Raw genomic sequence first — 215,659 nt, 5'->3', positions numbered from 1 at the left:
GCAGCCCCGAGCAGCGCTCCGGCTTCTCCATCGGCAGCCGGCTCACCTCCGGTGACCTCGCCGCCCTGCCCGGCGGCCACAGCCTCGTCGTCGGGCCGACGCACCTCCCTCCTGCAGTCGGTGCACCACGACGGCGTTCGGAGGACGCGCATCGCGCTGAAGACGCGAGAACCACTCACGTGGGCGCACGGTGGCGACTCCCCGGACAGCCGCCCCCGTGGCGGGTGCGGACAGCGGCTGGCAGTGGCGCTGACATGACATGCATCGCGACGGGGAGCCGTACCCCGACGACGGTCTGCACCGGCATCGCAAACGCCCGCGCGCACCTGAGGACCGGCACTTGGCCGGCAAGGACGCGGCGCTCATCCTGGATGCGCATTTCGCACGGGCCTCTGCCCTGCCCAGTGAATTGGCCGATGCCTTCCACGACGTCCACATCCCGATCCACCACAACGAGCACATCGCCGCGGCGGCTCAGCGGGCGGACCGAGAACGCGTTCGTCGAGCGGGTCGCTGGCTGGTCCGACACGGGACCGATCGATGCTCGGTCACCGTTGGGCTGGCCCTGGTCGCCGCTGTGGGAACGGCTGACGACATCCCGTTGATTCAAACGATCGGGCTGCTGTCCGACCGCTTCGGGCCACTGGCGGCGCACGCTTTCGAGAGTCAGCCCGGAGGAGTCGAAGCCCTGCTCTGGCTTGCGGAGCGAGTCACCGGCTGGGGGCGCGTCCATGTCGTTGAAGCTCTCTGCAGACTCGACGACCCAGCTGCTCGACCATGGCTGCTTCGGAGGGCGTGCGACGGAGACTTCCTCAACGGATACTTCGCCGGCAAGGTCGCCACGGTCGCCAGGCTCCATGATGCGCTCGCAGCCCTCGACACTGACAGCGAGATGGTCGACCACGTCGGTCGGCTGCTCCATCTGATGAGCGACTGCGGGGGGATGGGTCTCACCCTCGCTGACTACCCCCATTCGGGAGTGGTTCTGGAAGCTCATGCTCGCCATGTGGGTTCCCTCAGCCCGACCATCGAGCGCTACTTCACGGTCGCATTGCTCGCTCAGCACCTGACTACGCAGCCTCCCCAGGCCGCGGGGTGCACCATGGCTCAGCAGCGAACACTGCGGGTGGCGTACCTCGAAATCCTCGACCGAGAAGAGTGGACCCGGACCGCGCGCGCCGGCTTCGAGGCGGATGACCACCGGATGCGGTGGCTCGCCGATCACAGGGCGCCACAGCTGAGGCTGCGTGCGTTCCCCCATCGAGAGCCGGATGCCGAGGAATAGCGCACGTCAGGACCAAGTGATCTCTGCCAGTACGGTCCTGAACGACGTGTGAGGAAGGGTGCCGGCCACGAGCCGGCACCCTTTCTCGTGTGCGCGAACCACACGGTTCGGCTTGAAACGATCACCGGTTAGGCTCTGCGACGCACGACAAGTGCGGACAGCAGGGGGAAACATGGCAGGTGACGGGGCCGGGGCGGCCGACAGCCCGAATGTGGGCGCTCAGGTGGCGACCGCGCTGATCCTCGGAGGCCTGTTGGCCGGGAGCTTCTGGTACATGGCGAAGACCTCGCCGCAGAGTGCCGCCGCGGAGAGGCCGGCCGTCTGCACGGCGGCGACCGGGACCATGCCGGCACGGTACGTGTCGGGGACGCGGCTGTGCGAGGTGCTCAACCGCCCGGACCTGCCGACGCTGCTCGGCACGCCCGGGGAGCAGGCGAGCACGGCCTGGGGCAGCGACGGGTGGACGGGCGGGGACGACAAGAGCCCTTCGCCCGAGGGGAACGTGACCCTGCCGACGTACTCGGTGAAGCTCGCGGTCTCGTACGACAGGTTCCCGGTCGCCCAGTTGGGAAGGCTCCTGGGGAACACGGCGGAGCCGACGAAGGTGCTGGGGCGCCAGGCCGTCTTCTACTCGGACCGCACCCTCGCGTTCACCGTTCCGCTCGGCGACGGCGGCAAGGCCGAGACACGTACCGGCGGCATCGCCCGCCATCTGCTGGTCGCCAAGGACACCAAGGACGGCGGCGGTTCCTACGAGATCATCATCTGGCGCTACGACCAGGCGATGCCCGACGACGCGGCCCTGCTACGGATCGCCGAACGCGTGCTGCCGACGGTCCCGGGCTGGGCGGGACGCTGAGAAACTGCGGGGCGACCCGGAGCGGTCGGGAGGGACCGGTTCCTGGAGTGGGCGGCACTGGACCGGGCGGCCCTGGTGCCGCCGGGGGAAGCGAGCCTGGACAGGCGGCCGGCTCGGAGGGACCGGCCGGTGCAGTCGGCCGGTCCCTCTTCGGCGCTCCGCTCAGACCCGCCGCTCGCCCATCACGGCGCCGAAGTCACCGGGATCCGTGTCGAAGGCGTGGGGGAGGGGGCGGAAGGTCCAGCCCTCCGCGCCGTCGCGGACGAACTCGACGACCGTCGCCGCGGTCGCGTCCGCCACTGAGGAGAGGTCGTCGTTCAGGAGGTCCGTGTAGCCCTCGCGGACCCGGACGCCGCGGCCGGCCACCTGGCCGAAGGTGAGCCGCCCACCGCTCTGCTGTATGGCGACTCCCACCACCACGCGCGCGTACCGCGTCGCGAGCCGCGTCAGCTCCAGGGTCATCGCCTCGTCGTAGCCGAAGCCCTGCCCCGTACGGCTGTCGCGATGGAGGGTGATGGTGCCGTCGGGAGAACGGCTGTCGAAGTGCACCAGATAGGCCGGGGGACCGTAGGGGGCGTCCTCCGTGTAGACCCCCGCGACGATGTCCAGGTCGTGCGCGGGAGCGCCGGCCGGACTGGGGTCCCACTTGAGCGTCACCTCGACCTTGCCGACCCCCTTGTTGAGTCCGCTCATCGCGAATCCCCTCTCTCTGCACAGTTCCTGACGAGTCGTTCATGGTGTCATGTGATCAACATGTCATCGGAGGAGGGGGGCCGCGGTATGTGGGGCGGGGAAGAGCTGGATCTGGACGCATATCTGGCGCGGATCGGGTATTCGGGGGCGCCCGCGCCCGATCTGGCCACCTTGCGCGCCCTGCATCGGGCGCACGTGGCGACGATCCCCTTCGAGAACCTGGACGTGGCGCTGGGGCGGCGGGTCTCCCTCGGTGTCAAGGATCTTGAGGCCAAGCTCGTCGCCCGGCGGCGCGGCGGCTACTGCTACGAACAGAACGGCCTGCTGGCCGCCGCCCTGGAACGGATCGGCTTCCAGGTGGCGGGGCGCGGTGCCCGGAACCGGACGCGGGGTGACGCGCTGACGCCGATCACCCACGCGATGCTCGTCGTCACGGTCGGCGGCGAACAGTGGCTGGCGGACGCGGGGTTCGGATGGCAGGGGCCGCTGGAACCGGTGCCGCTCGCCGACGGCACGCGCGTGGAGCAGGACGGCTGGGTCTTCGGGGTCGGGATCGAGGCGGAAGGCGTCCATGTTCTGCGCTCGCTTCGCCCGGAGGGGTGGACCGATCTGTACTCGTTCGCCCCGCACACGCTGTACCCCGTCGACTTCGAGCTCATGAACCACTACAGCTCCAGCCATCCCCGCTCGCGCTTCCTCGGGCAGGTGGTGGCCCACCTGCCCGGCGCCGAGGTGCGCAGGGCGCTGGTCCGCGACGGTCTGACCTCGATGCGCACGGACCGGGCGCCCGAAGAACGCCGCGTGGGGCCGGACGAGTTGGTCGGCACCCTCGCCGAGCTCTTCGGAATCGAACTGGACGACGAGGAGGCCGCGGGTCTCGTCCAGGTGCACTCCGGAGAGATCTGACGGCGCGTCGCTCCGCCCCGTACCATGGCGCGGTGCTGGTCAAGTGGATTCGCTGCACCGTGGTGGACCGTCGAGGGTTCGAGCGGGGGCAGCGGAAGTGGGCGGGGCTGCTCGGAGAGCCGGGATTCCGGGGGCAGGGTGGGGGATGGAGCCGGCGGCGGCCGGATGTCGCCCACGTCTTCGCGTTCTGGGAGAGCCGGGCGTTCTACGACTCCTTCATGGCCCGGTCCCACGACCGGCTGGCGGCCGCGCAGGTGGGGACGCATCGGAACCTCCAGGTCAAGCTCTTCGACCACCGCTTCGACGTGAAGACGGGCTTCGAGCCGCGCTTCGCCGACGCCGACGTGGCCCGGGTCGCGCACTGCCGCGTGCGCGAGGAGCGTGTGGAGCACTTCGCCCTGATGCAGGAGAAGGTGTGGAACCCGGCGATGGCCGGGTCCCCCGGCATGCTCCGGGGGATGTTCGGCGAGGCGCCCGAACACGAGTTCCTGGTCCTGTCGATGTGGAACTCGGCGGCGGAGCACGGCAAGTACCGGGTGGAGCGGGTGGAGCGCCTCGGCCTGCGGGCTCAGACCGAGGCGGACGTGGCCGCGATGACGGGCGACGTGGTCCAGCTCGAACCGACGTGGACCGTGTAGGACGCGAGACGGCCTTCGGACCGGCGTCTGCCGGCGCCTGCTGTCGCCGGTGGGCGTCCGCCGTCGCCCTGTTCGCCGGGGCCCGGCCGGTGATCAGACGTCCGGGCCGTTCGGCGCTTCCGCTGTCGACGCCGCGTCCTCCGGGGTGAACGCACCGGCCTCCACGGCCGCCAGAACTGTCCGCGCCGCCTGGTCCGCGACGGCGGCGTCGACCGGTTCGCGGGTGACGAAGAGGCGGAGGAAGAGGGGCGCGGAGACCGCGCGCACCACCGCACCCGCATCCGTGCCTGCCGGGGCCTCGCCGCGGGCAACGGCCCGGTCGACCACGCTCTCGCAGCGCCGGAAGCGCTGCTCGTAGAAGGCCCGCAGCGATTCGGCGGCCCGTGGGGCCTGGAACGCGGCGGCCACGAAGGCCGTCGGCGCGGCGGCCTGTGCCGGGTCGGCGAAGGCGTCGGCCACCTCGTGGGCGAGGGCGCGCAGATCGCCGGCGAGACTCCCGGTGTCCGGGGCGGTCCAGGCGTCCTCGCCCGCGAGGGCGAGCGCGTCCGCCACCATGCCCTCGACTCCGCCCCAGCGTCGGTAGAGCGTCGTCTTGTGAACTCCTGAGTGCTCCGCCACGTACTCGACCGTGAGCGCCGGGTAGCCGTGCTCGGCGAGTCCCGTCAGGACGGCGTCGCGGACGGCGGCGCGGGTGCGGGCGGTACGGCCTCCGGGGCGCCGGCTGCCGGGGGCGGGAGCGGTCCGATCCTCGCTCGACGCGCGCTCTGTCTCATTCAATGACAACTCCAGTTGCGTTAGTGGGTCGAGTCTGCCACACTCTCACGTAATGCGACGAACGTTGCGTTAGTCGATCCCCGCTTCTTTGGCCCTGGAGGCGCCCCTTGCCCACGCAGATCTCGCTTCACGACGTGACCGTGACCCGCGGCGAAAGGCTGCTGCTCGATCAGGTCTCGCTCACCGTGCGCCCCGGCGAGCGGATCGGGATCGTGGGAGAGAACGGCGCGGGCAAGTCCACCCTCCTCCGGATACTCGCGGGGCTCGACACGCCCGACTCCGGCGAGCTCGTCACCGTCGCCGACGGCGGCGCGCGCCTGCTCGCCCAGACGCCCGAACTGCCCGCCCACGCCACCGTCGCCGAGACGATCGACGCCGCCCTCGCCGAGCTGCGCGCCATGGAGCGGCGCCTGCGTGCCCTGGAGCCGGAGCTCGGCACGGCGGGCCAGCGGACGCTCGACGAGTACGGGGAGCTGCTCACGGCCTTCGAGCTGCGCGGCGGATACGAGGCGGACGCGCGCGTCGACAAGGCGATGCACGGACTGGGGATCGCCCACATCGGACGTGAGCGACGGCTCGGCAGCCTCTCCGGCGGTGAGCAGGCCCGCCTCGGCATCGCCTGCACGCTCGCCGCAGCGCCCGAGGTGCTCTTCCTCGACGAGCCGACCAACCACCTCGACGCCCAGGCCCTCGACTGGCTGGAGGACGCCCTCCTCGCCCACCGAGGCACGGTCGTGGCCGTTTCCCACGACCGGGTCTTCCTGGAACGGGTGGTCACCGCGATCCTGGAGGTCGACGCCGACCGCCGCGCGATCGTGCGGTACGGCGACGGCTACGCGGGCTTCCGTGCCGAGCGGGCCGCCGCCCGTCGGCGGTGGGAGCAGGCCCACGAGGAATGGCGCGCCGAGATCGCCCGCCTGGAGGAGTACGGGCGGACCACCGCGCTCGGTGTCGCCGCCGGACGGGCCATCAAGGACAACAACAAGATGGCCTACGACCGCGCCGCGGGCCGGGTGCAGGCCTCCGTCTCCGGACGGGTGCGCAGCGCCCGGGAACGCCTGCGCCGGCTGAATGAGGACGCCGTGCCCGAGCCGCCCGAGCCGCTCGCCTTCACCGCTCGGCCCGTCGCGGGACGTGCGGAGGGCGAACTGATCGCACTGGACGGCGTACGGGTCGCCGACCGGCTCGCCGTCGACGAGCTGACCGTCCGCGCGGGCGAGCGGCTGCTCGTCCACGGCGGCAACGGCGCCGGCAAGTCCACGCTGCTCCGCGTCATGACAGGGCTTGTCGAGCCGGACGCCGGACGCGTGGTGCGGCGCGGACGGATCGGATTCCTCGCCCAGGAGATACCGGCCGGGCGCCCGGCCCAGCGGGTCCTCTCCGCCTTCGGGGACGGCCTCGCCCTCACCGACGACGAGCAGGCCGAACTGCTCCTCTCGTACGGACTGTTCCGGCCCGCCGACCTGACCGTGCCGGTGGGGAGCCTCTCCGCCGGGCAGCGCCGCCGGCTCGCGCTCGCCCGCCTGCTCGCCCGGCCCGCCGACCTGCTGCTCCTCGACGAGCCGGCCAACCACCTGGCCCTCGGACTGGTCGAGGAGCTGGAGCAGGCACTGGAGCAGTGGCAGGGGGCCGTGGTCGTCGTCTCCCACGACCGGGAGCTGCGCCGCAGGTTCACCGGCCGCATACGGCGGATGGACTCCGGACGCCTTCTCGACTGAGCCGTCCGGCAGAGGGCCGACTAGGGTCGTCGCATGGCACGACCGCGGCGCATCGTTCTCGTTCGGCACGGAGAGTCCGAGGGCAATGTCGATGACACGGTGTACGAGCGGGAGCCCGACCACGCGCTCCGGCTCACCGCGACCGGATGGCGCCAGGCGGAGGAGACGGGGGAGCGGCTGCGGGAGCTCTTCGGGGAGGAGCAGGTCAGCGTCTACGTCTCGCCGTACCGCCGCACGCACGAGACACTCCGTGCCTTCCGGCTCGACCCCCGTCGCGTCCGCGTGAGGGAGGAGCCCCGGCTGCGCGAGCAGGACTGGGGGAACTGGCAGGAGCGGGAGGACGTGCGCCTCCAGAAGGCGTACCGGGACGCGTACGGACATTTCTTCTACCGCTTCGCCCAGGGCGAGTCGGGGGCAGACGTGTACGACCGGGTCGGGGCCTTCCTGGAGAGCCTCTACCGGAGCTTCGAGGCACCCGACCACCCGCCCAACGTCCTGCTCGTCACCCACGGGCTGACCATGCGCCTGTTTTGCATGCGCTGGTTCCACTGGACGGTCGCCGAATTCGAGTCCCTGTCCAACCCCGGCAACGCGGAGACCCGGATGCTGCTGCTCGGTGAGGACGGGAAGTACCGGCTCGACCGGCCCTTCGAACGCTGGCGTACCCCGGAACCGTACGGCCCCACCGGATAGAGTGGCAGGGCGATGACCGCTGACTCCTCTCTCGACCGGCGCTTCGACCGCGCCCTGGCCAGCCTGCGCGGGCTGGCCGTGGGAGACGCCCTGGGCTCCCAGTACTTCGTCCCCGCCAACTACCCCTTGCTGAAGCGGCACGAGCCGCCCACCGGTCCCTGGCAGTGGACCGACGACACGGAGATGGCCTGTTCGGTCCTCGCCGTGCTCGTCTCCCACGGCCGGATCGACCAGGACGCGCTCGCCGAGTCCTTCGCCCGCCACCACGACTTCGACCGCGGCTACGGCCCCGCCGTCAACCGGATGCTCCGGCTCATCCGGGAGGGCGGGGACTGGCGGCGGCTCGCGGCCGAGCTCTTCAACGGGCAGGGCTCGTGGGGCAACGGCGCCGCCATGCGGATCGCGCCCCTCGGCGCCTGGTACGCCGACGACCCCGAACAGGCGACCCACCAGGCCGAGATCTCCGCGTACACCACCCACCAGCACCGCGAGGCCGTCGTCGGCGCGATGGCCGTCGCCGCCGCTGCCGCGCTCGCCGCCGACCCGGCAGGGCCGCCCACGCCGGAGGCACTGCTCGACGGAGTCGTCGCGCTGGTGCCGCGCAGCGCGGTGGGGGCCGGGCTGCGCCGGGCCCGTGACATGCTCGACTACGGCGACGCCGGGACGGTCGCGGCGGTCCTCGGCAGCGGCCGGCGCACCAGCGCGCACGACACCGTGCCGTTCGCGCTCTGGTCCGCGGCACGGGCCCTCGGCGACTACGAGCGCATGTTCTGGACCACCGCGGGTGTGGGCGGTGACGTGGACACCACGTGCGCCATCGCCGGTGGCGTCGTCGCGGCAGGTGCGGTGGGCGCCCCGCCGGCCGCGTGGCTGGAGCAGACCGAGGAGCTGCCCGACTGGGTCCCCGAGGGGGTCCGCTCCTAGGTGTCGGCCGGGGGACGTCCGCGCCCGGGGTCCGTCCGTCGCAGGGGCAGGCCGAGTGTCACGGTCCTGCCACAGCTGCGACCGGGCCGGTTCACCCGGGCGTACCGCGGTTAGAGTCGGCCACTCCGCAGCGCTGATCATGACAACAGCGTGCCGACGAGACACCCGGAACCGCCGCCTTCGGCCGTAAGGCCGCGCGGACCGGGCCGGGAGGGGGTCCCGTGACCGACACACCATCCGCAGAGCCGCCGAAGGACAGCCCGCCGCCAAAGGACAGCCCGCCGCCGACGGACGGCGTCGAGCCCAAGGCCACGGCGAGCGACGCCGCGGGCAGCTCCACGAGCGAGCAGGCCTCCGGCACCACGAGCGAGAAGGCCGCACCGTCGCAGCAGCCTCCGGCCGTGGCCGCGGCTCCCACCGCGGCGCCGACCGGTGCCGGACAGCCGACCGCCGCGTACGGCGGCGCCGTGCCGACCGCCGCCGTACCGGCCGGTCCCGTTGGCGCCGTCGGTGGCCGGCCCGGACCCGGTGGGCCGGTGCCCGGCCCGTACGGGCCGGGGGCCTATCCGCCCTACCAGGCCTGGGGGCCGCCGCGGAAGCCGGCGCCCAGCAAGCTGCGGCCCGCCGAGCCGGCTCGCCCGACCGTCGCCACGCTGTGGGCGATCCTGGCCACCGCGCTGTTCGCGTCGCTCTTCCTCGGTGCCGGCGCCGGCGTGAACCTGCTGCTCGTAGCCGTGCCCGCGACCCTGGCCGGGGCCTTCGCCGCCCGCGCGGCCGGCCGCCGGCTGCGCCCCTGGACGCTGGTCTGGGCCATCGGCGGCGCGGCCCTGCTCGTCGTACCCGCGCTGAGCGACGCGGGCTGGCCGACGTTCCTCGCGATCGTCGCCGCCCTGGGGCTCACCGGCTTCGCCCTGCACGGCGGCCGCGGCTGGCCGAGCATGCTGCTCGGACCGGTCGGCCTGTTCGACTCCGTGGGCACCGGCATGGTGTGGACGTGGCGCGGCGCGCGTGAGCGCGCGAGCGGTTCACAGGGCCGCTTGGTGCCGGTGCTGCGCACCGTCCTGATCGCCCTCGGCCTGCTGGTCGTCTTCGGCGCGCTGTTCGCCGGGGCGGACGCCGCCTTCGCCGATCTGCTCGGTTCGCTCATGCCGGACATCTCGCTGGTACAGGCGCCCTGGCGGATCCTCTGCTTCATCCTCGGCCTGTTCGGTGCCCTCGCCGTCGCCCGCACCGGCGCGGCCCCGCTGCGCTGGGACCGGCTGACCTTCAGCCCCGGCCGGGCCCGCGGCCGGTTCGAGTGGGCGCTCCCGCTGATCGTCCTGAACCTGCTCTTCGCGGCCTTCAACGCGATCCAGCTCGCCGTGCTCTTCGGCGGCTACGACAAGGTCCTGCGCGAGACCGGGCTCACCTACTCCGAGTACGCGCGCCAGGGCTTCTGGCAGCTGCTCTGGGCCACCCTGCTCACCCTCGGCGTGATCGGTCTGGCCCTGCGCTGGGCACCGCGGAACGGCGCCGGCGACCGGCGGCTGGTCCGCGGCGTGCTCGGCACCCTGTGCGTCCTCACCCTCGTCGTGGTGGCTTCTGCGCTGCGCAGGATGGACCTGTACGTGGACGCGTACGGGCTCACCCGGCTGCGGATCTCCGTCGCCGCCATGGAGATCTGGCTCGGTGTAGCGATCCTGCTGATCATGGCCGCGGGGATCTGGGGCGCCCGGATGCTGCCCCGCGCCCTCGCGGTGAGCGCCGCCGGTTTTGTCCTCGCCTTCGGCGTGATACGCCCGGACGCCGTCATCGCGCAGCAGAACGTGGAGCGTTACGAGCGGCTCGACAAGATCGACGTGCGCTACCTGCGCGGCCTCTCCGCCGACGCCGCACCGGCGCTCGACCGGCTGCCCGAGCCGCTGCGTTCCTGCGCCCTCCGGGACATCGCGGACGAGCTCCAGGACGCCGAGGAGAAGAGCTGGTACGAGACGAGCCTGTCCGAGGCCCGGGCCAGGGACATCCTGGCCGAGCGCGGCGTGAGGCGTTCGGCCGCGTGCGGCGGCGCCACCCGCGACGAGCAGTACGACCCGGATGCAGACCCGTACGACGACCCGTACGCCCCCTGATCCGTCCCTCGCGCAGCGGACGGTGTGCCTCCCTCCCCGTACGGGAAGGGAGGCACACCGTCCGCGTGTGTCCGGCGTCAGGCGACCGGCCCGGCGGCCTCCGCCTTGCCGCTGAGGGCCTCCAGGTCGCTCTTGCGGACCCGGATCACGGTCACGGCCGTGACCAGCGCGATCAGGGCCATGGCGACGGCGGCGGTGAACGCGCTGGAGATTCCGGCCGCCAGCACGTCGTGGGACCAGGGCGCCGGCAGCTGCTGCTCCTTGAGGAACGCCGCCTTCTGTTCCGGGGTCGCGTGGGCGAGGAAGTCCGGGACCTGCTGCTTCCCCTCGTTCCTGCTCGCCGTGCCGAAGACGGTGACCAGGATCGACAGGCCCAGCGAACCGCCCACCTGCTGGGTGGCGTTGAGCAGACCCGACGCCGCGCCGGCCTCGTGCTGGGCGACCCCGGACACCGCGGTCAGCGTGAGGGTCACGAAGTTGAGGCCCATGCCGAAGCCGAAGGTGACCATCGGGCCGAGAACGCCGCTCAGATAGGAGCTGTCCGGCTCGATGAAGGTCAGCCAGAACAGGCCGGTGCCGCTGAGCGCCGCCCCGGTCACCATGAACGGCTTCGGGCCGAGAACGGGCAGCAGTCGCTGGGCGAGTCCGGCACCCACACCGATGGCGAGCGTGACCGGCAGGAAGGCGAGGCCGGCGCGGATCGGGGTGTAGCCGAGCACGTTCTGCACGAACAGGACGATGAAGAAGAACATGCCGAACATGGCGGCGGCCAGGCTGAGCATGATCACGTACGTGCCCGAGCGGTTGCGGTCGGCGAACATCCGCAGCGGCGTGATGGGTTCGCGCGCCCGCGACTCGACGACGGCGAAGGCCGCGAGCAGGATCACCGCGGCGATGAACGACCCGATGGTCAGCGAGTCCTTCCAGCCCTCTTCCGAGGCGCGGATGAACCCGTAGACCAGGGCGGCCATGCCGAGGGTGGAGGTCAGCGCGCCGGCGAGGTCGAAGCGGCCCGGGTGGCGCTCGGACTCGCTGATGAAACGGGGCGTCAGGAAGGCGATGACCAGGCCGATCGGGACGTTCACGAAGAGCACCCAGCGCCAGTCGAGCCACTCGGTGAGCATGCCGCCCGCGAGCAGGCCGATCGCGCCGCCACCTGCGGAGACCGCCGCGAAGACGCCGAACGCGCGGTTGCGCTCGGGGCCTTCGGGGAACGTCGTGGTGATCAGGGCGAGCGAGGTGGGCGAGGCTATCGCGCCGCCGGCGCCCTGGAGGGCGCGCGCGGCGAGGAGTTGCCACGGCTCCTGCGCGAATCCGCCCAGCAGGGAGGCGGCGGTGAAGAGCAGGATGCCGGTCAGGAACACCCGGCGGCGCCCGAGGATGTCGCCCGCCCGCCCGCCGAGCAGCAGCAGACCGCCGAAGGTGAGGGTGTACGCGCTGAGCACCCAGGACAGGTCGGTGGTCGAGAAGGAGAGCGCCTCCTGGATGTGCGGAAGCGCGATGTTCACGATCGTGGCGTCAAGAACGACCATCAACTGGCAGGCGGCGATGACGGCGAGGGCGATTCCCGGCCGATTCGGGTACCGGGCGGTGCCTGGATCGGTCTGGGTGTCCACCGGCGATGTTGTCACTGTGCATCCCCCACGGAAGAATTTAGTGAACGCACTCGTTCACTGTCGCCCACGGTAGTGACTCCCCCTCAAGGAACGCAACCGTTCACTGAGCACTGCCGGGCGATCCGATCGGTATCAACAGAGAGGTTCTGATGGGTACTTCGCACTCCGAGGCCGCCGCTCGGCCACGCGGGGCGACGCCGCGACGGCGTGGGCCGGTACTGGAACGCGCCATTCTGGAAGCCGCTCTGGAGCAGCTCGGCACCGTCGGCTGGAACGGCCTGACCATGGAGGGTGTCGCGGTCGGCGCACAGACCGGCAAGGCCGCCGTGTACCGCCGGTGGCCGTCGAAGGAAGACCTGGTCGCGGACGCGCTCAGAACGGGGCTCCCCGACCTCGACGAGACGCCGGACCACGGCGGTGTGCGCGAGGACCTGTACGAGCTGTGCCGCCGGGTGCGGGCGGCGATGTACTCGAAGCCCGGCTACGCCCTGCGGGCCGTCCTTCACGAATGCGACAGCGAGTCCGCCGAACGCTTCCAGGAGCTGATCCTCAGCGGGGTGATCGAGCCCTCCCAGCGGCTGCTGCGCGCCGTGGTGGAGCGCGGCATCGCCAGGGGTGAGGTGCGCGAGGACGCGGCTCACGAGGCGGTCTACGACGTGGTCCCGGCGATGATGATGTACCGGGCCAAGGTGTGCGGCAGCGAATGGACCGACGCCGAGATCGCCGAGATGATCGACCTGGTGATGGTGCCCCTGTTGCGGCGCTAGCGGGCGGTCCGGCGGGTCGCGCGGCGGGCGGGTCGCGCGGCCGGGCAGGTGGCCGGGAGGAGCGCGAACGGAGGGCGTTTCGGCCTGGAGTGGATCATCACGTGGAATCCGGGTACCGAGGGAGGCGCCAGGCGGCGTAACCTGAGGGCGCCATGCCGTACGAACCACCCACCCACAGTGTCGAGCGCTCGATCCGAGCCACCACCGGCGCCAAGATCATCGCCGGGATCGACGAGGTCGGACGCGGGGCATGGGCCGGTCCCGTCACGGTGTGCGCCGCCGTCACCGGCCTGCGCCGCCCGCCCGTCGGGCTCACCGACTCCAAGCTGATCACGCCGAAGCGGCGCACGGTGCTCGCCGCGGAACTGGAGCAGTGGGTCACGGCGTACGCGTTGGGCGACGCCTCGCCCGCCGAGATAGACGAGCTCGGCATGACCGCCGCGCTGCGACTGGCCGCGATCCGCGCCCTGGAGGGCCTGCCGGTCCGCCCCGACGCCGTGATCCTCGACGGCAAGCACGACTACCTGGGCAGCCCCTGGCGGGTCCGTACGGTGATCAAGGGCGACCAGTCCTGTGTCGCCGTCGCCGCCGCCTCCGTGCTCGCCAAGGTCCGGCGCGACACCCTGATGGCCGAGCTGGAGGCCGAGGCGTACGCCGCGTACGGCTTCGCGGCCAACGCGGGCTACCCTTCGCCGGTCCACAAGGCGGCGCTCGAAGAGCTGGGGCCCACTCCCCACCACCGGCTCTCCTGGGCGTATCTCGACGCGATGCCCCGCTGGCGGCATCTGAAGAAGATCCGCATCTCCGCCGAGGCGGCCGCACTGGAAAGCGGGGGCCAACTCGGCTTCGACTTCTGACTTCCGGCTCCTGGATTCTCCGGGGATCCCCTTGGGAACCTTTCGGCAGAGCCCCTTTCAGCAGCCGGGGCACACCTGTGTGTGCCCACCCGCCGGAGCCCCGCGCGACGGCGTTTGATAGACATCCACTCATGCCTCTCATCCCCGAGGAGCCTCAGATTCACGAGAGTGCCCAGGGTCCCCGCGCGACCGCGGCCGCCGGCCGCCCCGTGCCGACCCCTCGACCCGTACCCGGCCCGCGTTCCGCGGCCTCTCCGCGTCCCGGGCGTCCGGGCCCCGGTCCGGCCAGGCCCGCACCGCCGGTGCCGCGCCCGCCCGCTGCCGGACCGGCCCCCGCCGATCGCGCGGAGAATCGTTCCGACGAGCGGACCGGACCGCAGATCCAGCTGATCCCCGCCCCCGCCGACGGTGCGATCGACGCCGCCGAGGAGGCAGTCGACCTGCTCCTGGAGTCCGGCCGCGCCCCCGGCGACGTCCTCGTGCTCACCACCGGTGAGCAGCACCCGTGGGCGGCGCACGAGCTGTCCTTCGGCGAGGCCGCCTACTGGGCGCAGCACGACGCCCGCGAGGACGTGTTCTTCGCGGACGCCGCCACCTTGTCCCGGGCCGCCGACCGACCCGTGGTGGTCGTCGCGATCAACGGCGGCTCCGACGAGGACGTCGCGCGCCGACTGCCCGAGGCGATCGCGCGGGCGACCGCCCTGCTGATCGTCTGCGGCGACCCGAAGCACGCCGACGCCGGGCTCGGCGCCGGCGTCTGACCTCGCCCGTCCACGCCCCGGCCGCCCGAGCGGGTGGCCGGGCGGACGCGCGCGGAGGGCGGCCGCTCCGGGCGCTTCGCCCTGGCGGATCGCTTCAGGCGAGCGCTCGGGACGACGGCGACGGGTCGCCCCGTAAGGCGGCCGTCGTCTCGGGCCCGTAGGTCCGTGCCGGCGCGCGGGTCGACTGCCCCCAGGCGGTCGCCGCGGTCCGGATCATGAGCCGGCGGCCACGTCCGTCGCTTCGTGCTTCCCGTGGCCGCGTCGCCCGTCGAGCGGTCCGCGCTTCCCCTGGCCGACGTCCGCTCAGCGGGCGGCGGCCCGGCGCAGGGGCTCGGGCGCCCCGCTCGCGATCCGCGGCACCAGCCGGTCGAGGGCGGAGTCCTCGCCCAGGGGTGTCGGAGGCGAGTCGGAACTGGGGCTGCGCCCGCCCCGGCCCTCACCGAGCACCTGCCAGCCGCCTCCGGTCAGCGTGATGTACGCGCCGCAGCGCAGCCCGTGGAGCGTGCAGGCGTCCCGCAACCCCCACATCCAGGCCCCGTCCTCCTCGGTCCAGCGCTCGTCGCCCTCGCGGCAGTAGAGCAGGACGGCCGTACGTACGGGCACTCGCCGACGCAGGTCGTGCGGGATGACCCGGCGCAGGTGGGCGAGGAGCGCGTTGCGGAACTCCCAGCCGTCCGCCGGCGTCGGCCGACGGGTGAAGGAGGCGCTGGCGATGAGCCGTTCCTCATGGTCGAGAACGGCGACCACCGCCATCGAGGGCGTGGGCATGTGACGGGAGTGCAGGCCGCTGACGACTTCACGCGGACTGCGCAGCAGCGGGATCCCGGCCGCGGCCCACTCGGCCGGTTCGAGCATCCGAGCGAGGCGGCTGGCCGACCCGGACGACGATGCGGCAGGAGCGGCTGAGGACGGAGCGAATCCGAGGGTCACGATCCTCCCTTCGGAGACGCGCCCGCTCCGCGGGCAGGGTCGAGTGAGGGCGCACCACGGCATGGTCCAACCGGACCGCGTTCGGGCCGTGCGGGGCGGATTCCCAATTCTTCCTGGCCCGTGCGCAGGCGGCAACGAGCAATTGAGGCCGCTGACTGGAATCAACCGGTATGACTCTCATATCCCTGCCCAGTTACCTGTTGTTCACTCGCCGTTTCACGCTTGGACGGCGAGTACCAGCGGAAACACTCCCTCAGCTCCCGCCCTTCGCAGCAGCCTCGCCGCCACTGCCAACGTCCAGCCGCTGTCCGCGAGATCGTCCACCAGCAGGACCGGGCCTCCCGCCGAGGCCAGACGCTCCGTCAGCGCCTCGGGGACGACCAGGGCCCGCTGCAGCCCGACCACCCGCTGCGCGCTGTTCGTCCGGGAGATCCGCAGGTCCGCCGCCTCCGGCGCGTACTCCACCGAACCGAGCAGCGGCATCCGCCCGATCTCGGCGATCCGGTGGCCGAGCGAGCCCACGAGCCGCGGCTTGCCGTACGAGGCGACCGTCACCACACCGGCCGGCCGGGGCGGGGCACCGGCCGCGCCCGAGGCCCACCCCCCCGGCCCCTTCGCCCAGTCGGCGAGCACCCGCACCACCGCCTGGACGACGTCGTCCGGCACCTCGCCGTCCGGAGCGGAGTCGGCGAGCATCGGGCGCAGGCGATTGCCCCAGCCGATGTCCGAGAGCCGTCCCAGCGCACGACCCGCGTAGGCCTGCTCGGCGGCCGGGATACGCCCTTTCAGATCCACGCCCACGGCGGCGAGTCCGGTCGGCCACATCTTGCGCGGCTCCACCTCCACGCCCGCCCGGCCCAGCTCGCCGCGGGCGGTGTCGAGCGCCGCGTCCGAGACCTTCGGGTCGAACCTGACGCCCGCGCAGTTGTCGCACCGGCCGCAGGGGGCCGCGGCCTCGTCGTCCAGCTGACGGCGCAGGAACTCCATCCGGCAGCCGTCCGTCGCCGCGTACTCCCGCATGGCCTGCTGCTCGGCCTCCCGCTGCCGGGCCACCCATGCGTACCGCTCCGTGTCGTAGACCCACGGCCGGCCGGTGCTCTCCCAGCCGCCCTTGACCCGCTTGACGGCCCCGTCCACGTCGAGGACCTTCAGCATCGTCTCCAGCCGCGTCCTGCGCAGTTCGACCAGGGGTTCGAGGGCGGGCAGCGACAGTGGGCGGCCCGCCTGGGCGAGGACGTCCAGGGTGCGCCGCACCTGCTCCTCCGGCGGGAAGGCCACCGACGCGAAGTACTGCCAGATCGCCTCGTCCTCCTTGCCGGGCAGCAGGAGCACCTCCGCGTGCTCCACACCGCGCCCGGCCCGGCCCACCTGCTGGTAGTAGGCGATGGGGGAGGAGGGGGACCCGAGGTGCACGACGAAGCCCAGGTCGGGCTTGTCGAAGCCCATGCCGAGCGCCGAGGTCGCCACGAGCGCCTTGACCCGGTTGGCCAGCAGATCGTCCTCGGCCTGCTGCCGGTCGGCGTTCTCCGTCCGGCCCGTGTACGAGGCGACCGTGTACCCGCACTGGCGCAGATGGGCCGTCACCTCCTCGGCCGCCGCCACCGTCAGCGTGTAGACGATCCCGGAGCCGGGCAGCTCGCCCAGGTGGTCCGCCAGCCAGGCGAGCCGGTGGGCCGCGTCCGGCAGCCGCACCACGCCCAGGCTGAGGCTCTCGCGGTCCAGCGGCCCGCGCAGCACCAGCGCGTCCGTGTCCGTGCCGGTCCCCAACTGTTCGGCGACGTCCGCGGTCACCCGGGCATTGGCCGTGGCCGTCGTCGCGAGCACCGGCACCCCGCTCGGCAGGTCCGCGAGCATCGTGCGCAGTCGCCGGTAGTCGGGCCGGAAGTCGTGCCCCCAGTCGGAGATGCAGTGCGCCTCGTCGACGACGAGCAGACCCGTCGCCGCCGCGAGGCGGGGCAGCACCTGATCGCGGAAGTCGGGGTTGTTGAGCCGTTCGGGACTGACGAGCAGCACGTCGACCTCGCCGGCCGCCACCTCCTCCTGGACGGTGTCCCACTCCTCGGTGTTCGACGAGTTGATCGTGCGCGCGCGGATGCCCGCGCGCGCGGCCGCGTCCACCTGATTGCGCATCAGCGCGAGCAGCGGTGAGACGATGACCGTCGGGCCCGCGCCACGCTCGCGCAGCAGCGAGGTCGCGACGAAGTACACCGCCGACTTGCCCCAGCCGGTCCGCTGCACGACCAGCGCCCGGCGTCTGTCCGCGACCAGCGCCTCGATGGCGCGCCACTGGTCCTCGCGCAGTCTCGCGGCACCCGTCGGGTCCGAGACGAGACGGGCGAGCACGGCGTCGGCGGCCGCGCGCAGGGCTGCGCGGTCCTCGGGGCGGTCTGCGTTGGTCATGCCCCCATGCAACCTGATCGGTCCGACAATGCGCGAACGGGCCGCCAAGCCTGTGGACAACTTCCGCGACCTCCTGCCCGGAGTTATCCACAGGGGTTTCGCGATCGGCGGTGGTCGCGGGACCGTCGTGACCATGAACGCGAACCACCACGAATCACACGGACTGTCCACGAGCCGGCAGATCACCCTGCGCGGACCGGCCGAGCTGGCCGACGCGCTGCCGTTCATGCTCGGCTTCCATCCCAGCGACTCCGTCGTCCTCGTCGCGCTGCACGGCGAGCGCGGACGATTCGGCGGCCGGGTCAGGGTCGGCATCCCCCGCTCTCCGCGCGAATGGTCCGCCACCGCCGACTACCTGGCCGAATGCCTCGTCGAGGGCTGCGGCCGCCGCGGCGACCGACCCGATGCCATCGTCGCCTTCCTCTGCCAGGAACCCGCGCCGGGCGAGACAGGCCGACGGGTGACGGAGCGCCTGCGCCCCCTCGCCCAACGCCTGCGCACCGCCTGCGGCGCGCTCGACGTCCCCGTCCTCGAAGCCCTCTGCATCTCCGACGGTCTCTATTTCTCCTACTGCTGCCCCGACACCCGCTGCTGCCCGCCCGACGGCACACCACTGGCCCTCTCCGGTACGTCGGTGATGGCGGCCTCCGCCGCCTACGCCGGCATCCAGGTGCGGGGCACGCTCAAGGACATGGAGGCCCGGCTGAAGCCGCGGGGAACGGACGGCGACGCGGTGCAGCGCGCCGCCCTGAACGAAGCCGCGACGGTCATCGTGCCCCGCCTCCTCGACACGCCGGCGAGCGGCCTGGGACGGCAGGAGACCCGCGAGACCACCCTGGCCGTCGTCCGCAGCCTCATCGACCGCTTCTCACGACCGCCGGAGTGCCCGGCGACGGACGCCGAGGCGGCGAGGAGCGCGATTCCGGCCGGTCTTCCGCTCCTCGCCGGCGGAGCGGCGACGGGCACCGCGACGGCCGACGCCCGCGACGACGAACTCCTCACACCCGACGAGGCCGCCACGGTCATCCTCGGCCTGCAGGACCGCGACACCCGCGACCGGGCCGCCGAATGGATGGAAGGCCCGGAGGCCCTCCCGGCACTACGGCTCTGGCGAGCCCTGTCCCGCCGCTGCGTCGCCCCGTACGAGGAGTACGCGGCGGCCCCGCTGACGCTCGCCGGCTGGGTCGCCTGGTCCACCGGCGACGAACCCTCCGCCCGTGTCGCCCTCGGTCTCGCCCTGGAGGCCGACCCCGAGTACCTCTTCGCCCGACTGCTCCACCAGGCGTGCAACGAGGGGCTGGACCCGGAGTCGTTGCGCGACTGTCTGCGCAAGGAAAGGGACGCACGCGGCGCGGCCGAGACCGCACCGGGGCAGGGGGCCCACGCTCCGGGCCCGACGGCCGACGGACCAGACCTCGCCCGCGTTCCCGACGGTCCCACCCGCGCGCGACAGCAGGCCCGCCAGGCGGCCCGCCGTACCACCCGCCAGGCCGGCCGGCGCGCCAACGGCGCGGGCCGGGGGCCCGCACGGGCGGCGGCCACCCGACGCCGCGACGAGGAACCCAGGCCGCCGAGGACCGGAGCGGTCCGCCCGACACGGACGCGGACGCGGACGCGGCGGCGTGGCGCGAGGAGCGGGGAATGAGGAGCGCCGACGCCGCGCCGGGCACGCTGCCCTGCCCGCGCGATATCCGCCTCGGGAAATCCGGGAGCCCTCGCGCGGTCCGCCTCGGGAACTCCGGGAGCCCTCGCACGGTCGCGCCGGGTTCCGCCTCGGCGGGCCGTGGCGAGGAGCGGCGAGCGGGTCGGGAGACCGTCGACGTGAAAGCGCCTCCTCCGCCCTCGGGCCCGATCATGCTCGGGACGGGCGGGACCCGGCGGTCAGGGGCATCACCGGCCGTGACCCCGCGGCCCATGGGCGCGTTCAGGTCTGTGGCGGTCCCGCAGGGGCCGTGCCGCCGATCCACGGACGGACCCGCGGACCGCCGGAGCCGCACGCGCGGTCCCGACAGCGGTCACCCACGGGGCCGGCCGAGTCGCCCGGACCGCACAGAGAGCGCCGCACTTCCGTCATGGCCCCCAGCCCCGCCCAGGCCCCCGGACACCTCACCCGCAACGGAGCTCCGCCACCGGTGCCGGGAGCCGGGGCGGTCCGCCCCGGCGATCTCCCCACCGTGCACGACATGCTCCTCGGCGTCGCCCTCCCCGCCCTCGTCCTCAGCCCCCGGCACGGACAGCTCACCGGAGTCGGTGTCGAAGGGGTCTTCCTCGCCGGACGCAGACTTCTCTCCCGCTGCGTGCTGCGGGTCGCCGGCCGCGAGCCCGTCCCGCTCCGGAGCCGGTCGACCGCCGCGGACCGTGCCGACTTCCTCGGCGCCATGCGTGCGCCCGGGGACACCGGCCCGGATCCAGGCCTCGTCGTCGAACGGTCGCGCGAGGCCGACGGGACCGAGCGGATCACCCTGCGCAGTTCCGTCGCCCGGCCGCTGCGGCTCCCGGTGGAGCTCGCTCTGGGCACGGATCTCGCGGACCTGGGACCGGTGGCGGCCGGGCGGCCCGGGACGGAGCTCACCGCGAGCGTCCACGGCACCGGGCTCCGCTGGACCGCCGACGACGGCGCCGCCGTCACCGTCTCGGTGGACCCTCCGCCCAGCGACGCACTGGCGGCGGCCGGACTCCTCCGCTGGGAGGCCGAACTGTCCCCGGGGGGATGCTTCGTCCTCACCCTCCGGATCCGCGGGGAGCGCTCCGGGCGGCGGCCGCTCGGAGCGAGCAACGGGCGCCCCGGCGGGCACGTCGTCGCCGACGCCGTCGCCGAGGGGGAGGACCTGCGGCCAGGACCGCTGCTGCGCGCCTCCGTCGCCGATCTGCGCGCCCTCCTCCAGCGCGACCCCACGCACCCCGCCGACGTGTATCTCGCCGCCGGAGTGCCCTGGCGCACGGGACCCGTCACCGCCGAGGCGCTCTGGGCCGCCCGCATGGCCCTCCCCCTCGGTACCCGGCTCGCCGCGACCACCCTGCGGGCCCTCGCCCGTACCCAACACGGGGGACCGGGACCCGAGGCCGGGCGGATTCCCGGGCCGCTCAGGGACGCGGGCCCCCACCTTCCGCCCCGGTGCACCGGCGTCGAGGCCACCCTCGCCTTCCCCGTCGTCCTCGCCGAGGCCCGCCGCTGGGGGCTGCCCGAGCAGGACCTGGCCGAACTGCTCCCCGCCGCGGAGCGGTGCCTCGACTGGCTGCGCGGGGCCGTCGACGACAACGGGTTCGTGCCGGACCCGTGGCCCGCCGGGCCGGCACGGGCCGAGACGCAGGCGCACGCCCACCGGGCGGCCGTGCTCGGCGCCGATCTGCTCGACGCCTGCGGGCGGCCGGGCGGGGAGGCGTGGCGGGACTGGGCCCAGGCGCTGCGCGAACGGTTCCGCAGCAGGTTCTGGCTCGACGACCCCTCCGGCGGTCGGCCCGTGCTGGCCCGCACGGCGGACGGCAGGCCGCTGCCCCACCTGGGCGGCTGGGCGGCCCACCTCCTCGACACCGGGCTGACCGCTGCCGGGCGTCACGCGCCGGGACTGCTGCACAAGGCCCAGACCGAGCGTCTGGCCAGGCTGCTGGCCGCTCCGGGGCTCGACTCCGGCTGGGGCCTGCGCGGCCTGGGAGAGAAGGAGCCCGGGTACAACCCGTTCGGGCACCGGTCCGGGGCGGTCCGCGTGCACGAGACGGCCGTCGCGGTCGCCGGCCTCGCCGTGGCGGGCCACGAGAGCGAGGCGGCGGCGCTGCTGCGCGGAGTGCTCGACGCCGCCGAGGCCTTCGCGCACCGGCTGCCCGAGATGTACGCGGGGGAGCGGCGGACGGTCGGCGCCCTGCCGGTGCCGCACCCGGCGGCCTGCCGGCCTGCGGCGGTGGCCGCCGCGGCCGGCGTGCAGTTGCTGACCGCGGTTCTCGGTGTCCGGCCTGACGCCCCCGGTCGCACGGTGGCGCTGCACCCGCTGCCGTCGGCCCCGCTCGGCGAGGTGCGCCTGTCCGGGTTGCGGGTCGCCGGCGAGCCGTTCGCGGCACGCGTCGGGCGGCTCGGACTCGGCATGGTCGAGGAGGCAGCACCCGGCCTTCAGCTGGGGGTCTGACCCGGCCGACGGCGTTTCCGCGGCGGAAGGCGAGCCGGAGCGGAAGAAGAGGGGGACGGGGAGGGGCGGGGCGGAGAAGAAGTGGTCCGGATCCTTCCGGCAGACGTGTTTATCGTCAGGAAGACGACTATGATCGCGGGCATGTCTCCCTACGACCCGTCGGCCTTTCCGCCCTTCGCTGTCACCGTCGATCTGGTCGTGCTCACCGTGCGGCGCCATGCCCTGTGCGCCCTGGTCGTGAAACGGGGGGAGGCCCCGTTCAAGGGCCGCTGGGCGTTGCCGGGCGGCTTCGTCCGGGCCGACGAGGACCTCGACACCGCCGCCGCGCGCGAACTGGTCGAGGAGACGGGACTCTGCGTCCACGACCGGGGTGCCCCGGAGCTCGTGGACGGCAACGGCGCGCACCTGGAGCAGCTGGCGACCTACGGGGCGCCCGACCGGGACCCGCGCATGCGCGTGGTCAGCGTGGCCCACCTCGCGCTCGCCCCCGACCTGCCCGCTCCCCGGGCCGGCGGCGATGCCAACAGCGCGCGCTGGGCGCCCGTGGAGGAGCTCCTGGGGCAGGACGCGGCGGCGGAGGGTGAGCCGCCGGCGCCGCTCGCCTTCGACCACGCCAGGATCCTGGGCGACGGGGTGGAGCGCGCCCGCTCCAAGATCGAGTACTCCTCCCTGGCCACGGCCTTCTGCCCGCCCGAGTTCACGGTCGGCGAGCTCCGCCGCGTCTACGAGGCCGTGTGGGGCGTGGCCCTGGATCCGCGCAACTTCCACCGCAAGGTGACCGGCACGCCGGGCTTCCTCGTGCCGGCGGGCGGCACCACGACCCGTCAGGGCGGGCGCCCTGCCCAGCTGTTCCGCGCTGGCGGGGCAACGCTGCTGAACCCGCCGATGCTCCGCCCGGAGGTCTGACGGGCGATCGTCCGGCGACCCCGAGCCACCAACCATGCACCAAAAGTCCGAAATGTAGCGTTATCTTGCTGGAACAGCCGCCCTGCCGCGGAGCGGTCTCACCTACCCGCGAGAGAAGCGATGCTCCAGGCCATCGGACTCACCAGCACCCCCCGCCGGGACCTTCCGCCCGCCGTGGACGACCTTTCCTTCGAGGCCCGGCCGGGCACCGTCACCGCCCTGCTCGGGCCCGTCGGCGCCGGCAAGACCACCGCCCTGAGGCTCATGCTGCAGCTCGAACCGGGCCGTGGCGTCACCTACTTCCGGGGCCGGCCCCTGCACCGCGTCGCCCACCCCGCCCGCGAGGTCGGCGTCCTCCTCGGCGACGTACCCGGCCACCCCTCCCGCACCCTGCGCAGCCAGTTGCGCATGCTCTGCGCCGCCGCCGGCGTCTCCGGCACCCGGGCCGACGACATGCTCCAGGCGGTGGGGCTCACCGGAGCGCACGACCAGCGCATCGGCACCCTGCCCCGCGGCATGGACCGCCGACTCGGCCTTGCCTCCGCCCTGTTGGGCGACCCGCACACCCTCCTCCTCGACGAACCGGGCGCCGGACTCTCCGTACGCGAGAGCGCCTGGCTCCACGAACTCCTGCGCGCCCACGCCGACGAGGGCGGCACCGTCCTCTACACCACGGCCGATCCCAAGGACGCCGCCCGCAACGCCGACCGGGTCGTCACCCTCGACGGCGGGCGGCTCGCCGCCGACCAGGACGCCGCCGACTTCACCCGCACCCGGCTGCGCCCCCGGGTCTCCGTGCGCACCCCGCACGCCGCCCGGCTCGCCGCGGTCCTCGCCCAGGAGTCGCGTGCCGCCCGCCGCCCTGTGCAGGTGGTGACGGAGGGCGGCAACCGCCTCTCCGTGTACGGGAGCGACTGCGCGACCGTCGGCGAGAGCGCCTTCCGCAACGGCGTGCTCATCCACCGACTCGCCGACGAGATCGGTACCGCGGGCGACACGGGCGCCGCGGGAGGCGGTCGTACGCGTCCCGCCGGCCCGGCGACGGACCGGCCCGGTCCCGCCGCGGCGGCACCCGGAGCACCCGCCTCCGAGCACGCGGCCGGCCCCCGGGCGGAGAAGCGGCCGGAAGGGGAGGCGGCGGCCGGAAGGAAGCCGGCGGGGGACGGGCGGAAGCCGGCCTGGAAGGGGTGGCGGGGGAACAGGCGGGCCGGAAGAGGCGGCGCCGACACGGCCGAGGCCCCCGGAGTCACGTCACCCGACGTCGGAGCCGCGTCCCTCGACGTCCGAGCGGCATCCCCCGGCATCGGAGCGGCGTCTCCCGGTGACCGAGCCGCCCCCGGGCGCCCGGCTCCCCGGCCCCCTCGCTCCCGCCGCGGTCCGTACCGGTCCCCGCTCCGCCCGCTGCGCTACGAGATCCGCCGGCTTCTCGGCGTGCCGTCCACACCGCTCGTCGCCGTGGGCGTCCTGCTCGTGTCCGTGACGCTCGCCGTGCTGCTCGCTCGCGGCGGGCGGGCCCCCCTGCCCGCCCTCCTGGCGGGCTGGCCGGGGATCTCCCCGCTGCCGCCCGCCGCCCTCGGGGCCGGGCTCCTCGGCGCCTTCTCCTTCGGTGAGGAGTACCGCTACCCCGCCCTGACCACGGGGCGCGGCGCCGTGCCCCGCCGCCTCGGCCTGCTGCTCGCCAAGCTCGCGGTCGCCGCGGCCGTAGGGGCGGTCCTCGCGGTGCTCGTCGTCGTGGTCGACCTGGAGGCCCTGCGTCTCGTCTACGGCGGTGAGTTGATCCCCGTGCCGAGGAACTGGCCCACCTTGTGTGCGAATTGGTTCGGCCTGGTGGTCGGGTGCGCCTGGGCCGGGGTGCTCGGTGCGGGGGTCTTCCGGGCGGCGGCCGCCGGAGTCGCCGCGGTCCTCGCCGTACCGGTGCTCTTCGCGCCGCCGCTGCAGCGCCTCCTGGCCGGAGCGCCCCGTCGCACCGTCACCGGGCTTCCGACCCGGCTGCGCGAGTTCGCCCGCGCCGAGTGGGCGTCGGCCGCCGACCGGTGGCTGATGGGGGCGCTGCGGGTGGTCGGACAGCCCGTGGGAGTGGCTCTGACCTTGACGTTGACGGTCCTGCTCTGTGCCTATGTGCTCACCGGCCGCCACAGCAGGGCCCGTTGGTGATCACGATTGGATCAGAAGGTTCCGTTTCGCGGACAACTCCCATAAAAAATGCCCCTTATGTCCGATTAATCGTCAATTGTGTAGGGGGTGCCGATCACCCTTTCGTGTGCTTTTCACCAAAGACCTCAAGGGGCACGAGAGCCACGCCGACAAAGGATGCGTGAGTACCCTTGCGCACACCATGATGACCCCCGCCCGCCCCGTCGAGTCCGGCCTCGGCGCCCCGGGCGACCTCGACCGCTACCCCTACGCGGAGGCGCCCGGAGCCGACCGCGTCGGCCCGCCCGCCTGGGAGATGCCGGAGGACCTCGGCCGGGTCGGCCGCAGGGCCACCGGCAGTCGCGGCCGCGGGCTGCACGGCCAGCTCGTCCAGCAGCTCGGCCAGATGATCGTCTCCGGCGACCTCGGTGCCGACCGCCCCCTCGTCCCCGAGGAGATCGGTCAGCGCTTCGAGGTCTCACGCACCGTCGTCCGCGAGTCGCTGCGCGTCCTCGAGGCCAAGGGCCTGGTCAGCGCCCGCCCCAACGTCGGCACCCGGGTCCGGCCGGTCAGCGACTGGAACCTGCTCGACCCCGACATCATCGAGTGGCGCGCCTTCGGGCCGCAGCGCGACGACCAGCGGCGCGAGCTGAACGAGCTGCGCTGGACCATCGAGCCCCTCGCCGCCCGGCTCGCCGCCGGGCACGGCCGCGAGGACGTCCAGCAGCGCCTCGCCGACATGGTCGAGATCATGGGCCACGCGTACGCCCAGGGCGACGGCATCACCTTCTCCCGCGCCGACGCCGAGTTCCACGCCCTCCTGATCCAGCTCGCCGGCAACCGCATGCTGGAGCACCTCTCCGGCATCGTCGCCTCGGCCCTCCAGGTCTCCGGGGCGCCCGCGACCGGCTGTGACCGCCCGAGCGAGGGCTGCCTGGGCCATCACGCCCGGATCGTCGACGCGCTCGCCGCCGGGGACGCCGTCGCCGCCGAGTCGGCCATGCGGCAGCTGCTGACCGTCCACCCCGAGGTGGAGCGCGTCGTGCCGGCTCCCCGCGAGCACTGATCCGCGAGTCGTGGCCAGGAGCGCCGCCGCATCCGCGCCGCGTGCCGCCGGACCCGAGCGCAGTCCGGGGGCGGAGAACCGCCCCCGGATGCGCCCGGGTCTGGCGGCGCGAAGGTGCGACCGTGGAAGGTGGGACCGGAATCGATCGGTCCGGACCCCTTGATTGTGTCGCGTTCCGGAGGTTTCATGGTGGATTCGTCGCAAATGAGGTGTGACTCGGGCCACGCGGATTGGGCGTAACACTCCTCGAAGCCGCGCGATGACCTAAGAGGTGACAGCCGAGGAAGGAATACAGCAGCCGCTCAGGGCGCTGTGCAGTTCCCCGGTCCAGCCCGCGCCGTCGGCACATTCCTGGCCGACGGTCGTCGGCTCCAGCCTGATCCAGGGCGGGGCCGGAAGCCGTTTTCCATCGTTCCGAGAGGTTGTTCGTGTCGGCCAGCACATCCCGTACGCTCCCGCCGGAGATCGCCGAGTCCGAGTCTGTGATGGCGCTCATCGAGCGGGGAAAGGCTGATGGGCAGATCGCCGGCGATGACGTGCGTCGGGCCTTCGAGGCTGACCAGATTCCGCCAACCCAGTGGAAGAATGTTCTGCGCAGCCTCAATCAGATCCTCGAGGAAGAGGGTGTGACGCTGATGGTCAGTGCAGCGGAGTCGCCGAAGCGCGCCCGCAAGAGCGTCGCAGCGAAGAGCCCGGCCAAGCGCACCGCCACCAAGACCGTCACCGCCAGGACGACCGTGACGAAGACCGTCTCGGCCGCCACCGCGGCCCCGGCGGCCGAGAGCGCTGACCCGGCCGACGAGGCCGGAGCGCCGGCCAAGAAGGCCGCGGCCAAGAAGACCGTCGCCAAGAAGACGGTGGCCAAGAAGACCGTCGCCAAGAAGACGGCGGCCAAGAAGACCACGGCCAAGAAGGGCGAGGACGAGGAGCTGCTCGAGGGCGAGGAGCTGCTCGAGGACGTCGCGCCCGGCAAGGACGAGGAAGAGGCCGAGGGCGAGAGCAAGGGCTTCGTCCTGTCCGACGAGGACGAGGACGACGCTCCTGCGCAGCAGGTCGCCGTCGCCGGTGCCACCGCGGACCCGGTCAAGGACTACCTGAAGCAGATCGGCAAGGTCCCGCTGCTCAACGCCGAGCAGGAGGTCGAGCTCGCCAAGCGCATCGAGGCCGGTCTGTTCGCCGAGGACAAGCTGGCGAACTCCGACAAGCTGGCCCCGAAGCTCAAGCGCGAGCTGGAGATCATCGCCGAGGACGGCCGCCGCGCCAAGAACCACCTCCTGGAGGCCAACCTCCGTCTGGTGGTCTCGCTGGCCAAGCGCTACACCGGCCGCGGCATGCTCTTCCTGGACCTGATCCAGGAGGGCAACCTGGGTCTGATCCGCGCCGTCGAGAAGTTCGACTACACCAAGGGCTACAAGTTCTCCACGTACGCCACCTGGTGGATCCGTCAGGCGATCACCCGCGCCATGGCCGACCAGGCCCGCACCATCCGTATCCCGGTGCACATGGTCGAGGTCATCAACAAGCTCGCCCGTGTGCAGCGCCAGATGCTCCAGGACCTGGGCCGCGAGCCCACCCCGGAGGAGCTGGCCAAGGAGCTCGACATGACCCCGGAGAAGGTCATCGAGGTCCAGAAGTACGGCCGCGAGCCGATCTCGCTGCACACCCCGCTGGGCGAGGACGGCGACAGCGAGTTCGGTGACCTCATCGAGGACTCCGAGGCGGTCGTCCCGGCCGACGCGGTCAGCTTCACCCTTCTGCAGGAGCAGCTGCACTCCGTCCTCGACACGCTCTCCGAGCGTGAGGCCGGCGTCGTCTCCATGCGCTTCGGACTCACCGACGGGCAGCCGAAGACCCTCGACGAGATCGGCAAGGTCTACGGCGTGACGCGTGAGCGCATCCGTCAGATCGAGTCCAAGACCATGTCGAAGCTGCGCCACCCGTCGCGTTCGCAGGTGCTGCGCGACTACCTCGACTGACGGGACCCGCTCAGGGACTCGTCCGCCGAGGGCAGGTACGACGAACGAAGGGCCCGGTTCCCCCGCACGGGGAGCCGGGCCCTTCGGCGTCCGCGCGGGTGGCACGGCGGGCACGCCTGGACGACGCTGGGTGAACCGACACCATCGGAGAGTCAGGAGGCCCCATGCGTCGTCCCGTCGCCCGAGCTTTGACCGGTGCCCTGGGCCTGATCGCGGCGGCCGTGGCACCGCTGGCCGCCGTGGCCCCCGCGTCCGCAGACAGCGTCGTGGTCGGCGGGCAGCCGACCCGGATCACCGAGGCCCCGTGGGTCGTCGCGCTGTCCAGTCGTGACCGGTTCGGGGGAACGCGGGCGGGGCAGTTCTGCGGAGGGGTGGTCGTGGCCCCCACCAAGGTGCTCACGGCGGCCCACTGCCTGGGCCGCGAAGTGCTGGGCGGTGAGCCGTGGCAGCTCTCCGACTTCAAGGTGATCGCGGGGCGCACGTCCTTGCGCGGGTACGGCGGTCAGGAGGTCCGGATCAGCGGCACCTGGGTCAATCCGGACTACGATCCGGCGGGGAACTCGGGCGATCTGGCGGTGCTCACGCTGGAGAAGGCCTTGCCGGCGGCGTACGTGATCGGGGTGGCCGCCCCGGGTGACGCGGCGATGGCGCCGGGGACGCCGGCGACCGTGTACGGCTGGGGGGACACGACCGGCAACGGCTCGTACGCGACGTCCCTGCGCTCGGCCCAGGTACAGGTGCTGCCCGACGGGGCCTGCGAGCGGGCGTACCCGGGCGGCTTCGGCGTCTCGTACCGCGGCGACAGCATGCTCTGTGCCGGGGACCCGAACGGAGGCAGGGACGCGTGCCAAGGTGACAGCGGGGGGCCGCTGGTGGCGCGGGGGCGCCTGATCGGGCTCGTCTCCTGGGGGAGCGGCTGCGGTCAGGCGGAGAACCCCGGGGTCTACACCCGGGTGTCCGCGGTGCTGCCGCAACGCTTCTGACCGTCCGCCGCGACAGCGTCACGGTACGAGAACGGGCGGCCACCCCCCTTGGACTGCGGGAGTGGCCGCCCGTCGGCCGGTCGTCAGGGACCGGCGCTTCGCTCGTCGTGGATGCGAGGCGTCAGTGCTCGTCGCCCATGGTGCGCGCCGGCACGTCGGTGAGCCGGTCGGTCTCGTCCTGTATCTCTGCGGCGATCTTCTTGAGTTCCGGCTCGAACTTGCGCCCGTGGTGGGCACAGAAGAGCAAGTCACCGCCGCTGACAAGGACGACACGCAGGTAAGCCTGGGCGCCGCAGCGGTCGCAGCGGTCAGCGGCCGTCAGGGGGCTCGCGGGGGTCAGAACAGTAGTCACGTCGCCTCTTCTCTAGCTCGACGAGCTGTCGTACCAGGGTCAACATCCAACCAGGCCGAAAACGTTCCCGCTCGTGGCTTTTCCTCGAAACTTCTTCCAGGTGGCTGTCTGCTGCCGGTTGGCGGCGAATGAGCCGTATTGCTTCGCTCTACGGGTTTCGCGTTGCTGTGTGTGGTTGCGTCCCTCCGGCGGGTTGCCGGTTGTTCATGAGGACGTGCCCGAACCCTAAATGGTTCATGCCTCGAAGGGAACGTGATGTTCGCGTCACCCCATCGAGGGATCGAACATTCATACGACACTGGACTAGCATGAGGAATCAGGAGGGTGGCGTGACAACGGCTCTACCAGGCATCGGTACCCTCTGACGGGTGACCGACGCCGGGCCTTACCCCACCGGGCCAGATTTCAAATTCAGCGAGGAGCGAACCGCGTGACCGCCGAGACGTCCGTGCCGTCCAGTGCGCTGCTGACCGCAGACCGTGACGGTTCCAACTACACCGCGCGGCACCTGCTCGTCCTGGAGGGGCTCGAAGCCGTCCGCAAGCGACCCGGTATGTACATCGGGTCCACCGACAGTCGCGGCCTGATGCACTGCATCTGGGAGATCATCGACAACTCGGTCGATGAGGCCCTCGGTGGCTACTGCGACCACATCGAGGTCATCCTCCACGACGACGGATCCGTCGAGGTCCAGGACAACGGCCGCGGCATCCCGGTCGACGTCGAGCCGAAGACCGGACTCTCGGGCGTCGAGGTCGTCATGACCAAGCTGCACGCCGGCGGAAAGTTCGGCGGCGGCTCGTACGCGGCCTCGGGCGGTCTGCACGGCGTCGGCGCCTCCGTGGTCAACGCCCTGTCGGCCCGCCTCGACGTGGAGGTCGACCGCAACAGCGCGACGCACATGATCTCCTTCCGTCGCGGTGTCCCCGGCATCTTCACCGAGCAGGGCCCCGACAGCCCCTTCGACCCGTCCGGCGGCCTCCGCAAGGGCAAGCGCGTCCCCAAGACCCGCACCGGCACCCGCATCCGCTACTGGTCGGACCGGCAGATCTTCCTGAAGGACGCCAAGCTCTCCCTGGAGACGCTGCACCAGCGCGCCCGCCAGACCGCCTTCCTCGTCCCCGGCCTCACCATCGTCGTCCGCGACGAGCGCGACCTGGAAGGGGTCGGCAAGAGTGAGGAGACGTTCCGCTTCGACGGCGGCATCAGCGAGTTCTGCGAGTTCCTCGCCCAGGACAAGGCCGTCTGCGACGTGCTGCGCCTCACCGGCCAGGGCACCTTCAAGGAGACCGTCCCGGTCCTCGACGACCGCGGCCACATGACCCCCACCGAGGTCACCCGAGAGCTCGGCGTCGACGTCGCCCTGCGCTGGGGCACCGGCTACGACGCCACGGTCAAGTCCTTCGTGAACATCATCGCCACGCCCAAGGGCGGCACCCACGTCTCCGGCTTCGAGCAGGCGATCACCAAGACGGTCAACGAGGTGCTGCGCTCCGCCAAGCTGCTGCGCGTCGCCGAGGACGACATCATCAAGGACGACGCCCTCGAAGGCCTCACCGCCGTCGTCACGGTCCGCCTCGCCGAGCCGCAGTTCGAAGGCCAGACCAAGGAGGTGCTCGGCACCTCCGCGGCCCGCCGGATCGTCGCCACCGTGGTGGCCAGGGAGCTCAAGGCGTTTCTGACCTCCACCAAGCGCGACGCCAAGGCGCAGGCCCGCGCCGTCCTGGAGAAGGCCGTCGCCGCCGCCCGTACCCGGATCGCGGCACGTCAGCACAAGGAGGCGCAGCGCAGGAAGACGGCCCTGGAGTCCTCCTCGCTGCCGGCCAAGCTCGCCGACTGCCGCAGTGACGACGTCGAGCGCAGCGAGCTCTTCATCGTCGAGGGAGACTCCGCGCTCGGCACTGCCAAGCTCGCCCGCAACAGCGAGTTCCAGGCCCTGCTGCCGATCCGTGGCAAGATCCTCAACGTCCAGAAGTCCTCCGTCTCGGACATGCTGAAGAACGCCGAGTGCGGAGCGATCATCCAGGTCATAGGAGCGGGCTCGGGCCGCACCTTCGACATCGACGCCGCGCGGTACGGCAAGGTGATCATGATGACCGACGCCGACGTCGACGGCTCCCACATCCGCACGCTGCTCCTGACGCTGTTCCAGCGCTACATGCGGCCGATGGTCGAGCAGGGCCGCGTCTTCGCCGCCGTGCCGCCTCTGCACCGCATCGAGCTGGTCCAGCCCAAGAAGGGCCAGGACAAGTACGTCTACACGTACTCGGACGGCGAGCTGCGCCAGACCCTGCTCGAGTTCCAGCGCAAGGGGGTCCGCTACAAGGACTCCATCCAGCGCTACAAGGGCCTCGGCGAGATGGACGCCGACCAGCTGGCGGAGACCACCATGGACCCGCGCCACCGCACCCTGCGCCGGATCAACATCGGCGACCTGGAGGCGGCCGAGCAGGTCTTCGATCTGCTCATGGGCAACGACGTGGCGCCCCGCAAGGAGTTCATCACCAGCTCCGCGGCGACCCTCGACCGCTCGCGCATCGACGCCTGACGCGGAGGTCCTCGACCCGTCCGCCCTGACCGGCCCGCCCGATACGACTGTCGGACGGGCCGGTCAGGCATGTCGGGGGAGGCGTCACACAATGGGGTGAAGAGGGGCGGGAGAAGAGTCCGGGATCTTCCCGCTCTGTCCATCCTTGGGCACGCGGCCGAAACGGTTCGCTGACAAGGAGAGTTCACGGGTGGAGAAGCAGGAAGGGCGCGACCCCGCGGCGGTGCGGATCGACGATCCCTGGTACGACGAGCTGGCCGCCGGCTGGGGCGAGCACGACGGGGGCGAACCCGAGGGCACCCCGGCGGCGCCGGGCGTCCTGCCCCGGCAGCCGAGCGCGCCGACCACCGCCGACATCTACCTGGAGGTCCAGCGCAGCCCCGCCTTCCAGGAGGTCCGCAGCCGGTACCGCGGGTTCGTCTTCCCGGCCGCCGCCGCCTTCCTCCTCTGGTACCTCGCGTACGTCGTCGCCGCGATCGCCGCCCCCGCCCTCATGGCCCGCCCCGTCGCCGGAGCGGTCAACGTCGCCATGGTCGCCGGGCTCGCCCAGTTCGCCACGACCTTCCTGCTGACCTGGGCCTACGCCCGGCACGCCCGGCTGCGCCGGGACCGGGCCGCCCTCGAACTGCGCTGGGACACCCAGGAGATGACCCGGGGGGTGCGGCCGTGAGCGGCGACCACCAGAACCTCGCGCTGCTGCTGTTCAGCGTGTTCATCGCGGTCACCCTGGGGATCACCACATGGGTCGGCCGCAACCGGCGGGGCTCGGCCGAGGAGTTCTACGCCGGCGGCCGGCTCTTCTCCCCGATGGAGAACGGCTTCGCCATCGCCGGCGACTACATGTCCGCCGCGTCCTTCCTCGGCATCTCCGGCCTCATCGCGCTGTTCGGCTACGACGGCATGCTGTACTCGGTCGGCTTCCTCGTGGCCTGGCTGGTCGTGCTCCTGCTCGTCGCCGAACTCGTCCGCAACTGCGGCCGGTTCACCCTCGCGGACGTCGTCGCCTCCCGGATGGCCGAGCGCCCGGTCCGGATCGCGGCAGGCGCCTCCTCCGTCACCGTCTCCGTGCTGTACCTCGTGGCCCAGATGGTCGGCGCCGGAAGCCTCGTGGCCCTGCTGCTCGGCGGCACCAGCGACGCCGCCCGTTCCTGGACGGTGGTCGGGGTCGGGGCGCTCATGGTCGTGTACGTGACGCTGGGCGGCATGCGGGCCACCACCTGGATCCAGATCGTCAAGGCCGTGCTCCTCATGGCCGGCACGATCGCCCTCACCGCGCTCGTCCTGGTCCGCTTCCACGGCGACTTCGACCAGTTGCTCACCACCGCGGCCGAACGCAGCGGTCACGGCCGGGACTTCCTCGCCCCGGGGCTGCGCTACGGCGGTGACTGGGCGGCGCGCCTCGATTTCGTCAGCCTCGGGATCGCCCTCGTCCTCGGCACCGCCGGGCTCCCGCACATCCTGTCCCGCTTCTACACCGTGCCCACGGCGCGCGCCGCCCGCCGTTCCGTCGTCTGGTCCATCGGCCTCATCGGCAGCTTCTACCTGATGACGATCGTGCTCGGCTTCGGTGCCGCGGCCCTCGTCGGGCCCGACACCGTTCGCGCCTCCAACGCCGCGGGCAACACCGCCGTACCGCTGCTCGCCCTCGACCTCGGCGGCGGAGCGGGTTCCACCGGCGGCACCGTGCTCTTCGCCGTCGTCGCCGCCATCGCCTTCGCCACCATCCTGGCCGTCGTCGCCGGCATCACCCTCGCTTCCTCCGCCTCCGTCGCGCACGACCTGTACGCCTCGCTGCGCCGCCGGCACGCCCGGCAGGTCAGCGAGGTGACCGTCGCCCGGTTCGCCGCGGCCGGGATCGGCGCGGCCGCGATCGGCCTCGGGCTGCTCGCGCGCGATCTCAACGTGGCGTTCCTGGTGGGTCTCGCCTTCGCCGTCGCCGCCTCCGCGAACCTGCCCGTGCTCCTCTACTCGCTGTTCTGGCGCAGGTTCACCACCCGTGGCGCGGTCTGGTCGGTGTACGGAGGTCTGATCCCCGCGGTGCTGCTCGTGGTGGTCTCCCCGGTCGTCTCCGGCAGCCCCGAATCGCTCTTCCCGGGCGTCGACCTCCAGCTCTTCCCGCTGCAGAACCCCGGCGTCGTCTCCATCCCGCTCGGCTTCCTCGCGGGCTGGCTCGGCACCGTCACCTCGCCCGAGCCGCCGGACGAGGCCCGGCACGCAGAGACGGAGGTCCGGGCGCTCACCGGCGCCGGGGCCGTCTGACCGAGCTCAGCGCGCCGTCGAGGAGGCCCAGACGTACCGGTGCTCGGGGCGGCCCGTCTCGCCGTACTTCAGGGACAGCCGCACCCGGCCGGTCCGCTCCAGGAGCTTGAGGTAGCGCTGGGCGGTCTGTCGGCTCACCCCCGCCCGGTCGGCGATCTCCTGCGCCGACAGAGGCCCGTCCGCCGCGAGCAGCACCTGCCGGAGCAGTTCTGCCGTCGTGGGGGAGTGGCCCTTCGGCAGCTCGGGTTCGACCGCGCCCGCCGAAAGCGCCGCGAAGATCCGGTCCACCTCGGCCTGCTCGGCCTCGCCGCCGCCGTCCAAGGTCTGCCGCAGCGCAGCGTACGCCTCCAGCTTGGCGCGCAGGCCGGCGAAGCTGAACGGCTTCACCAGGTACTGCAGCGCTCCGTGGCGCATCGCCGCCTGGACGGTCGCCACGTCACGGGCGGCGGTGACCATGATCACGTCGCACGGGCGGCCGAGGGCGCGCAGCTCCCTGACGACCGCGAGACCGTTGCCGTCCGGGAGGTAGTGGTCGAGCAGGATCAGCTCCACGGGGGTGTCGGCCCCCGCGAGCTCGGCGCTGCGGGTCAGCGCCTCGGCCGCCGAGTGGGCGACGCCGACCACCCGGAAACCGGGCACCTTGGCCACGTAGGCGGCGTTGATCCGTGCCACGCGCTGGTCGTCGTCGACGACGAGGACGCCGATCTGCGCCGCTTCCCGGGTCATCGCTCCTCCACGGCGGGGGAGGACACCAGAGGCACGTCGGTCCCGGGCCCGGCCTCGGGCCCGACCTCGGGTTCGGCGTCGGTCAGCGCCTCCGGCAGCACCACGGTGAACTCGGCGCCCCCGTCCGCGCTCGCGCCGACCCGGGCGCTGCCGCCCCGGCGCTCCGCCAGGCGGCGCACCAGGGGGAGTCCCAGACCGCGCTTGCCGTGCGCCGGCGGCGCCTTGGTGCTCCACCCCTCGGTGAAGATCAGCTCGCGCCGCTCTGCCGGCACACCGGGGCCGCTGTCCGTGACCCGCAGCACCACCGTCCGTTCCTCGGCCCGCAGATCCACCTCCACGCGCGCGTGGAGGCTGCCGGAGGCGGCGTCGAGGGCGTTGTCGACCAGGTTGCCGACGACGGTGACCAGTTCACGGGGGTCGACGAGCCGGTCCGGGAGCAGCGAGCCGGGGGCGATGCGCAACGAGACGCCCCGCTCGGCGGCGACGGCGGCCTTGCCGACGAGCAGCGCGGCGAGCAGCGGGTCGTGGACCTTCTCGGTGACCTGCTCGGCCGTGGCGCGGTGCACGCCGACCACCTCGGTGACGAACTCGGCAGCCTCCTCGTACATCTCCAGTTCGAGCAGCCCGAGCAGGGTGTGCATCCGGTTGGCGTGCTCGTGGTCCTGGGCGCGCAGCGCGTCGATCAGTCCGCGCGTCGAGTCCAGCTCGCGGCCGAGGCGCTCCAGTTCGGTGCGGTCGCGGAGGGTGGCGACCGCACCGCCGTCGTCCGTGGGCATCCGGTTGGCGATGAGCACCCGGCTGCCGCGCACGGTGACCAGGTCCTCGCCGGTGGCCCGGCCCGCCAGCACGTCGGCTGTGCGGCCCTCGCCCAGGACCTCCTCCAGCGGGTGCCCGGTGGCTTCGGGGCCGAGCCCGAGCAGGCGCTGCGCCTCGTCGTTCATCAGCCGGATCCGGCCGGTCCGGTCGAGGGCCACGACGCCTTCGCGGATGCCGTGCAGCATCGCCTCGCGCTCGGCGAGCAGCGCCGAGATGTCGGAGAAGGCCAGGTCATGGGTCTGCCGCTGCAGCCTGCGGGAGATCAGGTACGCGGCGAGCGCGCCCGCGGCAAGGGCTCCGCCGGCGTAGCGGAGCAGGCCGGGGATGGCCGCCACGAGCCGGTCGCGGACGCTGTCGTACTCGATGCCGACCGAGACCGCGCCGACGATCTCGCCGCGGGAGTCCCGCAGCGGTGCCTTGCCCCGGGCCGAGCGCCCGAGGGTGCCGCTGTCGATCTCCATGACCTCGTGGCCGGCGAGCACGTCGCTCGGGTCGGTGGAGACCACCTTGCCGATCCGTTCGGGGTCGGTGTGCGACCAGCGGACCCCGTGGGTGTCCATCACGACCACGTACTCGGCACCGGTGGAACGCCGGATGCGCTCCGCCTCCGTCTGCACGGGCCCCAGGGCGGACGGCCTGCTGGTCGTCACCCCGGCGGCGACCTGCGGAGAGGCCGTGGTCTGGGCGATGGCGAGGGCACGGCGCATGGCCTGGTCGTCGAGCTGGGCGCTGAGCGGGGCCAGGAACAGCCCGGTCGCGAGCACGGTCACCCCGGTCGCGATGACCAGTTGCATCAGCAGGACCTGCGAGAACACCCGCCGCGGCCACCCGAACCTGCGCCGGCGGACGGGTGGCCGCGCGGCGGGGCTCGATGCGGGGCTCATGGCGGAAACGGTACGGGGGCGAGGGCGCGGACCGGAAATACCGCTTCCGCCCGGACGGGACCGCCGCTGCCCGGAGCCCCGGCGGCGCCTGCCTATCCTGGGTTTTCGCGGTCGTGGGACCGGCCGCGGGCACCACGCGTACGCACCGACGGCCCGGAGGCATGACCCTTGACCACCCAGCAGATCCCCGTCGTCGTCCTGGCCGGGTTTCTCGGGGCGGGGAAGACCACCCTGCTCAACCATCTCCTGCGCAGCGCGCGCGGGACGCGGATCGGGGTCATGGTCAACGACTTCGGCGACATCGGCATCGATGCCATGACCGTGGCCGGCCAGGTCGGCTCCACCGTCTCCCTGGGCAACGGCTGCCTGTGCTGCGCGGTGGACGCGAGCGAGCTCGACGAGTACCTGGAGGTGCTGACCCGCCCCGAGGTCCGGCTGGACGTCATCGTGATCGAGGCCAGCGGCCTCGCCGAGCCGCAGGAGCTCGTCCGCATGGTCCTGGCCAGCGACAACGAGCGGATCGTCTACGGGGGCCTGGTCGAGGTGGTGGACGCGGCCGAGTTCGCCGCGACCCGCGACCGCCACCCGGAGACCGACCGCCATCTCGCGACCGCCGACCTCGTCGTCGTGAACAAGGCCGACCGCGTGGCGCCGGACGCGCTCCGCATCGTGCGGGAGACCGTCACCGGGCTCGCCCCGCGGGCGGCGGTGGTCGAGGCCGCGCACGGACGGATCGACCCGGAGCTGCTCTTCGACCGGGTCGTGCCCGAGGGCGAGATCGCGGGCCAGATGTCGATCGAGGACATCCTGTACGCCGCCGAGGACGAGGAGCACGCCCACCCGCACGCGGCCTACGACACGGTCTCCCTGGCGACCGCGACCCCGTTGCACCCGCGCCGGCTGATGTCCTTCCTCGACTCCCGGCCCGAGGGTCTCTACCGGCTCAAGGGCTTCGTCGACTTCGGCGCCGCCGACCCGGCCAACCGCTATGCCGTCCACGCGGTCGGCCGCTTCCTGCGCTTCCGCCCCGAGCCGTGGCCGGCCGGCGAGGAGCGCCTCACGCAGCTCGTCCTGATCGGCTCAGGCGTCGACGCGGCGGCGCTCCGCAAGGGGCTCGCCGCCTGCGAGCTCGACGGCTCCGAGGACGCCCCGGACGAGCAGAGCATGTGGGGCGTCCTGAGGTACGTGCCCGGAAGCGAGGACGAGCCGGGGAGCGAGGCCGAGGACGAGGCGGAGGTGGGCCGGGCCGGTGAGGCCAGTGCCGCCCGGGCCGCCGTCGTCGTGCGCCGCCGGTAGTCGTGCACGGTGACCGCGGCCGGCAGCGGTCACCGGGGGAGCAAGGGGGCAGAGCCTTGTAGGCGAGACCGGGCCCTGCCGGAGCGTCACGCGTCGGCCGGGACGGCGGCCCCCGCGCCGACCGCCGCGAGGTAGGCGTCGAGACCGTCCGTGGTCCCGCCGGCCCATCCCACGTAGCCGTCCGGGCGGATCAGGAAGAGGCCGGTGCCGTACGCCGCGTACGCGGCGAGCCGGGCCGTCCGCACGGGCGCCCGCGCCGGAACCGGGGCCGGGAGCGGGACGCCGACGGCGAGCAGCGTGAAGTGCGGACCCCGGAAGACGTCGAAGAGGCGGTCCTCGCCGCAGGGTCCGTCCGGGGCGCGGTCGCCCGCACGCAGCGCGTCCTCGGCGAGTCCGTCGCGGGTCTCCACGGCGAGCGCCGAGTCCCGGTATCCGAGCATGAGCTGCTGGACCTCCTCGCCGCGCTGGGTGCCCCCGCCCTCCGAGCTCGCCCGGTGGATGCGGGTGCTGATGCCGAGGACATCGGCGGCGATGGGCATCCGCTCGCTCTCGTACGAGTCGAGGAGGGTCTCCGGGGCGTCGTGGCGCAGCACCTGGCCGAGCTTCCAGCCCAGGTTGTAGGCGTCCTGGACGCTGGTGTTGAGACCCTGGCCGCCGGCCGGGGAGTGCACGTGGGCGGCGTCGCCCGCGAGGAAGACCCGTCCCGCGCGGAAACGGTCGGCCATCGCCGCCCGGGCGCGGAAGTCCGAGGCCCACAGCACCTCGACGACGTCCTCCTCGCTCAGCGGGGTGCGGGCGGCCAGCAGCGCGCGCACTGCCTCGGGCGTGGTGTCCACGGCCGCCGTCTCGTCCTCGAAGCCGGTGATGAGCTGGAACCGGTCGCCCCCGGGCAGCGGGCAGAGCGCCACGGCGCCGCCCGGCGCCTTGAGCCAGATGTGCCAGTTGCCACGGTCGACGATCGCGTCGGGGGAGAGGCGGACGTCGGCGACGAGCATCGGACGGGGGTCGACCGTCTCGCCCGTCATGCCGATGCCGAGGGCCCTGCGGATCGTGGAGCGCCCGCCGTCGGCCGCCACCAGATAGGCCGCGCGCACCGTCTCGCCGGTGGAGAGGTCCGCCTCGACGCCGTCCTCCGACTGCCGGAGACCGGTGAGCGCGGTGCCGAACCGGATGTCACCGCCGAGCTCGGTCAGCCGCTCGTACAGCAGCTCCTGGGTGCGGGACTGCGGGATGAGCAGGGTGTTCGCGTACGGAACCTGCTCCGTCGGCTCCGAGCGCTCGAGCATGTCCCACTCGGCGAGGCGCTCGGTCCCCTCCCAGCCGAGCATCCGCGGGTAGAGCGTGCCCGCCGCCTCGATCCGGGGCAGCACGCCGAGGTCGTCGAGGACCTCCAGGCTGCGCGGCTGCAGACCCTTGCCGCGCGAGCCGGGGAAGAGCGCCTCCCCCTTCTCGACGAGCACCGCGCGCACCCCGCGGCGGGCCAGATCGATGGCGAGCACCAGTCCCGTGGGCCCCGCTCCGACGATGACGACGTCCGTGTCCATGACCGCTCCTCCGAGTCCTTAACGCCGTTAAGTTGCGGCATGGAGAGCATCCCCTTAACGCCGTTAAGCTGTCAAGGGGATAACGTGACGGGGTGGCGACCAAGAAGACGACCCGGCTGCAACCCGAGACAGTGGCGGAGACCGCCCTGCGCCTGCTGAACGAGCGGGGCCTCGACGGACTGACCCTGCGCGCCATCGCCCAGGAGCTGGACGTCCAGGCGCCCGCGCTCTACTGGCACTTCAAGAACAAGCAGGCGCTGCTCGACGAGATGGCGACCGTGATGTACCGGCAGATGGTCGCCGACCCCGAGGCGCGGCCGCCCGGCGACGTGAGCTGGCAGGAGCGGATCCTCGCGGCGAACCGCGGTCTGCGCGCCGGACTGCTGCGCTACCGCGACGGAGCCAAGGTCTACAGCGGTGCCCGGTTCACCGGCACCGATCACGCCGTCGACATGGAGGAGCAGCTGGGCGCGCTCGTCGAGGCGGGCTTCTCGCTGCGCGACGCGGTTCGGGCCAGCACGACCGCGTACATGTACACGCTCGGCTTCGTCACCGAGGAACAGGGCACGGAACCGGTGCCGGGACAGCCCCGCGAGGGCTTCGACGTCGGCGAACGGGCGGAACGCCTCGCCGAGTTCCCGCTCGCGGCGGCCGCCGGGGCGGAGATCTTCGCCGACTACGACGGCCGCTTCGAGGAGGGGCTGCGCCTGATCGTCGCCGGGATCGAGGCGACGTACGCGCCCGGCGGCTGACACGACGACGCCCCCTGCCCCGCGCGATCGCGGAACAGGGGGCGCACGGAACGCGGCCCGGGGCCGGCTAGCTCGCCGGGCCGGCCAGCACGTCCACAGGCTTGGCCAGCGGCGTGCCCGAGCCGTCACGGCGCGGGTCGATCTCGGGAAGCTCGGACGGGGTGCCGTTCTTCTGCGCGGCGCGGGCCGGGGTCGCACCCGCCCAGGCCAGGATCAGGACGTCCTCGCCCTTCAGGAAGCGCTGGCAGCGGACACCGCCGGTCGCCCGCCCCTTGCGCGGGTACTGGTCGAAGGGGGTCAGCTTCGCGGAGGTGGCGGCCGAGGCGTCGAGTGTGCCCGTCGCACCGGCGACCGTGAACACCACGGCCTCCGCCGCCGGGTCCACCGCGGTGAACGAGATGACCTCGGCGCCCGCGGCCAGCTTGATGCCCGCCATACCGCCGGCGGGCCGGCCCTGCGGCCGCACCTGGGACGCCGGGTAGCGCAGCAGCTGGGCGTCGGACGTGATGAAGACCAGGTCCTCCTCGCCCGTGCGCAGCTCGGTCGCGCCGACGATCCGGTCACCGTCCTTGAGGGCGATGACCTCCAGCTCGTCCTTGTTCGCCGGGTAGTCCGGCACCACGCGCTTCACCACGCCCTGCAGCGTGCCGAGCGCCAGACCCGGCGAGGCCTCTTCGAGGGTGGTCAGGCACACCACGGTCTCGCCCGCCTCCAGGGAGACGAACTCCGACAGCGGCGCACCGCCCGCCAGGTTGGGCGCGGTCGCGGTGTCCGGGAGCTGCGGCAGGTCGATCACCGCGACCCGCAGCAGCCGGCCGGCCGACGTGACCACGCCGACGTCACCGCGCTGCGTCGCCGCGACCGTCGAGACGATCACGTCGTGCCTGGTCCGCTTGCCGTCCTCGGCGGCCGGGAGCTCCTCGGTCACCGTGCGGGCCAGCAGCCCCGTCGACGACAGCAGCACCCGGCACGGGTCGTCGGCGACCTCCAGGGCCACCGCCGCGACCGGCGCGCCCGCCGACTCGAGCAGGACCGTGCGCCGGTCGGTGGCGAACTTCTTCGCGACCGCCGCCAGCTCGGCCGAGACCAGCTTGCGCAGCTCCGCGTCGGACTCCAGGATCCCGGTCAGCTCGTCGATCTCGCCGTTGAGGCGGTCGCGCTCGCTCTCCAGCTCCAGCCGGTCGAACTTGGTCAGCCGGCGCAGCGGGGTGTCCAGGATGTACTGCGTCTGGATCTCGCTCAGCGAGAAGCGCGCCATCAGGCGTTCCTTGGCCTCCGCCGAGTTCTCGCTCTCCCGGATCAGCCGGATGACCTCGTCGATGTCGAGGAGCGCGACGAGCAGGCCCTCCACCAGGTGGAGCCGGTCGCGCTTCTTGCCACGGCGGTACTCGGAGCGCCGCCGGACCACGTCGAAGCGGTGGTCGAGGTAGACCTCCAGGAGCTCCTTGAGGCCCAGCGTGAGCGGCTGGCCGTCGACCAGGGCCACGTTGTTGATGCCGAAGGACTCCTCCATGGGCGTCAGCTTGTACAGCTGCTCCAGGACGGCCTCCGGCACGAAGCCGTTCTTCACCTCGATGACCAGGCGCAGGCCGTGGTTGCGGTCGGTGAGGTCCTTGACGTCGGCGATGCCCTGGAGCTTCTTCGAGCCGACCAGGTCCTTGATCTTGGAGATGACCTTCTCGGGGCCGACGGTGAAGGGCAGTTCGGTGACGACGATGCCCTTGCGGCGGGCCGTCACGGTCTCCACGGTGGCCGTCGCGCGGATCTTGAACGTGCCGCGGCCCGTCTCGTACGCGTCCTTGATGCCGGACAGGCCGACGATCCGGCCGCCGGTGGGCAGGTCGGGGCCCGGCACGAAGCGCATCAGCGCTTCCAGGTCGGCGTTCGGGTAACGGATCAGATGCCGGGCGGCCGCGATGACCTCGCCCAGGTTGTGCGGGGGCATGTTGGTCGCCATGCCGACCGCGATCCCGGACGCTCCGTTGACCAGCAGGTTCGGGTACGCCGCCGGGAGCGCGACGGGCTCCTGCTCCTGCCCGTCGTAGTTCGGCGCGAAGTCGACCGTGTCCTCGTCGATCGAGTCCGTCATGAGCAGGGCGGCCGGGGCCATCCGCGACTCGGTGTACCGCATGGCGGCCGGCGGGTCGTCGTTGCCCAGGGAGCCGAAGTTGCCGTGGCCGTCCACGAGCGGCAGGCGCATGGAGAAGGGCTGTGCCATGCGGACCATCGCGTCGTAGATCGACGCGTCGCCGTGCGGGTGCAGCTTGCCCATGACCTCACCGACGACCCGGGCGCACTTCACGAAGCCGCGCTCGGGCCGCAGGCCCATCTCGCTCATCTGGTAGACGATGCGGCGCTGCACGGGCTTCATGCCGTCGCGGGCGTCGGGCAGCGCACGGGAGTAGATCACCGAGTACGCGTACTCGAGGAAGGAGCCCTGCATCTCGTCAACGACGTCGATGTCGAGGATTCGCTCCTCGAACGCGTCGTCCGGCGGCGGTGTCTTCGTGCTGCGGCGGGCCATCGCGGCTGCGGCTCCTTCACCAACAAGGTTGATCTGACGCGGACCATTGTGGACCGTGCCACGGACAACGCCGACCTCGACCCGGAAGAGGGACATCACGAACGGGCGGGAACTTCGCCAGGTGTCGACGCGCTTGCATACAGTGGCAGGACTTTTCCACATCGCGATCGAAGGGACGTACATGCCCATGGGTCACACGGCCACGGCCGAGGCCGGCTCCGGCGGCCTGACAGCGACCGAGCACCGGCTGGCCAACGGCCTGCGCGTGGTGCTGTCCGAGGACCACCTGACCCCGGTCGCCGCGGTCTGCCTCTGGTACGACGTCGGCTCGCGTCACGAGGTCCACGGCCGCACCGGGCTCGCCCACCTCTTCGAGCACCTGATGTTCCAGGGTTCGAAGCAGGTCCACGGCAACGGGCACTTCGAGCTGGTGCAGGGCGCCGGCGGCTCGCTCAACGGCACCACGAGCTTCGAGCGCACCAACTACTTCGAGACCATGCCCACGCACCAGCTGGAGCTGGCGCTCTGGCTGGAGGCCGACCGCATGGGCTCGCTGCTCGCGGCCCTCGACGACGAGTCCATGGAGAACCAGCGGGACGTCGTCAAGAACGAGCGCCGCCAGCGCTACGACAACGTGCCGTACGGCACCGCGTTCGAGCGGCTCACCGCCCTCGCGTATCCCGACGGCCACCCCTACCACCACACGCCGATCGGCTCGATGGCCGACCTGGACGCCGCCACCCTGGAAGACGCGCGGAACTTCTTCCGTACGTACTACGCGCCGAACAACGCGGTGCTGTCGGTCGTCGGCGACATCGACCCGGAGCAGACCCTCGCCTGGGTCGAGAAGTACTTCGGCTCCATCCCCGGTCACGACGGCAAGCCCGAGCCGCGCCCCGGCGACCTGCCCGAGGTCATCGGCGAGCAGCTGCGCGAGGTGATCGAGGAGGAGGTCCCGGCCCGCGCGCTGATGGCCGCCTACCGCCTGCCGCACGACGGCACGCGCGCCTGCGACGCGGCCGACCTGGCCCTGACCATCCTCGGTGGCGGCGAGTCCTCCCGTCTGCACAACCGCCTGGTCCGCCGCGACCGCACCGCCGTGGCCGCCGGCTTCGGCCTGCTGCGGCTCGCCGGCGCGCCCTCCCTGGGCTGGCTGGACGTCAAGACCTCCGGCGGCGTCGAGGTCCCGCAGATCGAGACGGCCGTCGACGAGGAGCTGGCGCGGTTCGCCGCGGAGGGCCCGACGCCCGAGGAGATGGAGCGCGCCCAGGCCCAGCTGGAGCGCGAATGGCTGGACCGGCTCGGCACGGTCGCCGGCCGGGCCGACGAACTGTGCCGTTACGCGGTGCTGTTCGGCGACCCGCAGCTGGCCCTGACCGCCGTCAACCGGGTCCTGGAGGTCACCGCCGAGGAGGTGCAGGAGGTCGCCAAGGCCCGGCTGCGCCCGGACAACCGCGCCGTCCTGGTCTACGAGCCGGTGGGACCCGAGAACGCCGACGACAGCGACGAGGAAGAGGGGGCGGACCAGTGACCGACGCTGCCGCGTCTTTGACGAGCATGACCTTCCACCCGCAGCCCCAGCCGGGCGCGGCCAGGCCCTGGGCCTTCCCGGCCCCGGAGCGCGGCGCGCTCGACAACGGCCTCACCGTGCTGCGCTGCCACCGTCCCGGCCAGCAGGTGGTCGCCGTCGAGATCTTTGTCGACGCCCCGCTCGACGCCGAGCCCGAGGGCCTGGACGGCGTCGCCACGATCATGGCCCGGGCCCTGTCCGAGGGCACCGACCAGCACTCCGCCGAGGAGTTCGCCGCCGAGCTGGAGCGCTGCGGCGCCACCCTCGACGCGCACGCCGACCACCCCGGCGTCCGGGTCTCGCTGGAGGTCCCGGTCTCCCGGCTGCCCAAGGCGCTCGGCCTGCTCTCCGAGGCCCTGATCGCCCCGGCGTTCGCCGAGTCCGAGGTCGAGCGCCTGGTGCGCAACCGGCTGGACGAGATCCCGCACGAGACGGCCAACCCGGCACGCCGCGCGGCCAAGCAGCTCTCCAAGGAACTGTTCCCGGCCACCGCGCGCATGTCCCGGCCGCGTCAGGGCACCGAGGAGACCGTCGAGGCGATCGACGCCGCCGCCGTCCGCGCCTTCTTCGACGCGCACGTGCGGCCGGCCGCGGCCACCGCCGTCGTCGTCGGCGACCTCACCGACGTCGAGCTGGACAAGGTGCTCGACGAGACCCTGGGCGCCTGGACGGGCGCCCCGGCCGCGCCGCGCCCGATGCCGCCCATCACCGCCGACGACACCGGCCGGGTCGTCATCGTGGACCGCCCGGGCGCCGTCCAGACGCAGCTGCTCATCGGCCGCGTCGGCGCCGACCGCCACGACCGCGTGTGGCCGGCCCAGGTGCTCGGCACGTACTGCCTCGGCGGCACCCTCACCTCCCGACTGGACCGCGTCCTGCGCGAGGAGAAGGGGTACACCTACGGCGTGCGCGCCTTCGGCCAGGTGCTGCGCTCCGACGGCGAGGGCCACGGTGCGTCGATGCTCGCCATCAGCGGCTCCGTCGACACCCCCAACACCGGCCCCGCACTTGACGACCTGTGGAAGGTGCTGCGCACCCTCGCGGCCGAGGGGCTGACGGACGCCGAGCGTGATGTCGCCGTGCAGAACCTGGTCGGTGTCGCTCCGCTCAAGTACGAGACGGCCGCCTCCGTCGCCGGCACGCTCGCCGACCAGGTCGAGCAGCACCTCCCGGACGACTTCCAGGCCCAGTTGTACGCGCGGCTCGCCGAGACGGGGACCGTGGAGGCGACCGCCGCCGTGGTCAACGCCTTCCCGGTGGACCGGCTCGTCACCGTCCTGGTCGGCGACGCGGCGCAGATCGAGGAGCCGGTGCGGGCCCTCGGCATCGGGGAAGTGACCGTCGTCACCGGCTGATTGAGCCGCCGTCACGCACGGACGAGGGCCCCGACGACCCGCTTCGCCGGGGTCCTCCTCTTTGTCCGTATTGAGGACGAGTGTGACTGAATGCCCTGTGGCATGTCTTACAAACTGGCGCGTCTGTTTGGCGATTGACAGAAGATCCGCCTAGCGTCGACCCGGCTGTCCGGCCGTTTGCACCACGCCGCATCCGCGGCAACGGACAGTCATCGCCGAGTCCCCGCAAGGCGCGAGCCTGGGGAGCCGGGGACCCACACGTAGTCCCCTGGGGTGAATCGGACGCCTTCGCTCGACGCGGAGGGGCCCGTAGGAGACCTTCCTGCTCCGAACCCGTCAGCTAACCCGGTAGGCGAGAGGGAAGGAAAGGATCAGCCACTACATGGCGTTCACCCGTGCCACCGGGAAGCATCGTGGTCCGAGCCGAATGGCGCGCCGCGGCGCGGGCATCGCCGGCGTGGCGGCCCTCGCCACCACCGGCGTCATCGGCACCCTCGCCTCCCCGGCGCTCGCCGCCGACACGGAGGAGCCCTCCGTCGAGGACACCGGTCTCACCCAGGTGATCACCGAGGAGTCCCTCGCCCAGCGGGTCGACGCCCAGGCCGCCGCGCAGGAGGAGGAGGCCTACGAGGCCGCCGCCCGCGCCAGGGCCGCCGCCGAGGCGAAGCGCAAGGCCGAGGCCCGCGCCAAGGAGATCCGCGCGGCCAAGGAGCGCGCCGCCCGCGAGGCTGAGCGCAAGCGCCTGGCGTCCTTCCAGCTCCCCGTGGCCGGTTCGTACGTGAGCACCGGCTACAAGACCGGTGGCTCGATCTGGTCCTCCGGCAGCCACACCGGCATCGACTTCCACGCCGCCTACGGCACCAAGGTCGTCTCCGTCGGCTCCGGCACCGTCGTCGAGGCCGGCTGGGGCGGCGCGTACGGCAACAACATCGTGATCCGGATGAACGACGGCACGTACACGCAGTACGGCCACCTCTCCGCGATCCAGGTCCACGTCGGCCAGAAGGTCACCCCGGGCGAGCAGATCGGCGTCTCGGGCTCCTCCGGCAACTCCACCGGCCCGCACCTCCACTTCGAGGCGCGCACCGGCGCCGACTACGGCTCGGACATCAACCCGATCAGCTACCTGCGCTCCCGCGGCGTGAACGTCTGACGGTCGAATCCCGCGCGAAAGCCCCGGCTCGAAACGAGCCGGGGCTTTTTTGCGTCCGTTTCCCACGGGCGCCATCGGAAATTCCGGCGTCCTGCAATAGAGTCGCCGGACAGGCGATGCTCGACGGTGTTTCGCGCGGACAAAAGCGGAGGTCGGACATGCGCATTCCCGCGCACTCGGTATGCACGGCGATCCGGGACGACATCGTCTCCGGGGTGTACGCGCGGGGCGCCAGACTCACGGAGGAACAGCTCGCCCGCCGCTACGGCGTCTCCCGCGTCCCGGTTCGCGAGGCCCTGCGCACCCTGGAGTCCGAGGGCTTCGTGGTCAGCCGCCGGCACGCCGGCGCCCATGTCGCCGAGCCCACCGAGCAGGAGGCCGCCGATCTGCTCGACATGCGCTCCCTGCTGGAGCCCCTGGGGGCCGCCAGGGCGGCGCAGCGGCGCACCGAGGCCCACCTCAAGGTCCTGCGCGGCCTGGTCAGGCTGGGGCAGGAGCGCGCCAGGCGCGGCCGGGGCGAGGACCTGGCCTCGCTCGGCGGCTGGTTCCACGAGACCCTGGCGCAGGCCTCGGGCAGCCCGCCGCTCACGGCGCTGCTCACCCAGCTGCGGCACAAGATCGCCTGGATGTACGCGGTCGAGCCCTCGGAGCGCCCGGTGGAGGCCTGGGCCGAGCACGGCCAGATCGTGGACGCGGTCGCGCGCGGGGACGCCGAGCGGGCCCGCGGCCTGACCGCGCTCCACGTGGAGCACACCCTGCCGCTGCACCGCCTGAAACAGGCGGCCCGACCAGGCGTGAGGCCTTCGCAACATGTCGTCAACATGGCGAGTCCTCGGAATTAACACGGGCGCCGTATACAAAGAAGTGAGGAATTCTTGGGCGTCATGTGCGCTGTCCGAATTCTTCGGCGACGTGGCGTGCAATTTCCGACGATGACCCGGCGTGCAATTTCCGGCCCACGGTGACCGTGTACCGCGACCGCCTTACGGCGCGTGCTCGGAAGTCACCTTCCAGGGATCTCACATCCCGTCGGGAACGGGCGAAAAAAGAAGCCGTACCCTCCGGAATTCCGGCAGGTACGGCTTCCTCGCGATCCGTCGTCGGGGAGGAGACGGGTCAGACGGTCTCGGGGAGCTCCTCGAGACCCTCGGCCACCAGCTTCGCCAGGCGGTCGAGCGCGGCCTCGGCGCCGTCGGCGTCCGAAGCGAGCACGATCTCCTCGCCGCCCTGGGCCCCCAGGCCGAGCACCGCGAGCATGGACGCGGCGTTCACCGGGTTGCCTTCGGCCTTGGCGATCGTCACGGGGACGCCGGCGGCCGTGGCGGCACGGACGAAGATGGAGGCGGGGCGGGCGTGCAGGCCCTCGGCCCAGCCGACGTTGACGCGGCGCTCAGCCATGGTGGTTGCCCTTCAACTTTCAGCGGTTGTCTAGACCAGTCTCTCACGGGTGGCGACGTGCTCCTACCGGCCTTCGGTCCCGGCCGGGGCGGGCCCTTCGGTCCTCCTCACCTTGCACGGCGGGCAGGCGCCGCGCGACCGGTGCCACTGTCGTATCCCGGCCGTACGCTTGCCCCATGCAGAGCGCGTCGGAGCAGTCGGAGCAGTCGGAACACGCGTATCCCGACCACTGGGAAGCGGACGTGGTCCTCCGTGACGGCGGCACCGCCCGCATCCGGCCCATCACCGCCGACGACGCCGACCGGCTGGTCAGCTTCTACGAGCAGGTCTCCGACGAGTCGAAGTACTACCGCTTCTTCGCGCCCTACCCGCGCCTCTCCGCCAAGGACGTCCACCGCTTCACCCACCACGACTTCGTGGACCGCGTGGGACTCGCGGCGACGGTGGGCGGCGAGTTCATCGCCACGGTGCGGTACGACCGCATCAACGAGCTGGGGCGCCCCGCCTCGTTCCCCGCCGACGAGGCCGAGGTCGCCTTCCTCGTCCAGGACGCGCACCAGGGGCGCGGCGTCGCCTCCGCCCTCCTCGAACACATCGCGGCCGTCGCCCGGGAACGCGGGATCCGCCGCTTCGCCGCCGAGGTGCTGCCCGCCAACACGAAGATGATCAAGGTCTTCACGGACGCCGGCTACACCCAGAAGCGCAGCTTCGAGGACGGGTCCGTCCGCCTCCACCTCGACCTCGAACCCACCGACCGCTCCCTGGCCGTCCAGCGCGCCCGCGAGCAGCGTGCCGAGGCCCGCTCCGTGCAGCGGCTCCTCGCCCCCGGCTCCGTCGCCGTGATCGGAGTCGGCCGCGGCCCCGGCGGCGTCGGCAGGACGCTGCTGCGCAATCTCCTCGACGCCGGCTACACCGGCCGTGTCCACGCCGTGAACGCGGCACTGGGGGAGGGGCGGCACGAGCTGGAGGGTGTCCCCGCCTTCCGCTCCGTCGCCGACATCGGCGAGCCCGTCGACCTCGCCGTCGTCGCGGTCCCCGCCGAGCGCGTCCCCGAGGTCGTCGCCGACTGCGGCGAGCACGGGGTCCGCGGCCTCGTCGTCCTCTCCGCCGGATACGCCGAGAGCGGCGCCGAGGGCCGCGAGCGCCAGCGCGCACTCGTGCGCCAGGCCCGCTCGTACGGCATGCGGATCATCGGGCCCAACGCCTTCGGGATCATCAATACGGCCGAGTCCGTCCGGTTGAACGCCTCCCTCGCCCCCCAGATGCCGGCCGCCGGGCGGATCGGGCTCTTCACCCAGTCCGGCGCCATCGGCATCGCCCTGCTCGCCGGTCTGCACCGGCGCGGCGCCGGGCTCTCCTCCTTCCTCTCCGCGGGCAACCGCGCCGACGTCTCCGGGAACGACCTCCTCCAGCACTGGTACGACGACCCGACCACCGACGTCGTCCTCCTCTACCTGGAGTCGATCGGCAACCCCCGGAAGTTCACCCGGCTCGCCCGCCGCACCGCCGCGGTCAAACCCGTCGTGGTCGTCAAGGGCGCCCGGCACAGCGGCAGCGCCCCGCCCGGCCACCGCGTCCCGGTCACCCGCATCCCGCACGCCACCGTCGCCGCCCTGCTGCGGCAGGCCGGCGTCATCCGCGTCGACACCGTCACCGAACTCGTCGACGCGGGACTCCTCCTCGCCGACCAGCCCCTGCCGGCCGGCCCCCGCGTCGCCATCCTCGGCAACTCCGAATCCCTCGGCCTGCTCACCTACGACGCCTGCCTCACCGAGGGCCTGCGCCCGCTGCGGCCCCTCGACCTGACCACCGGGGCCACCCCCGGCGACTTCCGCGCCGCCCTCACCGCGGCCCTCGCCGACGACGCCTGCGACGCCGTCGTCGTCACCGCCATCCCCTGGGTCGGCGAGAACGGCGCCACCGAGTCCGGCGACGGCGAGGTCCTGGCCGCGGCCCTCCGCTCCGCCGTCGCCGCGGCTCCCGGCCCCTCCAAACCGGTCGTCGTCGTGCACGTCGAGATGGGGGCCCTCGCCGAGGCCCTGTCCGCCGCCACCCGCACCCGCCCCGCCGGCCGCACCGCCCCCGTCACCGCCGCGGCGGCCCCGGAGGCGCCCACGGGGACCGAGGACGGGGCCGCCCCGGCGCAGGCCCCCGCGCCGCCCGGCCCCATCCCGGCCTACCCTGCCGCCGAGCGCGCCGTGCGAGCCCTCGCCGCCTCCGTCCGCTACGCCCAATGGCGCCGACAGGCCGCTGCCGACCCCGGACGCGTACCCGAGTTCGACCGGATCGACGAGACCGGCGCCGCCACCCTCATCGAGCGGGTCCTCGACGAGCCGCAGGCCGACGCCCGGGGCGTCAGCCTCGGCCCCGACGACACCCGGGAACTGCTCGGCAGGTACGGGATCGAGGTCCTGCCCACCCTTCCCGCGCCCACCCCCGACGAGGCCGTCCGCGCCGCCGCCCGCCTCGGCTTCCCCGTCGCCCTGAAGACCACCGCGCCCCACCTGCGCCACCGGCCCGACCTCGGCGGCGTCCGGCTCGACCTGGCCACCGAGGAACAGCTGCGCACGGCGTACGGCGAGCTCACCGACACCCTCGGCAAGCCCGAGGAACTGCAGCCGGTCGTCCAGGCGATGGTGCCCCGCGGTGTCGACACGGTCGTGCGCTCCGCGATCGACCCCGCCGTCGGCGCCGTGCTCTCCTTCGGCCTCGCAGGCGCCGCCTCCGAGCTCCTCGGCGACATGTCCCACCGGCTCGTCCCCGCCACCGACCGGGACGCCGCCGAGCTGGTCCGCTCCATCCGCACCGCGCCGCTCCTCTTCGGCTGGCGCGGCTCCGCCCCCGTCGACACGCCCGCCCTGGAGGAGCTGCTGCTGCGGGTCTCCCGGCTCGTCGACGACCACCCCGAGGTCGTCGCCATCTCCCTCGAACCCGTCGTCGTCGCCCCCCGCGGCCTCTCCGTCCTCGGTGCCACCGTCCGCCTCGCGCCGCCCCCGCCCCGCACCGACCTCGGCCCGCGCCGCCTCCCGAGCTACTAGACACCCCTCAGAGAGGCCGTGAGATGACCGAGCCGACCAGCGCCGCCGGAGGGCCGGAGGGGGCTCCACCGCCCCGTAGGATGGAGTCCATGGCGAAGACCGGTACGACGACCCAGGGGCTGCGCTCGGCGATCGAGCGCAGCGGCTACTACCCGGCCCTCGTGGCCGAGGCGGTGGAAGCCGCCGTCGGCGGCGAGGCCGTCACGTCGTACGTGGTCCACCAGGAGACCACCTTCGACGCCAACGAGGTCCGGCGCCACGTCACCGTCCTGGTCCTCACGGCCAACCGTTTCATCGTGAGCCACACCGACGAGCAGGCCGCCGACAACAGCTCCCCGACGCCGTACGCCACGACGTCCACCGAGTCCGTGAAGCTCGACCGGATCTCCTCGATCGTCGTCAGCCGCGTCGTCGCCAACCCCGAGTCGTACACCCCCGGCACGCTGCCCCGCGAGGTCGTCCTGACCATCGGCTGGGGCGCGGTCTCCCGGATCGACCTGGAGCCGGCCGCGTGCGGCGACCCCAACTGCGACGCCGACCACGGCTACACCGGCAACTCGACCGCCGACGACCTCAGCCTCCGGGTCAGCGACGCCGGCGACGGCCCCGACACCGTCCGGCAGACCCTGGCCTTCGCCCAGGCGCTGTCCGAAGCCACCGCCGCCACCCCGGTCGCCCGCTGATGGCCCAGCCCGCCACGCTCGCCCAGGGCTGGCCCGACGAACCGGTCCCGCTCGACCCGGCCGCAGCCCCGCTCCCCGAGTACGGCAGCGGGTCGCTCGGCGACCTGCTCCCGACGCTCGTCGCCGGACAGGGCGTGCCCGGCTGCGAGGCCCGGATCGCCGAGCTCACGCCCGCCGACCGCAACTGCGTCTTCCTCATCGACGGACTCGGCTGGGAGCAGATCAAGGCCCACCCGGACGAGGCCCCGTACCTCACCTCGCTGCTCGCCACCTCGCGCGGCGGCACCGGACGCCCCCTCACCGCCGGCTTCCCCGCCACGACCGCGACCTCCCTCGCCTCGGTCGGCACCGGACAGTTCCCGGGCGCCCACGGTCTGCCCGGCTACACGGTACGGAACCCGGACACCGGCGAGCTGATGAACCAGCTCCGCTGGAAGCCCTGGACCTCGCCGCGCGTCTGGCAGCCCTACCCCACGGTCTTCCAGCTCGCCGACGAGGCCGGTGTCCACACCGCCCAGGTCTCCTCGCCCATCTTCCAGGACACGCCGCTCACCAAGATCGCGCTGAGCGGCGGCAGCTTCCTCGGGCGGCTCTCCGGCGAGGAGCGCATGGACTGCGCCGCCGAGCAGCTCGCCGCCGGCGACCGCGCCCTGGTCTACACGTACTACAGCGAGCTCGACGGCGCCGGGCACCGCTTCGGCATCGACTCCGACGCCTGGCGCGGTCAGCTGATGTTCGTCGACCGGCTCGTCCAGCGGCTCGCCGAACAGCTGCCGCCCCGCTCGGCCCTCTACGTCACGGCCGACCACGGCATGGTGGACATCCCCTTCGACGAGGACCACCGGATCGACTTCGACGAGGACTGGGAGCTTCGGGCCGGCGTCGGCCTGCTCGGCGGCGAGGGCCGCGCTCGGCACGTCTACGCCGTTCCCGGCGCCGAGGCGGACGTCCTCACCTGCTGGCGCGAGGTCATCGGCGACCGCTTCTGGGTGGCGAGCCGCGACGAGGCCATCGAGCTCGGCTGGTTCGGCGACCGGGTCGACGAGCGCGTGTACGGCCGGATCGGCGACGTCGTCGCAGCGGCCCAGGACGACCTCGCCATCACGGCCTCCGTCAACGAGCCGAACGAGTCCGCGATGGCGGGCATGCACGGGTCCATGACCGCGGCGGAACAGCTCGTCCCGCTGCTCGAAGTACGCTCCTGAGGCGCTCGGCGCCGCCCCTCCGTCTTCCTTCGTCCCCCTTCCCCCCGATCCCGAAAGGTCCCCGACCTCCCATGCCCGAGCTGGTGTTCTTCTCCGGAACGATGGACTGCGGAAAGAGCACGCTGGCGCTGCAGATCACGCACAACCGCTCGGCCCGCGGCCTGCAGAGCGTGATCTTCACCCGCCAGGACCGCGCCGGCGAGGGCAAGCTCTCGTCCCGTCTGGGCCTGGTCACCGACGCGGTCGAGGTGACCGACGCGATGGACCTGTACGCGTACGTGGTCGGTGAGCTGTCCCAGGGCGGGAAGGCGGACTACGTGATCGTGGACGAGGCCCAGTTCCTGGCGTCGGAGCAGATCGACCAGCTGGCCCGCATCGTGGACGACCTCGACATGGACGTGTTCGCCTTCGGGATCACGACGGACTTCCGCACGAAGCTCTTCCCCGGCTCGCAGCGCCTCATCGAACTCGCCGACCGCATAGAGCAGCTCCAGGTGGAGGCGCTGTGCTGGTGCGGCGCCCGTGCCACCCACAACGCCCGTACCGTCGACGGGGAGATGGTCGTCGAGGGCGAACAGGTCGTCGTGGGCGACGTCAACCGCCCCGTGGAGGTCGGCTACGAGGTCCTGTGCCGACGCCACCACCGGCGTCGCATGACCTCGGCCTCCGCACGGGCCGCCGCACTTTCTCCGGACGTCCTCCCCGTCAACCGAGCCTGATGCCCGCCCGGCCTTCCGTCGTACCGGCTACGACGGGAGCTCGGACGGGACCGCCCGGAAGCGGCGCCGGTACTCCATCGGCGTGGTGTCGAGCCTCCGCCGGAACGCCCGGATGAGTGTGTCCGTCGTGCCGAACCCGCAGCTGCTCGTGATGCGTTCGAGGGTCGCGTCGGTGGACTCCAGCATGTGCCGGGCGCGTTCGACGCGGGCCGACTCGACGTAGGCGCTCGGCGTCGTCCCCAGCTCGGCCTTGAAGATCCGGGTGAGCTGGCGCTCGCTGATGTGGGCGCTCGCGGCGAGGTCGGCGAGCGTGAGCGGGGAGCCGAGATGGCGCGTGATGTGGTGGCGGAGGTCCTCGACGCGCCGGGTCGTGGAGACCGGTTCGAGCGGCACGCTGAACTGGCTCTGCCCGCTGGGCCGCTTCAGGTACATCACCAGCTGCCGCGCCACGCGCAGCGCCAGCGTCTCGCCGAAGTCGTCGGCGACGAGGGCGAGCGACAGATCGAGGCATGAGCTGATGCCGGCGCCGGTCCACACGTCGCCGTCCCGGATGAAGATCGGGTCGGCGTCGACCTCCACCGCCGGGTGGTCGGCGGCGAGCTGCTGCGCGGTCGACCAGTGGGTGGTGGCGCGTTTGCCGTCGAGCAGTCCGGCGGCGGCGAGGATGTGCGCGCCGACGCAGACCGACGCGACGCGTCGGGTCCGCCCGGCGAGGGTCCGCACCCGGTCGACCACCGTGGGATCGACCACGGCGTGCACGCGCCGCTCGCCGTCCACCTCGACGGAGCCGGGCACCAGGAGCGTGTCGATGTTCCTGGCGGCCGCCTCCTCGAAGGTGAGGTCGGGCAGCACACGTACCCCGGCCGAGGTGGTGACCGGCGCCAAGGTCTCGGCGGCGAGCACGACCTCGTAGGCCGTCGCGTCGTCCGTCTCGCGCCGCAGGAGGGCGAACACCTCCGGCGGTCCGGTGACGTCGAGCAGGTCCACCCCCTCGAAGAGGACGACGACGATCAGGCGTCCGACGGTGCTCATGGGTCTCCGCACAGTGGTTCGGCACAACATTGTTCGCCTGCGCATCGTAGACGGGCCCGCCGGCACCGGCTGTTCACCTGAGGTGCGCTCGGGGACCTCCTCGTGCTCGGGCGGGGGTCGCCCTGCTCGGAGGTAATGCGTTCCTACGACGATCAGAACGCCGAGCCGGGCCGAAGAGCCGCACGGGCCGAACGGGCAGAAGAGGCAGAACGGGCCGGCGAGCCGCCCCTGGAGGACGTGTGCCACCCGCTGCCGAGACCGAGCCTTCCCCGTCCCGGCCCAGGCTCCGGGCAGCGGCCGGGGCGGCCGCGCTCACCGGATTCCTGTTCTGCCTCGCGGGGCGGCTGGCGGGGAGCTACCCGTTCGGATCCCGGACCCGGAACGTCGTCGACCTGGGCCAGCAGTACCTGCCGTTCCACGCCTACTGGCGGCAGTTGCTCACCGGGGAGAGTCACGGCGACCTCTTCCTCAACTGGACATCGGGTTTTGGATCCAACTTCCTCGGCGATTTCGGCACCTATCTGAGCAGCCCGTTCGACCTGCTCGTCGTCCTCTTCCCGGCCGACCGGACCGAGCTGGCCCTGTACGTCATCACCGCAGCCAAGATCGCCACGGCGGGCGCGGCGATGGCGGCGCTGCTCCTCACCCTCAAGCGCGGCCCCTGGCCGGTCGCCGCCGTCCTCGGCACCGCGTACGCCCTGTCCGGCTGGACCTTCAACTACGCGGCCACCGTCCCGATGTGGCTCGACGGCCTCGTGGCCTTCCCGCTGCTGTGCCTGGTGGGGGAGTGGGCCCGCACGGGGCGCCGGCCGGTCCTCGGGCCGCTGGTCGTCGCCCTCGCCTGGTTCGCCAACTTCTACACCGCCTACATGGCCACCCTCGGCGCCGCCGTCGTCCTCGCCGTCCGCCTGCTCACCGCCGACGGCACCGGCACCGACCGCCTGCGCGGCACCGGCACCGGCCTCCCGCCCGGTGCCGGCACCGACCGGCTGCCCGGCACCGCCGGAGACGGAGGGGACGGCACCCACGGCGCTTACAGCGGGGTGGGTCTCCCCGGTACCGGCCTCCCGCCCGCCACCGGCCTCCCGCCCGCCACCGGCCTCCCGCCCGGCGCCGCCGCCCGCCGCGATTCCTTCGGGCAGCGCCGCCCGCGTCTCGCCGGGCTGTTGCGGGCCGCCCGCAGCGTCCTGATCGGCATCGGGCTCGCCGCCCCGCTCGTCGTCGTCATCTTCCTCGCCACCAAGGTCGCCGACCCGACGCCGCCCACCGCCTTCACCCCCGCCGCGTGGACGGACGTGCTCGCCCGCTTCCTGCCCGCCACCGCGAGCGTGGCCACCCCCGCCCTCTTCATCGGCACGCCCGCCCTGGCGCTCGCCCTCACCCTGCCCTTCAACACCTCCGTCGCCGTCCGCGTCCGCGCAGGCTGGGCCGTGGCGACCGTCCTGGTCACGCTCTCCCTCCAGTGGGAGCCGACCCACCTGATCTGGCACGCGGGCGCCTCGCCCAACGGCATCCCCTACCGCCAGACCTTCGTCCTGTGCGGCCTGCTCCTCATGGCGGCCTGGCTGTCGGTGGCCCGGGGCGTGCCCCGGCCGCTCGCGCTGCTCGGCGGCGCCGGACTGCTCGCGTTCGTCGCGCGGGCGGCCGCCGTCAGCAGGGACATCGACCGCTGGACCTACCCGGCCGTCGCCGCGGCCGCCGCCCTGGCCGTACTCGCGGCCGTGGCAGCGCTGCTCGCGCGCGGATCGACGGGCGGCCGCGCGGGCCGCCTGCTGCCCGTCCTGGCCGTCGGACTGCTGCTCGCCGCGCAGGCCGGGGAGACCCTCGTCACCGGCAAGCGCATCGAGGAGCAGCAGCTGGGCAGGGTCTCCTGGGCGCCGCGCGTCGGCCCCTGGCACGAGGACATGACCCGCGCGGTCGCGGAGAAGGACGCCTGGCCGAGCCACCGTACCGACCCCGGCGAGGTGCCGGGCGGCAACGACGTCCTGCTGGTCGGCGGAGAAGGCGCCGACTACTACAGCAGCCTCACCGCCGACACGTACTCGCGCATGCTCGCCGGCCTCGGCTTCGGCTACTACGCCAAGGGCCGGCACCCCGTCAGCCTCGACAACCCCGTCACCGACGCGATCTTCTCCATCGGCACCCGGATGCGCTCCGCCCCGAAGGCCGAGCTCGCCGTCGACCGGCTCCCCGAGGCCGAGATCAGCGTCACCGACACCCCCGTCCCGCCGCTCGTCACCGTTCACCCGGCGGACAAGGGTGCGGATACAGGTGCCGGGACGAGTGCCGGTATGGGCGCGGGTGCGGGTGCGGGTACGGAAGCAGGCACGGCAGGCGGTACGAGTGCCGGTCGGGGTGCTGGTACGGAAGCCGGTACGGATGCGCAGGCCGCCGACAACGCCTTCGCCCGTCAGGAACGCATGCTCGGCCACACCGTGTACGAGGTCCCGCCCGCCCCCCGCCGTACCGGCGCCCCCGGCGGCACCACCACCCTGACCGCGCGGTGCCCGGCCGGCTCCGAGGTCTGGTTCTGGGCGCCCGAGTACCAGGGCACCGCCGCGCTCGCGGACGGCCCGGCCGTCGGCTTCGCGGGCCGACTGCCCGCCGTGCTCGGCCCCATGCAGCGGCTCGGCACCGTTCCCGCGACCGGCACCGTACGGATCGAGCTGCGACCCGAGGACGGTGCGAAGCCCCGGCTCGAGCTGCCCGGTCGGCCCGTCGGCTGCCTGCAGCGGTGGCGGCTCGACACCGCCGTCCGGGCCCTGACCGCCACCGGCGCGACCGAAGTCCGCACCACGGGTCACACCGTCACCGCGGACCTCCCCGAGGGCAGCACCGGCACCGCCGTGCTCGCCGTCCCCCGGATCTCCGGCTGGCGCTGCGCCGCCGGCGACGCGCCGCTCGCGCCCGCGCACAGCCGCCTCGGTCTGCTCGCCGTTCCCCTCGACGGCAAGGTCACCTCCGTGACCTGCTCCTTCCGGCCGCCCGGCGTCCGGCTCGGCGGTGCCGTCGGCGCGGCGGCCCTCGCCGGTCTCCTCGCCACCGCCGTGCTCCACCGGCGCCGCACCCGTGCACGCGAGGGACGGCAAGAGTTCACCGCCCGTGCACGTCCGGCTCGTTCACCGGAGAAGAGCGCTGCCTAGTCTGCCCGCCTGTACAGATACGTGAGTTGAGGATTCCGAGTGCCGAAACTGTCCGTCGTCGTGCCGTTCCACAATGTCGGGCCCTACGCCCCCGACACCCTGCGCAGTCTCGCCGACAACGCGGATGCGGACACCGAGTTCCTGCTGATCGACGACCACTCCACCGACGAGACGCCGGACCTCCTCGACCGCTGGAAGGACCGCATCCCGCAGGCCACCGTGATCCGCCACGGGACCAACCTCGGTGTCGCGCAGGCCCGCAACACCGGCATCGACGCGGCGACCGGCGACTACCTCACCTTCCTCGACGGCGACGACTGGTACGCCCCCGGCCACCTGCGCGCGACGGTGGACGGGATCCACCGCCTCGGCTGCGACTTCGCCCGCACCGACCACGTCCTGTCGACCGACCGCACCCGGCAGATCCGCTACGCGCCGGCCAAGGAACGCGACACCGTCATGGACCCCCGGGACGGCATCGCCCCGGCCAGCATGGTGACGATGGTCGACTACCCCTTCGTCCCGTTCGGCGTCTACAGCGCCCGCCTCTTCGAGAACGGCGCCTCGCGCTTCGAGACGAAGCTGCGCACCGCCGAGGACCGGCTGTGGATCTGGCGGCTCCACCTCACCGCCCGCAGCTACGCGGCGCTCTCCCTGCACGGGGTCTTCTACCGGCGCGGCGTCACGACCTCGCTGACCCAGATCACCGACAACCGCCAGCTCGACTTCATCCCCTCCTACGACCTGCTGCTCGACGAGGTCTCCCGAGACCGCGACGCCGACCGCTTCCTGCCGAAGGCCGTCCGCACCTACTGCGCGATGATCGCCTTCCACATGGCGAAGGCCGACCAGTACGAGCCGGCCGTGGCCAAGCGGCTCCGGCGCGACGTCGCCGACGCCCTGCGCCGAATGCCGCAGGCGGTCCTCGACGAGACCCTCGCGACCATGGACACCCCCCGCAGCACCCTGCTCAGGAGCCTGCGCGACACCGGAAAGGCCGCCTGACCCATGGCGCACGACCGCGTTCAGATCTTCCAGGTGTCGACCCTCTACGGAGCCGCCACCGTGGCCGCCGCACTCGACGCCGGCCAGTTCGGCGCCCCCGGCCACGCCCGCCGCCTCCTCCTCGTCTCGAACAACGCGGAGATCCCCGAGACCGCCGTCCGCATCGACTCGATGACCGGCTACGAGCGGATCGCCGCCCGCTTCGACGAGGTCGTCGACTGGAACGAGGCCGTCCACCCGCACCACCCCAGCTCCTGGTCACCCCGCCCCGAGGAGTCCCCGCTGTGGCAGCGGGTCCTCCGCACCGCGTGGGGGCTCGGCTCCGCCACCGTCGAGGTGATCGTCGAGTCCATCCAGGTCAACCCGGCGAAGGCACTCGCCGCCGTGTTCGCCGAGAGCGCCGTCCACGTCTACGCCGACGGCCTCATGAGCTACGGCCCCACCCGCGACGAACTGCCCCAGTCGATCGCCGCCCGGGTCCGCCGCGTCCTCCACCTCGACCTGGTGCCGGGACTGCGCCCGCTGCTGCTCACCGAGTACGGCGTCGGGGCCGAGCTGGTCCCCGACGACGCCTTCCGGGCCGTACTCCGGGAGATCGCCGAGGCCGGCGGCGACGACGCGCGGCTGGCGGCGGCGGTCACGGCCGCGCCGACGGCGCTGCTGCTCGGCCAGTACCTCGCCGTCCTCGGCATCCTCACCGTCGAGGAGGAAGAGGAGCTGCACGTCCGGATGCTGCGCGGCGCTGCCGCGGCCGGCCACCGCTCGATCGTCTTCAAGCCGCACCCCACGGCCCCGGCGAGCTACTCGAACGCCCTCCAGGAGGAGGCCGCCCGCACGGACGTCACCCTCACCGTGCTGGACGGCCCGCTGCTCGCCGAGACCTTCTACGAGCGCTGCCGTCCCGACCTCGTCGTGGGCTGCTTCTCCACCGCGATGCTCACGGCCGCTGTCCACTACGGCGTCCCCGTCGCTCGTGTGGGCACCGACACGGTCCTCGCCCGGCTCACCCCCTACGAGAACAGCAACCGCGTCCCGCTGACGGTCGTCGACCACCTCGTGCCCGACCTGGAGGGCGGGGCCGAGCCCGCCGTGCCCGGCGAGGCGCCCGGCACGCTCGCCCCGCTGATCCGCGCGGTCGGATACTGCATGCGCCCGACCGCGCACCCGGGCCTGCGCGCCGAGACGATCGGCTACCTGAGGGAGCACGGCACCGGCCCGGCGGCCGCGCTCCACTTCCCGGCGGAACGACTGGCGGAGCTGGAGCTGCGGGTCCCGGCACGGGCGTAGGCCCCGCGCGGCCGCCGGGCGCGGTTCAGGCCTGCCCCGCAGGCCCCGGAGGCCACGGCCCCGCCCGGCGGCGACGCCCCTGCCCGGAGGCCAGGGGCCGCCCCGGGGTCAGGTCCGCCCAGCGGTCGCAGGGGTACGAAAGCCGGCCCGCCCCGGCGGCCCCAGGGCCGTACGGAACCCTTCGGCCCGCCCGGCGGTCCCAGGGGTACGAAAGCCTTCGGCCCGCCCAGGCGGCCCCATGGCGGTACGGGAGCCCTACCGTCGGAGGGCCGAGCGCACCAGGGTGAAGACCGCGCCCTCCGGGTCGGTCACCAGGGCGAGCCGTCCCGCCGTGCCTTCACGTGGCGGGCGGAGCACCTGGCCGCCCAGCTCCGTGACCAGCCGGGCGGACGCGTCCACGTCGTCGACCTCGAAGTACGTCATCCAGTGCGCGCCCCGGTCCCGCGGCAGCGCCGAGCCGACCCCGTGCAGGGAGGCGACCGGGCGGCCGTCGAGGTGGAGCGTCAGATAGTCGAGGTCGGCGGAGACCACGGGCTCGACCTCGTAGCCGAAGATCGTCTGGTAGAACTTCCCGACCGACGACGTCTCGTACGTCAAAAGCTCGTTCCAGACGGGTGTCCCGGCGGGTCCGGCCGCCGCGGTGCCGTGGTGGGCCTCGGCCTGCCAGACGCCGAAGACGGCGCCGGCCGGGTCCGAACAGATCACCATGCGTCCGGCCTCGCCCGCGTCGAGCGGGCCGACCGCGACCGTGCCGCCGCAGCAGCGGATGTTCTCCGCGGTCTCATCGGCGTCGTCGGTGGCGAGGTAGGTCGTCCAGGCGATCGGCAGATGCCGGTCCGGGGGCAGCTGGCCGATGCCGGCCACCTCCCGGCCGTCGAGCAGCGCGCGCACGTACGGGCCGAGCTGCTGCGGCCCGGGCACGAACTCCCAGCCGAACAGCGCGGCGTAGAACTCCCGTGTCGCGTCAAGTCCGTGCACCATCAGGCTCACCCAACAGGGTGTTCCGGGTGTGCGCCGAGTCGCCTCGGTCATCGTCATTCTCTCCTCGCCAGTGGCCGTACGAGGTGGGGCCGGCGGTCGGTACGGGGCGCCCCGGCGGGTCATTGCCCGCCGTCCGCCCGTCCTACACCTGCACCGGTGGTACGCCCCGTGCTGATCGTTGCACCACGGAGCGGGCCGCGCGCCCCGGGGCAATCCGGGAGGGGTCCGATTTTCGGGGTGCGGGCTGAGCGAGGATGGCCCTATGAAGCCCATCATCTCCGCAAGCGAACTCGTGAGCGAATCGACCGGGGCGAGGCCCCCGGTCGTCCTGGACGTCCGCTGGGCCCTCGGCGGTCCGCCCGGACGCCCCGAGTACGAGGCCGGGCACATCCCCGGTGCCGTCTACGTGGACCTCGACACCGAACTGGCGGGCCCGCCCGGGAGCGGCGGACGGCACCCGCTGCCGGACGCGATGGCCTTCGGCGCGGCGATGCGCCGGGCCGGTGTCTCGGCGGACACCCCGGTCGTCGTCTACGACGGCGGCCTGGGCTGGGGCGCGGCGCGTGCCTGGTGGCTGCTGCGCTGGGCGGGCCACCCGGACGTCCGGGTCCTCGACGGCGGTCTCGCCGCGTGGACGGGGGAGTTGTCCAAGGACGTGCCGGCCCCGGAACCGGGTGACTTCGAGCCGCGCCCGGGCGGCCTCGGCCTGCTGGACGCGGACGGCGCGGCGAGCCTGGCGCGCTCGGGTCTCCTCCTGGACGCGCGCGCCGCCGAGCGCTACCGCGGAGACGTGGAGCCCATCGACCGGGTCGGCGGCCACATTCCGGGCGCCGTGTCGGCCCCGACGACGGAGAACGTCGGCCCTGACGGCCTCTTCCTGCCCGCCGAGGCCCTCGCGGCCCGCTTCGCCGGCCTGGGTGCCACGGAGGGCGCGGACGTGGCCGTCTACTGCGGGTCCGGCGTGTCCGGTGCGCACGAGGTCCTCGCCCTCGCGGTCGCCGGCCTCCCCGCCGCCCTCTACGCCGGCTCCTGGTCCGAATGGTCCGCCGACCCGGCCCGCCCGGTGGCGACGGGCCCGGACCCCCAGTAGCCCGCCCGGCCGCGCAGGCGCGGCGGGAGGACCCGCACCCCAGGGGCGCGGGCCCTCCCGCCGTGACTCCTCGGACCTGCTCGGGCGACCTCGGACGTTGTCGGCGATCCCCGGACCGTTTCGGCCGTCCCCGGTCGTGGCCCGCGCGACCTCGGGAGCTGCTTCGGCGGATCCTCAGACCGTTCCGGCGGTCCTCAGTCCTGCTGCTTCTTGCGGCGCGTGCCGAAGACGATCTCGTCCCAGCTCGGGACCGCCGCGCGGCGGCCCGGGCGGACGCCGTCCGCCTCGGCCTGCCGGTCCGTGGTGCCGATGAGACGGTCACGGTGGCCCGAGACGGCACGGGGCATGAGGACGTCCGCGTAGGCGGAGCCGGCGCCGGCGGAGGCCGCCGGGGCCGGGGGCTCCTCGGCCTCGACCTCGTCGGAGGGTTCCGTGTCGGACGGTTCGGGCACCACCATGTCGCCGCGGAAGCTCGGCACCGCCTCCAGGAGGCTGGTCAGGGAGTCGCGCTCCTCCTCCGGCTCGGGGGCCGGCGCGGGCGCCCGCTCGATCTGCCGGTCGAGCGCGCGGTCCAGCGGCCGGTCCCGGGGCAGCCGGGCGATCCGCGGCACGAAGGGGAAGCTCGGCTCGGGGACGGCGGCCAGCGTGTCGTCGGTCTCGCCGATCAGCGCCCGCGCCTCGTCGTCGACGGCCTGGACGAGCCGCCGGGGCGGGTCGTACGTCCAGCTCGCCGTGTGCACCTCGCCCGCGACGCGGTAGACGAGCAGCACCTCCCACGTGCCGTCGTCACGGCGCCAGGAGTCCCACTGCACGGTGTCCTTGTCGGCGCCGCGCAGCAGCAGCCGCTCCTGCACCGCCTCGCCGAGCTGGGGGCCGGTGTTCTCGCCGGGCCGACGTACGGGGGTCTTGCGGGCCCGCTCCGCCATGAACGCGCGCTCGGCCAGCACGGGGCCCTCGAAGCGCCGTACCCGGTCGACGGGGATGCCGGCGAGCTGCGCGACCTCCTCCGCGGACGCGCCGGCACGTATCCGTGCCTGGATGTCGCGGGGGCGGAGGTGGCTCTCCACCTCGATCTCGATCTGCCCGAGCCGCGCGCGGTCGTTGCGCACGGCGGCCCGCAGCCGCTCGTCGATCGGAAGCGTGTACTCCGTGCTGTCAGCAGCCTTCAGCACCAGTCGTGTGCCGTCGTTCGAGACGGCCACGACACGCAGTTCGGGCATGGGAACCTCCCGGGTGGTGCCTGCCGACGTCACGTGCGTCGCTGCTTCCGCTAGTCGAGTGTGGCCTGCCCGGGTGCAGCCTGCCACAACCCTGCCGAGTTGCCCGGCGTGTCGGGCATGGACCCTGGGCCGCCGTTATGGCACGGTTACCTGATTGCGACGCAGAGTGACAGGCCGTCACGCTGTGTCGCGGGTGCCCGTGCGGTGCCGTGGCGCCGCCGGTTCGAGTGCCACCTTCGGCCCCCTTCCGTCGATTCCGGACACCCGTGAGGGAATCCGGACCCAGGGCTCGCCACAGTACTCCATTCGGGCCACCTGGGTGGACCGCCGCGCCGCCCAACTTCTCGGGAGGTTCGGGAGTTGAGTCTCCGCCCTCTTTCCGTGTGCGTGTCCCTCTTCACAGAAACGCCAGAAACGGAACTAATCCCTTCGCCCATTTGTCCCTTGTGAGTGCATGGTGGAACAGATGAACAAGCAGGGGTTGGACATGCGTCACACGCCGGAAACCGGCACGGAGGAGCGGAAAACCGGCGCAAAGGAGCGCGAGAACGGGAGGAAACGCTTCGACCTGAGCGTGCCTCAGGTCGCGGGCAGCGCCCTCGCCGCCGTCCTCGCCGCCAAACTGGCCTCCACCCTCGGCGTCTACGGCACCATCCTCGGCGCCGGTGTGATCAGTGTCATCGCGACCTGCGGCGGCCCGGTCCTGCAACACGTCTTCAAGCGCACCGGCGAGCAGATGCGCGAGGCCGCCGGCACCCAGCCGAAACCGAGGGCGCGTCAACTGCCCGCCATGCCCCGGGACGCCCACGGCGAGGAGTTCACCGCGCCCACCACCCACGGCACCCGGGTCCGCGGCTGGAAGCGCCCCGCGCTCGGCGCCGCCGTGGTCTTCCTCGTCGCGATGGGCGGCATCACCGCGTACGAGCTGAGCTCCGGTCAGGACCTCGGCGGCACGCAGGGGTCCACCACCTTCGGCTCCGCGGTCCGCGGTGGCGCGGGCGGCGACGGCCGGGGCGAGCGGCGCCCGTCCGACGGCGGCACGCCCGGCGTCACCCCGAGCACCGGCACCGGCACCGGCACCGACGGGTCCGGCGACGGACGGGGGACGACCCCGACCCCGGGCACCACCCCCGGGACCGGCACGGCCACCCCGGACGACACCCCGACCCCCACGCCGTCCGGCTCCACCGGGCCCACCGACGGCGCCACGACAGCGCCCCCGGCCACGCCGCCGGCGACCCCGGCGTCCCCGCCGGTCACCGACCCCGCGAGCCCGCGGGGGTCGGCGGCCGAGTGACCGTCAGTCGCCCAGGACCCGGCGCAGGTAGTCGTTGGCGAAGCGCCGCTCCGGGTCGAGCCGGTCCCGCAACTCCACGAACTCCGCGAACCGCGGGTAGACCTTCTCGAAGTAGGCGGCGTCCCTGGTGTGGACCTTCCCCCAGTGCGGCCGGCCGCCGTGCTCGGTCATGATGCGCTCCACCGCGGTGAAGTACGCCTGGTGGGGCGTGCCCTTGTACAGATGCACCGCGACGTACGCGGACTCCCGGCCCGAGGCCGTGGACAGCGCGATGTCGTCCGCGGGCGCCGTCCGCACCTCCACCGGGAAGCTCACCTTCAGCGGCGAGCGCTCGATCATCGCCTTCAGCTCGCGCAGCGCCGCCACCGCCGCCTCGCGGGGCAGCGCGTACTCCATCTCCAGGAACCGCACGCGGCGCGGCGACGTGTAGACCTTGTACGGGATGTCCGTGTACGTACGGGCCGACAGGGCGCGGCTGGAGATCTTGGCGATCGACGGGATGACCGGCGGTACGGCCCGGCCCAGCGAACAGGCCAGCTGGAAGACGCCGTTGGACAGCAGCTCGTCCTCGATCCAGCCGCTCAGCCTCCCGGGCGGGGCCGCCGGGCCCGCGCTGCGGTTGTTGCGCTTGGTGTTGCAGTTGTCCGTGTGCGGGAACCAGTAGAACTCGAAGTGCTCGTTCTCTGCGTGCAGCTGGTCGAACTCGGCGGTCACCCGGTCGAAGGACATCGGCTCCTCGCGCGCGGTGAGCAGGAAGATCGGCTCCACGGCGAAGGTGATGGCGGTGATCACGCCGAGCGCGCCCAGGCCGATCCTGGCGGCGGCGAAGACCTCGGGGTTCTCCGTCTTGGAGCAGGTCATCAGGCGCCCGTCGGCCGTGACCAGTTCGAGCTCGCGGATCTGCGCGGCGATGGACGCCGACTCGCGCCCGGTGCCGTGGGTGCCCGTGGAGGTGGCCCCGGCGACCGTCTGCTCCATGATGTCGCCCATGTTCGTGAGCGACAGACCCTCCCGGGCCAGCGCCACGTTGAGCCGCTTCAGCGGCGTGCCGGACTCCACCGTCACGGTCATCGCCTCGCGGTCGATCCTGCGGATGCCGGTGAGCAGCCCCGGCCGGACGAGCACGCCGTCCGTGGCGGCGATCGAGGTGAAGGAGTGGCCGGTGCCGACCGTCTTCACCCGCAGCCCGTCCTCGGCGGCCCTGCGCACGGCGTCGGCGAGCTCCTCGGCCGAGGCCGGGCTCACCTCCCGCGCCGGGCGGGAGGTGACGTTCCCCGCCCAGTTACGCCACGTGCTGCTCGCCGTCCCGGTGTTCCCCGACCCCTGTGTCGACTCTGTGCTCGGCGTCCTGCTCACGCTGCCCCTCCCGCGTCGGCACCGGCCTGCGCAGCCGGCGGAAGCCCAGGAGCGCCACCACGACCGCGAGCGCACCCGAGACCACGGGCACCACGTACGCCGCCTTCGCCCCGGACGCGTCGACCACCCAGCCGGCGGCCGAGGAGCCCAGCGCCACACCGATCGCGAGCCCGGTCCCTGTCCAGGTCATGCCCTCGGTCAGCTTGGTGCGCGGTACGTGCGCTTCGACGAGGGCCATCGTGGTCACCATCGTCGGTGCGATGGAGAGGCCCGCGACAAAGAGCGCCACGGCCAGCAACGGCAAGTTCCCGGCCAGTAGGAGGGGGATCATACTCACGGCCATCGCGCAGACGCCCAGGAGCCACCTCACCGACGGCTCGCCCTTGAGGTGCAGCAGTCCGAAGACCGCGCCCGCCAGGCACGAGCCCAGCGCGTAGACGGCCAGAACCAGACTTGCGGCGGCCTTGTGGCCCTGCTCCTCGGCGAAGGCGACCGTCACGACGTCCACCGAGCCGAAGATGGCGCCGGTGGCGACGAAGGCGAGCGCGAGCACCTGGAGGCCGGGGGAGCGCAGCGCGGAGCCGCCGCTGTGCGCCTCGCGGGGGTGCGGGGCGGGCTCGGTGGCGCGCTGCGCGGTCAGCCAGAAGACGCCGATGGCGAGGAAGACACCGGCGAGCAGCGGGCCGGCCTCCGGGAACCAGATGGTCGACAGGCCGATGGAGACGATCGGGCCGAAGATGAAGCACACCTCGTCGACGATCGACTCCCACGAGTACGCCGTGTGCAGCCGCCGCGCCTCGCCCCGGTAGATGTCCGCCCACCGCGCCCGCGTCATCGCGCCGACGCTCGGCACGCAGCCTATGAAGGCCGTGAAGACGAACAGGGTCCAGTCCGGGGCCCCGAACTTCACGCAGAGCAGCAGTCCCGCGCCCGCCACGAGCGAGACCAGGGTCGCCGGCCGGAGCACCTTCCGCTGCCCGTGCCGGTCGACCAGCCGCGAGATCTGCGGGCCGATCGCCGCGGCGGACATCGCGAGCGTCGCGGAGAGCGCCCCGGCGAGCCCGTACCGACCGGTGACCTGCGAAATCATGGTCACGATGCCGATGCCCATCATGGACAGCGGCAGGCGGCCGACAAAGCCGGCGACGGAGAAGGCTCTGGTGCCGGGCGCTGTGAAGATCGCGCGGTAGGGACTGGGCAAGGGGATCTCCGGGCTCGGGCAGGACGTGCGGAGGCGCACGGGTCGGGCGGGCACGCTCAACACGTGTAATTAATAGCTAAAGCCTACGGCTTTGAAGTGGTTCGGTCACTCACTTTTTTCGGCCGGTCCGCACCCCGGCCCGATCCCGGGCCGTCCCAGGGCCCTCCCCGCCGCAGGCCGGGGGAGGGTGGGAGGATCGGTGCCATGTCCGACGAGCTCGATCCCGCCCCGTACGACGCCCTGCTGCTGCTCTCCTTCGGTGGTCCGGAGGGCCCGGACGACGTGGTCCCGTTCCTGGAGAACGTGACCCGCGGCCGCGGCATCCCCAAGGAACGGCTGAAGGAGGTGGGCCGGCACTACTTCCTCTTCGGCGGCGTCAGCCCCATCAACGACCAGAACCGCGCCCTGCTCGACGCCCTGCGCGCGGACTTCGGCACCGCCGGCCTCGACCTGCCGGTCTACTGGGGCAACCGGAACTGGGCGCCGTACCTCACCGACACTCTGCGCGAAATGGTCACCGACGGGCGACGCCACATCGCCGTCCTCGCCACCAGCGCCTACGCCTCGTACTCCGGCTGCCGCCAGTACCGCGAGAACCTCGCCGACTCCCTCGCCGAGCTGGAGGCGGAAGGGCTGCCGCTGCCCCGCGTGGACAAACTCCGCCACTACTTCAACCACCCCGGCTTCGTCCGCCCCATGGTCGAGGGAGTGCTCGCCTCGCTCGACGCCCTCGACCCGTCCGTACGGGCCGGGGCCCACCTCGCCTTCACCACCCACTCCATCCCCGACTCCGCCGCCGACACCTCGGGCCCCGTCGCCGACCACGGCGACGGCGGCGCCTACGTGAAGCAGCACCTCGACGTCGCCCGGCTGATCGTGGACGCGGTCCGCGAGGAGACCGGTGTCGAACACCCCTGGCAGCTCGTCTACCAGTCCCGCAGCGGCGCCCCGCACATCCCGTGGCTGGAGCCCGACATCTGCGACCACCTGGAGGAGCTGCACGGAGCCGGGGCCCCCGCCGTCGTCATGGTGCCGATCGGCTTCGTCTCGGACCACATGGAGGTCCTGTACGACCTCGACACCGAGGCCACCGCCAAGGCCGCCGAGCTGGGGCTCCCGGTGCGGCGCTCGGCCACCGTCGGGGCCGACCCGCGGTTCGCGGCGGCCGTGCGCGAGCTCGTCCTGGAACGGGCCGCGAACGAGCGCGGGGAGCGCGCCGAGCGGTGCGCCCTCGGAGCCCTCGGCCCCTCCCACGACCTCTGCCCCATCGGCTGCTGCCCGGCCCGGGCCGAGCGGCCGGCGGCGGCCGGCGCCGACAGCCCGTACGCCTAAGGAGACCGCCCCGTGACCGACCCCCTGCTGCCCGAACTCCTCGACCTGGCCCTGGAGGCCGGTCGCCGGGCCGGTGCCCTGCTGCGCGACGGGCGACCGGACGACCTGGCGGTGGCCAGGACCAAGACGAGCGCCATCGACGTGGTCACCGAGATGGACATCGCCGCCGAGAAGCTGATCACCGGCTTCCTCGCCGAGCACCGCCCCCAGGACGGCTTCCTCGGCGAGGAGGGCGCCTCCAGCGCCGGCACCAGCGGGATCCGCTGGGTCATCGACCCGCTGGACGGCACCGTGAACTACCTCTACGGCCTGCCGACCTGGTCCGTGTCGATCGCCGCCGAGCGCGACGGCGAGACCGTCGTCGGCGTCGTCGAGGTCCCGCTGCGCGGCGAGACCTTCCACGCCGTCCTCGGCGGCGGCGCGTGGCTCGGCGACCGGCGCCTGGCCGTGCGCCCCTCCCCGGAGCTCGACCAGGCCCTCGTCGCCACCGGCTTCGGCTACCTGCAGGCCCGCCGCGCGCACCAGGCCGAGGTCGCCCAGCGCCTCCTCCCGCGCGTCCGCGACATCCGCCGCGGAGGCTCCGCCGCCATCGACCTCTGCGACGTCGCCGCAGGCCGCCTCGACGCCTACTACGAGCGCGGCCTCAACCCCTGGGACCTGGCGGCGGGCGAGCTCGTCGCCCGCGAGGCGGGCGCCCTCACCGGTGGCCGCCCCGGCGCCCCGGCCTCCGGTGAGCTGGTGCTGACGGCGCCCCCGGGGCTCTTCGGCACGCTCCAGGAGTTCCTGGAGGAGTCGGGGGCCTGGCACGACTGAGCCGGACCGCGCGGCACATGGGTGGGCCCCCGGAGTCGGTGACTCCGGGGGCCCACCCATGTCGCGGGGTCAGGCGCAGGGCGCGCCGACCTCCACGCCGTGTTCGGCGGCAAGGCGGTGCAGGTCGTCCAGCTCGGCCTGCTCGACGTCCGCGAGGAAGTCGTCGCCCGCCTCACGAGCGCGCGTGAGGTCGGACTGCGTGGCCTTGATGCGGTGCAGCAGTCCTGCGGTGAAAGCGTCCATCGTGCGCCCCCTCGTGGTGGGTCGGTGGCACGGGGAGTGCCGGGGGTGGGTGGACCACGCACCGCTACCTCTGGGGGACAGAGAGCGGTAGGTGGCGCACCACCTACAGGGCGTGATCGCGGGGTGTGCAGTCGTCCTCCCCAGCCCTTTCCTCACAGAAACCTCAACTGGCCCGTGAATCAGGTGAATTCTTCCGGTCGCACCGTGCCGGCCGGTGCGCGGACGCCTCCCCGCCGGCCCCCGCAGGCCCGTCTTACAGCCGGTTTACGCGCGTTCGGGGCAGGATGGACACGCACAGTCAGTGCGCAGAACCGCCCCGTCCGCCTCTCGGACCAGGGCTCCAGGAAAGGACATACGGACGTGCGCGTACTCGTCGTCGAGGACGAGCAGCTGCTCGCGGATGCGGTGGCCACCGGCCTGCGCCGGGAGGCCATGGCCGTCGACGTCGTGTACGACGGCGCCGCCGCCCTGGAGCGCGTCGGGGTCAACGACTACGACGTCGTCGTCCTCGACAGAGACCTCCCCCTGGTCCACGGGGACGACGTCTGCCGCAAGATCGTCGAGCTCGGCATGCCCACCCGCGTCCTGATGCTCACCGCCTCCGGAGACGTCAGTGACCGCGTCGAGGGCCTGGAGCTGGGCGCCGACGACTACCTGCCCAAGCCCTTCGCGTTCAGCGAGCTCACCGCCCGTGTCCGCGCCCTCGGCCGCCGCACCACTGTCCCGCTCCCGCCCGTCCTGGAGCGCGCCGGCATCAAGCTCGACCCCAACCGCCGCGAGGTCTTCCGCGACGGCAAGGAGGTCCAGCTGGCCCCGAAGGAGTTCGCGGTCCTGGAGGTCCTGATGCGCAGCGAGGGCGCCGTCGTCTCGGCCGAGCAGCTCCTGGAGAAGGCCTGGGACGAGAACACCGACCCGTTCACCAACGTCGTGCGCGTCACCGTGATGACCCTGCGCCGCAAGCTGGGCGAGCCCCCCGTCATCGTCACCGTCCCCGGCTCGGGATACCGGATCTGATCCGATGCCCCAGACCCCGGCGCCCGTACACGCGCCTCCGAAGCCGACCTGGGACCCGAGGGACCCGGTCCGCCCGCTGCTGCGTCCGACCATCCGGATAAGACTCACCCTGCTCTACGGCGGGATGTTCCTGATCGCCGGCATCCTGCTGCTGGCGATCATCTACCTGTTCACCGCGCAGGCCCTGCGGGACAGCACGAGCGAGCTGCCCTTCAAGGTGGTCACCGGCACGGTCACCGCCACCACGGACTGGTGCCGGCTGCCGGACAAGTCCACCGGCGAGCAGCTCAACAACGCCGTCTCGATGTGTCTGCGCCACCAGAGCGACCTCGCACTGGACGACCTGCTGCGCCGCTCCCTGTTCGCGCTGCTCGGCCTGAGCATCATCGCCTTCGCCTTCGGCTACGCGATGGCCGGACGGGTGCTCTCGCCGCTCGGCCGGATCACCCGCACCGCCCGCCAGGTGGCCGGATCCGACCTGTCCCGGCGGATCGAGCTGGACGGACCGGACGACGAGCTCAAGGAGCTCGCCGACACGTTCGACGACATGCTGGGACGTCTGGAACGCGCCTTCAGCGCCCAGCAGCGCTTCGTCGCCAACGCCTCGCACGAGCTGCGCACCCCGCTCGCGATCAACCGCACGCTCCTGGAGGTCCAGCTGTCGGACCCCGGGGCGCCGGTGGAGCTCCAGCAGCTCGGCAAGACCCTGCTCGCCACCAACGAGCGCAGCGAGCAGCTGGTCGAAGGCCTGCTGCTGCTCGCCCGCAGTGACAACGAGATCGTCGAGCGCAAGCCCGTCGACCTCGCCGAGGTCGCCTCGCGGGCGGTGGACCAGGTGCACGCCGAGGCCGAGGCCAAGGGCGTGGAGTTCCGCGGCGAGCGGTCCCCGGCCGTGGTCCAGGGCAACGGCGTCCTACTGGAACGGATCGCCCTGAACCTCGTCCAGAACGCCGTCCGGTACAACGTCCCGGAGGACGGCTGGGTGGAGGTCACCACCGAGACCGAGAACGGCCAGGCGGTGCTGGAGGTCTCCAACACCGGACCCGTGGTCCCGGCGTACGAGATCGACAACATCTTCGAGCCGTTCCGGCGGCTCCGTCAGGACCGCACGGGGAGCGACAAGGGTGTCGGCCTCGGCCTGTCGATCGCGCGCTCCGTCGCGCGTGCCCACGGCGGCCGTATCATCGCGGAGCCCCGCGAGGGCGGTGGCCTCGTGATGCGTGTCACTCTCCCGATCTGACACACTGCACGTGCCGACCGGATTTGTTCGCTTTGCGCGAAATTTCCGGTTCTCATTCCTGAGACGGTCCTGTGTGATCGATCACAGGAATGGGTGTCCGATCCTCCACGCTCCGTGATCGCGAATTCCCCCGGAAAACCTGGAAAAGTCCGGGTTTCCGGGGGTCCGAATGACGGGAAGTACACGGGGTGGCAGCCGTGAAGGAGGGCCTGCGGACCGTGTACGGTCCGCATCGCCACCCAAAGCCGCTCACTCGTGAGAGCGCGGATTGGGTGTCGATTGAGTAACAGACCTTGATGTGAGGCAAAATCTCCGCCTCGGGTCGGGCACAAGTCCGGCCTCTCACGCGTTACGTGCGCTGGAGACACCGCAAACCACCCAGAGGGGGAGAGCGACATGGCAACGGATTACGACACCCCACGCAAGACCGACGACGACGTCGACTCGGACAGCCTTGAGGAACTGAAGGCCCGCCGGAACGACAAGTCGACCTCGACCGTCGACGTCGACGAGTTCGAGGCCGCCGAGGGCCTCGAGCTCCCGGGCGCCGACCTCTCGAACGAGGAGCTGGCCGTCCGGGTCCTGCCCAAGCAGGCGGACGAGTTCACCTGCATGAGCTGCTTCCTCGTGCACCACCGCAGCCAGCTGGCTCGGGAGAAGAACGGCCAGCCGATCTGCCGCGACTGCGACTGAGATCGAGTGGCCGTGGCAGGCGACACACCGTCTCGGAAGCGGCGGCTCCGACTCCCCGGGAGGTCGGAGGCGTACAAGGGCGGCTCGGGCTCGGCAGAGGGCGTCATGGACGCCTCCTCCGCCGCGCACTCCGCCCCCCTGCCCACACCTGGCGCACGTGACGACGGGCGAGGCCACGCGGCCTCGCTCGAAGCATCCGACGCGCCGCAGGAGCCCGATCACGGGCGCTCCCCGGAACGACGGGACGACACCCCCAGGGGCGGCGTCCTGCGACGCGTGGCCAACCCCGCGCGCGTACAGCTCGACCGCATCAAGCTCGACAGCGCCCGGATCGAAGCCGTACGGCGCGGAGTCAAGCGCGGCGGTCAGGGAGCCAAGGCCGGTATCGGCTATCTCGCGGACCGGGTCATCGAGCTCGCTCCGCGCGTGCCCGTACGGGACCTGGACACCTTGCGCCGGCACTTCCCGGGGCTCGGCCCCGAGGAGATCGCCGACAAGCTGATCACCGGCGCGGCCAACGCCAGCGCCACCGTCGGCGCCGGCATCGGAGCCGCCGCGATGCTGCCCGTGCCTCCCGCGATGCCCGCCGAACTGGCCGCGGAGATCACCGGCGTCGCCGCCGTCGAGATCAAGCTCATCGCCGAGCTGCACGAGGTCTACGGCCTGCGCCCGCCCGGCACGCTGCCCCAGCGCTCGGCCGCGTACCTGACCTCGTGGGCGGAGGAGCGCGGCATCGACCCCACCAAGCCCACGACCGTCAACGCGGCCCTCGGAGGCCAGCTCAAGCGGGAACTGCGCCAGCAGATCATGAAGCGCATGGTGCGCAACCTGCCGAACCTCACCCCGTTCATGGTGGGCGCGGCCGTCGGCGCGGTCATGAACCGGCGCGACACCAGGAAGCTCGCCAAGCACGTCCGCAAGGACCTGCGCGCCCGCCAGATCCCGTGGGACGCCCTCCCGGCGCTGCCGCCGCTGGAGCAGCCGGAGAACCCCAAGGAGATCGACTTCTAGGCCCTCGGGCCGAGACCGCCGGCCGGCCTTTTCTGGGTGTTCGTGCAGGGACTCCGGCCGGCCCCCTCCGGGCCTTGGGCGGGGACTTCAGGCCCGGGTGCTCTTCCAGGCCCTTGGGCAGGGACTCCGGCCGGCCTTCTCCGGGCCTTGAGCAGGGACTTCCGGGAAGGCTCTTGTAGGCCCCTGGGCAGGGACTCCGGCCAGCCTCTTCCGGGCCTTGGGCAGGGACTCCGGCGCCCCCTCTCCGCCTGCAGGAGCCCCGGGACCGTCCCCGGGCGTCCCAGGTTCCTTCAAGGGGCACCTACAAGCCCCCGCGCGGGGCACTCACGGCCCCTTCGCGGGCCCGTACGGGGCTTCGCGGACCCTTCTGGGGCTTCCTGGCCTTGAGGCCTGCGAGGGGTCGGCCGCCCCGCTCCCAGGGCCTGGCGGGCCGCTAGCGGGCCTCGGCGCGGGCCGTTTCCAGGGCCTTCGCCAGTGCCTCCGGGTCCCGGCTGGACAGGTAGACGTACGGCGTCGGGTCCGCCGGGTCGGTCACCTCGACCCGTACGGCCGTCGGCACGTAGCTGCGCATCAGCATGAAGGCGCGCGGATCGGCCTTGTGCGAGCGCCAGGCGCGCGCCTCCTCCGCGTCCAGGACCTCCGGCGCGCCCAGCGCCGACGCCGGAATCCGCGCGTCCCCCGCGACCAGCGAACCGGCCACCACCCGGACCCGGGCGGAGCCGTACGAGGACACCGCCACCGCGGCCAGCGCCGCCGCCGCGATCACGCCGACCAGCGTCGGCACCGTGCCCAGCGGGAACATCACCAGACCGCCGGACAGCCCCAGCAGCGCCACGATCACCCACCACGACGCGGGTGCGGTGAGGCGCTCGTCGAAGCTCGGCGCGACGGGCTGTGCGGGAGACGGTGCGGAAGGCTGCATGCGTCCAAGCTTGGCACGGCGCGACCTGCGCCCGGCCGCGCGGGTAAGGTCTGCGCCTGTGACTGGAACATCTGCCGCACTCACCCCGCCGGCCGACGCCATACCGCCGGTACGCCACCCTGACGCGCCCGCCCCCGGCGAGCTGCTCGGTGCGCACTACGAGCACTGCTTCGGGTGCGGCGGCGGGCAGCCCCACGGGCTGCACCTGGAGGCGCGGGCGGGCGAGGGCGTGACCGTCACCGCCGAGTTCACCGTGACCCCCGACCACCAGGGCGCCCCCGGCCTCGCGCACGGCGGCGTCCTCGCCACCGCGCTCGACGAGACGCTCGGCTCCCTGAACTGGCTGCTGCGGGTCATCGCCGTGACCGGCCGCCTGGAGACCGACTTCGCCCGGCCCGTGCCGGTCGGCACCGTGCTCCACCTGCAGGCCGAGGTCACCGCCGTGCACGGCCGCAAGATCTACTCGACCGCCGTCGGCCGGATCGGCGGGCCCGAGGGCCCCGTCGCCGTCCGCGCCGACGCCCTCTTCATCGAGGTCAAGGTCGACCACTTCATCGACAACGGGCGCCCGGAGGAGATCCAGGCCGCCATGTCCGACCCCGACCAGGTCAGGCGCGCCCGCGCCTTCGAGGTGAACCCCTGATGCGCAATCCCGTCGACGTACTCATCCGCCGCCTGGACCCGGACGTGCCGATCCCGGCCTACGGGCACCCCGGCGACGCGGGCGCCGATCTGGTGACCACCGAGGCCGCCGAGCTCGCCCCGGGGGAGCGGGCCGTCCTGCCCACCGGCGTCTCCATCGCCCTGCCCGACGGCTACGCGGCCTTCGTGCACCCGCGCTCCGGTCTCGCGGCCCGCTGCGGTGTGGCCCTCGTGAATGCCCCGGGGACGGTCGATGCCGGGTACCGTGGAGAGATCAAGGTGATCGTGGTCAATCTGGACCCGCGCGAGAGCGTGCGGTTCGAACGGTTCGACCGGATCGCCCAGCTGGTCGTCCAGCAGGTCGAGAAGGTGCGCTTCCACGAGGTCGCGGAGCTTCCCGGCTCCGCGCGGGCCGAGGGGGGCTTCGGGTCCACCGGCGGTCATGCCGCCGTGGACGGCACTACGGGTGGGAATCGATACGCTTCGGTCGTATCCGACCGGGAAGGACAGTGACGTGTTCGGACGTCGCAAGAAGAGCGGTGCCGCTGAGGACGCGGCGGGCGAGGCCGAGCAGGTCGTCGACGCGGTGGACTCCGAAGACGCGGAGGCCGCGCCGCGCCGGGTGAACCTTCCGCCGGCGCCCCGGCCCGACGGGCCCTGGGACATCTCCGAGGTCAGCGCGCCCGAGGAGGGCCGCGTGGACCTCGGCGGCATCTTCGTGCCCGGTGTCGAGGGCATGGAACTGCGCGTGGAGGTGGCGGGCGACGCGATCGTCGCGGCCACCGTCGTGCTGCGCGACAGCGCCGTGCAGCTCCAGGCCTTCGCCGCGCCCAAGAAGGAAGGCATCTGGGGCGAGGTCCGCGACGAGATCGCGGAGGGCATCACCCAGCAGGGCGGCGCCATCGAGGAGATCGAGGGCCCGCTGGGCTGGGAGCTGCGTGCCCAGGTGCCCGTGCAGCTGCCGGACGGCAACCGGGGCGTGCAGCTCGTGCGCTTCGTCGGCGTCGACGGCCCGCGCTGGTTCCTGCGCGGCGTGATCTCCGGCCAGGGCGCGGTGCAGCCCGAGGCGGCCGGTCTGCTGGAGCAGATCGTCCGGGACACCGTGGTCGTCCGCGGCGAGGGTCCGATGGCCCCGCGCGACCCGATCGTCCTCAAGCTGCCCAACGACGCGCAGATGGTGCCGGACGGCGTGCAGCAGGAGAACCAGGCCGGCTCCCGCTTCTCCGGCGGCATGGGCCAGCTGCAGCGCGGACCGGAGATCTCCGAGATCCGCTGACCAGGTGATCACGGCCGGTGGGCCGCTCCCGACCCGGGAGCGGCCCACCGGGCTTTTCCCGGGCTCCTGCCGGTCATCCTCGACCGTCCCCGGTCGCCTCGGCTGTCCGCGGTTGGTCGCCATTCGGCTGTCCGCGGTTGGTCGGATCCAGGACCCTCCGGCTGTCGGCGACCGCCCTCGGCCGTCCCTGGTCATCCTCGGCCGTTCTCGGTTTCCCCGGCCCTTTCCCGGCTCTTCCGGGCTTCCCGCGGCTTTTCCACAACCTCCCGGACCGTCCCCTCCCGGCTTGTCCACAGCCCTGGCACGGGCCGCCGCCCTGTGCCCATACTGGCGGCGCACACGTTCGAACCAGGGGGGTAGCACGGTGAGTGAGAGCAGCGCGCGGACCGGCACGGCCGTCGTCGAGGACCCGGCCGGCGCGCCGATGGTCCGGGTCGAGAACCTGCACCGGTCGTACGGCACGGGCGCCGCCGCCGTGCACGCCCTGCGCGGAGTCTCCTTCGACGTCCCGCGCGGCGAGCTGGTCGCCCTCAAGGGCCGCTCCGGCTCCGGCAAGACCACCCTGCTCAACCTGGTCGGCGGCCTCGACACCGCCGACGGGGGCCGCATCGTCATCGACGGCACCGACCTCGCCGAGCTCGGCGAGGAGGGGCTCCTGGAGCTGCGCCGCGACCGGATCGGCTTCATCTTCCAGTCCTTCGGCCTCATACCGATCCTCACCGCCGCGGAGAACGTCGGCGTGCCGATGCGGCTGGCCAAGGCCGACCCGAAGGAGCGCGAGGAGCGGGTCGCCCTGCTGCTCGCCCTGGTGGGACTCGCCGACCACGCCGCCCAGCGCCCCGGCGAGCTCTCCGGCGGCCAGCAGCAGCGCGTCGCCATCGCCCGTGCCCTCGCCAACCGCCCCGCGCTCCTGATAGCCGACGAGCCGACCGGCCAGCTCGACGCGGAGACCGGCCTCGCGGTCATGGAGCTCCTCCGGGCCGTCGTCCGCAGCGAGGGCTGCACCGCCCTGGTCGCCACCCACGACTCCCAGCTCCTCGGCCTGGCGGACCGGGTCCTCGAACTGAGCGACGGCGAGATCATCGAGCACTGAGGCGGTGCGATCGGGCCGGGCGGGACGGACCTCCGCTCCGGGAGCGGAGACGGCGAGGCGGCGAGCCGTCGGCCCGAGGCGCCCCGGGACATCAGGATCACGTCAATACCGCCCGGGCGTCCCGCATCCGGCGCGGAATGTCCGTTTCGCTGGACGTATGGTCGAGCCATGGGACGCGGCACACTACGGATCTACCTGGGCGCGGCACCGGGCGTCGGCAAGACGTACGCGATGCTGTCCGAGGGGCATCGTCGCGTCGAGCGGGGCACGGACTGCGTGGTCGCGTTCGTCGAGCACCACGGGCGGCCGCGCACCGAGGTGATGCTGCACGGGCTGGAGCAGGTGGACCGGCAGCGGATCGAGTACCGGGGGACCGCGTTCCCCGAGATGGACATCGACGCCGTGCTGGCCCGCAAGCCCGCCGTCGCCCTCGTGGACGAGCTCGCCCACACCAACGTGCCCGGCTCGCGGAACGCCAAGCGGTGGCAGGACGTCGAGGAACTGCTCGCCGCCGGGATCGACGTCATATCGACCGTCAACATCCAGCACCTGGAGTCACTGGGCGACGTCGTCGAGTCGATCACCGGCGTACGGCAGCGGGAGACCGTCCCGGACGAGATGGTCCGCCGGGCCGACCAGATAGAGCTGGTCGACATGTCGCCGCAGGCCCTGCGGCGACGGATGGCGCACGGCAACATCTACCAGTCGGACAAGGTCGACGCGGCACTGTCCAACTACTTCCGGCCGGGGAACCTCACCGCCCTGCGCGAGCTCGCGCTGCTGTGGACCGCCGACCGCGTCGACGAGTACCTGCGCAAGTACCGCGGCGAGCACAACATCCGCTCCACCTGGCAGGCCCGCGAGCGGATCGTCGTCGGCCTCACCGGCGGCCCCGAGGGACGGACTCTCATCCGCCGGGCCGCACGCCTCGCCGAGAAGGGGGCGGGCGGCGAGGTCCTCGCCGTCTACGTCTCCCGCAGCGACGGGCTCAGCTCCGCCTCCCCGAAGGAGCTCGCCGACCAGCGGACCCTCGTCGAGGACCTCGGCGGAACGTTCCACCACGTCATAGGCGACGACGTGCCCTCCGCCCTCCTGGAGTTCGCCCGCGGCGTCAACGCCACCCAGATCGTCCTCGGCTCCAGCCGCCGCCGCTCCTGGCAGTACGTCCTCGGCCCCGGCGTCGGCCAGACCGTCGCCCGCGACTCGGGACCCGACCTCGACGTCCACATCGTCACCCACGAGGAGGCCGCCAAGGGCCGCGGTCTCCCCGTCGCCCGCGGCGCACGGCTCGGCCGGGCCCGGATCATCTGGGGCTGGGTCGTCGGCGTCGGCGCACCCGCGCTGCTCACCCTGCTGCTCACGGCCGTCGACGCGGACCTCGGGCTCGCCAACGACATGCTGCTCTTCCTCTCCCTGACGGTCTCCGCCGCACTCCTCGGCGGATTCCTGCCGGCCCTCGCGTCGGCGGCCTTCGGATCCCTGCTCCTCAACTGGTTCTTCACCCCGCCGATCCACCGCCTGACCGTCGCCGACCCCACGAACATCGTCGCCATCGTCGTGTTCTTCGGCGTCGGCATGGCCGTCGCCTCGGTCGTCGACCTGGCCGCCCGCCGCACCCAGCAGGCCGCCCGGTTGCGTGCCGAGTCCGAGGTCCTGTCCTACCTCGCGGGCAGCGTCCTGCGCGGCGAGTCCAGCCTCGAAGCCCTGCTCGAACGCCTCCGCGAGACCTTCTCCATGGATTCCGTCGCCCTCCTGGAACGCTCCGGCGACCTCGAACCCTGGGCATGCGCGGCGAGCGTCGGCTCCCGGCCCGTGGAACGGCCCGAGGACGCCGACGTCGACATGCCCGTCGGCGACCACCTCGCGCTCGCCCTGACCGGCCGGGTGCTGCCCGCCGAGGACCGGCGCGTGCTCGGCGCCTTCGCCGCCCAGGCCGCGGTCGTCCTCGACCGCCAGCGCCTCGTGGGCGAGGCCGAGGAGGCCCGCCGGCTCGCCGAGGGCAACAAGATTCGTACCTCGCTCCTCGCCGCCGTCAGCCACGACCTGCGCACCCCGCTCGCCGGCATCAAGGCCTCCGTCTCCTCCCTCCGCTCCGACGACGTGGAGTGGTCCGAGGAGGACCGGGCCATGCTCCTCGAAGGCATCGAGGAGGGCGCCGACCGGCTCGACCACCTCGTCGGCAACCTCCTGGACATGTCCCGGCTCCAGACCGGTACCGTCACCCCGCTCATCCGGCCCACCGACCTGGACGAGGTCGTGCCGATGGCGCTCGGCGGCGTCCCCGACGGCAGCGTCGAACTCGACATCCGCGAGACCCTCCCCATGGTGGCCGTCGACCGGGGACTCCTGGAGCGCGCCGTCGCCAACATCGTCGAGAACGCCGTCAAGTACAGCCCGGAGGGCGTCCCCGTCGCCGTCGGCGCCAGCGTCCTCGGCGAGCGGCTCGAACTGCGGGTGACGGACCGCGGCCCCGGCGTCCCGGACGAGGGCAAGGACGGCATCTTCGAACCGTTCCAGCGCTTCGGCGACGCCCCGCGCGGCTCGGGCGTCGGCCTCGGCCTCGCAGTCGCCCGGGGCTTCGTCGAGGCCATGGGCGGCACGGTCTCCGCGGAGGACACCCCTGGCGGCGGCCTCACCATGGTCCTCACCCTCAGGACCGCCGCCGGCACCTCGCCCCCGCCCGACGGCGTCGGCTCCACGACGTCCGTCCACACCTTCACGTGACCCGGGCTCCGCCCCGTGACCTCCCCATCTCCCAGACCCCGCACCTCCGAGAGCGACCTCGCGCAGACTTTCGGAGAGCCTTCGCGAAACGCCTACCCACGGAAAGAAGGGCAACCCTCCATGACCCGGGTCCTCGTGGTCGACGACGAGCCACAGATCGTCCGCGCCCTGGTGATCAACCTCAAGGCACGGAAATACGAGGTCGACGCGGCGCCCGACGGTGCCACCGCCCTCCGGCTCGCCGCCGAGCGTCACCCCGACGTCGTCGTCCTCGACCTCGGCCTGCCCGACATGGACGGCGTCGAGGTGATCAAGGGCCTGCGCGGCTGGACCCGGGTGCCGATCCTCGTGCTCTCCGCCCGACAGACCTCCGACGAGAAGGTCGAGGCGCTCGACGCGGGCGCCGACGACTACGTCACCAAGCCCTTCGGCATGGACGAGCTCCTGGCCCGGCTGCGCGCCGCGGTCCGCCGGGCCGAGCCGATCGGCGGCGGCGAGGAGGGCGTCGTGGTCGTCGAGACGGACGGCTTCACCGTCGACCTGGCCGCCAAGAAGGTCCACCGCGACGGCAGGGACGTGCGGCTCACCCCGACCGAGTGGCACCTCCTGGAGGTCCTCGTCCGCAACAGCGGCCGCCTGGTGAGCCAGAAGCAGCTGCTCCAGGAGGTCTGGGGACCCTCGTACGGGACCGAGACCAACTACCTGCGCGTGTACATGGCGCAGCTGCGGCGAAAGCTGGAGCAGGACCCCTCGCACCCCCGGCACTTCGTCACCGAACCGGGCATGGGCTACCGCTTCGAACACTGAGCTCGGTGCCGGTCCGGTGCCGGTCCGGTGCTGGTCCGGTGTCGGTCCTGTGGCGGTCCGGCGCTGCTTCGGTGCCGCTGCGGTGTCGGGTGAATGCCGCTCCGGTGCCGGGTCCCGTGTCGGGTCGGTGCCGGGTCCGGTGTCGTCCTGCGGGCGGGGTTCCGGGCAGGGTCCGGGCCGGGTTCGCGGCGGGCTCCGGCCGTGTTCCGGGCCGGGTTCGCGGCGGGCTCCGGCCGGGTTCCGTGTCGACGGGGGCCGGTACGCTTTCTGTATGAGTGCTGCACCCCGAACAGAGAAGCCGGCCGGGCGCTTCCGCCGTTTGCTCGACCGTCTTTCCACCTCGCAGGAGGAGCTGGAGTCGGTGGAGCTCCAGGAGGACTCCGCGGCCTCGGGGTGCACCCGCATCTCGGACTGTTCCGACCGCGAGATAGTCAAGGTGACTGGTACGTTGCGCACGGTCACCTTGCGTCCCCGGGCGGGGGTGCCCGCGCTGGAGGCCGAGCTGTTCGACGGCACGGCACCGCTGGACGTCGTCTGGCTGGGCCGCCGCTCCATCGTGGGCATCGAACCGGGCCGCAAGCTGATCGCCTCCGGCCGCATCTCCATGAGCCACGGCCGGCGGGTCCTCTTCAACCCCAAATACGAGCTCCGACCGCTCGGACAGGAGTAGCCGGTGACGTCAGTCGAGAAGCCGACCGCCGACCCGTCGGCCCCGGACCAGGACGCCCGGACCGACAAGGCGGTGACGGAGGCCGCGCTGTTCGAGGCGTTCGGCGGGGTCCGCGGCATGGTCGAGACGGTCCTCCCGGGCCTGCTCTTCGTCACGATCTACACGATCAACAAGAACCTGCACATCTCCGCGATCGCCGCCCTCGCGGTCTCCGTCGTCCTCGTGGTCGTCCGGCTGGTCCGCCGCGACACCGTCAAGCACGCGTTCAGCGGCGTCTTCGGCGTCGCCTTCGGCGTGGTCTTCGCGATGATGACCGGCAACGCGAAGGACTTCTACCTGCCGGGCATGCTCTACACGCTCGGCCTCGCCCTCGCGTACATCGTCACGACCCTCGCCGGCGTGCCCCTGATCGGCCTGATCCTCGGTCCGGTCTTCAAGGAGAACCTCTCCTGGCGCACCCGCAACCCGGGCCGCAAGAAGGCGTACGCGAAGGCCAGCTGGGCCTGGGGCCTGATCCTGCTCGCCAAATGCGCGATCCTCTTCCCGCTCTACTGGTGGGCCGACACGGCACAGCTCGGCTGGGTCCTGGTCGCCCTGAAGATCCCGCCGTTCCTGCTGGCCGTCTACCTGACCTGGGTCTTCCTCGCCAAGGCGCCGCCGCCGATCGACGTCTTCGCCGAGATGGAGGCCGAGGAGGAGGCAGAGAAGGCCCGAAAGGCCGAGGCCCAGGGGCGCACCGAGGGGTGAGCGACCGGCGCTGCGGCGCGGTGCGCAAGCCACCGCGCTCGGGCCGCCGCCCGTGGAGCCGTACGCCCGTGGAGCCGTACGCCCGTGGAGCCGTACGCCCGTGGAGCCGTACGTCCGTAGAGCCGTACGTACCGCCGTACGGAAAGGGGCCCGGGACCTTTCACAGGTCCCGGGCCCCTCTCGTACGTACCGGCGGGCATTCGGCCGCCCAGTCGGTTACCGCGGCCGCGGGCTCCGCGCACCGGCTCTGGCCGCGAGCTCCGCGCACCGGCTCGGGCCGCGAGCTCCGCGCACGGCCGCGGACCGCGGCCGTGCGCCGGCTCTGTCTGGCCGTGAGCTCCGGCCGTCAGCTCTCGGTGGGCTCCCGGCGGACCGACAGCAGGTCCTCCAGCTGCTCCTCGCGCGCCTGGGTGGCCACGAACAACAGCTCGTCGCCCGCCTCCAGGGTCTCCTCCGCGCTCGGCGTGAGGACCCGCGAGCCGCGGATGATGGTGACCAGGGAGGTGTCCTCGGGCCAGGCGACATCGCCGACCTGCGTGCCCGCGATCGCCGACTCCGGCGGCAGCGTCAGCTCCACCAGGTTCGCGTCGCCGTGGCTGAAGCGCAGCAGTCGGACGAGGTCGCCGACGCTCACCGCCTCCTCCACCAGGGCCGACATCAGGCGCGGCGTCGAGACGGCGACGTCCACGCCCCACGCCTCGTTGAACAGCCACTCGTTCTTCGGGTTGTTGACCCGGGCGACCACGCGCGGGACGCCGTACTCGGTCTTGGCGAGCAGCGAGACGACCAGGTTCACCTTGTCGTCGCCGGTCGCCGCGATCACGACGTTGCAGCGCTGCAACGCGGCCTCGTCCAGCGAGGTGATCTCGCAGGCGTCGGCCAGCAGCCACTCGGCCTGCGGCACCCGCTCCACCGAGATGGCGGTCGGCGCCTTGTCGATGAGCAGGACCTCGTGGCCGTTCTCCAGGAGCTCGCCCGCGATGGAACGGCCCACCGCGCCGGCGCCGGCAATAGCGACACGCATCAGTGACCGCCCTCCTCGGGACCCTCGGCGAAGGCCGCCTCGACCTTGTCGATCTCGTCCGTGCGCATCATGACGTGCACGAGGTCGCCCTCCTGCAGCACTGTCTGAGAGGTCGGCAGAATCGCTTCGCCCAGCCGGGTGAGAAAGGCCACGCGCACGCCGGTCTCCTCCTGGAGACGGCTGACCTTGTGGCCGATCCACGCCGGGGAGGTGTGCACCTCGGCGAGCTGCACTCCGCCGCTCGGGTCACGCCACAGCGGCTCGGCGCCGGACGGCAGCAGCCGCCGCAGCATCTGGTCCGCGGTCCAGCGGACCGTCGCGACCGTCGGAATGCCCAGCCGCTGGTAGACCTCGGCGCGCCGCGGGTCGTAGATGCGGGCGGCGACGTTCTCGATGCCGAACATCTCGCGCGCGACCCGCGCGGCGATGATGTTGGAGTTGTCGCCGCTGCTCACCGCGGCGAAGGCGCCGGCCTCCTCGATGCCCGCCTCACGCAGCGTGTCCTGGTCGAAGCCCACGCCCGTGACACGACGGCCCCCGAAACCCGAGCCCAGACGGCGGAACGCCGTCGGGTCCTGGTCCACGACCGCGACCGTGTGCCCCTGCTGCTCCAGGGTCTGCGCGAGAGCGGCTCCCACTCGCCCGCAGCCCATGATGACGATGTGCACGTCCCCTTACCCCGCACTCCTGATCGTCTTGCTGACCTGCGAAAACACCCTGCTCACAACTTCCTGGCCGCGTGCGCGGCCAACCCGTCCGGCTCGACGCCGGCCCGATACCGATCCTCCTCGGACAGGTATCCGGCCCGACTGGCCCGGGCCGTGGCGGACGGACACAGGCGTGCCGTCCGGAACGAGCTTATGCGGCCACGGTGGTGGTGACCTCACGCAGCCCTCGTTAGAAACGCGTCAAGACACCGTCATGACCGCGTCACTCGTGCCAGGTGGTACTCGCCCCGGCCTCGCCGGAGGTGGTATCCAGGGAGATTCCGTGCCGATAGGGGGTGTGGGTCGGCACGGCCCTTTTCGAACGCTTACGATCCTCTGCGTGTCCAAACTGACCGACGTGCCCAAACGGATCCTGATCGGGCGGGCCCTGCGCAGCGACAGGCTCGGCGAGACCCTTCTCCCGAAGCGGATCGCCCTCCCCGTCTTCGCCTCCGACCCGCTGTCCTCGGTGGCGTACGCGCCGGGCGAGGTCCTCCTCGTCCTCTCCGTCGCCGGCCTGTCGGCCTACCACTTCAGCCCGTGGATCGCGCTGGCCGTCGTGGTGCTGATGTTCACGGTCGTCGCCTCGTACCGGCAGAACGTGCACGCCTACCCCAGCGGCGGCGGCGACTACGAGGTCGCCACCACCAACCTCGGGCCGAAGGCCGGACTGACCGTCGCGAGCGCGCTGCTCGTCGACTACGTCCTCACCGTCGCCGTCTCCATCTCCTCCGGCATCGAGAACCTCGGCTCGGCCGTGCCGTTCGTCGTCGAGCACAAGGTCGCCTCCGCCGTCGCGGTGATCGTGCTGCTCACGCTGATGAACCTGCGCGGCGTGAAGGAGTCCGGCGGCCTCTTCGCCATCCCGACGTACGTCTTCGTCTTCGGCGTCTTCGTCATGATCATCTGGGGTGCCTGGCGCGGCATCGTCCTCGACGACACCATGCGCGCCCCCACCGCCGACTTCGAGATCAAGGCCGAACACCAGGGGCTGGCCGGATTCGCCCTGGTCTTCCTGCTGCTGCGCGCCTTCTCCTCCGGCTGTGCCGCGCTCACCGGCGTCGAGGCTATCTCCAACGGCGTCCCCGCCTTCCGCAAGCCCAAGTCGAAGAACGCCGCCACCACGCTCGCCCTCATGGGCGGCCTGGCCGTCACGATGTTCTGCGGCATCATCTTCCTGGCCATGGCCACCGACGTCCGGATGGCCGAGAAGCCCGCCGAGGACTTGCTGCTCAACGGCGTCCCGGTCGGTCCGGGCTACGTCCAGGACCCGGTCATCTCGCAGGTCGCCGCCGCCGTCTTCGGCGACGGAACCTTCTTCTTCGTCCTGCTGGCCGCCGCCACCGCGCTCGTCCTCTTCCTGGCCGCGAACACGGCGTACAACGGCTTCCCGCTCCTCGGCTCGATCCTCGCCCAGGACCGCTACCTGCCCCGCCAGCTGCACACCCGCGGCGACCGCCTCGCCTTCTCCAACGGCATCGTGCTCCTCGCCGGCGCCGCCGCCCTCCTCGTCTGGATCTACGGGGCCGACTCGACCCGGCTGATCCAGCTCTACATCGTCGGCGTGTTCGTCTCCTTCACCCTGAGCCAGATCGGCATGGTCCGGCACTGGAACCGGCACCTGACCACCGAGAAGGACCCGGCCAAGCGCCGCCACATGATCCGCTCCCGCGCGATCAACGCCTTCGGCGCCTTCTTCACCGGCCTCGTCCTGGTCGTCGTCCTCGCCACCAAGTTCACCCACGGCGCGTGGGTCGCCCTGCTCGGCATGGTGATCTTCTACGTGACGATGACCGCGATCCGCCGGCACTACGACTCGGTCGCCGCGGAGATCGCCGCCGCCGAGGAGCGCCCCGACGAGTACGTCCGCCCCTCCCGGGTCCGGTCCGTCGTCCTCGTCTCCAAGCTCCACAAGCCCACCCTGCGCGCCCTCGCCTACGCGAAGCTGCTGCACGCCAGCGAGCTGGAGGCGCTCACCGTCAACGTCGACCCGACCGAGACGAAGGCGCTCAAGGAGGAGTGGGAGCGGCGCGGCATCAACGTGCCGCTGAAGATCCTCGACTCCCCGTACCGCGAGATCACCCGCCCGGTCATCGAGTACGTGAAGAACCTCCGCAAGGAGAGCCCGCGCGACGCCGTCTCGGTCTACATCCCCGAGTACGTGGTCGGCCACTGGTACGAGCACCTGCTGCACAACCAGAGCGCGCTCCGCCTCAAGGGCCGCCTGCTCTTCACGCCGGGCGTCATGGTGACCTCGGTCCCGTACCAGCTCCAGTCCTCCGAGGCCGCCAAGAAGCGGGCGAGGAAGCGCCAGGAGTGGAACGCGCCCGGATCGGTGCGCCGCGGCCCCGTGGAGAAGGGCGCGAAGGAACCCGCCGGAAAGAACAACTGAGGCACCGGCCGGAGAGCACGACCAGGACCGGCCGGAAAGAACAACGGAAAAAGAACAACTAGACTGGTGGGCTGCTGTCACGACAGCAGCCCCCATGTCTTCCCCCTTCCTCCCTGGAGCCCCCGGTCATGCAGAACACCCCTGTTGCGTCGTTGGTCGGGGAGGAGTACGAGGTCGAGGTCGGCCCCGTGGCACACGGCGGGCACTGCATCGCCCGCACCGAGGAGGGCCGGGTCCTGTTCGTCCGCCACGCCCTGCCGGGCGAGCGCGTCCGGGCCCGGGTCACCGAGGGCGAGGAGACCTCCCGCTTCCTGCGCGCCGACGCCGTCGAGATCCTCGACGCGTCCAAGGACCGCATCGAGGCCCCCTGCCGCTTCGCCGGCCCCGGCAAGTGCGGCGGCTGCGACTGGCAGCACGCCAAGCCGGGCGCCCAGCGCCGCCTGAAGGCCGAGGTCATCGCCGAGCAGCTGCAGCGGCTCGCCGGCCTGACCCCGGAGGAGGCCGGCTGGGACGGCACCGTCCTGCCCGCCGAGGGCGACAAGCTCCCCGCGGGCGAGGTCCCGCAGTGGCGCACCCGCGTCCAGTACGCGGTCGACCCCGAGGGCCACGCGGGCCTGCGCAAGCACCGCTCGCACGAGGTCGAGGTGATCGACCACTGCATGATCGCGGCGGCGGGCGTCTCCGAGCTGGGCATCGAGAAGCGCAGCTGGGAGGGCATGGCCTCCGTCGAGGCCATCGCGGCGTCGGGCTCGAACGACCGCCAGGTCATCCTCACCCCCCGCCCGGGCGCCCGCCTGCCCCTGGTGGAGCTGGACAAGCCGGTCTCCGTGATGCGCGTCGACGAGAAGGACGGCGGGGTCCACCGCGTCCACGGCCGAGCCTTCGTCCGCGAGCGGGCCGACGACCGCACCTACCGCGTCGGCAGCGGCGGCTTCTGGCAGGTCCACCCGAAGGCCGCCCAGACCCTCATGCTCGCCGTCATGCAGGGCCTGACGCCCCGCAAGGGCGAGACGGCCCTCGACCTCTACTGCGGCGTCGGACTCTTCGCGGGCGCCCTCGCCGACCGCGTCGGCGACCAGGGCGCCGTCCTCGGCATCGAGTCCGGCAAGCGCGCGGTGGAGGACGCCCGCCACAACCTGGCCGACTTCCCGCGCGTCCGCATCGAACAGGGCAAGGTCGAATCGGTCCTCCCGCGCACCGGCATCACGGACGTCGACCTCATCGTCCTCGACCCTCCGCGCGCCGGCGCCGGCAAGCAGACCGTCCACCACCTGTCCCGCCTGGGTGCCCGCCGCATCGCCTACGTCGCCTGCGACCCGGCGGCCCTGGCCCGAGACCTGGGCTACTTCCGCGAGGGCGGCTACCGGGTACGGACGCTGCGGGCGTTCGACCTGTTCCCGATGACCCACCATGTCGAGTGCGTCGCGATCCTTGAGCCCGCCGAAAAGGGCCGCTGACCTGGCGTTTCTCCGAGTGTGCGTTATGGGCGTTACGTGCGTTAGGTGCGATATCTTGACGCATATTCGACGCACGTGACGCACGTTTGACGCACGAACGGCACGGTTTCTGATGAGTCGTCATGCAGCCTTGGCGACCACTGAGTGGAGCCCTCGGCTGTCTGGTCTTAGGCACCTTGAGGTGGCTGGGGCACTGGCTGCTGAGCTGTTGGCTGCCCCAGCCCCACCCGCTTCTCGGTAGTGACATTCCGTGAGGCTAGCTGGGGGTCCGGCACGTGCTGAGTCAGGGGCCGTATGGGCTCCAGTGCCCGAGAAAGGGCCTGAGGTCGTCGGCCCGTGGTTCGGGGATGTCGGGCAGTCGGGGCGGTGTGTTCAGCGGGTCGAGGCGCTCCACGCGTGCTACCGCCCAGTTGATCCACGCTTCGGCTTCGCTCCTGGCCTGACCCGTGGGCATGGCGTCGACCCGGGTGCGTACGGCGCTCACGTACTCCGCGAGTCGGGTGGCGTGACGCCATGCCGCTTCCTGCGCCTCGAAGTGCCTGACGCGGTACGCCTCGGCGTACTGGACGCGCGCTTCCTCCATTGCGGCTTCCCAGCGGACGCGCTTCTGACGCGCTGCTTCGATCTCGTCGAGACGTCTGCGTTCGGCGGCTTCGCCGCGAAGGGTGACTTCCTGCGCGATCTCGGCGAGCTGGTCTTCCAGGGAGCGTCCGGGGGTGTCGGACCATTCGTTCGCCCGGTGCGGCTGGCCGCCGCTTAGGACGAAGCGGAGCCGTTCGGACGGGGTGTAGTCGAAGCGGGGGATCCTGACCCAGGAGTCCTTCTTGGCCGCGGCGAGTTCCTTCTCGGTAGCGACGTGCTCCGTCCGGTCCTGCTCCTGGAGGACAAGGAACGCCACGGTCTGGCCCTGCGCGGTGATGGTGAAGTGGGGAGACGCCCTGCGGCGGCGATGAGACGGCGGCGCGAAGCCGGTCTGCCCTGCCGAACTGGAATGCCCTTCGGCCTCGGTGGCGGTGATCAGCGCCTGGATAAGCCGGAGGGCGCGTCCTTGGACGGACTTGGTCAGGCCCAGCGGCTGGGGTTCGTTCTGCATGGCCCGGACCACGGTGTGCGGTCGCGTGAGCCGCGAGGGAACGGGGACGGGTTCGAGGACGGCCAGACGCCAGGCCGGGACATCGACGAGCTTGATCTCGTACCCGCCACGGCACCAGCCCCCGTACAGCTCCTTCGTCTTCGGGATCCTTCCGGATCTGCGCGCCGCGGCGACGCGGGAGGGCCACTTCTCCAACTCCGGACCGCTGCCGCTCTTGACGATCCGACCGCCGGCCTCCGCGAGCTCTTGCAGCAACTGTTCCGAGAAGGTCGTGCGAGGTTGTCGGGAAGGGTGCGGCAATCGAGCGGGGCCAGGAGTCACCTGCACTTGGATGGGCGTGGGCTGCGGAGGGGCTGCCTGGGCCGCCCGCGGGCGAGACTCCCGGAGAGGGTATGTGCCGTGCGCCAGGTAATGCCGGCCGGCGCTCGTCAGCGTGACGCTCCACTGGCCGCCCCTCCTGGCGACCGTGACCAACCCCCGGTTCTGCAGTGCCTGGCAGGTGGTTTTGTAGGAGCTGGTCTCCCAAACGCCGGCTGGGCACCCGGCTCCTACCCACTGCAGCACCGAAAGCTGCCGCTCATTGACCTGCCGTTCCAATGGCCCGCCTTCGACTCGAAGCGATCTACAACGAAGGCATGCTTTCAGTTCTGTTGGTCAGCGACGGGCGGTTCGAAACCATTCGCTTGAATGAGCGACACCTCAGGATTGTCATCGCTCTGGTGAACGGGATGTCAGCGGGTGGCTTCCTTGCTGTCACCGTCAGTTCGCCCCCGTAGGCTTCGCACGAGAAAGCCAGTGGCTTGGGTCCGGCTTTCAGTCACTGAGCTTCGTGCGCAAGCGTTCGTTCCCCTTCTCCAGGCTCTTTACGAGTTGCGCAAGGTCGGCTCGTGACGGCTTCTTCGGCGGCGGAGGTGAGGGTCCTGCTTTCTCCGGGGGCTCGCCGCGCAGCGATGGGCACGGAAGCCACAACTATTCGCCGATCTCCCCCGTACTCGGACCATCGCCTGCCCTACGGCAGGGCGGAGATCGGGTCGGTGTACGTGTAATGCGCCTCCAACTCCATTATGTGTCCGCAATAAAGCCGGTTCGCGCATGACTGCCAGCGTAGGACTGGCGACCACGCGGCTGTAGAGAAGTGCGCTGTTGGTCAACGGCTTGCTGAACCTGTCCATGAGTGACCGCCGGTGGCTGCTATCCCGGAGTGGTCTCCGCGGAAGCAAAGGGTGGGAGCGCTGCTTCGAAGAGGTTCTTGGCTGCGGCCGGCATCGGGAGCCACGGGTGCGGGTCGGGCCGCCGCGGGGAACGCTCCAGTCGGCCTGCCCGAGCAGGACAAGGCCAGGCGAGTTCGCGCCAGTTAGCTGGTTTTGATCAATCGGTGGCTGAGTACGTGCGCTGTTGGGCAGTATGCCGTCCTGGGGTGTTGATCGGCTGAGGGAACCGGAGGGGGAACATGGCGATCAGTGTGCTGCCGGTGGCTGCGGAACAGACGGAGCTGTTGGACGCGATCATCGCTTTGGGCGACCGGTACACCAAGTATCTGGGTCTGCTGACGCCGCCTGCCTACCGTAAGCACGCCGAGGACGACGGCCTGTTGGTGGCCATGGATGGCGAGGAGGTGGTCGGCTACGCGCTCTTTGGGCTGCCCAAGCGGAGTCTGCATGTGCGGCTGGCTCACTTGTGCGTGGCAGAGGAACACCGAGGTAAGGGTGTCGCTCGTGAGCTGATCGCGGCGATCCGCGCGAGGCACGCTCATCGGCTCGGCATTCGTGCGAAGTGCCGGCGCGACTACGGGCTCAGCGACATGTGGACGGCGCTGGGATTCGTTCCCAGGGGAGAGAGCCTGGGGCGGGGCAAGGACAAGCAAACGCTGGACACCTGGTGGCTCGATCTGGGGCACGAGGACCTGTTCACCGAGGCCCAGAGCGATGCGCTGCTGGTGGTGACCGTCGATCATGGCGTGTTCGCCGGGCTGCGCGGTACGGGAACGGAACGCGCTGTTGAGGAGTCACGTGCTCTCGAAGCGGGATGGCTCGCCGACCTGATCGAGCTCGCGTTTACTCCGCAGCTTCTGCACGATGTACGGGAGGTCGAGGAGCGTGAGGCGCGCACCCATCAGCGTGCGGGGCTCGCCGAGCTGCGGTCACTGTCTCCCGACAGTGCTGCCGTTGCCATCCGCTTGGAGGAGCTATCCGCCGCAGCGCGGAAGGAGCTGCCTGATGTTCCCCTCGATGGCCGGCAGCGCGCCCGCCTGCGCTACGTGGCCGAGACGTCGTGTGCTGGGCTCCAGGTACTGGTGACCCGCGATCCCGCATTGACTGCTCTCGCAGACATTGCCTGGGACGTCGCACGGGTCAAGGTTGTCTCCCCGGCGGTGGTCACGCTGCATGTGGACGAACTGCGCCAGGCCCAGGTGTACCGTCCAGCGGATCTCATGGGCACTACCTTCTCCGCCGAGGAGATCGGGTCGGGCGGTGAAGGAGAGCTGGTCGCCTTCTTCGAGCAGGCCGAGGGCGACCGCGGAACGGCCTTCGCTGAACGGCTGAAAGGTCTCGCCGATGACGGAGTGCTGTGGCGCAGGGAGCTGCTCCGTGACGGAGAGGGGCATCCGGTAGCCCTTTACGTCTGGGCCATGGACGGCCGTACGCTGAACGTCGCGTTTCTCCGCACGGCATCGCACCGGTTGGAGGAGACACTCGCACGGCAACTGCTGTTCATGCTCAAGCGGCTCGGCCGAGAACGAGGGGCGCAGGCGGTGTGTATCACCGATCCGTTTCTGTCGCCGACAGCTATGTCGGCGGCCGGCGCCGACGGCTTCACCGAGGACGAGAGCGGCTTCACCGCACTGCTGGTCGACATCTGCGGACCTGCCGAGGCCGTCTCACAGAAGGCTGCGGAGATCGCAGGGCGCATGAGGCGGTCGACACCTCTGCTGGATGAATGCGTTTCGCCTGAGATCGCGAGCATCGCCGAGCGGGTGTGGTGGCCGGCCAAACTGATCGACACGGCCCTGCCCTCCTTCGTCGCACCCATCAAGCCGCGCTGGTCCACGGAGCTCTTCGACGTTCCGGCCATGCTCGTTCCCCGGGACGACGTACTGGGCATCAGCCGCGAGCACGTCTACTACCGCTCGTCCGGACACCGGGGAGAGAGCGTTCCCGCCCGGATCCTGTGGTACGTCAGCGAGGGGACTTCTGGGCAGCAGGGCAAGATGGTCATCGGCTGCTCGCGCCTCGACGAGGTGGTCATCGACGACCCCGACACCCTCTTCTCGCGATTCGAACACCTGGGCGTATATGGTCATGCCGAAGTGCGTGCCGCAGCCGATGTGTCGGGCAGGGCCATGGCGTTGAGGTTTTCGGACACGGAGATCTTTCCCGTACAGGTGACGCATGCACGAGTGACCGCGTTGGCAGAGGGCCTGGGACTACGGTGGGTACCGCCGATGCAGCTGTCGAAGATCAACAACGGGCTGTTCCAGGCCGTGTACGAAGAGGGGCACCGAAAGACGTGAGTGATCCGGAGCGCGCGATGCTGCTGTCCGTCCACCCCCGGTTCGCCACGGCGATCCTCGCTGGAAGCAAGACGGTCGAAGTGCGCCGGCAGCGCGTCGCCGCTCCAGCTGGAACTCCCGTGCTCCTGTACGCGACCGCGCCCACGATGGCCATCGTGGGCATGGCGAGGATCGCCTCCGTGCAGGTGGCCTCCCCGCGTGAGGTCTGGTCAGCCAGTCGCGCGAGCGCGGGGATCAGTCGACGCGAGTACGACGAGTACATGAGCGGAGCGACCCAGGCGAGCGGTCTGTCGCTCGAAGAACCGGTCACCTTCGAGGCTCCGGTGCCGCTGGCCGCGCTGCGCGCCTCTGGACCGTTCCATCCTCCGCAGAGCTATCGGTATGTAACCGGTGAAGACCTCCGAAAGGTTGCTGAGGCCGCACCCGTGACCGCGGCAGCCCTTCGAGGAGCGTTGAACGACCTGACACCTGCCTAGGCTTGTATGCCCACAGCGTGCGGGCGAGATGCGGTGACGGCAGGGTGGTCCGATGCCATCTGGGCATCGAGGCAAGCGTGTGACGGCAGCGCGACGCGGAGTGTCACGTTCGTGTGATCGCCGCCTTGTGGCTGACCTTCGGCAGAGGGCTGTCGAGTGCGATGGCTGGCAGCCGCTTCATCGTGCGCCCCTCCACCCAAGCGTTGAAGACCTCCACAAGTAGACAGAACTGCTGATGAGGAGACGGCCGGGAAGGCGCCTTGATCGCGGCAAGGCTCAAGATGCGTTCCCGCAGGAGGTAGATGGGATCCGTGGCGGTGAGTCCGGTTCCGTCCCCGATACGTACGAAGAACTCGTCGGCAAGGAGCGGATAGGACGGATCAGCGCGGGCGATGTACCACCAGACACAGCCGAGGGTCGGGAGGCCAACGCCGCCCTTGAACCGGCGGTAGGCGGACCGAGAGACCGTCACGCAGTCCCGGAGCATTGGGTTTGCGTCGATGAAGTCCGTGACCTCGTACCCGGAAAGGCTGTCACGGCCGCCGCCGTGCTTTCGTACGGTCCCCTCCTTCTCTAGTCGGTACACCCAGCGGGCCAAGGTCTCCAACTTCGTGGCGTTCTGCTCCCCGTTGAGGGCAAGCGTCTCGTGGACCTTGCGGGGGCGTCCCGTATCTGTGTACTGCTGGGCTTCGAAGGGAATGCCCACTGCTACACCGATGACGAACTCGCGCCCTGCATCGACGATGGCGGCCAAGCGGTGTTGACCGTCGATGGCCACCGCCCATGCGAAGCTCGGATGATGGCCGAACTTGAGTGTGTCACCGGTCGTGACGAAGCGGTCGTCCTGCATAGCCTTGGCGTGCCGGGCTCGGGCGAGCGGCACCATGCGCCGGTTGTGCAGATTGCGCTCTCGAAGGAGCGTCTCGGCCATCGTGGGAGTCATGGTGACGAACGCGATGTCGGGGGTCCGGCTGTCGAGGCGAATCTCGCCTCCGCCATGTCGGGGCAGAGCCTGGAGTGTAGGCCGCCTCATCTGGGCGGAGAGGCCTTCCGCTTCGCGTCCCGCGGTCGCCGTGCTCATCTGTTTCTCGCAACTCTTCCCTCGTAGCACCCCGCTGCGGCGGGCCTTCGGGGCTGTCCAACGATCCATACGCCTGGCTGGGATGCTGACCGTCAAGAGATACGGGAGCGCGGTCCGCTTGTGCGTGACCCGCCCTCCCGGCCGATGCGGGGCATGCGTAACTCGACGTCCACTGAGCGCCCACGAACATCCACGTTCGGGCGTCGCCGTGAAGAGTGAATGTATGCGCGGGGATGTCACGACACAGGCTCCCCGCGACCGCAGGCACGCTGGCGACGACGGGGGCCCCGGGCCGGGAAGGGGCACGATGCCGAGGGACGCGGTGGCGCCGGCAAGCGCCGCTACCGAGGCTCGGTGCTGGCCGTGCGGCCGTCCGGTGAATTCCCTAGGAGCTCGGCCAGTCCGCGGCGGGTGGCGGCGACGACGACTCGGTCCTCGGGGTGGAGGACATGGCCGGGGTGGAGGTCCCAGAGGAGGGACTGGTGGTCATGGTCGTGGCCGGTGTTGGCGAGGTCGGGGCGGCGCGTGGCGGGGTCGGCGGTGTCGAGGGCGAGGACGCGCCAGGCGCTGGGGTGGAAGGCCTCAGCGATGGTGCGGCCTTCGAGCTGGGGGTGGCCGGCGACGAGGAGGGCGGCGAAGAGGAGGACCTTGCGCTCGACCGAGATCGCGCCGAGAATCTGGCGGCCCATCATGGCGCCGGCGAAGGCGGGGGCGGAGAGGTGGGTGACGCTGCGACTGCGGGTGACGGCGTCCGGGTGGGCGGAGCGCAGAGTGCGGTAGACGGCGGCGGCGAAGTCGTCGTCGTACAGCCGGAGCGCGACGCGGAGGTCGTTCTTGAGGCTGCGGGCGGCGAGGGTGGCCTCCAGGTTGGTGGTGTCGGAGCTGGTGAGGGCGAGCAGGGCGTCGGCCCGGTGGATGCGGGCCGCGTCGAGCACGCCGTCCTCTGTGACGTCCCCGAGGACCACGGGGACGCCGAGGTCGCGCGCGAGAGGGATGCCGCGAGCGTCCGGGTCCTGCTCGACGCAGACAACAGGTATGTCGAGTTCCCGAAGCCGCCCCAGGACCCTGGCGCCGATCTTGCCGAGGCCGAGGAGCACGATGTGCCCGGAGAGGCCGCGCGGCGGACGGCGCAGCGTGCCGGTCGTGCGGAAGGTGCCCAGTGCTTCCAGGGCACCGGCGACGAGGAGGGGAAGCAGGGCGAGACCGACCAGGCCGGAGAGCAGCTGGAGGACCTGCCGGGTGGACGACTCCTCCAGGGCGGGATCGTTGATCGAGAAGAGGTCGAGCAGGGTCAGGTAAGCGGCATGGACGGGGTCGGCCTCGGTCAGTGCTGCCGTGGTGGCCGTGAGGGCGAGCACCGCGGCGACGATCCCGGCGAGCGACCAGCGCAGACGGGCGGAGAACACCTCGCCGAGCGGGGCTCCGCGCCGGGCGAGCCGGCGCGGCGGCAGGGCAGGCCCCGCGCGCCGCACGGCTTCGAGGACGACGGTGCCGCGGCCTGCCGAGCCCCGGACGGCCTGGTCGTCGGGCAGCAGTTCCGGCCCCTGTGCGCCGCTCGCGTCCGAGCCCTCGGAGCCGGCCGGGTCGGAGGTGGTCGAGGAGAGCAGGGCCAGCGTGCACAGGCCCGGGTCGGGTACCTCGCCCCTGGCGGACGCGGGGCGTTCGGCGGCGCGCAGCAGAAGCCCGTCCGCCTGGACGACCTTGTTGGTGCCGGCGACGGCCGTGGCCACGAGGGCTGGTGCGGCGGTGTCCGCGTCGGAAAGCACGGTGGTGGAAGCGTCCAGGGCCGCCCGGTCCACGCTGGGCATGGCCACGAGGGCGGCCTGGTCAAGGAGTTCCTCCAGATGGTGGCCGAGCTTGCGGTTGTACATCCGGACGACCAAGCGCAGGCGCGGGTTGAGGCGGCGCGCGGCAAGAGCTGCCCGCAGGTTCGTCTCGTCGTCCTCGTACAGCAGCGCCAGAGCGGCGGCCCGCTCCACCCGCGCCCGCAGCAGGACTGCCCTCGTAGGAGCCTGTGCGGTTTCCACCTGTACGGGAAGGACCAGGCCACCGCTCAAGGTGTCGGGCTCGGAGGTGCTCCGGTCGGCCGCCTGCTCCTCCGCTTCGTCGAAGGGGATCACGAGGGTTACCCGTCGGCGGTAGACCTCCCGAAGCTCCACCGCGAGCCGGCGTGCCAGCCCGTCGTCACCACAGACCACCATGTGCCCGGCGTCGCCCAGCGGTGTCCGCCCCTGGCTCGGCACTGCGACCATGTCCCCACCCCCCGTGACTTGATGTGTGACTGCCTGATCATTCACCCCGGGCGCGCCGCCGTACGACGACCGCGGCGCCGACGGGCCAGGACCGTCGTCGCGCCAGTACCGCGGGCGTCCACAGCGCGAAGTAGACGTCGAGATCCGTACTCCGACTCTGCAGGAGCATGGGCAGGAGGAACGACCAGGCGCTCAGCAGACCCACAGCCCATGCGCTTCTGCTGAGTACAGCGGAGCGCCGCCACGCAGATGTCTCTTGGCGTCGGAGCGACCACTGCGACACATGGACACCAAGGCCTCCCAGCAGCAGGAGCGCGGTGCCGGTACCGGCGGCGAACTGCGCGTCGCCGACCGGGTGGGAATCGGTGCGTTGCGCTGCCCGGTCGTTTCCGAGAACGATGATCCGGCCGCGCCAGATGGTGCCGACGACCTGGTCGCCGGGCTGTACCTGATCAAGGAAGTTGGTGATGCCGGTGAACGTCGTCTTGCCAGCTGCCTCGTCGGTTCCGGCGACCATGACCCAGCCGCCGGACCCCTTGCCGCGGTGGATCCTGACGGACTCGACGGTGGACCAAGCCGCCCGCGCGCAGTCCCGTGTCGAAGTCCTGCGGCAGGTGGAGGCCTCCTGGAATGCCCGCTCTTCGGACGCTGCCCGCGGGAACGTCACGAGTAATAGCGCGCCGGCCGTGAGTGTGGTCAGCCCGGCGAGCCCGATGAGGGCGGCCCGTACGCGCAGCCGCCACGTTTCGTAGGGCCTGCCGTGCCGTGGAGTCTCCGTCATGGTCGGCCCGTCCAGTCGTCCAGCTTCCCGAAGACGAGCGTCAAGGCGCCGCCGCCGGCCGCGATGAGCCCGTAGATCGCGAGCATGGTGCGCTGGCCCTGCTTGCTCAGCTCCTCGTACTGGCTCCTCGTGACCTCGATGTTCGGGCGCAGCGGATCGGTGGTGTCGACAGCGAAATACCGCCCCCGGGAGGTGTCGGTGGCCTGCAGACCCGAGTCGTCCGAGAACAGGCCGGAAACCAGGAGCCCTCCGGCCAGAGCCAGTGCGGCAAGGAGGGCGTGCACGCGGTGGGGCAGGGCTTTCAGGGCACGCCACTGATTCGTCTTGCTGCTTGCGTAGCCCTTGACGCGGAACTCCAGAGCGATGCTGCGGAAGATCGTCGCGGCGTGGAGTGGGAACAGCAACACGAAGCCGATTCCCAGCAGTACTTCCTCGTGCGCGAAAAGGGGAAGCTGGGGGACGGCGGTGTAGGCAGACGCGCACAACGCCACTGTGGATAGGGCCACTTGGAGCGCCGCGTGCATCGTGAAGCTCTTCCGCATGCCGTCCCCCTCGTCGAGCTCGTGTCTCAGTCGGTGATCTCGACCGGTGTACCTGGAGTTGTGGGAGCCACCGCCGTTTCGGGCGTCGACTTCTTCTGGGTGATGCCCTGGAGGAGTGTGGCGAGGTCGACGCCCGTGGCGGAGGAGAGCAGTTCCATGCCCTGGCTGACGTTGTCCGTGACCGTACGGGTTAGCCGGCTCGCGCCGTCGGTGGAGATGACAGTCATCTTGTCGACGGCGGAGAGCGGTTCGGCGGCCTTGGCGACGACGTGGGGCAGGACCTCGACGAGCATCTGCAGGACGGCGGCGTCACCGTACTGCGCGAAGGCGTCGGCCTTCTTCCGCATGGCCTCGGCCTCCGCCGCCCCCTTGGCGCCGATGGCGGCGGCCTCGGCCTCGCCCTCGATGCGTACGGCCTCGGCGAGCGCGGCGCGCTGAGCCTTCTCGCCCTCACCGGTCAGCCGGGACCGCTCGGCGGCGGCTTCGGCCTCCTTCACCAGAGCGATGCGGCGGGCCTCGGCCTCCTGCTCGGCCTGGTAGCGGGCGGCGTCGGCCGGCTTACGGACCTGGGTGTCCAGCTGGCGGTCGGTCAGGGCGGCTTGTCGGGCGGCGACCTTCTCCTGCTCGGAGAGGATGTCCTGCTGACGGGCGGCCTCCGCGAGCGGGCCTGCGGCGTTGGCCTGGGCGGCGGCCTCGTCCGTCTGCGCCTTGATCTCGGCCTGCTTCAGGTAGAGCGTCCGCTGCGCGACGGCGATCTCCTCCTCCGCCTTCAGCCGGGCCTGCTCGGCGGCACGCCGGGCGACGGCCTCGGCGATGTCGGCCTCCTGCTTGGCGCGGGCTGCCTCCGGCCGGCCGAGGTCCTCCAGGTAGGAGCCCTCGGTCGTGATGTCCTGGATCTGGAAAGCATCGAGCACCAGGCCCTGGCCCGAAAGGCTCGCCTCGGCCTCCTCGGCGACCTGACCGGCGAAGGCGGCCCGGTCACGGATGATGTCCTCCACCGACATCCGGCCGACGATCGACCGCAGGGCGCCGGACAGCACCTCCTGGGTGAAGCCGACGATGCCGTTCTGCTGCATCAGGAACCGCTGGGCCGCGGCGCGGATCGAGTCCTCGGTGCCCCCGACCTTGACGATCGCGACGCCTTCGAGGTTGGCCTTGACTCCGCGCAGGGTCACCGCGCCGCGTACTGCTACGGGGATGTGCCTGCTGGACAGGTCGAGGCTGAACTTCTGCTGTACGAAGGGCACGACGAAGACCCCGCCACCGACTACGACCTTCTGGCCGCTGTTGTCGGTGTACTCCCGCCCGGTGGCCGGGTCAGTGGCCTTCTTGCCGCGCCGACCGGTGATGATGAACGCCTCGCTGGGTCCGGCCACCTTGTAACGCGTGATGACGACGAGGCTGAGGAGCACGAGCAGCACGACGATGCCGAGGACGGACAGGAGCACAGGGCTCATGACGGAACCCCCTTTCGATCGGAACCGAACCATGAAGAAGAGCGGGCGGTGGTGAAAGGTCAGCGCTCGACCGGGCGTACGGAGACCGCTGTAGGCGACAGCACGGACTCGACCCAGACCTCGGCACCGCGTGCGACGGGAGACGCGGCCTTGGCCGCGTACTTCACGGGCTGGCCCGCGAGGTGCAGCAGCACTTCCCCGTAGCCGCCCATCGGGATCGCCGTCACCACAGAGCCGCTTGTCCCGGTCAGGTCCTCGCCCCGCGGTGCGGGTGCGGCCCCGTCGCGCATCAGCGCCCGGCTGAACCTCCATGTCAGCCAGGCCACGACGACCCCCGTGACCACGCCCGCACCGGTGGCGACCCCCACCCCCGTACCGGTGGTTCCGAGCACGACCGCACCCGTGAAACCGAGCGCTGAGACGAACCCGGCGACCACCGGCAACGACAGAAACCCGTCCAGCCCGCCGCCGATGCCGTCGAGGACTCCCTCCACCACCCCGTCGAAAACGAGGGACAGGATCAGAAGCGCAAGACCTGCGATGCCGAGACCAAGAAGCCATCCCATGCGCGTCACCCGCCCCGTGCGCCCGTTCTTTCCGCCGCCAACCGGATGGTTCCATGGATGGGTTCAGGAGTTCACTGCCGGAGCTCGGCAATCTTTACGTGTTCTTGATGCCATGGTCGTACGGGCGGCTGGAAGCCAGCCACGAGTGCAGCCGTGCGCTTGGGGCCTCTGGGAAGAGAAGGCGCCCCGTACCCGGGAGAAGGTCGCGAGGGATACCGAGTCGGCCTTCCGCCCAGCACCGTCACCGGCCGGCCCCTGGGGCGGCCCCAGGGGCCGGCCGGTGACGGCATGTCCGTCGTCGGGCATCAAGCGTCCGGGCGACCCCCACGTCACTGTCGAGACCATCGGCGAGAGGGGCGACAGCATCGTCGTCACCGGCAAGATCCCGGCGGTGAGCCTTCACACGACTGCCCTGACCACTAGGATTGTGCGCTGGTGAGCCGGGAAGTCTGGTCGGCACTGTTTCGGCCTGCCCCGAAGGACCCCACCGTGCCCCTCTCCCTGATTCTGATCGCCCTGTTCGCGCTCGCTTTCCTGCTCTTCAACATCGTGCTGTGCGTGCGCGTGTGGTGGATGGTCGAGCTGCCTCTGCGGCGGCGGATCCTGCCCGCACTTCTGCTGTGTGCGGCGCTCGCGGCGAGCATCAGCCGTGCCTGGGGGATCACCGCCGTCGCCGAAGCCGTCGCGTTTCCGCTGAACGCCGCCACCGCACTGCTCGGGATGTACGAACTGGGCCGGCAGCGTGCCCGGCGGGCAGCCTCCGGCGGACAGCCGGAGCTCCCGTCGTGAGCACCTGGGCCGGCTGGACGCTTCTCGCCGGCGGGGCCATCGTCGGGCTCGGGATGCGGCGCTGGCCGTGGCGCTGTTCGTCCTCAGTGACGTCCTCGCCAGCCGGTCACGGCGAGGAAGACAGTGACCATTCAAAGCGGGGAAAAGGTGGGCCGTTACGTGGATGAGTACGAGGGACTGTTCGCGGACGTCGCGGCGACCGGGCGGCGTCTGAGGCGGGACGAGGTGGAGCGGCGCCGGGAGCGCGGTGAGCAGGCCGCGCGCGAGGGTCTCGCCTTGCGTGAATCGATCGGCCATCATCTGGCCGCGGTCCGCGCCGCCTGGCCGGAGCAGCCGCTGTCTCGGCAGACGACTCTTGACCTACTCATGGTCGTCGAGCAGTCCGTCGACGCCTTCGCCGGCGGGTTCGAACGAGCTCAGCGCCTTGCCGTGCGCCAGGAGGAAGCCGAGCGTCGGGAGTTCATCGACGACCTGCTGTACGGCCGCAGCGACCTGGGGCGGATAGCGGAGCGCGCTGAGCGATTCGGCCTGCGCCTGTCGCAGGCGCACGCTGTGGCCGTTGCTCGTGGGCCGCAGGCGTACAGCGAGGCCGACCCGGTTCCCCAGCAGGTCGAGCGGGCACTGATCGGGAGGTTCGGCGACCGTCACATCCTGCTCACCACCAAGGGTGGCCGGATCGTGTGCGTCGCCCCCGGCGACCAGGCCGATGTCCTGACCTACTTCGCCAAGCAGGCGTTCGCGGCCACGGGCGGCGGCCAGGTGGCGATCGGTCGTCCCCAGCCCGGCCCTCGTGGAGTTGTCCACTCCTATGAGGAAGCACTCGGTGCCCTTGACCTCGCCGACCGCCTCGATCTCGACGCGCCCGTCCTGCATGCCGCCGACCTTCTCGTCTACCCGGTCCTTACCCGAGACCGGCAGGCTATGGAAGACCTCGTCCGCAGCGTCCTCAGCCCCCTTCAGTCAGCGCGCGGTGGCGCGGAACCCCTACTGGACACGCTGACCGCGTTCTTCGACAGCGGATGCGTCACCACGCAGGCCGCCCGCCAACTCAACCTTTCCGTACGGGCGGTCACCTACCGTCTCGACCGCATCCGCCGCCTCACCGGAGCCGATCCCGCCGACCCGACGAGCCGCTTCACCCTGCAGACCGCCGTGATCGGCGCCAGGTTCCTCGGCTGGCCCGACAAGGAACTCTGAACGATCCACCGCGCCGCAACCGGCCGCAAGGAGCCCGGAATCGGCGGGCGTGGCTGGTTACGGTTCGATGAGGCCGACGCGGATGGCGTAGCGGGTGAGTTCCAGGCGGTCACGGAGGCCGAGTTTCTGGAGGAGGTTCGCGCGGTGGCGTTCGACGGTCTTGGCGCTGATGACGAGGAGGTCGCCGATCTCCTTGGAGGTGTGACCTTCGGCGACGAGTTTGAGGATCTCTTCCTCGCGCTCGGTGATGGGGCGGGCGGGCAGCGGGTCGCCACGGCGGGCACGGTCGAGGTAGGTGCGGATGAGGGTGGTCTCGGCGCCGGGGTAGATGAAGGGTTCGTCGCGCAGGGCGGCGCGGCAGGCTTCGACGAGGTCGCGGTCGGCGACGGACTTCAGGACGTAGCCGGAGGCGCCGGCTCTGAGCGCTTCGAAGAAGTACTGCTCGTTGTCGTACATCGTCAGCATCAGGGTGCGCAGGTCGGGGCGGACGCGGGCGAGTTCGCGGGCTGCTTGGAGGCCGGTCTGGCGGGGCATGGCGATGTCGAGAATGGCCAGGTCGATGTCCTGGTCGCGGGCCTGGGCGACGGCTTCGGCTCCGTCGGCTGCCTCGGCGATGACGGCCAGGTCCGGTTCGGCGTCGAGGATGAGGCGTACGCCGCGGCGGACCAGAGCGTGGTCGTCGGCGAGCAGGATGCGGGCCGGTGAGGTCATCGGATGCTCTTCCCCGGGTGGTCTTCGGCGGTGGTGTCCGTGACGTTCAGACGGACTTGGGTGCCGCCCTTCGGTCCGGATTCGATGAGGAGCTCGGCGTCGATGAGCAGGGCGCGTTCGCGCATGCCGCGGATTCCGGCTCCTTCGGGCGCGGAGCGGAGCCCCGCGCCGTTGTCGCGGACGAGCAGACCGATCCCGCCGCGCGGCAGGAGGCGGAGGTGGAGTTCGACCGCGTCGGCGCCGGAGTGGCGGGCGGTGTTGGTCAGCGCCTCCTGGGCGATGCGGTAGAAGACGAGTTCGATCGCCGGGTCCAGCTGCGGCAGGCCGGGCGTGATGTGGGTGCTCACGCTCAGGCGGGAGCTGGTGAACTCTGCGGCCAGGGCGCGCAGGGCGCTGTGCAGTCCGAGTTCCTCCAGCACTCCGGGACGCAGGCGGCGGGCGATGCGGCGGATCTCGTCCAGGCCGGCGCGGGTGGTCTCCTGGGCCTGGTGCAGGTCCTCCCGTACGGAGGCGGGGGCGTGGTCGGCCGCGTGCTTGAGCTGGAGGAGCACGGCGGTGAGCGTCTGGCCGACTTCGTCGTGGAGTTCCTGGGCGATGCGCCGGCGTTCGGCTTCCTGGGCGGACAAGACCCGGCCGGAGCTGGTGGCCCGTTCGGCTTCGAGGCGGGCGAGCATCGCGTTGAATGTCCTCGTCAGTTCGGCGATCTCGCCGGTGCCGGTCACCGTGGTGCGATGGCCGGGCTGGAGGAGGTCCGCGGTGGCCATGGCCCGGGTGAGCCGCTGGAGCGGGGCGAGGCCGACCCGCAGCAGGACCGCGTTGGCGATCAGCATCGCCACCAGCCCGGCCATCACCACCAGCGCCTCGCCAAGCAATACAGGGGTGGAGACGGTGACCGGGCCGAGAAGCAGCAGGACGGCCACGATCAGGACGGCGGCGTTGAGGAGGAAGATCCGCCAGTACAGCGACATGGTCCCGCGCCTTTCTCGGTGGGCTGCCACCTTCACTGTCGCCGCCTCGCGTCCGGGCGTCATCCGGGCACTGACCTGCGGTTGCACCTTCCGCCCCGCTCTAGCCTGCCGGGTAGCGGCGGCGCTTGTCCATCCGTGGCGACACCCATATCCCGGCCTTGTTCGCACCTGGCAACATGACCCCTTGCCGCGCCGGGTCACCTGCCCGATCCCTGCGCGCTCGGCGCCACCATCGCAAAGATCGAACAGAGGGGGATGGGCTGTGCCTGCTCCACGGATGCGGACGACTCCGCTGCCCGGTATCGGGGTCCAGTACGACCTCACGACGCGCGAACACCGACACCTGTCGGTGATCGCGCACCGGGACGGAACCCGGACAGTGAACGTCTACCGGGCCGACGACCCCGACGCCTGCGCGCAGTCGCTGCACCTGACGAGTGGGGAGACGGCATCGCTGATCGACGCGCTGATGCCCGCCCATCACAGCCCCAACCTGCTCCACACCACGGATCTGGGACTGGTGGCCGAGCGGATCGAGCTGTCCGCGCACTCGTACTGGAACGGCCGAGCGCTGGGCGAGACCCGCATGCGCACCGAGACCGGTGTGTCGGTGGTCGCGGTCCTGCGTCGCGCGGAAGCGCGTCCCTCGCCTGCGCCGGATTTCCGGCTGGCCGGCGGGGACACCCTCATCGTGATCGGCACCCGCGAGGGTGTCGACGCCGCCGCCGCCATACTCGGACGGGAGTGAAGCCTGTGCACTCCGCAGTGTTCCTGATCGAGTTCGGCGCGATCATCCTCGGCCTCGGCCTGTTGGGCCGGGTCGCGGGCAGGCTCAAGTTCTCACCCATTCCCCTCTACCTGTTGGCCGGCCTCGCGTTCGGTACCGGCGGCCTGCTCCCGCTGGGTGCGAGCGAGGAGTTCGTCGCGATCGGCGCCGAGATCGGCGTCATCCTCCTGCTCCTGATGTTGGGGCTGGAGTACACGGCGAGCGACCTGGTCTCCAACCTCAAGACCCAGTACCCGGCGGGTCTGGTCGACTTCACTCTGAACGCCGTACCCGGGGCCGTCGCCGCGCTGCTGATGGGGTGGGGGCCGGTCGCCGCGGTGGTGCTCGCGGGGGTGACATGGATCTCCTCCTCCGGCGTCGTCGCCAAGGTGATGGGCGACCTAGGCCGCCTCGGCAACCGTGAGACGCCGGTCATCCTCAGCATCCTGGTCCTCGAGGACCTCGCCATGGCCGTCTACCTGCCGATCATCACCGCCCTGCTGGCCGGTGTGAGCCTGGCGGCCGGCAGCGCCACCCTGGCGATCGCCCTGGGCGTCGCGGGCGCCGTCCTGTTCGTCGCCGTCCGCTACGGACGGCTGATCTCCCGGTTCGTCTCCAGCGACGACCCCGAGAAGCTGCTGCTCGTGGTTCTCGGCCTGACCCTGCTGGTGGCGGGCATCGCGCAACAGCTCCAGGTCTCCGCCGCCGTCGGCGCGTTCCTGGTGGGCATCGCCCTGTCCGGCGAGGTCGCCGAGGGCACCCACACGCTGCTGAGTCCGCTGCGCGACCTGTTCGCCGCCGTGTTCTTCGTCTTCTTCGGTCTGCACACCGACCCCGCCAGCATCCCGCCCGTGCTGCTGCCCGCACTCGCGCTGGCCGTCGTCACCGCGCTGACGAAGATCGCCACCGGCTACTGGGCCGCCAAACGCGCCGGCGTCGGTGTCAAGGGCCGATGGCGTGCCGGCGGGACCCTGGTGGCACGGGGCGAGTTCTCCATCGTCATCGCTGGTCTCGCCGTCACCGCGGGCATCGAACCGGCGATGGGCCCGTTGGCCACCGCGTATGTCTTGATCCTTGTGGTGATTGGGCCGCTGACCGCCCGCTATACCGAACCCGTGGCCGCCTGGGTCAGCAAGCGCCGCAGCCCCGACGAGCCGCGCCCGACGGCGACATCCTTCCCGGCGGGGCCGCACGAGGCTGTCCCGGATCAGAACCCCGCCGGCCGCGCGTGAGCGACGATGCCTGGGCGGCGCTCACCAGCACGGACACCGTTCTGGTGCTTGCCGCCCTGGCCGTCTACCTCGGCGGCGTCGTCGGCTTCGCCCGTCACCTCCCCCGCCTCCTGATGCGCAGCCCGGACTGGCGGGCCAACACGGAGCGGCATCCGCTCTCCAGCGCGGTGACTGTGACCGTTCTGATCGTCTTGTGGCCGGTGAGCATCGTGTACCTGGCCTGCCGCATCGCTGCCCGCCGTCGTGGGCGCTGACCATTCAGCGCCTGTCACTCGGGGGCGGTGGTTCGAGGCGCCCGTGCTCGCCGAGCCAGCGGGCGAGCTTGCCGCGACGGCCGATGGCACGCAGGCGTTGTTCCGCGGCTTCCCGCACGCTTGGCGCGGTGACCAGGAGCAGCTCGTCACCGGTTTGCAGGACGGTCTCCGGTCGGGGCACGAGGGTGATGCCGTCGCGGACGATGAGGGTGACCACCGTAGGCGGTGGCAGGCGGAGCTCGGCGACCGTGACGCCATGCAGCAAAGATCTGGCCGGGATGGCGACGGTGAGCAGGTCGGCGTCCAGGATGTCCAGGGGCGCGGCTTCGACCTGGATCTCGCGCAGCGCACCGGGCCGGGTCAGTCCCAGTCTGCGGGCCACGGTGGGCAGGGTGGGGCCCTGGATCAGGGTGAAGACCACGACGAGGACGAAGACGATGTTGAGCAGGTGCAATGCGCCGTCGACGGCCGCGACGATGGGGAAGGTCGCGAGCACGATGGGGACGGCGCCGCGCAGACCGGCCCAGGAGATGAACGCCTGCTCCCGCCACGGGGTGCGGAAGAACGCCAGGCAGGCGGCGACCGACACCGGCCGGGCGACAAGCAGCAGCACGAGGCCGACGGCGAGGGCGGGCAGGACCGCCGAGGGGAGTTCGCTGGGATCGACGAGCAGGCCGAGCATGACGAACAGGCCGATCTGGGCGAGCCACCCGGTGCCTTCGGCGAACGAGCGGGTCGCGGCGCGGTGCGGGAGGCTGGAGTTGCCCAGGACCAGGCCGGCCAGATAGGCGGCGATGATGCCGCTGGCGTTCACGGCGCCGCCCGCGGCGAAGGCGATGATGCCGAACCCGACGGTGGCCAGCGGGTAGAGGCCGGTGGCGGGCAAGGCGATGTGCCGCAGGGCCGCGACCCCCGCCCGGCCGATCAGCAGGCCCAGCACACCGCCGACGACCAGCTGGTAGATCACGTTCCCGGCAACGTACGCGGGCTCGGGCAGGTCAGCCGCCGCGGTGGAGAACACCAGCACCAGGATGATGGTCGGGGCGTCGTTGAATCCGGATTCCGCTTCCAGCAGCCCGGTGACCTTCTGCGGCAGCGGCAGCGAGCGCAGGACGGCGAAGACAGCGGCGGCGTCGGTGGAGGAGACGATCGCGCCGAGCAGGAGGGCCAGATGCCAGTCCATGCCCAGGAGAAAGTGCGCCCCGGCGCCGGTGACGGCGACCGAGACGGCGACGCCCGCGGTAGCCAGGACTCCGGCCGGAGCCAGCAGGCGACGGACGTCGGCCCACTGAGTGGTCAGGCCGCCTTCGACGAGAATGATCGCGAGGCCGGCGGTGCCCAGGGACTGCGCGAGCTGCGCGTCGTCGAACTCGATGCCGATGACGTCCTCACCGGCGAGGACTCCGACCGCGAGGAAGAACAGCAGGCTGGGCAGCCCGATCCGGTGGGCGGCGCGGGCGGCGGCGATGCTGGCCATGAGCACGGCGCCGCCGACCAGCAGGACCAGGTACAGCTGCTGCAGCGTCACCGTTACTCCTGGTGTGCGGTCCCGGGTCGGTTCATGACCTGGGCGGCTGGATCCGGCGCTCGCGGTCGGACCCGAAGAGGTTCACGGCCAGCGCCGTCATGACCAGGCCCGCCGCGAGCAGCAGCCCCTGGGGCAGAACTGCACCGGTGACCACAGCGGCTAGCGCGATCGCCAGGGCGAACCAGGCGCGGCCGCGCCGGTACTCCCGGGGGCGCCGGGGCCGGCCCTTGCCTAGAGCACGGGCGAACCGCGGATCATCGAGCCAGAGCGCGGCTTCGAGATCGGAGATCTTGTCGTCGTCGGAATCGGGCATGGTCTCCACCTCCTTGGCGTGGCCTCGGGGTTAGGCGAGCACGAAGTAGCGCAGCCAGACGTATAGCCCGGCGATGACGGTGGTGACAGCGGTGACGATCAGCCCGTAGCGGCTGAACTGCCAGAACGAGATGTGGTGGCCCGCGCGGTCGGCGATTCCGACGGTCACGACGTTGGCGGAGGAGGCGATGATCGTGGCGTTGCCGGCCAGGTCTGCCCCCAGGGCGAAGGACCACCACAACACCGCGGCGTGTTCCAGGCCGCCGGAGGCGGTGACGATCTCGGAGACGATCGGGCTGACGGAGGCGACGAAGGGGATGTTGTCGATCACGGCCGAGGGCACCACTGAGCCGAACAGCAGCGCCATCGACGCCCCGAACAGCCGCCCCTCGGTCGCCCCGGCGGCGGCTTGCCCGAGGTCTGTGATGATCCCGGTCTGCACCATCGCGCCGACCATGACGAAGAGGCCGGTGAAGAACGCCAGTGTCTCCCACTCCACATCGCGCGCGACCTCTCTGGCGTTGAGGCGGGACAGAGCCAGGAGCGCCAGACCCCCGCTGATGGCCACCACCGAGGGCTCCAGATGCAGTGTGGTGTGCAGCACGAAGCAGACCATCACGACCACGAGGACCAAGCCGCTTACAGCGAGCAGCCGCCTGTCCTTGATCGCATCCCGTTCGCGCATCTCCATCACCTGCGCCGCCCGCTCGGCGTCGTACGCAAAGGCGGAGCGGAACAACCACCGGGCCACGACGGCGAAGACGATGACCAGCAGCATCGCGATCGGGGCCATGTGGAGCAGGAAGTCGTTGAAGGACAGCCCGGCACGCGAGCCGATCATGATGTTGGGCGGATCACCGATCAAGGTGGCGGCTCCGCCGATGTTGCATGCCATCACCTCGGCGATCAGGTACGGCACAGAGGGCAGGCCCAGCTGTCGGCACACCACGATCGTCACCGGCGCGAGCAGCAGGACTGTGGTGACGTTGTCCAGCCACGCGGACAGGAACGCGGTCGCGAGGATCAACAGGACCATCAGCCGGTACGGCTGCCCGCGGGCCCGTTTCGCCGCCCAGGTCGCCACGAACTCGAAGATGCCCGTCCGTTTGAGAACGGCGACGATCAGCATCATGCCGAGCAGCAGGAAGATGACGTCCCAGTCGATCCCCGCCTGCTTGGAGAAGAAAGCATGTTCGGTGCTGGTCGCCCCGATCAGGAGCATGACCACCGCGCCCCCGAGCGCCGCAGCCACCCGATGGACCCACTCGGTCGCGATCAGCACATAGACGATGCCGAAGACCGCCAAGGCCAACCACGTCGTCACGCTCACGGCGGCACCAGGCCGAGATCATCGCGGGCCCGGACGACCTGCTCCCGGTATGTAAAGGAACTGGGCGGGGTAGTCATCGGCGCGGACTCCGTTCGTGCCGTGGCCACGAACACGCAGGCTGCCCCAGCAGCGCGCCGGTACGATCCGGCGCTGAATGAGGCATCAGAGGTGCTCCTCCACCTCACCATCACCCGCCCCACCGCCCCCGTGCATCGGGGTCGACACCCATCTTCAGCCACGCATCAGCCAGAGCGTTCGGCAGCGGCAGAACCGAGCCGGGCGGTAGCAGAGCGGCGCCGACCCGCCGATGGCAGGACAGAACGTGAGGGGGCGGGCTGCGTGAGGCGGTGCCGGACCGGCCTATGGGGTAAGGCGGTGGTAGGCGGCCCGGGCATGAGCGAGCCGGGCCACGATCGTTCCAGTGCTCGCGGCGACCAGGAGACAGGTGATGCGGGCGAGATCGTAGGAAGCTTGCCAGGTGAGCTCACCGAACGGCGCAGTGGCGAAGCCGTTGAGGATGCACCAGCCGAGCAGAGCTGTTCCGGGGGCGGCTGTGAAACGGGCCCCGGCACTCACCAAGGCGACGGTGAGGGAGAGGACGACGAGGTCGAGGGTGGGGTCGCCGTGTCCGTCGAGGAAGTTGAATGCGGTGACGAGCGCGAGGGCGGTGACGGCTGTGGCCGACCAGACGAGCGAGGTTGCCGCAGGGGTGGGCACGGGGCCCAGACGACCGGTGCTGATGCGCTTCCATCCGGGCATGCAGAGCCTCCTCCATGCGGTTCCCCGCCGTTGGGGCCACCCGAAATGATGCACCACGAGGACTGTCACTCTGATAGCACGAATCAGACCTTCTCGGTGGTCACGCGCGGGTATTCGGTGGTGAGCATCGTGATGTCCTCGACGTCGGACGTCAGGATCGTGACGCGGCCTGGCTGGGCGAGGGCGGTGGCGCAGAGCATGGCGTCGATGGCGTACTTGTGGCCGTGGAGCCCGGCGGCTCGCAGCAGTACTCCGACATGGCCTTCGGTCTGTACAAGATGCTCGGCTTCCGCTTTGCCCCGCGCTTCCGCGACCTGGCCGACCAGCGGTTCTGGCGGGCCTACCTGCCCGACGGGGAGGAGCCGGCCTCCGGGTACGGGCCGCCTCAGGCCGTGGCCTGCAACAAGATCAACCTCAAGCGGATCGCCACGCACTGGCCGGACATGCTCTGGATCGCTCATCACCAACCAGGTCCGGGCCTACGACCTGCTTCGGATGTTCGGCCACCCCACCCCGCTCGGTGCTGCGTTCGTCGAGTACGGGCGGATCGACAAGACCATGCACCTGCTCGCGCTGGTCGACCCGGTCGACGACACCTACCGCCGGTTAGTGAACCGGCAGCTCACCGTCCAGGAGTCCCGCCACCGCCTGGCCCGCGCGATCTGCCACGGCGGCCGGGGCCAGATCCGCCAGGCGTACCGCGCAGCCCGCAAACAGCTCGCCGCCCTCGGCCTCGTCCTCAACGCCGTGGTGCTGTGGAACACCCGCTACCTGGACGCTGCCGTCGCCCAGCTCCGCGCCGAGGGCCATGTCATCAAGGACGAGGACGCCGCCCGCCTCTCCCCGCTCAAGGACCGGCACATCAACTTCCTGGGCCGCTACCTGTTCAACATCAGCGACAGCGGCCCCGAGCGCGGCCTGCGCCCGCTGCGTGACCCGGATGCACCCGAGGGTGTAGACGAGGAGGCATAGATCAGTGGCTACTCCGCCCTGACCGCGCTCTTCGTCTTGGCTTCTGCGGTAGCGCACGCTGATCGTTCTCGACTTCTCACGTCGGCCTTGCCAGCCGATGGTGTGGTTAGGGCTCCCCAGCGAGAAGTGGCTGGGGAGGCCCGGCGTCGCGATGATGAGCAGACCGGTCGGCGCTTGGTCGGGGCGCAGGTGCTGTCGGCCGCATGTGGGATGACATCAGTGTGTCTCTCGCTGGTGCAGAGGCCGAGGAGGCGCTGTGAACGAGTACCCCCCAATCGCGGACCACGGCATTGTCGGCGACCTGCAGACGGCGGTGCTGATCGCCGCCGACGGCACCGTCGACTGGTGGTGCACGCCCCGGTTCGACTCGCCCAGCCTGTTCGCCTCGCTGCTCGACAGCGACCGCGGCGGTTTCTGCCGTCTGGCCGCCGATGTCGGGGGCGGCGCCACCGTCCGCCAGCTCTACCTTCCTGACACTGCCGTCCTGATCACCCGTTTCATGGCACCGAGCGGGGTCGGCGAAGTCGTCGACTTCATGCCGCCCGACCCCTCGCCGACGCAATCCGCCCGGCACCGGCTGATCCGGGTCGCGCGGGTGGTGCGAGGGAGCATGCCGTTCGAGCTGATCTGCCGGCCCCGCTTCGACTACGGCCGTGCACCCCACGACCTCACGCGCCTGGACGACGGATCGATGCTGTTCCGCGGTCCCGGCACGGACCTGCACCTGCAAGTCACAGCGCCGATCACCTTGCATCCGGACGGTACCGACGTCTCCGCCCGATTCAGCCTGCAGGCGGGGGAACGGGCCGCGGTCGTCCTCACGAGCGAAACCGGGACAGAGGGCGCTCTCAGCGGCCGTCCCGGCGGTGCCACGCCCTCCGTCGAGGTGGTCCTGGACGCCTTCGAGGCATGCAGTGCGTTCTGGCTGGACTGGCTGCGTGCCTCGCGCTACCGCGGCCGCTGGCACGAGATGGTCACCCGCTCCGCCATCACCCTCAAGCTCCTCACCTACGCCCCCACGGGCGCCCCGATCGCCGCGGCCACCATGGGCCTGCCCGAACAGATCGGCGGGGAGCGCAACTGGGACTACCGCTACACCTGGGTCCGCGACGCCTCCCTGTCGGTGCGGTCCCTGATCGACCTCGGTTTCACCACGGAGGCGAACGCCTTCCGCCGGTGGCTGCGCGACCGCCTCGACGCCGGCGGCACCGCCTCCGGCGAGCCGCTGCAGATCATGTACCGGGTCGACGGCGAACCGCACCTGACCGAGGAGGCGCTCGACCACCTGGAGGGCTACCGCCGCTCCGCCCCGGTGCGGGCCGGCAACGCCGCCGCCGACCAGATCCAGCTGGACATCTACGGCGAGGCCGCCTACGCCCTCGCCCAGGCCGAGGACATCGGCGGCCTTGGCGGCTGGCACGCCTTCGCCCGCGTCATCGACTGGCTCGTAGAGAACTGGGACCGGCCCGACGAGGGCATCTGGGAGACCCGCGGCGGCCGCCAGAACTTCACCTACAGCCGCCTGATGACCTGGGTCGCCTTCGACCGCGCCGCCAAACTCGCCACCGCCCACTCCCGCCCCGGCGACCTCACCCGCTGGCTCGGCGCACGCGACGCAGTGCTGCAGCAGATCGTCGGCCATGGCTGGAACAGCGAACGACGCGCCTTCGTCCAGCACTATGACACCGACGTCCTCGACGCCTCCCTGCTGCTGATGCCCAAGGTCGGCTTCCTCACCCCCACCGACCCCGACTGGCTGACCACCCTCGACGCCATGGACAGCGAACTCGTCAGCGACAGCCTCGTCTACCGCTACAACCCCGCTGCCTCCCCCGACGGCCTGCGCGGCTCCGAGGGCACCTTCAACCTGTGCAGTTTCCTCTACGTGGAGGCACTTGCCCGGGCCGGACGCCTCACCCAGGCCCGCTACGCATTCTCCAAGATGCTCACCTACGCCAACCACGTCGGCCTGTTCGCCGAAGAGATCGGCCCTTCCGGCGAGCAGCTCGGGAACTTCCCACAGGCATTCACGCACTTGGCCCTGATCGACGCCGCCCTCGCCCTGGACGAGGAGCTCGACCGCGCCGAGGGACGGGCCGGCTGACCACACGCAACGTCGGCCGACAGCCACCGCACGTACCGTGCCACCATCACTGCCACTGCGGCGCCCCTGGCGGTGTCGTCGTCCCGGTTCCGGTGGCAGGGGGCCTGCCGACGCGCGGCAGCAGGGCCGCGGCGATCAGCCCGCCCACACCGACCACCGCGAGCACTGCCATGGCCGCCGCGTAGGCGCCCGTGCTGAGCCCCGAGACCAGGATCGTGCCCGCGATGGCCGTGCCGAGCGAGGAGCCGAGGTTGGAGATGCTGCGCGACAGGCCGGAGATCTCGCCCTGCTGTGTTTCGGGGAAGCACGACTGGACCACGTTCACCGACGGGGTGAGCATCACCCCCAGGCCCAGTCCGATCAGCAGCAGGCCGGGGGCGAACGCCCAGGCACCGGGCTGCCAGGCGACTAGGGCCAGCAGTACGGCGATGCCGGCGATCGTGACGACGAAGCCCGCCATGATGAGGGTGCGCTGTGCCCGGCGCCGGGCCAGCTTCTCGGCGGCCAGTGAGGAAGCGAGGATGCCGAGGGTCGCGGCGGTGAAGATGACGCCGGTCTCGATCGCGTCGTAGCCGCGGACGACCTGCAAGTAGGCGGCGACGGTGAACGAGACGCCCATCAACATCAGCCACTGCGTGTTCTGGGTGACCAGGCCGAGGTTGGAGGTACGGTTGCGGAACAGGTCGGTCGACAGCAGCGCCTCTCGGCCGGCGCGCTCGCGGCCCCGTACCCAGGCGAAGAAGCCGACCAGCACCAACGCACCGGCCAGCAGCAGGCCCAGCGCCAACCAGCTGTTGTCGTCGACGGCCAGGATGCCCGTCACCAGCAGCACCAGACCCGCCGCCGACAGCACGGCACCGACCGTGTCGAAGGGCCGTGCGGGGTCGGGCGGCAGCGGATCGGCGATTCCGCGGCTGAGCACCACGATCACCACGATCACCAGCGCCTGGAAGACGAACGCGGCCCGCCAGCTGATCGCGCTCGTGATGAGCCCGCCGATCAGAGGGCCGGCTGCCGCCCCGATCCCACCCATGGCCATGATCGCGCCGAACGCACGCGCCCTCGACGCCGTGTCGGTGAACAGCAGCGTGGTCAGGATGTAGACCGGCGGAATCAGCAGCGCCGTACCCACACCCTCCAGAATCGAGTTCCCCAGGATCAGCACGCCCAGCCCCGGCGCGGCCGCACTGAGCACCGCCCCCACCCCGTAGACCACGAGCCCCGCCAGCAGGCAGCGCTTGCGTCCCCACTTGTCGGTCAGCTTCCCACCCGGGATCATCAGCGCGGCCATCACCAGCAGGAAGATCGTGATCGCGACCTGGACACCCTGCACAGTGGTGTCCAGGTCCTCGCTGATGTCGTTGATCATCACGTTCATGTTCGAGCCGGCGAAGCTGCAGATGAACTGCGCCAACGCCAGCGGGGCGAGCACCCGCCGTCCCTCCGCCGGACCTCCCTTGGCTCCCGCCGGTGCCGTTCCCGCCATGCCGCCACCTACCCATCCGCCACGTTTGATGTCCTGAAGAACTGCGGCTTCGTCTGCGAGCAGCGCCAGCGCTGACGGAACGCAACCGCCGCCACGACCGTCGCACGGCCAACCGCCGCGGGGCCGAAGGCGCGCAGCGGTAGCCGTCTTCAATAGACCTTCGTTTTCTGGGCCGGCTCGTCTTCCACGCTTCGCCGCCCTAGCGGAGTTCATCCGCGAACTCATCGGCATCGGCACCAATGAGGGTCTGGCCGCCGCCCGCGCCCGGGGCCGCGTCGGCGGGCGCCCCACCGCCGCCACCGAGGAAGTCATTCGGGCCGCACGCGACCTGCTGCCCGGCCCCGGCCGCTCCATCACCTCGATCGCCAAACTGCTCGGCGTCTCCCTGGGCACCCTCTTTCTTTACCTCAACTACTCACGCCCGTTACCGACCCGCTCACGGATCGCCTGCAGGGTGCCAGCGGTCAGGGAGACGGAGATCCCGCTGGTGGGGCCGTCGCTGGGCGGGGAAATTGGGGTCGTCGTCAGTCATGACACGAGTACGGCATTTCGAATGCTATAGAGCGAGATCCCTGGTCGACGCAGAGCCTGGATGCGGCTCGGCCGTGCGTCAATGGTCGCGCGTAGCGCCCATCACGCACGTAATGCACGTCGAACTTGCGTCCGTTTTGCGCCCTGCATGTCGCTGACCTGCAGTCTTCTTTAACCCGTTTTCGGCTCTACATGTTTCACGATGACGCACCATGTCGAGTGCGTCGCGATCCTTGAGCCTGCGGAAAAGGGCCGCTGACCTGCTGTTTCTCTGAGTGTGCATTATGGGCGTTACGTGCGTTACGGGCGATATCTTGACGCATATCTGACGCACGTGACGCACGTTTGACGCATGGACGGCGTGATATCTGATGGGTTGTCATGCGTGATTGGTGACCGCCGGATGGAGTCCTCAGCCGTGTGGTCGGAGGCGCCCTGAAGTGGTTGGGGCATTGGCTGCCGAGCTGTTGGCTGCCCCTGCCCCATCGGCTTCTCGCTAATGACGTTCCGTGACACTGGGTGGGGTGTCTGGCGCGTGTTGCGTCAGGGGCCGTAGGGACTCCAGCGCCCGAGAAAGGGCCTGAGATCGTCGGCTTGTGGTTCGGGGATGTCGGGCAGCCGGGGCGGTGTGTTCAGCGGGCTGAGATGCTCCACGCGTGCTGCCGCCCAGTCGATCCATGTTTCGCCTTCGGTCCTGGTCTGGCCTGGGGGCATGGTCTCGGCCCGGGTTTCTCTGGCGCCGCCCCCTGGCCGACGCCTTCGCCTGGACCGTCGCCGCCAGCGGACTTGCGGCTCTCCTGCTCTACCGCTACGTCGACGTCGGCGAACTCGGCCCCCTGCCCAGCATGTACGAACCGGCCTGGTTCACTGACAAGAATCTCGTCGTCATCGCCCAAGTGCTCACACTTCTCGCCACCTCAGTGCTCCTTCTCACCCGTGGTCGCCGACGGGGCCATGCCTGACGTCCGGCATACCCGCGTGGCGGGCCCAGAGAATCAACGGAACCTGGAGGGGAAGCCGCGCGTAGGCGACGGCTCTTGCGGTCGTCGAGCGGTGACGCCAGTCGTAGGCCATCTTGACGTTCGCCGGGAACACTCCGGCGAAGAAGAGGGCGGTCGCGTGGGCGCTCGCCCTTCGGGTCGCCGGCAGTGCGAGACCGGCTGCCAGAGCCAGTTCGACCACGCCGCTGGCCGTGGTCCAGGCCCGGGGGCCACCCGGCAGAGAGCGCGGCACGATGGCGTCGAACTGCCGGGGCGCGGCAAAGTGAGCGAGGCCCGCCGAGGCCATCAGACCGGCGAGCAGAAGCGCGGAACGAGCAGGGGACATGGGGTTCCTTCGGTCAAAAGGGCGCCGGGGCAGGCGTCCGGGAAACGTTCAGTGGCTGCGGCGTAGGCGGATCGGGTGACGTTCACCGGCGGACGGGATGAACATGGCGGCGTCCAGCGGTCCTGCCCCCCAGATTGTCTCCGGGGTGGAGGTACAGGGCGGGGAATCCAGACCGAGGGCTTCGGCTGTGCTGCGGGCGGCAAGACTGTGCCAGAGACCCGAGCGGCTGATCATGGCGTGGCGGCCGGCGGGCATGCGGATGCCTCGGACGCGGGCCCCGGCCTCTTCGGCGCGATGGAGGTAGGCCCACGTGTCGGTGGCCGAGGTGATCCGGTCGGCCGGATCATGGAGGGCGATCACGGTGCGGTGCGCCAGGTGGGTGGCCGGCTCATCGGGAGGGCACCAGGGAGCGAGTGCCACGACGCCGCGGACGTGCGGATCGTCGGCGGCGCGCAGCGCGGCCCGGGCGCCCATGGAGTGCCCGAGCAGCACCACGGGCAGAGGGCCGGCCACGTCGGCGAGTTCGGCCAGGGCCCGGCGCGTGTCGTGGACGGGGTCGGCGCGCTCGCCGTTCCAGCCGCGCATCCGGTAGCGGACGTACCCGATGAGGACGTCGGCGTGGCGGGGGTCCTGGCCGAGTACCCGGGCGAAAGCTTTCATCCGCAGGTCGGGCAGGTTGAGGGCAGACGGGGGTGCGAGGGAGTCGGCACGTCCGCCGTGCAGGAGCAGGACCGCACTTGCCGCAGGCAGAAACCTGGGCTCGGGCAGGTGGAGAGCGGGCAAGGCGCTGCTCCGATCGGATCCGCTCATGTCATACGCTCCGGCTTTCCGGGAACGGCTTTGCGGGGTGGCAGGGGGAGGAAGCCGCTGGTGCGCGCGGTGTACGCGGCGTAGCCGGGGCGGTGGACCATGTGCTTCTCCAGGAGGCGCTTGCCGCTGCCGATGGTGAGCAGCAGGGTCATGAGGACCGGGGAGACGAGGACGGCGAGGGCCGGCTGCCAGGCGGTGCAGGCGAGCAGGTACAGGCCCCACCAGACGAGGCTGTCGCCGAAGTAGTTGGGGTGACGTGTCCAGGCCCACAGGCCTTGGTCCATGATCCGTCCCCGGTTGGCGGGGTCCGCCTTGAAGCGGGCCAGTTGATGGTCGCCGACGGTCTCGAAGGCGAGCCCTGTCGCCCACAGCGCGAGACCGCAGTAGGCCAGGGCGTCCAGGGGCGCGGAGCTGTAGGAGGCGGCCTGGACGGGGAGGGAGATCAGCCAGACGAGGGCCGCCTGGCCGAGGTAGACGGTGCGCAGTGCGTAGAGGGTCCGGTTTCCGCGGGCCTTGTCGAGGAGGGCGATGTAGCGGGGGTCCTCGCCGTGTCCGCGGGAGCGGTGGGCGATGTGGGCGGACAGCCGCAGTCCCCACAGGAGGGTCGCGGCGGCGACGAGCAGGCGTCGGCCGTCGTCGCCGTGGCCGGCGGAGAGCAGCCAGGTGACGGCTGCGACGGCGGCGAAGGCGAGTCCCCAGGCGATGTCGACGAGGCGGTGCAGTCCGCGGCGCACGGCGATGCCGAAGGTGGTGAGGAGTGCCGCCCCGGCCGTCGCCGCGGCGGCGGCGAGGTTGACGCCGAGAGCGCCCCAGTCGGTACCGGTCACGCCGGGACCGCCTCGGCGTACCAGGCGGTGGGGGTTGCCGGCATGTCCGAGGCTCCTTCGCGGGTGGGGCGTACGGCGAGGATCTGGTCAACGCCCATGCGGCGTTCGGAGAAGGCGAGCGACGCGCCTGCCAGATAGAGGCGCCAGACTCGGGCGGTGGTCGTTCCGACGAGATCCTCGATGGCGGTCCAGCGCTGTTCGAGGGTGGCGCGCCAGGCGTCGATGGTGGTCGCGTAGTGCTCGCGGAGCGATTCGACGGAGCGGGCCTCCAGACCGGCGGCCTCCAGCACGTCCACGGTGCGGCCGACGGGGCGCATGTGCATGTCGGGTGCGATGTACGTCTCGATGAAGGCGCCTCCGCCGGGTGCGTGGGCGCCGCGGGACATCTGCTGGATCAGAAGCCGGCCCTCGGGGCGCAGCGCATCGTGCAGCTTCGTCGCGAAGGCGGGGTATTCGGCGTCACCGACGTGCTCGCCCATCTCGACGGCGGCCGCGGCGTCGTAGCCGCCGCCGTCGATGTCTCTCCAGTGCCGCAGCTGGACGTCCACGAGGTCGGCCACTCCCTCGCGTGCGGCCCGCGCGGTGACGAACTCGTGCTGGGCGCGGGAGAGGGTGACGGCGGTGACGCGGGCTTTGTGTTCCCGGGCCGCGTGGACGGTGAGGGAGCCCCAGCCGCAGCCGACGTCGAGCAGCCGGTCCCCAGGGCCCAAACCGAGCTTGCGGCAGATCAGGTCGAGTTTGTCGCGCTGCGCGTCGGCCAGTGTGTACGCGGGGTCGTCGGGCCGGGTCCAGTAGGCGCAGGAGTACGCCATCGACTCGTCCAGGAGGAGCGCGTAGAAGTCGTTGGAGAGGTCGTAGTGGTGGCTGATCCCCGCCCGGTCCCGCGAGACGCTGTGCAGACCACCTGTCAGACGGGCCCGCCCGTCGGGGCGCTTCGGAGGCGGACCGACGACACCCAGGCGCACCGCCAGGGCGGTGGCCACGGCCATGCCTGCGGCACCAGGGCGGGCCGTCGGCCGGTCGCGGACGACGCGGCCGGCGTGGGAGAGGGCGTCCGCCAGATCGCCCTCGACGTCCAGGTCGCCGGTGACGTACGCCTCCGCGAGGCCGAGCTCGCCCGGCTGCCACAGCAGGCGGCGCAGAGCCGCGGGCGAGCGCAGGATCACCAGGGGCGCGTCGGCGGGGCCCGTCCGGCTGCCGTCCCAGGCCTGAACGCGCACGGGGAGCGGCCCCGGGAGGAAGTGGCCGAGGAGGTCGGCGAGTCGGTCGGCGGCGGACTTCATCGGGGGGTTCCTTCGGTGAGGAGGAGCTGGCGGACGTCGAGGTAGCGGGAGCGGAATCCGGCTTCCGAGTAGGCGAGGTAGAACTCCCACATGCGCTGGAAGACCGGGTCGAAGCCGAGGCCGGTGACGGCGCCACGGCGGGCGGTGAACCGTTCCCGCCACAGGCGCAGGGTCTCGGCGTAGTGCTCGCCGAAGCCGTCGTCGGCGGCCGTACGCAGTCCGGCGGCGGCGGAGTGCTCGGCGATGGCCTCGCGGGAGGGGATCAGACCGCCGGGGAAGACGTACTTGCTGATGAAGGTGTGGGTGGCGGCGGTGTGCAGCATGTGCTGGTGGCCCATGGTGATGGCCTGCAGGGCGATCCTGCCGCCGGGGGCGAGCGCGCGGCGCAGGGCCGTGAAGTAGCAGGGCCAGTACTCGGCGCCGACCGCCTCGATCATCTCGACGCTGACGACGGCGTCGTACTGCCCTTCCGCGTCGCGGTAGTCGCGCAGCTGGACGTCCACCCGGTCGGCGAGACCGGCGGCCGCGATCCGCTCGCGGGCCAGGGCTGCCTGCTCGGCGGAGAGGGTCAGGGTGGTGACGTGGGCGCCGCGGGCGGCGGCCCGCAGGGCGAGCTCGCCCCAGCCGGTGCCGATCTCCAGCAGTCGGGTGCCCGCGCCCACGTCGGCGAGGTCCAGGAGCCGGTCGATCTTGCGGTGCTGGGCGGCGGCGAGGGACTCGAAGCGGGCGGGAAAGACGCCGAAGATCGCGGAGGAGTAGGTGAGGGTGGGGTCGAGGAACGCGGCGAACAGGTCGTTGGACAGGTCGTAGTGGCGCTGGATGTTGGCACGGGCCCCCTCACGGGTGTTCCGGTCCCAGGCGGGGCGGGCGGACACCCATAGGCCACGCAGTCGGCGCAGCGGAGCGGGGACCAGCTCGTCGACGTGACCGGTGAGCACGGTGAGGACGCCGGCCAGATCGTTGCTGTCCCATTCGCCGGCCATGTAGGACTCGCCGAAGCCGATCAGCCCGTCACGCCCGATGCGCCGGTAAAAGGCATCGGAGTCGTGGAGCGTCAGATGCGGGCCCACCGCCGAAGGACGCGTACCGGCCGGAGGACCGGTCAGGGACAACTTGTCCAGGGCCCGGCTCACCAGGTACCGGGCGACGGCAGTCCGGGCGGGGCCGGCCGAGGGGATCCGGACCACGTCCGGCCAGTGGTCGGCGTCGACGTCCGCACGGCTGAGGGGCGCGGCGGTCGCGGGGCCGCCCGGCGGCGTCTGCTCGGGGACGTCGAGGGTGCGGCCGGCGAGCCGGGAGCGGCTCTCGGAGGTGAGGGCGGGGCGGGTCACGACAGCGTGCCTTTCTGCGGGGCGGAACGGGGACGCGGGTGCACGGGGAGTCCGCGCAGCAGCAGGTGAACGCCGTGGCGGCGGATGCCGGCCGAGACCGCGGCGGTGGACCAGGGTCTGCGCGCGGCCGCGGCCAGCAGCGCGGGCACGGTGGCGGGCCGGCGGCGGCCGCGGACGACCGCGGTGAACGCCCGGCCTCCTTCGTGCTCCAGCTGGACGGTCAGGCCGAGGCGTTCGCCGGGCAGGGGCAGACGCATCCGGTAGCGGCCCTCGACCGCGAAGAACGGCGAGACGTAGAACTCCTTGTCCACCTCCGCCTCACCGGCCTCGTCGGTGCGCAGCAGGTAGCAGTGGCGCTGCCCGTAGGTGTTGTGGACCTCCGCGACCACGCACACCAGGGCGCCGGAGGCGTCGTGGCACCAGTACACGCTGAGGGGGTTGAAGACGTACCCGAAGACGCGGGCGTGCGCGAGCATCACCACCCGCCCGCCTTCCAGGTCGACGCCGTGGGCGGCGAGGTAGCCGTCGAGTCCGGCACGGACGGACCCGGCGGTGCCGGCGAAGTGGTCGCGGGCGTCGAAACGGGCCAGCGGACGCAGCGGACGGGGCAGCACCGGCAACCGGTCCAGATCCACGCACCACAGGTAGGTGCGGTGCCGCAGAGCGTGCCGCAGGGGCGTGCGGCGGACGTGCGTGATCACGCACTCGTACAGCGCCGGCGCCTCGACCGACGTGAACGCGGCGGTCGTCCCGGTCCTGATCACCAGCTCACCCCCAAGGAGCGGGCCGCCTCCACGCCGGAGCGGCAGCCGTCCTCGTGGAACCCCCAGCCGTGCCAGGCCCCCGCGTACGCGGTCACACCGGTGTGGAGGCGGGGGAGCTCCTTCTGCGCCGCGACCGACGTGGGCGTGTAGACCGGGTGCTCGTAGACCATCCGCTCCACGACCCGGTCCGGGGCGATGCCGGTGTCACCGCCCAGGGTGACCACATAGCCGGAGCCTGCGGGCAGACGCTGAAGGCGCTCCATGTCGTAGCTGACGTGTACGGGTGCGGTGGAGGGCTCGCAGCCGGTCATGCGGTAGTTCCAGCTGGCGCGCGCCTTCGGAGAGCGGGGCAGGAGGGAGGTGTCGGTGTGCAGCACGGTGGGGTTGTGCGAGTACGTGAAGGCGCCCAGGAACCGCTTCTCGTCGGGGGTGGGGTCCGCGAGCATGCGCAGCGCCTGGTCGGGGTGCGTGGCGATGACCACGGCGTCGTACGCGTCGGTGGCGCCGTCGCCGGTGGTGACGAGGGCGCCCCGGCCCGTGCGCCGGACGGCGTCGACCGGGCTGGAGGTGCGGATGCGGTGGACGCGTTTGGCGGCGGCGGTGACGTAGGCGGTCGAACCGCCGGTGACGGTCTTCCACTGCGGGGAACCGGTGATCGACAGCAGACCGTGATGGTGCAGGAAGGCGAACAGGTAGGCGGCCGGGTACGACAGCGCGGTGCGGGCCGGGCAGGACCACACGGCGGCGACGAGCGGCAGGGCGAAGTGGCTGACGAAGTAGGGGGAGAACCCGCCCTCGCGCAGGAAGTCCCCGAAGGTGACACCCGCATGAGTCCCGCGCGCCAGCAGCCGCCGGGCACCCCGGTGGAAGACCGGTACCTCTGCCAGGAGCCGGAGGTACCGCGACCGCAGGGCCGCACGGGAGGCGAACAGTCCCGCAGCGCCCCGGGCGCCCGCGTACTCCAGCCCGCACCCGTCACACCGGACCGACATGCTCATCTCGGCGTCCTGCGTGCCGATCTCCAGCTCCCGGAACAACCTCAGCAGGGTGGGGTAGGTGCGCTCGTTGTGGACGATGAACCCCGAGTCCACGGCGAGTGCCTGACCGCCGGGGCCGGGCAGCTCGCGGGTGTGGGCGTGGCCGCCGAGCCGTCCGTCCGCCTCGTACAGGGTGACCTCGTACGAGGACGCCAGGACGTATGCGGCCGTCAGGCCCGCCACGCCGGCGCCCACGACCGCCACCTTGCGCTGTTCGACCACCATCGCTCCCGCCACTCGCCACGCCGCCCGGCTGCTGCGTTTCACCCGTACTTCGCAGCAGTCGGGCGATCGGATTGGCGTGATGTGTGACCGTGAGGTGGAGGGTCCGGTAGAAGAGGGGTGCCGGTTCAGCCGGTGAGGCCGGCGAGATGCGTGCTCAGCGTGACGGCCGGCGGGTAGCTGGCGCCTATGGCGGTGACGTGCTTCCAGTGCAGGCGGCCGTGGCCGTTGATGATGAACACCGACCGGCGCAGGCCGATCAGGGGTGCGTTGATCCCGAAGGACTTTGCCACCACACGCTCCTCGTCGGACAGCAGGGGCATGCTCAGCCTGCGGTTGCGGGCGAACTTCTCATGGCTGTCGAGCCCTTGCGGGCTGATGCCCCACACGGTGGCTCCGGCGGACTGGAGTTGGTCGAGGCCGTCGGAGTAGGAGCAGAGCTGTGCGGTGCATACCGGTGTGTCGTCGCCGGGGTAGAAGACGAGAACGAGCGGCTTGCCGCGCTGCTCGCACAGGGTGTAGTCGCGGCGGTGGAAGGTTTCGCCGTCCAGATGTCCGCCGGGCAGGCAGAAGTCGCCGACGATGTCCCCGATCTCCGGGATGCTTGCCATGAAGTACCTCGATCGCTGATCGTTGCGGAGCGCCCGGTCAGGCGGGCAGGGCCATCAGCAGCAGCGGCTTGGTGGTGGGCTGGGGGGATCCTCCGTCGGGTTCGAGGGTGAGGCCGACGGCGCCCGCGTCGGCAGGGTTCCCGGCGAGGATGACGGTGCCGTCGTGGTCGATCAGACCGGCCGGGAGCATCGTGCCGTCGTGGTCGAGCCACAGTTGGTAGGTCTTCCCGGCGCCGGGCGCCGGCAGGTTGGCGGCGGTGAAGACGGCCTGGTTCCGCTGCTCGGACGTGACGACGGTGGTCAGGGCCCCGTTGGCGGCCTTGCCGTGCACGGTTTGGGCGTCCGGGGCCGCCAGGACGGCACTGACCGTGTCGAGCTGCTGCTGGGCCTGGCGGGCCTGCTGCTCCAGCTCTTGTTCGTTCTGTGTCTGCCACACCGCGACGCCGCCCAGTGCGACGGCGGCCACAGTGGCGGCCAGCGCCAGGGATACGGCACGGCGGCGCAGGATCCCGCCGAGGACGGGTGCCGCACCGGCGGCGGGGATGCGTGGGGGCAGCTGACGCACGCCGTCGACGGCGGCCATGACCTGTGCTTTGGCTCCGGGAGGCGGCGGCTGGGCGACCGCGGCCGCCAGGCGCGCCGTGGTCGCCTGGAACTCGGCGGCTTCCTGGCGGCATGCCTCGCACGTCTGGAGGTGGGCGTCGAAGTCCTTGCGCTCGTCGTCGTCGAGTGCGCCCAGGGCGTAGGCGGCGGCGAGGGTGTGGGCGTCGGTGGTGTGGTGGTTCATGTGGTCACCCCCATGCAGTCGCGGAGCCGGATGAGCCCGTCGCGCATGCGTGTCTTGATGGTGGGAAGAGGCGTGCGCAGGGCTTCGGCGACTTCACGGTAGGTCAGGCCCTGGTAGTAGGCCAGGGTCACGGCCTGGCGCTGGAGTTCGGTCAGGCCGCGCAGGCAGCGGCGCACCTGTTCGGACTCCAGCCGGGTCTCGACCTGTTCGGCGACCTCGTCGAAGGCGGTGGTGTGTTCGCGGGCGGCCTGGGCGTGCTCGCGGTCGGTGGCGGCCTGGGCGGAGCGGACGCGGTCCACGGCCCGCCGGTGGGCGATGGTCGCTGCCCACGTCTGCACGCTGCCGGCGTCAGGCCGGTAGCGTGCGGCCTGTCGCCACAGGTCGATCATGACCTCCTGGGCGACCTCCTCGGACTGCGCCCGGTCGCGCACCACTTTGAGGACGATGCCGAAGATCAGGGGTGCGAGTGCGTCGTAGAGGGCGGAGAAGGCCTGCTTGTCACCGCGCGCCACCTCGCCCATGGTCTCGGTGAGGTCGCTGGGGGCGGCGCGGCCGTTGCGGCCGGCGCCGAAGGGAAGCGGCTGGTTCACCTGCACCGCTCCGCCCGTGGGGAGAAGGCGTAGGGGCGGCCTGGGCCGGCCGTCGGGGGGCGGGGCGTCCATCGCATGCCGGTCCTTGTGTCGTCGCTCGATCGTGCCGGGCCGCCCGGCGGCGGCCCGGTCGCGAAACCTGTGGGTGCTTCGTTGATTCTTCGTAGCGGACCGGCGGGTGGATGGGTGGTGCTTCGTCACCCGCGCCATCGTCGAGTAACTCGTTCGAGGGAAGGCGGGCGCAGGGGCCAAGCCGGAGGGCGTAGGGCGGCGAAGAGGGTGCGTGAGGTGAGCGGAGCGACGTTCTCTCGCTCTCCTCACCGGCCGCGCGGGTTGCTCGGCCGAGGCACCTTCATGGGAGGTAGTTCACATGGTTCGTGTGCGGAATGGTCTGGCGGTGGCCCTGGCGGCCGGTGCGGTGGTCGTCGGTGGCGCGTCGATGGCATCGGCCGATGCCGGTGCACAGGGCGTGGCCGCCCACTCGCCGGGAGTGGGCTCGGGCAACCTCGTGCAGGTTCCCGTTCACATCCCGGTCAACGCGTGCGGTAACACCGTCAGCGTGATCGGGCTGCTGAACCCGTCCTTCGGCAACACCTGCGTCAACGCCTGATCGAGCACCGTGAGAAGACTCCGGTCCGCCGCCTTCAAGACGGGGTGGCGCGGACCGGTGATCCGCCCGGAAGGCAGTGTGCTCCGAGCGGGTCGGCCGCGGGCGGCTGTCGGCACAGCCGCCTGCGGTACCACGGCCTTTGCGACTGGGCTACCAGGTCAGGACCGCGATGACCTGCTTGCCCCGGTCGGAGCGGCTGACGAAGAGGTCCGCCCCCAGCGCACGAACGATCCTCAGCCCCCGGCCTCCCGTCTCCTTGCGCCGCCCTTCTCGATGGCTCCCGGCCAGGTCCGCCGTCCCGTCGCTGACGGCGATGCCCGCCTGGCCGCGTTCCAGGCTCAAGGTGAGCGCGTAGGGTCCGGCGGCGTGGAGCACCGCGTTGCCGACCAACTCCGAGACGATCAGTACGAGATCATCGGCGACCTCGCGAGGGCAGGCGTCCGCCTCCTGTTCCAGGAGTCGTGCCGCGGCTTGGCGGGCCTGGCGGGCCGCGCGTTCGTCCGAGAGGAGCGGCAGATGCAGCGTGACCGGACATCCGCAGGGAGCAATGGCGGTGTCCATGATGATTCCTCGCTGTGAGCGGTCTTCGTCACCGAAAACGGGTGAAGGGGAACGTCGTGGGGTTGTGATGGTGCCGTGGACTCCGCGCCTGGTTGCCCATCGTCACAGTCCAAGGGTCCGGGAACCCAGTGGCTGATGCTGAGGCCGGCCATGCAGTGCTGCTTTCAGTAACGATTCGTGACGACTGCCGCGATGGATTGCCGGAATCCGGGAAAAGTCCCGAGCCGCCGTCCAGGTGATCTCCAGCGCTCCCTGCCATCCCTGCCCCGCTGCCGCGCCGAAGCGGATGAGGACAGCAATCAGGTGCCGTGCTCCGCTGCCGCCGGCGCCCGCAGCACGCCCCCGGCAGCAGTACAGAGGGATGGCTTCGTGCTGAGGCTCAGCCGTGCAAGGCCGTACGTCGTGTTGCTGTTGTGGCTGATCCTGGCTGTTGCCGCCGGCCCTTATACCGTCCGTCTCGGTGAGGTCGCGCAGGCCGGCGGGGACGTGACGCTGCGGGAGCCGACTGAGTCGGCCCGGTGGAGCGCCTGCTGAACCCCGCGGGGGCGGAGGTCGCGCTGCCGCTGGCCGTGATCTGGACTTCCCGCCCGGAGGGCGAACAGATCACGGCGCGCCAGGAGCAGGCGGCGCGTCAGATCGTCGTCCGCCTGACCGGAACCGCCGGAGCTCCGGTGCTGTCCCAAGACGGCCTCGCCATGACCGCGGTGATCGGCGCCGAACCCGACGGCGGGGCCGCCCGCCTGGCCGCCGTCGCGAAGGCGGCGGCCTCGGTCGGCGGGACGAGCGTGCACCTGGCAGGACCTGCGGCCGCTCAAGCAGACCTCGACGCAGCCTTCTCGCAGACCGACGGCACCCTCCTGGCCCTCGCTCTCGGTGGTGTCCTGTTGATCCTGCTGGCGGTCTACCGCAGCGTGATCATGCCCCTGTTGGTGATCGTGAGTTCTCTCCTGGCCCTCGCGGTGGCCTGCGCCGTTTTGTACGCACTGGCCCGGACGGACTGGCTGTCCATCGACGGCCAGACCCAGGGCATCGTGTTCGTCCTGGTCGTCGGTGCCAGCACCGACTACGCCCTCCTGGCCCGGCGGTGGTGATCGCCATATCGTGCTGCACCGCCGTGTCGCTGACCTTCCTGCCGGCCGTACTGGCACTGTGCGGGCGGCGCGTGCTGCGGCCACGAGCGGGAACACCGGGGGACTGGTGGGCCAGGCCGGCTCGTGCGCTCGAGCACCGGCCGCGCCGTGCCTGGGCCGGCTGCCTCGCCCTCCTCGCCGCCGGAGCGGCTTTGGCGCCGCTGGTCGCCCCGACCGGCGTCCCCCTCCACCAGGCCCTACCGGCCCAGGCCCCCTCGGTTGCCGGGCACACCGTCCTCGTACGCCACTTCCCCGCCGGCACCGCCAGCCCCCTGATCGTCCTCGCCCCTGCCGCCCGGTCGGCCGAGGTCCGCGACCGGATCGCCTCGACACCGGGCGTAGCGGCAACAGCCGCCCTACCAGCCGAGACCGATGGCAGGGCGCAGATCCTGGCGACGCTGTCGGACAGCCCGGACAGCGCCCCCGCCCGGAACACGGTGGCCCGGCTGCGCGGCTCGCTGGCCGGGACCGGGGCACTGGTCGGCGGACAGAGCGCCCAACTCGCCGATCTGCACCAGGCATCGGTGCGTGGCCATCGGCTGATCATGCCTCTGGTGCTGGCCGTGGTGCTGGCCGTCCTGATCGTCCTGCTGCGCTGCCTGCTGCTACCACTGCTGCTGGTCGCCGCCGCCTGGGTCAGCCTGTTCACCGCGTTCGGGGCCTCCGCGCTCCTCTTCCAACTGGTGTTCGGCAGCAGCGTGACGGAGCCCGCCGTGGTGCTGTTCTCCTTCGTCTTCCTCGTCGCGCTGGGGGTCGACTACAACATCTTCCTCGTCCACCGGATCCGCGCCGAAGCGATTAGGCACGGCACCGCGGTGGGGGTCCGCCGGGGGCTGGTGACCACCGGCGGCGTCATCAGCGCCGCCGGCCTCATCCTGGCCGCCACCTTCGCCGCACTGACCGTGATGCCTCTGCTCTACCTCGCCCAGATCGGCTGCATCGTCGCCCTCGGCGTCCTCATCGACACCCCCCTCGTACGCCTCTTCCTCGTCCCCGCCCTCATCCTCGACCTCGGCCCCCGCACCTGGTGGCCCACCCGCCTCCCGGGCGACCGCCGCCCGCCCGCCACAGCCTCCGCTCCGCGCACCCGTACCCCTGGCCGCGCCGCCGCCTCCACACCCACGCTGTAAGGCAACACCGGCAAGGGATTTCACTCTTTCGAGGGTTGGACCAATCCGCCGGGCGGAGGATGCCGAATGCAGCAACGTGAGCAGCTTCCGCAGCAAACTCGTCCGCGCCGCCTTCGGCGCACTGGCCGGACTCCTGGCCGCGTTCACGGCTCTGGCCGTGGCCGAGCTGGTGGCCGGACTGGTGCGGCCCGCGGCGGGGCCGGTGACGGTGGTGGGCGGCGCGGTGATCGACCGGACGCCTGCCGCGGTGAAGGACTTCGCGATCCGCACGTTCGGAGAGAACGACAAAATCGTTCTCCAACTGGGGATCCTCGCGATTCTCGCCCTCATCGCCGTCGGCCTCGGCATCCTGGCCCTGTCGCACCAACGCACCGGCGCCGCCGGGGTGTTGCTGTTCGGGATCGTCGGCGCTGTCGCGGCTCTCAGCCGTCCCGACTCCACCGGCACCGGTGACGTACTGCCCTCGATCGCCGGAGCGCTGGCGGGAGCTGTGGCTCTGTACGTGCTGGCGGTCAAAGCCGCTCCCGTTCACGCCCCGGACGGGCAGCCAGGCACTGGGGGGTGGAGCAGGCGAGGGTTCCTCGCCGCGGCCGGTGTGACCGCCGTCGCCGCTACCTCGGCAGGTGCGCTGGGCCGGTACTTCACCGGCCGGCAAGGCCAGGGCGCCGTCGCCTCCCGGGAGAACCTGGTGCTTCCCAAGCCGGCCTCCCCGGCCCCCGCGGTCCCGGCCGGGGTTCAGCTGAAGGTGCCCGGCATCACGGCCTTCACCACCCCCAACTCCGACTTCTACCGCGTCGACACCGCCCTGACCGTTCCCAAGGTCGACGCCGGAACCTGGCGGCTGCGCATCCACGGCAAGGGGGTCACCCGTCCCCTCACCTACACCCTCGACCAGCTCTTGGCGCGCCCCCTCATCGAACGTGACATCACCCTGACCTGCGTCTCGAACGAGGTCGGCGGCCCCTACGTCGGTTCCGCCCGCTGGCTCGGCGTCCCTCTCGCCGACCTTCTGAAGGAGGCCGGCGTGATCCCTCCGTCGCGGGGAGGGAAAGCCGATCAGCTGGTGGCTCGCTCCGTGGACGGCATGACCCTCGGCTCCCCGGTGGAGGACGTGTTGGACGGCCGCGACGCGATGCTCGCGGTCGGTATGAACGGCGAGCCGCTCCCCTTCGACCACGGCTTCCCCGTCCGCATGCTCGTCCCCGGCCTGTACGGCTACGTCTCGGCCTGCAAGTGGATCGAGGACATCGAACTCACCACCTTCGACGCCTACGACCCGTACTGGGTCAAGCGCAAGTGGGCCCGCAAGGCGCCGATCAAGACCCAGGCGCGCATCGACACCCCCCAACCCTTCGCCCGCCCCACGGCCGGAACGGTCACCGTCGCCGGCGTCGCCTGGGCGCAGCACCGCGGCATCACCCGCGTCCAGATCCGCGTCGACGACGGGCCCTGGCAGGACGCCGACCTCGCCGCACAGGCAGGCGTCGACACCTGGCGCCAGTGGTCCTACCGCTGGAACGCCACCCCCGGCGGACACAACATCACCGTCCGCGCCACCGACGGCACCGGCCAGGTCCAGACCGAACAGCGCACCCGCACCATCCCCGACGGAGCGAGCGGCTGGCACAGCGTCTTCGTCACCGTCCTCTAGACCACCCGGACGCCTCAAGGCACTCACCGGGCAGCACGACCAACCCCCTCGATACCCAGAGAAAGTCCCAAGGAGCAACTGGTCATGAACAGCATGAAGATCCGCCGTACCGCGATCGCCGTCGTCGCCGCAGCCGCGCTGCCCTTCTCCCTGGCCGCGTGCTCCGACTCCGGCAGCGACACCAAGGCCGCCCCCAGTGCGGGTGCCGAGGACGCCGCGAAGACGACGGAGGCGAGCACCCCCTCCGAGGCGCCGATGACCGACGACCAGCCCTTCGGCCCCGCCTGTGCCGGGGTGCCGAAGGAGGGCGCGGGCTCCTTCGACGGCATGGCCAAGGACCCCGTGGCCACCGCCGCGTCGAACAACCCGGCCCTGTCCACCCTCGTGACCGCCGTCAAGCAGGCCGGACTCGTCGACACCCTCAACAACGCCGAGAACATCACGGTCTTCGCCCCGACCAACGACGCCTTCGCCAAGATCCCGAAGGCCGACCTCGACAAGGTCCTCGCCGACAAGGCCACCCTCACCAAGATCCTCACCTACCACGTCGTCGGCCAGAAGCTGACGCCGAAGCAGCTGGAGAACGGCTCCTTCGAGACCCTCCAGAAGGGCATGATCACCACCACCGGCTCCGGCGAGTCCTACAAGGTCAACGACACCGCCAACGTGGTCTGCGGCAACGTGAAGACCGCCAACGCCAACGTCTACATCATCGACACCGTCCTCATGCCCAAGTAGGCCAGCGCGCACGGTCCGCAAGCAACGGTGGCCCCGCACTCGCCCCCCATCGGGAGGATGCGGGGCCACCGGCATGATCTCTGGGCCGGCAGCCCGACCACGAGCCTGGGCTCGGCAGGGTGCCGCGCCCAGGCCGGCTGCGGTCGGGGTCTACTTCTGGTTGATGGGCAGGGCCAGGTCGGTGACCTGGTACCTGGCCGGGAAGGCTCCCTTGCTGGTGGCCTTGCCGGTCAGCACGTCGACCGCGTAGAGACGGTAGGACCCACCGTTGCCGATGGCCGCGAAGCCGTGGTTCGTACCGGCGGCCGGGTTGGAGTAGATGTCGAATCCGGCGTCCAGGGCGGCGTCCACACCGAGGTTGCCGGTGGGGGCCAGGGTGCCGGCGTTGGCCGGGGACTGCAGGGAGATGCGGTCGGCCATCGTGTCCAGGTCGAACAGCGTCGTCGCGGTCGCCGCGTTCAGATCGTTGTTGGTGTAGGCGGCTCCGGTCACTCCCATGGCGGTCGACGGCGGCATGGTCGGGTTCGTCAGGGTGCCGTCGACGGTGGTCGTCAGCGGGGCGGCCGCGTCGTCGATGTTGTGCCGCAGGTTCTGGCCGGTGTTGGAGATGACCCGCAGCCGGTTGGCGGCGGGGTTGAAGTCCACGCCGAACGCCGCGCCGGCCAGGGCCACGGTCAGCTGGGAGACCTTCATGGCCTTGGCATTGGTGGTGTTCAGGGTGTAGATGCCGCCCTTGTCGCCGACGCCGTACAGCTTCTCGTTCTGGACGCGGAAGTCGATCCCGACGAGCTTGGTGTCCCCGGCCAGCCCCGAGACCTTGCCCAGCGACCAGGTCTTGGAGGGCTTGTGGACGTCGAACTCGACGAGGCGCTGGTCGCCGGTCAGGCCGATGGCGTGCAGGGCCTTGTGGTCGTGGGCGGGCGGTGTCTTCGAAGCCGTGTCGGACACCGCCAGCGCGGGTGCCGCGCACAGGGCGGCCAGGACGACTGCGGAAGCCGCGGTCACGGTCCGGTTGCGCATGATCACTCCTTCATCGGAGCTTGGGCCCAGGTGGCCCAGGTCTCGTGGTGAATTCGCCGCCGGCGTAGCAGGGGATGGGCGCCAGGGACGGACGCCACCCGCACGGCCCAAGGGCACTGCCTCGGGCTGCGCCATCCGGGTGGGACCGGCCGCGCGCCGGTCCACCGACGGGAGGATGCGACGCTGCCGGTGGTGACGGTGTGGTCGTGGCTAGAGACGAGAAATGGCGGCCCACTGACTGTGCGGGACTTGAGATCTGCTGTCATGGGACCGAGGTGCGCGGGCTGCGGCTGCTGGGCTGGCAGGAGGCCTTGCCCCGCTCTCTTGCAGCCGTCCTGGACACCCGGCCCGCGCAGGCCGCGCGTCGGTCCGAGGGAACGAAGAGTCCGGTCGCCACAGACTCTGTCCGGTCCTGGATGTGCGAGAAGCGGTTCCTCGGCGCCACGCCGCCGGCGAGCCGGTGACAGCGATCGACCCGCGTACACGGCGGCTGCCACGCCGTGCGAGCACCCTCACTCCCTCGCCCTATGGACCCAGAGATCATCCATGCGGCAACGGCAACTGAACAGACACACTCACCACCAACGCTGCACTGTTGCAACTGAGTTGCAACAAGCGGTTGTTGGCTCATTCGGGCTAAGAGCGGAACTGCGTGTCGCGCCCGCCTCGAAGCCGGGACAAGAAATCCTCTGACCTGCACAATTGTCGCTCCTCGCGGACCCGGGCACGTCGGCGGCGGGCGGCGGGCAGGCGCGCGGCGATGTCAGGGCGTGGTTTCCTTCGCCCTGCGCAGCCCTGCGCGATGGTGTGTCCGGACCTGGTCAGTCCCCGTTGCCTTTCCTGACCCTGCCCGGACAGTGCGAACTCCCCCGTTCGCCGCGGTGCCGACCGCCACCCGACAAGCCCCCTAGCGACACCGACGCCCGCCCTATCAGGCCGGGCTTGGTACGCACCTTGCTGGGAAGGAAGCACCTCTTCGTGAAGGCAACCTCCACGGCGTCCGGCCGACGCCGGATGCTGGACCACTCCCTGCTCGTCCTCGGCTCCGGCGCCCTCGCGACCGCCATGGCCGTCCTCACCCTCGGCCCCGGCGTCAGCTCCGCCTCCAGCCACCGTGAGGCCCCGCTGATCGCCGGTGATCCCCGCGCCGACAACACCGACGTGTACGCGTTCACCAGCCCCGACAAGTCCGACACCGTGACCCTGGTGGCGAACTGGATCCCGTTCGAGGAGCCCAACGGCGGGCCGAACTTCTACGCCTTCGGCGAGGACCTCCGCTACAACATCAAGATCGACAACACGGGTGACGGCAACGCCGACGTCACCTACACCTGGCGGTTCAAGAACCAGATCCGCGACGACGCTAACCAGTTCCTCTACAACACCGGCCAGGTGACCACCCTCGACGACCCGGACCTGAACTTCCGGCAGGTCTACGACCTCATCGAGACCCGCGGCAAGACGAGCAGGACCCTGCTGTCCAACGTGCCCGCCGCCCCGTCGCGCGTCGGCCCCGCCTCGATGCCGAACTACGCCTCCCTGCGCGCCCAGGCCGTGCGCGGTCTGCCGGGTGGCGGGAAGGCGTTCGCCGGGCAGGCCGAGGACCCGTTCTTCGCCGACCTGCGGGTCTTCGACCTCCTCTACGGCGGGAACCTGTCCGAGCGCGGCCAGGACACCCTGGCCGGCTACAACGTCAACTCCGTCGCCCTGCAGATCCCCAAGAAGTACCTGGCGCTGAACTACACCCCGTCGCGGAACCCGGTCGTGGGCATCTGGTCGACCACCGACCGCAAGGGCGTACAGGTCTCCGACTCGCGTACCGGGCACGGCGACAAGTGGAAGCAGGTCTCCCGCCTGGGCAACCCGCTGGTCAACGAGGTCGTCGTCCCGCTGAAGTACAAGGACGCCTTCAACACCCTCAACCCCGACCAGGACCGCACCGTCCAGCCGGTCGTCGACAAGGTCCTCGACCCGATCCTGCCCAAGCTGATCCAGCAGGTCTACGGCGTCCCCGCCCCGCCCGCCCCGCGCAACGACCTGTTCGAGATCTACCTCACCGGCATCTGCAAGGCGTGCGGTCCGATCCAGGCCGACCTCAACGCCCACCGCCTCAACCGCGACGCCAATCTCCGCAAGATCGTGCCCGCCGAGGAACTGCGCCTCAACATGGCCGTACCGCCGGCCTCGAACCCGAACCGGTACGGCGTCCTCGCCGGCGACCTCGCCGGGTTCCCCAACGGACGCCGTCTGACCGACGACGTCATCGACATCTCCCTGCAGGCCGTCGAAGGCGCCGCCCAGACCGGACAGCTCATCCCCGCCCTTGCCGACGGCGACAAGGTGAACGCCAACGAGGTCCCCTTCGGCGCGTCCTTCCCCTACCTGGCCCTGCCCCACACCAAGTCCGTCAACAGCGGACCCGCTGGCATGGCCATGAGCAAGGAGAAGTCTGCGGCCTCCCTGGGCGGCGTGGGAGCCGTCCTGCTCGCGGCGGCCGGATGGCGGATGCGCCGCCGCAACCGCGCCTGATGTGACGCCACCGCACCATAAAGGCTCCCGGGGCCGGACCACGCCCGGTCCGGCCCCGGGAGCGCGTCACTCACGCAGGAAAGACACCCTCCGATGACCCCTGACCCGCCCACGCCCGCCCGCGGCCGACACCGACTGACGAAAGTCGCCGTCACCCTCGCCTTGGGAACCGCGATGTTCGCTGCCGGAGCCGTACTCATCCAACCCGCCGTCCCTGGCACATCCCCTTCCCCCGCCTCCGCACCTCCCGGCGCAGCCGCCCGGCCCGCGGCCCCGGCCGCGGCGCTCACCGCTCGCCTGGAGCGCCTGCCGGGCGACTGGAACACCTGGACGGCCCTCGGGATGGCCCGCATCGAGCAGGCCCGCACTACCGCAGACCCCGCCCTTTATGCCGCGGCCGAGAAGGCCCTGCGCCGCTCCCTCTCCTTGCAGCCTGACGGCAACAGCGGCGCCGAGACCGGCATGGCCGCGCTCGCTGCCGCCCGCCACGAGTTCACCGCCGCCCGCACCTGGGCCGACAAGGCCATCACCAGCGACCCCTACAACCCGGCCGCGTACGGGGTCCTGGCCGACGCCCACACCCAGCTCGGCCACTACCGCGACGCCGAGCGGACCGTACAGAGGATGAACGACCTGCGCCCCGACGCAGCCTCCCTGGCTCGCGCCTCCTATGTGTTCGAGCTGCGCGGCAGCACCGGGCGGGCGGCGGAACTGATGCGGCGTTCCCTGACCGCGGCCACCACCGACAGCGAGCGCGCCTTCGCCCACGCCTGCCTGTCCGGCCTCGCACTCGAGGACGGCAACGCGCGCCAGGCGCTCAGCGAAGCCGAACAAGGGCTGCGAAAAGCACCGGCCGACCCCGCGCTCCTCGATGCCCGAGCACGCGCCCGCGCCGCCCTCGGCCAGACGAAACAGGCACGCGCCGACTGGCAGCACGCGACGGACATCGCACCCCTGCCGCACCTCCTGCTCGCCCTCGGCGAGACACACCAGGCTCTCGGACACAACACACAAGCCGAAGCCTCGTACGCCCTGCTCAGGGCCCAGGACACCCTGCGTACCTCCGCCGGCGGCTCGCCGGACACCGACGCCATCCTCTTCGAAGCCGACCACGGCAGCCCCGTGCGCGCCGTGGTCCTGGCCGAGCAGGCCCTGCGTACAAGGCCGTTCGTCGCCATGCACGACGCCTACGCGTGGGCCCTGCACCGCGCCGGACGCAACGAGGAGGCCCTCGCACACGCCGACCAGGCCCTCGCGCTCGGTACCCGGAACGCCCTGTGGCACTACCACCGGGCCGCGATCCACCACGCCCTGGGCAACAAGCAGGCCGCCACCGCCGATCTACGGTCGGCACTCGGTCAGGCTCCCGCACTCAACCCGCTGCACGCCGCCCAGGCGCGTGCCCTGTCCAAGCGAATCGGCACCCAACCATGACCCCAGCACACCGAACCGCCGCCACAGCCGCCGCCCTGCTCACCGCCGCCTGCAGCCTGACCACCCCCGCCGCCGCAGCCACGCCGGCCCACCCCCTGGGCAACTTCACCGTCAACTACCACACCGGCCTCGTCCTGCACCCAGACCGCATCGACGCCACCGTCATCGTCGACCGCGCCGAAATCGCCGCCCTCCAAGAACGCCCCCGCATCGACACCGACCACAACAACACCCTCACCAACGCTGAAAGCACCCGGTACGCCCGCACCACCTGCACGGCACTGGCCGGCCAGCTCACCCTGGGCACTCCCGCAGGCCCCGCCCGATGGAACTCCAGGGCCGCGCAGCTCACCTGGGAACCCGGCGAAGCAGGACTCAAGACCAGCCGACTCACCTGTACCTACACCGCTCCCGCCCCACTGGAGCGCGGCGGCGCCATCAACGTCGAGACTCACTACGACACCACCCGCATCGGATGGCGGGAGATCACCGCCAAGGGCATCGGACTGCGCATCACCGGAACCGATCTCCCCGCCACCTCACCCACACAGGAACTCCGCCGCTACCCGCCGGATCCCCTCGCCACAGCACTGGACCAGCGCACCGCCGAACTGCACACCACCCCCGCCGACGGCACCACCAACACCCCCACACCTGCAGCCGGCCCAACAGGGACGACCGCCGACCGGATCGCGAACTGGTTCGACACCCTCGTCTCCCGGCACGAACTCACCCTCCCCGTCGGCCTCCTCGCCCTCCTCCTCGCCATCGTCCTGGGGGCCTCCCACGCCCTCCTGCCCGGCCACGGCAAGACGATCATGGCCGCCTACCTCGCCGGACGCCGCGGAACCCGGCGCGACGCCGTCACCGTCGGCGCGACCGTCACCCTCACCCACACCGCAGGCGTCCTGATCCTCGGCCTCGCCCTCCCCACCGCCACCCACCTCGCAGGCGAAACCATCCTGGCCTGGCTCGGCCTGACCAGCGGACTCATCGTCACCGCCATCGGCCTGTGGCTTCTGACACGAGCCCTCCGCAACCAACCCGCCCACGGCCACCACCACCATCACCCCCACGGACACAGCCACCATCACCACGGGCACAGCCACTCTCACGAGCACGGACACGGGGCAGGCCACCATCCGGCTTCTTCGACAGCGACCCGTGCCGGCGTGCCTGAATCCGCTGCGGCCGTCACACGCACCCTCACCGTGCCAGCCCCGACACCTGCCTCTCACAGGACGCACCAGCATGTGCCATCCGAGCACACACATGCTTCTCGCCCTGCCGGGAAGGCGGGTCTGATCGGCATGGGCATCGCCGGCGGCCTCGTGCCCAGCCCCTCCGCCCTCGTCGTCCTCCTCGGAGCCGTCGCACTCGGCCGCACCGCCTTCGGTATCCTCCTCGTCCTCGCCTACGGCCTCGGCATGGCGGCCACCCTCACCCTCGCCGGACTGCTCCTCCTCCACGTCAAACACCGCATCAAGGAGGCTGGCGACCACCCCCGGCTGCGTCGGCTCGTAGACACCGCCTCACGCATCGGACCGGTGGCCACCTCCACCCTGGTCGTCGTCGTAGGGCTCGGGCTGGCCGCACGAGCTCTGGCCCCCTGAGGCCGTCCCTGTTCCACCGCGCTCCATGTACTGCAGAGAAGGCCCGTACGCCCCGGCGGCGACGCCCGCACCTGTCACCGACTGCACCCCGTGTCGCGGGGGAGCGGCTCAGCGCCTGTCGCTATACGGCGGCCAGCTCAGGGCCTGGAGCGGCAGCCTGAGCGCATGATCTGAGAGAGGTTGTGAACGCGATCTACTACGTCAACCGCAGCCGGATCCCGCGCCGCTCTGGAGAGATCGGTCCTGGGACCGATACGTTGTCTCCTTGGGCGTGTGGTACCTCGGGTGTGAGTGATGTTCGGTACTGGCTGCTTGCGGTGAGGGTCTCCGAGATCGGGCGGCCCCCGTGCGATGTCGACCGGTTCAACGATTTCGATGTAACGCGTTGTAGCCCGAGAAGTGTCAGTCGTGCCAGGGGAAGCCAGTCTGCGTCCGTTCCGAGCCGCAGCTCGAACGCCAGAGACCGCACGTGCGCGGCGGCCCTGACCGAGACGGGGCTTTTCTTCGGAGCGAGGAGCCCCACCGCGCGTGGCTTTCCGAGGTCATCGGCGTGAATGGGCCGTCAGCGAGCCGGCCGAGTGCGACCGGACGCACTCCCCGGGCGGACCGGGCCTTCCACGTCGGCACGGGCCCGACCGACCGCCCGAGGCGCAGGCTTTGGCCGTACGCCTTCGTCGAGGCTAGGGTGTGCCGCCGTACTCGGCGGATCGCTCCCCTGAAGAAGGTGGGAATGGGGCTCAAGGACGCAGACCACGCGGGGCTGGTTGTCGCGGCGCAGGCCGGTGACGATCGGGCGCGCGAGGAGCTGATCGCCGCATACCTGCCGTTGGTCTACAACATCGTCGGGCGAGCGCTGGACGGACATGCCGATGTCGACGACGTCGTCCAGGAAACCCTGTTCCGCTTGGTGCGCGACCTGCCTGCCCTGCGTGCCCCGGAGAGCTTCCGGTCCTGGCTGGTGTCGATCACGCTCCGCCAGATCAACACCCACTGGCACCGGCAACGCGCCTTCGCCGAACGGACCACGGTCATCGACGAGGCACACCAGATACCGGACGCGGGCGCCGAGCCTGTGGACGTGACGATCCTGCGGCTGCACGTGTCGGACGAGCGGCGCCGGGTCGTCGAAGCCGGCCGGTGGCTCGATCCGGACCATCGGGTGCTGCTGTCGCTGTGGTGGCAGGAATGCGCCGGCCTGCTCAGCCGGGAGGACATGGCCGCCGCGACGGGGCTCACGGTCGCGCACGTCGGAGTGCGCCTCCAACGCATGCGGGAGCAGCTGGAACTGTGCCGGACGATCGTCGCCGCGCTGGAGGCCGACCCGCGCTGTCCGCAGCTGGGCGAGACCGTCGTCGCATGGGACGGTCACCGCGCATCGGTGTGGCGCAAGCGGATCGCGCGGCACACACGTGACTGCCGGGTCTGCATGGCGTCGTCTGCGGAACGGGTTCCGGCCGAACTGCTGCCCCTCGGCCTCACGACGCTGGCCGTCCCGACCGCACTGATCGCCGCGCTGGCCGCCAAGGGCTTGCTGTCGGCTACGGCAGCGAGCGCCGCCGGGCTGGCCGCGGCCCCCGTCGCCGTCGGCACGGCGACGGGGGGAGGCGGTCTGCACGGCGCGCTGATCGGCAAACTCCAGGCGCTGACCGCTCATCCGCTGGTGAGCCTCGCGACCGGCGCGGTGCTCATCGCCGGGACCGCCACCTATGCGACCTGGCCCGAACCGGCGCCTCGTTCACCCGGCGTCACCGCCGCTCCCACGGTCGGCACTCCCACGCCCCTTCCCTCGCGCACCACCACCTCGGCGGGACCGTCCCCGACGAGTCCGTCCCCGGTGAGCCCGCCCTCGACCGCCCCGTCCGCCGTCGCGGGCACCGTTCCACTGGGCGCACGGTCGCTGGAGTCCGCGGACAGTCCCGGCCAGTTCGTCACGTACACGGGCGACTTCGCGGCGCTCGGCAGCGTCGCCGCGTCCAGCAGCGCGCAGGCAGGTCAGCGGGTCACCTTCACGGTCGTCGGGGGACTGGCCGACACGCGGTGCGTCACCTTCCGCGCCGCAGACGGCCGGTATCTTCGCCACCACTACCTGCGGCTGCGGCTGAGCACCGACGACGGCAGCGCACTCTTCCGTGAAGACGCCACCTTCTGTCCCCGTCCCGGGGCGGTCGCCGGGTCCGTGACCCTGCACGCGCACAACTATCCGGGATCAGTCCTCCGCCACCGCGACGGCGGTATCTGGCTCGACGGCTCCGACGGCACGCGGGCCTTCGCGGGCCAGGCTTCCTTCATCGTGCGCAGCCCCGGGGCCTGAGCAACCGCTCCTCGGGCGGTCCCGACCGAGTCGCACAGTCGCAGCTGGTGCTCCTGCAGTCTGATCGCCCACGCTTCCTGCCCGACGCCGTGACCTGCGTTCACCGCGGATCAGCGCGGCGCCCCTCTTCCACGGGCGCGACCAGGCCACGGCGTCCGGCATAACGCTTTCTCCCTGCGAGATGCCTCACTGGGCAATCCTGCGGACGGCGCGACTTTTCCGTTACGAGACCGCGAGCTCGGAAGCCTCCACTTCAGGGGTGTCCTTCCCGCCGCCCGTCACGACGTGCCGGCGCGGCAGGATCCCGACTTCCCCCACTGACGTATCCCCTGAAGAAAGCCCCTCACATGACGCACCACACCCACGAACCCACGGCGACCGGTACGCAGAGCCCGCGAGGAGAATCATGAAGGGCCTGCATCGGCTCCGCCGGCGACGCCGGACATGGGCGACAGGGCTGTCGGCCACGGCGCTGGTGGCCGGCGTCGTGACGCTCCTTCCCCACTCCGCCGGAGCTGCGGGCCTGGGCACCCAGGCCGCCCCCTCGGGCAGGTACTTCGGCACGGCCGTGGCCGCCGGCAGGCTCGGCGACCCCGCGTACACCGCGATCGCGGACCGGGAGTTCAACATGATCACCCCGGAGAACGAGATGAAGTGGGACGCCATCGAACCGTCCCGCGGCAATTTCAACTTCGGCCCCGCAGACCGGATCGTCGATCGTGCCCTGGCACACGGCCAGCGCCTGCGCGGCCACACCACGGTCTGGCACTCGCAGCTCCCCTCCTGGGTCGGCTCCATCCGCGACGCGAGCACATTGCGCGGCGTGATGAACCACCACATCACCACCGAGATGACCCACTACAAGGGCAAGATCTACGCCTGGGACGTGGTCAACGAGGCGTTCGCCGACGGCGGCAGCGGCCGACTCCGCGACTCGGTCTTCCAGAAGGTGCTCGGCGACGGCTTCGTCGAGGAGGCGTTCCGCACCGCCCGCGCGGCCGACTCCGCGGCCAAGCTCTGCTACAACGACTACAACATCGAGAACTGGTCGGACGCCAAGACCCAGGGCGTCTACCGCATGGTCAAGGACTTCAAGTCCCGCGGCGTTCCCATCGACTGCGTCGGGTTCCAGAGCCACTTCGGGACGGGCGGCCCGCCGGCGAGCTTCAAGACCACCCTGGCCGCCTTCGCCGCCCTGGGCGTCGACGTCCAGATCACCGAGCTGGACATCGCCCAGGCATCACCCACCCACTACGCGAACGCGGTCAGCACCTGCCTGTCCGTGGCCCGGTGCACCGGCATCACGGTGTGGGGCGTCCGTGACAGCGACTCCTGGCGCAGCGGCGAGAGCCCGCTGCTGTTCGACGGCGGCGGCAAGCCCAAGCCCGCGTACACCGCCGTCATGAACGCTCTCCACTCCGGCTCCGGTGGCACTCCGGGCAAGCCGACCGACGGTACCGGGGAGATCAAGGGCATGGCCTCCGGCCGCTGTGTCGACCTCCCAGGCTCCACCACCGCCAACGGCACCCGCGCGCAACTGTGGGACTGCGGTGGACAGGCGGGGCAGCGCTGGACCTACACCGCCGCCAAGCAGCTGAAGGGGCACGGCGACAAGTGCCTGGACGCCAAGGGCAAGGGCACCACCAACGGCACCTCGGTGATCGTCTGGGACTGCAACGGCGGCGCCAACCAGCAGTGGAACGTCAACACCGACGGCTCGATCACCGGCGTCCAGTCCGGGCTGTGCCTCGACGCCGTCGGCGCCGCCACCGCGAACGGCACCACGATCCAGCTGTACGCCTGCGCGTCCGTCACCAACCAGAAGTGGACCTGGACCGCCCCGTCCGGGACGGGCGGCGGCACGTGTGATCTCCCGACGACGTACAAGTGGCGTTCGACGGGTGCCCTCGCCCAGCCGTCGAACGGATGGGCCGCGGTGAAGGACTTCACCCACGTGATGCACGGCGGCAGGCATCTGGTCTACGCGTCGAGCGCGTCGGGAACCTCGTACGGCTCGATGGCGTTCCGCCCCTTCACGAACTGGTCCGACATGGCGTCGGCCAGCCAGACGAAGATGAGCCAGAACGCGGTGGCGCCCACCCTGTTCTACTTCGCGCCCAAGAAGATCTGGGTGCTGGCGTACCAGTGGGGTGCCGCGCCCTTCAGCTACCGCACGTCGAGCGACCCCACCAACCCCAACGGCTGGTCCGCGCCGCAGCCGCTGTTCACCGGCAGCATCCCCCGCACCGAATCCGGCACCGGACCGATCGACCAGACCCTGATCGCAGACGACAAGAACATGTACCTGTTCTTCGCCGGTGACAACGGCAGGATCTACCGGGCGAGCATGCCGATCGGGAACTTCCCGGGCAACTTCGGCTCGTCGTACACGACGGCCATGAGCGACACGGCGAAGAACCTCTTCGAGGCGCCGCAGGTCTACAAGGTCCAGGGCCGGAACCAGTACCTCATGATCGTCGAGGCCCGGGGTGCGAACGAGCGCCGCTACTTCCGCTCGTTCACGGCCTCCAGCCTGAGCGGTGCGTGGACCCCGCAGGCCGGCAGCGAAGGCAACCCCTTCGCGGGCAAGGCCAACAGCGGTGCCACCTGGACCGACGACATCAGCCACGGTGACCTGATCCGTACCAACCCCGACCAGACGATGACCATCGACCCCTGCGACCTCCAGTTCCTGTACCAGGGCAAGTCCCCCACCGCGGGCGGACCCTACGACCAACTGCCGTACCGGCCGGGTGTCCTCACCCTGCAGCGCTGACCTGCCCTGACCACGGTTGCACAAGGAGAAACACCCCCCATGAACAACCCCACCAACGCCGGGCGCCGCGGACGTCACCGCCGTCGCAGGACCGCCACCGCTCTGCTGCTCGGTGTGCCCGCCACCGTCGTGCCGTACCTCCTGTTCGTGCAGGACGACTCGCAGGCCGCGACGATCGACGACAGCGCCTACTACAAGCTGGTCTCGGTGCGCAGCGGCAAGGTGCTGGACGTCAACGCCTTCTCCACCGCCGACGGCACCCGCATCCAGCAGTGGACCGACCAGAACACCGCCAACCAGCAGTGGCGGCTGAGGTCCACCGGCGACGGCTACTACGAGCTGGTGAACCGCAACAGCGGCAAAGTGCTCGGCATAGCGGGCGACTCGACCGCGCAGGCGGCCGCCGCCGAGCAGCAGACCGACAGCTCCTCCGCCTCCCAGGAGTGGCGGATCGACACGGTGAGCGGTTCCGACGCCGTCACCTTCACCTCCCGCCGGAGCGGCCAGGTCCTGGACGTCTCCGGAGGCTCGACGGCCGACGGCGCTGCGGTCATCCAGTACGGCGGCCATGGCAGCACCAACCAGCAGTGGAAGCTGATGAGGACTGCCGAGGCCCCGGCCACCGGGACCGGACCGTACGCGTGGAAGAACGCCCAGGTGGTGGGCGGGGGTTACGTCACCGGGCTGGTGTTCAACCCCCGGGAGAGGGGGCTGCTGTACGCGCGTACCGACATGGGCGGCGCCTACCGCTGGGACGCCGCTGCCGAGCAGTGGATCCCGCTGACCGACTGGCTCGGCGAGAAGGACTGGAACCTGCTGGGCATCGACGCGCTGGCCACCGACCCCGTCGCCCCCGACCGGCTCTACCTCGCGACCGGCACCTACACCAACGAGTGGGCCGGCAACGGCGCGATCCTGCGCTCCACCGACCGTGGCCGCACCTTCCAGCGCACCGATCTGCCGTTCAAACTGGGCGGCAACGAGGACGGCCGCGGGGCCGGTGAGCGGCTGGTGATCGACCCCTCGGACAACCGCACCCTGCTCCTCGGCACCCGTAAGAACGGCCTGTGGCGCAGCACGGACAGTGGTGCGACGTGGCGGCAGGTCTCCTCGTTCCCCGTCAAGGACGGTGCGGGCAGTGGTGCGGGCATCTCCTTCGTGACGTACGGCCCGGCCGGCAGCAGGACGGTCTATGTCGGCGTCGCGGACAAGTCCACCTCCCTGTACCGCTCCACCGACGGCGGCAGCACCTGGCAGGCCGTACCCGGGCAGCCCACTGGCCGGCTGCCGCAGCACGGCGTGGTATCCGGTGACGGCTCGCTGTACCTGACGTACACCAACGCCCTCGGACCCAACGGCGTGACGGCGGGCTCGGTCTGGAAGCACACGCCGTCCGGCGGGACGTGGAAGGACATCACCCCGTCCCGCGGCTCGTACGGGTTCTCCGGCCTGGCCGTCGACCCGAGCAAGCCGTCCACGGTGATGGTCACCACCCTCGACCGCTGGTGGCCCGAGGACGAGATCTACCGCACCACCGACGGCGGCACGACCTGGAAGGCACTGGCGGACACGTCGGTGCGGGACGCCTCCGCCGCTCCCTACGTCGGCACCCACACCGGGCACTGGATGACCGCCCTGGCCATCGACCCCTTCGACTCCGGGCACGTGCTGTACGGCACCGGCAACGGCATCTGGCGCAGCAAGGACGCCGACGCCACCGACAGCGGTGGCACCAGCCACTGGACCGCGGGGGCGCGGGGCCTTGAGGAGACCGCGCTGATGGACGCGATCGCCCCGCCCGGCGGTGCCGCTGTCGTCACCGCCATGGGCGACCAAGGCGGTTTCCGCCACGACGACCTGAACAAGGTCCCGGCCGGGCGGCTGAGCAATCCGTTGATGACCAACAGCACGGACATCGACTTCGCCCAGTCCACGCCCTCGATGATGGTTCGCGTCGGCCGCGGCGGCGCGCAGGACGGCGCCTACTCCACCGACGGCGGCACCAGCTGGAACGGCTTCGAGGCCGAGCCGGTGGCCGGTGCCCAGGACGGCCGTGTCGCGCTCGCGTCGGACGGTTCGACCATCGTCTGGACCCAGGCCGGTCAGGTCCCGTACCGCTCGACCGACAAGGGGGCGAGCTGGTCGAGGGTCGGCGGACTGGGCGCCGACGCCGTGGTCGTCGCCGACCGCTCCTCGGCCAGGACCTTCTACTCCCTGTCCGGCGGCACGCTCTACGCCAGCACCGACGGCGGCGCGGTCTTCACCGCCCGCGCCACGAACCTGCCCGCCGGTCGGCTCACCGCCGTCCCCGGCATCGCCGGAGACCTGTGGATCGCCGGCGGCCAGGGGCTGCTGCACTCCACCGACGGCGGCCGCACCTTCACCGCGCTCGCCACGGTGAAGTCCGCCTCCGCCCTCGGCTTCGGCAAGGCCGCACCCGGCGCCTCCTACCAGGCCTTGTACCTGATCGGCACCGTCAAGGACGTCACCGGCGTCTTCCGCTCCACGGACAAGGGCGCCACCTGGCTCCGCGTCAACGACGACGCCCACCAGTGGGGCAGCATCGGTGGCGTCGGCGTCGTCACCGGCGACCCGGACACCTACGGCCGTGTCTACGTCGGCACCAACGGCCGCGGCCTCCAGTACGGCGACCCCTCCTGACCCCGACACAGGATGCACTCACGTACGGCGTGTGAGCTGACACACGATCACTGACGGACTGCCGCCCTCCTGGCCGATGGACATCTCGGCCGGAGGGCGGCTTTCCGTTGGAGAGCGGCCCGGGTTCGTAGGCGGTGGCATCGGGCCGTCCTTGACCGCGGCGGAGCCGCAGGTGCCTGGCTCCGGCTCCGCCGACCCCGCCACCACTTCGCCGGCGTCGTCTGTTCCGGTCACTGGGTGCGGGCGGCTCCAGCCACTTGGCGGGGGTCCGCCCGGCGATCGACGGATGGCCGGAGAGACCTCTGGTCTTCCAGGCCGGGCCGGGACACGCCGCGCACGAGCAGGCGCTCGCCACCTCACACCGGCCACCGGTCGGGGCGGCCGATGACCACGACGTCATGGCTGTGATGCCCGACTGCCTCAGCGGCAGAGCACGCAGGAAAGGAATCTTGTGAACACCGCATCCGCCCCGGGCCCGGACGGCCCGGATGGCCCGGATGGCCCGGACGGCCCGGACGGCCCGGACGGCGCGAACGGGTCACGGACCGGACGGCGCGAACGGGTCACGGCCCTCGGGTGACGCGTCCGAGCCTTGCCCGCTCGCCTCCCGCTGGACATCGGCCCGATCCGGCGCCTAGCTCGCGGACGGCGGCCTCTCGATGGCCGCCACGATCGCGGGCTCCCGGTCGCGGACCTGCTGGGCGGCGGCCACGAAGCGGGTCACGGCGGGGGTGCGGTGTCCGTGTTTCCAGGCGACGGCCACGGTGGAGCCGGGGACGCCGGTGAGCGGGACGTAGCGCACGCCGGCCAGCGGGGTGTGGCGCTGGGCGCCGGCGATGGTGATCGTGCAGGCCAGGCCGGCGGCGACCATCTGCATCTCCTCGGTGTGCGAGGTCGTCTCGCGTACGGCCTTGGGCGGGCGGCCGCCGCGCTGGTCGTTCAGGGTCCAGTAGCCCCGCCAGACCGCGTCGGTGGTGCGGCCGATGGCCAGCGGTTCGTCGATGACGTCCTCGGCCGTGAGGCTGGTCCGGGCGGCCAGGCGGTGGTGCGGCGGCAGTGCGACGACCAGGGGTTCCACGAAGAGCGGCAGCGAGTCCAGGTCGGGGACGGCCAGCGGGAGCCGCACGATCGCCACGTCCGAGGATCCGTCGGCCAGACCGGCCGACGGATCGTCGAAGGCGGTCTCGCGCAGCTCCAGCGCGATGTCCGGGTGGCGTGCCGCGAATTCGGCCAGGATCGGTGTGGTCAGCTCCAGTGCCCCGCCCATCAGGAACCCCAGGCGGAGCGTCCCCGAGACTCCCTGACTCGCGTTCCGCGCCGCCGCCACCCCGGCGTCCAGCGCGGCGAGTGACTCCCGCACCGAGTCCAGGAACGCCCCGCCGGCCGGCGTCAGCGCCATGCTGCGGGTGGTGCGGTCGAGGAGGCGCACGCCGACCGCGTCCTCGAGGTCGCGGAGCTGCTTGCTCAACGCCTGCTGCGTGACGAAGAGACGCGCGGCCGCGCGGCTGAAGTTCAGCTCCTCGGCCACCACGACGAAGTTGCGCAGTTTCTGCGTGGCCACATCCACAACCGTTGATTGTAGGCATCGGCTCAACTCGTTGTTTCCCTGGGTAACGCCGCGCCTCTACGTTGGCTGGCTATACGGGCGGACGGCGACGCGGCGTCGCCGACGGGGGACCGTCCCGACGGGGCACCGTCACACCCCTCCGCCACGGGTGAACACTCACGGCCTCGGTCGGTCGCGGACCGGCAGCGGATCGTCACCCGCGTCGGTCCCGGTCCTCCGTGCCGTGCACTTCCTCCATCCGTCCGCCGTTCGCCGTCCATCCGTTCGCCGCCATCTGTCTGCCGTCCGCCGTCCGCCGTCCGCCGTCCGCCGTCCATCCGTCTGTCCGCCCGCCGTCCATCCGTCCGTCGTCCATCCATCCGCCCGTCGTCCATCCGTCCGTCCAACCGTCCCTAGCTCTCTCCTCGTCCCTCGGCAGTACCGAGCGCCCCCCGACCCTCGAAGGAGACCACCGTGGCTGAGAAGTGGCGCAACTGGGCCCGCCAGCAGACCTGCACCCCCGCCCGCATCGAGCGTCCCGCGAGCGAGGAGCAGCTCAGCGAGGTGGTCGCCCGTGCGGCCCGCGACGGACTGCGGATCAGGCCCGTCGGCAGCGGGCACTCCTTCACCGACACCTGCCTCACCGACGGCGTCATGGTCGACCAGAGCCGCATGCAGCGCGTCCTCGACGCCGACCCGACGACCGGGCTGGTGACGGTCGAGGCCGGAATCAAGCTGCACCGCCTCACCGCCGAGCTCCACCGCCACGGCCTCGCGCTGGAGAACCAGGGCGACATCGACACCCAGTCCCTCGCCGGGGCGCTGGCCACCGCCACCCACGGCACCGGCGAACGCTTCCGCAACCTGTCCGCCAACGTCGTGGCCTGCCGGCTCGTCACCGCCACCGGCGAGGTCGTCGAGATCGACGAGGCGCGCGATCCCGACGCCTGGCGCGCGGCCCGGGTCTCGGTCGGCGCGCTCGGCGTGATCTCCCACTACACGCTGCGCTGCGTCCCCGCCTTCCGCATCCACCGGATCGACGAACTGCGCCCGGCGGCCGACGTCCTGGCCGACCTCGACCGCCTCGTCGCCGCCCACGATCACTTCGAGCTGCTCGCGCTGCCCCACACCGACAAGGTCCTGACCTACGCCTCGCAGCGCACCGACCGCCCCGCGGCGCCGCCCGGGCGCCTCACCGCCTGGTGGAACGACGACGTGCTCCCCAACGCCGGGCTCGGCGCCGCCTGCCGCTTCGCCCGGCTGATCCCGAGTGCCGCGCCCGGCGTCGCCCGCGCCGTCGCCGGCCTGATCGGCCGCTACGAGCAGCTCGACGACAGCTACCGGGTCTACGCGCACCAGCGCCGGGTGCGGTTCACGGAGATGGAGTACGCGATCCCGCGTGCCCACGCCGCCGAGGCCCTGGAGCGCGTCCGGGCCCTGGTCGTCGACCGGCGGCTCCCGGTGCTCTTCCCGATCGAGGTCCGCTTCACCGCCCCCGACGACGCCTTCCTGTCCACGGCCTACGGCCGCGACACCGCCTACATCGCCGTCCACCAGGTCGCGGGCGCCGAGTACGAGGCCTTCTTCCGCGCCGTCGAAGCGATCATGGACGAGTACGAGGGCCGCCCCCACTGGGGAAAGCGCCACTTCCAGACCGCTGCCGCTCTGGCGCCCCGCTACCCGGGCTGGCAGGACTTCCAGGCCGTCCGCGCCCGCCTCGACCCCGACGGGGTGTTCACCAACGACTACGTCGCCCGCGTCCTCGGCCCCGTCCCCGTCTCCGTCCCCGGGGGGCGACCGTGAGCGGCGGCGCCACCTCGTACGGCGCCCGCCCACGGCGCCGCGTGCAGCACCCCGCGTACGGGCTCGCCCACGGCCCGCGCGTCCCGGATCCGCGTACGGCACCCACGTACGCGATCACCTGCAGCACCCGCACGAGGACCCCATGCCTGCCCACCCGCTTCCTTTCCTTCACGTCAGGGGCTGATCGATGACCACTCCCGACTTCGCCGCCCTCGACCGGGCCACCCGTCACCTCCAACCCCCCTTCGCCGTGCTCGACTCGCGGGCCATGCGGCACAACGCCGAGGCCATGCGCCGTCGCGCCGGGGGCAAGCCGATCCGCCTCGCCAGCAAGTCCGTACGGAGTCGGTCCGTCATCCGCTCGGTCCTCGCGATGCCCGGATTCCACGGGATTCTCGCCTTCACCCTGCCGGAAGCCCTGTGGCTCGCCGAGGAGTTCGACGACATCCTGGTCGGCTACCCGACCGCCGACGACTCCGCCCTGCGGCAACTCGCGCAGGATCCCCGGCTCGTGGCCAGGGTCACCGTGATGGCCGACTGCCCGGAGCACCTGGACCTGATCGCCGCGGCCGCCGCGGCAGGCGGCCACACGCTGCGGGTCTGCCTCGACCTGGACGCCTCCCTCAAGTTGCTCGGTGGCAAGGTCCACTTCGGCACGCACCGCTCCCCGCTGCACAGTCCGGAGCAGGCCGGCGCTCTGGCACGGAGCGTCGTCGAACGGCCTGGACTGCGCCTGGTCGGAGTGATGGCGTACGAGGCGCAGATCGCCGGCGTCGGTGACGACGCCCCCGGCCCGTACATGCGCCGGGCAGCCATCCGGGCCCTGCAGGCCGTCTCCCGGCGCGAGCTCCGGAGCCGGCGCGAGGCCGTGATCTCGGCCGTACGGCAGGTGGCTCCCCTGGAGTTCGTCAACGGCGGCGGCACCGGAAGCCTGGAGACCACGGCCGCCGAACCCGCCGTGACCGAGCTCGGCGCGGGTTCCGGCCTCTACGGGCCCACCCTCTTCGACACCTATCGCGGCTTCCGCCCCCGGCCCGCCGCCTTCTTCGTCCAGTCCGTCGTGCGACGCCCCTCGGCCACCCGTGCGACCGTCCTCGGCGGCGGCTGGCCCGCCTCCGGCGCCGCCGGCCTGGACCGGCTCCCGACCCCGGTGTGGCCGCCCGGCCTACGGCTCACCCGCCTCGAAGGCGCGGGCGAGGTCCAGACTCCGCTCACCGGCCCCGGCGCCGCCGCAGGGAACGGCCCCGGCCCCGGTCCCGGCCTCGGCTCCGGCCCTGGCCGCGGGTCTGGCGCCGCTCGGCTCACCGTCGGCGACCGCGTCTGGTTCCGCCACACCAAGGCAGGCGAGCTGTGCGAGCGCGTCAACGTCCTCCACCTCGTGGACGGCGACCGCGTCACGGCCGAGCTGCCCACCTACCGGGGCGAGGGACAGGCACTGCTGTAGTCGCCTGCCCGCCCTGTGCGCCCCGGGGTGTGCCAGGTGCGCCCGCGGTGCGGCCCGCGCGCGTGGAGGACGTGCGGTCGGCCGGCCCGGGTGGGGCCGTTGCGGCAGGTGTGGCCGGTGGGGGGGTGCCGGTTCGGCGCGGCGGACCGGTCTGGATGATCAGGGGCGTGCTGCTCGAGTTCCTGTCCGTCGCCGCGCTGGTCGTGGTGCTGGTGTGTGCCGTCGTCCGTCCCTTCCACTGGCCAGAGGCGGCCTTCGCCGTACCCGCCGCCGCTGTCGTCGTGGCGACGGGGGCGATTCCTCCGGAGGCCGTACGCGAGGAGGCCGCCCGACTCGGGCCGGTGATCGGCTTCCTCGCGGCGGTGCTGGTGCTCGCCAAGCTCTGCGACGACGAGGGGCTCTTCCACGCCTGCGGGACCTGGATGGCCCGCTGGGCCCACCGGCGCCCGCGGCGCCTGCTCGGGGCCGTCTTCGCACTGGCGTCCGTGATCACCGCCGCACTGAGCCTCGACGCCACCGTGGTCCTGCTGACTCCGGTGGTCTTCGCCACCGCGGCCCGCATGGGCGCCAGAGCCAAGCCGCACGTCTACGCCAGCGCCCACCTGTCGAACACGGCCTCGCTGCTCCTGCCGGTGTCGAACCTGACGAACCTGCTGGCCTTCACCGCCACCGGACTCACCTTCACCCGCTTCGCGCTGCTCATGACGCTGCCGTGGGTCGCGGCCATCGCCGTCGAGTACGCCGTCTTCCGCCGCTTCTTCGCCACCGATCTCGACACGGCCACCGAACCGACGCAGCCGGAGGAGGCGCCGGAGCTGCCGCTGTTCGCGCTCGTCACCGTGGCCGCGACCCTGGCCGGTTTCGCGGTGGCGTCCGCTCTCGGCATCGACCCGGCCTGGGTCGCGGCCGCCGGCGCGACGGTTCTGGCGGTACGGGCGCTGGCCCGGCGCCACACCACGCCGACCGCGATCGTCCGTTCGGCCGCCCTGCCGTTCCTCGTCTTCGTCCTCGCCCTCGGCGTCGTCGTACGGGCCGTGGTCGACCAGGGGCTCGGGGACGGCCTCGGCCGCCTGGTGCCCGACGGCACCTCCCTGCCCGCCCTGCTCGGGACCGCAGCGCTCGCCGCCCTGCTCGCGAACCTGATCAACAACCTGCCGGCCGTCCTGGCCCTCGTCCCGCTGGCCGCACCCTCCGGCCCCGGCGCTGTCCTGGCCGTACTGCTCGGCGTCAACATCGGCCCCAACCTCACCTACGCCGGCTCCCTCGCCACCCTCCTGTGGCGGCGCATCGCCCACCACCACGAGCACGAGATCGCACTGAAGGAGTTCACCCTCCTCGGCCTGCTCACGGTCCCCGCCGCCCTCCTCGCCTCCACCGTCGCCCTGTGGATATCGCTGCAGACCATCGGCACGTGAGGATCCGCGGCGTGCTCGGCATGCGCTCGGCACCGTACTCGGCGCCGCCCCGTCGCCGGCCCCGCTCGGTACTGCCGAAGGAGGGCGCGCCGACGCCCTACGCGACCTGCCGGTCCCCGGACAGGAGCCACCGCCAGCGGTGGCGTTCCGTCACGAGCGTGACCGCGGCGAGGGCGGAGACGAGGACCGCCGCCCAGACGGGCCAGGCCAGCCAGGCGGAGACCACCGCCGCGACGAGCTGCAGGAGGACGAGCAGAACGGTGACCACGCCCGGAACCGGGACGACCACCTGGGCCTTGTCGCCCGGCGTGGAGAAGACCGTGGGCAGCCCGATCAGCACCACCACGGACAGGGCCGCGAGCAACCAGGACGACGAAGCCAGCGCCCAGGGCGTGGCCACCCACGCGACGAGCTCCGTGCCGAAGCGCGATATCGAGGCGATACGGTCGTCCGGTCTGTTCACAGCGAATCCCCCACGGAGTGTCAGGTGCCCGGCCGTCGTCGTACCGGCGGGAGATCATAGGCCGTGGCCCCAGCCGGCCCGCGACGGTCTCCGAAGGTCAACGAGACGGCCCCTCGCAGTCGGTTCGTGTCGGTGTTGGGCCGAACGGGTGAGTAACGGGAGGATGGGCGCATGAGTAGGTACGAGAGGTACGACGTCACCGACGAGCAGTGGGAGGGCCTGGCGCAGGTCGTTCCCCTGCGCGGCCGTGACGAATGGCCGTCCAGGGTGGACCACCGCACGATCCCCGAGCAGTACGAGAACGCCGAACAGCGCCGCATGGTCGTGCTGCGGGTCCAGGTCTTCGCCGACGCCCGCGAGGTCGCCGAGTACCTCATCGCCCAGATCCCCGTGCTCCTCGACCTCACGAGCGCCGACACCGAGGTCGCCAAGCGCATCCTCGACTTCAGCAGCGGCGTCGTCTTCGGTCTCGGCAGCGGCATGCACCGCGTCGACCGCAACGTCTTCCTGCTGGCCCCCGCCGGCACGGAGGTGGAGGGCGCCGAGGACGGGAGCGCCGAGGACGTCGAAGAGGGCGCGATCCCTCGTTCGTAGGAAGGTCGTTCAGACGTAACGGTTCGGCGTTCGGCCGACTGCGTACCGTCCGATCATGACCACCACCGGCGGCACCGCCCCCGACCGTACGCACGCCCCATCGGCCGGCCCCCTGGCCGGTCCGGCGCCCGGCCGGACCCACGTCCCCCCGCAGGGACGCGCCCGCACCCGCGACGCCATCCCGCCTTCCGGGTACACAACCGCAGGTGCACCCGCCCCCGCGCTCGCACCTGCACCCGCCCCCGCTCCCGTCCCTGTCTCCGTGCTCGCCCCCGCACCCGGGGGCGCGTCGGCGCTCGCCGGAGCGAGGGCCGGTGCGAGGGCGAGTGCGGGCGGCGGTGCGGGGGCGGGCGCAGGCGGAGCGATCGTCCGGCCCGCCGTCACGGAGTTGAGACTCTCGGCCTTCGGGGCGCATCGAGGGACGGTTCTGCCGCTCGGGCCCGTAACGCTGGTCAGGGGGCCGAGCGGCAGCGGCAAGTCGACGGTGCTGCGCGCGTACGAGGTGCTGGCAGCGCTCGGCGCGGGGGCCGGGCTCGCCGAGGCACTGCCGGACGCCGTCGACCGCGTACCGGAACGGGCACGCCCCGACGCGCAGGGCAGGCGCGGGTTCCGGATCGGGTGCACGGTCGACGGCCCGATGGGGCCCGTCCACCTCGACGTCGCCGTACAGGCCGAGCCCGCCCTGAGGATCGTCGGCGAACGGCTCACCGCACAGGACGGCCGCACCCTGCTGGCCACCGCCCTGCGCGATCCCGACCGCGGCACCGTCCAGGCCGAGTGGCACACGGCCGGCAGCACGCCCGTCACCAGAGCGCCGTTCCCCGACGACCTCCTCGGTACGGCGCTGCTCCCGTTGCGCGTCGCGGGCAAGACCCCGGGCCAGCGGGACGTGCTGGCCGCGGCGGAGCAGGTGGTGGTGGGGCTGCGCTCGGTCTTCCCCTGCGATCCGCAGCCGCGGCGCATGCGGGCTCCGGTGCCGGTGGGCGCGGGGCGGCTGCGGAGGGACTGCCGCAACCTCGCCGAGGTGCTGCACCGCACGGCCACCGAGTGCTCGAGGCGGCACAGCCGACTCGCGGCGTTCGCGGGCGCGGGCTGCGTGGGGCCGGTCACGGCCCTCGGCTTACGGGAGTTCGAGGAGAGCGGCACCGTCCAGGCCGTACTCGAACGGCCCGGCCGCGCCGCGACCCCACTGAGCCGGCTCGGCGACGGCGAACTGCGTTACCTGGCCCTCGGGCTCGTCCTGCTGACCGGGCCCGGGGTGCTCGCGATGGACCCGGTCGCCGAGGTGCCCCAGGCGATGCAGACACTCACCGTCCTCGCCGACGGCCTCGACCACGGCCTTGACGCCCGGCAGGTGCGCGCCCTGCTGGAACTGGCCGGCGAGATCGGTGCGCGCGGACATCTGCGACTCGTCGCGACCGTCGGGGAGGGCGTGCTGGTGAGGGACGGTGCGCTGACCGGGGAGGGAGAGCCGGTCGAGGCGCGCGGTCCGGCGGGGGAGGGCGCGCTGGACGTCCCGAATGTCCCCGGGGTGACGGTGGTAGACCTGGGACGTGACAGAACATGATGTGGCGGGCCTGCAGCGCCGTCTCGCGGACTTCGCCGCGGCCAGGGAGTGGCAGCCGTACCACACGCCCAAGAACCTGGCCGCCGCGCTGAGCGTCGAGTCGGCCGAACTCCTCGAAATCTTCCAGTGGTTGACGCCGGAGGAGGCCGGGCGGGTGATGGCGGACCCGGACTCGGCGCACCGGGTGACCGACGAGGTCGCGGACGTCCTGGCCTATCTGCTGCAGTTCTGCCAGGTGTTGGGGATCGACCCGCTCGCGGCCCTCGCGGCGAAGATCGACCGCAACGAACTCCGCTTCCCGGTGCGCGGACGCGGGCCCGCCGGGTCCGCCCTCCCCGCAGCCGGGTCGGCGGGGCCTGCCGGGCCGGCGGGGCCCACAGGACCGTCCGAACCCGCCGACGACCCTGATCGTCACTCTTCGGAGTGATCGAGTTTTCCCCATCGAGCTTCCTGTCCACAGATTTCCGAATTCCCCTGGTGTTTGGGCTCAGCCGGCCTCACGCTGGGTAATGGAATGAGTGAGCGGTAAGTCACAAGAACGGGGGCGGCGTTGATGGAAGCAGAGCGACTCATCGCGACCGGTCGGCACGCGCTGACCGAGAGCCGCACGGCGCTGGACATCGTGGCGGAGGCCTGGCAGGCACAGGCCCTCGCCCAGGCGATAGGGAGTCATCTCGCGCTCTGCGGCCCACTGGAGCTGCGGAGCGAGGCACGGGGACTGAGCGAGATAAGCGGCGGGCGCGGCGTGGTCGACCACCCCGCGCTGCGCACCGGCGGGTTGCGAGCCACGCAGCTCACGGGCGTGACGGAGGCGCGCGGGGCGCTGACCGCGCTCGGCGCCCTCCTCGGAGAGGTGGGCATCGCCCTCGTCGGCGTGGCCTGTGCGACCGACGAGGAGGGGCTGTACTGGCAGTGCATCGAGGCCATCGACGCCGCCGACGAGGCGGGCGACCGGGTCCGTGCCATGCTCCGCCGCCTCGCCGCCCGCGACCGCGACCGAGAACGCGCCCGTCCGCCCGACCCGGCCCGGGGCAGAGCGGGCCCGTCCGGCAGGCCGGGTTGAGAGTGGATGCGGGACCGAACCGGACGCATGGCGGCACGGGAGCCATGGCGGCACGGGAGGCATGGCGGCACGGGACACATGACCGCCCGGTAGGCATGGCGGCGCGGGACACATGGCCGCACGGATGGGTCGCCCGGCGGTCGGGTGCCGGGGTACCGGAGCCGGGGTGCGGATCGGCCTGGATGGCCGAGCGACGGGGCGACTCGGTGAGCCATGAGCGGATGGACGACCCAAGGGCCGGGGCGAGGCCCGCCCAGGTCCGGCGGATGGGCGTGGGCTCGGCGGTGGCGACGGTCCGGCGGATGGCCGTGGGGCCTGAAAGGAGGACGGGGCTCGTCGCGTGGACGTGCGCCTGGCGGTCGGCGGGGCCGATCGCGTGACGCCGTCAGAGTGTCACGTAGGGCTGTGCGGCTGCGCGGCTCTGCGGATGGGCACCGCCATGGGCATCGGCACTGCCATGGGCAAGGGCAAGGGCAAGGGCAACGGCCGTGGCCATGGCATTCGCATCGGCATCGGCATCGGCGCCAGGCCCGGCGCCTGGGGCCGGGGGCTGGGCCGACCGGTAGTCGTGGGGCGGGCTGCCACGGGATCCGTCCCGCCCGGGTGGTCGGAGGTGGTGGCCTGGCGGTCCGCCGAGGACTGCAGATCGGCGTCGAGCTGCGAGAGGTCTGCGGTCAGGGCCGCCATCAGCTCCTCCATCTGCTGCAGCAGCCCCTTCGGGGCGCCGCCCTGCTGCTCGGGCACCGAATGAACCGACGGCTGCACGGGCGACACAGGCGAAACGGGCTGTTCCGGCGCGGCTTCCTGGGACATGGCGGCCTCCTCGGCCCGGGCCCTCCGGCGAGGGAAGGACCACAAGAGAGAACGACGCACCGGCAGCGGCCGCCGGCACGCGGGCCGGGCGGTCCGGCTCCGCCCGAGCCAACGACCGCTCACCGGCCCCGGTCACTGGCGGGCGGGACGCCGCCCGCCAGAGCGGCGGATATTCACCCGACAGGGCCGGTGGAGATCATCCGCTGACGAACAGGTTGACGCGCACCCGGCGGTGCAGGATGGGAGGCATGGATCTTCGAATCTTCACGGAACCCCAGCAAGGGGCCGACTACGACACCCTGCTCGAGGTCGCGCGCGCCACGAAAGGGCTCGGCTTCGACGCCTTCTCAGAAGCGGTGTCGTAACTACCCCGGTGACCCCTAGACTCCATGCATGGAGCTCGTCACCCTGAAGCACAGGGACCAAGACATGATTCGAGCCGTCACGTACGAGCGGCAGAGCCACAAGAGCGAGACGGACAGTCAGGCGTCTCCGAAGATGCAGCGTGACAAAAGCATCGCGTACATCAACTCTCAGGAGAACTGGACGCACGTCCCCACCGACTATGCGGATGTCGGGATCTCCGGGTACGACCCTAACGTCTACCGCCCCGGCTTTGAGCGGCTCATGGAAGACGCCCGTGCGGGAAAGTTCGACGTCGTAGTGATCTACATGCTTTCGCGGCTGACGCGTCAGGGTGCCGCGGAGGCAATGAAAATCCAACAGGACCTCGCTAAGTGCGGCGTGGCGATCGTCTCGACGCAAGAGCCGTTCATCAACACGTCGGACGACAACCCCTTCGGCGTCGCGTTCTTCGCCCTCATCGCCGGACTGGCGCACCAGGAATCGAAGAACAAATCCAAGTTCATCCGTGACGCGCTCGCGGAGCTTAAGGCCAAGGGATCACACTCGACGGGGCCCGTACCGTTTGGATTTGAAGCAGAGCCGGTACAGATCGACGGCCTGACAGTGCGCGTGCTGAAGCCGGGGGCGCAGACCGCTGGCTCTCCGCCACCCGGACCGAAGAGCACACCGGCCGACACCGTGGAACAGATCCTCACGTGGGCGGAGGACGGCACGAACCCCAGCGCGATTGCGACGAAGCTGACCGACGCGCGCGTGCCTACGCCTTTGGCGTCGCTCGACGAGGAGAAGTCCAAAGCCCTCCGTGAGGCGGCACAGAAGCGCCGCAAGAGCGGGAAGGACGCCATGGGTTACGAGTGGTCCGCCACGGTCGTCCTGCGGATCCTCAGGGACCCGCGGATCGCTGGCTACGCGATCGGAGCCGTAGACCAGAAAACGAAGCGCCGGGACATCCTGCGCGACGAGGAGGGGCAACCCGTGCGCCCGCATCAGGGGTTCCGCAGCCCTGCCGCGTGGACCGCGATTCAACGGATGCTCGACGGCCGCGCGCCGGCGCCACGACGGGACCGCACAGGGAACCGCACACTGCTCGGCTCCTGGAACATCGCCCGGTGCGGCCTATGTGACGCAGGACTGACCGTCGCTAGCGCTGACGAGTCGTACACGTGCAACCTCAGGCGGTCCGTAGGCGACGTCCCCAAGCACGTGACGAGGATCAAACAGGCAGCCCTGGACGCCGTCGTCGCTGAGCGCGTGTGGGCCCGGGTCAGCGGACTGGACCCGGAGGACCCTGACGACCTGGAGCTCCTTACCGTCGCCGCTGAGCGCTTCGCGAAGCAAGGGGCAGACCCTGCGGCTGCGGATGAGCTCGCGGAGCAGGAGGCGCAGCTAGAGCACGTACAGCAGAGCATCCGGGAGCTCAGTGAAGACCGGGAGAGCTACGTCGGGCCGACGGCACGGCAGGCCTTCCGCGACACCATGGCGAGGTACGCCGCCCATGAGGAACGCTGCACGGCGCGGATCGCCGAACTGTCGTCGCTCGCTGCCTCGTCGACGAGGATCCCCATCGACGAGTGGACGGAGGACACCGACGGCGACCCCTTCGCCCTGGGTGGCATCTGGAGCCGCTGGGACGTCGACGAGCGACGAGCGTTCCTCGCGCTGTTCGTGGACCGCGTCGTCGTCCAGGCGGGTGGAACATCGCGCGCGGGCACGCTGCGCGACAGGACCGACGCACGGACAGAAATCGTGTGGGCGAAGCCCCTTGAGGGGGCGGACGAGGTCAGGTAGATAACGGGTTGGTAACACTCGATGGAAAAGCTGGGGGAGGGCTGTGGCGCTCGCCGGGCGACCGTCCGGGCGTCGCAACATCCCCCCCACGTCGACCGGGCCGCCTCTGTGCGAGCCCTTCGGTAACACAGAGTGTCGAGTTCGCGGCTCAGTTGAGCGGAGAGTTACCGAAGGGTTTCAAAGTGCCCAACCTGACCCCCAATTCCATTTTTACTAACGCGCGTTAAGAAGAAATGGAAAAGGGGGTCTAGTTTGAGTTTTCGACCCCGGGCACCCGCGGGAGGCCGCGGACCATGATCATTCCCGCGTAACATGCGACCCATAACTAAGGTAGAGGGAAGAATGGCGGAGCCGGCGACTGGCGCGGCTCCCGCTCCCTCCTGACGGCCGGCGCCGCTCCTGCGCTCCCGTACTCTCCTCCGGTAGAGCGCGGTTGAGCGGCCCCGGTCGTCCTAAGGTCTCTTCGGCTAACGGCAAGCCGCCCGGGTAGCGCTTCGGCGTGAGGGGTAATCCTGGTTCGACTCCAGGCGGGATCACGGGGGACGGTGTGAGACGCACGCCGCGGGAGGAACGGCAGCCCTGATCAGGTTGGCGCCCGCGGAGGGTTCAGGGCGACGTACGCGGATCCTGATCCCCTACCCAACTTCCTCTCGACGTCCAGGGGACGGACGAGAGGGCGATCCGCGGGACTCTCCCGCGACACCTGGCGGTGACGGCCCCGGACGTGCCCGAGCAAGCAATGGAGCCCCTGCCGCGAGGCGCCTTCGCCGGCACCTAGCCTCGCCTGACGGCCCCCGGTCACCCTCTTCCCCCGCGGAGGGTGATCGGGGCTTCGTCGTGTCTCGGGGGCAAAGCCGCAAAACCGCAGGTGAGTTGGGGTGGAGAGGTAAGGTAGTTACGTGTACCGTTCTTCCTTCCGGTCCGACCACTACCTCAGCATGGGCTCGGCCGACGGCCTGCCCGGCCCGACGGACGCGTGGATCACCCTGGCCGGTCTCGCCAGGGAGACGAAGCGCATCCGCCTCGGCACGCTGATGACCGCGGGCACCTTCCGGCTCCCCGGCGTCCTGGCCATCCAGGTGGCCCAGGCCGACCGGATGTCCGGCGGGCGCATCGAGCTCGGCCTCGGCGCGGGTTGGTTCGAGGAGGAGCACCGGGCGTACGGGATCCCGTTCCCCAAGGAGAAGTTCGGACGCCTTGAGGAGCAGCTGGAGGTCGTCACCGGGCTGTGGGGCACCGAGGTGGGCAAGACGTTCTCGTACGAAGGGAGGTACTACGAGCTGGCCGATTCCCCTGCGCTGCCCAAGCCGGCCCAGGTGAGGATCCCGGTCCTCATCGGCGGGCACGGCGCGAGCCGCACGCCCCGGCTGGCAGCTCGCTTCGCCGACGAGTTCAACATCCCGTTCGCGTCGCTGCAGGACACCGAGCGCCAGTTCGCCCGGGTCCGGGCCGCGGCGGAGGAGGCCGGGCGGCCCGCCGACGCGCTGGTGTACTCCAACGCGCTCGTGGTCTGCGTCGGACGCGACGACGCGGAGGTCGCCCGCAGGGCCGCCGCGATCGGGCGGGACGTGGCCGAGCTCAAGGCGAACGGCCTGGCGGGTTCACCCGCCGAGGTGGTCGACAAGATCGGCAGGTACGGTGCCCTCGGCTCCACCCGGATCTACCTCCAGGTCCTCGACCTGGACGATCTCGACCACCTGGAGCTGATCTCCGCACAGGTCCAGACGCAGCTGGGGTGACCCGATGAAACCCGACCGTTCGCTCGCCGCCGCCCTCGCCGAGGACGTGGTCGTCCTCGACGGCGGGCTCTCCAACCAGCTGGAGGCGCAGGGCTGCGACCTCTCCGACGCACTCTGGTCCGCACGGCTGCTCGCCGACGCGCCTGAGCAGATCGAGGCGGCGCACGCGGCCTACGCGCGGGCGGGTGCCCAGGTGCTGATCACCTCCAGCTACCAGGCCACCTTCGAGGGCTTCGCCCGGCGCGGGACGGGCCGGGAGGAGGCGGCGCGCCTCCTGGCCCGCAGCGTGGAGCTCGCCCGGGCGGCGGGGGAGCGGTCGGAGCGCGAGATCTGGGTCGCGGCCTCCGTCGGCCCGTACGGGGCGATGCTGGCGGACGGCAGCGAGTACCGCGGCCGGTACGGCCTCTCGGTGGCGGAGCTCGAACGGTTCCACCGTCCCCGGGTCGAGGTGCTCGCCGGGGCCGGGCCGGACGTCCTGGCCCTGGAGACGGTGCCCGACGCCGACGAGGCCGAGGCGCTGCTGAGGGCCGTCGCCGGGTGCGGCGTGCCGGTCTGGCTCTCGTACACGGTCGACGGCCGGCACACCCGGGCCGGTCAGCGCCTGGAGGACGCCTTCGGCCTCGCGGCGGGCGTCGACCAGGTCGTCGCGGTCGGCGTGAACTGCTGCGACCCCGCCGACGTCGGGCCCGCCGCGGAGATCGCCGCCGCGGCGACCGGCAAGCCGGTCGTCGTCTACCCCAACAGCGGCGAACAGTGGGACGCCGGCGCTCGGTCCTGGCACGGCGGCGCCACGTTCGCCCCGACCACGACCGCCGCCTGGCGCACCGCCGGCGCCTGTCTCATCGGCGGCTGCTGCCGCGTCGGCCCGGACGCCATCGCCGCCCTGGCGGCGACGCTGGAGGGGTGAGGCGGGGAGGCTGGAGGGGGTGTGGCGCGTGGGGCCGGGGGCCCACGCGCGCAGGGGCCAGGCGCGTGAGGCGACGCGCGTGGGGTCAGGCGTGGGGCGAGGCGCGTGAGGCCAGCTGTGTGGGGCGGAGGGCCGAGTGGGCGAGGAGCGTGCGGCGAGGGGCGGGGTGGGACGACGGGTGAGGGACGGGGGCGAGGGGGAGGAGTGGGGGAGGGGGAGGGCCCCGGGGGAGGCCTTTCGGGAGTGACGGCGCCGGGAAAATGCCTGGTCGGGTGGGGCGGCGATGGTCATACTCGGACGGGTGTTCCTGACGATCAGTACCACCGGTACCCATGAGCGGCCCGCGACCGATCTCGGCTTTCTGCTGCACAAGCATCCCGAGAAGGCGCAGTCGTTCTCGACCTCTCACGGCACCGCGCATGTCCTCTACCCCGAGGCCGGCGCGGAGCGCTGCACGGCGGCGTTGCTGCTCGAGGTGGACCCCGTGGCGCTCGTGCGGCGCGGGAAGGGCAAGGGGCGGGGCGGGGCGCCTGACGCGGCGCTCGCGCAGTACGTGAACGACCGCCCCTACGCGGCCTCTTCGTTGCTCGCCGTCGCGCTCGCCAAGGTGTTCAAGAGCGCGCTGCACGGCGCGTGCGCGGCCATGCCCGAGCGGGCGGCCGAGTCGATGCCGCTGCGGATCGAGGTTCCGGCGCTGCCCGCGCGGGGCGGGGCGCAGCTGGTGACCCGGCTGTTCGGGCCGCTCGGGTGGGACACCGTCGAGGCGGAGCCGGTCGCACTGGACCCGGAGTTCCCCGAGTGGGGCGAATCGCGCTACGTGCGACTGGTCCTGGAGGGTGAACTGCGGCTCGCCGACGCCCTCAACCAGCTGTACGTGCTGCTGCCCGTGCTCGACGACGCCAAGCACTACTGGGTCGCCCCGGACGAGGTCGACAAGCTGCTGCGCGCCGGCGACGGTTGGCTCGCCGATCACCCCGATCGGCAGCTGATCACCAGCCGTTACCTCTCCCGCCGCTGGGGTCTGACCCGGGAGGCGACGGAGCGACTGGAGCTGGTGCGGCTCGCCGAGGCGGACGGGCTCGAGGTCGAGGACGTCGACAACGCGGTCGACGAGACGACGGACACCGAGGAGCGGCCGGTACCGCTCGCCGAGCAGCGCCGTGAGGCGATCCTCGGCGCGCTGCGCACCGCCGATGCGGCCCGGGTGCTCGATCTCGGCTGCGGACAGGGGCAGTTGGTGCAGGCCCTGCTCAAGGACGTGCGGTTCACCGAGATCGTCGGTGTCGACGTGTCGGCGCGCGCCCTGGCCGTAGCCGCTCGCAGGCTGCGGCTGGAGCGGATGGGCGAGCGACAGGCTGCCCGGGTGAAGCTGCTCCAGGGCTCCCTCACGTACACCGACAAGCGGTTGACCGGCTACGACGCGGCGGTGCTCAGCGAGGTCATCGAGCATCTCGACCTGCCGCGGCTGCCCGCGCTCGAGTACGCGGTGTTCGGCTCGGCCCGGCCGCGGACGGTCGTGGTGACGACGCCGAACGTCGAGTACAACGTGCGTTGGGAGTCGCTGCCGGCCGGACACGTCCGGCACAGTGACCACCGCTTCGAGTGGACCCGGGCCGAGTTCCGGGAGTGGGCCGGTGTCGTTGCCGAACGGCACGGCTACGGCGTCGAGTTCGTGGCCGTCGGCACCGACGACCCCGAAGTCGGGTCTCCCACGCAGATGGCCGTCTTCACCCGTGTCGAGCAGGGTGCGGGCGGAGAGGACCGGGATCCGCAGAGCGAACGGGGTTCGAAGAGCGCCCCGAGCTCGACGGGTGACCTGGGCCCGAGCACTGATCCCAGCCCGAAGGACGCCCCGACCCCGAAGGACGCCCCGAGCCCGAAGGACGCCCCAAGCCCGAAGGGCGACCGGAGTCCGAAGCACGACCAGGGGACGACGGGCGCCCCGAGCCCGAAGGACGCCCCGACCCCGAAGTGCGACCGGAGTCCGAAGCACGAACCTGGCCCGAAGCACGAACCGAGCCCGAAGCACGAACCGAGCCCGAAGAGCGACGCGAGCCCGAAGGAGGACGCGGCATGAGCGACACCACCGAGAACCAGAGCCGTACGCTGCCCGTCACCGATCTCTCCCTCGTGGTCCTGATCGGCGCGACCGGCTCGGGCAAGTCGACCTTCGCGCGACGCCACTTCAAGCCGACCGAGATCGTCTCCTCGGACTTCTGTCGCGGGCTCGTCGCCGACGACGAGAACGACCAGAGCGCGAGCAAGGACGCTTTCGACGTCCTCCACTACATCGCCGGCAAGCGGCTCGCGGCCGGGCGGCTGACCGTCGTGGACGCCACCAGCGTGCAGCGCGAGGCACGGCAGCAGCTGGTGCGGCTCGCCCGCGAGCACGACGTGCTGCCCATCGCGATCGTCCTGGACCTGCCCGAGGAGGTGTGCGCGGCGCGCAACGCCGCTCGCCCCGACCGGGCGCACCTGCCGCGGCACGTCATCCAGCGGCACCGCCGCGAGCTGCGCCGCTCGCTGAAGGGGCTGGAGCGCGAGGGCTTCCGCAAGGTGCACGTGCTGCGCAGTGTGGAGGAGGTGGAGGCGGCCGAGGTCGTGCTGGAGAAGCGGTTCAACGACCTGCGCCACCTCACCGGTCCCTTCGACATCATCGGTGACATCCATGGCTGCCGCTCCGAGCTGGAGACGCTGCTCGCGAAGCTGGGCTACGTCGACGGACACCACCCGGAGGGCCGGACCGCCGTCTTCGTCGGCGATCTCGTCGACCGCGGGCCCGACAGCCCGGGCGTACTGCGCCGCGTGATGGGGATGGTTGCCGCCGGGGACGCGCTGTGCGTGCCCGGGAACCACGAGAACAAGCTCGGGCGCTGGCTGCGCGGCCGCAAGGTGCAGGAGACGCACGGACTCGCCGAGACCATCGAGCAGCTGGGCCGCGAGCCGGAGGAGTTCCGCGCGGAGGTCTCGGAGTTCATCGACGGGCTCGTCAGTCACTACGTCCTCGACGAGGGCAAGCTGGTCGTCTGCCACGCCGGTCTGCCGGAGAAGTACCACGGCCGCACCTCCGGCCGGGTGCGCGCCCACGCGCTGTACGGGGACACGACCGGCGAGACCGACGAGTTCGGGCTGCCGGTGCGCTATCCGTGGGCGGAGGACTACCGGGGCCGCGCGACCGTGGTCTACGGGCACACGCCCGTGCCGAACACGTCCTGGATCAACAACACCATCTGCCTCGACACCGGCGCCGTGTTCGGCGGCAAGATGACCGCGCTGCGCTGGCCGGAGCGCGAGCTCGTCGACGTACCGGCGGAGCGGGTCTGGTACGAGCCGGCCCGGCCGCTCGTGTCCGAGGCGCCCGGCGGGCACCAGGGCCGGCCGCTCGACCTCGCCGACGTGCACGGCCGGCGGATCGTGGAGACGCGGCTCGCGGGCAACGTGGCGGTGCGTGAGGAGAACGCCGCCGCCGCGCTGGAGGTCATGAGCCGGTTCGCCGTCGACCCGCGGCTGCTCGCTTACCTGCCGCCGACGATGGCGCCGACCGCGACGTCGAAGGTGGAGGGGTATCTGGAGCACCCCGCCGAGGCGTTCGCGCAGTACGCGGCCGACGGGGTCGGGCGGGTGGTGTGCGAGGAGAAGCACATGGGCTCGCGGGCCGTGGCCCTGGTCTGCAAGGACGCGGAGGTGGCGGCGGAACGGTTCGGCGTGGACGTCGCGGACGGGGTGACGGGTGCGCTGCACACCCGTACCGGACGCCCGTTCTTCGACGACCGGGAGACCACCGAGCAGGTCCTCGGGCGGCTGCGGGCGGCGATCGGCGCCGCGGGGCTCTGGGAGGAGCTCGGCACGGACTGGCTGCTGTTCGACGGCGAGCTGATGCCGTGGTCGCTGAAGTCGGCCGGGCTGCTGCGTTCCCAGTACGCGGCCGTCGGCGCGGCCTCGCGGGCGGTCTTCCCGGGCGCCCTCGGGGCGCTCGAACAGGCGGCCGCGCGCGGGGTGGCCGGGCTCGACGAGCTGCTCGGCAGGCAGCGCGAGCGGGCGTCCGACGCGGCGGCGTTCACCGACGCGTACCGGCGCTACTGCTGGCCGACCGAGGGGCTGGAGGGCGTGCGGTTCGCGCCGTTCCAGGTGCTCGCGGCGCGTGGACGTTCGCTGGCCGCCGTCCCGCACGACGAGCAGCTGGCTTGGCTCGACCGGCTCGTCGAGCACGATCCGACGGGTCTGCTCCAGGTCACGCGACGGCTCGTGGTCGACCCGGCCGACGAGAAGTCCGTGGCGGCCGGAGTCGACTGGTGGCTAGAGATGACCGCGGCGGGCGGCGAGGGCATGGTCGTCAAGCCGCTCGCGGCGGTGGCCAGGGGCACGGACGGGCGCGTGGTGCAGCCGGGCGTGAAGGTGCGCGGCCGGGAGTACCTGCGGATCATCTACGGCCCCGAGTACACGCGCCCGGACAACCTCGAGCGGCTGCGGCAGCGGTTCCTCGGCCACAAGCGCTCGCTGGCACTGCGGGAGTACGCGCTCGGCCTGGAGGCCCTCGACCGGCTGGCCGAGGGGGAGCCGCTGTGGCGGGTCCACGAGGCCGTCTTCGCGGTCCTCGCCCTGGAGTCGGAGCCGGTCGATCCGCGACTGTGAGCGGGGCGTCGGCCGGTCCATGGCGGTGAGGTCAGGTGGGTCCGGCCCGGGTGGTCCGCCTGAGTGCGGCCCGGCGGCCCCGTGCGTCGGCCGTCCGGCCGTCCGGCCGTCCGGCCGTCCGGCCGTCCGGCCGGGCGCCCGGGTGTGCGGCCGTGGCGGACAGGGCGGTGTCGGTGGACGGGGCCGCGGTGGTGGACCCCGTCGGCTCGCCGTGCTCGGCCGACAGGACCGGGGGCGGCCGACCGGGGCCGCCCGGGACGCCCGCGGCCGGCGCGGAGCGTCGAGGGCCCCGGCCGGCGGCCGATGCGCCGCCCACGAAGGCCTCGGCCGCTGTGGCACCGAGCCCGCCGCTCCTCGGCCGCCGTGGCACCGAGCCCGCCGGCCCCCGGCCGCCGTAGCACCGAGCCCGCCGAGCACCGCAACGACGGTCGGGTCGCCTACGTCGTCCTCGGCTGCGCCCGCTTCCTCCTCGTGTCCCTCGTCGGCGTCATCTTCGCCGCGCTCCTGACACGCTGAGTACCACGCGCGGGCCGTCCCGCTCCGTCAGGATGGGCGCATGGGATTCCATGTCGATTCCGAGACCGGGCGGCTGCGCCGCGTCATCCTGCACCGACCCGATCTGGAGCTGAAGCGGCTCACCCCGACCAACAAGGACGCCCTCCTCTTCGACGACGTGCTGTGGGTGCGCAGGGCCCGTCAGGAGCATGACGGGTTCGCGGACGTGCTGCGCGACCGCGGCGTCGCGGTGCATCTCTTCGGGGACCTCCTGCGCGAGGCCCTGGAACTGCCGGCGGCGCGCGAACTCGTGCTCGACCGGGTCTTCGACGAGAAGGAGTACGGCCCGCTCGCCACCGACCACCTGCGCGCCGCCTTCGACGGGCTCGACGCCCAGGACCTGGTGGAGGCGCTCGTCGGCGGGATGACGAAGCGCGAGTTCCTCGCGTCCCACCGGGAGCCGACCTCGGTCCGCTTCCACGCCCTGGACCTGGACGAGTTCGTCCTCGGCCCGCTGCCCAACCACCTCTTCACCCGCGACACCTCCGCCTGGATCTACGACGGGGTGTCCATCAACGCCATGCGCTGGCCCGCCAGGCAGCGCGAGACCGTCCACTTCGAGGCGATCTACAAGCACCACCCCCTCTTCACCGGTCCGCAGGCGGGAACGTTCCATCACTGGTCGGAGGGGCAGTCCGACTATCCTTCGACCATCGAGGGCGGTGACGTCCTCGTCATCGGCAACGGCGCCGTCCTGATCGGCATGAGCGAACGCACCACCCCGCAGGCAGTGGAGATGCTCGCCCGGGGCATGTTCGCGGCCGGCTCGGCGCGCACGATCATCGCGCTCGACATGCCGAAGCGCCGCGCGTTCATGCACCTCGACACCGTGATGACGATGGTGGACCAGGACACCTTCACGCAGTACGCGGGGCTCGGCATGCTCCGCTCGTACACGATCGAACCCGGCGACGAGGGGCAGTCCCTCCGGGTCACCGACCACCCGCCGGAGCAGATGCACAGCGCCATCGCCGCCGCGCTCGGACTCCAGGACATCCGTGTGCTCACCGCCACCCAGGACGTCCACGCGGCGGAGCGGGAGCAGTGGGACGACGGGTGCAACGTCCTCGCCGTCGAGCCCGGGGTCGTTGTCGCGTACGAGCGGAACGTGACCACCAACACGCATCTGCGCAAGCAGGGCATCGAGGTGATCGAGATTCCCGGGAGTGAGCTCGGGCGCGGGAGGGGCGGGCCCCGCTGCATGAGCTGCCCCGTGGAGCGTGACGCCGTATGACCGCGTGACCGCGTGACCAAGTGACCGCGTGACCGCCTGGTCGTGTGGCGGCGGGCGGCGGCCGGCGGGCGGGAGGGAGGGGAAGGGGGGCGGAGGTCCAGCCCGCGGGGGTGGCTGTATAAGAATGCTGAATGACGTATAGACTTCCACAGTCTCGTCCCCTGACGTCCCCGACCGTAACCCAGGAGCGCCCCATGGCCACCGACCTCACCGGCCGCCACTTCCTCAAGGAGCTGGACTTCACCGCCGAGGAGTTCCGCGGCCTGGTCGCGCTCGCCGCCGAGCTCAAGGCGGCCAAGAAGGCCGGTACGGAGGTGCAGCGACTGCGGGGCAGGAACGTTGCCCTGATCTTCGAGAAGACCTCGACCCGCACCCGCTGCGCCTTCGAGGTGGCTGCCGCCGACCAGGGTGCCTCCACCACCTACCTCGACCCGTCCGGCTCCCAGATGGGTCACAAGGAGTCGGTCAAGGACACCGCCCGCGTGCTGGGCCGGATGTTCGACGGCATCGAGTACCGGGGTGACAGTCAGGCCGCCGTCGAGGAGCTCGCCGAGTTCGCCGGCGTGCCCGTCTTCAACGGGCTCACCGACGACTGGCACCCCACCCAGATGCTGGCCGACGTCCTCACCATGACCGAGCACAGCGACAAGGCGCTCGACGAGATGGTCTTCGCGTACCTCGGCGACGCCCGCTTCAACATGGGCAACTCGTACCTGATCACCGGCGCCCTGCTCGGCATGGACGTCCGGATCGTGGCACCCAAGGCCTACTGGCCGGCCGAGGGCTTCGTCGTCGAGGCCCGGCGGCTCGCCGAGGGCAGCGGCGCGACGATCACCCTCACCGAGGACGTCGTCGAGGGCGTGCGCGGCGCCGACTTCGTCGCCACCGACGTGTGGGTCTCGATGGGCGAGCCCAAGGAGGTCTGGGACGAGCGGATCGCGGCCCTCGCCCCGTACGCCGTGACGATGGACGTCATCCGCGCCACCGGCAATCCGGACGTGAAGTTCCTGCACTGCCTGCCGGCCTTCCACGACCTCGGCACCGCCGTCGGCCGCGACATCCACGCCCGGCACGGGCTGACCGAGCTCGAGGTCTCCGACGAGGTCTTCGAGTCGGCCCACTCGGTCGTCTTCGACGAGGCCGAGAACCGCATGCACACCATCAAGGCCGTCATGGTCGCCACCATGGGCGATCCGGCCTGAGCCGTTCAGGGCGCCGCCGAGCGGCACCGGATGCACGGTGCGAAGGACGGGAAGGGCGCGCCAGGTCCGATCGGGTCCGTGGTCCACGCTTTCCGGGAGGCGGAAGGACGGGTCTGGGGCTGACGTAGGGCCGGCTCCTCGGATCAGGCCGGGCTTGCGGCCAGGCCCTGGGCGATGGGCTCGGGCGCTGCGGCCACGTTCCCGACGGCGCGCTGGAAGTCGGGGCAGTCGACGATGGGCTCGTGGGTGCACACGGCCGCGTGCCGGAGGCTGTCGCGGAGCCGGGTGAGCCGCCCGATCTGCTCGTCGAGGTCGTCGGCCTTGGCGGTCATCCGCGCGCGCAGGTCCGCGTCGGACGGGCGCGCCACCAGGAAGCGCTCGATCTCGGCGATCGAGAATCCGGCGCTGCGGGCGCACGTGATGAGGGCCAGGCGTTCGAGGGCCTCCGGGCGGTACGTGCGCCGCAGGCCGTTGCGGCCGTCGGCGGCGATCAGGCCCTTCTTCTCGTAGAACCGCAGCGCCGAGGGCGCCAGGCCGGAGCGTTCGGCGACCTCGGCGATGTCCAGCAGCGTCTCGACCACGTCCGCCTCCTCGTTCGTGGGCAGCGTGAACCGCCTTGACTTGAACCGCGCTTCACGTCGCAGCCTACTCGCCATGAGGATCCATCACCTGAACTGCGGCTCGGTCCGCACCATCGACCCCACCTACGACGGCCCCGCCTCGCTGCCCGCCGTCAACCACTGCCTGCTCGTGGAGACCGACGCCGACGGCCTGGTCCTGGTCGAGACCGGCCTCGGTCTCGGGGACGTCCGCGACCCGGAGGCCGCACTCGGCGCCGACTGGGTCGCCATGGCGCAGCCCGCGCTCGACGAGGAGGAGACGGCGGTCCGTCAGGTCGCCCGGCTCGGGTACGACCCCGCCGACGTGCGGCACATCCTCCTGACCCACCTCGACGTGGACCACTGCGGCGGCCTGCCCGACTTCCCCGGCGCCCGGGTGCACGTACTCGCCGCCGAACTCGCCGCGGCTCGCGCCGAGTCCCCGAGCTACCGCTACCGCCCCGCCCACTGGTCGCACGAGCCCGACTGGGTCACGTACGACCTCGCCGATGCCGGCGAGGCAGGCCCGACCGGCCCCATCGACCTGACCGGCCCCGCCAGCCCGACCGTCCCCGCCGGCCCCACCGGCCCCACCGTCCCCTCTGGCCCAGCCATCCCCGCCGGCCCCGCCATCCCCACCGGCTCGACCGACCCCACTCTCCCCACCGGCCCCAACGACCGCCCCAGCGGCTCGACCGGCGCCACCGGCGCCACCGGCCCCGCCGCCCCGCCCACTGCCGAGGATTGGTACGGCTTCACGTCCCTGCGGCTCGAGGGCCTGCCGCCGGAGTTCCGGCTCGTCCCGCTCGGCGGTCACACCGCCGGTCACACCGGTGTCGCCGTCCGAGGAGCGGACCGGTGGCTGTTGCACTGCGGGGACGCGTACTACTACCACCGTGAGATGGAGGCGGCGAAGGAGCCGCATCCGCTGATGGACGTCGTCCAGACGAGCTCGCAGGTCCATCGCGACCTGCGGATCGGCACCCAGGCCCGGCTGCGCGAGCTGGTCCGGGACCACGGCGACGAGGTGACCGTCTTCTCGGCGCACGATCCCTGGGAGTTCGCCCGGCTCGCGGCCGGCCGGGCGTAGCGGCAGGCCCTCGTGACCCCGCCGTGGGCCGCGCCCCGCGCCCGGTCACTGCTCCGGGGAACGACGACGCTGGGCCGGAACGGCCGGCAGCGTGAACCAGACCGCCTTGCCGTGCGCGGTGGGGCGGTGGCCGCAGTCGCTGCTGAGGGCGCGGATCAGGAGCAGCCCGCGGCCGTGCTCCTGCCAGGGGTCGACCGGGGCGGCGGGCTCGGGCCGGATCAGCTCGCCGGGGGCGGCGGGCCGGCCGTCGTGGACCTCTATCTGGCAGCCGCCGTGGGCCGGGAGCAGTTCGACGACCAGCTCGATGGGGCCGTGGCCGGGGGCGTGCTCGACGGCGTTGGCGACGAGTTCGGCGGTGAGCAGCTCGGCCGTGTAGCTGTCGGCGGCGGCCCGTTCCGCGCCCTCGATCTCGGTGAGGACGGAACGGACCAGGGCGCGGGCGATCGGCACGGCGGCCGTGGTGTGCGGCAGCTCGACGCGCCAGGTTGCGGAACCGGAGGCTTCGAACACGGCGGGATTCCGTTCGGGCTCGATGGGGGCGTGGGGGTGTGGGGACTGGGGGTGGGGTGAGGGGGTGGGGGCGTGGGGACCGGCGAGGGGCGCGGGGATAAGGGATGCGGGGGAGTCGGGTGCCGGGGACGGGGCGGCGTCCGGGTTTCCACCCTACGGACCCAAAAATCTGGATACAGAGGCGGTCGCCCACATCTGGCAGGACGTGGGTCCGTACTGGTCAGGGACCTTCGACGGCGGAGGTGAGGCTGCGGTATCGCGTACTCGTGACGACAGTCACACTTGAGTGATACCCTCCAGGGGGTGATGCCGTACCCGTACGTGCACACAACAGGGAGGTCCTCCCGAATGAGCCCCTTCACCGGCTCCGCGACCCGCACCGAACGCTGGCGGCACCTGCGCCTCACCGTCGACGACGGGGTCGCCACGATCACCCTCGCCCGCCCCGAGAAGCTGAACGCGCTCACCTTCGGTGCCTACGCCGACCTGCGCGACCTGCTCGCCGAGCTCTCCCGCGAACGGGCCGTCCGCGCGCTCGTCCTCGGCGGCGAGGGGCGCGGCTTCTGCTCGGGCGGCGACGTGGACGAGATCATCGGCGCCACGCTCTCCATGGACACCGCCCAGCTCCTCGACTTCAACCGGATGACCGGGCAGACCGTGCGCGCCCTGCGCGAGTGCCCCTTCCCGGTGATCGCCGCCGTCCACGGCGTCGCCGCCGGCGCCGGAGCGGTGCTCGCCCTCGCCGCGGATTTCCGGGTCGCCGACCCCACCGCCCGGTTCGCCTTCCTCTTCACCCGGGTCGGGCTCTCCGGCGGCGACATGGGCGCCGCCTATCTGCTGCCGAGGGTCGTCGGACTCGGCCATGCGACCCGGCTCCTCATGCTGGGCGACCCGGTCGGCGCCGCCGAAGCCGAGCGCATCGGGCTGCTCAGCGAGCTCACGGAGGAGGGTGCCGCCGACACCCGGGCCGCCGCCCTCGCCCGCCGGCTCGCCGAGGGGCCCGCCCTCGCCCACGCCCAGACCAAGGCACTGCTCACCGCCGAGCTCGACATGCCGCTGGCCGCCTCCGTCGAGATGGACGCCGCCACCCAGGCCCTGCTCATGCACGGCGAGGACTACGCCGAGTTCCACGCGGCCTTCACCGAGAAGCGCCCCGCGAAATGGCGCGGGCGATGACCGTGCCCGCCCCGGACCGACGCCCCGCCCCGGACGCCCGCCCCGCCCCCGACCGCCGCCCCACCCCCGACCGCCGCCCCACCCCCACCCCCGCCCCCGGCGTCCGCGCCGCGCCGCTTGGCGGCGGCGCGGTGCGGGACGGGGGGCGGCCCCTGCGGGTCGCCGTCGTCGGCGGGGGGCCCGGCGGGCTCTACGCCGCCGCGCTGCTCAAGCGGGACGACCCGGACCGCGAGGTCACCGTCTGGGAGCGGAACGCCCCCGACGACACCTTCGGCTTCGGCGTCGTCCTGTCCGACGAGACCCTCGGCGGCATCGCGGAAGCCGACCCCGAGGTCTACGCGGCGCTGCGCCGTGAGCTCGTCCGCTGGGACGACATCCACATCGCCCACCGCGGCCACCTCCTCACGTCCACCGGCCACGGCTTCGCCGCCCTCGGCCGCCGCCGGCTCCTGGAGCTCCTGCACGAGCGCTGCGCCGGGCTCGGTGTGCGCCTCCGCTTCCGCACCGAGGCGCCGCCCGTCGAGGTCGTGGCCGCCGAGCACGACCTGGTCGTGGCCGCCGACGGTGTGCACAGCCGCACCCGCGAGGCGCACGCCGAGGTGTTCCGGCCCACGATCACCACCCACCGCTGCCGCTACATCTGGCTCGCCGCCGACTTCGCCCTCGACGCCTTCCGCTTCGACATCGCCGAGACCGAGCACGGCGTGATGCAGCTCCACGCCTACCCGTACTCCGCGGACTCGTCCACGGTCATCGTCGAGATGCGCGAAGAGGTGTGGCGGGCCGCCGGGTTCGACGAGCTCGACGAGGCCGAGTCCGCCGCCCGCTGCGCCAAGCTCTTCGCCGAACCGCTGCACGGCCGCGCGCTGCGGTCCAACAACTCCGCCTGGACGGCCTTCCGTACGGTCGTCAACGCCCGCTGGTCCCACGGCCGCACCGTCCTGCTCGGCGACGCCGCCCACACCGCGCACTTCTCCATCGGCTCCGGCACCAAGCTCGCCGTCGAGGACGCCGTCGCGCTCGCCGCCGCCGTCGACCGGCACCCCGTCCTCGCCGAGGCGCTGGCCGCGTACGAGGCCGAGCGACGTCCCGTCGTCGAGTCGACCCAGCGGGCCGCCGCCGCGAGCCTGCGCTGGTTCGAGGAGATGGCCGAGCAACTCGACCGCCCACCCCGCCAGTTCGCCTTCAACCTGCTCACCCGGAGCCGCCGGGTGACCCACGACAACCTACGGCTGCGCGACCCCGCCTTCACGGCGTCCGTCGAGGCCGAGTTCGGCTGCCCGCCCGGCACCCCGCCCATGTTCACCCCGTTCCGGCTCCGCGGCCTGACCCTGCGCAACCGCGTCGTGGTCTCGCCGATGGACATGTACGTGGCGCGGGACGGCGTCCCCGGCGACTTCCACCTCGTGCACCTCGGCGCCCGCGCCCTCGGCGGCGCCGGCCTGGTCATGACCGAGATGGTCTGCGTGAGCGAACGGGGCCGGATCACCCCCGGCTGCACCGGCCTGTGGACCGACGAGCAGGCCGAGGCGTGGGCCCGCGTCACCGCCTTCGCGCGAGCGCAGGCCCCGGGCACGGCGATCGGCGTCCAGCTCGGACACTCCGGCCGCAAGGGCTCCACCCGGCGCATGTGGGAGGGCATCGACGAGCCGCTGCCCGACGGCAACTGGCCGCTCGTGGCCGCCTCCGCGCTCCCGTACCGCCCCGGTGTCAACCAGGTCCCGCACGCCCTCGACCGGGCCGGGCTCGCCGCCGTCCGGGAGGAGTTCACCGCCGCGGCCCGGCGGGCCGCCCGGGCCGGCTTCGACCTGCTCGAACTCCACTGCGCCCACGGCTACCTGCTCTCCGGCTTCCTCTCCCCGCTCACCAACCGGCGCACCGACGCCTACGGCGGCGACCTCACCGGCCGGCTGCGCTATCCGCTGGAGGTCTTCGACGCGGTACGGGAGGTGTGGCCGGCCGAGCGGCCCATGACCGTGCGCATCTCCGCCACCGACTGGGTCGAGGGCGGCACGACCGCCGAGGACGCCGTCGAGATCGCCCGGGCCTTCGCGGCGCACGGCGCCGACGCGCTCGACGTCTCGACCGGACAGGTGGTGCCCGAGGAGCGACCGGAGTTCGGGCGCTCGTACCAGGCCCCGTACGCGGAACGGATCCGTACGGCGCTCGGTATCCCGGTGATCGCGGTGGGCGCGATCTCCTCCTGGGACGACGTGAACTCCCTCCTCCTCGCCGGCCGCACCGACCTGTGCGCGCTGGCCCGCCCCCACCTCTACGACCCGCACTGGACCCTGCACGCCGCCGCCGAGCAGGGGTACGAGGGCCCCGCGGCGCCCTGGCCGGCCCCGTACCGGGCCGGTAGCCGCCGACCGCCGACGGGGCGCAAGGACCCCTGACGCCCGCCGGTGCGGGCCGTTGATCGACTTGATAGGCAAGTCGACACTTGCCTATGGTGGAGCGGTGGCGGACGACGACGAACTCTTCAAGGCACTGGCCGACCCCACCCGCCGGATCGTCCTCGACGAGCTGGCGGAGCGGGACGGGCAGTCCCTCTTCGAGATCTGCGCGCGCCTGGCGACCCGGCACGGCCTGGCCCTCTCGCGCCAGGGAGTCAGCCAGCACCTCGCCGTCCTGGAGACCGCCGGCCTGGTCCGGACCCGGCGCGAGGGCCGCTTCAAGTTCCACGACCTGAACACCGGGCCGCTCGAGCGCATCGCGACCCGGTGGCTCAGACCCGACACCCCGGAGAGCACCCCATGAGGATCAATCTGACCAGCGTCTTCGTCGACGAGCAGGACAAGGCCCTGCGCTTCTACACCGAGGTGCTCGGCTTCGTGAAGAAGACCGAGGTCCCGCTCGGCGGCCACAGCTGGCTGACCGTCGTCTCGCCGGAGGACCCCGACGGCGTCGAACTGGTCCTGGAGCCCAACCAGCACCCCGCCGCCAAGGCCTACCAGGACGCGCTCGCCGCCGACGGCATCCCGGTGAACTCCTTCGCCGTCGACGACGTGCGCGCCGAGTTCGCGCGGCTGCGCGCCCTCGGCGTCCGCTTCACCCAGGACCCCGTGGACATGGGCCCGGTCACCACGGCGATCCTCGACGACACCTGCGGCAACCTGATCCAGATCGCCGAGTACAAGGGCTGACCCGCCCCATCCCACCCCACGGCCTGAGGAGGCGCCCAGGGCCGGCTACACGCGCACGAACTCCCCGCCCAGCGCGTGCAGGCGCTCGTGCAGCGCCAGGAAGACCTCCGCCGAGCGGGTGCCCGGCCAGTTCTCCGGGAGGAGGGCGAGCGGCAGCACCGGGTCCGCGTAGGGCAGACGGCGCCAGGAGTCGAGGGCGAGGAGGTAGGCGCGGTAGGCCTCTTCCGGAGTGCCCGGGGTGCCCGGGGTGCCCGGGGTGCCCGGGGTGCCCGGGGTGGTCGACCAGGTGCGCAGGACCGGCTCGTGGGCGTCCAGGAACTGCTCGTGGAGCTTGGCGATCGACGGCAGGTCCCACCAGCGGGCCACCGCCTCCGCCGTCGGCGCGAAGCCCAGGTGGTCGCCGCGGAACAGGTCCACGTACGCGGCGAGGTCGAGCCGCTCCAGGGTGTGCCGGGTCTCCTCGTACAGGCGGGCAGGCGCGATCCAGACGCCCGGCGCGGCCGTGCCGAAGCCGAGCCGGGCGAGCCGCGAGCGCAGCAGGTGGCGCTTGTAGCGCTCGGCCTCGGGGACGGAGAACACGGCGAGCACCCAGCCGTCCGACAGGTCCGGCTCCGCGCGGGCGTAGATCCGGCGGTCGCCGTCCTCCAGGAGCATCCGCGCGTCGTCCGACAGCGCGTACCCGGCGGCGCCGTCCGCCGTGCGGCCGGGCAGCAGCAGCCCGCGGCGCTTCAGCCGGGAGACGGAGGAGCGCACCGACGGGGCGTCCACCCCGAGCACGGCGAGGAGCCGGATCAGCTCCGCCACCGGCATCGGCGCGCCGTCGGGCAACCGTCCGTACGCGCCGTACAGGGAGACGATCAGGGATCGGGGGGTGTGCTGCTCGGCCACGTGATCACTTTAGGGGGCCGGGTCCCGCGCCGTCGTCCCGCAGCCGGTAGCGCTGCAGCTTCCCGGTGGCGGTGCGGGGGAGCGCGTCCATGAAGACGATCTCCCGGGGCGCCTTGTACGGGGCGAGGCGGGCGCGGACGAAGGCCCGCAGCGCCGCCGCCGTGGCCGAGTCGTGCGGCACCCCGTCCCGCACCACCGTGTACGCCACCACGACCTGGCCGCGCAGCTCGTCGGGCCGGCCGATCACCGCCGTCTCCACGACGTCCGGGTGGGCGAGGAGGGCCTCTTCGACCTGGGGTCCGGCGATGTTGTACCCGGCCGAGATGATCATGTCGTCGGCGCGGGACACGTAGCGGAAGTAGCCGTCCGGGTCGCGGACGTAGGTGTCTCCCGTGATGTTCCAGCCGTCGTGCACGTACTCCGTCTGACGCGGGTCGGCGAGGTAGCGGCAGCCGACCGGGCCGCGCACCGCGAGCAGCCCCTCCTCGCCGTCCGGCAGCTCCTTCAGGCCCGTCCCGTCGCGGCCGACGATCCGCGCCTGCCAGCCGGGCACCGGCCGTCCGGTGGTGCCGGGGCGTATCTCGCCGTCGGCGGCGGAGATGAAGATGTGCATCAGTTCGGTCGCACCGATGCCGTTGATCAGCTTCAGGCCCGTGCGCTCCCGCCAGGCCTCCCAGGTCCCGGTCGGCAGGTTCTCGCCCGCCGACACGCAGCGGCGCAGCGAGCCGAGGTCGCGGTCGTGCCCGGGCTTGCCGAGCTCCTCCAGCATCACCCGGTACGCGGTCGGCGCGGTGAACAGCACGGACACCCGGTGCCGGTCGATCGCGGCCAGCAGCTGCTGCGGTCCCGCCTGCTCCAGCAGCACCGCGCACGCCCCGGCCCGCAGGGGGAAGACGACGAGCCCGCCGAGGCCGAAGGTGAAGCCGAGCGGCGGGGAGCCGGCGAAGACGTCGTCCGGCTCCGGACGCAGGACGTGCGCGGAGAAGGTGTCGGCGGCGGCGAGCACGTCCCGGTGGAAGTGGAGGCACCCCTTGGGGCGACCGGTGGTCCCGGAGGTGAAGGCGATGAGCGCCACGTCGTCGGCGGCGGTGTCCACCGCCTCGTACCGCGCGGGCTTGCCGATGGAGAGGGTGAGCAGGTCGTCGGGGCCGTCCCCGCCGTACGGGGTGACGCGCAGGCCGGGCACCCGCGCCGCGAGGAGTTCGTCGACGGCCCGCACGTCGCAGAGCGCGTGGCTGCAGCGGGCCATCTCGCACAGCACGGCCAGTTCCCGGGCCCGCTGCTGGGCGAGCACGGTCACGGCGACCGCTCCGGCCTTCATCACGGCGAGCCAGCAGGCCGCGAGCCAGGGGGTGGTGGGGCCGCGGAGCAGCACCCGGTTGCCCGGGCGGACGCCGAGGTCGGTGTCGAGCACATGGGCGATGCGGTCGACCCGCTCGCGCAGCTGCCCGTACGTCCAGACGCCGCCCTCGCCGTCCCGGAACACCTCGCGGTCGGCGCCGAATCGTTCCACCGTGCGGTCGAGGAGCTCGGTCCCGCAGTTGAGCCGATCGGGGTACGCGAGGGACGGCAGGTCGAAGAGGAGCTCCGGCCACTGTCCGGCGGGCGGCAGGTGGTCGCGGGTGAAGGTGTCCAGATGGGCCGAGGGCGTCAGCTCCACGTCCGTCCCCCTGTTCGGTGGGATGTTCATCGATAGAGCGGCTGGCGTGGCTCAGGGCTTGCGTGGATTCGAGACGGGGTCCACCGTCGCCTCACGAGCGTATCGTGATGGTGACGACAGTCAACGGTTCGCGATACAAGCCAGCTCGTCGCCGTCCCGGCGGCCGACGGGCGCGCCAGAGAGGGCCCCGATGGCCGCATTCTCGCTCGATCCCGAACAGACCGCCTGGTGCGCGTCGCTCCGCGGCCTCGCGGCCGAGCAGCTGCGCCCCCTCGCCGACAAGGGCGAGCCCGGCCGCGTCAACCGCCCCCTCGTCGCCGCCCTCGGGGCGCACGGACTGCTCGCCCGCCTCTTCGACTCCGGGGCGCTCGACCTGTGCCTCATGCGCGAGTCCCTCGCCCACGCCTGCACCGAGGCCGAGACGGCCCTCGCCCTCCAGGGCCTCGGTGCCCACCCAGTCGCCGCCCACGGCAGCCCCGCCCAGCGCGCCCGCTGGCTCCCCGAGGTCGTCTCCGGCCGCGCCGTCGCCGCCTTCGCCCTCTCCGAACCCGGCGCCGGCTCCGACGCCGCCGCCCTGGCCCTGGAAGCCGTGCCCGACCCGGCGACCGGCGGCTGGCGCCTGCACGGCGAGAAGCGCTGGATCTCGAACGCGCCCGAGGCGGACTTCGCGACCGTCTTCGCCCGAACGGGCGAAAGCGCGGGCCGCGCCCACGGCGTCACCGCCTTCCTCGTGCCCGCCGGACGCCCCGGGCTCACCGGTGAGGCCTTCGACATGCTCGCGCCGCACGCCCTCGGCAGCCTCGTCTTCGACGGTGTGCCCGTCGGGCCCGAGGACGTCCTCGGCGCGCCCGGCGACGGCTTCCGCGTCGCCATGACCACCCTCAACCTCTTCCGGCCCAGCGTCGGCGCCTTCGCCGTCGGCATGGCCCAGGCGGCCCTCGACGCCACCCTCGCCCACACCGCGGCCCGGCCCGCCTTCGGCGGCGTCCTCGCCGACCTCCAGGCCGTCGCCCACCAGGTCGCCGAGATGGCCACCCGCACCGAGGCCGCCCGACTCCTTGTCTACGCGGCGGCCGAGGCGTACGACCGCGGGGAGACGGACGTGCCGCGCCGCGCCGCCATGGCGAAACTGCTCGCGACCGAGACCGCCCAGTACGTCGTCGACACCGCCGTACAGCTGCACGGCGCCCGCGCCCTGCGGCGCGGACACCTCCTCGAACACCTCTACCGGGAGGTGCGGGCACCCCGGATCTACGAAGGGGCCACCGAGGTCCAACGCACCATCATCGCCAAGGAGCTCTACCGGGAGGTCCGTCCATGAGCCTGCACCGCCACAACCCCGCCGAGCTCTCCCCGCCCACCGGCTTCACCCACGCCGTCACCGCCACCGGCACGCGGCTGGCCTTCCTCGCCGGCCAGACCAGCCTCGACCGGGACGGCAAGGTCACCGGCGAGACCCTGCCCGAGCAGTTCGAGACGGCACTCGCCAACCTGCTCGCCGCCCTTCGGCACGCCGGTGGCTCGCCCGCCGACCTCGCCCGCGTCACCGTCTACACCACGGACGTCGACGCCTACCGCCGGCACGCCCCCGAACTCGGGCGCATCTGGCACCGGTTGGCCGGCCGCGACTACCCGGCGATGGCCGTGATCGGGGTGGTCCGCCTGTGGGACGAGCAGGCCCTGGTCGAGGTGGACGGGTTCGCGGTGATGGACTGACCGGCGTTCCGCGCGCCACCCTTGATCAACTGGTCACTGCCGGGGGCCGGGCTTAGTGTCGAAAGGTGGACTGACCGGCCTATTCCCTCAGGTGAGGGCGCGATGCCCCATGAGTACCCCGAAGCCGACGACCCCGCAACAGACCGTCGCCCCCAAGTCGGGCGGCGACGGCAAGGGCATCGCCCTGTTCGTGATCGCCTCCTGCCAGCTGATGGTGGTCCTCGACATCACCATCGTGAACATCGCGCTCCCACACATCCAGGAAGCGCTGGACTTCTCCACCACGAGCCTGTCGTGGGTGGTCAACGCCTACACGCTGACCTTCGGCGGCCTGCTGCTCCTCGGCGGTCGCGCCGGTGACATCCTGGGCCGGCGCCGGGTGTTCATGTTCGGCGTCCTGCTCTTCGGACTCGCCTCGCTCTTCTGCGGCCTCGCCCAGAGCGAATGGCAACTCCTCGCCGCCCGCGCCCTCCAGGGCGTCGGCGGCGCCATCGCCTCGCCGACCTCCCTCTCCCTGATCACCACGACCTTCGACGAAGGGCCCGAACGCAACCGGGCCTTCGGCGTCTTCGCGGGCGTCTCGGCGGGTGGCGGCGCGATCGGCCTGGTGGCCGGCGGCATGCTCGTCGAATGGCTCGACTGGCGCTGGATCTTCTTCGTGAACGTGCCGATCGCCGTGCTCATCGCCTTCCTCACGCCCCGGCACGTCAAGGAGTCCGAACGGCACCCCGGGCACTTCGACCTCGCCGGCGCCCTCTTCTCGACCCTCGGCATGGTCGCCCTGGTGTACGGCTTCATCCGCGCCGCCCAGGAGGGCTGGCGGGATCCGTACACCATCGGCTCCTTCGTGGCGGCGATCCTCCTGCTCCTGGCCTTCATCCTCAACGAACGGCGCTCGCAGCAGCCCATCACCCCGCTGCACATGTTCGCCGACCGCAACCGCTCGGGCACCTACGCCATCATGCTGTGCCTGGCGGCGGCGATCTTCGGGATGTTCTTCTTCCTCACCCTGTTCGTCCAGCAGGTCCTCGGCTTCAGCCCCTTGGCGACCGGCCTCGCCTTCCTGCCGGTCAGCGCGATCATCGCGGTCGGCGCGGGGCTCACCTCCAACCTGCTGCCGCGCTACGGACCCAAACCCTTCATGGTGACCGGTTCGCTCCTGGCCGCCGCGGGCCTGTCCTGGCTGACCCTGACCGACGTCGACTCCACCTACCTCGGCAGCATCCTCGGGCCGATCCTCGTCTTCGGCCTCGGCATGGGCCTGATGTTCGTATCGCTCACCATCATGGCGCTGTCCAACGTCGAACAGCGCGAGGCCGGAGCCGCCTCCGGACTGCTCAACGCCATGCAGCAGGTGGGCGGTTCGCTCGGCCTGTCGATCCTGGTCACGGTCTTCGGCACCGCGAGCCGCAACGAGGCGGACACCCAGGTGCCCCTCTTCCTCTCCCAGGCGACCCCCCTGCAGAAGGCCCAGTTCGCCAAGACCGGCGAGCTGCCCCCACCGTGGAGCGACCAGGTGCTCACCTCCGGCGTCTCGGCCGGATTCATCACGGCCGCCATCTTCGGCGTGGTCGCCTTCTTCATCGCCCTGTTCGTCATCAAGGTCCGCGCCTCGGACATCGAACGCCTGAAGGGCGGGGCGATGATGCCACCGGGCTGAGCGCCCGCGGCGCCGGGGCGAGCCCCCGGCCTCACGCCGGGCGCGGTGGTCCCTGGAGGTCGACCCGGCTGCCCGCCCGGCGTCGCGGGGGTCCCTGTGCGCGGGCCGATCTCGGGCCTCACGCCCGGCGCGGTGGTGGTCCCTGGGGGCCGATCCCTCCGCCCCACACCTCGCGCAGCGTCCCGTAGACCTCGCCCACCGTCGCCCCCGACCGGAGGGCGTCCTTCATCGGCGGGAGCACCCCGTCCGTGCCCCACGCGGCCTTGTGCACCCGCAACAGCGCCTCGCCCACCAGGTCCTGGTCCCGCCAGGCCCGCAGCTTCGCGAGTCTCTCCCGCTGCCGGGACTCCAGCGCCGGGCACGGCAGACAGGCCGCGTCCGGCGGGGGAGCGGCCACCGCGCGGACGGTCCAGCCGGGCAGTTCGGCGCGGAGGTACGCGAGGACGTCGGCGCCCGGCCGCGGCACGGCGGACGTCGGGAAGACCCGCGGCCCGCCCGTGCCCCCGGTACCCAGGACACCCTTCATCCGCCGGGCCGGAACGCCCTGCTCCTCGCCGACCAGCTGGCACAGCAGGAGCAGCACCCCGGCCGGGTCCGCGGCGGTCAAGGTCACCGACACCGCGCCCAGCCGGATCCCCCGGAAGAGCACGCGCATGTCGTCGACCGAGTCGATCGCCACCCCGGCCCGCCCCACCCGCCCGGCGGCCTCGCGGCTGTCGGAGTCGTAACCCTGCCGGGTGGGCACGTCGACCACGACGGCCAGCGCCCGCGCGCCGCCGTCCGCCAGTCTCCTCAGGTACTCGTTGGACTCCACCGCGCTGCCGGGACCCGTGTAGTGATGCACCGTCCGTGCCTCCCTCGGACCGGATCGACGTCGGCGAACAGCGGTCCCGCCCCATGAATACCCAGGCGGGGCCCCGGGGGGAACCGCCAGGTGGAGCCCCGACCGAGGGCGTATCAGAATCCGATCGGATGAAAACACCGGAGCATCCCTCGGTGAGCGGCCGTCAGCCGCCGCCGCACACGCACAGTGAGCGCCAGGCAGCAGTCGCCCATCGAAGGAGAGACACCCGTGCACGGACGACAGGACACACACGCCGCAGGGCCTCGGCGACCACGCGGACGCCTGGTGGTGGCCGCCCTCGGGGCCCAGGCGCTGGCCGCGGCGGCCCTGGTGGGGCTGGGGGCGGGGGAGGCGGGGGCCCAGCCGGTGACGTGCTTCGGGGCGGTGGCCACGGTCACCGGCACCGAGGGGACCCCCGGCGACGACGTCATCATCGGCACGCCGGGGACCGACGTCGTCGACGGCGGGGGCGGCGACGACAAGATCTGCGGCCTCGGCGGCCACGACAGGCTCGTCGGCGGCGCCGGCAACGACAGCGTCTCGGGCGGCGAGGGCGACGACCAGCTGGACGGCGGCCTCGACGACGACACGCTGATCGGCGACACCTACGCCGTGAGCGGCGACGTGACCGGCCCCGTCGGGCGCGACCGGGTGACCGGCGGCGCGGGCCACGACAGCATCACCGGAGACAACGCGACGGCGGGCGTCGAGGCCGACGACCTGGCCGAGGGGGCGGCGGCGGACACGCTCCACGGCGGCGTCGGAGACGACGGCATCACCGGTGACAGCTCCGGCATGAGGGCCGACGGCGGCGCGAACGACTACGTCAACAGCGGCGACGGCGACGACTACGTCGTCGGGGACTCGCTCGGCAGCGTGGCGGCCGAGGGCTCCGGGGACGACGTGATCCTGATGGGCCGGGGCGCCTTCGACTTCGCGGTGGGCGACACCTCCGTGTTCGAGGGCGACGCGGTCGGCGCGGGCGGCGACGACTACATCGACCTGGGCCCGGACGGCGGGTTCGGCGCCACGGGTGACCACCAGAGCTCCTTCGGCCGGGCCCTCGGCTCCGGGAACGACCGCGTCAGCGGCGGTTCTGCGGACGAGATCACCCTGGTCGGCGACAGCCTGGTGGGCGACCCCGCGGGCTCCACGGCGGGCGACGACGTCGTCAACGGCAGGGGCGGCGACGACGTCGTCCTCGGCGACAACGTCGACGCCCTGACCCTCGACGCCACGAGCGGCACCGCCGGCGGCGCGGACACCCTGGGCGGTGGCGACGGCGACGACCGCCTGCGCGGCGGCCCCGGCCCCGACTCCCTCAACGGCGGCGCGGGAACCGACGACTGCGACGGCGAGGGCGGGACCGACACCGAGGCCGGCTGCGAGGCTTGAGCCGACGGGCAGGCCGTGGCCGAGAGCGGGACGAGGACCCGTCACCCACCGGCGTACCGGAAGGGGGCGGGGCCTTGATCGAAACGTCGCGATTCCGAACGGCTACGCATAAGATCGTTGGCGAAGACTGCGGCCCGATGGGCTTCCTCAGGAGGACATGCCCCCATCCATACGAGTCACTCGTGCCCTGGGGAACCACCTCGTGTCCATGCTTCTGCTGAAAATGGCGGCGCAGGATTTGCTCACTCTCAATGCCCGGCGCCTGATGGTGCCGCATCGCGCCGCGCGATAGCGGCACTTCCGCAAGTCTGAAACTTCTCTCACCGAGCGCTCCGCCTGGGCGCAGAGCCTGGTGAGCCTGGCTGGCGATCTGGTGGCGGCATGCGGGAACGTACAGATGATCGTCGAGTGTGCCGCACGATCGACGAACCTCTCGACAGCCCGCGGCTGATCGACGTCGTCCTGGTGGGCCGCCATCCCGACTAGAACCGGCCCTCCGTACACCTGATCGAGCTGAGGTGTTGGTCGAGTTGTCACCAGCGTGGAATAGGCGACCGCTGACCTGGTGTACGTCGGGGGTATGGACAAGGCGAAGGCCCATCCGGCTCTACAACGGCGCGAGTACTACAACGCTTTCAGGAGCGACCGCGGGCCGTTCCAGGGTCTTGCCTTCGAATAGCGGATTCGACTATCTACACAACGCCACGGATGAATCCGTGTCCTGCGGATCTTGTTGCGACGCGCAGACTTGCACTCAACGGGGCTCACGCACACCACTCGTTGGTTCGACGTTGGAATGGCACGGCCGCCCTTCCGGGCATCGGCACTCACCTCACGTACGAGACGCGAGGGAAACGACTCTTCAGCCGCGGACGAGAACCGGCGCCTGAATACCGCTGATATACCCTCCGGGAAGGGGCGCAGCACCAACAACTCTATTGCACAGTTGGGTTGACGGTGGGTCGATAAAGCTGTGACTGACGTGACTACGCAGTCTGGAACCTGGTCCGCTCCGACAGCGCTGTGCGTGCCCCGTCGAAGTCCGCCAGCCTCGCCGCGACCGTCGCCGCGGCAAGACGTTTCGGCAATGCGGAAGAGAACTTCAGGCCCGCCACCGCCCGCCGGTCGACGTCAGGAAGGACCAGAGCAGGACCGGATTCCGCGGCCTTGAGGGCACTCCGCCACATGTCCTGAGTCAGGTCCTCCCGCAGGCGGACGCAGCAGTCGGTCGGACGCTGCACGGGGTCGGCGATCGCCCCCAGCGTCGCGCCGAGCGTCGCGTTGGCGCGGTAGCCCGCCCACGTCCACCAGCGGACGTCGTTTCCGTGCCGCACCACGAGGGTGCCGCCGGGATGCACCATGTGCGGCGCCTGGTCGGAGCGCCACTCTTGCAGACAGACGTCGGCCCTGCGGGTGAGCGCCACGGGCGGGTCCTCGCCCAGCAGAACCTCGCGCATCGCACGGGTGAGCGCGTACGAGAGGCCGGCGACCGATCCGCTGGACCACTTCGCGACACCGCCGCTCTCTACGGGCTCGACGAACACCCGCTTGCGGCCCCAGTCGATGAACGTCACCTGCCAGCTGCGGCCGGCCAGAAGCAGCCTGCGCGGGCCGGGACGCTCCTCCGTGAGGACCGAGGGATCCATCCGGCCGATCTCGGTGCGGCCGGACAACACGGTGAACTGGGGCGGCGCCGTGAAGGACGCTGTCAATTCGATGAAGTGCCGCCGTCCGAATCGACGCTCGGCCTCCTGGCCGATGAACAGCATGCCTCCATCCGACTCCAGGAACCCTTCGTCCACGAGGTGGCGCAAGACGGGAGCAGCGGAGCGGTCGAAGGGCGCGAGCCCGTTCCACTGCTCCGACCACAGCTGGTCACCCAGCTTGTGCTCCTGCAGGGCGACCGCGAGGAGCTGCTGGGCGACGAGGTGACGGGGCTCCGGCGGCGCCACGACGGGTTCGACCCAGTTCCGCCCCCACAGCAGGAGCAGTCCGGCGGCCTGCAGCAGCGTGTCCTTGTGAGTGGCCAGGAAGAGACAGTTCCGTGTGGAGCCGGAGCGCCGTCCGGTCCGGCCGATGCGCTGGAGGAAGGAGGCGACGGTGGCGGGGGCGTCGATCTGGATGACCCGGTCCAGGTCGCCGACGTCGATTCCCAGTTCCAGGGTGGAGGTGGCGACGATGACGCAGTCCCGTGCTTCGGCGAAGGCCTGCTCAGATCTGGCCCGCTCGTCGGCCGAGAGGGAGGCGTGCGAGAGGAACACGGTGACGTCCCGTGCCCGCAGCGCGGCGCCCAATTCCTCCACCTGTCGCCTGGAGTCGCAGAAGACCAGGCGCTTCTCGCCCCTGTGGAGGGCCGCGATGACCTTGGCGGCGTTGTCGAGGGACCCGACGTAGTCCAGTTCCACGTCCCCGGGCGGCGGGGAGGCGTTGCCGGCGGGAAGCGTCTTCGCGGCGGGCGAGGTGTCCGGCGAAACGACAGTGCCCGGACGCTGTCCTGCTTTCGCGCCCTGCAGCCAGGCCAGGAGCTCCTTGGGGTTGCCGACGGTCGCCGACAGCCCGATCCGCTGGATGGCCCGCCCCGTCACCCGCTGCAGGCGTTCGAGGACGGCGAGGAGGTGCCAGCCCCGGTCGTCGCCCGCGAAGGCGTGCACCTCGTCCACCACGACGGCCCTGACACCTCCCAGCAGGTGGGCGTGATCGGTCTTCACGCCGATGAGCATGGCCTCCAGGGACTCCGGCGTGGTCAGCAGGATGTCGGGCCGCTCGGTACGGATGCGGCGCCGCTGGGATTCCTTGGTGTCACCGTGCCACAGGGCAGCGCTGCGGCCGAGCCACTGGGCGTAGCCGTCGATGCGCGTCACCAGGTTGTTGAGGAGCGCCTTGAGCGGGCAGAGGTAGAGGACCGAGGTACCGGTCCAGTTCCCGGCGGTCATGGCCGAAAGGATCGGGAGGCAGGCGGCCTCGGTCTTTCCACCGGCCGTGGGCGCGAGCAGTACCGCGTCGACGCCGTCCATCACCGGATCGATGGCGGCACGCTGAAGGGGCCGCAGATCAGGCCAGCCGAGGGTGTTGACCACGTGGTGCAGGACCACGGGGTCAAGTCGGTCGACGGGGTCCGCGGCGTGCGTCATCACAGGTCCAGGTCGATGCCGTCGGCGGAGACCGCCGCGGCCAGGTTCCGTTCCACGTCCGTCAGTTCGCTGCTCGTCACGGTGAGGCGGTAATGCTGCCTCGGGTCGAAGTCCTCGAACTGGTCGATGCGGTCGAGAACGTCACCGACGAGCTTCTTCAGAAAGAGCCGGGGGGCCACACCGACCTTGCCACCGAGCGATCCTCCCACCGCGCGGGCGAGCTCGCCGATGTACGCATCGTCGGCCAGCGCCCTGACGCGATCAGGGGCCGTGGCACCGGAGGCGTAGAGGTCGCGGATGTTCACGCCGAGGGAGGTCAGCGAGTCCTGGGTGAACCCGGTCAGGCGCAGCTGCACCGCGCGCGGGTTGTCGAAGCGCGGATCCGTCGTGAAGTCCGTGGCCAGCCGCTGGGCGAGCGGTGCGAGCCGTTGGACGCCCTGCTGGCCGTCGAAGAACGCCGGCGTTCCCGTGATGACGAGGTAGAGGCCGGGGAAACGGCCGGAGTGGACCTCGTCGATGAGCTGGCGGAGGGCGTTCAGCGCCTTGTCGCGGGCGTCCGACCGTACCCGCTGGAGGGTCTCCACCTCGTCAAGGACGACGAACAGTCCCCGGTGCCCGGAGTCCCGCAGCACCGTCAGCAGCCCCTGGAGGAAGCCCAGGGCACCGAAGTGGTCGAGGTCCCCCCGTACTCCCGCGGAGCGGCGGGCGGCCGCGGCCACGTGGGGCTGGCCGCCGAGCCAGGCGAGGACGGCCGCCGCCGTCGCTTCGTCGCCTTCGGCGAGTGCGGACCGGTAGCCGCGCAGGGCGGTGGCGAAGGAAGGGGCGTGCCGTGAGACCTCCGTGAGCCGGGCGGTCAGCAGCCGCTCCACCGCGTCGTCCAGGTCTTGCTCGTCGGCGCCGTCCGCGAGAGCGTCCTCCTCCAGGGCGTAGAACCAGGCGTCCACCACGGGCCGCAGGGCGCTCGGCGGGAAGCTCGTCGTCGCCAGCCGTTCGGTGAGACGCCGGTAGACCGTCTCCAGCTTGTGCAGGGGCGTCTCCGTCTCCGAGACCTGGATCTCGGAGACCGCGAAGTTCCGCTGCTTGGCCCGCTCGCCGAGCCAGCGGGTGAAGAAGGTCTTGCCCGAGCCGTACTCGCCCCGGACGGCCTTGAACACCGACGCGCCGGAGGCGACCGCTTCGAGTTCCGCATCGAGGGCGGACTCGAAGCGGTCGAGGCCGGTGGCCAGCAGATCCAAACCGCTCTCGGGCACCGCTCCGCGCCGGAGGGCGTCGAGGGCGGTGCGCCGGCGGGCGGCGGATACGACGGTGGGACGAGGTGCGCTCACCCGCGCATTGTCCCATCGATGCGGGCACGAAATCCGAGGTCGGTCATCGGCGGGGCAGGACGCCGTAGCCGAGTGCCTCCGTGAGATGGGCGACGAACTCGGCGCTCTTCGCCGTCTTGTCCGGCCCCCACTGCCGCTCCTTCTGGAAGAGCACGAACTGTTCCTGGAGCGAGGACCAGAGCGACTCGAGGCGCGCGGTCGTGGGGAAGACGTCCTCCCGGGCCGCGTTCGCAAGCATCTCCGGCCTGTTGAACACGCGCCCGATCAGGTCGACCGCGCCGAGCATTGCCAGATGGAAGTGCAGGTTGGTGTGTTCGGAGCGGGAGACAGGCTCCGGGGCCGTCTGGAGGAACTCGTCCACCAGGCGCTGGGCCCGGGCGAGCCACAGGTACACCGGGAGCTCCGTCTTCTCGGAGAACACCCGCCGGTAGTCAGTGTCCGACTTCAGCAGGCTGGACGGCCTGGCCCGCGCGTGGTCCGGCTGCCCGAGCGCCATGGCCATCACGGCCTGGGCGAGGAGCGGAATGCTGACGATGCGGTCGGCCGGCTTGCCCTGGTTCCGGTAGAAGTTCTTGCGGCGGTCGTAGAACCACTCGTGCTCGAAGAAGTACGACTCGATTTGCCGCTGGATGTCGTCCGTGGCGCGCAGTGAGGCGACGGGCACGCTGGTCTGCCGGTTGGTGGCCCGGATCACCGCGTCGCGCGCGGCCTGGTCCGTGGTGACGAGGATCCGCACCTGCACGAGACGGTCGAAGACGGAGGCGGTCGGCTCGGCGGCGTACAGCTCACGCAGGGTTTCGTGGAGCGTGTAGGAGGTCTGGAGGCCGTTGACGATCTGCACGTCGGACAGGCTGAGGCGCTTGCCGACCGAGGTGGCCTGGGAGCACACGATCGTGATGCCGTTGTTGAGCCACCAGAATTCGGGTGCGTCGGCCTTCTGGAGCGAGGCGGTGATCTCCCGGTTGACCTCGACGTTGCCCTGGTAGTCGCGGACGTTCCAGTCGAAGATGTGCGACTTGATCGTGCCCGTCTCGTCGCTGAGGAAGTCGATGTACTCGCCCAGGCCGACCAGAGCGATGTGGCTCGTGTCGTGGGTGATGCTCTCCCGGTAGGGAAGCTCCAGGGTGTACGACGGGAGGGTGCTGGCCCGCTGCCACAGCTCGGCCGGACCGAGGAACTCGACCTCGCCCTTCGAGATGGCGAACGCCTGGGTGAGCTGGGCCTCCAGCAGCTTCGCCTTCGTCCGAACCTTGACGTGAACCTCGGACGCCTCACCGCGCGTCACGTACGAGAACTTGATGAGCATCGTGGGATGGCGGTGCGCCAGACGCTTCAGGGCGTCCCGGAAGAGCCTGAAGCGGGCCAGCAGGTCTTCGCTGAAGAGAATGGCGGCGGCATCCTCGTCGACCTCCATGTCCAGGAGGGTCTTGCAGGTGGCCGCGACCTTGTCCAGAGCCAGCTCGGAGAAGGTCTGGCTGGTCTTCGCCTGGACGAGCCACAGCGTCAGCTGCGTTCCCGCCTCCACGTGAGCGGCGGCTGACGACGGCGGCGACTGGAAGATCTCGCTGTCCTCGTGCAGCAAGCGCCCGCCGAGGAAGACGTAGGCCCCGTCGATGCCACCGTCGTTTCCGCCGCCGATGATGCCGGCCTCGATCTCTTCCTCCGACAGGCCGAAGCCGTGCAGGGCATGCTCGCTCGCGAACCGCTCGAAGGCTGCGTCGAACGACAGAGGGACGGTGCGGGCGTTCCGCCACTCCTCGATCATCTGGTTGATCAGGACACGGTCGTTTGCGCTCATGGCTCCCGGCTCATCGTGTGCAGGTGTGGACGGATGGTCAGTCCAGGTCGAACTGGACGCGCAGCAAGGGCAGGTCGAGGCGGACCGTCCTGCCGTCCGGCAAGGTCTCCAGGACCTGAACGCCGTCGTAGTTGAGGAGCTGACGCAGGATGGCGGCGAACCCGTCGGCCCGCGTCGTCGGATACGACACGCGCTGGGCCAGGGCCGTCACCGGCAGGGTGCCGCCGGCATCGATCAGGGCGCGGATCGCCTGTTTCAGCTTGCCCTCGGGGGGCTTGCGCGCGAGCAGCTCCTGCTGACCCTTGAACGTCTCCGATGCGAACAGCGCCGCGACGAGGGCGTCGTCGGGGTCGACCACGGCAGCGGTCACCAGTGCGTCCTCGTGCTCCGCTGCCGGAACGAGGGCGACGTCGAAGAGCGAGTCGTGGGTGCGCGCCAGCCGCTCCTGCTCCTTGCTGGGCTTCTGCTTGGCCGGACGCTTCGCGGGCACGGTCGGCTTGGGCGCCGGGGCAGCCACGGGCTGGGACGTCGTGGCCTCCAGGTGCCACCAGAGGGGCCGCTGGTCGCCCAGCTCCCGCCACGCCGGTGGCGGGGTGGCCCCGAACGGCAGGAACGCGAGGACGGGGATGGTGAACTCGGCGAGGGAAGCGCCCCCGTGGTAGCCAGCCTTCCGGGCCGTGTACCGGGAATCGGCATCCCAAAGGGCGACGATCGAGGCACCGGGCTCAGGCGCGACGACCCGGTTTCCTCGCAGCTCGATCTCCGCGGGGCCGATGTCACCACCCGGAGTCCGGTGACGGGCGGACAGGGGCGACCCGGCCTCGACCTTCGTCCCGTGCCGGTCCACCACGTGTCCGTGGTCACTGGTGACGAGTACGGCCATGCCCTGCTCCGCCGCGACCCGCGTCAGGTCCAGAAGCCCGGGGATGTGCGCCGCCTGCCAGGACCCGTCGCCGAGCTTCTGCTCCTTCGCGAGCCGGTCGTCGATGGCGTTGAGGACCACCGCCACGTGCGTACGGCCGTCATTCAGCGCCTCGGTGAGGGCCGGTCCGAACGTCTCGCCCGCGCTCTCGGCCCGTAGGTCGTCCTTGTGGAAGACGGCCGCGGGCGCTCCACCCCAGAGCGGAAGCCGGGGAAACAGCTGAGCCTCGTCCTTCTGCGTTCCTTGCACGAGACGCCCCGCGAAGAGCGAGGTCCGGGAAACGGCCGTCAACGTCGGCAGGGCAGCGGCCATGGCCCGGCGCTGCGGAATCCCGTTCTCCACCGGGTCGAACTCCGCCCAGGAGGAACGCAGTTCCTCACCCAGCTCGGTGGCGATGTCCGCACTCATGCCGTCGAGGACGAGCAGCAGCACTCGCCGGTCGCCGGGACTCTGGACAACGGGCTTCACGACCCGCTCCAGGAAGTTCTCCACGACCAGTCCCGTACCGGGCCCGCTTCCTCCAGCCGTCCAGGTCGCCAGCGTGCGGGCGAAGTCGCGGTCGATCTCGCGACGGCGCTCACGGATCCGAGCGGCGAGCGAGTCGTACGCGGCGGCGAGCGCCGGATCGGGGTCGCCGCCGGCCTCGATGTGCTCCAGGGCGCGGTCGACCCAGCCGGTCTCCTGCACGTGATGCTGTAGCGCGTCGAACACCGGCCGGTTCTCGTCGATCGCTTCGACGCTCAGCCACTGGACGAGCCGCTGACTCATCCTCGCTCGTTCGACCCGCGCCCGGTTCTCCGGACCCTTTGCCCGCCGGTGATCTTCCAGAGCAGTGACCGCGCGGGCGAGCGCTCCGGGCTCGCGCGCGGCCAGCGCCTGACCGACGGCCTTGAACCTGGCTTCCAGACCCACGGACAGGACGGGACTCGCCTCGGCCGCGGCCTCCGCTCCGAACTGGCGCACCAGTACCGAGGCCCGGTCCAGGGCCGTCTCGCTGGTCCTGCGTGCCTCGCGCGCCTCGTCGGAGCCGTCGCCACCGGCCCGGGCAGCCCTGGCCAGTAGACCCGTGACGTAGTCCTCCGCAGCCCGGCCGAAGGCCGCCGCCAGCACGTCGAACTGCTCGCCCTTGGCCGGGGGCCGCTCGCCGAACCAGCGCTCGGCCCGACCGCGTGCCGTGTACGTCGCAGCGCCCGGCTCTGCATGGCACCACAGCGCGGAACACACCAGACCGAAGGGAACGGCGTCAGGCCCGTGCTCCGCCTCGACCAGGGCGAGGATCGCCTGGCCTGCGAGTCCGGCCTGGTCCGGTTCGCCGAGGAATGACACGAGTCCGGATCGCTCGGGCCCGCGCAGTTCGAGAAACCTCTCGGGCCCGGTCGGCGTCACCGACCAGCCGAGCAGAGCGTGCGTGTCCAGGCTGTCGGTCGCCGCGGTGTGATCCCGTGGACCTGCTTCCCGTTCGTCTTGGTACGGCCCGAGCCGCAGGCGTCGCAGCGCGAGAGCGGACAGGGCGACGGACCGGGACAGCAGACCGCCGCCGAGGCGGTTCCAGCCGGCCGGAGGCGCGGCGTCCAGGAGCGCCTCCGCGGCCCAGTTGTCCTCCTTGAGCCGCGGATCGACCTGCTGGGCGCCGAAGGCGTCCCGGACCACGTCCCAGCTGTCGACCGCGTCGATGCGCTGCTTGTGGGCCCGGGCGAGGATTGCCGGGTCGAGCTCGTTCTGCTCCCGGTCGGTGAGGACGACGAGGACGGCCGGGCCTGCCGCTCGGTCGGCGAGGTGGTCGAGCACCAGCTCGTGCACCGCGAGCGGGGACGGCGCCGCCACGACGCGAGCGGACTGCCCGTCACCCCAGACCGGCTCGGCGGGCCCCTCCCACTGAGGGGTGGAGCGCAGCAGGACGGCGCGACGCCTGTCCCGGCCCGCGAGGGAGTCCGACAGGGACGACTGGGCAGACAGGTACTGAGTGACCGTCGCGAGGTTCAGCCGTACCGCGACCGTGCCGGTGGCAACCGTACTCATGACTCGACGACCCGCCAGGTGATCTCGATCGTGGCGCCGGGCTCCTGGGCCACCAGTTCCGCGAGTTCCGCCTGGAGCTCCGCGACGGCGCGTACGGCCGTCGTCAGACCCCCGCCGGACCGGCGCACCCGGCGACCCGTGCCGCTGCCGCCGGCAGCGGGACCGGTCCTCGGCTCGCTCTCCTCGGGGACCTGCGGGTGACTGGTCGGAGTGTCCAGGGCCACGTCGCCGGGCCGCGGAGTCGGGGGAGCAGGAGCGGACGGCGGGGTGGCCGCCGCACGGTTCCGCTTCACCAGCGCCAGGACGTCACGCTGAGCGCGCGCCAGGGCCTCCTTGAGGTCGTTGGTGCGCTGGTCGCTGCGAGCGGCGTTGCGGAGGGACTCGAGCAGCGCCTCGCCCTCGGGCCCCTCGGAAGAGGCCAGGTCGAGCGTGCTCCAGGAGGCCGAGTCCAACTCCTTCGCCACCGCACCGGCCTGCTTGATGGACGTCCCGAAACGATCGGGACTGACGGGGCGGAAGTCGAAGGCGGCCAGCGCCTCCACCGTCTTCCTGGCCCCCGCGGCACCCTGACCGGCCGAGCGGGTGAGCACGTCGAGCAACTCCACGGCCCGGCGGGCGATGGCGAGCCGCCCCGTCTCCACCGTCTCGTCCAGCTGGAGGAAGCCTGCATGTCGCTCCAGCTCAGTCACCAGCTGACGGGCCTCCTCGCGGTACTTGCCGGCCTCGGCGGCGATCAGCCTGGCCAGCTGGTTCACCATGCGACCCCGGCGCAGCGTCGGCGCGGGGACACCGAAAACGGTCGTGAACCGCTGCCGGGCGGTGTCCCAGTCCTCCTCCGACGGCAGCGGCTGGCTGCGCAGGGAGTCCTGCTCCTTGATCTCGTTCAGTCCCGGAGGAGGGTCGAGCGGCATGCCCGCCCGCACCCACACCCGGTCGTCCATCTCGGCGAACGAGGCCACGACGAGCCGGCTGAGGAAGGCGGGCAGGCCGCGCGGGGTCGGCCGGTCCGTCCAGTCGGTCAGCGTGATCAGGCTGAGGTCGCCGGTCACGCCCTGCTCGCGGGCCAGCTGCTGGAAGTGGTCGACCCAGTAGCGGGAGAGCTCGAAGTAGGCCTCCTTCTGCTGACCGAGCCGCAGCGGCCCGGCAACCCTGCGCATCAGGTTGCGATCGGCGGCCGGGATCTCGGCCCGCCCGTCGCGGGCCTCGACCGCCGCCTGGACGTGGCCGAAGACCTTCTTGGCATCGGCCTGCCGGACGGCCGTACCGGTGCCGTCGGGGTCGAGGTCCGGGTGCTCCGGGAACTGGCTCGCGAGCAGCTTGCCGGCGATGTGCCGGATGCCGTCGCGCAGGGACTGACCGAAGGAGAGCGTCAGCCCGTCGACCGCACGCAGCGACTGCAGATGGTCGGCGAACCCGAGCTCGACGTCGGTGGCCTTCTTCTCGGCGAGCCCGTAGGCCTGCTTGAAGGCCGCCTTGACGTTCTTGAGCAGGGACTCCCGCTGTGTCTCCAGGAGCCCCTTGGCGCGGGCCCGGTTGTCCGGGCTCAGGTGTCCCGCGTACTGCCCGTCGAAGCGCTGCTCGTCCGCGAGCGCCTTGTCGATGACGACGAGGCGGCGGAAGTCGGCGTACCGCTGGTGGGAGAGGTGGGTGGGCAGCCAGGCGACCGTACGGGACGGCTCGCCCTGCTTCTCGCGCAGCCGTCGCATGCGGTCGGCGTCCTCGACCGGCCCGTACTCCCCCTCGTCGAAGGGCAGGTCGATCACGAGTCGCCAACGCCCATCCATCTGGGGCATCAGGTCGTGATCGGGCAGCTCGTCCTCGTCCACGACGTTGCCGAAGATCACTTCGACGCTGCGCTCCGTGCCGCGCCAGACCAGGTTCAACTCGTCAATCAACTGGCCCTGATTGATGCCGAGTTCCTCGGCGAGGAGCCGCTTGGCAAGCGCGTTGCGGTTGCCGGGGTTGTCGTTGATCTGGGCGTTGGCGATGACCGAGTCCACGTCCACGCCGGACAGTTCGAGACGGACACCGGGGTTGGCCTCGGTGCCGGTCTCCTTGATCTCCGGGAAGCGGCCCGCCCACTCCGCGATCTTGTTCTTCAGGATGCCGTACTCGCGACCGGGGATCGGGGCGACGACGGAGCCGTAGTTGAGGGCCGACAGGCGGCGGATCGTGAGCTCGGAGAGCGCGGGGACGCTCGGGGCGAGAGCAGAGAGAAGCAGCGTGCCGACGATGCGGTTGTCACCGACGAACAGCTTGATCCGGCCGCGCAGCGCCGCGTCGGTGATGTCGTCGGGGCGGTTGGTGTACTTCTCGACGTCCTCCTCCGACACGTTGTGCGTGAGGAGGAGATAGGGGCGCAGCTTGGTCTTGTACAGCTTGTCCGCTGCCTCGAAGACGACCTTCAGGCTGTCGGTGAACGGCTTGTCGCCACCCGCGGTGATCAGCGGGTACAGGTCGCCGACCGGGATCAGGTCGCCGAGCCGCAGCTCGTTGCGATGGTTGGCGAGCAGCTGTCCCATCAGCTTCATACCGGTGCGGTTGCGCTGCAGCGCGGAGGACACGTGCACGAGGGTGTCCATGAAGGCCGGTGAGAACGGGTACGTGAGCCGGAAGCTCTCCTCGTCCGCGCCGACGCCATCCGCACCCCGGTCGGAACCGAGCAGGGTGTCCCAGACCTCCTGGCGTACCTTGCGCGTCTTGTCGAACTCCGCCTTGATGAGGGCCGCGGCGTCCGCGTCCTTCGGCTGGAGGAGGCGGGCGTGGGCGACCTGGGGGAGGTTGCGGTCCTCCAGGGTGATCTTGTCGAACCGGCCCGAGGCCAGGTTGAGCGTGTCCTGGATGGAGGACTCGGCCGCACCGGACACCTCCTCGCCGACGAGCTCGCGCAGGTCGCGCTGGCGGGCGATGAAGGAGACCACCGGGACGGCGCGGCGGGCGTCGCCCCCCTCGACGAAGTTCGTGATCTTGCTCGCCTCGCGGGCCACGAACTTCTGGTCGTGGATCAGCGTCGCGAGCCACAGGATCAGCTCGTCGAGGAACAGGATCAGACCGTCGTAGCCGAGCCCCTTCGCATGCTCGGCGATCACGGACAGGCCGGCGTCGAGCGAGATGAACCCGTGCTCGTCCTCGGCCGCGTTCTTGGTGAAACCTGGCAGCAAGTTGGTGCTCGCGTCGAGCACGAGGCGCGCCCGCAGCTCGGAGGGTGTGGAGGGCCGGACCAGGTTGAGGGCCTGGCCGCCCTCGTGGACCTCTTCCGCGGTGAGGGCGGTGTCGAGCAGCTCCGGAGTCCACGCCCAGGCGAGGGACTCGCCCCACTCGTCCTCTTCCTCGCCGTTCGCGTCCTCGGTCCCGTCCGCCGAAGTGAGACCGGCGATGACGGCCTGATCGCCCATGCTTGCCCGCATCGACCGGATGTTGTCGAAGAGGGCGTCGGTCCGGTACACCTGCGGCGTCGGCGCCTCAGGGTGCAGCTTCTTGACGTGGCTCACGTACCCGCCCAGGACCCGCTGTTCCAGAGCCTTGGCCCCGAGCATGTGGTACGGCACGAGCAGGAACTTCTTCCCGTCCGTGCCGAGCCACTCATGCTTCGTCAGTATCGGGTCGAAGTCGTCGCGCGCACGGGCCGCCGGGCTGCCGCTGAGCAGCGCGTGGAGCACGGCCATGAAGTGCGACTTACCGGAACCGAAGGACCCGTGGAGGTAGGCGGCCTTGGACGTGGCGCCGTCGAGCGCCGACTTGATGAGACCGAGCGCCTCGTCGAAGTTCTCCAGCAGCCGCTCCGTGACCACGTAGTCCCGGAGCGCGCGCTCCGCGCCCTCGGGGGTCGTCGCCTCCGAGAGCTGGAGCACGAAGTCCGAGGTGGAGACTTTCTCCTTGATGTCGATGACATCGCGGAGCAGGGGCGGCTGCTGGGCCATGGACGGTCTCACTCTCGACGGGCGGGCGCTGCCGACGGTACTGATGTGATGGTTGAAGCTCGTCCGATCGTATGGCGTCGGTCTGACAACGGTTGACCGTTTTCGGACACCGGCGGTCGGAGGCCGGTCGGGCGCCGGCCCGACGCGAACGGACCGAGGGCTGGGACGCTCCCTCGGGCCCTACGCCGGAGGGATCAGCGACCGCAGCTTGTCCCGCGTCTCCGGGTCGGTCGAGTAGATGACCATGCCGACCATCCCCCGCGTCAGCAGCACCTTGTACGTGTTCCGGACGAGCCGGTCGATGTGGGCGTCGGGCGTCGCCTTGGTGAACGACGGGTCCTTGGACGCCGCACGGTCCACCACCCACCGGTCGGTACGCCACACCAGGTCGGGCCCCACGATCACGCCGGACCAGTCGTACTCGAAGCCCTGCGCCGTGTACACACAGCCCACCTGCCCGAAGCCCGCCTTGTCGGTCGCCCACAGCGGCGCCGGCGGCGCCCCGAGGACCGACCGGTCCCCGTACACATTCCACGGCCGGGCCCAGTCCCCGATGACGACGTCGGCGGGCAGCGCCTGCATGTCCGGGGCGATCTTCGTCGTCCACTTCCAGCAGTAACCGGCCGACATCCGGGCCCCGTAGCCCTCGTCACGACGCGCGACGAGGAAGTCCTCGAGCTCCTGAGGGCTTTCGGCTATCCGCAGCTCCACCTTGCCGTCCGGCTCCCAGACGGTCGGCGTCCCGCCCTCCAAACCGAGCAGATCCGCGACCCACTGCACGTACGCGTCGCTGCCGCCGCAGCGGAACTGGCTGTCCAGGTCCACCACCGTGCACTCGAGACCGTGCTCGGCGGCGGCCTGCCGGATCTGCTCCTCGGTCCCCATCTCACCCGGCCGCACCACCTGGTGCTGGTCGAGCAGGAACACCGGCACCCGGGCCGCGTCGATCAGCTCGGACACCTGCGGCTTGCCGGTGCGCAGTGCGGCCTTCGTGTAGCGGTTGGCCGAGGTGATACGGAGCCGGTGCGCCTCGTCGCAGATCAGCACCTCGAGATCGTTCGGCTCGGCCTCCATGAAGCTGTTGAAGTACTTGAACAGCTTCTGCACCTCGGGCTTCCGCGCCCCCGCGACCTTGCGCATCGTCTTGGTGAACGACTGCGACCCGGTCGCGTGCAGGGCGGGCACGCCACGGCGGTACAGCTCGCCGAGCAACTGCATCGCGATCACGCTCTTGCCGGACCCGGGACCGCCGGTCACCACGATGACCTGCTTGTGGTTCGCGCCCTTGGCCTTGCGTACGGCGGACATCACGAGCTCGTACGCGAGCCGTTGCTCGTCGAGGAGCACGAACTGCTCACGCTCCCGCACCTCGGCCGCAGCGACGCTCATCAGCTGCTTGGAGGGGCGGACCTTGCCCTGCAGGAGTACGTCGGCGGCCTCGGCCCCGGGCTTGGGCGCGAGGCGCGAGCGCAGGAAGTCGAGGAACGCGCCGCGCTCTTCGCCCGTGTACATGCGCCCGTGGAGGGTCTCGGGCACGGTCCGCAGCGAGCCGACCCCGAACTCGGTTGCGTTGTGCAGGTAGGCCACACCTGCGACGGCCTCGGGAGTCCGCTCCACGGCACCGTTGAAGGACAGCAGGTACTCGCAGTAGCCCCGCACCTGCTCGATCGGGTTCAGGACGGGGTGCGCGTAGGCGTCGATCCGGCAGAGGAGCGGATCCTCCTCCTCGGGGTGCGCCTCACTCCACTGCTTGAGCTCCACGACGACGTACGAGGGCTCACCAGTGGTGGGGTGGACACCGGCCAGTATCGCGTCCGCCCGCTTGCTGGTGAGGGGCAGCCCGTACTCGACCATCACCTCGACGTCGCCGAGCCCGGCCTCGACGAGGGCGTTCGCGAGGGCGGGAAGGCTGCGCTCCCAGGAGCGAACCTCGGAGCTGCCGGGCTGGTGGCTGTGCTTGTGCCGGAAGTTCTCGATCAGGAGCAGCGCCAGAGAACCTTCGAGCGTGCGGGCGGCAACCGACGCCGCGGACTCACGGAACAGCAAGACAGGCCCCCAGGCAGCACAAAAAAGCTCGTGCGGGTGGGGGCGTGTCCTCGAAGTCCGCGAAGCGGAACGGAAGCCCGGCGGGCCGCTGAGATGATTTCGGTCATCTTAGGACAGCGTGTGGATCATGTGGAGGGCGCCTGTCCGGACTCCGTCAGGTCGCGGACGACGGCCCGTTCCCGAGGCTGCGGCGGCGCCGGCTGCGCGCGTTGGCTTCGGCGACGAGGGCACTCAGCAGCTCCGCGCCGGTGAGGGGATGAAGGTGGGTGGGCTCGACATCCCATTCACGACCACCGCCGAGGGGGCGGAGCTGGAGGTAGGGGCCTTCAGCGCCCATGACGCGGCCCACGTGGTTGCGGGCGGTGTCGAGGACGATGGCGCCGACGGGTGCGAGGTTGGTGTTGCTGCCGGTCAAGTGGCCAGCCCGTTCATGATCACGGCGGCGAGCGCGTGGGCGACGGGCGCGGAACAGATCCCGAGGTGGACGAGGGCGTAGGACGCTTCGGCCTCGCGGTCGTCCACCCATGGGGTACGGATGTCCATGGCGGGGAGCTGGATGCCGGCTCGGGTGAGCGCGGCAGCGAGAGCGTCGCGGGCGTCCAGGGCCTCCTGCACCTTCGGGCTGGGCGGAGCCTTCGGAGTATTGGCCGGATTGTGTGTGGCGGGTGTCATGGGGGTCACTCCTCGTGGGCGGATTGCACTGTTTCCCGGAGTCGCCGACGTGCGGTGGATTACGCTGCGTAATCCGGGTGTGACGAGGATGTGCCCGGATGTGGGCGAGCGGGCTGTGGACGGGGGAGTGCTTCCCCGGCCTACGACGCCGGTTCCACACCTTCCACGCCCCGTCCACACCTTCCGCCCGTGTGCGAGCGACTCGGAGGGGAGCGCGCCATGCCGCAGCGACGAGTGATCAGCGGCCGCAGCCAGGAACCACGGCAACGGTTCGCGGAGGAGCTGCGGAGACTGCGGGCCGAGCGAAGGATCAGCCTGCGGCAGCTCGGGGAACGGCTGGGCTGGGACTGGTCCTTGTTCGGGAAGATGGAGAAGGGCGAGACGATCAGCAGCCCGGAGGTCGTCCGGGCGCTGGACACGTTCTACGAAACGCCGGACTTCTTGATGACGCTGTGGGAGCTGGCGACGGGGGACAAGTCGCAGTTCAAGGAGCGGTATCGGCGGTACATGAAGCTGGAGGCGGAGGCGGTGAGCCTCTGGCACTTCGCGGTGAGTGTGGTGCCGGGGTTGTTGCAGACGCCGGGGTATGCGCGAGAACTGCTGTCGCTGGGCGGGCTCAAGGGCAAGGAGCTGGAGCAGCAGGTTGAGGCGCGGATGGGTCGGAAGACCTTGTTGGAGGGGGAGGATGCGCCGCCGTTCCGGACGATCCTGTCGGAGATGGCCTTGCGGACGGCCCTGCGGGACGTGACGGAGTGGCGGGAGCAGCTTGAGTACTTGGTCGAGATGGCCGACCAGCCGAACGTGACCCTTCAAGTGCTGCCCCAAGATGCGGGGCTGCACGGTTTGTCGAGCACGGACGTCTGGTTCCTGCGTCTGCCGGGCTGGCACACCGTGGCGTACACGGAGCACGGATACGGCGGCGAGCTCTTCGAGGAGAACGCTCTCGTCGAGCGCATGCAGCGTGCGTACGATGCGATGCGTGACCTGGCGCTTTCGCCGAACGAGTCGCGGAAAATGATCCTGTGCATGTTGGAGGAGCTGCCGTGCGATCCATTGACCTGAGCGCTGCGACCTGGCGCAAGAGCAGCCACAGCAACCAGGACGGCGGCGCGTGCATCGAGGTTTCCGACGACTTCACCCATGTCGTCCCGGTGCGGGACAGCAAGACCCTGCGCGGCCCGATTCTCGTGTTCCCGGCAGGCGGCTGGTCCTCCTTCGTGACGGCGGTCAAGACCGGGCAACTGTTCGGCTGAGCAGACGACAACGGCCCCCGCGAACCTTCCGGATCGCGGGGGCCGTCGGCGTACTTGGGCCTACTTCTTGGTCGTACGACGCCCTCGCGTGGCCGCGGCCGGGCGCCAGGCGCGCAGGTCGTCGTCCGTCAGGCCGTGCTTGCCCTGCTCCATCTGTCGGTCACCCCGGAAGAAGTCGGCCGGAGACGTCCCGAAGGTGGGGTCGAACTCGTTGTGCCACTGGTCCAGCCACGGCTGGAGCTCCAGCAGGCCGGCCAGGAACGGGGTGACTTCCTCATCGGTCAGGGCCTCGTGCGTGGCGATGTACGTGGTGAGCGCGTACGCCTGCTCCTGGTGGTCCCAGCCGGCCCAGCCGTACAGGTCGGGCGTGGGCACGTTGGCCTTCCCATACGAGATGAAGCGCTCCTTGGGCACGTCGAGCTTGCCACGCGCCCGCCAGTAGGAGGGCCGCAGGAAATCAGCCGAGGTGTACTTCGGCGGTACGGGAATGCTGTCCCGGATCTTCCGCTTGGCCGGTTCGTCCTCAGCGGCGTCCTCCTGCCGCTGGAGGTCCCAGACGTGCTCCCAGTCGGCGCGCTTCTTGAGCCCGGAGGGCTTGTAGCGCAGGGCGGACAGGAACGGCACGTGCTCGTCGGTCATCAGCTCGGCGACGACGGCGGGCAGCTCCTTGCGGGGCGCGTAGATCTTCGCGACGGAGACGAAGTCTTCGTCGCGGGACAGGTTGTCGGTCAGCCGCGAGAGCGTGACGAGGGCGGGCATCCCGTTCTCGTCGAACCAGTGGTCCCGGCTCTCGATCCGATCGAGCAGCCACGACCGCAGCGCCTTCTCCTGGAGCGCGTCCCAACCCTCGGTGGCCCAGCGGCGCTTGTACTCGGGTCGCTCGACCATCCCGATGGCCCGGGACGACTCGATGACGTCGATCCGCTTTTGCACGACCTCGCGGTAAGCGGGGGGCCAGTGTGCCGGGATCTCGGTAACGGGGGTGAATTTGTGATTGTGGTGCTTGAACCAAGAGGTGCTGACCTCGCCGCGCTCCACCTTGCGGGCTAGAACAATGGCAAAGGCGCGCTCGGAAGCAGACACTTCAGGGACTTCGGAGGTGGGAAGAGTGATCTCTTCGTCGAGCAACCCGTAGATCCGGTAGACCTGCCAGTCCAGTTCCTCCTGAATGGCAATCATGCGGTCTCGGACGGTGCTCCATTGGATGCGAGCGTTTCGAAGGGACTCAGGGGTGGGGGTGTGGTTCGCTACAACGGTGGCAGGACTTACTTCCGAGAGTTCTTGGGCCAAGGTGTCCAGCATGGCGGCAAGGTGTGTCGGAAATTCGCGAGGGAGTGGGAACTCTTCGAGCTTGGTTCCTGTGAACTCGAATCGGTGCTCCCAGGGTTCGTCGGCTCCGGCGACATCCGCTCCGGGACGTCCTTTGTCGTGGCTTACTTGACGGAGCCAGAATCCCGCAGTGGAGCTGTTCAGGAGCCCGGTCAGCTGGACGTACTCCTCCTCGGTCGCCTGCTCATGAAGCTTGACTACTGGGGCGGTTCGGTTGAAGAGCAAGCCGTCGCGATCGAGGACAAAGTGATTGTGCGTGGCGACGAAAGCAAAGCCAATGCCGAATTTCGTGCCGAGCTTGCTGCTGTAGTTTTCGAGATGGACGTACCATGCGCGCCCGTTGTCGTCCAGCGTTTTTCCGAAGATCTTCCGCTGGCGAAGGCGAGTTCGGTCGATCCACAAGAGTCGCGACACGAGGGTGTCGGATTCGGTGCGGAGATTCAGCTGCTGCTTGTCCGTGTACGGATTTCCGACTGGAACATAGGAGTTGAAGCGAAAGTCTCGAACTGCGTCGCCAACTACAAGGGGGCGAACCTGGCTGTTGAGGTTCAGTCGTTGTGCGGTCGCCATGTTGGGAAGGAAGAAGGCGTCGTCTGCGCCAGTAGATGTGGTTCGGCCAATGCTTGAGGAAATTCTTCTCAAGGTCGCAGGGGAATTCTGATTTACCTGCTCCACCATTTCGAGGCCGCCGTCGGCAAGAATCCATGGCTGCTTGCCAAAATATCGACTTCGCTCTAGATCGTCCACGGAAATCCAGGGACTGTTTGACCCAGGGCTGTCGATCTGGCTCACAATCGCATTCCAGACCAACCCGTCCTCGGGATTGCCGGGTGCGGTAGGTTCGCCTTGAATGCTTCGGGCCGTTCTGATTGTCTCTGAGCGTTCTGCTCCCTTGCGGCGCTTCCCGATCAGGATAACTGTGGGCGTACCGTGGCCGGGGATGAATGCGCCAGATGTGTCGATGACTTCGGTCAGCTCGACCTCGTGTGCAAAGTACATCTCGATGAGTCGTGTGCCGAATTCTCGCTTCATGAATGAGTTGGCCGTAATTTGGCCAACCATTCCGTATCCGCTCCCATTGCGGTCACCGGACTTCGCTAGTTGAAAGAACCTTTGAGCGAACGGGACCGACAGTGCGTATCCCCCGGCGCAAGCGTCGTACAGCTCTCGGTAGAGCTTGCTGAGCCCAGGGTCGGCTACTTGGATATACGGCGGATTACCCACGACTACGTGGTAGCGTCCCTGCTCTAGAATCCTTGGGTGCTCATGAATGTCTTCCGTCGAGTACTTAAAGTCCGCGACTTCATCGCCGTCTCCACCCATGATTTCCGAGTCTTCAAAAAGTGCGTCCTGCCGGTGCTTGATCAGCGAGTCACCCACCGCAAGATGGATGGGCCACTCATACCGCGCCGCCTCCCCCAGCGTCCGAACCCCACCCGCCGCCATCGCCGCCACCAGCAACCGGAACCGCGCAATAGCCACCGCGAACGGGTTCAGGTCGACGCCATGCACCGAGTCCAGCGCAGCCCGCACCCGCTCGTGCAGGTCCTTGCCCGGCTGGCCGTCGCCCCACAGGCGCACCAACCGCCGGAACGCGCCCAGCACGAAGTGGCCCGACCCGCACGTCGGGTCGATCATCTTCAGGCCCTCGTAGCCGAACTCCCGCACCGCAGGGTCCATCGTCCGGTCGAGGATGAACTCCTCCACGAACTCCGGGGTCTGCAGTAGGGCGTACGTCTTCCGGGCCGCCTCACTCAGGTCCTGATACAGGTCACCCAGGAACCGGGTGTCCCAACCCTCCGTACCGTCCTCGTTCAGCGGATCCGTGAAGTCGTGGACAAGGAGGCCCTCCTCATCCCGGCCCCGCCAGAAGTCCACCAGCTCCCGCGCTCCATCATGAGACAGCGGGATCTGGTACAGCGGGTTGTGCCGCCGGTCGAACAGCAGCCGGCCCGCTTGACCGCTCCCCAGCTCCTCGAAGGCGCTCTCCAGCCAGCCCCGGTACGTCGGGTCCTGGGCCTTCGACAGGTAGTCCTCGTACCGGGCAAGCGCCAGGTCCCGCCGGTCCGCGCTCGGTGCCGTCAGGTACGGCTCCGGGATCAGGCCGTTGTCTTCGCAGAAGCGGACGAACACAGACCCCAGCACCCACGCCACCGCGACCTGCGTGATGCGCTCGTCCAGCCACGTGTTCCACGTCGCCGCCGTACGGCCCAGCTTCCGCGCCCGGTCGTACTCGTCCCGCAGGCGCGCGCCCTCGGGGACGACCTTCACCTGCTTGCCCAGGTCGGCCTCGACCGCCTTGACCTGCTGCTTCAGGTCGTCCAACAGGGCTTTGCGGTCGATCACTTCTCGTCTCCAGTTGCCTTGACTTCGTTGAGACCAGACCGGTGGGCGTTCTTCACCCACGAGTCGGGCAGGTCGATCCATTCGCCGAGCCCTGCCTGGTACGGCACGGCCACGGCCCCCAGCTTCGGTTCCCGCGCCGGGTCCGGCTGCGGCACGAGCAGCCACAGGCCGCGCCCGCCCTGCCGGGCGGCCTCCGCCAGCCGGTCGAGGACGCCCATCGCGTCGTACCGCGCGAAGACCGCCGTCTCCGTCAGCAGGACCGGGCCCGTGCCCGTCACCGGGTCGAGCAGCTCCCGTACCCGGGGCTCGACCGTGCCCCACGCCGTCCGCGCGTACTCGGCGAACTTCATCGCCCCCCGCGTACCCGGCTCGGCCACATCGGCCTTCAGCAGGGTCTCCCACGTCGGCTTCGTGGCCGGCGGGACGAGGGCGTGCAGGGACTCCAGGAACAGCTCGGTCACGGACACCGGGCGCGCGCCGATCCGGTCGCCGGTCAGCCTGTGGACCGCCTCGACCGTACGGCCGTGGTGCACGGTCAGGACCCGGTAGCCGTCCTGGCGGGCGGAGGCGAGGAGGCGCTCGTCCGTGCGGACCGCGCCCGCGAGCAGCGGGTCGTCGGAGTACCGCGTCACCGTGCCGACGCCGCTCGACGTGTGCCCGATGCCGCCGGTCAGATAGCTGGAGGTGCCGTCCATCCGCGTGGGCAGATAGCGAAGGGTCTTCGTGTCCTCGCGCGTGGACAGCGTGAGCTCGAAGCCGGCGTCGAAGAGGGCCTTCGTCAGGCGGCTGCCGGTCGGCAGCTCGTGCGTCGCCACCCCGCGCGCGTCGGTGACGACGAGTTCGGGGAAGCGGGCGCGGACCCGCTCGTGGATGTCCTCGCCGGTGAGGCCCGGCTGCCGGGCCTCAGGGACCCCCGGGATCATCGGGACCAGGCCGGCCTGGGTGAGCCGCAGGGCGCGGACCAGCGACAGGTCGCGCGGGTAGATCTCCAGGCGCGGGGTGGCGGCGGCGTTCGCCGAAGCCGCGGCGGCCAGTTCGACGAGCCGGCGCTCGTCCCACTCGACGAGGCCGGGCGGCGGAGTGAGCGCGCCGAGTTCGCTGAGGACCGTGGTCGCCGTCGGGAGGGTGTCGAGGCGGGAGAGCCGGTCGGCGGTCTTGCCGAGTCGCATCGCGTAGTCGAGGAGGCCGGGCGCCGTCGGCGTGTCCGGGGCGTCGCCCTCGCGGACGTCCAGGGCGAGCAGACCCGCGGCGAGGGCGTCCTCGGTGGCCTTGCGGTTGGGCTGGTGCTGGAACTCGGCCTCCTCCGGCTCGAGTTGCTCCGCCTCCACCACGGCCCGTACGGCCGCCAGGGCAAGGGCGCGCCGCTGCTCACGCTCGGCCAGCTGCGTACCGCGGCGTACGGCGAGGGCGTCGGCGATCTCCAGCGCGGAGGCGACGCGACCGAGGCCCGCGAGGAGATCCATGATCTCCGTGCGCAGGGCCTGGACCGCCGGGTGCTTCTTCCAGCGCTTGCGCTCCTCCTTGAGCATCTGCGGGATGCGGCCGGCGGACAGTCCGAGGGCCTCCGCCACGTCCTTCTGCTTGGGCCAGACGCCGATGTCGGGAAGCTCGCCGCGCTCGTTGGGGAGTCGGAGAAGCAGCCGCACCATCTCGATCTTGTTGCTGTTGGAGCGGTTGTTGTTGAGCTCCGGGACGAAGATCGTGGCGAGCGTGTCCAGGCTGACCGAGCGCAGTGCGGACGCGGTGAGTCCGCCCGCTCCCTCGCCGGCGGCGAGCGAGCCTAGAACGGCCGATTCGGCGGCCGTGAGCTGGGCGAGCTCTTCCTTGGCCTCGGCGCGGCCCTTCGGCGTGAGCGGCGAGACGGGGGCCTCGCGCAGCAGCTTGCCCCACTGGCGCTGGCGGCGCTGCACCTCGGTGCGGGTCCTGGTGCCGAGGCCGGGGGCGTTGAGGAGTTTGCTGCGGCTGTAGTCGAGGAGTCCGCCGACGGTGGTGATGCCGAGACCGTAAAGGAAGGACTCGGCGGCCGGGGTGAGGCCCGCGGAGGAGAGGTGGGTGTCCCGGGTGACGGCGGCGGCGAGCCGTTCGCGCTGCTCGTCGGCGGTGAGCGGCTCGGCCTCCGCGATGGCGGGGGCGCCGGTCGGGGCGGTCCGCTCGGAGGCCGGTTCGGGGTGACGGGTGCGGTGGCTGGACGGCACCGCCTGGGCGGCGTCCAGGAAGATCTTCTTCCAGGCGTCCCGCATCGGCTTGAGCTCGGCGTACCGCTTGGCGGCGTCCCGGTGCAGCGCCTTGCGGAAGAAGGCGACCAGCCCGTCCCGTACGGCCGGCTCGAAGGCGTCGGCCGCGATGACGGGGTACGGGAACTCGGCCGCGTCCGTCATGGCGGGCGGCACCGAACCGTCGCCCCACTTCGGGAGCTCGCCGGACGCCATCTGGTGCAGCGTGACGGCCACTGCGTACCTCTCGGCGTGCGAGTCGTACGCGGTGCGCGTGAGGCCGCCGATGAACGGGTCGAGATAACCCTCCGTACCGGCGTCATGGTCCGTCGCCGGGTAGCCGGCGAGGGAGAAGTCGATCAGCACCAGCTCGCGCGTGCGGTTGGGGCGGATGCGGATGGCGATGTTGTCGGGCTTGATGTCGCGGTGCCAGACGCTCTCGCCCTCCAGGAAGTCCACCGCTCCGAAAAGGTAGTCGCCGTACGCCTCCAGCTGGTCCATCTGGAGCCGGCCGCGCTCGCGGAGCTGGCGGGCGACGGTCTCCTCACGGCGGCGGTGCCGCGTGCCCTTGCGGGGAGCGGCATCGGAACCCTCGGCCCTGTCGGCGTCGGTGTCCTGGTCACGCTCGTCACCGACGTACTCCAGAGCGAGCACGGTCCGGCCCGCGATCCGCAGGGGCTCCGGCTCGACGAGCCGGATGATCCGGGAGTCGGGACGCAGCCGGCCCATGACCTCGGCCTCGTGGACGAGGATCTCGCCCCGGCTGTCGGAGAGCGCCACCTTGAGCACGGCGAGCGGGCGGGTCTTCCGGGCCTCCGCCTCCAGGTCCCGTACGAGGAAGGCGCGGCTGGTGGAGCCGGTGCCCAGGCGCCGGCGGACCTCCCACCGGCCGCCGAGGACGTCACCGGCGACGGCTTCCAACGGGTCCTTCTCGGACACCTCGGCGGTCTCGGTCTCCGCGGGGGGCGCCGGCGCGGTGAGGCTGTCCTCGACGCACTCCAGCATCTCCAGGAACTCGTCCACCGTGGACAGCCGCTGACCAGGGCGGTACGCGGTGGCAGCCTGCACCAGCTCGTCGATGTCCGGGGACAGGCCGTCGACGAGCGAACTGGGGCGCAGGCCCTCGCCCGCCTCCAGCCGTGCGAGGAGCTCGGCCTGGCTGGCGGCGGGCGCCTTGCCGGTGACGAGGAGATAGGTGAGGACGCCGAGGCCGTAGACGTCGAGGTAGACGGGGTCCGCCTTGAGTGCGGTCAGCTCGGGCGCGAGGTAAGGGTCGGATCCTTCGGAGATGTGCGTCACCGACAGGGCCGTGGGGGCGAAGCGGGTCATGCCCTGCCCCGTGGAGCCGTCCGTGCCGGAGGACCGCTGGGTGGCGATCTGCCAGTCCGAGATCTGCAGCCGCGGAGCCAGCCAGGCGGCGTCCTCTCCGATCGCCTTGCCCTCGCGGCCCCGGTTGCGCGGGATGACGTGCACTGAGCGGGCGGCGAGGGCGCGGTGGTGGATCCGGCTCGAGTGGGCGGACCGTATGGTCTCGGCGAGCTGGCGGACGAGCGCCATCCGGCCGAGGATGTCGAGCCGCTTGCCGTGCTGGAGCAGGTACTCGTCAAGCCGGAGGGTCTGCGGGTGGTAGTCGAAGATCAGCGCGGGGCCGGCCGTGTGCCCGGACGGGAAGTACTGCTTCAGTTGCACGACGCCGGGATGACGGAAGCGCTGGAGCACCGCGGCCTCGCGGCGGGCGGCGTTCTCGACCGAGCGTCGGAGGGAGGCGTCGGAACCGCGCTCGCTCAGATAGACCCGGACCCGGGCGACCTCCGGCAGCTCGCTGTGGGTGGCCCGGTAGTCCGCCCACGTGGGGCCGGAGTCGAAGGATTTCCGCTCCAGCTGGTACGGGCCGACCTTGTACGCGGCCTCACTGCGCTTGATGCCGATGCGGTCCAGAGCGGTCTTGATCTCGCGGGAGTCGATCGCCGTGATGCGGCGCCGCTCGTCCCGGGGCGGCTGCTTCAGCATGGCCACGAGCTCGGGGATGGTGTACACGCCGTTCTGGTCGTGGGCCGGGAGGCGGACCCGCAAGCCACCGTCTGTGAAGCAGACCGCTTCGCCCACCCACACCCGCTTGCCGTTCTGGCCGAGGAGCGAGGCCAGCTCCTTCGCCTTCTTGTTGACCAGGTGGAGGGGATTGCCGTGGGGGCGACGGTGACCGCCGGGAGTGGTCTGGACCCAGGTGCCGTTCTCGCTGGTCACGGACCCGTGCCAGTCCTTCAGCTCGATCATGAACATGCCGCCGGGGGCGACAATGAGCAGATCGACCTCACGGACGTGACCGGTGTTCGCGGTGAAGGTGAAGTTCGACCAGGCGCGCCACGGGTCCGCGTCCGGCAGCTGGGAGCGGATGGCTTCCAGGCCGCGGCGCTCATGGTCGAACTCGGAGTCGGCGACCGTCGTCCACCGGCCTTCCCGCATGCGCTGTCCCCGCCCGTCTCGTTTCCCTGCCGACTGGTGGATCGCCCGCGGCTCACTCAAGGGCATCGAGGCTGTTCCGACCAGGGCACATCCGTGGGAAATCCTAATGGCGGGCGCTGACAGGGGGAGGCGTTCCCGGCATATGCGGTCGCTGCTGCACAGGGAAGTCGGGTGATCGTTTCACGGCAGTGTTGATGGTTTGCGCCAGAGAGGCCGAATCGGCATGGTTTCGCGCTCCGCCGGTTGCGCGGACCCTGGCTCCAGGTCACCGGAGTCGGCAGAGCCGAGGGGGAATCCGCCGTGTCTGAGCTGTTGTACGTGCCCGTGCTCCGAGCCCGACCGCATGCGGCGAAGGCCTATGCGTGGCAGTCGCCGATCGGCCGACGGCGCATCGCGCCTCTGTGGAATCTGCCGCCGAGACCGGAGATCGACGCCCCGGCTCTCACCGCCGGGTTTCGTAAGGACCTGGGCTCGGTCGGGGTGGTCCATCGTCACAGCGACGGGTGGATAGACGCGCCCTTCGCGGACGAGACACAGATGACCGTGCTGGCGGACCTCCTGGACGAACGCTGCATGTACGCCCGGCTCCGGCCGGTGACGGGTCCGGACCGATCCGCCTTCCAGCAGGCGACCTCGATTGAAACCGCAGCGCGCAGCCACCGGGGCCTCGGGATACGTGTCCCCGTCGAGGGGGAGTGGGACGACGGTACGCGGGAAGCCGTCCGCTCCCTCGTGGCCCGCGCCGACCCGGGCGTCCGGGTGGACCTGCTCCTGGACATGGGCGCCGTGCTCGCCTCCCGGCCCGACGCCGGCAAGGAGGCCCTGCGGGCACTCGACGCTCTGTTCCCTCTGGCCTCCTGGCGCGAGGTCTGCGTGCTGAGCGCCGGCTTCCCACACGTCACGGTGGACATGCTGGAACAGGGCCTGCGCGAGGAGCCGCGATGGGACTGGGCGATGTGGCACGAGATCGCACAGAGCCGGAGGCCCTACCTGGCCGTGGTGAGGTACGGCGACTACGGAACCCAGTCCGCCCACGCCATCGCTCAGCCGCCGAGCGACCCCAAGCGGAAGGGAGGGCCGGACTGGGGCTTCCTGCGCTATACGACCGAGCGAGACTTCGTCATATCGAAGGTTTTGCATACCGGCAGGCGGACGAGCGACAAGCTCGCGTTCAACCGAGCGGCGGCCCGCCGCATCGTCGAACTGCCCTCCTTCCGCGGTACCGGTGCTGGAGCCGCCGAGACCTGGCTTCTCGACCTGGCCGGAGGAGGCGACAGCACCGGGGCCTTCGGGGACTGGCTGACGGTGGGCAACGCGCAGCACATGGCCTACGTCGCCCACGCCCTCCGGTCACAGTGAACGTCAGCGCACCACCGTGATGCGGTCCGGGCCACCGGACATCCGGTCACCGCGGTGCAGTGCCCTGATATCCGCGCTCAGGGTTGTGCGAATGTCGGGGCCCAGCCGACGCCAGCCGAAGAAGTCGCAGGCCTGCTTCATCAGCTCCTCGGCCGACATGCCGGGGCACTCGGCCGCCAGCTCCCACAACGCCAGCCGGCGCTCGGCCGGGGCGACGTGCAGCACCTTCCGCGCGGTCTCGCCCGCGCCCGGGGTGCGGGCCTGGAGTGTGGTGCGGTGCGTCACATCGAAGAATGAGCCCTCCGACGTTACGGTTCCCGACCGTACGAGGGCCTGCGCCACCTGTACGACGGCGGTCCGGGCCCGGCCGCCGGCCCTGGCGAGGCCCCAGGCCTCGCGCGCACGCTGTACGAGCAGGTCCTCGTGGATCGGTCCCTCGGCCTCGATGACGGCGGCCAGCACCCTGCGCAGCGCAGGCTTGGCCTCCGGGGTGTGCAGCTCGTAGGACGAGCCGGCGCTGATCCACCGGGTCTTGTACGGGGCGCTCCACACCCGCTCGGCCTGCGTGTCCACAGGCACGCGCTCGTACTCGACGTCGAGCTGGGCAGGCGGGGCGGGCGGCCTGGTAGGTGCCGGAGCCGGCGTGGCACTGGTGGCCGCCACCGGCTCCGCCCGTTCCTGCACCGGGTCGTCGACGGGCGGCGCGCCGTCCACGGGCCCCCGCTGCCCAGGCAGCGTCACGGAGGCTCCTCCGATCAGCGGTCCCTGGGCGATGGCATGCTCGACCGCCTCGCGCAGTCGGAGCTCGGCTGCTGCCCGGCCCCGGTACCAGTCGGTGCCCCAGATCCGGTACAGCCGCCACCCCAGCCCGGTCAGAACCTGCTCACGCAGCCGGTCACGGTCCCGCGCGGCCTTGGATGAGTGGTACATCGCGCCGTCGCACTCGATTCCCAGGGCATAGGCACCCGGGAGGGTGGGGTGACGCAGACCGATGTCGATGCGGTAGCCAGCCACGCCGACCTGGGACTGCACCTTGTGGCCCCAGCCGCGCAGCACATCGAGCACCGACTCTTCGAAGGGGCTGTCGGGCTCCGCGTCCGACGGGAGGACCTCTTGGGCAAGTACCGCAGGGCCGGACTCCGCGTACTCCAGGTACCGCTTCAGGTGGCGAACGCTCTCGTTCGTACTGTCGGCAAGGCTGCCGCCGCGGAAGGACGCGACGACCTCCATGCGATACCGGGCACGGGTGACGGCGACGTTGAGGCGCCGCCAGCCGCCGCTCTTGTTGATCGGCCCGAAGTTCAGTCCCAGCTTGCCGTGCTCGTCGGGCCCGTAACCGACCGACATGATCATCACGTCGCGTTCGTCACCCTGGACCGACTCGAGGTTCTTGATGAAGAAGCCGTCGAGTCGGTCCTCGGTGAAGCAGTGCTCCAGGTCGGGCCGGCCCAGCCGGGCCTGCTGCACGGCGAGGTCGATGGCGGAGGCCTGGGCCTGGGAGAGGGCGACGACGCCGAGAGTGAGCCCCGGACGGGTGTCGAAGTGGTGGAGCACCCGCCGGGCGACGAACTCGGCCTCGACCTGGTTGTCACGGCGACCGCCGCGGTCGTAGACGCCGGTGGCCTGGAAGAAGGCGACACCGACGTCGTTGCCCTCCTCCTGTGCCCCCGGAAAGGTGATCATCGAGTTCTGGTAGAACTCGCGGTTGCTGAAGGTGATCAGGTTCTCGTGGCGGCTGCGGTAGTGCCAGCGCAGCGGCAGATCCTGCATGGCCCCAGCCTTGCAGGCGTGCAACAGAGACTCGAAGGAATCGGGTACGTCCTCGGCGTATTCATCCGAGTCGTCCTCGACAGAAGAATCGAAGAACGAGGTCGGCGGCAGCTGCTTCTCGTCTCCTGCCACGACGAGCGTACGGCCGCGATAGACGGAGTTGATCGCATCCGCGGGCCGCACCTGTGAAGCCTCGTCGAAGATGACGACGTCGAATTCGAAGTCGGCGGGCAGCATCTGGCTGACTGTGAGCGGGCTCATCATGAAGCAGGGCTTGATCGCCTGGACTACCTCACGGGTCCGGCCGAGCAGTTCTCGCACAGGCAGGTGCCGGGCCTTCTTCTCCGCTTCACGCTTGATGACAGCGCCTCCGCCGCTGCCGAAGCGGCGGGGTCGACGTGTGTTGCATGCCTCGATGACGGCCCTGCCCGCGGCGGCGATCAGCCGCCGGTCGGCCTCGTGGAAATCGGCGACCCGGGCGTCGAGGTCCTCGCCACGGGTGGTCCGCAGTCGTCCGTCGGACGCGAGGACCCCGTCCGCCCAGGCGCGGAGCAGTGCCTGCTCGACGATCTCGGGCAGTTGCTGCCGGTCGAGGTCCTGCTCGGCCGCCGCTGTGACGAGGCCGTCCGCGCCGTGCCGGGCGAGTACCGCGAGCCCGTCGCGATAGGTCCGCCATTCCTCGGGCCCGCGCGGGTCGCCGTCCAGAGCATCGATCATCGACTGCGCCTGGTCGAGAGGACCCAGCAGGGAAGGGGAGAGCTGGGCGGCGCGGGCCGGCTCGAAGAGGGCGAGCAGCGACTCCGCCGCTGTCTCCCAACGGTCGGCACGCTGCGCCGCAACGGCACACCAACCACCGAGAGCCCGCCGGATGTTGCCGGCGAGAAGCGCGCCAAGCCGGTCCTGGTCCGCGTCATGGGCCAGCTGCAGGGCGGCGAGATCGGCCCGATCGGCGCTGCGCGTCAGGACGGCGATGCGGTCGGCGTTGGCCAGTGCCGCGTCCAGAGCGACGAGCGCTTCCTCCGTCAGCGGCGCATACGGGCCCAGGAGCGTGGAGTGCTGCTCGGCCAGGCGGGCCACCTCTGTGTGCGCATCCTGCCAGGCGACGGCATCGACGAGCCGCGCGCCGACCGACTTGTCCCAGGTCCCCGCGAGCGTCAGCTCTGCTGCCGCCGCACGGTCGGACTTGAACTGCGCCGAAAACCTTGAGAACAGGCCCTGATGCTGCGAGGAGAAGCGCTCCGCAAGGTGGTGGAGCCCTTCGGTACGCAGCACCTGGTCGCCGAAGAGATCCGCGGCCGCGGCTCGGGCAGCGGACTCGGCGGTGATCGCCTCGCGCAGCTCTGCTGCGGCGGCGTGAGCCTGCGCGAGACCTGCCGGTTGGAACCACGCGCGAGGCGGCCTGAACTCGGCCGAGGTCAGGTCGGCCAGCTCGCACAGGGCGAAGGCTGCCTCCGATGTGGTGTCATGCGGCATTCCGAAGAGATCGGCAAGCTGACGCAGCTCCGTGCCCGTGTCCTCGGGCAGCTGTCCCTCCGCCGGCGCCTGCGGCGCGTCGGGGAGTCGCGAGCTCAGCGTTCGTACGAGGTGCCTCAGCTCCCGCACGGACCCGGGCGTGTCCCCGGTCGAGGCGAAAGGCCGTCGGTCGACGGCCGCGCTGAGCGCGGTCAACGCTCCGGACGCCTCGGAGACCACGGTGTGCGCCGAGTTGACCACGAGACCGCGCCAGACGAACGCCGAGCCTTCCGCCGCCGGACGCCAGGCCCGGCTGATGGCCTGGGCGGCATCGACCGACTCCCTGAGGGAGCCGGCACTCAGGGTTCGGACGACGGCGTCGTTCTGCACGGACGTCGGCAACTGCGGGACGTCGGCCCGTTCCAGTTGGATCAGGCGACCCAGGACCTGATGCAGGGTGCGCTGCAGGGGTTCGCGGACCTCGTTCATCGCCGTCGAGTGTGCGGACAGCTCCGTGCGCAACTGCCGGGCCTGCTCGAGCTCGTGCTGTGCGGCGCCGGTGACCCGCGCCTCGGTCGTCAGCACCCGCGCCAGCTCGGTAGCCACCGCCTTCTTGCTCGTGTCACCGCTGTGCAGGGCCAGGACGAAGTCGCCCAGGCCGACGCTGCGCAGACGGTTCCGCACCACGTCCAGCGCCGCGGCCTTTTCACTAACGAAGAGCACACTGCGGCCGGCGTGCATCAGGGCGGCGATCATGTTGGTGATCGTCTGGCTCTTGCCCGTTCCCGGCGGACCGCTCATGACGAAGGAACGCTGGTCGAGGACGGCGGCGATGCACTGGCGCTGCGAGGCATCGGCATCCAGCACCATCGGGCTCGTCTCGGGCAGCTGGATCTCGTCGATGCGGTCCAGTTCCGGAGGTTCGAAACCGATGACGTCGTCGGGCAGGCCTGCATCCGGGCCGAGGGCGACGGTCCGTACCAGCGGATGGGCGAGGATCCGGTCCTCGTTCTGCAGGAGGTCCTGGTACATGGATTCACGGTGGGAGGCGAAGAGCCCGAGCACTACGCGGTCGTCAACCGCCCAGCCCTTCAGCCCGGCCGTGACCTTTCGGGCCGCGGTCAGGACGGCGGAGGCATCCGCGACGTCGGTGTCGCCGACCGGCCTCCAGTCGACCCCGAGGTGCTCCATCTTCACCGCCAGGGCCGGGTTGTGCATCCGCTCCTGGTTGTCGGCGAGCCGTAGCCTGTACCCCTTGCCGCCTTCCTCGCGCCGGAGTTCGACCGGAACCAGGACGAGGGGCGCGGCGCTGCTCTCCTCGGCGCCCTCTTCGCGCCAGTTGAGCATGCCGATGCCGAGCCAGAGGACCCACAGGCCGTAGTCGTTGAACATCTGCCCTGACTTGCTGCGCAGCTGGTACAGGGCGCTGTTGAGGCCGGCGGACGTGGTCTTCTGGGTGAAGAGGCCATCGCCGAGTGCGCGAGAGGGCCCGTCAGCGGTCTTGCGGAGGGTGACGGCTCCGCCCGCGTCCGAGTCCTCTGCGGATTCCTCGGCGACGGGCGCGAAGGTCCACCCCTGCCGGAGGTTGGCCAACAGCGGGTCGATGCCCGGGAACATCACTTCCAGTGTCGCGGTCCTGGTATGCCGGAAGTTCAGCAGCCGGTTGCGCCCGCCCATGTCCAGCAGAGACTTGCGCCACTCTTCGAGGACGGCCTTCAGGCGGCTGAGGCCGGGATCGCCGCCGGGGGCGGAGGACGGGTGGAACGGGGCGGGCATGCGGTGACTACCTCCTGAACCGGGCGCGCAGGGCATCGTCGCGACGACCCCCGGAGGTAACTGAATATCATCTCATTCCGCGACGTGGGTGCTGGTCTCGACACACCGTCAGCGGTCTTGCTTACAGGGGGACGTCGTCTCCTCATGTCGCTGCGCGATCCGCCGACGGCTCTCATCGGTTACGACGGCTCACCGGGGGCCGGTGGAGTCGGTCGACGCGGGGCAGCGGTTGGGAGAGTCGCCAACGCTGCACGCTCTTAGGGCTGCCGGGGCTGTCCGAGCGTCCACTTCTTTGGCTCGTCCAGAGACGCTGGCGCGTACACGGCCGTTCCGGGACGGGTGCCCTTCGGGACCGCGAACATGATGTTGCCGCGCAGGCAGTCACCGGCCGCGAGCTTGGAACCGTCGACGAATTCCGGCTTCGGGCCGCCGGCCGGGAAAAACTGCGGCCGGTACCGAACGCCGTCGGCCGTCGCGAGCTGCCAGGAGTTCGTGCCCGCGGCGACGCTCCCCTTCACTAGGCAGACCTTGACCTCCAGGGCTGCCCATTCGTCGCCCTTCTCCCCGGCCGAAAGCTCCGCCGGGGAGTAGTCGGCCTTCGCGGGCTGCAAGTATTTCGAGACGGTGACGTTCACCTCGATCTCGCCCTGCGCGGGGTCGTCGACCCGGTTGATGAAGGTGTCGCCGAGGCGCAGTGGCCTGTTCGAGGGTGGTGTCGTGGGCGTCGGCGCCGTTGTGGCGGGTGCGGTCGTGGCCTTCAGGACCGTCGGCTTCGGATCGGGAGCGTCGGAGCCCGAGCAGCCGGCGACGAGCGTGGAGAGCGCGACAGCAGCGATGGATCTGCTTATCACGGTCTGCGGGAACGGCACGTATCACTCCCGGGGACGGGTAGTTGTGTAGCGCTCAACATACAGAAATGGTGGATGCTGCTACCCGCCAATGCGCAGATTGCGCCACGCAAGGGGAAGCCCCGCCGGGACGGATCAGGGACTTGGCTGTTGCATGCTGGTCGCGCGGCGGAGGTAGGCGAAACCTGTCGCCAACAGCGGGCGGCCGATCTCGGAACCCCTCCTACTGCGAACCTGCTGCCCCGATACGGGACGAAACCCTTTATGGTGACCGGCTCGCTGCTCGCGGCCGCGGGTCTGTCCTGGCTGACCCTGACCGATGTGCACTCCACCAATCTGGGCAGCATCCTCGGGCCGATCCTCGTCTTCGGCCTCGGCATGGGCCTAATGTTCGTGTTGG

Annotated in this window: 164 protein-coding genes, 4 pseudogenes and 1 riboswitch; of the genes and pseudogenes, 101 read left to right on the top strand and 67 right to left on the bottom strand. The window is 71.4% G+C overall.

Annotated features, from left to right (window positions below):
* Positions 1-340: 340 nt before the first annotated feature.
* Positions 341-1,285, top strand: a complete 945-nt coding sequence (locus AB0M16_RS09890) for a hypothetical protein (protein ID WP_365340745.1) — start codon at positions 341-343, stop codon at positions 1,283-1,285.
* Between the two features lie 172 nt (positions 1,286-1,457).
* A complete protein-coding gene (locus AB0M16_RS09885; RefSeq protein WP_365340743.1) occupies positions 1,458-2,144 on the top strand; it encodes a DUF6215 domain-containing protein in 687 nt (228 codons plus the stop codon).
* 162 nt (positions 2,145-2,306) lie between these two features.
* On the opposite strand, the gene AB0M16_RS09880 is transcribed toward AB0M16_RS09885, so the two are convergent.
* Positions 2,307-2,837 carry a TerD family protein gene (locus AB0M16_RS09880; protein WP_365340741.1) on the bottom strand — a complete coding sequence of 177 codons (531 nt, stop codon included), beginning with the start codon at positions 2,835-2,837 and terminating at the stop codon, positions 2,307-2,309.
* An 87-nt stretch (positions 2,838-2,924) separates the two neighbouring features.
* Here AB0M16_RS09880 and AB0M16_RS09875 point away from each other — a divergent pair, with 87 nt between their 5' ends.
* Both AB0M16_RS09875 and AB0M16_RS09870 read left to right on the top strand, forming a co-directional pair.
* On the top strand, positions 2,925-3,743 hold the full coding sequence (locus AB0M16_RS09875) for an arylamine N-acetyltransferase (protein WP_365340739.1): 819 nt from the start codon (positions 2,925-2,927) through the stop codon (positions 3,741-3,743).
* Between the two features lie 32 nt (positions 3,744-3,775).
* Complete coding sequence (locus AB0M16_RS09870) at positions 3,776-4,381, top strand: YdbC family protein (RefSeq protein ID WP_365340737.1); 606 nt, start codon at positions 3,776-3,778, stop codon at positions 4,379-4,381.
* A gap of 93 nt (positions 4,382-4,474) precedes the next feature.
* Here AB0M16_RS09870 and AB0M16_RS09865 read toward each other — a convergent pair whose 3' ends face one another.
* Positions 4,475-5,158 (bottom strand): TetR/AcrR family transcriptional regulator C-terminal ligand-binding domain-containing protein, encoded by a 684-nt coding sequence (locus AB0M16_RS09865; protein ID WP_365340735.1) that lies wholly within the window; start codon positions 5,156-5,158, stop codon positions 4,475-4,477.
* Between the two features lie 104 nt (positions 5,159-5,262).
* On the opposite strand from AB0M16_RS09865, the gene abc-f reads away from it, so the two are divergent.
* The 4 genes from abc-f (at position 5,263) to AB0M16_RS09845 (ending at position 10,598) form a co-directional block, all read left to right on the top strand.
* A complete protein-coding gene (gene abc-f, locus AB0M16_RS09860) occupies positions 5,263-6,873 on the top strand; it encodes a ribosomal protection-like ABC-F family protein (protein WP_365340733.1) in 1,611 nt (536 codons plus the stop codon).
* A gap of 33 nt (positions 6,874-6,906) precedes the next feature.
* On the top strand, positions 6,907-7,566 hold the full coding sequence (locus tag AB0M16_RS09855; RefSeq protein ID WP_365340731.1) for a phosphoglycerate mutase family protein: 660 nt from the start codon (positions 6,907-6,909) through the stop codon (positions 7,564-7,566).
* 12 nt (positions 7,567-7,578) lie between these two features.
* Positions 7,579-8,490, top strand: a complete 912-nt coding sequence (locus tag AB0M16_RS09850) for an ADP-ribosylglycohydrolase family protein (RefSeq protein ID WP_365340729.1) — start codon at positions 7,579-7,581, stop codon at positions 8,488-8,490.
* Positions 8,491-8,711: 221 nt separating this feature from the next.
* The gene (locus AB0M16_RS09845; RefSeq protein WP_365340727.1) at positions 8,712-10,598 is read left to right on the top strand and encodes a DUF4173 domain-containing protein; all 1,887 of its coding nucleotides are present in this window, start codon (positions 8,712-8,714) and stop codon (positions 10,596-10,598) included.
* A gap of 77 nt (positions 10,599-10,675) precedes the next feature.
* On the opposite strand, the gene AB0M16_RS09840 is transcribed toward AB0M16_RS09845, so the two are convergent.
* Entirely contained in the window at positions 10,676-12,229 is a 1,554-nt protein-coding gene (locus AB0M16_RS09840; RefSeq protein WP_365340725.1) for an MFS transporter, read from the bottom strand.
* A 134-nt stretch (positions 12,230-12,363) separates the two neighbouring features.
* On the opposite strand from AB0M16_RS09840, the gene AB0M16_RS09835 reads away from it, so the two are divergent.
* From AB0M16_RS09835 to AB0M16_RS09825, 3 genes are all read left to right on the top strand, one after another.
* The gene (locus tag AB0M16_RS09835; RefSeq protein WP_365340723.1) at positions 12,364-12,981 is read left to right on the top strand and encodes a TetR/AcrR family transcriptional regulator; all 618 of its coding nucleotides are present in this window, start codon (positions 12,364-12,366) and stop codon (positions 12,979-12,981) included.
* Positions 12,982-13,133: 152 nt separating this feature from the next.
* Positions 13,134-13,838: a ribonuclease HII gene (locus AB0M16_RS09830; RefSeq protein ID WP_365340721.1), complete on the top strand. Its 705-nt coding sequence runs from the start codon at positions 13,134-13,136 to the stop codon at positions 13,836-13,838.
* Positions 13,839-13,969: 131 nt separating this feature from the next.
* Positions 13,970-14,599, top strand: coding sequence for a hypothetical protein (locus AB0M16_RS09825; protein ID WP_365340719.1), 630 nt, complete (start codon positions 13,970-13,972; stop codon positions 14,597-14,599).
* Positions 14,600-14,902: 303 nt separating this feature from the next.
* Here AB0M16_RS09825 and AB0M16_RS09820 read toward each other — a convergent pair whose 3' ends face one another.
* Positions 14,903-15,529, bottom strand: a complete 627-nt coding sequence (locus AB0M16_RS09820; RefSeq protein ID WP_365340717.1) for a hypothetical protein — start codon at positions 15,527-15,529, stop codon at positions 14,903-14,905.
* A gap of 216 nt (positions 15,530-15,745) precedes the next feature.
* Positions 15,746-17,929, bottom strand: a complete 2,184-nt coding sequence (locus AB0M16_RS09815; protein ID WP_365340715.1) for a RecQ family ATP-dependent DNA helicase — start codon at positions 17,927-17,929, stop codon at positions 15,746-15,748.
* Positions 17,930-18,062: 133 nt separating this feature from the next.
* Here AB0M16_RS09815 and AB0M16_RS09810 point away from each other — a divergent pair, with 133 nt between their 5' ends.
* From AB0M16_RS09810 to AB0M16_RS09780, 7 genes are all read left to right on the top strand, one after another.
* Positions 18,063-19,574, top strand: a complete 1,512-nt coding sequence (locus AB0M16_RS09810; protein WP_365340713.1) for a DUF4192 domain-containing protein — start codon at positions 18,063-18,065, stop codon at positions 19,572-19,574.
* A gap of 538 nt (positions 19,575-20,112) precedes the next feature.
* A complete protein-coding gene (locus AB0M16_RS09805; protein ID WP_365340772.1) occupies positions 20,113-22,047 on the top strand; it encodes a glycogen debranching N-terminal domain-containing protein in 1,935 nt (644 codons plus the stop codon).
* A gap of 141 nt (positions 22,048-22,188) precedes the next feature.
* On the top strand, positions 22,189-22,953 hold the full coding sequence (locus AB0M16_RS09800) for an NUDIX domain-containing protein (protein ID WP_365340711.1): 765 nt from the start codon (positions 22,189-22,191) through the stop codon (positions 22,951-22,953).
* A gap of 120 nt (positions 22,954-23,073) precedes the next feature.
* The gene (locus AB0M16_RS09795) at positions 23,074-25,107 is read left to right on the top strand and encodes an ABC transporter ATP-binding protein (RefSeq protein WP_365340709.1); all 2,034 of its coding nucleotides are present in this window, start codon (positions 23,074-23,076) and stop codon (positions 25,105-25,107) included.
* 106 nt (positions 25,108-25,213) lie between these two features.
* Positions 25,214-26,152: an FCD domain-containing protein gene (locus AB0M16_RS09790; protein WP_365340707.1), complete on the top strand. Its 939-nt coding sequence runs from the start codon at positions 25,214-25,216 to the stop codon at positions 26,150-26,152.
* Positions 26,153-26,580: 428 nt separating this feature from the next.
* Positions 26,581-28,128, top strand: coding sequence for an RNA polymerase sigma factor (locus tag AB0M16_RS09785; RefSeq protein ID WP_365340705.1), 1,548 nt, complete (start codon positions 26,581-26,583; stop codon positions 28,126-28,128).
* Between the two features lie 164 nt (positions 28,129-28,292).
* The gene (locus tag AB0M16_RS09780; RefSeq protein WP_365340703.1) at positions 28,293-29,111 is read left to right on the top strand and encodes a serine protease; all 819 of its coding nucleotides are present in this window, start codon (positions 28,293-28,295) and stop codon (positions 29,109-29,111) included.
* A gap of 121 nt (positions 29,112-29,232) precedes the next feature.
* Here AB0M16_RS09780 and AB0M16_RS09775 read toward each other — a convergent pair whose 3' ends face one another.
* Complete coding sequence (locus AB0M16_RS09775) at positions 29,233-29,463, bottom strand: hypothetical protein (RefSeq protein ID WP_365340701.1); 231 nt, start codon at positions 29,461-29,463, stop codon at positions 29,233-29,235.
* Between the two features lie 430 nt (positions 29,464-29,893).
* Here AB0M16_RS09775 and AB0M16_RS09770 point away from each other — a divergent pair, with 430 nt between their 5' ends.
* From AB0M16_RS09770 to AB0M16_RS09760, 3 genes are all read left to right on the top strand, one after another.
* On the top strand, positions 29,894-32,011 hold the full coding sequence (locus AB0M16_RS09770; RefSeq protein ID WP_365340699.1) for a DNA topoisomerase IV subunit B: 2,118 nt from the start codon (positions 29,894-29,896) through the stop codon (positions 32,009-32,011).
* A gap of 190 nt (positions 32,012-32,201) precedes the next feature.
* Positions 32,202-32,681, top strand: a complete 480-nt coding sequence (locus tag AB0M16_RS09765; RefSeq protein WP_365340697.1) for a DUF485 domain-containing protein — start codon at positions 32,202-32,204, stop codon at positions 32,679-32,681.
* Positions 32,678-34,270: a cation acetate symporter gene (locus AB0M16_RS09760; RefSeq protein ID WP_365340695.1), complete on the top strand. Its 1,593-nt coding sequence runs from the start codon at positions 32,678-32,680 to the stop codon at positions 34,268-34,270. The genes AB0M16_RS09765 and AB0M16_RS09760 overlap by 4 nt, the downstream gene beginning before the upstream one ends.
* Positions 34,271-34,276: 6 nt before the next feature.
* On the opposite strand, the gene AB0M16_RS09755 is transcribed toward AB0M16_RS09760, so the two are convergent.
* Together AB0M16_RS09755 and AB0M16_RS09750 are read right to left on the bottom strand one after the other, a co-directional pair.
* Positions 34,277-34,996 (bottom strand): response regulator, encoded by a 720-nt coding sequence (locus AB0M16_RS09755; protein WP_365340693.1) that lies wholly within the window; start codon positions 34,994-34,996, stop codon positions 34,277-34,279.
* The gene (locus AB0M16_RS09750; RefSeq protein WP_365340691.1) at positions 34,993-36,696 is read right to left on the bottom strand and encodes a sensor histidine kinase; all 1,704 of its coding nucleotides are present in this window, start codon (positions 36,694-36,696) and stop codon (positions 34,993-34,995) included. The genes AB0M16_RS09755 and AB0M16_RS09750 overlap by 4 nt, the downstream gene beginning before the upstream one ends.
* A 168-nt stretch (positions 36,697-36,864) precedes the next feature.
* On the opposite strand from AB0M16_RS09750, the gene AB0M16_RS09745 reads away from it, so the two are divergent.
* Positions 36,865-37,992, top strand: a complete 1,128-nt coding sequence (locus tag AB0M16_RS09745; RefSeq protein WP_365340689.1) for a GTP-binding protein — start codon at positions 36,865-36,867, stop codon at positions 37,990-37,992.
* Positions 37,993-38,078: 86 nt separating this feature from the next.
* On the opposite strand, the gene AB0M16_RS09740 is transcribed toward AB0M16_RS09745, so the two are convergent.
* Entirely contained in the window at positions 38,079-39,536 is a 1,458-nt protein-coding gene (locus AB0M16_RS09740; protein ID WP_365340687.1) for an FAD-dependent monooxygenase, read from the bottom strand.
* A gap of 92 nt (positions 39,537-39,628) precedes the next feature.
* Here AB0M16_RS09740 and AB0M16_RS09735 point away from each other — a divergent pair, with 92 nt between their 5' ends.
* A complete protein-coding gene (locus AB0M16_RS09735; protein WP_365340685.1) occupies positions 39,629-40,288 on the top strand; it encodes a TetR/AcrR family transcriptional regulator C-terminal domain-containing protein in 660 nt (219 codons plus the stop codon).
* A gap of 67 nt (positions 40,289-40,355) precedes the next feature.
* On the opposite strand, the gene AB0M16_RS09730 is transcribed toward AB0M16_RS09735, so the two are convergent.
* The gene (locus tag AB0M16_RS09730; protein ID WP_365340683.1) at positions 40,356-42,812 is read right to left on the bottom strand and encodes a DNA topoisomerase IV subunit A; all 2,457 of its coding nucleotides are present in this window, start codon (positions 42,810-42,812) and stop codon (positions 40,356-40,358) included.
* A gap of 181 nt (positions 42,813-42,993) precedes the next feature.
* On the opposite strand from AB0M16_RS09730, the gene AB0M16_RS09725 reads away from it, so the two are divergent.
* The 4 genes from AB0M16_RS09725 to AB0M16_RS09710 all read left to right on the top strand — a co-directional run bounded on the left by AB0M16_RS09725 (position 42,994) and on the right by AB0M16_RS09710 (position 47,732).
* Positions 42,994-44,343, top strand: a complete 1,350-nt coding sequence (locus AB0M16_RS09725) for a pitrilysin family protein (protein WP_365340681.1) — start codon at positions 42,994-42,996, stop codon at positions 44,341-44,343.
* Positions 44,340-45,737 (top strand): pitrilysin family protein, encoded by a 1,398-nt coding sequence (locus AB0M16_RS09720; RefSeq protein WP_365340679.1) that lies wholly within the window; start codon positions 44,340-44,342, stop codon positions 45,735-45,737. Before AB0M16_RS09725 ends, AB0M16_RS09720 begins: the two co-directional genes overlap by 4 nt.
* A gap of 203 nt (positions 45,738-45,940) precedes the next feature.
* A riboswitch (cyclic di-AMP (ydaO/yuaA leader) is annotated at positions 45,941-46,107 on the top strand.
* 12 nt (positions 46,108-46,119) lie between these two features.
* Positions 46,120-46,890 carry a M23 family metallopeptidase gene (locus tag AB0M16_RS09715; protein ID WP_365340677.1) on the top strand — a complete coding sequence of 257 codons (771 nt, stop codon included), beginning with the start codon at positions 46,120-46,122 and terminating at the stop codon, positions 46,888-46,890.
* Positions 46,891-47,048: 158 nt separating this feature from the next.
* Positions 47,049-47,732 (top strand): GntR family transcriptional regulator, encoded by a 684-nt coding sequence (locus AB0M16_RS09710; protein ID WP_365340675.1) that lies wholly within the window; start codon positions 47,049-47,051, stop codon positions 47,730-47,732.
* 274 nt (positions 47,733-48,006) lie between these two features.
* Here AB0M16_RS09710 and AB0M16_RS09705 read toward each other — a convergent pair whose 3' ends face one another.
* Complete coding sequence (locus AB0M16_RS09705; RefSeq protein WP_128976898.1) at positions 48,007-48,288, bottom strand: HPr family phosphocarrier protein; 282 nt, start codon at positions 48,286-48,288, stop codon at positions 48,007-48,009.
* Between the two features lie 176 nt (positions 48,289-48,464).
* Here AB0M16_RS09705 and AB0M16_RS09700 point away from each other — a divergent pair, with 176 nt between their 5' ends.
* From AB0M16_RS09700 to AB0M16_RS09685, 4 genes are all read left to right on the top strand, one after another.
* Positions 48,465-51,326 (top strand): GNAT family N-acetyltransferase, encoded by a 2,862-nt coding sequence (locus AB0M16_RS09700; protein WP_365340673.1) that lies wholly within the window; start codon positions 48,465-48,467, stop codon positions 51,324-51,326.
* Positions 51,327-51,415: 89 nt separating this feature from the next.
* Positions 51,416-52,009, top strand: a complete 594-nt coding sequence (locus AB0M16_RS09695; RefSeq protein ID WP_365340671.1) for a DUF5998 family protein — start codon at positions 51,416-51,418, stop codon at positions 52,007-52,009.
* Positions 52,009-53,214, top strand: coding sequence for a nucleotide pyrophosphatase/phosphodiesterase family protein (locus tag AB0M16_RS09690; protein WP_365340669.1), 1,206 nt, complete (start codon positions 52,009-52,011; stop codon positions 53,212-53,214). Before AB0M16_RS09695 ends, AB0M16_RS09690 begins: the two co-directional genes overlap by 1 nt.
* Positions 53,215-53,285: 71 nt before the next feature.
* Entirely contained in the window at positions 53,286-53,933 is a 648-nt protein-coding gene (locus AB0M16_RS09685) for a thymidine kinase (RefSeq protein ID WP_365340667.1), read from the top strand.
* A 27-nt stretch (positions 53,934-53,960) separates the two neighbouring features.
* Here the strand turns inward: AB0M16_RS09685 and AB0M16_RS09680 are convergent, their stop codons facing one another.
* The gene (locus tag AB0M16_RS09680) at positions 53,961-54,965 is read right to left on the bottom strand and encodes a DJ-1/PfpI family protein (RefSeq protein ID WP_365340665.1); all 1,005 of its coding nucleotides are present in this window, start codon (positions 54,963-54,965) and stop codon (positions 53,961-53,963) included.
* Positions 54,966-55,204: 239 nt separating this feature from the next.
* On the opposite strand from AB0M16_RS09680, the gene AB0M16_RS09675 reads away from it, so the two are divergent.
* Genes AB0M16_RS09675 through AB0M16_RS09665 form a run of 3 tightly spaced genes read left to right on the top strand, consistent with a single transcriptional unit; the run spans position 55,205 to position 60,400 of the window.
* The gene (locus tag AB0M16_RS09675) at positions 55,205-58,108 is read left to right on the top strand and encodes a YfhO family protein (protein WP_365340663.1); all 2,904 of its coding nucleotides are present in this window, start codon (positions 55,205-55,207) and stop codon (positions 58,106-58,108) included.
* Between the two features lie 39 nt (positions 58,109-58,147).
* Positions 58,148-59,113: a glycosyltransferase family 2 protein gene (locus AB0M16_RS09670; RefSeq protein ID WP_365340661.1), complete on the top strand. Its 966-nt coding sequence runs from the start codon at positions 58,148-58,150 to the stop codon at positions 59,111-59,113.
* A 3-nt stretch (positions 59,114-59,116) separates the two neighbouring features.
* On the top strand, positions 59,117-60,400 hold the full coding sequence (locus AB0M16_RS09665) for a polysialyltransferase family glycosyltransferase (RefSeq protein ID WP_365340659.1): 1,284 nt from the start codon (positions 59,117-59,119) through the stop codon (positions 60,398-60,400).
* Positions 60,401-60,655: 255 nt separating this feature from the next.
* Here the strand turns inward: AB0M16_RS09665 and AB0M16_RS09660 are convergent, their stop codons facing one another.
* Positions 60,656-61,432, bottom strand: coding sequence for a VOC family protein (locus AB0M16_RS09660; protein WP_365340657.1), 777 nt, complete (start codon positions 61,430-61,432; stop codon positions 60,656-60,658).
* Positions 61,433-61,643: 211 nt separating this feature from the next.
* Here AB0M16_RS09660 and AB0M16_RS09655 point away from each other — a divergent pair, with 211 nt between their 5' ends.
* Entirely contained in the window at positions 61,644-62,471 is an 828-nt protein-coding gene (locus tag AB0M16_RS09655; protein WP_365340655.1) for a sulfurtransferase, read from the top strand.
* Between the two features lie 194 nt (positions 62,472-62,665).
* Here AB0M16_RS09655 and sepH read toward each other — a convergent pair whose 3' ends face one another.
* A complete protein-coding gene (gene sepH, locus AB0M16_RS09650; RefSeq protein ID WP_365340653.1) occupies positions 62,666-63,724 on the bottom strand; it encodes a septation protein SepH in 1,059 nt (352 codons plus the stop codon).
* 433 nt (positions 63,725-64,157) lie between these two features.
* Here sepH and AB0M16_RS09645 point away from each other — a divergent pair, with 433 nt between their 5' ends.
* Positions 64,158-64,988 (top strand): hypothetical protein, encoded by an 831-nt coding sequence (locus tag AB0M16_RS09645; RefSeq protein WP_365340651.1) that lies wholly within the window; start codon positions 64,158-64,160, stop codon positions 64,986-64,988.
* A gap of 3 nt (positions 64,989-64,991) precedes the next feature.
* Here AB0M16_RS09645 and AB0M16_RS09640 read toward each other — a convergent pair whose 3' ends face one another.
* Positions 64,992-66,344 (bottom strand): D-arabinono-1,4-lactone oxidase, encoded by a 1,353-nt coding sequence (locus tag AB0M16_RS09640; RefSeq protein ID WP_365340649.1) that lies wholly within the window; start codon positions 66,342-66,344, stop codon positions 64,992-64,994.
* Complete coding sequence (locus tag AB0M16_RS09635) at positions 66,271-67,545, bottom strand: MFS transporter (RefSeq protein ID WP_365340647.1); 1,275 nt, start codon at positions 67,543-67,545, stop codon at positions 66,271-66,273. Before AB0M16_RS09635 ends, AB0M16_RS09640 begins: the two co-directional genes overlap by 74 nt.
* Before the next feature lie 204 nt (positions 67,546-67,749).
* Here AB0M16_RS09635 and AB0M16_RS09630 point away from each other — a divergent pair, with 204 nt between their 5' ends.
* Together AB0M16_RS09630 and AB0M16_RS09625 are read left to right on the top strand one after the other, a co-directional pair.
* Positions 67,750-68,877, top strand: a complete 1,128-nt coding sequence (locus tag AB0M16_RS09630; protein WP_365340645.1) for a ferrochelatase — start codon at positions 67,750-67,752, stop codon at positions 68,875-68,877.
* Between the two features lie 12 nt (positions 68,878-68,889).
* The gene (locus tag AB0M16_RS09625; protein WP_365340643.1) at positions 68,890-69,690 is read left to right on the top strand and encodes an inositol monophosphatase family protein; all 801 of its coding nucleotides are present in this window, start codon (positions 68,890-68,892) and stop codon (positions 69,688-69,690) included.
* Between the two features lie 69 nt (positions 69,691-69,759).
* On the opposite strand, the gene AB0M16_RS09620 is transcribed toward AB0M16_RS09625, so the two are convergent.
* Positions 69,760-69,933: a hypothetical protein gene (locus AB0M16_RS09620; RefSeq protein WP_365340641.1), complete on the bottom strand. Its 174-nt coding sequence runs from the start codon at positions 69,931-69,933 to the stop codon at positions 69,760-69,762.
* Between the two features lie 360 nt (positions 69,934-70,293).
* Here AB0M16_RS09620 and AB0M16_RS09615 point away from each other — a divergent pair, with 360 nt between their 5' ends.
* From AB0M16_RS09615 to AB0M16_RS09600, 4 genes are all read left to right on the top strand, one after another.
* Positions 70,294-70,947 carry a response regulator transcription factor gene (locus AB0M16_RS09615; protein ID WP_345485078.1) on the top strand — a complete coding sequence of 218 codons (654 nt, stop codon included), beginning with the start codon at positions 70,294-70,296 and terminating at the stop codon, positions 70,945-70,947.
* A 4-nt stretch (positions 70,948-70,951) separates the two neighbouring features.
* The gene (locus AB0M16_RS09610; protein ID WP_365340639.1) at positions 70,952-72,187 is read left to right on the top strand and encodes a HAMP domain-containing sensor histidine kinase; all 1,236 of its coding nucleotides are present in this window, start codon (positions 70,952-70,954) and stop codon (positions 72,185-72,187) included.
* 396 nt (positions 72,188-72,583) lie between these two features.
* Entirely contained in the window at positions 72,584-72,880 is a 297-nt protein-coding gene (locus tag AB0M16_RS09605; protein ID WP_003955561.1) for a DUF4193 domain-containing protein, read from the top strand.
* Between the two features lie 12 nt (positions 72,881-72,892).
* Positions 72,893-73,891, top strand: a complete 999-nt coding sequence (locus AB0M16_RS09600; protein ID WP_365340637.1) for a hypothetical protein — start codon at positions 72,893-72,895, stop codon at positions 73,889-73,891.
* A gap of 433 nt (positions 73,892-74,324) precedes the next feature.
* On the opposite strand, the gene AB0M16_RS09595 is transcribed toward AB0M16_RS09600, so the two are convergent.
* Positions 74,325-74,813 (bottom strand): DUF3093 domain-containing protein, encoded by a 489-nt coding sequence (locus AB0M16_RS09595; protein ID WP_365340635.1) that lies wholly within the window; start codon positions 74,811-74,813, stop codon positions 74,325-74,327.
* A 58-nt stretch (positions 74,814-74,871) separates the two neighbouring features.
* Here AB0M16_RS09595 and AB0M16_RS09590 point away from each other — a divergent pair, with 58 nt between their 5' ends.
* The 8 genes from AB0M16_RS09590 (at position 74,872) to AB0M16_RS09555 (ending at position 82,772) form a co-directional block, all read left to right on the top strand.
* Complete coding sequence (locus AB0M16_RS09590) at positions 74,872-75,456, top strand: PaaI family thioesterase (protein ID WP_365340633.1); 585 nt, start codon at positions 74,872-74,874, stop codon at positions 75,454-75,456.
* Positions 75,456-75,968 (top strand): dUTP diphosphatase, encoded by a 513-nt coding sequence (dut, locus tag AB0M16_RS09585; RefSeq protein ID WP_356691268.1) that lies wholly within the window; start codon positions 75,456-75,458, stop codon positions 75,966-75,968. The genes AB0M16_RS09590 and dut overlap by 1 nt, the downstream gene beginning before the upstream one ends.
* Position 75,969: 1 nt before the next feature.
* On the top strand, positions 75,970-76,731 hold the full coding sequence (locus AB0M16_RS09580) for a DUF3710 domain-containing protein (protein WP_365340631.1): 762 nt from the start codon (positions 75,970-75,972) through the stop codon (positions 76,729-76,731).
* Positions 76,732-77,155: 424 nt separating this feature from the next.
* Positions 77,156-77,824, top strand: a complete 669-nt coding sequence (locus tag AB0M16_RS09575) for an ABC transporter ATP-binding protein (RefSeq protein ID WP_365340770.1) — start codon at positions 77,156-77,158, stop codon at positions 77,822-77,824.
* A 168-nt stretch (positions 77,825-77,992) separates the two neighbouring features.
* Complete coding sequence (locus AB0M16_RS09570; RefSeq protein ID WP_365340629.1) at positions 77,993-80,548, top strand: sensor histidine kinase KdpD; 2,556 nt, start codon at positions 77,993-77,995, stop codon at positions 80,546-80,548.
* A 120-nt stretch (positions 80,549-80,668) separates the two neighbouring features.
* On the top strand, positions 80,669-81,355 hold the full coding sequence (locus AB0M16_RS09565; protein WP_365340627.1) for a response regulator: 687 nt from the start codon (positions 80,669-80,671) through the stop codon (positions 81,353-81,355).
* Positions 81,356-81,626: 271 nt separating this feature from the next.
* Positions 81,627-82,025 (top strand): OB-fold nucleic acid binding domain-containing protein, encoded by a 399-nt coding sequence (locus AB0M16_RS09560; protein WP_365340625.1) that lies wholly within the window; start codon positions 81,627-81,629, stop codon positions 82,023-82,025.
* A gap of 3 nt (positions 82,026-82,028) precedes the next feature.
* Positions 82,029-82,772: a DUF3159 domain-containing protein gene (locus tag AB0M16_RS09555; RefSeq protein WP_365340623.1), complete on the top strand. Its 744-nt coding sequence runs from the start codon at positions 82,029-82,031 to the stop codon at positions 82,770-82,772.
* Positions 82,773-83,118: 346 nt separating this feature from the next.
* Here AB0M16_RS09555 and AB0M16_RS09550 read toward each other — a convergent pair whose 3' ends face one another.
* Both AB0M16_RS09550 and AB0M16_RS09545 read right to left on the bottom strand, forming a co-directional pair.
* A complete protein-coding gene (locus tag AB0M16_RS09550) occupies positions 83,119-83,796 on the bottom strand; it encodes a TrkA family potassium uptake protein (protein ID WP_365340621.1) in 678 nt (225 codons plus the stop codon).
* Complete coding sequence (locus AB0M16_RS09545) at positions 83,796-84,464, bottom strand: TrkA family potassium uptake protein (protein ID WP_046911473.1); 669 nt, start codon at positions 84,462-84,464, stop codon at positions 83,796-83,798. Before AB0M16_RS09545 ends, AB0M16_RS09550 begins: the two co-directional genes overlap by 1 nt.
* Positions 84,465-84,843: 379 nt before the next feature.
* On the opposite strand from AB0M16_RS09545, the gene AB0M16_RS09540 reads away from it, so the two are divergent.
* Both AB0M16_RS09540 and AB0M16_RS09535 read left to right on the top strand, forming a co-directional pair.
* Positions 84,844-86,895, top strand: a complete 2,052-nt coding sequence (locus AB0M16_RS09540) for an APC family permease (protein ID WP_365340619.1) — start codon at positions 84,844-84,846, stop codon at positions 86,893-86,895.
* A 128-nt stretch (positions 86,896-87,023) separates the two neighbouring features.
* A complete protein-coding gene (locus tag AB0M16_RS09535; protein WP_365340617.1) occupies positions 87,024-88,352 on the top strand; it encodes a TRAM domain-containing protein in 1,329 nt (442 codons plus the stop codon).
* Positions 88,353-88,635: 283 nt separating this feature from the next.
* Here the strand turns inward: AB0M16_RS09535 and AB0M16_RS09530 are convergent, their stop codons facing one another.
* Complete coding sequence (locus AB0M16_RS09530) at positions 88,636-89,700, bottom strand: hypothetical protein (RefSeq protein WP_365340615.1); 1,065 nt, start codon at positions 89,698-89,700, stop codon at positions 88,636-88,638.
* Positions 89,701-90,895: 1,195 nt separating this feature from the next.
* Here AB0M16_RS09530 and AB0M16_RS09525 point away from each other — a divergent pair.
* Both AB0M16_RS09525 and AB0M16_RS09520 read left to right on the top strand, forming a co-directional pair.
* The gene (locus AB0M16_RS09525) at positions 90,896-92,956 is read left to right on the top strand and encodes a GNAT family N-acetyltransferase (RefSeq protein WP_365340613.1); all 2,061 of its coding nucleotides are present in this window, start codon (positions 90,896-90,898) and stop codon (positions 92,954-92,956) included.
* A complete protein-coding gene (locus tag AB0M16_RS09520) occupies positions 92,953-93,432 on the top strand; it encodes an ASCH domain-containing protein (protein WP_365340612.1) in 480 nt (159 codons plus the stop codon). The genes AB0M16_RS09525 and AB0M16_RS09520 overlap by 4 nt, the downstream gene beginning before the upstream one ends.
* A gap of 103 nt (positions 93,433-93,535) precedes the next feature.
* On the opposite strand, the gene AB0M16_RS09515 is transcribed toward AB0M16_RS09520, so the two are convergent.
* The 6 genes from AB0M16_RS09515 to AB0M16_RS09490 form a co-directional block, all read right to left on the bottom strand.
* Positions 93,536-94,363 (bottom strand): hypothetical protein, encoded by an 828-nt coding sequence (locus AB0M16_RS09515; protein WP_365340610.1) that lies wholly within the window; start codon positions 94,361-94,363, stop codon positions 93,536-93,538.
* A 491-nt stretch (positions 94,364-94,854) separates the two neighbouring features.
* Positions 94,855-96,714, bottom strand: coding sequence for an NAD-binding protein (locus AB0M16_RS09510; protein WP_365340768.1), 1,860 nt, complete (start codon positions 96,712-96,714; stop codon positions 94,855-94,857).
* A gap of 88 nt (positions 96,715-96,802) precedes the next feature.
* Positions 96,803-97,546, bottom strand: a complete 744-nt coding sequence (locus AB0M16_RS09505; RefSeq protein ID WP_365340608.1) for a hypothetical protein — start codon at positions 97,544-97,546, stop codon at positions 96,803-96,805.
* Positions 97,543-98,088 carry a hypothetical protein gene (locus AB0M16_RS09500; protein WP_365340606.1) on the bottom strand — a complete coding sequence of 182 codons (546 nt, stop codon included), beginning with the start codon at positions 98,086-98,088 and terminating at the stop codon, positions 97,543-97,545. Before AB0M16_RS09500 ends, AB0M16_RS09505 begins: the two co-directional genes overlap by 4 nt.
* A gap of 26 nt (positions 98,089-98,114) precedes the next feature.
* Positions 98,115-99,545 carry an SPFH domain-containing protein gene (locus tag AB0M16_RS09495; protein ID WP_365340604.1) on the bottom strand — a complete coding sequence of 477 codons (1,431 nt, stop codon included), beginning with the start codon at positions 99,543-99,545 and terminating at the stop codon, positions 98,115-98,117.
* 59 nt (positions 99,546-99,604) lie between these two features.
* On the bottom strand, positions 99,605-100,111 hold the full coding sequence (locus tag AB0M16_RS09490) for a hypothetical protein (protein ID WP_365340602.1): 507 nt from the start codon (positions 100,109-100,111) through the stop codon (positions 99,605-99,607).
* Between the two features lie 489 nt (positions 100,112-100,600).
* On the opposite strand from AB0M16_RS09490, the gene AB0M16_RS09485 reads away from it, so the two are divergent.
* Both AB0M16_RS09485 and AB0M16_RS09480 read left to right on the top strand, forming a co-directional pair.
* The gene (locus AB0M16_RS09485) at positions 100,601-100,900 is read left to right on the top strand and encodes a hypothetical protein (RefSeq protein WP_365340600.1); all 300 of its coding nucleotides are present in this window, start codon (positions 100,601-100,603) and stop codon (positions 100,898-100,900) included.
* Positions 100,901-101,059: 159 nt separating this feature from the next.
* A complete protein-coding gene (locus tag AB0M16_RS09480; RefSeq protein WP_365340598.1) occupies positions 101,060-102,097 on the top strand; it encodes a helix-turn-helix domain-containing protein in 1,038 nt (345 codons plus the stop codon).
* 57 nt (positions 102,098-102,154) lie between these two features.
* Here AB0M16_RS09480 and AB0M16_RS09475 read toward each other — a convergent pair whose 3' ends face one another.
* Positions 102,155-102,808: a response regulator transcription factor gene (locus tag AB0M16_RS09475; protein WP_365340596.1), complete on the bottom strand. Its 654-nt coding sequence runs from the start codon at positions 102,806-102,808 to the stop codon at positions 102,155-102,157.
* Entirely contained in the window at positions 102,805-103,776 is a 972-nt protein-coding gene (locus tag AB0M16_RS09470; protein WP_365340594.1) for a HAMP domain-containing sensor histidine kinase, read from the bottom strand. The genes AB0M16_RS09475 and AB0M16_RS09470 overlap by 4 nt, the downstream gene beginning before the upstream one ends.
* Positions 103,777-104,053: 277 nt before the next feature.
* Between AB0M16_RS09470 and AB0M16_RS09465 the strand changes: the two genes are divergently transcribed.
* The 3 genes from AB0M16_RS09465 to AB0M16_RS09455 are packed head-to-tail and all read left to right on the top strand — an operon-like array spanning position 104,054 to position 106,028.
* On the top strand, positions 104,054-104,524 hold the full coding sequence (locus AB0M16_RS09465) for a TrkA C-terminal domain-containing protein (protein WP_365340592.1): 471 nt from the start codon (positions 104,054-104,056) through the stop codon (positions 104,522-104,524).
* 5 nt (positions 104,525-104,529) lie between these two features.
* On the top strand, positions 104,530-105,774 hold the full coding sequence (locus tag AB0M16_RS09460; protein ID WP_365340590.1) for a cation:proton antiporter: 1,245 nt from the start codon (positions 104,530-104,532) through the stop codon (positions 105,772-105,774).
* Positions 105,771-106,028, top strand: coding sequence for a hypothetical protein (locus AB0M16_RS09455; RefSeq protein WP_365340588.1), 258 nt, complete (start codon positions 105,771-105,773; stop codon positions 106,026-106,028). The genes AB0M16_RS09460 and AB0M16_RS09455 overlap by 4 nt, the downstream gene beginning before the upstream one ends.
* A 4-nt stretch (positions 106,029-106,032) precedes the next feature.
* Here the strand turns inward: AB0M16_RS09455 and AB0M16_RS09450 are convergent, their stop codons facing one another.
* The 5 genes and pseudogenes from AB0M16_RS09450 to AB0M16_RS09430 all read right to left on the bottom strand — a co-directional run.
* Complete coding sequence (locus AB0M16_RS09450; protein WP_365340586.1) at positions 106,033-107,556, bottom strand: potassium/proton antiporter; 1,524 nt, start codon at positions 107,554-107,556, stop codon at positions 106,033-106,035.
* A 31-nt stretch (positions 107,557-107,587) separates the two neighbouring features.
* Positions 107,588-107,869: a DUF3040 domain-containing protein gene (locus AB0M16_RS09445; protein WP_365340584.1), complete on the bottom strand. Its 282-nt coding sequence runs from the start codon at positions 107,867-107,869 to the stop codon at positions 107,588-107,590.
* A gap of 30 nt (positions 107,870-107,899) precedes the next feature.
* Positions 107,900-109,198, bottom strand: a complete 1,299-nt coding sequence (locus AB0M16_RS09440) for an ArsB/NhaD family transporter (protein ID WP_365340582.1) — start codon at positions 109,196-109,198, stop codon at positions 107,900-107,902.
* Positions 109,199-109,558: 360 nt separating this feature from the next.
* Positions 109,559-109,957, bottom strand: coding sequence for a hypothetical protein (locus tag AB0M16_RS09435; RefSeq protein WP_365340580.1), 399 nt, complete (start codon positions 109,955-109,957; stop codon positions 109,559-109,561).
* An 83-nt stretch (positions 109,958-110,040) separates the two neighbouring features.
* Positions 110,041-110,205: pseudogene (locus AB0M16_RS09430) on the bottom strand (DNA-binding protein); the annotation flags it as partial.
* Between AB0M16_RS09430 and AB0M16_RS09425 the strand changes: the two are divergent.
* Together AB0M16_RS09425 and AB0M16_RS09420 are read left to right on the top strand one after the other, a co-directional pair.
* Positions 110,206-110,929 (top strand): annotated as a pseudogene (locus tag AB0M16_RS09425) (Tn3 family transposase); the annotation flags it as partial.
* Between the two features lie 256 nt (positions 110,930-111,185).
* Positions 111,186-113,033: a glycoside hydrolase family 15 protein gene (locus AB0M16_RS09420; protein WP_365340578.1), complete on the top strand. Its 1,848-nt coding sequence runs from the start codon at positions 111,186-111,188 to the stop codon at positions 113,031-113,033.
* A gap of 46 nt (positions 113,034-113,079) precedes the next feature.
* Here the strand turns inward: AB0M16_RS09420 and AB0M16_RS09415 are convergent, their stop codons facing one another.
* The 11 genes from AB0M16_RS09415 to sigK all read right to left on the bottom strand — a co-directional run bounded on the left by AB0M16_RS09415 (position 113,080) and on the right by sigK (position 124,569).
* Positions 113,080-114,519 (bottom strand): MFS transporter, encoded by a 1,440-nt coding sequence (locus tag AB0M16_RS09415; RefSeq protein ID WP_365340576.1) that lies wholly within the window; start codon positions 114,517-114,519, stop codon positions 113,080-113,082.
* Positions 114,520-115,980: 1,461 nt separating this feature from the next.
* Entirely contained in the window at positions 115,981-116,376 is a 396-nt protein-coding gene (locus AB0M16_RS09410) for a hypothetical protein (RefSeq protein ID WP_365340574.1), read from the bottom strand.
* Positions 116,377-116,424: 48 nt separating this feature from the next.
* On the bottom strand, positions 116,425-117,186 hold the full coding sequence (locus tag AB0M16_RS09405; RefSeq protein ID WP_365340572.1) for an alpha/beta fold hydrolase: 762 nt from the start codon (positions 117,184-117,186) through the stop codon (positions 116,425-116,427).
* Positions 117,183-118,013 (bottom strand): DUF1295 domain-containing protein, encoded by an 831-nt coding sequence (locus tag AB0M16_RS09400; protein ID WP_365340570.1) that lies wholly within the window; start codon positions 118,011-118,013, stop codon positions 117,183-117,185. Before AB0M16_RS09400 ends, AB0M16_RS09405 begins: the two co-directional genes overlap by 4 nt.
* On the bottom strand, positions 118,010-119,296 hold the full coding sequence (locus tag AB0M16_RS09395; protein ID WP_365340568.1) for a cyclopropane-fatty-acyl-phospholipid synthase family protein: 1,287 nt from the start codon (positions 119,294-119,296) through the stop codon (positions 118,010-118,012). The genes AB0M16_RS09400 and AB0M16_RS09395 overlap by 4 nt, the downstream gene beginning before the upstream one ends.
* Entirely contained in the window at positions 119,293-120,627 is a 1,335-nt protein-coding gene (locus tag AB0M16_RS09390) for a cyclopropane-fatty-acyl-phospholipid synthase family protein (RefSeq protein ID WP_365340566.1), read from the bottom strand. Before AB0M16_RS09390 ends, AB0M16_RS09395 begins: the two co-directional genes overlap by 4 nt.
* Positions 120,624-121,391 (bottom strand): DUF1365 domain-containing protein, encoded by a 768-nt coding sequence (locus AB0M16_RS09385; protein WP_365340564.1) that lies wholly within the window; start codon positions 121,389-121,391, stop codon positions 120,624-120,626. Before AB0M16_RS09385 ends, AB0M16_RS09390 begins: the two co-directional genes overlap by 4 nt.
* Entirely contained in the window at positions 121,388-122,653 is a 1,266-nt protein-coding gene (locus AB0M16_RS09380; protein WP_365340562.1) for an FAD-dependent oxidoreductase, read from the bottom strand. Before AB0M16_RS09380 ends, AB0M16_RS09385 begins: the two co-directional genes overlap by 4 nt.
* A gap of 125 nt (positions 122,654-122,778) precedes the next feature.
* Complete coding sequence (locus AB0M16_RS09375; protein ID WP_365340560.1) at positions 122,779-123,261, bottom strand: peroxiredoxin; 483 nt, start codon at positions 123,259-123,261, stop codon at positions 122,779-122,781.
* Positions 123,262-123,298: 37 nt separating this feature from the next.
* A complete protein-coding gene (locus tag AB0M16_RS09370) occupies positions 123,299-124,048 on the bottom strand; it encodes an anti-sigma factor (protein ID WP_365340558.1) in 750 nt (249 codons plus the stop codon).
* Positions 124,045-124,569 carry an ECF RNA polymerase sigma factor SigK gene (gene sigK, locus AB0M16_RS09365; protein WP_365340766.1) on the bottom strand — a complete coding sequence of 175 codons (525 nt, stop codon included), beginning with the start codon at positions 124,567-124,569 and terminating at the stop codon, positions 124,045-124,047. Before sigK ends, AB0M16_RS09370 begins: the two co-directional genes overlap by 4 nt.
* A 439-nt stretch (positions 124,570-125,008) precedes the next feature.
* Between sigK and AB0M16_RS09360 the strand changes: the two genes are divergently transcribed.
* Positions 125,009-125,248: a chaplin gene (locus AB0M16_RS09360; RefSeq protein ID WP_365340556.1), complete on the top strand. Its 240-nt coding sequence runs from the start codon at positions 125,009-125,011 to the stop codon at positions 125,246-125,248.
* Positions 125,249-125,398: 150 nt separating this feature from the next.
* On the opposite strand, the gene AB0M16_RS09355 is transcribed toward AB0M16_RS09360, so the two are convergent.
* Entirely contained in the window at positions 125,399-125,809 is a 411-nt protein-coding gene (locus AB0M16_RS09355) for an ATP-binding protein (protein ID WP_365340554.1), read from the bottom strand.
* Between the two features lie 518 nt (positions 125,810-126,327).
* On the opposite strand from AB0M16_RS09355, the gene AB0M16_RS09350 reads away from it, so the two are divergent.
* The 4 genes from AB0M16_RS09350 (at position 126,328) to AB0M16_RS09335 (ending at position 130,458) form a co-directional block, all read left to right on the top strand.
* Positions 126,328-126,900 (top strand): MMPL family transporter, encoded by a 573-nt coding sequence (locus AB0M16_RS09350; protein WP_365340552.1) that lies wholly within the window; start codon positions 126,328-126,330, stop codon positions 126,898-126,900.
* 23 nt (positions 126,901-126,923) lie between these two features.
* Positions 126,924-128,069, top strand: a complete 1,146-nt coding sequence (locus AB0M16_RS09345) for an MMPL family transporter (RefSeq protein WP_365340550.1) — start codon at positions 126,924-126,926, stop codon at positions 128,067-128,069.
* 76 nt (positions 128,070-128,145) lie between these two features.
* On the top strand, positions 128,146-129,720 hold the full coding sequence (locus AB0M16_RS09340) for a molybdopterin-dependent oxidoreductase (protein WP_365340548.1): 1,575 nt from the start codon (positions 128,146-128,148) through the stop codon (positions 129,718-129,720).
* An 84-nt stretch (positions 129,721-129,804) separates the two neighbouring features.
* Positions 129,805-130,458 carry a fasciclin domain-containing protein gene (locus AB0M16_RS09335; RefSeq protein ID WP_365340546.1) on the top strand — a complete coding sequence of 218 codons (654 nt, stop codon included), beginning with the start codon at positions 129,805-129,807 and terminating at the stop codon, positions 130,456-130,458.
* A gap of 150 nt (positions 130,459-130,608) precedes the next feature.
* On the opposite strand, the gene AB0M16_RS09330 is transcribed toward AB0M16_RS09335, so the two are convergent.
* Positions 130,609-131,478: a DUF4394 domain-containing protein gene (locus tag AB0M16_RS09330; RefSeq protein ID WP_365340544.1), complete on the bottom strand. Its 870-nt coding sequence runs from the start codon at positions 131,476-131,478 to the stop codon at positions 130,609-130,611.
* Between the two features lie 1,014 nt (positions 131,479-132,492).
* Here AB0M16_RS09330 and AB0M16_RS09325 point away from each other — a divergent pair.
* The 6 genes from AB0M16_RS09325 (at position 132,493) to AB0M16_RS09300 (ending at position 144,802) form a co-directional block, all read left to right on the top strand.
* Positions 132,493-134,007 carry a DUF4331 domain-containing protein gene (locus tag AB0M16_RS09325; protein WP_365340764.1) on the top strand — a complete coding sequence of 505 codons (1,515 nt, stop codon included), beginning with the start codon at positions 132,493-132,495 and terminating at the stop codon, positions 134,005-134,007.
* A gap of 174 nt (positions 134,008-134,181) precedes the next feature.
* Positions 134,182-135,441: a tetratricopeptide repeat protein gene (locus tag AB0M16_RS09320; protein ID WP_365340542.1), complete on the top strand. Its 1,260-nt coding sequence runs from the start codon at positions 134,182-134,184 to the stop codon at positions 135,439-135,441.
* Positions 135,438-137,054 carry a sulfite exporter TauE/SafE family protein gene (locus AB0M16_RS09315; protein WP_365340540.1) on the top strand — a complete coding sequence of 539 codons (1,617 nt, stop codon included), beginning with the start codon at positions 135,438-135,440 and terminating at the stop codon, positions 137,052-137,054. Before AB0M16_RS09320 ends, AB0M16_RS09315 begins: the two co-directional genes overlap by 4 nt.
* A gap of 550 nt (positions 137,055-137,604) precedes the next feature.
* Positions 137,605-139,365, top strand: a complete 1,761-nt coding sequence (locus AB0M16_RS09310) for a sigma-70 family RNA polymerase sigma factor (protein WP_365340539.1) — start codon at positions 137,605-137,607, stop codon at positions 139,363-139,365.
* Positions 139,366-139,771: 406 nt separating this feature from the next.
* Positions 139,772-142,141, top strand: coding sequence for a non-reducing end alpha-L-arabinofuranosidase family hydrolase (locus AB0M16_RS09305; RefSeq protein WP_365340537.1), 2,370 nt, complete (start codon positions 139,772-139,774; stop codon positions 142,139-142,141).
* A 39-nt stretch (positions 142,142-142,180) separates the two neighbouring features.
* A complete protein-coding gene (locus AB0M16_RS09300) occupies positions 142,181-144,802 on the top strand; it encodes an RICIN domain-containing protein (protein ID WP_365340535.1) in 2,622 nt (873 codons plus the stop codon).
* 634 nt (positions 144,803-145,436) lie between these two features.
* Here the strand turns inward: AB0M16_RS09300 and AB0M16_RS09295 are convergent.
* Entirely contained in the window at positions 145,437-146,363 is a 927-nt protein-coding gene (locus AB0M16_RS09295; protein WP_365340533.1) for a LysR substrate-binding domain-containing protein, read from the bottom strand.
* A gap of 459 nt (positions 146,364-146,822) precedes the next feature.
* On the opposite strand from AB0M16_RS09295, the gene AB0M16_RS09290 reads away from it, so the two are divergent.
* The 3 genes from AB0M16_RS09290 (at position 146,823) to AB0M16_RS09280 (ending at position 151,010) form a co-directional block, all read left to right on the top strand.
* Entirely contained in the window at positions 146,823-148,151 is a 1,329-nt protein-coding gene (locus AB0M16_RS09290; protein WP_365340531.1) for a D-arabinono-1,4-lactone oxidase, read from the top strand.
* A gap of 187 nt (positions 148,152-148,338) precedes the next feature.
* On the top strand, positions 148,339-149,595 hold the full coding sequence (locus tag AB0M16_RS09285; RefSeq protein WP_365340529.1) for an amino acid deaminase/aldolase: 1,257 nt from the start codon (positions 148,339-148,341) through the stop codon (positions 149,593-149,595).
* Between the two features lie 155 nt (positions 149,596-149,750).
* Positions 149,751-151,010, top strand: a complete 1,260-nt coding sequence (locus AB0M16_RS09280) for an SLC13 family permease (RefSeq protein ID WP_365340527.1) — start codon at positions 149,751-149,753, stop codon at positions 151,008-151,010.
* 97 nt (positions 151,011-151,107) lie between these two features.
* Here AB0M16_RS09280 and AB0M16_RS09275 read toward each other — a convergent pair whose 3' ends face one another.
* Entirely contained in the window at positions 151,108-151,473 is a 366-nt protein-coding gene (locus tag AB0M16_RS09275; RefSeq protein WP_365340525.1) for a hypothetical protein, read from the bottom strand.
* Positions 151,474-151,644: 171 nt separating this feature from the next.
* On the opposite strand from AB0M16_RS09275, the gene AB0M16_RS09270 reads away from it, so the two are divergent.
* From AB0M16_RS09270 to AB0M16_RS09255, 4 genes are all read left to right on the top strand, one after another.
* On the top strand, positions 151,645-152,067 hold the full coding sequence (locus AB0M16_RS09270) for a cell division protein SepF (protein WP_365340523.1): 423 nt from the start codon (positions 151,645-151,647) through the stop codon (positions 152,065-152,067).
* Between the two features lie 364 nt (positions 152,068-152,431).
* Complete coding sequence (locus AB0M16_RS09265; protein WP_365340763.1) at positions 152,432-153,634, top strand: ATP-binding protein; 1,203 nt, start codon at positions 152,432-152,434, stop codon at positions 153,632-153,634.
* Positions 153,621-154,061 (top strand): nucleotide pyrophosphohydrolase, encoded by a 441-nt coding sequence (locus AB0M16_RS09260; RefSeq protein WP_365340521.1) that lies wholly within the window; start codon positions 153,621-153,623, stop codon positions 154,059-154,061. Before AB0M16_RS09265 ends, AB0M16_RS09260 begins: the two co-directional genes overlap by 14 nt.
* Positions 154,062-154,187: 126 nt before the next feature.
* Complete coding sequence (locus AB0M16_RS09255) at positions 154,188-154,697, top strand: DUF6099 family protein (RefSeq protein ID WP_365340519.1); 510 nt, start codon at positions 154,188-154,190, stop codon at positions 154,695-154,697.
* Positions 154,698-155,090: 393 nt separating this feature from the next.
* On the opposite strand, the gene AB0M16_RS09250 is transcribed toward AB0M16_RS09255, so the two are convergent.
* The gene (locus AB0M16_RS09250) at positions 155,091-155,510 is read right to left on the bottom strand and encodes a hypothetical protein (RefSeq protein ID WP_365340774.1); all 420 of its coding nucleotides are present in this window, start codon (positions 155,508-155,510) and stop codon (positions 155,091-155,093) included.
* A gap of 248 nt (positions 155,511-155,758) precedes the next feature.
* Between AB0M16_RS09250 and AB0M16_RS09245 the strand changes: the two are divergent.
* The 9 genes and pseudogenes from AB0M16_RS09245 to argF all read left to right on the top strand — a co-directional run.
* Positions 155,759-155,857 (top strand): annotated as a pseudogene (locus AB0M16_RS09245) (LLM class F420-dependent oxidoreductase); the annotation flags it as partial.
* Between the two features lie 46 nt (positions 155,858-155,903).
* Positions 155,904-157,664, top strand: a complete 1,761-nt coding sequence (locus tag AB0M16_RS09240; RefSeq protein WP_365340517.1) for a recombinase family protein — start codon at positions 155,904-155,906, stop codon at positions 157,662-157,664.
* 899 nt (positions 157,665-158,563) lie between these two features.
* A complete protein-coding gene (locus tag AB0M16_RS09235; protein ID WP_365340515.1) occupies positions 158,564-159,403 on the top strand; it encodes a TIGR03560 family F420-dependent LLM class oxidoreductase in 840 nt (279 codons plus the stop codon).
* A 4-nt stretch (positions 159,404-159,407) separates the two neighbouring features.
* The gene (gene mmuM, locus AB0M16_RS09230; RefSeq protein WP_365340513.1) at positions 159,408-160,310 is read left to right on the top strand and encodes a homocysteine S-methyltransferase; all 903 of its coding nucleotides are present in this window, start codon (positions 159,408-159,410) and stop codon (positions 160,308-160,310) included.
* Between the two features lie 301 nt (positions 160,311-160,611).
* Entirely contained in the window at positions 160,612-162,387 is a 1,776-nt protein-coding gene (locus AB0M16_RS09225) for a 3' terminal RNA ribose 2'-O-methyltransferase Hen1 (RefSeq protein WP_365340511.1), read from the top strand.
* On the top strand, positions 162,384-164,942 hold the full coding sequence (locus AB0M16_RS09220; protein WP_365340509.1) for a polynucleotide kinase-phosphatase: 2,559 nt from the start codon (positions 162,384-162,386) through the stop codon (positions 164,940-164,942). Before AB0M16_RS09225 ends, AB0M16_RS09220 begins: the two co-directional genes overlap by 4 nt.
* Before the next feature lie 363 nt (positions 164,943-165,305).
* The gene (locus AB0M16_RS09215) at positions 165,306-165,458 is read left to right on the top strand and encodes a hypothetical protein (RefSeq protein ID WP_365340507.1); all 153 of its coding nucleotides are present in this window, start codon (positions 165,306-165,308) and stop codon (positions 165,456-165,458) included.
* A 40-nt stretch (positions 165,459-165,498) separates the two neighbouring features.
* Entirely contained in the window at positions 165,499-166,731 is a 1,233-nt protein-coding gene (locus tag AB0M16_RS09210) for an arginine deiminase (protein ID WP_365340505.1), read from the top strand.
* A 194-nt stretch (positions 166,732-166,925) separates the two neighbouring features.
* The gene (gene argF / locus AB0M16_RS09205; protein WP_365340503.1) at positions 166,926-167,933 is read left to right on the top strand and encodes an ornithine carbamoyltransferase; all 1,008 of its coding nucleotides are present in this window, start codon (positions 166,926-166,928) and stop codon (positions 167,931-167,933) included.
* Positions 167,934-168,076: 143 nt separating this feature from the next.
* Here the strand turns inward: argF and AB0M16_RS09200 are convergent, their stop codons facing one another.
* Positions 168,077-168,514: a MerR family transcriptional regulator gene (locus tag AB0M16_RS09200; protein WP_365340501.1), complete on the bottom strand. Its 438-nt coding sequence runs from the start codon at positions 168,512-168,514 to the stop codon at positions 168,077-168,079.
* A 73-nt stretch (positions 168,515-168,587) separates the two neighbouring features.
* Here AB0M16_RS09200 and AB0M16_RS09195 point away from each other — a divergent pair, with 73 nt between their 5' ends.
* The gene (locus AB0M16_RS09195) at positions 168,588-169,622 is read left to right on the top strand and encodes an MBL fold metallo-hydrolase (protein ID WP_365340499.1); all 1,035 of its coding nucleotides are present in this window, start codon (positions 168,588-168,590) and stop codon (positions 169,620-169,622) included.
* Between the two features lie 45 nt (positions 169,623-169,667).
* On the opposite strand, the gene AB0M16_RS09190 is transcribed toward AB0M16_RS09195, so the two are convergent.
* Positions 169,668-170,132: an ATP-binding protein gene (locus AB0M16_RS09190; protein ID WP_365340497.1), complete on the bottom strand. Its 465-nt coding sequence runs from the start codon at positions 170,130-170,132 to the stop codon at positions 169,668-169,670.
* A gap of 348 nt (positions 170,133-170,480) precedes the next feature.
* On the opposite strand from AB0M16_RS09190, the gene AB0M16_RS09185 reads away from it, so the two are divergent.
* From AB0M16_RS09185 to AB0M16_RS09170, 4 genes are all read left to right on the top strand, one after another.
* Positions 170,481-171,308, top strand: a complete 828-nt coding sequence (locus tag AB0M16_RS09185) for an enoyl-CoA hydratase family protein (RefSeq protein ID WP_365340495.1) — start codon at positions 170,481-170,483, stop codon at positions 171,306-171,308.
* Positions 171,305-173,704 carry a bifunctional salicylyl-CoA 5-hydroxylase/oxidoreductase gene (locus AB0M16_RS09180; protein WP_365340493.1) on the top strand — a complete coding sequence of 800 codons (2,400 nt, stop codon included), beginning with the start codon at positions 171,305-171,307 and terminating at the stop codon, positions 173,702-173,704. Before AB0M16_RS09185 ends, AB0M16_RS09180 begins: the two co-directional genes overlap by 4 nt.
* Before the next feature lie 64 nt (positions 173,705-173,768).
* Positions 173,769-174,068: a metalloregulator ArsR/SmtB family transcription factor gene (locus tag AB0M16_RS09175; RefSeq protein WP_365340491.1), complete on the top strand. Its 300-nt coding sequence runs from the start codon at positions 173,769-173,771 to the stop codon at positions 174,066-174,068.
* A complete protein-coding gene (locus AB0M16_RS09170) occupies positions 174,065-174,454 on the top strand; it encodes a VOC family protein (protein WP_365340489.1) in 390 nt (129 codons plus the stop codon). The genes AB0M16_RS09175 and AB0M16_RS09170 overlap by 4 nt, the downstream gene beginning before the upstream one ends.
* 45 nt (positions 174,455-174,499) lie before the next feature.
* Here the strand turns inward: AB0M16_RS09170 and AB0M16_RS09165 are convergent, their stop codons facing one another.
* Together AB0M16_RS09165 and AB0M16_RS09160 are read right to left on the bottom strand one after the other, a co-directional pair.
* Entirely contained in the window at positions 174,500-175,342 is an 843-nt protein-coding gene (locus AB0M16_RS09165) for a PaaX family transcriptional regulator C-terminal domain-containing protein (protein ID WP_365340487.1), read from the bottom strand.
* Between the two features lie 4 nt (positions 175,343-175,346).
* The gene (locus tag AB0M16_RS09160; RefSeq protein WP_365340485.1) at positions 175,347-177,032 is read right to left on the bottom strand and encodes an AMP-binding protein; all 1,686 of its coding nucleotides are present in this window, start codon (positions 177,030-177,032) and stop codon (positions 175,347-175,349) included.
* Between the two features lie 160 nt (positions 177,033-177,192).
* On the opposite strand from AB0M16_RS09160, the gene AB0M16_RS09155 reads away from it, so the two are divergent.
* The 3 genes from AB0M16_RS09155 to AB0M16_RS09145 all read left to right on the top strand — a co-directional run bounded on the left by AB0M16_RS09155 (position 177,193) and on the right by AB0M16_RS09145 (position 180,378).
* Positions 177,193-178,323: an acyl-CoA dehydrogenase gene (locus AB0M16_RS09155; protein WP_365340483.1), complete on the top strand. Its 1,131-nt coding sequence runs from the start codon at positions 177,193-177,195 to the stop codon at positions 178,321-178,323.
* Positions 178,320-178,718, top strand: coding sequence for a RidA family protein (locus tag AB0M16_RS09150; protein ID WP_365340481.1), 399 nt, complete (start codon positions 178,320-178,322; stop codon positions 178,716-178,718). The genes AB0M16_RS09155 and AB0M16_RS09150 overlap by 4 nt, the downstream gene beginning before the upstream one ends.
* Before the next feature lie 109 nt (positions 178,719-178,827).
* On the top strand, positions 178,828-180,378 hold the full coding sequence (locus AB0M16_RS09145) for an MFS transporter (protein WP_365340479.1): 1,551 nt from the start codon (positions 178,828-178,830) through the stop codon (positions 180,376-180,378).
* Between the two features lie 118 nt (positions 180,379-180,496).
* Here AB0M16_RS09145 and AB0M16_RS09140 read toward each other — a convergent pair whose 3' ends face one another.
* Positions 180,497-181,222, bottom strand: a complete 726-nt coding sequence (locus AB0M16_RS09140) for a methylmalonyl-CoA mutase family protein (RefSeq protein WP_365340477.1) — start codon at positions 181,220-181,222, stop codon at positions 180,497-180,499.
* 288 nt (positions 181,223-181,510) lie between these two features.
* Here AB0M16_RS09140 and AB0M16_RS09135 point away from each other — a divergent pair, with 288 nt between their 5' ends.
* On the top strand, positions 181,511-182,617 hold the full coding sequence (locus AB0M16_RS09135) for a hypothetical protein (protein WP_365340476.1): 1,107 nt from the start codon (positions 181,511-181,513) through the stop codon (positions 182,615-182,617).
* A 986-nt stretch (positions 182,618-183,603) separates the two neighbouring features.
* Here the strand turns inward: AB0M16_RS09135 and AB0M16_RS09130 are convergent.
* The 8 genes from AB0M16_RS09130 to AB0M16_RS09095 all read right to left on the bottom strand — a co-directional run bounded on the left by AB0M16_RS09130 (position 183,604) and on the right by AB0M16_RS09095 (position 198,450).
* Complete coding sequence (locus tag AB0M16_RS09130; protein ID WP_365340474.1) at positions 183,604-185,748, bottom strand: DEAD/DEAH box helicase; 2,145 nt, start codon at positions 185,746-185,748, stop codon at positions 183,604-183,606.
* Entirely contained in the window at positions 185,748-187,073 is a 1,326-nt protein-coding gene (gene brxD, locus AB0M16_RS09125) for a BREX system ATP-binding protein BrxD (protein ID WP_365340472.1), read from the bottom strand. Before brxD ends, AB0M16_RS09130 begins: the two co-directional genes overlap by 1 nt.
* Positions 187,074-187,116: 43 nt before the next feature.
* Positions 187,117-188,871: an AIPR family protein gene (locus AB0M16_RS09120; RefSeq protein WP_365340470.1), complete on the bottom strand. Its 1,755-nt coding sequence runs from the start codon at positions 188,869-188,871 to the stop codon at positions 187,117-187,119.
* A 37-nt stretch (positions 188,872-188,908) separates the two neighbouring features.
* Positions 188,909-191,812: a BREX-2 system phosphatase PglZ gene (gene pglZ, locus AB0M16_RS09115; RefSeq protein ID WP_365340467.1), complete on the bottom strand. Its 2,904-nt coding sequence runs from the start codon at positions 191,810-191,812 to the stop codon at positions 188,909-188,911.
* Positions 191,809-195,732, bottom strand: coding sequence for a DUF6079 family protein (locus AB0M16_RS09110; protein ID WP_365340465.1), 3,924 nt, complete (start codon positions 195,730-195,732; stop codon positions 191,809-191,811). Before AB0M16_RS09110 ends, pglZ begins: the two co-directional genes overlap by 4 nt.
* 180 nt (positions 195,733-195,912) lie before the next feature.
* On the bottom strand, positions 195,913-197,778 hold the full coding sequence (locus AB0M16_RS09105) for a DUF2075 domain-containing protein (protein ID WP_365340463.1): 1,866 nt from the start codon (positions 197,776-197,778) through the stop codon (positions 195,913-195,915).
* Between the two features lie 154 nt (positions 197,779-197,932).
* Positions 197,933-198,115 carry a hypothetical protein gene (locus AB0M16_RS09100; RefSeq protein ID WP_365340761.1) on the bottom strand — a complete coding sequence of 61 codons (183 nt, stop codon included), beginning with the start codon at positions 198,113-198,115 and terminating at the stop codon, positions 197,933-197,935.
* A 74-nt stretch (positions 198,116-198,189) separates the two neighbouring features.
* Complete coding sequence (locus AB0M16_RS09095) at positions 198,190-198,450, bottom strand: hypothetical protein (protein WP_365340461.1); 261 nt, start codon at positions 198,448-198,450, stop codon at positions 198,190-198,192.
* A gap of 219 nt (positions 198,451-198,669) precedes the next feature.
* Between AB0M16_RS09095 and AB0M16_RS09090 the strand changes: the two genes are divergently transcribed.
* Both AB0M16_RS09090 and AB0M16_RS09085 read left to right on the top strand, forming a co-directional pair.
* Complete coding sequence (locus tag AB0M16_RS09090; RefSeq protein ID WP_365340458.1) at positions 198,670-199,512, top strand: DUF5753 domain-containing protein; 843 nt, start codon at positions 198,670-198,672, stop codon at positions 199,510-199,512.
* Positions 199,494-199,703: a DUF397 domain-containing protein gene (locus AB0M16_RS09085; RefSeq protein WP_365340456.1), complete on the top strand. Its 210-nt coding sequence runs from the start codon at positions 199,494-199,496 to the stop codon at positions 199,701-199,703. Before AB0M16_RS09090 ends, AB0M16_RS09085 begins: the two co-directional genes overlap by 19 nt.
* A 60-nt stretch (positions 199,704-199,763) precedes the next feature.
* On the opposite strand, the gene pglX is transcribed toward AB0M16_RS09085, so the two are convergent.
* Both pglX and pglW read right to left on the bottom strand, forming a co-directional pair.
* The gene (pglX, locus tag AB0M16_RS09080) at positions 199,764-203,378 is read right to left on the bottom strand and encodes a BREX-2 system adenine-specific DNA-methyltransferase PglX (protein ID WP_365340454.1); all 3,615 of its coding nucleotides are present in this window, start codon (positions 203,376-203,378) and stop codon (positions 199,764-199,766) included.
* On the bottom strand, positions 203,375-208,054 hold the full coding sequence (gene pglW / locus AB0M16_RS09075) for a BREX system serine/threonine kinase PglW (RefSeq protein WP_365340452.1): 4,680 nt from the start codon (positions 208,052-208,054) through the stop codon (positions 203,375-203,377). Before pglW ends, pglX begins: the two co-directional genes overlap by 4 nt.
* A 300-nt stretch (positions 208,055-208,354) precedes the next feature.
* On the opposite strand from pglW, the gene AB0M16_RS09070 reads away from it, so the two are divergent.
* Positions 208,355-209,413, top strand: a complete 1,059-nt coding sequence (locus AB0M16_RS09070) for a hypothetical protein (RefSeq protein ID WP_365340450.1) — start codon at positions 208,355-208,357, stop codon at positions 209,411-209,413.
* Between the two features lie 3 nt (positions 209,414-209,416).
* On the opposite strand, the gene AB0M16_RS09065 is transcribed toward AB0M16_RS09070, so the two are convergent.
* Positions 209,417-214,411, bottom strand: a complete 4,995-nt coding sequence (locus AB0M16_RS09065; protein ID WP_365340448.1) for a DUF3320 domain-containing protein — start codon at positions 214,409-214,411, stop codon at positions 209,417-209,419.
* A 257-nt stretch (positions 214,412-214,668) separates the two neighbouring features.
* Positions 214,669-215,280: a hypothetical protein gene (locus AB0M16_RS09060; RefSeq protein ID WP_365340446.1), complete on the bottom strand. Its 612-nt coding sequence runs from the start codon at positions 215,278-215,280 to the stop codon at positions 214,669-214,671.
* 213 nt (positions 215,281-215,493) lie between these two features.
* On the opposite strand from AB0M16_RS09060, the pseudogene AB0M16_RS09055 reads away from it, so the two are divergent.
* Positions 215,494-215,655 (top strand): annotated as a pseudogene (locus AB0M16_RS09055) (MFS transporter); the annotation flags it as partial.
* Positions 215,656-215,659: the final 4 nt, after the last annotated feature.

Origin of the sequence: Streptomyces sp. NPDC051921, assembly GCF_040680975.1 — a bacterium.
Taxonomy (GTDB): Bacteria; Actinomycetota; Actinomycetes; order Streptomycetales; family Streptomycetaceae; genus Streptomyces.
The sequence above is the reverse complement of the archived record's forward strand: the minus strand, read 5'-3'. Positions and strand labels throughout refer to the sequence as shown.

Coding starts and splice junctions, on each gene's coding strand:
- AB0M16_RS09885 (WP_365340743.1), top strand. CDS start 1,458: ATGGCAGGTGACGGGGCCGGGGCGGCCGACAGCCCGAATGTGGGCGCT.
- AB0M16_RS09880 (WP_365340741.1), bottom strand. CDS start 2,837: ATGAGCGGACTCAACAAGGGGGTCGGCAAGGTCGAGGTGACGCTCAAG.
- AB0M16_RS09875 (WP_365340739.1), top strand. CDS start 2,925: ATGTGGGGCGGGGAAGAGCTGGATCTGGACGCATATCTGGCGCGGATC.
- AB0M16_RS09855 (WP_365340731.1), top strand. CDS start 6,907: ATGGCACGACCGCGGCGCATCGTTCTCGTTCGGCACGGAGAGTCCGAG.
- AB0M16_RS09850 (WP_365340729.1), top strand. CDS start 7,579: ATGACCGCTGACTCCTCTCTCGACCGGCGCTTCGACCGCGCCCTGGCC.
- AB0M16_RS09835 (WP_365340723.1), top strand. CDS start 12,364: ATGGGTACTTCGCACTCCGAGGCCGCCGCTCGGCCACGCGGGGCGACG.
- AB0M16_RS09830 (WP_365340721.1), top strand. CDS start 13,134: ATGCCGTACGAACCACCCACCCACAGTGTCGAGCGCTCGATCCGAGCC.
- AB0M16_RS09825 (WP_365340719.1), top strand. CDS start 13,970: ATGCCTCTCATCCCCGAGGAGCCTCAGATTCACGAGAGTGCCCAGGGT.
- AB0M16_RS09815 (WP_365340715.1), bottom strand. CDS start 17,929: ATGACCAACGCAGACCGCCCCGAGGACCGCGCAGCCCTGCGCGCGGCC.
- AB0M16_RS09810 (WP_365340713.1), top strand. CDS start 18,063: ATGAACGCGAACCACCACGAATCACACGGACTGTCCACGAGCCGGCAG.
- AB0M16_RS09805 (WP_365340772.1), top strand. CDS start 20,113: ATGCTCCTCGGCGTCGCCCTCCCCGCCCTCGTCCTCAGCCCCCGGCAC.
- AB0M16_RS09800 (WP_365340711.1), top strand. CDS start 22,189: ATGTCTCCCTACGACCCGTCGGCCTTTCCGCCCTTCGCTGTCACCGTC.
- AB0M16_RS09795 (WP_365340709.1), top strand. CDS start 23,074: ATGCTCCAGGCCATCGGACTCACCAGCACCCCCCGCCGGGACCTTCCG.
- AB0M16_RS09780 (WP_365340703.1), top strand. CDS start 28,293: ATGCGTCGTCCCGTCGCCCGAGCTTTGACCGGTGCCCTGGGCCTGATC.
- AB0M16_RS09755 (WP_365340693.1), bottom strand. CDS start 34,996: ATGACCCGGGAAGCGGCGCAGATCGGCGTCCTCGTCGTCGACGACGAC.
- AB0M16_RS09750 (WP_365340691.1), bottom strand. CDS start 36,696: ATGAGCCCCGCATCGAGCCCCGCCGCGCGGCCACCCGTCCGCCGGCGC.
- AB0M16_RS09740 (WP_365340687.1), bottom strand. CDS start 39,536: ATGGACACGGACGTCGTCATCGTCGGAGCGGGGCCCACGGGACTGGTG.
- AB0M16_RS09730 (WP_365340683.1), bottom strand. CDS start 42,812: ATGGCCCGCCGCAGCACGAAGACACCGCCGCCGGACGACGCGTTCGAG.
- AB0M16_RS09725 (WP_365340681.1), top strand. CDS start 42,994: ATGCCCATGGGTCACACGGCCACGGCCGAGGCCGGCTCCGGCGGCCTG.
- AB0M16_RS09715 (WP_365340677.1), top strand. CDS start 46,120: ATGGCGTTCACCCGTGCCACCGGGAAGCATCGTGGTCCGAGCCGAATG.
- AB0M16_RS09710 (WP_365340675.1), top strand. CDS start 47,049: ATGCGCATTCCCGCGCACTCGGTATGCACGGCGATCCGGGACGACATC.
- AB0M16_RS09705 (WP_128976898.1), bottom strand. CDS start 48,288: ATGGCTGAGCGCCGCGTCAACGTCGGCTGGGCCGAGGGCCTGCACGCC.
- AB0M16_RS09700 (WP_365340673.1), top strand. CDS start 48,465: ATGCAGAGCGCGTCGGAGCAGTCGGAGCAGTCGGAACACGCGTATCCC.
- AB0M16_RS09695 (WP_365340671.1), top strand. CDS start 51,416: ATGGCGAAGACCGGTACGACGACCCAGGGGCTGCGCTCGGCGATCGAG.
- AB0M16_RS09690 (WP_365340669.1), top strand. CDS start 52,009: ATGGCCCAGCCCGCCACGCTCGCCCAGGGCTGGCCCGACGAACCGGTC.
- AB0M16_RS09685 (WP_365340667.1), top strand. CDS start 53,286: ATGCCCGAGCTGGTGTTCTTCTCCGGAACGATGGACTGCGGAAAGAGC.
- AB0M16_RS09680 (WP_365340665.1), bottom strand. CDS start 54,965: ATGAGCACCGTCGGACGCCTGATCGTCGTCGTCCTCTTCGAGGGGGTG.
- AB0M16_RS09665 (WP_365340659.1), top strand. CDS start 59,117: ATGGCGCACGACCGCGTTCAGATCTTCCAGGTGTCGACCCTCTACGGA.
- AB0M16_RS09660 (WP_365340657.1), bottom strand. CDS start 61,432: ATGACCGAGGCGACTCGGCGCACACCCGGAACACCCTGTTGGGTGAGC.
- AB0M16_RS09655 (WP_365340655.1), top strand. CDS start 61,644: ATGAAGCCCATCATCTCCGCAAGCGAACTCGTGAGCGAATCGACCGGG.
- AB0M16_RS09645 (WP_365340651.1), top strand. CDS start 64,158: ATGAACAAGCAGGGGTTGGACATGCGTCACACGCCGGAAACCGGCACG.
- AB0M16_RS09630 (WP_365340645.1), top strand. CDS start 67,750: ATGTCCGACGAGCTCGATCCCGCCCCGTACGACGCCCTGCTGCTGCTC.
- AB0M16_RS09620 (WP_365340641.1), bottom strand. CDS start 69,933: ATGGACGCTTTCACCGCAGGACTGCTGCACCGCATCAAGGCCACGCAG.
- AB0M16_RS09610 (WP_365340639.1), top strand. CDS start 70,952: ATGCCCCAGACCCCGGCGCCCGTACACGCGCCTCCGAAGCCGACCTGG.
- AB0M16_RS09605 (WP_003955561.1), top strand. CDS start 72,584: ATGGCAACGGATTACGACACCCCACGCAAGACCGACGACGACGTCGAC.
- AB0M16_RS09595 (WP_365340635.1), bottom strand. CDS start 74,813: ATGCAGCCTTCCGCACCGTCTCCCGCACAGCCCGTCGCGCCGAGCTTC.
- dut (WP_356691268.1), top strand. CDS start 75,456: ATGCGCAATCCCGTCGACGTACTCATCCGCCGCCTGGACCCGGACGTG.
- AB0M16_RS09575 (WP_365340770.1), top strand. CDS start 77,156: ATGGTCCGGGTCGAGAACCTGCACCGGTCGTACGGCACGGGCGCCGCC.
- AB0M16_RS09570 (WP_365340629.1), top strand. CDS start 77,993: ATGGGACGCGGCACACTACGGATCTACCTGGGCGCGGCACCGGGCGTC.
- AB0M16_RS09565 (WP_365340627.1), top strand. CDS start 80,669: ATGACCCGGGTCCTCGTGGTCGACGACGAGCCACAGATCGTCCGCGCC.
- AB0M16_RS09560 (WP_365340625.1), top strand. CDS start 81,627: ATGAGTGCTGCACCCCGAACAGAGAAGCCGGCCGGGCGCTTCCGCCGT.
- AB0M16_RS09550 (WP_365340621.1), bottom strand. CDS start 83,796: ATGCGTGTCGCTATTGCCGGCGCCGGCGCGGTGGGCCGTTCCATCGCG.
- AB0M16_RS09535 (WP_365340617.1), top strand. CDS start 87,024: ATGCAGAACACCCCTGTTGCGTCGTTGGTCGGGGAGGAGTACGAGGTC.
- AB0M16_RS09525 (WP_365340613.1), top strand. CDS start 90,896: ATGGCGATCAGTGTGCTGCCGGTGGCTGCGGAACAGACGGAGCTGTTG.
- AB0M16_RS09515 (WP_365340610.1), bottom strand. CDS start 94,363: ATGGCCGAGACGCTCCTTCGAGAGCGCAATCTGCACAACCGGCGCATG.
- AB0M16_RS09510 (WP_365340768.1), bottom strand. CDS start 96,714: ATGGTGGTCTGTGGTGACGACGGGCTGGCACGCCGGCTCGCGGTGGAG.
- AB0M16_RS09505 (WP_365340608.1), bottom strand. CDS start 97,546: ATGACGGAGACTCCACGGCACGGCAGGCCCTACGAAACGTGGCGGCTG.
- AB0M16_RS09500 (WP_365340606.1), bottom strand. CDS start 98,088: ATGCGGAAGAGCTTCACGATGCACGCGGCGCTCCAAGTGGCCCTATCC.
- AB0M16_RS09495 (WP_365340604.1), bottom strand. CDS start 99,545: ATGAGCCCTGTGCTCCTGTCCGTCCTCGGCATCGTCGTGCTGCTCGTG.
- AB0M16_RS09490 (WP_365340602.1), bottom strand. CDS start 100,111: ATGGGATGGCTTCTTGGTCTCGGCATCGCAGGTCTTGCGCTTCTGATC.
- AB0M16_RS09475 (WP_365340596.1), bottom strand. CDS start 102,808: ATGACCTCACCGGCCCGCATCCTGCTCGCCGACGACCACGCTCTGGTC.
- AB0M16_RS09470 (WP_365340594.1), bottom strand. CDS start 103,776: ATGTCGCTGTACTGGCGGATCTTCCTCCTCAACGCCGCCGTCCTGATC.
- AB0M16_RS09465 (WP_365340592.1), top strand. CDS start 104,054: ATGCGGACGACTCCGCTGCCCGGTATCGGGGTCCAGTACGACCTCACG.
- AB0M16_RS09445 (WP_365340584.1), bottom strand. CDS start 107,869: ATGCCCGATTCCGACGACGACAAGATCTCCGATCTCGAAGCCGCGCTC.
- AB0M16_RS09435 (WP_365340580.1), bottom strand. CDS start 109,957: ATGCCCGGATGGAAGCGCATCAGCACCGGTCGTCTGGGCCCCGTGCCC.
- AB0M16_RS09415 (WP_365340576.1), bottom strand. CDS start 114,519: ATGGCGGGAACGGCACCGGCGGGAGCCAAGGGAGGTCCGGCGGAGGGA.
- AB0M16_RS09410 (WP_365340574.1), bottom strand. CDS start 116,376: ATGTCCCCTGCTCGTTCCGCGCTTCTGCTCGCCGGTCTGATGGCCTCG.
- AB0M16_RS09405 (WP_365340572.1), bottom strand. CDS start 117,186: ATGAGCGGATCCGATCGGAGCAGCGCCTTGCCCGCTCTCCACCTGCCC.
- AB0M16_RS09395 (WP_365340568.1), bottom strand. CDS start 119,296: ATGAAGTCCGCCGCCGACCGACTCGCCGACCTCCTCGGCCACTTCCTC.
- AB0M16_RS09380 (WP_365340562.1), bottom strand. CDS start 122,653: ATGGTGGTCGAACAGCGCAAGGTGGCGGTCGTGGGCGCCGGCGTGGCG.
- AB0M16_RS09375 (WP_365340560.1), bottom strand. CDS start 123,261: ATGGCAAGCATCCCGGAGATCGGGGACATCGTCGGCGACTTCTGCCTG.
- AB0M16_RS09370 (WP_365340558.1), bottom strand. CDS start 124,048: ATGAACCACCACACCACCGACGCCCACACCCTCGCCGCCGCCTACGCC.
- sigK (WP_365340766.1), bottom strand. CDS start 124,569: ATGGGCGAGGTGGCGCGCGGTGACAAGCAGGCCTTCTCCGCCCTCTAC.
- AB0M16_RS09360 (WP_365340556.1), top strand. CDS start 125,009: ATGGTTCGTGTGCGGAATGGTCTGGCGGTGGCCCTGGCGGCCGGTGCG.
- AB0M16_RS09355 (WP_365340554.1), bottom strand. CDS start 125,809: ATGGACACCGCCATTGCTCCCTGCGGATGTCCGGTCACGCTGCATCTG.
- AB0M16_RS09335 (WP_365340546.1), top strand. CDS start 129,805: ATGAACAGCATGAAGATCCGCCGTACCGCGATCGCCGTCGTCGCCGCA.
- AB0M16_RS09330 (WP_365340544.1), bottom strand. CDS start 131,478: ATGCGCAACCGGACCGTGACCGCGGCTTCCGCAGTCGTCCTGGCCGCC.
- AB0M16_RS09325 (WP_365340764.1), top strand. CDS start 132,493: ATGCTGGACCACTCCCTGCTCGTCCTCGGCTCCGGCGCCCTCGCGACC.
- AB0M16_RS09320 (WP_365340542.1), top strand. CDS start 134,182: ATGTTCGCTGCCGGAGCCGTACTCATCCAACCCGCCGTCCCTGGCACA.
- AB0M16_RS09315 (WP_365340540.1), top strand. CDS start 135,438: ATGACCCCAGCACACCGAACCGCCGCCACAGCCGCCGCCCTGCTCACC.
- AB0M16_RS09305 (WP_365340537.1), top strand. CDS start 139,772: ATGAAGGGCCTGCATCGGCTCCGCCGGCGACGCCGGACATGGGCGACA.
- AB0M16_RS09300 (WP_365340535.1), top strand. CDS start 142,181: ATGAACAACCCCACCAACGCCGGGCGCCGCGGACGTCACCGCCGTCGC.
- AB0M16_RS09285 (WP_365340529.1), top strand. CDS start 148,339: ATGACCACTCCCGACTTCGCCGCCCTCGACCGGGCCACCCGTCACCTC.
- AB0M16_RS09280 (WP_365340527.1), top strand. CDS start 149,751: ATGATCAGGGGCGTGCTGCTCGAGTTCCTGTCCGTCGCCGCGCTGGTC.
- AB0M16_RS09270 (WP_365340523.1), top strand. CDS start 151,645: ATGAGTAGGTACGAGAGGTACGACGTCACCGACGAGCAGTGGGAGGGC.
- AB0M16_RS09255 (WP_365340519.1), top strand. CDS start 154,188: ATGGAAGCAGAGCGACTCATCGCGACCGGTCGGCACGCGCTGACCGAG.
- AB0M16_RS09250 (WP_365340774.1), bottom strand. CDS start 155,510: ATGTCCCAGGAAGCCGCGCCGGAACAGCCCGTTTCGCCTGTGTCGCCC.
- AB0M16_RS09240 (WP_365340517.1), top strand. CDS start 155,904: ATGGAGCTCGTCACCCTGAAGCACAGGGACCAAGACATGATTCGAGCC.
- mmuM (WP_365340513.1), top strand. CDS start 159,408: ATGAAACCCGACCGTTCGCTCGCCGCCGCCCTCGCCGAGGACGTGGTC.
- AB0M16_RS09220 (WP_365340509.1), top strand. CDS start 162,384: ATGAGCGACACCACCGAGAACCAGAGCCGTACGCTGCCCGTCACCGAT.
- AB0M16_RS09210 (WP_365340505.1), top strand. CDS start 165,499: ATGGGATTCCATGTCGATTCCGAGACCGGGCGGCTGCGCCGCGTCATC.
- argF (WP_365340503.1), top strand. CDS start 166,926: ATGGCCACCGACCTCACCGGCCGCCACTTCCTCAAGGAGCTGGACTTC.
- AB0M16_RS09195 (WP_365340499.1), top strand. CDS start 168,588: ATGAGGATCCATCACCTGAACTGCGGCTCGGTCCGCACCATCGACCCC.
- AB0M16_RS09185 (WP_365340495.1), top strand. CDS start 170,481: ATGAGCCCCTTCACCGGCTCCGCGACCCGCACCGAACGCTGGCGGCAC.
- AB0M16_RS09180 (WP_365340493.1), top strand. CDS start 171,305: ATGACCGTGCCCGCCCCGGACCGACGCCCCGCCCCGGACGCCCGCCCC.
- AB0M16_RS09170 (WP_365340489.1), top strand. CDS start 174,065: ATGAGGATCAATCTGACCAGCGTCTTCGTCGACGAGCAGGACAAGGCC.
- AB0M16_RS09160 (WP_365340485.1), bottom strand. CDS start 177,032: ATGAACATCCCACCGAACAGGGGGACGGACGTGGAGCTGACGCCCTCG.
- AB0M16_RS09155 (WP_365340483.1), top strand. CDS start 177,193: ATGGCCGCATTCTCGCTCGATCCCGAACAGACCGCCTGGTGCGCGTCG.
- AB0M16_RS09150 (WP_365340481.1), top strand. CDS start 178,320: ATGAGCCTGCACCGCCACAACCCCGCCGAGCTCTCCCCGCCCACCGGC.
- AB0M16_RS09145 (WP_365340479.1), top strand. CDS start 178,828: ATGAGTACCCCGAAGCCGACGACCCCGCAACAGACCGTCGCCCCCAAG.
- AB0M16_RS09130 (WP_365340474.1), bottom strand. CDS start 185,748: ATGACGCACGCCGCGGACCCCGTCGACCGACTTGACCCCGTGGTCCTG.
- AB0M16_RS09120 (WP_365340470.1), bottom strand. CDS start 188,871: ATGAGCGCAAACGACCGTGTCCTGATCAACCAGATGATCGAGGAGTGG.
- pglZ (WP_365340467.1), bottom strand. CDS start 191,812: ATGAGTACGGTTGCCACCGGCACGGTCGCGGTACGGCTGAACCTCGCG.
- AB0M16_RS09110 (WP_365340465.1), bottom strand. CDS start 195,732: ATGGCCCAGCAGCCGCCCCTGCTCCGCGATGTCATCGACATCAAGGAG.
- AB0M16_RS09100 (WP_365340761.1), bottom strand. CDS start 198,115: ATGGGCGCTGAAGGCCCCTACCTCCAGCTCCGCCCCCTCGGCGGTGGT.
- AB0M16_RS09095 (WP_365340461.1), bottom strand. CDS start 198,450: ATGACACCCGCCACACACAATCCGGCCAATACTCCGAAGGCTCCGCCC.
- AB0M16_RS09090 (WP_365340458.1), top strand. CDS start 198,670: ATGCCGCAGCGACGAGTGATCAGCGGCCGCAGCCAGGAACCACGGCAA.
- pglW (WP_365340452.1), bottom strand. CDS start 208,054: ATGCGGGAAGGCCGGTGGACGACGGTCGCCGACTCCGAGTTCGACCAT.
- AB0M16_RS09065 (WP_365340448.1), bottom strand. CDS start 214,411: ATGCCCGCCCCGTTCCACCCGTCCTCCGCCCCCGGCGGCGATCCCGGC.